Below are 230,686 nucleotides of genomic sequence, written 5' to 3' on the forward strand. Positions count from 1 at the left end.
AGCGAGATGGCGCGGAACGCGACGCCGTTACGCCCGTTGGTCGCCCACGGAATGGCCTCCAACTGCTCGACAGCGACGAGCTGTCCCACCATCACGCTCGGCTTCTCACCCGCCGTGGTGATGGTGATGATCTCGCCGCCGGTCTCGTCGAGTACGAAGACCTGGGTGGACCACATGAGCCGGCCGGTGTTCTTCTCCGACCGCTGATTGCCGTTCTGGTCGTTCTTCGGCTCGGGGTCCTTCGTCACCTGGACCTGCTTGCTCTGGGTGTCCACGTACAGCTTCACAACAGACCTCCTGTGTCTCGGGCCAGAAATTGAGCTTGTCCCCGGTGGACTCTTGCTCGTGGCCTCTGAGGTCAAGACTCCCGAATCCGCGAGGACGCCCCATCCCGAGGGCTGGACGACTATGGGACGTCTCGACTATCGTCTAGTTGTCCCTAGTCGTCCCTTGAGGAGAGTCGGATGCCGAACGACCGGCTACGCGATGCCATCCTGCGCAACGGCCTGACGCCTGTCGTTGTGGCCGAGCGGATCGGGGTGGACCCGAAGACCGTCGAACGGTGGATCACGCAGGACCGGACGCCGTATCCCCGGCACCGGCACGCGATCGCGGCCATGGTGCGCGAAGACGTGCCGTACCTGTGGCCGGACGCCGTGACCCCGGAGAAGGCGTCGAAGATTGGGCAGAGCGAGATGGTCCAGCTCTACTCCCGGCGGTCCGCCGTGCCGTACGACCTGTGGCGACGACTGATCGAGCGAGCCGAGAAGCGGATCGACGTGCTGGCCTACGCTGGCCTTTTCCTGTTGGAGCAGGACCCGAGGCTTGTCGACATCCTGCGTCAAAAGGGCGTTGACGGTGTCGCGGTGACGATCCTGCTTGGCGACCCGACCAGCGCCGCGATCGAACGGAGAAGCGTCGAGGAGGGTGCGCCCGGCGTGATGGCCGCGAAGATTCGTCAGGTGCAGCAGTCCTACAAGCGGCTCGACGATGCGCCCGGGGTGAAGGTGCTCTACCACGACACGACGCTGTACAACTCGATCTATCGATTCGATGACGAGATGCTGGTGAACATGCACGTTCTCGGGTTCCCGGCACCACACGCGCCCGTGATGCACCTACGCCGGCTCAATGGTGGTGACCTGTTCGGCACCTACGCCGACAGCTTCGACCGAGTCTTGTCCGCCTCGAAGCCTCTGCCGCTCGGGGAGGTGGCAGCCTAGAGCCATGGCGAGAACTGAGCACTACCACGATCCGAACGCGCCGGAAGCCAACAGCATTGTCGTGGCTGTCTCCGTCTTCGTCCGCGACGAGCAGGACCGGGTGCTGCTCATCCAGCGCACCGACAACGGCCTGTGGTCACTGCCCGGCGGCGGTCAGGAGATCGGCGAATCGGTCGCCGAGACAGCGACCCGAGAGACCCGCGAAGAGACCGGCATCAGCGTCGAGGTGACCGGCTTGGTCGGCGTCTACTCCGACCCAGACCACGTCATTGCGTACTCAGACGGAGAGGTGCGGCAGCAGTTCTCGCTCTGCTTCCGAGCCGTACCCGTCGACGGCACTCCGACCCTCAGCGACGAGTCAAGCGACGTCCGGTGGGTGGCCCGCGACGAGCTCGAAGCACTCGACATCCACCCGTCGACCCTGCTCCGCATCACCCACGGATACGAGGACCGCGCCGAGCCCTACATAGGCTGAGGGGCGCTGCCGACAAGCCGTTGTTGAGTCCGCCGCACAGCGGCGACCATCTCTGGTTCCGCCCGACCGATGAACCGGGTCACCAGGTGCTCCGGCCCGTACCGCGACCGAATCTCGGCCAGCCGCTCTAACACCTCGAAGTCCTGCCCGTCCGGCCCGGTCGTCATGTCCGAGAAGCAGAGGGCATCGGTCACCGGCGTCTCTTCTCGGGGGAACTCGGCGCCCAGGACCTCACCCAACCCCCGCTCTTCGGCTTCCAGCCAAGCGCACGAGTGGTGAGCAACTAGGGCGGCAATCCGTTCGTTGAACCGCTCGCGTCGTAGCCAGCGGCCACCGTCGAGCGAGTGAAAGCCGGTGTCGACCAGGTCGGGGCTGTAGCCCACGTCATGCAGCCACGCGGACGCCACGAGCACCGCACGATCCTCGACCGGTACGGCAGCGCTGACCCGGTCCGCCTTGGCGGCCACCGCCTGGACGTGACTCCATCGACGAGGTAGCGGAGTCTCCAACAGATGCCGCGCAACTTCCCGAGCGGTGTCGACGAGGTCGGCCATGCCGCCAGGGTACGGAGCGCGCGAGGTCCGCACCATCCTGTGTCCGCTGGGCGACGGCACGAGGACGGCCGGCTGCCGGCAATGTGGTTCAAACTTTCTGTACGTCTTCAAGGCGGCCCTGAACGGGCCGCACGCGCCGCCGCCTGGGCGCGCGTCCGTCGCTCCGCTTGCGCTCCGACTCTGGCCACGCAAAACGCCCGGCGGCTGGCGCGGAAGCGGGTAGCCCAAGGGGCCGCCGCATAACGACAGGGGGCGTTGACCGGGGGGTGGTGGGCCGGCAGCCAGCCGGGCCACGCGGACACGAGCCCGCGCGGCGTAGAGGAGCGCACGCCCGCCGCGCCGGCGAACTGGCGGCGGGTAGCGGGGTTGCGGTTACTGCGCCTCCGGCGGGGGCGCTCTTGCTCTGGGATGGGAGGGGGGCCGTCGGCGGGTGCCGGGCCGTGGGTGGTTGCGGTAAGCCCTCCCGCCTGCCATCGACCCGGGCAAGCCGAGCAGACCACCACCCGACCCGCCAGCGTCCGACCGTGTGTCAAGGCCGTCTTGACGTGGCGGGCCGGGCGGAGGCCCGCTCCCCAGGAGGGCGGGTCGACGGCAGACGGGATGGCGCGTGACTCTAGGTGTGCTCGTCTAGGTCAACATACTGAGCAGCTTCTATCAAGCCAAGCTGAATCTGACGCCGCTGTTCTTTTGCAGGCTTCATGACGCCCTCTCCTCGCACGAGTGCGTGAGCGACACCAATCTCTTCGTCCTCTTTGTCTTCGTCGTCTACAACGCCTGCCTTCAGCGCGCGAACCGCACCTACGCCAACCTTGAACAAGACATATCCGTCATTTCGGCGAATCTGGTGAGGCGTCAATCCATGTTGTACGCACAGGAAGTGCCGATAGACAGACATCCCGTCATCGTCGAACCGGAAAGCGTTTCGACCGATTACAGGCTTCGAGTCAAGTACGTCTCTTTGCTGAAAGAAGTCTGGGCGTCGAGGCACGCGACGATAAAGCCATTCCGAATCTGGAATTTGGGGATCATTCCATTGAGGGGTTTCTGTCATAGCTCCTACCGAGCGAAGAGCGCGCGCCAAGCGGGGTTTTCTAGACTAACCCGAACCGACAAGTCGAGGAGTAGGCGACGTAGCTTATGTTCGCTCTGAGGAGACACTTCCCCCGCGAGCACTTCATGGCCATCTTCGTCCGACGCATAAAAGAGGGCGTTGCCTTCGCCGTCGACCTCAATTTCAATCCTCTGCTTGCGCGCGTGCCACTCCGCTAGGACTCCGCCCTCCCCATCTGGAGACAAGAATGGAAAGACGGTGCGCCTGTCCGAGACCTTCTGCAGGAATTCAAACATGGAGATCACGGCATCGGTAGTGCATGCTTCGCCACCCTCGCCGTCCCAGTTGTGGGGGAGGGATCGCAGATGATGCAGCTTAGTTTCTGCATAACGCAATAGTTCGTAAGGAGAGTTTGCAGGCTTGACTCTAGATCGCTTAGAGCGTGACTCAGGTTGCGACTCGTAAACGTACAAGACGCTCGTTGAAGAGTCTGGGTGATAGCAGGGGCCGCGTACGGCTGCGGATCGTGAGAAGGATGCAGACTGCATCAATCCGTGCTGCTTGGCGTGTGCGGCGCTTCCAGATCTAGAAATCCTCACTGCGCAACCCCCACTTCGTCTTCATGTCGTTGCTCGTCAGTTCCAGGAACTTTTTCACAACAGCATCGTGAGCAATTGCTAGTGACTGATCAATGGCTAGAGAGTCGTCGAGAGAGATGGACCCCTCAAGTTCAAGAGACGCGCACGGGTCATCCCGATCCCGATCCCTATCGAACGAAGGATCGACCATGATAGTTAAGGCTACGTCTTCTTCGAGTTCGGGCGAGCAGTAGTGCAGCCGGAGCCCGGCCAGTTCCGGCGGATCCAGTCGGGCCAACGAAGTCTGCCAGTTGGTGAGGATGCCAACAGCAAGGCTTTCAGGTAGTACGCCTTCTATTAGGTTTGTATATGAGACGTAGCTATCGGTGGGATTTAGTTCTTGGGCGAGTGAATTAGAGATTGCTCGACGGAAATCCTCGAAGCGTAGCAATAGTTCTGTGGAAAGTTCATCGTATCCGGGATACGTTTTCGGGCCTTGGTGGAAGCGCCACACGATGCCGAATCTGTCGTTCTGAAGCTCGATAGTCTGATCGCCCCGAGCATTCGTAAATGCCGTTAATGGCATTGGCCAGAAAGAATTCCCGCCAAGGTACTGGTGCATCGGTGTATCACCTCGCAAGGGTGGGCGAGGTGGCACTTCGCTGACCTTTGGGTACGCATCCTTCCAATCAACGCGAAGCTGGGCAAGGTTAAGAGACTGCAATGTGGCGACTCGCTCGAAAAACACAGTCAGGCTCACTTCGCGGACGGGTGGCTCCTCGAAGCGGAGATCACTTGCCATGTTGAGCGCTCCTACCCTGATCTACGGCTGTCACTCACCCTAACGACCAAGCATAGTGGATGGTGTCCGCTACTTGTCTCGTCTTGGCGACGATGATCATTCAAACTTGGTGGACCTTGATGGTTCCTGTCGCCCTGGTGGTCCTTACGCGAGGTATATGAGGTCTAGCCTGGAGGGAGTAGGGCCAGGCCAGGCGGCCGATAGTCGAACGCACGTACGCAGAGGGCTGAACCCGACCTCGCGGCAGCGAAGTGCAGCGCCCATCGGCGACTAGAGCACGAAACCTGAAGCAAGCCCGTAGCAAGCGCCCGCCACGGGCTTGTAAGCAAGGCGTCATGCAGCGAGGCAGCAAGAAAGCAGCGCGAGCGCTGACGCTGGCCTGCCGCGAACGTGAGCCGACAACACCCGGCACCTGCTCGACGACGCGGACCGCCACCAGTTGGCAGCGATCGACAGCTTGAGACCGCATCCCCCCGACGGGGGTCGTCCCTTTCCCCTTCCGTCGCAGGCCCAGGTAGAGCCTCTCTCCCGAATCGGCGAGCCCTGCGGCACCGCCGGATGCCGCCGATCGCGCTCACGCGTTGCTGGCCTCGCCGGGCCGGTCCCCGCAGGAGATCGCCGGCACGGCGTCCAGGGCGGAGGCCCTGGTCGCGGAGGTCCGTCGGGCCACCGACCGGTTGCGGGAGGACCGTCCGGGCTAGCCGATCACCGCGCGGCCGGGCGTACGGACCGGCTCGAAACAGGCCAGGGCCCAGCCGCGTCGGTCGGTGACCACCCAGGGGTGCCCGACGTACGTGTGCTGCCGGTACGACGTGTTCGGTTGCAGGACTCGGTACTGCCTGCGGTTGCCGTGGTGGTCCAGCCAGTGCACGGTCACCGTGCGGTTGGTGGAGTTGACGAACTCGATGCTGGTCTCGGGGCCGCCGTTGACCGAACGCAACCACCGTTCGTGCCCGCCGGGCAGCGGGGCGAGGCGCTGCGGTTGCGGCTCGGGCGGCCGGGTGGTCGGTGCTGGGCTCGCCGGGCGGCTGGGTGCGGACGTCGGCCGGCTGCTCGGCGTACCCGGGGTGCGGGGTGGGTCGGTCCGTGGGGCCGATGTCGACGGCGACCGGGTCGGCGCGGACGCCGTGGTGGGCGGCAGCGGGCGGGTGGAGGAGACTCCGCCGACGGAGGACGAGGCCGACGGGGTGGCCGTGCCGTCCGAGGCGGGGCGCTGCGAGGTGCTGGCCGGCGCGGGCGGCGGTGCTACCCAGCCGGTGGGTCTCTCCGGAGCGGCGGTCGGCGGAGCGTCCGGCGTGGGCCAGAACAGGGTGAGCATCAGGCCCAGTACGCCGGTGGCGACCCCGGCCAGCAGGAGCCGGTGGCTCACCCGGCCAGTGCCGTGGTGTGCCGGCTCGGCGGGGCCGACGACGGGTGCGGACGCGACGGTCGGCGGTGTCCACGGATCGCCGTCGCGGGTGACCGGTGCGGCCGGCAGGGCGAGCCGTGTCGGGTGCGCGGGCAACTCCGGTCGGCTGGGTGGCGCGGGGTGGGAACGCGGGTCGAACAGCCAGGGGCCGACCCGGAGTCTCGGCTCGACACGGGGATGCTCGTGATCTGGCGACTGCTTCATGACCTCGATCCAGCGAGGGATGCCGTTCCGCCGACGGCGCAGACCGTCGATTATGCGCGCTCTCCATGTCGTCCCGCTATGGCCGATCGAAGGCGATTTGAACGCGATGTTCGATCGCCCATGTAGCAGATCAACTTCGATCGCGGGCGTTGTCCACAGGGGACCTAGTTATCCACAGGCGGGTCGCGCGGGGCGGCGCCGGAGGTGGTGCGGCGGAAGGGTTCGGCACAGCGAACCCCTGCCGACCGTTGGAGGCCACGATGCCCGCCCGTACCTCCGTCCCGCCGCACCCGCCTCCGCCCCTGGTCGTGACCGGGGACGGTGACCTGCTCGACGACCTGCTGCGGCTCGCCGCCGCCGGAGGTGTCGAGGTGGAGGTCGCCGCCGACCCGGCGGCCGCCCGGACCCGCTGGCGGTCCGCCCCGCTGGTGATCATCGGCAGCGATCAGGCGCAGCCCTGCCTGCGGGCCCGGTTGCCCCGGCGTGCACGGTTGGTCCTGGTGGGCCGCGACGGTGACGTCGAGTCGAGCTGGCAGGTCGCGGACCTGCTCGGCGTGGAGCACGTCGCGGTGTTGCCGGCCGCCGAGCCGTGGCTGGTCGACCGCCTCGCCGAGAGGGGTGTCGGGGATGTGCCGGGCGGCCGGGTGGTCGCCGTCCTGGGCGGCCGGGGCGGGGCCGGGGCCAGCATCCTGGCCGGTGGGCTCGCGGTCACCGCCGCCCGTACCCGGCTGCGAACCCTGCTGCTCGACGCCGATCCGCTCGGTGGCGGCCTCGACCTGGTGCTGGGCTGGGAGCAGTTGGAGGGCCTCCGGTGGCCGGCGCTGACCGGGACGGACGGCCGGGTGGACGCCCCCGCTCTGGTGCGGGCGCTGCCCAGCCGGGGCGATCTGGTGGTCCTCTCCTGGGATCGCGGTGACCTGGTCGCGGTGCCGGCCGAGGCGATGGCGGCCACGCTGGACGCGGCCCGACGCGGCCGGGACTTCGTCGTGGTCGACCTGCCCCGGTATCTCGACGACGCGGCGGTCACCGCGCTCCAGGCCGCCGACCGGGTCTTCGTGGTCGTGCCTGCGGAGCTGCGGGCGACCGCTGCGGCGGCGCGGGTGGTGGCGATGGCGGGTCCGCACTGCCACGACCTGTCAGTCGTCGTGCGCGGTCCGGCCCCCGGCCGGTTGCGGGCGGCGGAGCTGGCCAAGGCACTCGGGCTGCCGCTCGCCGGCAGCCTGCGGCCGGAGCCGGGCCTGTGCCGTGGCCTGGAGCGGGGCGAGGCGCCGGCGGCCACCGGGCGCGGCCCGCTGGCCGACCTCTGCCAGCGGATCGTCACCGACTTGACCGGCCGGAGCGCCCCGGCGGGTGCGGCGTGAGCGGGGAGAGCCTCGCCGCCCGGGTACGCCAACGGATCGCCGCCGCCACCACGCCGGTCACGCCGGCCGCGATCGTCTCCGCGGTACGCGCCGAACCCGACGCCGCCGTGCTCGGGGACACCGCCCTGCTGCGGATGGCCGACCGAGTACGCGACGACCTGGTGGGCGCCGGGCCACTCGCCCCGCTGCTCGCCGACCCGGAGGTGACAGACGTGCTGGTGAACGGCGTACGCGTGTGGGTCGACCGAGGTCAGGGGCTGCACCAGGTCCCGGTGCCGGTGGGCACCGTGGACGACGTACGCCGGCTCGCGCAGCGGCTCGCCGCAGGAGCCGGCCGTCGGCTCGACGACGGTGCGCCGTGTGTCGACGCCCGGCTGTCCGACGGCACCCGGATGCACGCCGTGCTGCCACCGGTGGCGACCGACGGGCCCTACCTGTCGTTGCGGACCTTCCGGCAGCGGCCGTTCACCCTGGACGAGCTGGTCGAGCAGGGTGCGGTGGCCCGGCCGGTCGCGCCGATACTCGCCGCCGTGGTGGCGGCCCGCCTCGCGTACCTGGTGATCGGCGGCACCGGCTCCGGCAAGACGACCCTGTTGAACACGCTGCTCTCGCTGGTGCCGGGCACCGAGCGGATCGTGCTGGTCGAGGACGCCGCCGAGCTTCGGCCGGTGCACCCGCACGTGGTGGGGTTGCAGGCCCGTACGGCCAACGTGGAGGGCTCCGGCGCGGTCGGTCTGAGTGAGCTGGTCCGGCAGGCACTGCGGATGCGGCCCGATCGGCTGGTCGTCGGCGAGTGTCGGGGCGGCGAGGTGGTGGACCTGCTCGCCGCACTCAACACGGGTCACGACGGTGGCGCGGGAACACTGCACGCCAACGCCCCGTCGGACGTACCCGCCCGGTTGGAGGCGTTGGGGCTGCTCGGCGGACTGCCCCGTCCGGCGTTGCACGCCCAGGTGGCGGCGGCCCTCCAGGTGGTGTTCCAGATTCGCCGTACGCCGCAGGGGCGGCTGTTGGAGTCGGTCTGCCTGCTTCTGCCGGAAGGGCCGGATCGGCTGGTGACTGCGGTGCCCGCCTGGATCCGGGGTCGCGGGCTCGGGTTCGCGGGGCGGGCGCTCGGCACCATGATCAAGGATCGGGACGTCGCGGTGCCGCCGATCCTGTCCGAGCCATGGCCCGGGTCTGCGGGTCCGGCATGAGCGGCGGATACCTGTGGGTGGCCGGGATACTGCTCGGGCTCGGCGTGGTCGCGATCCGGCCGGTGCGCACCCGGATGTTCCCTGGCCGATCGCGCGACAGGTGGGCCGACGACCCGCTGATCGACTGGGTGGCCACACTACGGTCGGTGGGCGAGCCGGCCCCGCTGAGCGACACGTCCTGTGTGGTCCCGCCGCCGGCTTCCCTGCGACCTGCGACGACGCGTCCCAACCCACCGAACTCGGTCGTGGCGTCCCGCCCGCCTGGCCGCAGTGACGGGCGCCGACCGATCCGCCCCGACAGCACGCCGTCACCACCACCGGCAACGCGACCGGGCGATGCATCGCTCCTGATCGGGGCCGGAGTGACCCGGTGGCCGGTCGACGCGACGGCGGACCGGGACGACGGATCCGCACCGGCGGCGGAGGCGACACCCGCCACGCACCGGATGGGTCCGACCGGCGAGGGGCAGCAGGGCCGCAGGCGGCACACGCCGCGCGCTCGCCTGGCCGGGATGTCGTACCCACGGGTCCTCCTACTGACCGTGCTGCTCGGCGCGACGGTGGGTGGTCTGCTCGGCGGTCCGGTGGCGGCGGTCGCGGTGGCCGGTTACGGCGCCGTGGGCGTACGGGCCCTGCTGCGGCACCGCGCCACGGCCCAGCAGGCACAGGCGCAGCGGGAGCGGTTGGACCAGCTCTGCGCCCTTGCCGCCGACCTTCGGGCCGGGCTGCCGGTCCCGGTGGCCGTGGCGGCGCTGCGCCCCACCGGCCCGGTTCGGGTCGGCATCACCACAGGACGGGCGACAAGCGACGGCACGAGCGGTGCCGAGGGCCGGGCCACCGGGGGAGTGGATCTCCTCGACGATCGACCGGGACGGCTGGCCCAGGCAGCGGTGCGGTTGGCCGACCGGACCGGCGCGCCGCTGGCCGAGCTGGTCGAGCGGATCGAGGCCGACGCCCGGTCGACGGACCGGGGACTGGCTGCGGCGGCGGCCCAGGCAGCCGGGGCCCGCGCCACCGCCTGGCTGCTTGCCGCCCTGCCGGTCGGTGGCATCGCTCTCGGCTACGGCATCGGGGTCGACCCGCTCCAGGTGCTGCTGCACACCCCGATAGGTGGTGCCTGTGCGGTCGCGGCCGTCGTGCTCCAGGCGGTCGGACTGCTCTGGGCGGACCGTCTCGGCGCCACGCCGGCCGGAGCAGGCTGATGCCCCGCCCGATCACTGCCGCCCTGACCGGCAGGACGTTGGACCTCGCCCACAGCACGCTCGACACGGCCCACCGCACGCACGACCGCGATGCCGGCACGGTCGCCCTGACCGGTAGCGCGTTGGACCTTGCCGACAGCACGCTGGTGGCGGCGGTGCTGGTCGGTGTCGTCCTGGTCGCCGTGGTCCTGGTCGGCCGGCATCGACCTCGGCGGCGGTTGCGCCGGTTGGCCGGCGCGAGCCCGTCCACTGCCGTCCACCGTCGTCGTGGCGCCGACCTTCCGGGCGGACCTGTGGGCGCTGTGGGCTCGTCGAGGTCCGATGTGCAGGTGATGACGGGGCCAGCAGCCGCCGGTGCCGCATCCGGCCGTCGGGTGGACCGGGTGCGACTCATGGCCGGACTGGCGGGTGTGGCCGTGGCCGTCGTGGTCGGGGGATGGCCGGGCCTGGTGGCGGCGCTACCCACCGCGCTCCTGCTGGATCGCTTGCTCCGGCGGATCGAGCCGCCGGCGGACCGGAACCGGCGACTGCGGGCCGTCGCCGATCTTCCGCTCGCCGCCGACCTGCTCGCCGCCGCGCTCCGGGCGGGCGCACCGGTGGAACGCTCGGTGCTCGCGGTGGCGGACGCGCTGGGTGGTCCGCTCGCCGACCGGCTCGGCCGGGTCGGCCGCACGCTGCAACTCGGCGGTGGGCCGCAGGAAGCCTGGGCACACCTGGCGACGGTGCCGGGTGCCGAGCGGGTCGGTGCCGCCGCGATCCGCTCGGCCAGCAGCGGGGCCGCGCTGGCCGGTGCCCTCACCCGGCTCGCCGACGACCTGCGCGCCGACCGGGCCATCGCGATCGAGTCGGCGGCTCGCCGCGCGGGCGTCCTGATCGTGCTGCCCCTCGGCCTCTGCTTCCTGCCCGCCTTCATTCTCGCCGGTCTGGTGCCGGTGATCGTCGCCGTGCTCGGCGACGTGCTGTGAACACATCGAGAAGGGACGAACACGTGCGCAGAATCCTCGCCCGCCTTCGCGGGGACGCCGGGATGAACACCGCCGAGTACGCCGTCGGCACGCTCGCCGCAGTGGCCTTCGGAGGTGTCCTGCTGAAGGTGCTGACCTCCGACAGCGTGCAGTCCGCGTTGACCGCCGTCATCGACCGGGCCCTGAAGTGACCGGGCGCCGGCCGGCCGGTCGTGACCGGGGGTCCTTCACCGCCGAGATGGCGGCCGGTCTGCCGGCGCTGGTGCTACTCCTGCTGGTCGGGCTGACCGCGGTCAACGCGGTCAGCACCAGGGCGGCCTGCCTGGACGCGGCCCGGGAGGCGGCACTCGCCGCCTCCCGGGGCGAACCGGGCGAGAGCGCCGCTCACCGGTACGCGCCTCCCGGCGCGGAGGTGGCCGTCGTCGTGGACGACGAGGTGGTCCGGGTGACCGTGCGCGCCCCGGTGCGTGCCCTCGGCACCGACCTGCCCGCGATCGTCGTCGTGGCCACGGCGGTGGCGGCCGTCGAGCCCGGAATCCCGGAGCCGAGGCCGTGACGGTCGCCCGGCGCCCGAACCCTCTCGCCGGGGCATCGTCTCGGTGTGGGCGGCGCGTCGGCGGGCGGGACCGAGGCGGGGCGACCGTCTGCCTGCTCGCGGTCGGGCTGATCTTCGTGATCAGTGGGATCTTCGGCGCGGGTATCGGTGCTGCGCGGGTGGCGCGTCACCAGGCGCGGGTCGCGGCCGACTTCGGTGCGCTCGCCGGAGCGGGCCGGGCGCTGCACGACGAGGCGCAGGCGTGTGCCCGAGCTGCCGACCTCGTCGTCGCCAACGGTGCCAGGCTGGTCCGGTGCCGGGTCGACGGGATCGACGTGCTGGTCACCGCCGAGGTGGCGGTGCGTCCGCTGCCCGGGATCTCCCGGCTCGCCACGGCCACCTCCCGGGCCGGCCCGATGCGGGGGTGAGCGGTTACCACCGGCGCGGGAACACGTCGGGAGCACGTCGGCCGGGGAGCCGGCTCGGCCACCGGCGGACGGCGAGCCGGCTCCCCGACGCCGAGCGCGATGACGACGAGGCCGCGCCGACGCCGAGGCTCCACGTGCCAGCTAGGCCCGCACGACGACGAGGCCCGCACGACGACGAGGCCACGACGACGAGGCTCCGCACGACGACGAGGTCAGGGACGCGCGGACCCGTGCCGCCGAGGCCCGTGGCGCGAGCGCCCGTGCCGCCGTAGGGCCACTACGTCGAGGTCAGCGGCCCTGGAGCGCGTCGAGTGCGACGGCCATGGCGATCACCAGACGGCGGTCGATCTGCGGGTGGTGGATCTCGACGACGTAGCGGTCACGCAGGCCCCACTTCTTCACCACCGAGAAGACCGGCTGGCCGCCGGCGACGAAGTCGAAGTGGTAGGGCAGCCAGGACAGCGACTCGGCGAACCTGCGCAGCACCGCCACCGGCATGCTGCGCTCCTGGCCGACGATGTTCGGCAGGCCGGCCTGCTCGACGTGCCACGTCGAGCGGAGCAGGGACTGCGCGAAATCCTTGCGGAACAGCCCGATCGGGGCGCCGGCGTGGTCGGTGACGTCGTACGTGGCACCGAGGTCGAGACGCTGACGGGCCTTGAACCCGAGCAGCGGCTGCTGCTTGGAGTCGTCGGTGTAGATGGTCACCTGTTCCTTGAAGGCGAGCCGCTTCTGCTGCGCGAAGGCCAGCAGACCGCCCTCGGAGCCGTCCGGCGCGACGCTGTGCACCTCGTACTGGTTGACCATGAAACGCAACCGCTGGCGGATGTGGAACTGGTGCTGCGCCTGCAGGCTGTCGAGCTGCATCAGAATCTCCTCGTTCGTGGTGCGCCGGAGTGTCGCACAGCTCGGCAAGCGGCCCGGCGCTGAGTGTCAGGTCAGCGGACGCCGTCGACAGCCGACCGGTGGGTCCAGGTGGTGAGGAGCTGGTGGATGGTACGCAGTCGCTCGTTGATCTGGTCCAGCCGTTCGGCCTGGGCCAGGGTGGCGAGCGCCGTACCGAGGGCGATCTGCTGGTCGATGTCGAGTTGCTCCTGGTCGATGGTGTAGAGCAGCTCGACGGTCTCGGCGATGGTGTCGGCCACGGCTCCTCCTCCATGTGCGGCGGCGACGACGGACGATGATCACGGCGCTCGATGGAAGCGCTCCCAGCCATCAATGCCCGAAGCGGCCGGATCTCATGCCTGCCCGGTCATTCCGGCAGGTTCGCCAGCACCACGTTCAGCACCGTGACCGCGTCCGGCTTGGAGAGCGGGTTGTTGCCGTTGCCGCATTTCGGCGACTGCACGCAGGAGGGGCAGCCGTGTTCGCAGCCGCATTCGGCGATCGCGTCCCGGGTGGCGCGCAGCCAGGACGACGCCATGCCGTACGCCCGCTCGGCGAAGCCCGCGCCGCCGGGGTGGCCGTCGTAGACGAAGACCGTCGGGGCCTCGGTGTCCGGGTGCACCGCCGTGGACAACCCGCCGATGTCCCACCGGTCGCAGGTGGCCACCAGCGGCAGCAGCCCGATCGCGGCGTGTTCGGCGGCGTGCAGCCCGCCCGGCACGTCGGCCGGGTCCACCCCGGCTGCCGCCAGCGACTCGGGGGAGAGGGTGAACCAGACCGCGACGGTACGCAGTTCCCGCGCCGGCAGGTCCAGCGGACGGGTGTCGATGACCTCGCCGGTGGCGATCCGCCGCCGCTGATACGACACCACCTGGCTGGTGACGTCCACCTCGCCGAGGAACAGCCCGACCGGTCCGGCGTCGACGTACGAACGCACCGACACCACCGACAGTGAGGTGACGTCCCGCGCGTGGGTGGACCAGTCCGGCTCCTCGGGGTGCACCAGCGCGCACCCGTCGTCCAGATCGAGCGAGTCGACCACGTACGACACGCCCTGGTGCAGGTAGACCGCCCCGGAGTGCAGCAGGAAGTGCGCCGACCCGCCGTCGACGGTGCCGAGCAGCCGGCCGGTCGCCGCCTCCACCACGCAGACCGGTGCGCCGCCGTCGCCGCGCAGGTCCACCTGGGGGCGCTCGCGGTGCCGCCAGTACCAGCCGGTCGGCCGCTGCCGCAGCGCGCCCGCCTCGACCAGCGCCGCGACCGTCTCCTTCGCGCCGTCACCGAAGAGTGCGAGGTCGGCGTCGGTCAGCGGGGCCTCGGCCGCGGCGCAGGCCAACTGCGGCCCGAGCACGTACGTGTTCGCCGGGTCGAGCACGGTGGCCTCCACCGGTGCCCCGAACACCGCTTCCGGATGGTGCACCAGGTAGGTGTCGAGCGGGTCGTCCCGGGCGATCAGCACGGCGAGCGCCTCCTGGCCGGATCGCCCAGCCCGTCCGGCCTGCTGCCACAACGACGCCCGGGTGCCGGGATATCCGCAGATCAGCACCGCGTCCAGGCCGATCAGGTCGACGCCCAGCTCCAGGGCGTTGGTCGAGGCGAGCCCGAGCAGGTCGCCGTGCAGCAGCGCGCGTTCCAGTTCCCGGCGTTCCTCGCGCAGGTAGCCGCCCCGGTACGCGGCGACCCGGTCGCCCAGCCCGGGGACCGCCTCGTCGAGGCTGCGCCGGGTGCTGGTGGCGACCACCTCGGCCCCTCGGCGGGACCGGACGAAGGCCAGGGTGCGTACGCCGGAGGCGACGGTGTCGGCGAGCAGGTCGGCGGTCTCCCGTAACGCCGACCGCCGGACCTGGGTCAGATCGGCCGCCTCGTGGACCGGCCCGCCGGAGGGCGACCCGGCGGGCGTCGGGTCGCCCGAGGCGGACCGGGCAGGAGTCGAACCGTGCGCGCCAGAGCCGGCGAGGGACCGGCCCGCGCGGGACCGACCGGCGGGAGGCGGGCCGCCGGCAGCGGAGTCGGCGGGTGCCGCACGTGAGGCGGGTGCCGGGCGGGGGGCGGGGATCGCGGCCGGGTCGGGCGGGAGCAGGGGCGGCTCCCAGAGCGCGAAGGTGACCCCGGCTCTTGGCGAGGTGTCCTCGGTGACCGCCGTCACCGGCAGGCCGGTCAGTCGCCCGGCTGCGGCGGCGGGGTCGCCGGAGGTGGCCGAGGCGAGCACGAACGTCGGGCCGGGGTCACCCGTGGCGGGGCGGTAGCGGGCGCACTGCCGCCGCAGCCGCCGCAGTACGTGGGCCACGTGCGAGCCGAACACGCCCCGGTAGACGTGGCACTCGTCGACCACCACGTACGCCAGTCGGCGCAGGAAACCCGACCACTGGGCGTGGCCGGGCAGGATGCCGTGGTGCAGCATGTCCGGGTTGGTCAGCACGAACCGGGAGTGCCGGCGGATCCACTCCCGTTCGGCGCGCGGGGTGTCACCGTCGTAGCAGGACGGGCGTACGCCCTCGATCTCCAGCGTGGCGACGGCGCGTAACTGGTCGGCGGCGAGCGCCTTGGTGGGGGCCAGGTAGAGCACCGTGGCGCGCGGGTCGGCGAGCAGGGTGGCCAGCGCGGGCAGTTGGTACGCCAACGACTTGCCGGACGCGGTGCCGGTGGCCACCACGACGTGCCGCCGGTCGTACGCGATCTCGGCCGCCTCGACCTGGTGTCGCCAGGGCGTCGTCACCCCCCGCCGGGCGTACGCGGCTCGCAGCTCCTCCGGTGCCCAGTGCGGCCACGGCACCGCGATCCCGGAGCGGGGTGGCACCCGCTCGATGTGGGTGATCGGGTCGGTGGTGTGTCGCTGGCGCAGCCGGCGCAGCAGCTCGCCCGGCGGCGGTCGTTCCGGGCCGCCGCCGGCGGACACGGGAACTGCCGGGGTCACGTTCTGCACTCTCGCACTGGTGTTCGGAAATGGGAAATCGTCGCGTCTGCAGGTCGGGACCGGCCCCGTGAGTCGTCAGGCGCCTTCGGGGGTAATGGTTAGATGCCAGAGAGCTTACGGCTGTGCGAGGGAGGACCGATGGAGCTGTCGCTGGCGACCCGCACCGTGGGGGAGCACACGGTGCTCGAGGTCGGCGGTGAGGTGGATGTCTACACCGCCCCCCGGCTGCGTGAGCGGCTTCTGGAGTTGATCGACTCCGGGGCCCGGCACGTGGTGGTCGACCTCGGCCGGGTGGACTTCCTCGACTCCACCGGCCTGGGTGTGCTGGTCGGCGCGCTCAAGCGTCTGCGGACCGCCGACGGCACCTTCTCGCTGGTCTGCGACAAGGAGCCGCTGCTCAAGATCTTCCGGATCACCGCGCTGGACCAGGTATTCCCGCTGCATCCCACGGTCGAAGCGGCGACCGGCACCGGCGCGTGATGGCGACGGTCCGGCTCTCCTTCTCTCCGGCGCCGGTGCACGTGCGCACCGCCCGCCTGGTCGGCGTGGCGGTGGCGCGGCGGGCCGGAGTCCGCGAGGACCTGCTCGACGAGGTGCGGCTGGCCATCGGTGAGGCGTGCACCCGTGCGGTCGCCCTGCACCGTCAGTACGGCGTGCCCGATCCGGTGCTGGTCGAGATGTCCGACTCCGGGTCGTACGCGGTGCGGGTGGTGGACCGCGCGCCGATCGAGGCGAGCATCGGTCTCGCCGCGCTCGACGCCGACCAGTTGGCCAACGAGTCCCTCGACGAGGACGACCTCACCACCGGTGTCGGGTTCGCCCTGCTCGCGGGCTTCGTCGAGGATCTTCAGGTGCGGCCGGTCGACGACGGTGTCGGGACCGAGGTGCGGATGGTCTGGCCGGTCGGTCGCTGACCCGTCGGCGCCGCCGGTGTCCGCGCATCACGTCAGCGCCGCGTCATGCGGCATTCGTGGCGCCGAGTCTCGATTCATCGGGGCCGTATTCCCTGTGCTGGGAATGCGGCCCCGTTGGCATGGACCCGTTCCTATATCAGATTTCTTTTCATAACACAGCGACGAAGATCATCGGCCGATGGTGCCACCTCGGTGTGACCTCGAACACTGCGGAGGGCTACAGTACCCGGGTTGTCAGCAAGTGATCCACCGGGCAGCCAGCGCAGATGGGCGTCCGTCGCCGGTTCTCGCCGGGTGGGTGGCGCGCACTTGCGAATTCGCATACAGGCACCGGCCGGTGCGTCTCCATCGGCCGGTGCGTTGTTCGGCACAGGAGGACACAGATGTCCGACACCTTGGCCGCCGAGGGCGGCGGGATCTCCCTAACCGGAGCCAATGTCACGTACGTCGTCATCGCCGCGGTGATCGCGTTGGTCGCGCTCGCCTTCGCCGCCGCGCTGACGAAGACCGTGTTGGCCGCCGGCAAGGGCACCACCAACATGCAGGAGATCTCGGGGGCCGTGCAGGAGGGCGCCTCGGCCTACCTGATCCGGCAGTTCCGGACTCTGGCGATCTTCGTGGTGATCGCCGTGGTCCTGCTGTTCCTGCTGCCGGTGCACAACACCGAGGGCAGCGAGACCGCGGTGAAGATCGGGCGCTCGCTCTTCTTCGTGGTCGGCGCGCTGTTCAGCGCCTTCATCGGTGGCGCCGGCATGTGGCTGGCCACCCGGGCCAACCTGCGCGTGGCCGCCGCCGCCCGGGAACGCGAAGGCGGCCGGGAAGCGGCCATGAAGATCGCCTTCCGGACCGGTGGCGTGGTCGGCTTCCTCACCGTCGGCCTCGGCCTCTTCGGTGCCGCGCTGGTCGTGCTGGTCTTCCGGGGTGACGCGCCGACCGTGCTGGAGGGCTTCGGCTTCGGTGCCGCCCTGCTGGCCATGTTCATGCGGGTCGGCGGCGGCATCTTCACCAAGGCGGCCGACGTCGGCGCCGACCTGGTCGGCAAGGTCGAGCAGGGCATCCCCGAGGACGACCCGCGCAACGCCGCCACCATCGCCGACAACGTGGGCGACAACGTCGGCGACTGCGCCGGCATGGCCGCCGACCTGTTCGAGTCGTACGCGGTCACCCTGGTCGCCGCGCTGATCCTGGGCCGCGCCGCGTTCGGCAGCGACGGCCTGGTGCTCCCGCTGATCATCTCCACGATCGGCGTGCTCGTCGCCATCATCGGTGTCTTCATCACCCGGCTGCGCGCCTCGGACCGCAACGGTCTGACCGCGATCAACCGGGCCTTCTACCTCTCCGCGGTGATCTCGGCGGTGCTGGTCGCGATCGCCACGGTCTTCTACCTCCAGCCCACCTGGGCCGCGCAGCTCGGCGACAACTGGCGGGAGAGCCTCGGGGTGGACGGCGGCGACCCGCCGTTCGGCCCGCGCGGCGTGGTGATCGGCGCGGTCGTCATCGGCATCGTGCTCGCCGCCGCGATCCAGGCGCTGACCGGCTACTTCACCGAGACCGACCGGCGTCCGGTGCAGGACATCGGCAAGAGCTCGCAGACCGGTGCGGCCACCGTCATCCTCGCCGGCATCAGCGTCGGCCTGGAGTCGGCGGTCTACTCGGCGCTGCTCATCGCGGGCGGTGTCTTCGGCGCGTTCCTGCTGGGCGGCGGCTCGATCACCCTGTCGCTGTTCGCCGTGGCGCTGGCCGGCACCGGTCTGCTGACCACCGTCGGCGTGATCGTCGCGATGGACACCTTCGGCCCGATCTCCGACAACGCCCAGGGCGTGGCCGAGATGTCCGGTGACATCGACGAGCACGGCGCCCGGACGCTCACCGAGCTGGATGCCGTCGGCAACACCACCAAGGCGATCACCAAGGGCATCGCGATCGCCACCGCCGTGCTGGCCGCCACCGCGCTGTTCGGCTCCTACACCGACACGCTGCGCATCGCGTACGCCGACGCCGGGGTGACCGACGTCGGTGCCGAGATCCTCAACGCGCTGAACGTGGCCAACCCGCAGAACCTGGTCGGTCTGATCATCGGTGCGGCCGTGGTGTTCCTCTTCTCCGGCCTGGCCATCAACGCGGTCTCCCGCTCGGCCGGCGCCGTGGTGATGGAGGTCCGCCGACAGTTCCGCGAGCTGCCCGGGATCATGGACGGCACCCAGCGCCCGGAGTACGGCAAGGTGGTCGACATCTGCACCCGGGACGCCCAGCGTGAGCTGCTGACGCCCGGTCTGCTGGCGATCCTGGCGCCGATCGCGGTCGGTTTCGGCCTCGGGCCCGGCGCGCTGGCGTCGTACCTGGCCGGTGCGATCGGGGCGGGCACGCTGATGGCGGTCTTCCTGGCCAACTCCGGCGGTGCCTGGGACAACAGCAAGAAGATGGTCGAGGACGGCGCGTACGGCGGCAAGGGCTCCGACGCGCACGCGGCGACCGTCATCGGCGACACCGTCGGTGACCCGTTCAAGGACACCGCCGGCCCGGCCATCAACCCGCTGCTCAAGGTGATGAACCTGGTCTCGCTGCTGATCGCGCCGGCCGTGGTGGCCTGGAGCATCGGCGAGGACCGCAACGTCGGCCTGCGGGTCGGTGTCGCGCTGGTGGCGACCCTGATCATCGTCGCGGCGGTGGTGTTCAGCAAGCGCAAGAGCGTGGCGATGGACGAGGGCAACGACAGCGGTGGCACCGGCACCGCTGACCCGCGTCCGGAGGCGATCAAGGCCTGACGCCCGTCGGCACCGCGGTCCCCGGTCGGTTCGTCGCCGACCGGGGACCGCTCGCCTGTACGGCCCGTACACCTGACCGGTGCCGACGGCGAGGAGAAGCCGTACCCTGCAACGCATGCGTACCTGCCGGGCGGCGACCGCCGGAAAGCTCACGGTGGTCCTGGCTACGCTGGTTCTGCTGGCCGCCTGCGGCTCCAGCGGTCCGAGCCCTCGGGCGTGGGCGGCGTCGGTGTGCACCGCGCTGAGCCCGTGGCGCGCCGAGATCAGCAAGTTGACCAGCAGCACCAACGAGCAGATGACCGCACAGACCACCCCCGCGCAGGCCAAGGAGAACCTGGTCCGCCTCTTCGCCGGTGCCGAGGAGGCCAGCGAGACCGCGCGGCTCAAGGTGGAGCAGGCCGGCGTACCCAAGGTGGAGCAGGGCGAGGAGGTCTCCGCCGGCTTCCGGGCCGCGCTCGCCTCGATGCGGGACGCCTACGGCCGGGCCCGCACCACCATCGACGGGCTCGGCATCGGCGAGGCCGGCACCTTCTACGACGGCGTCCGGTCGACGGTGGAGACCCTTCAGCAGGAGTACGACGCCAGTGCGCTGGACACCAGCCGGCTCAACTCGGAGGAGTTGAAGCGCGCCTTCGACGAGGTACCTGAATGCCGTTGAGCGGTTCCGGAGAGACACCGGCGGCACTCCCGCTGCCGGTGACCTTCCCGGTGCCCGACCCGGCGACACGCCGACGCGGCGAGCCGGCCGAACGCCCCACAGTGCCCGAGCGGGGTGCCACCGGCGAACGGCAACTGGTCTTCTTCGGCGCGGAGACCGGGGAACCCTCCGTGGCCGACCTGGCCGGGCTGCTCGCCGGGCCGGGCGAGGTGCACCGGATGGGCGGGACCGCCCGCCTGACGGTGGAGGTGGACGCCGCCTGGCGGGTGCACGTGCTCGTCACCGAGTTGGGTCGTCGGGGCGTACGGGCGACCTGGGAACCGACCGAGGACCGGCGGTACGCGGTACGGACGGCGTACACCCGGACGATCGTGCCGCTGGCGGCGGCCTGGCTGCGCGGCCCGACCCAGTCGCCGCCCTCGGGTTTCCAGCTCGACGGCCGTCGGCTGCGGCTCTGGCTGGCCGCCGCCGGAGTGGCCGAAACGCCCGACTTCGTCCTTCGTCTCGGCGGCACCGATCCCCGCCGGTGGGCGATGGTCGGCGCGGCGCTGCACGCGGCCGGGCTCACCGGCGACCTGCTCGCGCCGGATGCGGGCGGGCCGGCGTACCGGATCGCCGGTCGACGCCGGTCGTCACGCCTCGCGGAGCTGGTGGGTGAGCGTCCGGACGCGGCTCCGCCCGGCACCTGGCCGACCCGCGACTGATCCGCCGCCGGCTGTCCGATCGAAGACAGCCGGGCGTCGGGAAACACAGGGAGAATCGGCCGGGTCGCACCTCCACCGAGGGGCCGCCCTGATCACAGTGACCCGTTCCATGCCCTACTCAGGGTGTACGGTGACGCCGTCCGGCGCGACCACAGATCGTCCCGGGCGAATTGCCGCCCGCGAAACCCGAAACACGGACGGCGCGTTACGTTGGACATCCGGACCGCTGGGTATCGGTGGGGCGAGTGCGCCCGGAACCGGGCGATGGCGCGGCCATGAGCAGGAAAGAGGTCGAAGCAGACGTGCCGAGCAACGCTGGAACCACCCGTCTGGTCATCGTCGAGTCTCCGGCGAAGGCCAAGACGATCTCGGGCTACCTCGGCCCGGGGTACGTCGTGGAGGCCAGCTTCGGGCATGTCCGCGACCTGCCGCGTAACGCTGCCGACGTGCCCGCCCGGTACAAGGGCGAGTCCTGGGCCCGGCTCGGCGTCGACGTCGACAACGGCTTCCACGCCCTCTACGTCGTCTCCGCCGACCGCAAGCAGCAGATCAGCAAGCTGACCAAGCTCGCCAAGGAGGTCGACGAGATCTTCCTGGCGACGGATGAGGACCGCGAGGGCGAGGCGATCGCCTGGCACCTGGTCGAGACGCTCAAGCCGAAGGTGCCGGTCCGGCGGATGGTCTTCCACGAGATCACCAAGCCGGCGATCCAGGCGGCGGTGGCCAACCCCCGGGAGATCGACCGCGACCTGGTCGACGCCCAGGAGGCCCGGCGCATCCTCGACCGCCTCTACGGCTACGAGGTCTCCCCGGTGCTGTGGAAGAAGGTCATGCCGAGGCTCTCGGCGGGCCGGGTGCAGTCCGTGGCTACCCGGATCGTGGTCGAGCGGGAGCGGCAGCGGATGGCCTTCCGCACCGCCGAGTACTGGGACATCCTGGCCACGCTCGCCGTGACGAACGCCGGTGAGGGCCCGCGCACCTTCAACGCCACCCTGGTCGCGCTGAACGGCGACCGGATCGCCACCGGCAAGGACTTCGAGCCCACCACCGGCCGGGTCAAGCCCGGCGCCGGCGTGGTGCACCTCGACGAGAGCGGAGCGCGGGGGCTCGCCGCCCGCCTCGACGGGCGGCCGTTCACCGTCACCCGCGTCGAGGAGAAGCCGTACCGCCGTCGCCCGTACGCGCCCTTCATCACCTCCACGCTCCAGCAGGAGGCGGCCCGCAAGCTGCGGTTCTCGTCGCAGCAGACGATGCGTACCGCGCAGCGGCTCTACGAGAACGGCTACATCACCTACATGCGTACCGACTCGGTGAGCCTGTCGGAGACCGCCATCGCGGCGGCCCGCCGACAGATCGTCGAGTTGTACGGCGAGCGCAGCGTGCCGCCGGAGCCGCGCCGCTACACCGGCAAGGTGAAGAACGCGCAGGAGGCGCACGAGGCGATCCGCCCGGCCGGGGACAACTTCCGTACCCCGGGCGAGGTGGCCAAGGAGTTGTCGGCCGAGGAGTTCAAGCTCTACGAGCTGATCTGGCGGCGCACCATCGCCTCGCAGATGACCGACGCGGTCGGCTCCAGCGTCTCGGTCCGGATCCGGGCCACCACCGTCGGCGGCGAGGAGGCCGACTTCGGCGCCACCGGCAAGACCATCACCGACCCGGGCTTCCTGCGCGCGTACGTCGAGTCCAGCGACGACGAGAACGCCGAGGCCGAGGACGCCGAGCGCCGGCTGCCCAACCTGGTCAAGGACCAGCCGCTGACCGCCGACCAGTTGGCGGCGCAGGGCCACCACACCCAGCCGCCCGCCCGCTACACCGAGGCGTCGCTGGTCAAGGCGCTGGAGGAGTTGGGCATCGGTCGCCCCTCCACGTACGCGTCGATCATGCAGACCATCCAGGACCGTGGGTACGTGGTCAAGCGCGGCCAGGCGATGATCCCCTCGTTCCTCGCGTTCGCCGTGATCGGGCTGATGGAGCGGCACTACCCGCGCCTGATCGACTACGACTTCACGGCCAGCATGGAGAACGAGCTGGACGAGATCGCCGGTGGTGACCACGCGGCCGTCGACTTCCTCACCGCGTTCTACTTCGGCACCACCAACGGTGCCGGTGACCAGGACATCGCCCGTTCCGGTGGGCTCAAGAAGCTGGTCACCGAGAACCTCAGCGACATCGACGCGCGCAGCGTCAACTCGATCCCGCTCTTCAGCGACGAGGAGGGACGCGAGGTCGTGGTGCGGGTCGGCCGGTACGGGCCGTACCTCCAGCGTCGGGTGCCCGGCGAGGAGCAGGCACCGGCCGCCGAGGGCGAGGAGGGCGCGGCCCCGGGCGACCGGGCGCCGATCCCCGAGGGCCTCGCGCCGGACGAACTGACCCCGGAGAAGGTCCACGAGCTGTTCCTCGGCGGCGGGGGCGAGCGCAAGCTCGGCGACGACCCGGCGACCGGCGAGCCGATCGTGCTCAAGTCCGGCCGGTTCGGCCCGTACGTGGCCAGTGGCGAACGCAAGTCCTCGCTGCTGCGCTCGCAGTCCCCGGACTCGCTCACCTTCGACGAGGCGCTCAAGCTGCTCAGCCTGCCCCGGGTGATCGGGGTGGCCCCGGACGGCGCGGAGGTGGTGGCCAACAACGGCCGCTACGGCCCGTACGTCAAGCAGGGCGACGAGTTCCGTTCGCTGGACTCGGAAGACAAGATGTTCACCGTCACGCTGGACGAGGCGCTGGCCCTGCTGGCCGCACCGAAGAACCGGCAACGACGGGCCGCCGCGCCGCCGCTGCGGGAGATGGGTGCCGACCCGTTGACCGAGAAGCCACTGGTCATCAAGGACGGTCGGTTCGGCCCGTACGTCACCGACGGGGAGACGAACGCGTCACTGCGGCGTGGCCAGACCCCGGAGGCGCTGACCCTGGAGGAAGCCTCCGAGATGCTCGCCGAGAAGCGGGCGAAGGGTCCGGCGCCGAAGAAGAAGGCCGCTGCCAAGAAGGCACCCGCCAAGAAGGCCCCCGCCAAGGCCGGTGCCGCCAAGACCGCCGCCTCGAAGTCCACCGCCACCAAGGCCACCGCCTCGAAGTCGGCGTCGAAGGCGGCAGCCTCGAAGGCCGCACCGAGGAAGGCGGCGCCGAAGAAGGCCACCGCCGCCAAGAAGGCCCCCGCCGCCGACTGACCCCGTCCACCGACGGACTCGCCCCACACCGCCGGGGCCCCACCGGAGTTGACCAAGGGGTTTGCACCCTCGGACCTGCCCCCTCCGTGACCAAACTCCTTGATCGACACGGGGTTCAGGGGGTGGCGGTGGGTGTGGGGGTGGGGTGGGGGCCCAGGAGGGTGTCTAGGTAGGGGGTGGTGAAGGTGCGGTGCGGGTCCAAACGGGCACGCATCTGCTGGAACTCCTGCCAGCGCGGGTAGGCGTCGGCCAGCGCCGCGGCGTCGCGCCAGTGCAGTTTGCCCCAGTGCGGGCGTCCGGTCAGGCCGGTCGCCACCTGTTCGAAGGCCCGGAAGTACGGCTCGTACGGCATCCCGACGTACTGGTGCACCGCGATGTACGCCGACTCGCGACCGTACGAGTGCGACAGCCAGATGTCGTCGGCGGCGGTGAAGCGGACCTCGACCGGGAACAGCACCTTGAACGGCAACCCGTCGATGATCCGGCGCAGCGCGTCGAGTGCCTCGCCGACGGCGTCGCGCGGCAGTGCGTACTCCATCTCGGTGAAGCGGACCCGGCGCGGGGTGCAGAAGACCGTGTCGGAGCGTCCGGTGTAGGCGCGTTCGCTGAGCACCCGCGCGCTGACGGCGCTGATCGGTGGGGCCAGGGCCGGTGCGGCGCGACCGAGCCGGCAGGCGGCGGCGAAGACGTTGTTGGCCATGAAGTCGTCGTCCAGCCACCGGCGCCAGCCGGGTAGCGGTCGGTCGTCGGCGGCCGTCCGGTCGTTGGTCTTGAGCTGCACCCTGGTGGTGTACGGGAACCAGAAGAACTCGACGTGGTCGTGCCGGTCGATCAGGTCGGGCAGCCCGGCGAGTACGGCGTCGAGGTGGGCGGGGCGTTCGTGGGCCCGCAGCACGAAGGCGTCCACGCAGCGCAGGGTGACCTCGACCAGGACGCCGAGGGCGCCGAGCGAGATCCGGGCCGCGTCGAACACGTCGGGGTGCTGGTCGGCGGAGCAGTGCAGGACCTCGCCGGTTCCGGTGACCAGGGTCAGCGCCTCGACGAAGGTGGCCAGTCCGCCGTGTCCGGCGCCGGTGCCATGGGTGCCGGTGGAGATCGCGCCGGCCACGGTCTGCGCGTCGACGTCGCCGAGGTTCGGCAGCGCCAGGCGGTGCGTGGCGAGGAGCGAGTTCAGTTCCCGCAGCGTCATCCCGGCCGGTACGGTGACGAGACGTCGATCGGTGTCCACGCGTACGTCGACGGCGAGTCGGCTCAGGTCCATCCGCCGGTCGTGGGCGACCGCGACGGCGGTGAAGGAGTGTCCACTGCCGACCGGCCGGATCCGTTCACCGGCGGCGGTGGCGGAGCGTACGTGCTCGGCGACCTCTCCGACGGACGTCGGGCGCAGGACGCCGGTCGCCACGCTGTGCTGGTTGCCGCCCCAGTTGGACCAGGCGGTGGGGGTGCGTCCGGTGCCGGTCATGGCGCGCTCCTCAAGACGAATATGAACCGAGTTCATATCAGGAACGTTCTTCCTGGTAAATACCGCAATCGAGGTCCGCTCGTTGTACCGGTAGTCACGAACTCGTGACGTGCAGATATGTTCATCCGTCGAAGGGGGGTGGCGAGTGTCAACTTCAGCCGCCACGACCGGCCCACTGCGTCGCGTACCAGTGCAGGGTCGTAGTGTCGCGCGCGTCCAGCGGATGCTGGACGCCTGCGCTGAACTCGTCGACGAGGTGGGGTACGAAGGACTGACCACCACCCTGCTCGCCGAGCGGGCCGAGGTGGCGATCGGATCGGTCTACCAGTTCTTTCCGGACAAGCGGGCGATCGTGCAGGCGCTCACGCTGCGCACGATGGAGTCCTACCTCCAGCGGCTCGACGAACGCTTCGCCTCGGACGACCTGACTCACTGGTGGGACGGGGTCGACGCGGGCATCGACGAGTACATCACGATGCACCGCACCGTTCCCGGCTTCCGTACCCTGCACTTCGGCGACGTGGTCGACCTGCATCTGCTCGATGAGCAGCGCGACAACAACGGGGTGATCGCCGACCAGTTGGCCCGGGTGCTCACCGAACGGTTCGGGCTCGCCGACGTTCCCGACCTGCGTTTCCACCTGGAGATCGCAGTAGAGGCGGCGGACTCCCTGATCAAGCTCGCGTTCCGGCGCACGTCGGACGGCGACGACCGGGTGCTGGCCGAGGCGAAGGCGCTGATCCGGGAGTACCTGCACCGCCAGATGGAGGCGCGGGGCGACACCGGCCGCCGGCCGGTCGGGCAGCCCGCGAAGCCGGGCGACGACCAGATCGCCGAGGCCGCCGAGCCGCCGGCCACGCAGCGCGCCTGACCTCACCCGACCCGGCGACGCAGCCCGCGGGGAACCCGCCCGGCCCGCCGGACCGGTAGCACCGAGTGCACCACGCCACGACCACGGCGGAGAACCACGCCGTGGTGTCGGTGCGGAGTGCTCAGAGGAAGGCGTGTCCCTCGCCCCGATAGGTCGGTACGGTGCCCACCACGTGGTCGCCGTCGACCAGGTGCAGCTCGTTCACCCGTTCGCACAGCTCGCCGGACTTGGCGTGGCGGAACCAGACCCGGTCTCCGACACGCAGGGTGGCGGCCGGTGCGCCGGTCAGCGGGGTCTGCACCTCGCCGGCACCCTCGGCGCCGAGCAGCTTCAGGCCGGTCGGCAGCCACGGGCGGGGCAGCCGGCTGTCAGCGGCGGAACCGGAGGCGATCCAGCCGCCGCCGAGCACGGTGGCCAGGTCGGGTGCCGGCCGGCGGACCACCGCGCAGGCGAAGAACGCCGCCGGGGTGGGCCGCCAGGTGCGGTACGCGTCGAAGAGCGTCGGTCCGTACAGCCCCGATCCCGCGGTGACCTCGGTGACCGCGGGATCGGCGCTGGTGGCGGCCACGCTGCCGGTCCCGCCGCCGTTGACGAACTCCAGGTCGGCGTGTTCGCGTACCGCAGCCACCGCCGCACCTCGGCGGGCCAGCAACTCGCGGTACGACCCGCGCTGGGCCACCCGGATCGCGGCGCCGAGCACCGCCTGCCCCGGCGGGGCGTCGCCCAGGCCGGCGATCTGCGCCTCGTACGACATCAGGCCGACCAGCCGGTAGCCGGCCCGCCGGGCGACGGTGGCGGCGAGTCGACCGGCAGCCCGGGCGGTGTGCACCGGTGAGCGGCGGACCCCGACGTGCACCCGGCCGCCCAGCAGTCGCCACGAGGCGTCCAGGTCGAGGCAGACACGCAGCTCCGGGCGGTGGCCCGGGGCGGTCACCGTGTCGTAGAAGTCGAGCTGACCGGGGTCGTCGACCATCAGCGTGATCGCCGCCGCCAGCGCCGGATCGGCGGCCAGCTCGGTCAGCGCCCCCCGGTCGGCGGTGGGGTACGCCACCAGCACGTCGGCGGTGACCCCGGTCCGGACCAGCCAGATCGCCTCGGGCAGCGTGAACGCCATCACCGACCGCCAGCCCGGGCGGGCCAGCGCGCGGGCGATCAGGTCCCGGCAGCGCAGCGACTTGCTGGCGATCCGCAGCGGCTTGCCGATGGCCCGCGAGGTCAACGCGGCGGCATTGTCGTCGAAGGCCGTGAGGTCGACCACCGCGTACGGAGGGTCGAGGTGCGCGGTCGCCCGGTCCAGCCGGTGGCGCAGGTTATCGCTGTCGGTGGCCACGTGTGCACGCTAACTGTGAAACGGTGAATGCGAAATACCCTCGCATCTGGCGGCCGGGGTCGGGTTGGCAACCGCGTCCTAGGCTCGGCGAGCAGGTGATGCGCGACGGGGGGAGGTCCCCGTCGGGACTAGAGTGTTCCACCGGGGGTGCCCAGCGATGGGCCGGCACGTGGAGGTACGGCCATCGAAAGCCAGTTCAACGGCGAGTCGTCCGGCGTGTCGCCGTCCGCGGACCAGCCCGCCGGGACAGCCGGCCGGGACACGACCGGCTTACCCGGCGGCGGTGCCGCCGGCCAGCCCGCCGATCCCAAGAGCCCACCGGGCGCGCCCACCGACCCGAAGAGCCCACCGAGCGGGCCCGCCGCCCAGGCCGACCTGTCCGGCTACGGCGCGATCCGCTCGGTGCTGCGTATCCGCCCGTTCCGCCGGCTCTGGATCGTGCTCGGCGCCGCCTCCTTCGGTGACTGGCTCGGCCTGCTCGCCACCAGTGTCTTCGCCGCCGCTCAGGTGGAGGGGAACACCGCCAAGGGCGCTGCGTTCGGTGGCGTGATCGCCATCCGGCTGCTGCCCGCACTGGTCCTCGGCCCGTTCGCCGGGGTGCTCGCCGACCGGTTCGACCGCCGCTGGACCATGGTCATCTGCGACGTGCTGCGATTCCTGCTGTTCGCCTCCATCCCGCTGTACGCGCTCACCGGCGCCAGCGGCGCCCGGGTGGTGAGCTGGGCGGCGATCGCCACGTTCCTGATCGAGACGGTCACCCTGCTCTGGATCCCGGCCAAGGAGGCCGCGGTCCCCAACCTCATCCCGCGTGCCCGGCTGGAGACCGCCAACCAGCTCACGCTCATCACCACGTACGGCCTGACCCCGATCGCCGCCGCGATCCTGCTCGCCTCGGGCGACGGCATTGTCCGGGGTGTGACCGGCGGCGAGATGCCCGCCTGGGCCGAGCCGGCCCAGCTCGCGCTCTGGTTCAACGCGTTCTCCCGCCTCGCCACCGCCCTGGTGGTGGCGTTCGGCATCAAGGAGATCAGCCAGGCGCAGACCGCCGAGGGGGAGCGCACCGAGCAGAGCATGCTGCGCCAGTTCGCCGAGGGATGGCGGTTCATCGCCCAGACCCCGCTGGTCCGCGGCCTGGTCCTGGGCATCCTGGGTGCCTTTGCCGGCGGCGGCATCGTGATCGGCACCGCCCGCTTCTTCGCCGCCTCGCTCGGCGCCGGTGACGCCGCGTTCTATCTGCTCTTCGGCGCGATCTTCCTGGGCCTGGGGATCGGCATCGGGCTCGGCCCGATGATCGTCCGGGACATGTCCCGGCGCCGCTGGTTCGGCATGAGCATCGTGCTGGCCAGCGCCTCGGTGATGACGCTGGCCTTCGCCTTCCACCTGTCCATGGCCCTGCTCGGCGCGATCCTGGTCGGCGCCGGGGCCGGGATGGCCTTCCTCTCCGGCACCACGCTGCTCGGCGGCGAGGTCGCCGACGAGGTACGCGGTCGGGTCTTCGCCGTGGTGCAGATCGGTACCCGGCTGGTGCTGATCCTGGCCATCGCGCTGGGCAGCCTGCTCGCCGGCGTCGGCGGCTCCCGGACGTTCGAGATCGCCGACCTGGGCATCTCGGTCTCCTCGACGCGGCTGCTGCTGCTCGTCGCCGGTGCCGCCGGGATCTTCGCCGGGATCAGCGCGTTCGGGCAGATGGACGACAAGAAGGGCGTACCGGTCCTGGCCGACCTGTGGGGGTCGATCCGGGGTCGCCCGCTGATGCCGGCCGAGCCGTTCGTCTCGGCCGGGCTCTTCGTGGTCTTCGAGGGTGGCGAGGGCGCGGGCAAGTCGACCCAGCTCGCCCAGCTCGCCGAGCGGTTGCGCGGCGACGGGCGGGACGTGGTGGTGACCCGGGAACCGGGTGCGACCGCCGTCGGCACCCGGATCCGGTCGATGGTGCTGGACACCACCGGGGACGAGGCGCCCTCGCCGCGCGCCGAGGCCCTGCTCTACGCCGCCGACCGGGCTCACCACGTGGCCACCGTGGTCCGTCCCGCCCTGGTCCGGGGCGCGGTGGTGATCAGTGACCGGTACGTCGACTCCTCCCTGGCGTACCAGGGTGCCGGTCGTACGCTGCCGGTCGACGAGGTCTCCTGGCTCTCCTCCTGGGCCACCGGTGGGCTCAAGCCCGACCTGGTGGTGCTGCTCGACGTCGACCCCCGGACCGGACTGTCCCGGGTGGCCGCACGGAGCCAGGCCGCCGACCGGCTGGAGGCCGAGTCGGTGGGCTTCCACGAGCGGGTCCGGTACGCCTTCCTCGACCTGGCCGCCGCCGACCCCAAGCGGTACCTCGTCCTCGACGGCTCCCGCCCGGCGGAGGAGATCGCCGAGCAGGTGGCCGGCCGGGTGGAGGAGCTGCTCGGTGCCGCCGGCGGCATCTCGCACCCGGACCCGGCGAACGGCCCGGACACCTCGGTCCAGCCCGAGTTATCCCCATCGGAGCTGGTGACGACGGAGCGAAGTTGATGCCGGACGCCTTCGCCGACCTGGTCGGGCAGGACGACGCGGTGGAGACGCTGCGCCGTGCGGCGTCGGCCGCCGCCGCGGTGCTGCGCACCGTCGACGGCCCGGACACCGGGCCGACGGCGTCCCCGGACGGTCCGGACGAGGGCGACGGTACGTCCCCGGGGGGCGACCCGGGCGCGGGGATGACCCATGCCTGGATCTTCACCGGGCCGCCGGGGTCGGGTCGGTCGGTGGCGGCACGTGCCTTCGCCGCCGCGTTGCAGTGCGTCCACGGCACCGGCTGCGGCACCTGCCCGGGATGCCACACCACGCTCGCCGGCACCCACGCCGACGTGCGGCTGGTGGTGCCCGAGGGACTCTCCATCGGCGTCAACGACATGCGGGCGCTGGTGCTCCGCGCGGCCAGCACCCCGTCCGGCGGGCGCTGGCAGGTGGTGATCATCGAGGACGCCGACCGGTTGACCGAGGCGGCCGGCAACGCGCTGCTCAAGGCCGTGGAGGAACCGCCGCCGAGGACCGTCTTCCTGCTCTGCGCGCCGTCCACCCACCCGGACGACATCTCGGTGACCATCCGGTCGCGCTGCCGGGTCGTACCACTGCGGCAGCCCTCGGCCGAGGCGGTCGCCGAGGTGCTGGTCCGTCGCGACGGCATCGCGCCCGACGTGGCCCGGTGGGCGGCGGCGGCCACCCAGGGACACGTGGGGCGGGCCCGGCGGCTGGCCGGCGATCCACAGGCCCGGTCGCGGCGGGACGCGGTGCTCGCGGTGCCGCGTCGGCTGACCGGGGTGGGTGCCGCGTTCGACGCGGCGTCCGCGCTGATCGAGGCGGCCGAGGCGGAGGCCGAGGCGTCCGTGGCCGAGCTGGACGCGGCGGAGCGTGCCGCGCTGGAGACCGCGCTCGGGGCGGGCGGCACCGGCCGGGGCGCGGCGGGGGCCGCCCGGGGCTCCGCCGGCCAACTGAAGGAGCTGGAGCGCCGCCAGAAGTCCCGGGCGACCCGGGCTCAGCGGGACGCGCTGGACCGGGCCCTGGTCGACCTGGCCGCCTTCTATCGGGACGCACTCGCCGTGGCATGGTCGGCGCCGGTGGCGCCGGTGCACACCGACACCGTCGACCTGGCCGACGCCGGTGCCCGCAAGTGGCAGGCGGAGGGGGCGTTGCGGCGGCTGGAGGCGGTGCTCACCTGCCGGTCCGCGATCGAGGCCAACGTCAAGCCCCGGATCGCGGTCGAGTCGATGATGCTCGCCCTCTGGAAGGGCTGACCCCGGCCCGCGTCCCGCCGGATGCCGCGTCCTGACGGAGCGGTCGGCTCCGGGATCCGCGCAGGCATCGACACGCCCGATTCTGGTGCGGTACGGTCCGGTGTGCCGTGGTGACGGCGGCGGTACGCACAGTGAGGGCGACTGGGGAGGAGTCCGCTGATGCCTCGGGGCGAGATCGACGAGGCGTGGATCGAGGAGGCGGTCCGACGCTACCGTCGGATCGAGTCCCTCCAGGCCGAGTTCGACCAGGCCGTGGCGACGGTCGAGGTCACCGTCCGGTCGCCGGACGGCCTCGTCGAGGTGGTGGTGACCGCCGGTGGCCGGATCACCGACGTGCGTTTCCTCGGCCCGCTGCACGCCCGCCAGCCGCGTGACGTCGCGGGTTCGGTGCGGGCCGCGGTGGTCGCCGCGGCGGACGCCGCCCAGTGGGCCCGGGAGAAGCTGCACAACGAGACGTTCACCGCCTACCGGCCACTGACGGGGGCGTGACATGGACACCCTTCGTGCCCTGGCCGCACGGATCGACGAGGCGAGCGCCACGTTGACCGCGCTGTCCCGCTCGGTCACCGCCGCCGACCCCGCGCAGGTCTCGTTCGGCGCGGACGCGCCGGGGAGACCCGGCGAGATCGGGCGGGCGCTGCACCGGCAGTGGATCACCGCCACCGGTGACCGGGCCCGTGAGGCACACGCCGCCGCCGCGCAGTTGACCGCCACGGCGGCTGCGCTGCGCCAGGCCGCCGACCGCTATTCCGACACCGACTCCGCCGCCTCCCGCCGGCTGGCCGGGGAGAGGTGATGGACGCCCTGGACCGGCTCGCCGAGCCCGGGATCGACCTGCTGCGCCGGGTCGACACCCTGCTCGCCGCCGGGGCTCCGGAGGGCCACCGGGTCTGGCCGTTGCTGCGTCGGATGCAGGTGCTGCCCGGCGACGCACTGCGCAGCTTCCTCGACCTGCGGGCGGCACCGTTGGCCGGTGCCGGGCACACGGTGCGCCGGCACGTGCACGGGTACGACCACGCCTGCGCCACGCTGACCGATCCGCTGCTCTGGTCCGGGCCGGCCGCCGCCGCGTACGGGCAGTCCCGCACGATGCTGCTGCGCCACCTCGACGACGGCCCGGAGAGTCTGGTCGGGCGTCTGGAGGCCACCGCCGGCTACGCCGACGCCCTCGCCGACTGGGTGGAGGGCAGCCGGCTCACCGTCGCCCGCACCCTGGCCGAGGTGATCGGTTCGGCCGAGGCGGTCTCGGTGGTGGCGGCCACCTCCATCACCCGGGAGTCGCCGCACTCCGGGCCCTCGTCGCCGGGCACTCCTGCCGCCGCCGAGATCGCGGCCCGGGTGCTGGCCGTGCTCTGCGTCGCGTACGACGGGGCGGAGACGCTCCTGCGGCAGTGGGCGCCGAGCCTGGCCGAGTCCCCGTTGCGGACGACGTCGACCCGGTTCCGCCCCGGCGCCGCCCCGGGCGGGACGACCACCCGCGTCGGCTGGTAGCAGCACGGCCAGACGTCCCGGCCGGGCTCGGCCGGTGAGCGGGGCGCGCTGGCACGCAGCACGGCGCCGCACACGGGAACCCGATCGGGCCCACGCGGCGGCGCCGTGACTTTCCTGCACCCCCCCGCAGGTCTGTCCCACACTCAACGCTGTCGAGCCCCGTTTGTCCCGTCCGTGACGGAGTATTCAGCCGTCCGGTCGCCATCGTCGTACCGGTCGGTGGCACGGGATCGGTCGAGTCGACAGTCATGGATGATTACGCGGTGCGGTCACCCGTCACGCCGGCCCGACGGAAATCCGGCGGCGCGTCGTAGGGTGAGGAGCATGGGCATGCTCTGCGCGGTCAGCTTCCAGCGGTACGGGCGTCTCTACTACCTCGACCCTGGTGACTTCCGACCGCAGGTCGGCGACAAGGTGCTGGTGCCCACCGACGACGGGCCCGAGGTGGCGGAGTGCGTCTGGGCCGCGCAGTGGGTCAGCGACGACACCGAGGGCTTCCCCCGGCTGGCCGGGCTGGCGCAGGAGGAGGATCTGCGCCGGGACGAGACGCTGCGGCGCCGCAAGGCGGAGGCGAAGGTCGCGGCGAAGCGGCTGATCCGCGAGCACGGCCTGCCGATGAAGGTGGTGGCGATCGACCACGTGCTCGGCAGCGCCGACGGCGGCGGCGAGCGCAGCACCGTCTATTTCACCGCACCGCACCGGGTGGACTTCCGCTCCCTGGTCCGCGATCTCGGGGCGACCCTGCACTGCCGGGTGGAGTTGCGCCAGTTGTCGGCCCGCGACTCGGCCCGGGTGCAGGGCGGCATCGGCTCCTGCGGGCGTGACCTCTGCTGCGCCACCTTCCTGAACGACTTCGAGCCGGTCACCATCCGAATGGCCAAGGACCAGGACCTGCCCCTCAACCCGCTGCGCATCTCCGGTGCCTGCGGCCGGCTGATGTGCTGCCTCAAGTACGAGCACCCGCTCTATCAACGCTTCCAGGAGTCGGCGCCGGAGGTCGGTAGTCGCGTCTCCACCCCGAAGGGGGAGGGCCGGGTGGTCGGCCACAGCGTCCCGCGCGACGCCGTCACCGTGCGCCTCGACACCGACGGCTCGCGCTCCCTCTGCTCCCGCGCCGACGTGTGCGGCTCACGCCAGGCGTACGACAGCCGTGACCAGTCCGGCCCGGAGGGCGTGACGCCCCGGCGCTGACCGTTCGGGACGCTGCTCGTCGTGCCCCGCTGGTTGTCCTGCGGCGACGGGTGTGCGGTTCACCGAGTTGCGTGGGGCCGGTCAGCGCAGGACGACGGGAGGTTCGGCCAGCCGGGGACGCAGCGGGCGGCCCGGGGCGAGCCAGGATGCCTCGGGCGATTCGTCGGGGTTGACGCGCCACCGGCGGCCCACCCGGTCGACCGCGATCGGATAGAGGGTGAGCGTGCCGTCCGGGTCGATGCGCATCCGCACGAAGCCCTTGGCGTCCTCGATGCCCTGACCGGCGAAGAGTTCGTTGACGTTCACCCCGAAGGCGCTCGCCACCAGCAGGTACGCGGCCACCAGTTGGCTGGCCACCAGGCCGATCACCGGCAGATAGACCGTGGCGGCGGCCACTGCGGGCAGCGGCCACGGCCAGTCGTGGAACGGCAACGACACCCACGCCCAGGTGCCGGCGGCGGCCAACCCGACGTGGGCCAGCCCGTGCCCGACACCCAGCAGCCAGTGCCGGACGTGCCGTTTGCCGCTGGAACTGGGCGGCTTCGCGAACAGGGCCGCCGCGAGCACGGTCACCAGCACCATCATCACCAACGGCACGCTGAACAGTCGCTGCTCCGAGGCTTCCGCACGGAAGTCGGTCACGCCGGCCATGGAGAGCATCAGCAGGGTGTGCAGGATGCCCAGCAGCGTCGAGAAGCCGGGATTGCGCAGCGGCAACCGGCCGAAGATCCCCCAGCCGTACCGGCGGGAGCGGGCCGCGTCGGGGTAGCGGGCGGCCAACTCGTACGCGCGAGAGGGGCTGGAGCGGCGGGCCAGGGTGTCCCGGGGCGGAACCTCGATCTGCTCGGGCAGCTTGTGCGTCGGGTAGAGGTACGCCCCGCCGCTGCCCGAGGTGACCAGTTGCCGGCCGTCCGGCCCGGTGTAGCGGGCGTAGTGGTGCAGGTCGCCGGAGATCAACAGGCGTACCTGGGCACCGGTGGGCGCGACGATGGTCCGGATGAAGTAGTCGATCGAGTCGTACGCGGTGGGCTGGTCGACGGCCTTCACCCAGGCCGGAGCCGGCACCGCCAAGATCACCCTGCTCTGCGGGCCCAGTTTCTCCGCCACCGCGTCGAAGTAGGTGAGCTGCGGGTCGTCGACGTACGAGCCGGACTGGTCGTCGAGCCCGAGCAGCCACCAGTCGGCGGGCAGTTCGGCGGCGAAGTACGAGCGGGACTGGCCGGTCCGCCAGCCGCCGAAGTGACGGTCCCGGGTCCGGACGAACAACCGCAGGAACGCGGTCAGCCCGTCGTACCAGTCGTGGTTGCCCGGCACCGCGAAGATCGTCGGCTGCTCCGGCGGCGTGGTCGGCAGCGCCGCCTGGTACGGCCCCTTGCACCGGTCCTCGTACGCCTCGTACGCCGCCGACGGGTAGACCTGGTCGCCGCCCATCACCAGGGTCTGCGCCCGGGGCAGCCGGTGCCCGTCCACCTCCAGCTCGCGCTGCGCGAGCAGGTACGCCACCGAGTACGTGGCGTTGAAGCCGTCGCCCAGGTCGGCCACGTAGTCGAGCCAGAGCCCGCCGTCCGGCCCGACCTGACGGGCGACCTCCGCATCCAGCGCCTTCTGGAGTTCGCGCTTGTCCAGGTACGCCCCGAACAGCATCGCCAACAAGGTCCGCAGACCGGTGCTGATCAGCAGGAACGGTGCGAGCCACGGCACCGGCTTGCGCGGCGTGAAGCCCAGCTCCAGCGGATCGGTGCTGCGCGGCCGTCGCGCCGCCCGCCCTCCGGAAGCCTCCTCGGCGTACGTCCCGAGTGGCGCCGCCCGGCCGCCGGCCGTCACCGGCTCGGGCGCGTGGTGGCTGTCGGCCTCGGGACGCGTACCGTCACCGGGCGGAGGGTCGAACGGTTCGTCGCGGGGGATGTGGTCGTCGGTCACCCGCCGGAGCGTAGTGCCGCGCGGTGTGCCGTGCCGAGCCCGAACGCGCCCGATGTCCGGTCCGTCGAGTCCGGGGAATCCCGCTCCGCCCCGGCGTGGTGCGTGCCGTACACTTGGCGATCGTTGCCGCCTTAGCTCAGTCGGCTAGAGCGACGCACTCGTAATGCGTAGGTCGACGGTTCGATTCCGTCAGGCGGCTCGGATAGCGGCCCTGACCAGCGGAGATGCTGGTCAGGGCCGCTTCGTTTCGCGACAGGTGTCGCAGGATCCCGCCGTCTCGGGGCTTCCGACGGTTGCTGCCGGGTGGTCACCCGATCGAGCTGACGACGCGGCGCGTGCGACTCGCCGCAGGCATGCCGTCGCGCCGTCCGGATGAAGTAGACCTCGGCGAATGGCAAATTGATCAGTGACTGCGCTGGTGGTCCGAGTGGCGAGCGCTGTCGGATTCGCGACATGGGGCTTTCGGCTGCCGTCCGGGTCGGGTCGACCACGTGGCTTTGCAGCGGACTTTCCCCCGTTCGACGAGCTGTTTCGGTGGGACGGCCAGCTCGGATCGCCCCGGTTGTCTGCTGACTGAGTTCGAAAGTCGGGTCTACGATGACGCCATCGATCGCCGGCGCGACGAATGGGAATTCATCAGTGGATGTTGGTCAGCGGCAGGTAGAGATCGAATTGGTAGGTGTCGCCGACGCCGAGGCTGGTCGACTGGCCGCAGAGTTGCGCGATTATCTGCTCGACGAAGACCCCGATCTCGTTGTCGATCAAGTTCGGTCGGACCCTCGTACCCAAGATGTCGGTGCCCTGCTCGTGCTTCTCCTTGCGACCCCTGCTGCCGTTGCCGTGGCCCGGGGCGTGCAGCAGTGGCTCGCACGGCGGGCGACGTCGGAGGTCGTCTTCCGCTCCAAGACCGATCAGCTCAAGGTGACGAATCTGCCGGCTCGTCGTGCCGAGGTGTTGGCACTGCAAATCGTGGCGTTGATCGAAGGCACATCCGGCGACGAGTAGCGGACGAGACGATGCCGGATCAAGTCGCTCAGCAGCCGCTCGTGATCATGCTTGGGGCGGATGCCTGGCCGGCCTGGCCGGATCTCGACAAGCCGGTCATCGGCCGCTCTCATGCTGCTTTTCTCGACTACGTGCGCAACGGACTCCACGTCCCCGGCGAACGCGTTCTTGAACTGTTCGGCTCGACCGCGAGCCCGCACGAAATGGTCGAGAAGATCCAAGGGTTCCTTGATCGAGGTCAGGCGGAGGCCTCCGATGTCATCGTCTACTACGTCGGACACGGTGACCGCATTCCGGACGGGGACGAGTTCGTCCTGCTGACGGCCTGTGCCACTCGGGCCGCGATCGACTCGTCCTCGCTACGGGCCAGTCATGTGGCCGAAGCCCTTCGTCCATGCGCCGGGAAGCTGCGCGTTCACCTCATCATCGATGCGTGCTTCTCCGCTGAGACCGCCCGGGCCTTCAACCGTCCGATCGGTAGTGTCGGCGTCGCCGTACTCGCGTCCTGTAGCAGTGGTGATCTCTCTTACGGTGACCCGGATGCCGAAACGACGGTCTTCACCGGCGCGTTGCTGAAGGTGCTCTGGCGCGGGGAGCCGGGCCATGCGCGCCGGCTGTGTCTGCGCGAGGTGGGAACTCTCGTCAAGGACGAGTTGGCCGACCGGGACACGAAGACGTATCCCGAAGTCCACGATCCCGAACAGCGCAAGGGGCGCATCAGCGAGGTTCCGCTCTTCCCCAATCCGCCGGTGCCGCCCAGGCCGCTGGAAGACCACGCGGTCCGGCCGTGGTGTGCCGTGGTGTCCGCTGCGGACGTGCCGGCCGGTGGCACCAGCGTCGGGCAGTTCGGCGATGCCATCGAGGGGTTCCGGGAGATCTATCGCCGCAGCGTCGCCGACGAGACCGGCTGGTATTTGAGCGAGCAACCCGAACTGGTGCGGTCGGCTGACGTGTTCGGTTCCACCCGGTCCTTTCAGGAGGCGGTGCAGAGCGTCTGCTCCGCCGACCTGGCCTTCTTCGACCTGACCGACTTGGAGCCGGCGGTCGTCGTACTGCTCGGGATGCGGGCGGTGGTGCGGCGAGGCGTGACGATCTGCTTCCTCCAGGAGGGTGAGGACAAGCACGGCGGGCTGGCTGGTGTGCCACCGTTCCTCCTGCGGGACATCAACGTGGTGAGCTTCTCTCCAGGGGGAGTGCTTCCGGAGGACCTACTGGGCGCTCGGGCGCTGGCCGGCATACGAGATCTCAGTCGCGCCCCGTTCAGGTATGCCGACCTGCCCGGCTTCGACGCCATCCGGCAGCTTCCACCGGTTCTCGACCGGACGGTCATTCCCTATCACGAGAGAGTCCTGGTCCTCTGCTCATTCGACTCGGCGTACGGCAGCCGGAACTGGCCGGAGATCCAGCGCCGGTTGAAGAGAGCGGTCGAGGCCCGTCGGACATCTCGTGGTGACGGCATCGGGAATGCTGACGATCCCGAGATGCGTGCGTCGGTCCGAGTGGAGCGGACCCTCGACATGGGGTCGGCACGGGTGGTGTCGGCGAATCTCCTGGAGGCGATCCGTCTCACCGACCTGTGTGTGTGCGACCTGACGGGTTGGAAACCCAACGTCATGTTCGAACTGGGGATGCGGCTGGCGGCCCGGCCACTCGAACCCGTCTGCATCATCGACGGGACAGCGGCGGCCGAGAGTAACGGCCCGAACGCGGATCGGCTGGCACGCATCGCCGGGCAGGTCGCCGGCCTGACCTCGCTGTTACGGGTGATCGAGTACGAACTCGACTGCGGGAACGAGTTCTACTACGAGATCGTCGATCGGCATCTCGACATGGTGCAGGAACTCAGCGAAGGGCCGGTCCGAACCTGGGTGGGCGACTGCCTGGCGGTCGGCAGCCTCTACCGGGTGGCCTGGCAGTACGCGGACATCCACCACGAGCCGGCCACCGTGAGCGTGGTGGAGGCGCTGCGGACCCCGGCCCGGGCGCTGCACATGAGCCGCCAACGGGGAAGTAGCCCGTACATCTTCCCGGCCACCCATCGGCTCACCGACGCCGCACGACACAGCGCCGTCGAGATGCTTCGCGCGGCCTGGCTCTACCTCAGGGACGCCCACGAACGCGGCAGGATCACCGGCGGAGACCTCGTCGAATTGAGAGACGTCGGCTACGACCTGGTGGCGCTGCTCTCCGAACCGCTCGAACCGGACGATCGCGCATTCAGCGAGGAGGTGCTCGCGGTGGTGGACGACCTCGAGAGAGAGATGTCAGGTGAGGCATCATGAACCTGGAAGCGATCCTGAACGAGGCGGCTCAGCAGCGTAATCGGGCGCGAGCCCTGACCACGCACGGGCATCTCGAACGGGCACGCGGGGTGTTGGGTGTGCTCATCGACGGACTACGCGATGCGCTTGCACGCGTCGAGCATCTGCCGCACAAGCCCCCTCCGGACACCGCCCAACCGGATCTCTCCGACGTGCCGATCCGATCGCAGTTGGCGCGGGCGCTCGCAGACGCCTACGGGATGCTGGGCGGGGTGGAGTGGCGCGACAACAACCTGGTGCGGGCGGCTGACGCCTATCGGCAGGGTCGTGACATCGAGCAGGGCGACGAGTACGGGGTGAGTGACTCCTACAACCTGACGAACTATCTGGTCGTCCTCATCCTCTGCAGTCCCGGTGAGCTGTCAGCCATGCGTGCCGAACTCGAGGCGGCCGTCGACACCGTACGCGCCCAGGTCGAGGGTGAACGGCGTGACCAGTGGTGGGCCTGGGCCGACTACGGCTTGCTCAGCCTGTTGTTGGGGCGCAGCGAGAGCGCCCTGCGTGCGTACGAGCGGTTCGAGTTGTGTGGTCCGCCGGCCTCGGACCGGCTGTCGTGCGTACGGGTGATCGCGTCGCTGCGGAGCGCGGGCGTGGTGGACGGCGAAGCCCTGCCGGACGGCGAGGACTGGCAACTGCGCTGACCGCGGGCAGGCCGGAAGTGACGCTCCGGCCTGTCCGCACCCGAAGCGACGTCACCACGCACTACGAATTCGACACGCCCTCGTTGAAGCCCTCGTTGAAACCCTCCATGAACGCCGAGAAGGACCCGGTCAGCAGGCACCCCGCACAGCACAGCGCGATCAGAAGCGCCGGCACCGCGATCCACAGGACGATCGCCCACCCACCCAGCCCGGCTTTGTTCGGCGGCTGCTGGGCGTACATCCCCGGCGGCGGCTGAGGCGGGTACTGGTGCGGGGGATAGTACGGCTGCTGCTGGTACGGGTCGTGTGGATGCATCCGGCCATCGTCACCACGCACGGACTCGCGCGGTACCACCCGATCGGTATATCCCGGACCACCGAAGAGGGGAGTCAAGAACCCGCACGAGCGTGCGGGATGCGGCACTGAGGGTGGCGGTGGAAGGTTGGCGGGGCCCAAAACCGCACGTTCGCGCTGCTTTGGTGGACCTGCGGGCTCTCGTCGCGCTAATCTTGCGCAGAACCGCACGTTCGTGCGGCGAGGATGGGGGCCTGCATCATGCTCGAACTCGATCCTGGCGCCGCTTTCGCCGGTGCGGTGAGAAAACGCCGGCGGCAGCTCGGTCTGGGGCAGGGCGAACTAGCCGACCTTGCCGGAGTGTCGGAGCGCTTCGTGTATGCGCTGGAGCGAGGAAAGCCCTCCGTCCAGTTGGACAAGGTCATAGCCGTCCTGTCGGCGCTGGGGCTCCACCTGGAGCTTCGTCGCGGTGGCGGGCCCGCCGTCACGCTCGGTGAAGGAATCCCCCGATGAGCGCACCGTCGGAGGATGCCCTCGAAGGGCTCCGCTCGGTCGACGAGGCGGACGTATTCAAGGCGGGCCGGCATGCGGGCACGCTTGCCCGTACCCAGGACGGCATTGAATTCCGTTACCTGGATACGTGGATCGAAGCCGGAGGGGTGCCCGTCGCCACCACCATGCCGGTGACGACTGAGCCGCTCGTCCGTGCCGGGGGCGCACTTCCCGCCTACTTCACTGGATTGCTGCCAGAGGGGCGTCGACTCGGTGCCCTTCGCCGCGCGGTGAAGACGTCGGCCGACGACGAGTTGTCCCTCTTGCTCGCGGTCGGGTCCGACGCGGTGGGCGACGTGCAGATCGTGCCGGCAGGTACGCGGCCGGCAATGGTGCCGCCGCGGGTGGTGATCGACGAGGTCTCCTCCATGAGCTTCGCCGACTTGCTGATCGAACTGGGCATTCGTGCGCAGCGAGAGGCCCTTCCCGGCGTCCAGGACAAGACGAGTGCCGCGATGATCAGCCTGCCGGTCGCCCGCGCCGGCGAACGTCACATCCTCAAGCTGAACCCCGCTGAATATCCACATCTTGTGGAGAACGAGAAGTTCTTTCTCGACGCTGCACGCAGGTCAGGTCTGAAGGTGCCGTCTAGTCGACTGGTCTTCGACGCTCGGGGGATACCGGGTTTGCTGGTCGCCCGCTTCGATCGCGTCACTGTGGACGGCCTGCCGCTGTCGCTGGCTGTCGAAGACGGCTGTCAAGTGTTGGACCGCCCGCCTGCCGACAAGTATCGAGTCGGTGCCGACCGCACTTTCGCGGGCCTGGCCGATCTCTGCGATGCCCGTGCCGTCGCCGGTCAGGATCTGATTCGACAGTTGGCCTTCGCCTACCTCACCGGCAACGGCGACGCACATGCAAAGAACTTCTCCGTGCTTCAGGGCCCCGACGGTGAGTGGCGGATCTCTCCCGCCTACGACCTGCCAAGCTCATACCTCTACGGCGACAAGACCATGGCTCTGTCGATCGGAGGCCGCAGCGGGGGCGACTTCAGGGCTGCCGACTTCGTCGGCCTGGGAAAGACACTTGGCGTGCCGGAACGCGCGGTTCGGCGGGTCCTGACCGGCATCACCGAACGGGCCGACGCCTGGCTGGATGAACTGCTCTCTCTGCCGTTCGACGAGGGCAGACTCACCAAGCTCGGACGCGTGATCAGATTTCGGCGCGGCCAACTTGCCCTGAAGTGAGCCGCCGGCTCCCACCCCGTGTCACAGGTGGCGCCCATACTCGACGGCGACACCACGATCGCGACACCAGCCGGAGGTCCCGCCGTGCCGTACACACCAGTCGTCGTCAGCCTGCCGATCGCCGACCGGCAGGTCTCGCACGACTTCTACCGGGCCGTTCTCGGTCTGGCCACGATCGGTGAGCCTGCCGGGGACGGCCTGCCCGAGCCGTTGCAGTTCGAGGTCAACGCCGGGTTGCGCCTGATGCTGGTGCCGACCGGTGGCTTCGGCTGGGTGCTCGGCGGCCGGGAGGTGGCCGACCGCCGGCACAGCGAGTGCGTACTCGGGTTGACCGTGGACGGCCCGGCCGAGGTCGGCAGCCTGGTCTCCCGTGCGCGTGACGCCGGTGCGGAGGTGGTCACCGAGGCGGGGCCGCAGCCCTGGGGGTACGCGGGCACGTTCGCGGACCCGGACGGCCACCTGTGGATGGTCACCGCCGCCGGTGCGGCCGGTCAGGAGGAGTAGAGCCTGCGGGCGTACTCCGGTCCGTAGTGGCGCTCCAGGTCGGCCAGGGTCTCCACCGGGTTCTGCACCTCCTTGATCAGGCGGGCGGTGCTGGGCAGGGGGTCCGCCGGCCAGCTCTCCGGCTTCCACAGCCCGGAGCGGAGGAACGCCTTCGCGCAGTGGAAGAAGATCTGCTCGATCTCCACCACCACGGCGAGCACCGGGCGGTGGCCCTTGACCACCATCTGGTCGAACCAGGGCGCGTCGCGCAGCAGCCGGGCCCGCCCGTTGATCCGCAGCGTGTCGCCACGCCCCGGGATCAGGAAGATCAGCCCGACGTGCGGGTTCTCCAGGATGTTGCGGTAGCCGTCGGCGCGCTTGTTGCCGGGGCGCTCCGGGATGGCGATGGTCCGGTCGTCCAGTACGAGGGTGAAGCCGGCCGGATCACCCTTGGGCGAGACGTCGCAGGCGCCGTCCGCCCCGGCCGTGGCCACCAGACAGAACGGCGACGCGGCCAGCCACTGCCGGTCGCGCTCGTGCAGCGTGGTGCGTTCCTTCTCGGCGGCGCGGGGTGTCGGGGTGCCGAGCAACTCGCGTAACACCACCACCGAAGTGATCTCTGCCGTCACTGTGTGCCTCCCCGTGAAGTTGAACCCGGTGGCGGCATCCAGGCGGGAAACCGCCACGGCCAGTGTAGGCGCGCCTACTGTGATGAGCTGTCTCCCCTGATGGGGGAGGGTGTGACCGCAGCACGAGCCGTCGACGGCGAAACGACCCGAGCAGTGGAGGCCCGGAGCATGGAGAGCCGACTCAAGGTACTGGGTCATCCGGTGCATCCGATGCTGGTCATGTTCCCGGTGGCCCTGCTGGTCACCACCGTGCTGTTCGACCTGATCGACACGCTCGGCGGGCCACGGTTCCTCGGCGAGGTGGCGTACTGGAATCTCACCGTCGGGTTGGTCGGCGGCCTGCTGGCCGCGGTCGCCGGGGCCTTCGACCTGCTGGCCATCCCCGCCGGGACCCGCGCGAAGCGGGTGGGCATCACCCACGCCGTGGCCAACCTCGCGGTGATCCTGCTCTTCGCCGCCGTCTGGGTGGTACGCCTCAACGCCGAGTCCCGGGCCGCCGGTGGCGCGCTGATCGCCATCGAGGTGGTGGCGCTGGGCATCCTCGGCGTCAGCGCCTGGCTGGGCGGGGAACTCGTCGACCGGCTCGGCGTCGGGGTCGACCGGGACGCCCACCTCGACGCGCCGAGTTCGCTGCGGCCGGCGTCGGCCGGACAGCCGACGGGAAGCGTGCGATGACCCGGAACTGGCGCGGCGGTCAGCAGGGTTGGGACCCGATGGGCGAGTTGCAGTCGCTACGTGCCGAGCTGAGTCGGCTGCTCGGTGGCCGTCCCGGGCCGCCCGAGGTCGAGTTGGGCGAGATCCCCGACGGCTGGGAGGTGGTGGTCAGGCTGCCCGGAGTCGCGCCCGAAGAGGTGGCGGTCGAGTTGGACGACCGCGAACTGTGCGTACGGGCTCGGACGGAGGCCGAGGTCAACGCCGATCACGGCATTTCCGGAGGTTTCGAGACGCGCGGCTTCGAGTACCGCATACCGCTGCCGTCGCGGGTCGACCCGGAGGGCATCGACGCGGTGATGGACCACGGCCTGCTGCGGGTACGGCTGCCCCGGGCCACCCGGCCCGCGCCCCGCACCATCACGGTCGGCCGCACCGGGCCGTACCCGACCGCTGCGGGTACGCCCCGTGGTGCCGACCCGGCGGCGGACCGGGAACTCCACCAGCCGGACGTCGCCCCCGGCGAGTACGAGCGGTAATCCCCTGCCGTGGCCGCTCCGGACCTGCTCGCCCCGGCCACCGGGCTGGTGCCCGACGTGGCCCGGATCGCCGTACTGCGGGCCAACGCACTCGGTGACTTCATCTTCGTGCTGCCCGCGCTGGACGCGTTGCGGACCGCGTACCCGGGGGCGGAGATCGTGCTGCTCGGCGCGCCGTGGCACGCGGAGCTCTGGACCGACCGGCCGGGTCCGGTCGACCGGGTGGAGGTGGTGCCGCCGGCCCCGGGCATCCGGGCGGCGGGCTCCGGCGAACCCGAGGCGAGCATGGTCGAATTCCTGGCCGCCGCCCGCGAACAGCACTTCGACCTGGCGCTGCAACTACACGGCGGCGGGGCGAACTCGAATCCGCTGGTCGCCGCGCTCGGTGCCCGGGTCACCGCCGGACTGCGCGCCGAGGACGCCCCACCGCTGGACCGGTGGCTGCGGTACGTCTACTACCAGCCGGAGGTGATCCGCTACCTGGAAGCGGTGGCGCTGGTGGGTGCCTCGGCGACCACGATCACCCCGACGTTGGCGGTGACCGAGGCGGACCGGGCCGAGGCCCGCAGGGTGCTCGGCGAGCCAGCTCGCCCCCGGGTGGCACTGCATCCGGGTGCCACCGACACCCGGCGTCGCTGGCCCACCGACCGGTTCGCCCGGGTGGCCCGGATGCTGCACGCCGACGGGTACGAGGTGCTGGTCACCGGTACCCCGGCCGAGCAGGAGGTGGTGGACCAGGTGGTGGCGGCGGCCGGGGTGCCGGTCCGGCCCCAGGTGGGCACGCTCAGCCTGGGCGGGCTCGCCGGCTGCTACGCCGACTGCGAGTTGGTGATCTCCAACGACACCGGCCCACTGCATCTCGCCGGTGCGGTCGGCACGCCCACGGTCGGCGTCTTCTGGGTCGGCAACCTGATCACCACCGCCACCGGACTGCGCGGACGGCACCGACCGATCACCTCGTGGACGGTGCACTGCCCGGTCTGCGGGGTGGACTGCACGCCCGGGATCTATCCGCACCGCCCCGGCGACGGCGACTGCCCGCACCGGGACTCCTTCGTCACGGACGTACCGGTCGTCGAGGTGCTGGAAGCCGCCCGCGAGCTGTTGTTCCGCTAGAGATGGATGTAAGGAGGGGACCCCTACTAACGCCTGGTGTATAGGAAGGGTCCCCTCCTTACATCCGGGGGTCGGCGAGGACCACTTCCCACGCCTCGACGTCGCGTTCGGTGACGGTGGTCGGTGACTCCAGGTGGTAGGCCCCGCTGGGCAGGACACCGGCGCCGCCGTGCCGCGCCATCACGGTGATCTGGGCGGCGACGTCCTCGCCCTGATGACGCTTGTGCACCCGCCGCCAGAACTCGAAACCGCCGCACTCGACCAGCTTGGCGCGGTCGTACAGGACACAGCCGCCGATCCAGGAGACCTGGTACGCCCGCCAGCTCCCCGGCGGCAACTCCAGCGCCTCGGTGACGTGCAGCAGGTTCGCCGCCGAGTGGATCTGCGCCCGGTCCCACTCGGGAGTGCCCGGGCGGACGTGTTCGGGCACCGGTCGGCCGGTCCACTCCCGGTAGTGCCGGTGCGTCTGCGGGCGTACGTCGTCCAGGTACGACAGTCCGTGCACCGCGTTGCCGACGAAACCGCAGCCCAGCTCCTCGATCGCGGTGACCAGCCGGGCCAGTGTGCCGGGTTCCAGCCAGACGTCGTCGTCGAGGAAGAGCACGTACCGGGCGGTGGACGCGGCGAGCAGGGCGGCCCGGTGTTCGGCCAGCCCGCGTCGGGGCAGCCGACGGGTCAGCAGCACCGGATGTCCGCGATACCGCAGGGCACGGACCATGGTGGCCGCGGCCGGGTGGGCGTACCCGGGGTCGCCGTCGGACTGGTCGCTGACCACCACCCCGAACCCCGGCACCCCCTCCTGGGCGGCGAGCCCGGAGAGGGTGACGGCGAGTTCGGCGGGCCGGTCCCGGGTCGGGACCAGGACGTCGAGCAGCCGGTCGGCGCGGAAGGCCGCGTGGTCGCCGGTGTCGAGCGGTCGGTTCACGGCGCCTTGCCGGTGGTCGGCGGGACACCCACCCCGGGCGCGGTGACCGGCTGGCCCACCTCGACCGCCTGACCCGAGCCGACCGCCTGACCCACGTCGACCGCCTGGCCCGAGCCGACCGCCCGGCCCGCATCGACCGAGTCGACCGAGTCGCCCGCCTGACCCGCGTCGACCGAAACGGCCGTGTCGACCGAGCCGGCGGTGTCGACCGAGCCGGCCGTGTCGACCGAGCCGGCCGTGTCGACCGAGCCGGCCGTGTCGACTGCGGTGCCCTGGCCGTGGGCCCGGATCCGCTCGATGATCGCCGAGGTGGAGCGGTCCGGCACGTATCCGAGTGTGCGGACCTGCCCGCCCAGTCGCTGCACCAGCGGTGCCTCGGGTACCAGGTCGGGCGGGTAGTCGCCGCCCTTGACGTAGACGTCCGGGCGGATGGCCTCGATCAGACCGGCAGGTGAGTCCTCCTCGAAGACGACCACGTGGTCGACACAGGAGAGCGCGGCGAGCAGGGTGGTGCGGTCCTCCACCGGGTTGACCGGCCGGTCGGCGCCCTTGAGTCGGCGTACGCTGTCGTCCGAGTTGACGGCCACCACCAGCAGGTCGCCGAGGGCGCGCGCCTGCTCCAGGTACCGCACGTGGCCCCGGTGCAGCACGTCGAAGCAACCGTTGGTGAACACGATCGAGCGCCCGTTCCGCCGATGCTCCGCGATGATCCCGGTCAGTCCCTCGGCACCGACCAGCGCCGAGTCGTCCGGCGTCGGGTGGCCGAGCGCGGCCAGCAGGTCGTCGCGGCGGCACACGCAGGTGCCGGTGCCGGCGACGGTGCTGGTCGCGGCGAGTTGGGCGAGCTGCGCGGCGGTCGGCAGCGGCGCGCCGGCGGCGAGTGCGAGCGTCATGGTCGCCAGGTACGCGTCACCGGCACCGACCGCGTGGCTGGCCGGTACGGGTGTGCTGTGGCTGCGGGCGGGCTCTCCCTCGGCACCGCCCACCACCGCACCGTCGGTGTCCAGGGTCACCGCGACCACGTCGGCGCCGGTGTGTGCGCGCAACTCCGCCAGCCGGGACCGGGCCAGGACGGCCCGGTCGACACCGGCTCCGGCGTCGGCGTTCACGGTCACCCCGGTGCCGGTCACGCTGAGCCCGTCGCGGGTCATCGCGACCCGGCTCTCGCCCGGGGTGGGCTCACCGGTCGGTCCGTCGGTGCGCCGCAACCCGCCCGGGGCGGTGCCCACGGTCAGCTCCGAGGGTCCGTCGCCCGGGTGCATCTCGGGGTGTTCCAGGTGCAGGTCGGTCGGGGTGTCGGCGGCGGCCAGCCCGGCGGTACCGGCACGGGCGAGCAGCCGGCTCGCCTCGGCGAAGCTCGGCGTCACCACGGTCGGGGCGAGGCCACGCCAGTCGGCGAGGTCGTGCGCGTCCAGCGCGACGGTGGCGTACCGGCTGCGATGGGCGACCAGCCAGGCGCGTACCGGCGCAGGTAGGGCACCCAGGCCGTAGTCGCAGATCACCAGCGTGGGAGCCGCGCCCCCGGCGGCGGCCCGCAGCTCCTCGGTCGCGCAGTCGAGGGCGGTGAGCAGGCAGTCCACGCCCACGTCGGTGAGTGGGTCGTCCGGGTCGCCGGAGTCTTCGCGGAGCAGGATCTGGTCGCCGGCCAGCATCCGCCGCTTGACCGGGGTGGGGCGGCCGGGCTGGTTGACGGTCCGGTCCCAGACGCCCGCCCGGTCCAGACAGTCGTGCAGCTCGTCGCCGGCGACGTCGGCGCCGACCGGTGCCACCAGCACCGACCGGCCGCCCAGGGCGGCGACGTTGACCGCGGTGTTGGCCGCGCCGCCCGCCGCCGAGATGCGTCGCCGCAGGGTGAGGACCGGGGCCGGGGCTTCCCGACACAGCCGGTCGGAGTCGGCGAACCGCCATTCGTCGAGCATGGCGTCGCCGATCACCAGGACCGGGCGCCCGAGCCAGCTCTGCACGACGTCGGCGAGCCGGAGCTGTTCCGCTGCTGCTCGTGCCATGCCGGCGGATCCCCTTGCCGCTCCGGGTCAAACCTGTCCGACCGGCGGCCGGTGCGGGCTGGGTCACGCACCTCGGGGCGTTTCGGGCGTTCGGGGCCGGGCAGGTTTCCACTGACCCATGGAGAGGAGATGCAGCATGGCAGCCACGTTGCAGGGCAAGCGAGTCGCCTTCCTGGCCACCGACGGTGTGGAGGAGGTCGAGTACGTCCAGCCGCGCGAGGCGGTCGAGCAGGCCGGTGCCACCGCCGAGCTGGTGTCGATCAAGCCGGGCCAGATCCGTGCCTTCGACCACCTGGACCCGTCCCAGACGTACGACGTCGACGTCAGTGTCTCCGAGGCGGACCCCGACCGGTACGACGCGTTGGTGCTGCCCGGTGGTGTGGCCAACCCGGACTTCCTGCGGGCCGACCCGGCGGCGGTGGCCTTCGTGCGGTCGTTCTTCGACGCCGGTAAGCCGGTCGGCGTGATCTGCCACGGCCCGTGGACCCTGGTCGAGGCGGACGTGGTGCGGGGCCGCCGGCTGACGAGCTGGCCGAGTCTGCGTACCGACCTGACCAATGCCGGCGCGACCTGGGTGGACGAGCAGGTGGTGACCGACAACGGCCTGGTCAGCAGCCGCAACCCGGACGATCTGCCGGCCTTCTGCGCCACGATCGTCGAGGAGTTCGCCGAGGGCCGGCACTGACCCGACCACCGGCACCACCCGTGGCCGGTCCGGCCGACACGCCCGCCAGGGCTCCGGACGGACCGGCTTCGTCCGTCCCGGGCATGTTTCCGGTGGTACGGGAAAACGGGCGCAATGACCACGGAGAACCATCCGGAGCCGGTGCTGAGCAAGGGGCAGCTCCGGCTGCTGATGTTCGGCCTGATGACCGGCATGCTGCTGGCCGCCCTCGACCAGACCATCGTCGGGACCGCCCTGCCCACCATCGTCGGCGAGCTGGGCGGGATCAGTCACTACTCCTGGGTGGTGACCGCGTACCTGCTCGCCTCCACGGCCTCGACCCCGCTGTACGGCAAGATGGCGGACCTGTACGGACGCCGTCCGGTGTTCCTGTTCTCGATCGGGACGTTCCTGCTCGGCTCGTTGCTGGCCGGTCTCTCCCAGGACATGACCCAACTGATCGTCACCCGGGGTGTGCAGGGTCTCGGTGCGGGCGGCCTGATCACGCTCGCCTTCACCATCATCTCGGACGTGGTCTCGCCTCGGGACCGTGGCCGCTACCAGGGCGTCTTCGGTGCGGTGTTCGGGATCGCATCGGTGGCCGGGCCGCTGGTCGGCGGGTACTTCGCGGAGACCAACTGGCGCTGGATCTTCTATCTGAACGTGCCGCTGGCGATCCTCGCCATCGTGGTCTGCTCGCGGGTGATCCGGCTGGTGCCCTTCACCCGCCGCAAGCACTCGATCGACTGGCTGGGCGCTCTGCTGCTGGTCGCCGGGGTGAGCAGCCTGCTGTTGGCGCTGAGCTGGGGCGGCAACACCTACCCGTGGGGCTCGGCGGCGATCATCGGCCTCTTCGTCGCCGGTGCGGTGCTGGCCGTCGCCTTCGTGCTCCAGGAACGCCGGGTGGCCGAGCCGATCCTGCCGCTGCGACTGTTCCGCAGCGCCACCTTCGCCCTGGCCAACGGCGCCGGGTTCGTGCTCGGTCTGGTGATGTTCGGGTCGATCATCTTCATCCCGCTCTACCTTCAGATCGTCAAGGGCGCCTCACCGACCCGCAGCGGTCTGCTGATGCTGCCGATGATGGCCGGCATCATCGTCACCTCGGTGCTGACCGGCCGGGCCATGAGCCGGATCGGCCGGTACAAGTGGTTTCCGGTGAGCGGCTCGGTGGTGCTGCTGGTCGGCATGCTGCTGTTCACCCGGTTGCAGGTGGACACCTCGCTGTGGGTGGCGTTCGGGTTCATGACGGTGATCGGCGTGGGGCTGGGACTCTGCATGCAGTCGCTGGTCCTCGCCGTGCAGAACTCCGTCTCACTGCGGGACCTGGGTGCCGGCACCTCGTCGGCGACGTTCTTCCGGTCGCTCGGCGGCTCCTTCGGGGTGGCCATCCTCGGCGCGGTCCTCTCCGCCCGGCTGGCCGCCGAGATGGCCGACCGGCTGCCCGCGGCGGTCGCCCGACTCTCCCCGGAGCAGCGGGCGGCAGTGGGTCCGACCGGTGGTGCGGGAGTGTCGGTGGACGACCCGGCGACGATCCTGGCCCTGCCCGCCCCGGTCCGCGCGGCGGTCCAGGTGGCGTTCGTCGAGTCTTTGCACCTGGTCTTCCTGACCACCGGGTTGATCGCGATCGTGGCGGTGCTGCTCACCCTCGCCCTGCCGAACGAGCGGCTGCGCGGCGCCGGCCCGGAGGGGGCCACCGGCGGCACCGACGGTCTCGGCGGCGAGGGCCCGGCCCCCGGCGGCAAGCCGCTGGACCGCTCCTCGAAGCCGGAGGCCGCCGCCGAGATGGAGGCGAAGTCCCAGACGATGCTCTGACGTGTATCAGGACCGTGGCGGCGTGGCTGTTCGTGCGTCGGCGTGTCGAACAGCCACACCGCCACGATGAGGGGTCTCCCGGCCGGTCACTTGAGGATCAGGCGGTTGGTCTGCTCGAAGACGTCCAGGTCGGCGAGGGTCTCCAGGACGCTCGCGGAGAGCGGCTGCGGCAGCGCCTCGCGGTGGAAGAAGGCGGCGTCGGTGGTCTCCTCGGTGACCCGGGCCAGCCGCCCGTCCCACTCCTCGACCCGGAACGCGGTGGTGAAGATCTGGTACGTGTGGCCGTACATGTTGGTGTTGGTGCGGTCGGGTCCGGTGTAGAGGGCGAACGCGCTGACCCGAAGCGCCCGCAGTCCGGTCTCCTCGCGTACCTCCCGCACGGCGCAGTCGGCGATCGACTCGCCCAGCTCCATCGCGCCGGCGGGCATCGCCCACTGGCCGTTGTCGGAGCGGCGGATCAGCAGGATCCGTGCGTCGCTGTCGCGGACCACGGCCCGCGCGCCGACGAACATCAGTGTCCGGTCACCGGCCAGGGCGCGTAGCTGCCCGACGTACGAATCAGCCCAGGAGATGCTCACCCGGACAAAGTACGGGGGTTCTCGCGATAGATGTGTCGGAACTGGCCACGCCGTAACGTTTCCGGGCGCATCATCGCCGTTAGGAGTGGGCGGCTCTCGAAGACCTCACTCCCGGTGGGTGGCCCCGGCGTTCGCACCGCGCCGGGGCCACCCGTTCCTTTGCGGGGCGACCCGCACAGTCAGTATTGCGAAACTTGTTCGCGTCTGTCCCCGTGATGGGGAAATAATCCCAGCTCAGGCGCTATTCGCTGGTGTCGACCAGGACCTTCCCGACGACCGAGTCCTCCACGGCGCGATGCGCGTCGGCGGTCGCCGACAGCGGAAAACGATGCAGCGGCAGGCCGGCCTCCTCGCCCACCCGGATCCCGCCCTGGGCGGCAGCCGCCGCCACGTCCACCACCGCCTGCGCCTTCGCCGCCTTCGGCACGGTGTAGACCAGCACGAACTGCCACCGGGCGTTCGGCACCAGCAGCGGCCCGATCGGCAGGGTCACCTCGCCACCACCGTCGTCCGCGTACACACAGACCACCCCGCCGGGCCGCAGCAGACGTACGTCGGTGGCGGCGTTGCGGGCCGGGGCCACCTCGACGATGCCGTGGACCCCGTCGGGCGCGACCTTGCGGACCTCCTCCACCACGTCCTGCTCCCGATAGTTGATCACTACCGAGGCTCCGGCCGCTGCGGCGAGCTGGGCCTTCTCCGCGCTGCTGACCGTGGCGATCACGCAGGCGTCGGCCCAGGACGCGAGTTGGATCGCCGCGTTGCCGACCGCACCCGCCCCGCCCTGCACCAGCACCGTGTGATCGCTCAACGCGCCCGGACCCAGGCTGTCCGGCAGGTACTCGCCGGAGGTCAGGCAGCGGTGCGCGGTCAGGAACGGGATACCCAGGCAGGCACCCAGCTCGAACGAGGCGTCGCCGATCCGTACCGCCTGCCGCACCGGCACCACCGTGTACTCGGCGGCGGTGCCCCAGGGCCGCTGCCAGGCGGCCTCCCAGACCCACACCCGCTCGCCCACCAGCTCCCGGTCGACGCCCTCGCCGACCGCCTCGACCACCCCGGCGCCGTCCTGCCCGGGCGTCTGCCAGCCCGCCGGCAACGGGCCCTGGCGGCGGGCCTTCCAGTCGGTCGGGTTCACCCCGGCGCAGGCGATCCGGACCAGCACCTCGCCCCGCCCGGGTTCCGGCACCGGCCGATCCACCACCTGGAGCACCGTCGGGTCGCCGGTGCGCTCGTACACGACCGTCCTCATCGCGCCCTCCTCGACTCGGCGTGGGCGCCGTTGGCGTTACCCGACCCGGCGGCACCCATGCCGACGGAGGTCAAGCAGCCGTTCCGAGCACGACCTTCGCGTAGGCCGGAGAGCGGTCGGTGCCGGTTCAGCCGAGCCGGTCGACGAACTCCGGGGTCAGCTCGCCGACGGAGTCGAGCACCGCCGCCGCCATCCGCTGCGCGTCCGGATCCAGCGGGTACGACCCGTGCGGCACCGCCACCACGATCATCCCGGCGGCGGCGGCCGACCGGATGCCGTTGGAGGAGTCCTCCACCGCGACGCACCGGCTCGGATCCACACCGAGGCGTTCCGCCACAGTGAGGTACACGTCCGGCGCCGGTTTACCGCGGGCCGTCTCCTCGGTGGACAACGTGCTGCCGAACTCGTCGGTCAGGCCGGTGGCCGTCAGCGCCGCCGCGATCAGCCGGGTCGGCGACGAACTCGCCAGCCCCAGCGGCCATCGCGCGGCCACCCGGCGCACCACGTCGTCCGCTCCGTCGATCAGCGGTACGCGTTCGGCGTACCGCCGGCTCATCTCCTCGACCACCTCGGTGGCGACCTGCGCGGCGGTGCGCCGTACGCCCAGTTCACCGCTGAGGTACTCGGCCCACTCGCCGGTGCTCATCCCCATCAGCCGACGTTGGGTGTCCGGCTGCCAGGTCCCGCCGTGCGTCGCCACGTACGCGCGGCGGACCTCCTCCCAGACCGGCTCGGAGTCCACGATCACGCCGTCCAGGTCGAAGACCACCGCATCCACCACACGAACCATCCTGCCGCACACGGGGATGCATGAAAGGAAGGGCCCCCTGCTAACGCCTCGTGTATAGCAAGGGACCCCTCCTAACATCCGAGCCGCAACGCACCCGGCGGCGTCGGTCGGTCGGCGCGCTGCCGCCTACCGGGCGGGCAGGCCGATCGGGCTGTCCGGCGGGATGACCCGGTGGGCGGCCACGGCGATCGGGTCGAGCAGTTCGCGCAGTCGTTCCGTGAGCGTCGGGCCCAGCGCCTGCCAGGGGCGGGCGGCAGCGTGGTCGGTGGCCTCCTCGACGGCCCGGAAACCGGCGCGACCACGGTCGGTGGGCTTGCCGTCGGACGTCAGCCAACCCCGGTCGGCCAGCCGCTTCCGCGCCTGCGCCCACTCCTGCTCCGACCAGCCCCGGCCGAGCAGGTTGGCGGGCGGCATGTCGACCGCGACCCGCCAGGCCAGCGCCTCCACCGGATCGAGGTCGGCGGCGACGAGGGCCGCCACATGCCCGTCACCGCGATGCTCGCGCAGGGTGGTGGCGGCCTGCCAGAGCCGGGCCAGCGGGTACTCACCGCGCGGCAGCGCGGCGTTGGCCGCGCCGAGCACCCGACCGGCGGTCCCGGCCTCGTCGGCGGCGGCCGACAACAACTCGGCGGCCTCGGCCAGGTGTTGCTCGGGCAGCTCGTAGACCAGTTCGGCGAGGGCCTGCACCGCCCCGGTCAGGCGGGACCGCAGTGCCTCCTCGGGCGCGGCCAACTGCCAGACGGCGGGCAGGGCACGCGCCACCATGTGCGGGGCGAAGGTGAAGAAGGCCGCGACCACCGGGGCGGGACCGGTCGGCCCGAGCGGGGCGGCCCGACCGGCGAAGTACCCCCGCCAGTACCCGCGTAGCCCGGCCGCCTCGTAGGCGGCGCGGGCGCGCGGGTGGAAGTAGGTGACGGCGTGTACCGGCTCGTAGTGCGTCCACATCAACCGGGCTGTCCGCCCGGGCTCGTCCGCCGTCGACACCGTCATCTCCTACTGGGCGGCGAGGACGTCCACCACGAAACGCAGCGGACCGGCCGGACGGCCACCTGCGGCGTCGTTGCCGTACGCCTGCTCGGCCGGGATGTCGAGCTGTACCCGGCTGCCGACCTTCACCCCGACCAGGCCCTTGTCCCAGCCCTCGATGACCTGTCCGACGCCGATCGGGAAGGTGGCCGGCTCGCCCCGCTCCCAGGAGGAGTCGAACTGCTCGCCGTTGGCGAAGAGCACGCCCACGTAGTTCGTGGTGATCGACTGCCCGGCGGTGACGGCCGGCCCGGTGCCCTCGATCAGCGGGGTCACGGTGAGCTCGGTCAGCTCACCCTCGCCTGCGGCCACCGTCGGCTTGGTGCCGAGCGCCGGGTCCGCGCCCTCGGGCAGTTGCGGGGCCGGCGGGGCACCTGGCTCGGCCGGTGCGTCCGCGGGGGCCGACGGCGAACCGGCGGCCTGCTCGGGAGCGTCGTCGCCGCCCCGCTGGCCGACGATCACGAAGACGGTGATCAGCACCGCGACCACGGCGATTCCGGCGAACCCGCCGGCCCAGGCCTGCCGCCGCCGCTTGGCCTCGGCCGCCTTCTGGGCCGCCAACTGTTCGGCCAGTCGCCGTCGCGCCTTGGTCTCCTGCTCGCTCACGTCCTCGACTCCCCTGCTGAGAGGTGTGGGTGCGTCCGGCTACAGACGCCGTCGCCGACACACGGTACCTGGTGGCAGAGGCAGTTCCGACCATCGATCGTGACCCGTGGGAATTGTGCGACAACTGGGACACCGGGCCACGGCTGCGACCGGTACGAGGAGATCACCTCGACCGAGCCGAGGAAAGCGCCGGTCAGGCCGACTTGCGGGGAGTCGTCTTCTTCGCCGGAGCCTTCGCGGCCTTGGTCGACTTCTTCTCAGCGGTCTTCTTGGCCGGCTCGGCCTTTTTCGCCGGGGCCTTCTTCGTGCCGCCGGCCTTCGTACCGGCGGCCTTCTTCTCGGCGGTCTTCTTGGCCGGCGCCTTCTTCTCGGCGGTCTTCTTCTGCGCGGAGCGGGCGGAGGTGATCGGGGTGGGCTCTCCGGCACCACCGCCGGAGGCGCCGCCGCCCTCGCCTCGGGCCGCGCGGGCCCGCTCCACCGAGGCCTTCAGCGCCGCCATCAGGTCGACGGCGGCGGGCGGTGCCTCCTCGACCTCCTCCGGCTGTACGACCTCACGGCCCTCCACCTTCGCGTCGATGACCTCCTGGAGTGCCGCCCGGTAGTCGTCGGTGAACTCGTCCGGGTGGAAGTCACCGGCCATCGAGTCGACGAGCGAGGTGGCCATCGCCAGCTCCGGCGGCCGGACCTTGAGATCCTCGTCGAGGAAGCCGAAAGCCGGCTTACGGATCTCGTCGGGCCAGAGCATGGTGTTCAGCAGCAGCACGCCCTCGCGTACCCGCAGGGTGGCCAACTGCTCCCGCTGGCGCAGCGCCACCTTGACGATCGCCACCCGTTCGGAGTCGGTCAGGGCGTCCCGCAACAGGAGGTACGGCTTGGTCGCCGTGCCCTCCGGCTCCAGGAAGTACGCCTTGTTGTAGAGAATCGGGTCGACCTGTTCGGCCGGGACGAACTCCAGCACGTCGATCGCGTGGGAGGTGCTCAACGGCAGTTCGGCGAAGTCCTCGTCGGTGAGGATCACCATCTCCCCACCGCCGATGTCGTACCCCTTGGCGATGTCGTCGTAGGTGACCTCCTCGCCGCAGACCTGACAGGTGCGCTTGTACCGGATCCGCCCGCCGTCGGACCGGTGCACCTGGTGGAACCGGATGTCCTTCTCCTCGGTCGCGGAGTACAGCTTCACCGCGATCGAGACAAGGCCGAACGACACGGCCCCCTTCCAGATGGCCCGCATCCTGCACCCCCCTTCCCCGATATCGACCATGCTCGCATCAGACGGAACCGGGCGCGAGGTGTTCGGCCTGCTACTACAGTCGGGTCGTGCCCGGCGCGCCACTGAAGCCGATGCTCGCGGTGACCGGGCAACTGCCTGCCGGCGCCGGGTGGGCGTACGAGTTCAAGTGGGACGGCGTACGCGCACTGGCCGACATCGCCGCCGGACGGCAGCGCCTGTACGCGCGCTCCGGGGTGGAGATCACCACCGCCTACCCGGAGCTGATCCCGCTCGGCGAACAGGTCGACGACGCACTGCTCGACGGTGAGGTGGTCCTCTTCGACCGGGCCGGTCGACCGTCGTTCACCGCCCTGGCCGAGCGGATGCACGTACGGGATCCGGTCAAGGCGGCCCGACTGGCGGCGAGCGTCCCCGTCACGTACATGATCTTCGACCTGCTACGGCTGCGCGGCACGGACCTCACCGGCTGGCCGTACGCCCGGCGTCGGGAAGCCCTCGACGAACTCGGACTGGGCGCGGCGCGGTGGACGGTCCCACCGGTTTTCCCGGACGGCCCGGCCACCTACGACGCTGCCGGTGAGCACGGCCTGGAAGGGGTGATGGCCAAGCGGGCGGACTCCGCCTACCGGCCCGGCGTGCGGTCGCCGGACTGGGTGAAGGTGAAGCTGGAGGTGACCGGCGACTTCGTGATCGGCGGCTGGCGACCCGGTGCCCGCCGGATCGGCGGCCTGCTGGTCGGGGTGCCCGGGGCCGGTGGGCGGCTGATCTATCGGGGGCGGGTCGGCGGCGGGATCGGGGCGGCCCTGGAACGCGAACTGTTGCGGGAGTTGGAGCCGCTGCGCACCACCGCCTCCCCGTTCGGCGGCGACGTGCCCCGGGAGGATGCGCGGGGCGCGATCTGGGTAACCCCCCAGATGGTGGTGGAGGTCAAGTACGGCCAGCGCACGCCGGACGGGCGACTGCGGTTCCCCCGGGTCCTGCGGCTGCGGCCGGACAAGGCGGCCGAGGAGGTGGCGGATGCCGAGTGAGCGGCTCCGGGTCGACGTCGCCGGACGCACCCTGGAGCTGTCGAACCTGGACAAGCTCCTCTACCCGAAGGCCGGCTTCACCAAGGGCGAGGTGATCGACTACTACACCCGGATCTCGCCGGTGCTGCTGCCGCACCTGCACGACCGGGCGCTGACCCGGATCCGCTACCCGAACGGGGTGGAGGGCAACTCCTTCTTCGAGAAGAACGCCCCCGCTGCCACGCCCTCCTGGGTGCACGTCGAGACGTTGCCCGCGCCCGGTTCGACGAAGGGCCGGGAGACCATCGACTACGTGGTCGCCGACGACCTGCCCACCCTGGTCTGGCTGGCCAACCTCGCCGCCCTGGAACTGCACACCCCGCAGTGGAAGGTCGGCGAGCATCCGGACCTGATGGTGGTCGACCTGGACCCCGGGCCACCGGCCACCCTGCGGCAGTGCTGCCGGGTGGCGCTGCTGCTGCGCGAACGGCTGGCCGCTGACGGGGTGGACTGCTATCCGAAGACCTCCGGCAAGAAGGGCATGCAGCTCTGCTGCCCGATCGCCGGCACCCAGTCCGCCGACGACGTGTCCGGGTACGCCCGACGGATCGCCCAGGAGTTGGAACGCGAGCACCCGAAGCTGATCGTGTCGAAGATGGCGAGGAACCTCCGGCCCGGCAAGGTGTTCATCGACTGGAGTCAGAACAGCGCGGCGAAGACGACGGTGGCCCCGTACTCGCTGCGGGCACAGCCGGTGCCGGCGGTGTCGACGCCGTTGACCTGGGACGAGGTGGAGGCGGGCGCGGCGGGCAGGCGACCGTCGACGAAGCCGTACACGGCCTCGGAGGTGCTGGAGCGGGTCGAGGAGTACGGCGACCTCCTTGCGCCGTTGCTCACACCCGGCCGCGCGCTGCCTTCGGCGTAAGGAAGGGCACCTTATTAACGCCTGCGGTATAGCAGGGGACCCCTGCTATACCGCAGGGCGTCGACGCACGCCCGTGCCGGCGCTCACTCGCCGTGCCGGCGTAGCCGCGCGGACGCCCCGGTGAGCAGGACGACCACGATGAGGCTGACGAGCACGTCGCTGGCCAGTGCCTGGGCGGGCGACGCCGGCGAGTACGGAGGCACCAGGTACGCCAGGACAGCCGCTCCCACGAGCGGCCCTGATGCGCAGGCCAGCACGTGGCTCTGCCCCCATCCGTGGCGCTCGGACCAGCGGACGAGAACCGCCACCAGTGCAGCGGCGGCAACGACCGATACCGCGACACGAATCCAGCCGGAGAGCACACTCGATCCCAGGTAGACGACGAGGACCAGTAGCCCGGCAAGGATCGGGCGAGGCGTGCTGGCCGTTCTCGGGGCCGGTCGGCGCCGCCACCGGGGCAGGGCCGCCACCACGACCAGGCAGAGAACCAGGACCGCCGCCCCGATGAGCTGCCCCGGGCTGGCCAGGAACCCCTTGCGTCCGCTGTCGTCGACGAAGATGAGCAGGCTGCCCAGCAGATAGAGAAGCGTCACCGCGATCAGTCCGGGCGCTCGCAGCCATGGGCGCAGGCGGCGGGCCGGAGAGAGGTACGACTCGACGAGGGCGATCGGGGCGCAGATGGTCAGCGCCACATGGTTGCCAAGGAAGCTGATCGCCTCCTGCGCGCTCACGCCCAGCACCGGAATGCGGGTGTTGTCCGCCGCGCTGATGTCGGCGAACTCGGTGTCCGCCAAGAAGCCGGGGTTGAACAGAGACTGATCGACCAGTCCCGCCTGCACCACCCCGAACCCCGCCGCCAGCAGGACGATCATGGGCCAGCCCCCGCCCGTACGCCGGGCCGCTTCACGAATCAGGATCGCCGCCCCGCCGTACATGGGGGCGAGAACGACCACGACCATCAGCATGTCGCTGCCGGCGAAGCCACCCCAGGAGCATTCGGCCACCCAGGGGGCGAGCAGCAGGAGCGCTGTCACCGGAACGAGTCGTCGCCACATCGGTTCCCACGTGGTGTCGCTCATGTCCGCGCCTCCCGTGTGGCGTCATGGCCTCTACTGTCGCGGCTACGTGGGGAACGCCGCCAGTGCCGTTGGTCGAGTCTTCGCCCCGAGCGAGGACTAGCAGCCGCCGACCGAGAGGCGGTCGTGGTCGTCGAGGACCTCGGTGATCACGCGGTGGTCGTCAGCGGTCAGGGCAGGATCGGAGTCGAGATGCTGCGCCAACAGCAGCATCGCCTTCCACAACGCCCAGCCCCGCGCCCGTGCCCAGGTGCCCTCGTCCTGCCCGACCGTCTCCCGGAAGGCGTGCCGGCTGCTGCCGGAGAACAACGTCCAGGCGATCACCAGGTCGCAGGCCGGGTCACCGACACCGGACGTGCCGAAGTCGATCACCGCAGCCAGCTTCCCGTCCAGCACCAGCAGGTTGCCCACCGCGATGTCCCCGTGGAACCACAGCGGACTGCCCCGCCACTCGGCACCCAGGGCGGCCTCCCACACCGCAGCGGCCCGCGCCACGTCGACCTGTCCGGTCAGGACGCTCAGCAGATGCCGGGTCTCCTCGTCGTAGTGCCCCGGCGAGGCACCCCGGAAGAAGCTGTGTTCCCCGGCAGCCGGGCCGCCGGTCGCGTCGCAGGACTGCAGGGCCAGCACGAACTCGCCCACCGCGACGGCGAGCCGCACCGGGTCGTCGACGCGGGCCCGGTCCGCCGTCTCGCCCGGCAGCCAGCCCCGCACCGACCAGGGGAAGGGGTACCCCTCGCCGGGGACCCCGACACCCAGGACCGGCGGTACGGCGACCGGCAACTCCGGCGCCAGCCGGGGCAGCCACTCGTTCTCCTTCGCCACCGCCAGGACGTACCCGGCCGCAGTCGGCAGCCGTACGGTCATCGTCTCGCCCAGCCGGTATGTCCGGTTGTCGTGGCCGTCGCGTTCCACCGGTGACACCGGCAGGTCTGCCCAGTGCGGAAACTGTGTGGCGATCAGACGCCGGACCAGTCCTGCGTCGATTCCGGCACGGCCGTCGGGAACAGTCGAAGGCATCCCGCGATCCTCATTCCGTCACCCTGCGTCGGCAAGGGATTATCGACGGATGGAAACTGCGCTGCCCGTACGCTCCGTCACCGGCCTCGCCGAGCGGGACCGGCCGTTGATCACCTGCCTCGACCACCGGACGGGTGTCCGCCAAGACCTGACCGCCGCAGAGTTGGGCGAGTGGTCGGCGCGCGTCGCCGGCCTGCTGCGGGACGGGTGCGGGCTGACGCCGGGCAGCCGGGTGGCGGTGCTGCTGCCGCCGCACTGGCGTACCGCTGCGGTGTTGCTCGGGGCCTGGTCGGTGGGGATGACGGTGTCGTTCCGGCCGTGGGCCACCGCCGGGTTGTCGGTGCTGGAGCCGGGCGGTGATCGGCCGTACGACGGCGTGCTGGTCACCCCGGAACGCCTCGACGACTGGCTGGAGGACGTGCCGGAGGGGCTGCACCGCTACCTCGTCGGCACCGGGCCGGAGCCGCTGGCCGAGGTGCCGGCCGGATGGCTCGACTGGTCCGTGGAGGTGCTGCGGCACGGTGCGGCCCCGACCGACCGTCCGATGCTGCACGCCGGGGACGCGGCCAGCCCGGACGGCACCAGCTACGCCGAGTGGGGCTCGGTCGCGAAGGTGGTCGCCGAGCAGCTCGACCTGCGGGTCGGTGACCGACTGCTGGTCGACGTCACCGAGCACGACCAACCGTTGAAGTGGCTGCTCGCGCCGCTCTCCGCCGGTGCCTCCGTGGTGCTCTGCACCAACCTCGACCCGGAGCACAGGGACGCGGTCGTCGCCGCCGAGCAGATCACCCGTGTCCTGTGAACAGCCGCCACCGAGATGTTAGGAAGGGACCCCTCCTATCGTCTCCGGTAGTACAGGGGTCCCCTCCTTACATCCGGACAAGCGGGCATCGTCCGGACCTGCTGCAGCGCTAACTCTCTCTAGTACCGTGGGTGGTACTATTCTGGGGTGCCGTCGATAACGAAGATCGTTGAAGCGATGCGGAAGAACCCGCAGAACATCGCCTACAACGATCTCTACGGCGTGTGCGAGCACTACTTCGGGAAACCACGGCAGGCCGGGACTTCCCACGCGGTGTTCAAGATGCCGTGGGCCGGCGACCTGCGCGTCAACATCCAGAACGACAAGGGCAAGGCCAAGGCTTACCAGGTGCGGCAGGTGCTCAAGGCGATCGACAAGAAGGAGGCCATGTGATGACGAGTGATCCCCGTCCTGAGGTCTCTCACTACACCTACCGCGTCACCTGGTCGGCCCAGGACGACGAGTTCGTTGCCACCTGTGCCGAGTTCCCGTCCCTCTCCTGGCTGGCGTCCTCGCAGATCGAGGCGCTACAGGGGCTGCAGAACCTGCTGCTCGACGTGATCACGGACATGGAGGAGCAGGGCGAAGAGGTGCCCCAGCCGTTCGCGGAGCGCAGCTACTCGGGCAAGTTCAACCTCCGGGTCGGAGAGAGCCTGCACCGCGAACTCGCCATCCAGGCCGCCGAGGACGGCCTGAGCCTCAATCAGTACATCCTTCGGAGACTCAGAGCCGCCTGACAGTCGCCGCCGAGATGTTAGGAAGGGACCCCTGCTATACCGGAGACGGTAGTAGGGGCCCTTCCTTGCACCTCAGTCGACGGTTGGTAGGGGTGGGCCGAGGACGTCGTCGGCGTCGACGATGGTGTACGCGTACCCCTGCTCGGCGAGGAAGCGCTGCCGGTGGGCGGCATACTCGGTGTCGATGGTGTCCCGGGACACGACGGTATAGAAGTGCGCCTGCCGACCGTCGGCCTTCGGGCGCAGCACCCGGCCCAACCGTTGCGCCTCCTCCTGACGCGAGCCGAAGGTGCCGGAGACCTGGATCGCCACCGCCGCCTCGGGCAGGTCGATCGAGAAGTTGCCGACCTTGGAGATCACCAGCGTGCGGACCTCGCCGGAGCGGAACGCGTCGAACAGCCGCTCGCGTTCCTTGTTGGTGGTCGAGCCCTGCACGATCGGGGCGTCCAGGTATTCGCCGAGCTGGTGCAACTGGTCGATGTACGCGCCGATCACCAGCGTCTGCTCCTCCGGGTGCCGCTCGACCAGGGCGCGTACCACCGGCAGCTTGGTGCGGGCGGTGGCCGCCATCCGGTAGCGCTCCTCGGCCTCGGCCGTCGCGTACGACATCCGCTCGGCGTCGGTCAGGGTGACCCTGACCTCGGTGCAGTGCGCCGGGGCGATCCAGCCCTGGGACTCGATGTCCTTCCACGGCGCGTCGTACCGCTTCGGGCCGATCAGGCTGAACACGTCACCCTCCCGGCCGTCCTCGCGGACCAGGGTGGCGGTCAGCCCGAGGCGGCGGCGGGCCTGGAGGTCGGCGGTGAACCGGAAGATCGGCGCGGGCAGCAGGTGCACCTCGTCGTAGACGACCAGGCCCCAGTCGCGGGCGCCGAACAGGTCCAGGTGGGTGAAGGCGCCGCCGCGCCGCGAGGTGAGCACCTGGTACGTGGCGATGGTGACCGGCCGGATCTCCTTGCGCTCGCCGGAGTACTCGCCGATCTCCTCCTCGGTCAGCGAGGTGCGGGCGATCAGCTCCCGCTTCCACTGCCGACCGGCGACGGTGTTGGTGACCAGGATCAGCGTGGTCGCCTTCGCCTCGGCCATCGCCGCCGCGCCGACCAGCGTCTTGCCGGCACCGCAGGGCAGCACCACCACGCCCGAGCCGCCCGCCCAGAACGCCTCGACGGCCTCCCGCTGGTACGACCGCAGCGTCCACGGCCTACCGCCGTCCTCGCCGCCCTGGGCCAGCTCGATCGGGTGGGCCTCGCCGTCGACGTACCCGGCGAGGTCCTCCGCCGGCCAGCCGAGCTTGAGCAGGGCCTGCTTGAGCCGGCCGCGCTCGGACGGGTGCACCGCGATGGTGTCGTCGTCGATCTTGTTGCCGAGCATTCCGGCGAGCTTCTTGCTCTTGGCCACCTCGACCAGCACCATCCGGTCGAGGGCGCGCAGGACGAGGCCGTGTCCCGGGTCGTTGGCGAGCTGGAGCCGGCCGTACCGGTCCATGGTCTCGGCCACGTCCACCAGCAGGGCGTGCGGCACCGGGTAGCGGGAGTACTTGATCAGGGCGTCCACCACGCCCTCGGCGTCGTGGCCGGCGGCGCGGGCGTTCCAGAGCCCGAGCGGGGTCAGCCGGTAGGTGTGCACGTGCTCGGGGGAGCGCTCCAGCTCCGCGAACGGCGCGATGGCCATTCGGCAGGACTGGGCGTCGGGGTGGTCGATCTCCAGCAGCAGTGTCTTGTCGGACTGCACGATCAGTGGTCCACCGCTCACGCGGAACCCCCTCCTCGGTACGGCTGATCGGCCCGCTCCGGCAGGTGGCTGACCTGCGGACGGGCGACCATCCAGTGTTGCACGTGCGGCCGGGTGACAAGAAAACCGTCGGCGAGCTGCAACCCGGCGGGTACCTCGGTGCGTCTTGCACTGGGGAGACGAGTTGTCGAGGGCCGCCACTGGCCCACGTCGACCGTCACGCCGGTCGGCGTCGGCGCGCGTCCGCGCCGCGACGAGTGGGGCCAGCTAGCGGGGGCCGGGTCCCGTCGTCGCGGACGGCCAGCGGGGGCGAGCGCGTGTCCGAGCCGCACCGGCGACCCCGTCCACCGTTTCCCCGTCGCCTGCTCCGGGGTATGAACCCGCCGGATCGTCACGTGATGGTGCTGGTCGGTTGCGCTCCGGGGTGTCACCCTGGACGGCAGAGCCGGACCGTACGGGGGAGGGCGCATGACCGTTGACCAGGAACTGATCCTCGACCGCGAGCAGGCGCAGTCCGCAGAACCCGTCTCCACCGCCACGGTGATCGCGTACGCCGCCCTCGGGGTGGCGCTGTTCGGCTGGTTCCTCTTCGGCTGGCTCGTCCTCCAGCAGGGCTTCGTGGACTCGGTCGGCGAGGCGCTCGGCACCGGATTCGCGTTGCTGCTGGTCGTGGCGATCGTCGGATCGGTCCGGCGCAGCCTGCGCTGACCGGTCACCGCCCGAGCACCGAGGCTGTGCCGGGTCACCTCTCCAGCACGGCGGCGGTGATCCGGTGCAGCGCGAACGTGTGCAGCATCTCGGTGCGCTCGTCCTCGGCGCGCAGGTAGCCGGCACCCAGCGAGACGGGTCGGACCAGTCGGGACGCCGTCGCCCCGTGCGCGTCGACGTAGCCCACCCAGACCAGCGCCTTGTCGCGTACCGCCTGTTGCAGCACAGCCAGGGCCTCGCTGTGGCCGGTCGCCGGGGTGGGGCCGTCCGGCGTACCGCCGCGTACCGCCGCCGGTGCCCGCCGTGCCGCCCGTGCCGCCGCGTCACCCCGGCGGATCTGCTCCACCACACCGAGCAGGCGCGGCAGGGGCAGACGCGGGGTGGCCAACGGGTCGAGGGCGCGGGTGGCGACCGAGACCCGGGCGGGTGCCCGCCGGGCCTTCGGCCGGGAGAGCACCGCCGAGCCGGTGGCGTCCTCGGCCACCGGGGCGAACCCCGCCTCCCGCAGGACGGCCAGCATCCGCCCGGCCTGGTAGGGGGTCACCAGCACGGTGGGCGCGAGTCGACGCAGCGCCAGCGCCTCCACCCGGCGGTCCGCCAGCACCTCGGCGAGCAGCGCCTCGTCGTCGCTGCGCAGGTACGCCCCGGCGGAACCGACCCGCAGCCCGCCGTGTTTGCGGGCCACGTCGTCGACCAGGTACGTCAGGCCCTGCGGCACCGGGGTGCGGGACCGGCGCCGGAACAGGTCGTGCAGGTCGTCGGCGGAGTAGCCGGCGTCGAGTGCCCGACGGACGCTGGCGGTGGTGATCCGGTGCACGCTCGCCCCACCGGCGGACTCCGGCTCGGCGACCACCTCCAGTTCGGCGGCGAGCGCCGGCTCGGGCGGGCCCGGCACCACCACCGTCAGGTCGGCCTGCACCAGGAAGTGGTCCACCGGGGCGGGCAGCAGCGCGTCCAGTGCCCGCACGGCGGTGCCCGTACCCTCCTCGGCGTCGGCTCGGAGCCCGAGCGGGTCGTCCGCGTCGCGATCCTCGCTCGCGGTCGCCTCGGCCAGCAGCAGCCGCCCGTACGAGGTGAGCGCCCCCAGCCCCGTCACGCCCAGCGAGGCCGCCTCGGTCAGCACCTCCCGGTGCGCCGCCTCACGCCCCCGGCTGCGACGCGGTGCGCGCCAGTCGAGCAGCGTCAACACCTCGTCGGCGGTGGGCGCGCTACCCGGTTCCAGGTCGGCGAGTACGCCGAGGACGGCCCGGCGGGCGGCGGGCGCCCCGGCGCGTTCCGCCTCGGCGGAGAGCACCGTGATCGGGCGGTCCCGGTCGTCCCGTTGCCCGACGAGCCCGACCTGCCGGGTCATGGTCAGCCAGGCACGGGCCACCTGCTCCCAGCGCTGGGCCAGCGAACCGGCCCGCCACATCTCGTATCCGGCCGTGGGCATCACCTGCTGGTCGGCCCCGTACCGGCCGGCCGCGCCGGGCAGCTCCACCTCACCGGTCAGCCCGGCCGCGTACGCCACCTCCAGCAGCAGCGCCGCGGTCGGCTCGTCCAGGCCGGTGGTACGCGCCAACCGGCGCAGGTCGCGCACGCCCAGGCCGCCCGAGCGCAGCACCGGCGCGGGTTCGGCGGCCAACTGTTCCAGCAGTGCCTCGGTGTGGCGTACCACCTCCATGGTCTGTCCGGCCCCGGCGGAGTCGGCGGCCTTCGGCTCGCGTGGGGTGCTGGCGACCGCCGGAGGGCTGGTGCGCAGTGGACCGAGCGGCCCGGTGTCGCGGCGCAGCAGCAGCCCGACCTCCCGGGGCAGTTCCACCATGCCGGCGGTGCCGCCCTTGCCGCCGGCGACCCGCACCAACAGCCGGTGGTCGACCAGCCAGCGGACCGGCGAACCGGTCGCCGCCCCGCCGTTGGTGTCGTCCGGCGGCAGGTCGTCGTCGGTGCCGACCGCCGGGGCCCGCAGCGCGCCGACCGGCACGCTGCCGACCGGCGGCCCGGCCGCCAGCCGGTCCAGGATCGACCGCGCGGACGGCGGTGCGGCGAGCAGCGTGCGGCGCAGCTTCGCCGGGTCCGCGCAGAGTGCGGCCGTGCGCGGGTCCAGCTCGGTGGCGGGCCGGCCGAGTCCCGCCGGGTACGGGGAGATCTCGTCGACGCCACCGACCAGGCGCAGCTCGTGGTCGGGGCCGTACAGCAGGAAGAGGGTACGCAACCGGTCGACGGCGGCACGGACGGCGGCCGGTGCGGGCGGGTGCGGGCCGGTGGTGGCCATCGTGAGGACCCCGTCGACCGAGGTGGTGCCGTCGACCGGGTCACGGGTCAACCGGGCGGCATCCATGATCAGCAGGGTGAACTGGTCCAGCGCGTCCAGCGCGCGCGACACCGAGACCCGGGACTGGGCCCGGATGGCGAGGGCGGCGACGTCGGCGGGCACCGGCACGACGAGGTCGGGCCGCGCCTGGAGCAGCGCGGCGAGCGACTCGTCGGGCAGCGCCCGCAGGTGGTCGGCGAGTGAGGTGCTCATCGTCGTTCCACGCTAGCCCGGCCGGGGCCGCTCGCGCCCATCGGACGTCCCGGCTGGTCTGGCTGGCCGGGTAGCTTCGCAGCATGCGCCAACTGACGGTCGGTTTCGACCTCGACATGACCCTGGTCGACTCGCGCCCCGGCATCGCCGCCACCTACCGCGCGTTGACCGAGCGGACCGGCGTACCCGTCGACGCCGAGGTCGCCGTGTCGCGGCTGGGCCCGCCGCTGCGGACCGAGATCGCCCACTGGTTCCCGCCGGAGCGGGTCGACGAGGCGGTGCACGCCTTCCGCGAGCTCTACCCCGCGTACGCGATCACCCCGACCGTGCCACTGCCCGGCGCCGTGGCCGCCCTCGACGCGGTACGGCAGCGGGGCGGCCGGGTGCTGGTGGTCACCTCGAAGCTGGGCCGGCTGGCCCGACTGCACCTGGAACACCTGGGTCTGACGGTCGACGAGGTGGCCGGCGACCTCTTCGCCGAGGGGAAGGCGACAGCGTTGCGGGAGCACGGTGCGACCCACTACGTCGGCGATCACGTGGCGGACATGGTGGCGGCGCAGGCGGCCGAGGTGCCGGGGATCGCGGTGGCGACGGGCCCCTGTTCGGTCGACGAGCTGAGGGCCGCCGGGGCGGCGACCGTGCTGGCGGATCTCACCGGATTCCCGGCGGCGCTCGACGACATGATCCGGCTAGCCTTGAGGCAGTAGACGGTTCAAGCGAAGCAGGGGTTCTCAGGTGCCTACGGGTCGAGTGAAGTGGTACGACGCGGCCAAGGGATACGGGTTCGTCACCAGTGACGAGGGTGGCGACGTGTTCCTGCCGAAGGGCGCGCTACCGGCGGGTGTCACCGACCTCAAGGGCGGCCAGCGGGTCGACTTCAGCGTGGTGGACAGCCGACGCGGCGCGCAGGCGATGGGAGTGAAGCTGCTCGACGCCCCGCCCTCCGTGGCGGAGTTGCGGCGCCGACCCGCCGAGGAGCTGCACGGTCTGGTCGAAGACATGATCAAGGTGCTGGAGGCGAAGGTGCAGCCGGACCTGCGCCGGGGCCGCTTCCCGGATCGCAAGACCGCCCAGAAGGTCGCTCAGTTGGTCCACGCGGTCGCCCGCGAGCTGGAGGTCTGAGGCACGAGCCCGGCGTCGGCGGCCCGGCCGAGCAGCGCCTCCACGGCAGCGAACCCCGCGTCCCCCAGGTCGGCGGTGAACTCGTTGACGTAGAGGCCGATGTGCCGGTCCACCACGTCGGGCTCCATCTCCTGCGCGTGCGCCACCACGTACGCCCGACTGGCCGCCGGGTCGGCCCAGGCCCGCGCGACGGAGTCCCGGATCCATCCGGCGGCCTGCTGCGGGTCGACCGCGCCGCGCCGCGCCAGGATGGCACCGAGCGGGATCGGCAGCCCGGTGTCGGACTCCCACCACTCGCCGAGGTCGACCAGGGCGGTCAGCCCGTGGCGGGGGTAGGTGAACCGCGCCTCGTGGATCACCAGCCCGGCGTCGTACCGTCCGGCGGCCACGCCGGGCATGATCTCGTGGAACGGCACCACCTCGATGCGGCGCGGCGTCCGGCCGGCGGCCCAGAGCCGGAACAGCAGGTACGCGGTGGTCCGGTCGCCCGGCACCGCCACCGTCGCGTCACTCAGGTCGGTCCGGTCCGGCCCACCGTCCCGGTCGGCCCGGGTGAGCACCAGCGGCCCGCAGCCGCGCCCCAGCGCACCCCCGCAGGGCAGCAGGTGGTAGTCCGCCAGCAGCCAGGGCAAGGCGGCGTAACTCACCTTCACCAGGTCGAACGCGCCGCGCTCGGCGGCCGTGTTGGTGACGTCGACGTCGGCGTACGTCACCTCGACCGGCGGGGCACCGGGCACCTGACCGTGCACCAGCGCATGGAAGACGAACGTGTCGTTGGGGCAGGGCGAGATCGCCAGCGAGAGCGCCACGACTCCACCGTAACCCCGCCCCCACCGCCCGCCACCCGCCGGTACGCCGACCGTCGGCCAGCCCACACCCGCCACCACGCCCACTGACCGTCCTCACCACCCCGGACCACCCCACGGCTCTCGCCGCCGTTCCACCGTTCGATCTCACGCTGGGCCGCCGGTACCCGGCACAGACCCCAGCGGCTCATGTGCCGGCCCTGGCGGTTTTGGCGCGGGATCTGGCGGCTCCGGCGCGGACCGTGGCGTTCGGGCGCGGGCCCTGGTGCTCCGGCGCGGGCAGGTATTCACCCCAGCGAACACCAGGGACAACGCGCCTGGCGACGTAGTCGCCGGGCTTCCCCGACGCTGACGCCTTGTCCACTGCGGCCCCTTTCGAGCTGACTGCAGCGACGGATCGGACCTCGCCCCAACGGACCTCGCCTCGCCACAAAGTGCACCTGTTCGGCAGCCACGGAGGCGATAGCACCAACGGTTCAGCTCGAAAGGCGGCCGAGGGGAGTACAGGAGGCGCGACCCGCCGGGGTCATTGCACGGGCCACCAGCAGGCGCAAGAGCCTACTCACAGAGTTATCCACAGGCGTTGTCCACAGGTTCGCCGGGCGGGTTGAGCGGGCCGCCCGGTTCGGTCAGCATCGATGGTGCGGTTCAGCGACGGCATGCGTTCAGCGATGGCATGGGCCAACGACGGCACGGGGGACAGCGATGGTGGGGGACGGTAGTGGTGAGGGCGTGGCCGGCGGTGGCGGAGTGGCCGGCGGTGAGGGCGTGGCCGGCGGTGGCGGAGTGGCGGGCGGTGACGGTGCGGTGGATCGGGTCGGACGGACCCGAGCCGGCAGTTCTGGCGAGCGGCTGACGGATGTGGGGGCGATGCTGCGGGCGTTGCGGCGACGGGCCGACCTGAGTCAGCGGGAACTGGCTGCGCTGTCCGGGGTGCCGCAGTCGACGGTGGCGCGGATCGAGTCGGGGCGGGGTGCTGACCCGCGCTTCCGGACCGTGCAGCGGCTCGTCCGTGCGGCGGGTGGCACGGTGGGCCTCGTCGCGGGCGGTGCCCTTACTGCGGGGGACGCCCTTGCTGCGGGGGCGGGCGAGGTGGCTTCGGACGACGGCTGGCGGGACGCGGCGGGGCGTCGCTATCCGGCTCATCTCGACGCTCGCCGGGTCCGCACGCTCAGGGACTGGCCGGGGGCCTGGTGGGCGGACTGGTACACGTTGCCGCCCGAGCGGTGGCCGTTACGGGTACCCGAGGTGACCTTCGACCTGAACCGGCGGTACCGGGACGAGCGGCGGCTGCGTGAACGGTCGTTCGCCGGGGTGCGGGTCCGCCGCGTCACCGACGGCGTGCCGGAGACGTGCTGGCGCCTGGTCGCCGAGTTGCCGGACGGTGATCTGGTCGGCGAGTTGCGTGCGCATGAGCGCAGCCTCGACCTGCGGTACGGCGTGGACCTGGGCGACCGGCGTGAGGTGGTGCTGGACGGTGTGCTGGTTGCTCCCCAGTTGCAGCGGCTGGGCATCGGACGGCGTCTGGTGGGCCGGCTCGTCGAGGAGACGCGTCTGGTGGGCCCGCGCGCGGTGTGCGCCATCGCCGAGTCGGCTGGCGTGCAGTTCCTGATGGCCTGCGGCTTCCGGATCGAGGGGAGCAGGCCCATGGCGCTCCGTCTGGAACACCGATGACGGCCGCATCAGCGCGAGAACGGCGAGAACGGCGGGAACGGCGGAACGGCGAGGTTGGCGTGCGGCGGGGTGGCTAGCGCAGGGCGGTGGCGGCGGCGGTGAGGGCGACGAGCGCCTCGCGCATCCGCCAGGCACCGCGGTCACGGGGGCCGATCGGGTTGGAGACGGTGCGCAGCTCCGCGAAGGGTACGCCGGCGTGGGTGGCGGCGACGGCCACGCCGTACCCCTCCATGGCCTCGGCCACGGCGTCCGGGTGACGCCGGCTCAACGCCTCGGTGCTGGCGGCGGTGCCGGTGACGGTGCTGACGGTCAGTACCGGCCCGACGGTGGCGTCCGGTAGCGCGTCGCGCAGGCCGGCCAGCAGGGCAGGGTCGACGGCGACGGAGGTGCCACCACCGAGTAGTTCCGCCGGCATGCCGAGGTCGTCGAGGGGGATGAAGCCGTCGGGTGACTCGGCGCCCAGGTCGGCGGCGACGGCCCGGGTGCCGAGCACGGTGCCGCCGACCGGCACTCGGCCCGGGAAACCGCCGGCCACGCCCGCGCTGATCACCCCTCGGTACGGCCGACCGGCGCCCTCGGCGAGGGCGAGGAGACGTGCGGTCGCGGCTCCGGCGACGGCCGGGCCCACGCCCACCGGCACCACCGCCACGGTGGGGTCGGCGAGACCGGCCTGGATCGCCTCCGCCTCGGCGGGGACGGCGGTGACCACGAGCAGGCCGGTCACGGGATCGGCCCCGGCGAGCTGCGTCGGGTCTCGTCGTCGCTGCCGCCGGAGCCGGTGACCGCCGACGACGGACGGTAGATGTGGAAGCCGGGCGGTGCCAGGTCGCGCTCGTCGGTCGTACCCCCCTGGTAGGGCGCGGGTGAGGTGGGCGCGGCGGCGGCCTCGGTGGCCTTCGCCTGCTCGGCGGCTTCGGCCGCCTTCTTGTCCCGGGCGGCCTGTTCCGTGGCGGCCTCTTCGTCGGCGGCCCGTTCCTCGCTGGCCAGCTCGTCGTCGGTCAGCGGCCGGCCGCGCAGCCGTTCGGTCCGCAGCCGGCGGGCCATCACCATGCCGCGCATGGCGGCGAGCGTGCCGACACCGGCGGCGACCGCGATGCCGATCCGGCCCTCGAAGGGTACGAGTCCCAGCCCGCCACCGGCGACGAAGGCGAGCATCAGGGCCGTCTCGGAGTGCGCGAAGGAACTCGCCCGCAGCCGTTCCGGGATGCGTTCCTGGATCGAGGCGTCCACGGCCAGCTTGGCGATGCCGCTCATCATGGCCGCGACCACGCAGAGCAGGGCGACCATCGGCAGGGAGAAGTTCAGGACGGCGAGTATGCCCACCCCGGCCACGATGATCATGCCGCTGGACTGGAGTGCGGCCGGCCGGTGGATGCGCAGTCGGGTGCCGATGGCGGTGGCCAGGAAGGTGCCGACGGCAAGGGCGCCGCCGACCACGCCGAGTGCTCCCTCGTCACCCAGGTCACGCCCGAACACCACGGTGGTCAGGTCGCCCGCCTTGATGCTGAAGGCGAGGAAGAGCAGCAGGAAGCCGTAGATCGCGCGTAACGTGGCCGCGCCGACGAGGTTGGAGATCACCAGCCGCCCGGCGGGTCGACCCCGGCCGAGTGGTCGGTCACCGGTACGGCGCAGCAGCGCGCGCAGCGGGCGGGGAACCCGTTCCGGTGGCTCGGAGTCGGCCTTCGGCGGCAGCCGGAGCGCCACCACCATGCCGACCAGGAAGATGACCGAGGCGACCCGGAGCGGCCACTGCGGCCCGAACCAGAACGCGGCCAGTCCGATCGGGGCGACCAGGGCACCGGCCACCGTGCCGTAGACGCTGGCACGGGCGCCGACCTGGGAGAGCCCGAGCCCTTCGGGTAGGAGTCTGGGCACGGCGGCGGATCTGGCCACGCCGTACGCCCGGGAGAGCGCGAGTACGCCGAACGCCGCCGGGTAGAGCCCGAAACCGTGGATGTAGTCGGAGATCAACCAGGCCAGGAAGGCCCGACCCAGCATGGTCGTGGCCAACGCGTACCGCCGACCGTGCCGGAAGTGGTCGAGCAGCGGGCCGACCACCGGGGCGAGCATGGCGAACGGCACCATGGTCACCAGCAGATAGAGCGCGACCTTGCTGCGCGCCTCGCCGAGCGGCACGTTGAAGAAGATCGTCCCGGCCAGGCCGATGGCGATCAGCGTGTCCCCGGCACAGGAGACGGCGTGCAGGTCGAACATGCGGACCATGCCGGTCTCGCCGCCGGCACCCCGGGTCCGGGCCCGGGCGGCACTGCGCGTCACCCAGCGTCCGCTGCTCACCGAGCCGCGCAGCAGCAGCCGGACGGCCCGGATTCCGGTGCCGACGGTCCGCCCGAGGAGGGACCTCTCGGAGCGGGAGGACAGCGGCATGGCACCCATCCTGAACCATCCGGCCGACACTTGGCGCGTCACCGCCGGAGAACACCTCTGGGGAGTGCCTCACAGTCGGAGCCGCGCATGGGTGACAATGGTTGGGTGACCAGGCCCGCCTCCGCCCGCGCCGCTCGTCTCGACCAGGTCTGCGCCGCCGCCGTCGAGGTGGCCCGCGCCGGCATCACCGAGGTGGATCCCGACGATGTCGGCGACCACCTGCAAGCCGTGGCCGAGGGTGACCGACTCGTCACCCACTACTTCGAGTGCCGTCAGGCCGGATATCGCGGTTGGCGGTGGGCGGTCACCGTCACCCGGGTGCCGCGCAGCCGGACCGTGACGATCTGCGAGACGGTGCTGCTGCCCGGACCGGACGCGCTGCTCGCGCCCGGCTGGCTGCCCTGGCAGGAGCGGCTCAAGCCGGGTGACCTGGGCCCCGGTGACCTGCTGCCGACGCCGCCGGACGACGAGCGGCTCCAGCCCGGTTACCTGCTCTCGGACGACTCGGCGGTCGAGGAGACCTCGTGGGAGCTGGGGCTCGGTCGGCCCCGGGTGTTGTCGAGGGAGGGTCGGGCCGAGGCGGCACAGCGCTGGTACGACGGCGACCACGGTCCGACGGCGCCCATCTCGACCGCCGCGCCCGCCGCCGCCCGGTGCGGCACCTGCGGCTTCTATCTGCCGCTCGCCGGCAACCTGCGGCTCTGCTTCGGCGTGTGCGGCAACTTCTACGCCCCGGACGACGGCCGGGTGGTCAGCGCCGACCACGGATGTGGTGCCCACTCGGAGACCCTGGTCGACGCCGAGACGCCGGTGGACGAGATGCCCACGGTGTACGACGACAGCGCGATGGAGCCGATGACGGTCAGCCGTGCGCCCGGGTCCGTGGAGTCCGGCGAGCCGGCGGAGCCGTACGGCCACTCCTGATCGGCAGGAGGCGGACCGCCCCGGCGACGCCCGGGCGGTTCGCTCAGCCGGCGGCGCGTCGTCGCCGTCGGTGGGCGTCGTGGCGCATCATCACCGCGAGACCGGGGAAGCCCCACAGAAAACCGGCCAGGCAGATCCAGAGCCAGTTCTCGTGACCGCTGTCGATCAGCCGGTCCCGGAACAGCAGCAGCACCAGGCCGGCGACCGCCCAGGCCACGATCCCGGCCAGCACGAACGGCACCATCGGCGGGTCGAGCGGCTCGGGGCGGGGCTGCTGCTTCGGCACCCGGCCAGGGTACGTGACGCTTTTCCACCGCCTCGGGTTCTGCAACGATGCGCGCGACAACCCGATGATCTGCTGTGAGGTTCCTGATGGCAGTAGCGCCGCCCGACGAGGGCACCCCACTCGATCCCGGCCGTCCCCGCAACGGCTTCGATCGGTACTTCGAGATCTCGGCCCGCGGCTCGACGATGAGCCGTGAGGTGCGCGGTGGCCTGGCGACCTTCTTCACGATGGCGTACATCGTGGTGCTCAACCCGCTCATCCTCGGCAGTGCCGCCGACGGCGACGGCAACACGCTGCCGATCCCGGCGATCGCGGCGGCCACCGCCCTGCTCGCGGGTCTGTTGACCATCCTGATGGGGGTGGTCGGCCGCTTCCCGCTGGCGGTGGCCGCCGGTCTCGGGGTCAACGCGCTGGTGGCGTACGAGATCGCTCCGGAGATGACCTGGGCCGACGCGATGGGTCTGGTGGTGATCGAGGGTGTGATCATCGCGGTGCTGGTGCTGACCGGGTTGCGTACCGCGGTGTTCCGCGCGGTGCCGACCCAGATGAAGACGGCGATCGGCGTCGGCATCGGACTGTTCCTGACCATCATCGGGCTGGTCGACTCCGGTTTCGTCCGGCGACTCCCCGACGAGGCGAACACCACCGTCCCGGTGGGGCTGGGCATCGGCGGCAAGCTGGTGAGCTGGCCGATGCTGGTGTTCGTGGTGGGTCTGCTGCTGACCCTGGTGCTGGTGGTGCGCCGGGTACGCGGGGCCATCCTGATCGGCATCTTCGCCTCGACGCTGCTGGCGATGGTGGTCGAGGCGCTCGGCAACATCGGCCCGTCGATGGTCAACGGCGTACCGAACCCGAAGGGGTGGTCGCTGAACGTCCCGACGCTGCCCAGCAACCCGTTCGACGTGCCGGACCTGTCGCTGCTCGGCAAGTTCAACGTGCTCGGGTCGTGGGAGCGAGCCGGTTGGCTGGTCGTGCTGATGTTCATCTTCACGCTGTTGATCACCGACTTCTTCGACACGATGGGCACGATGGTGGCCGTCGGTCAGGAGGGCGGCATGCTCGACGACCAGGGCACCCCACCCCGGACCAAGGAGATCCTGCTGGTCGACTCGATCGCCGCGGCGAGCGGTGGTGCGGCCAGCGTCTCCAGTAACACGTCGTTCGTCGAGAGTGCCGCCGGTGTCGCGGAGGGCGCCCGGACCGGTGTGGCCAACCTGGTGACGGGCGTGTTGTTCCTGCTGGCGATGTTCCTCGCGCCGCTGGTCGTGGTGGTGCCGTTCGAGGCGGCGTCGGTCGCGCTGGTGGTGGTCGGCTTCCTGATGATGACCGCGGTACGCACCATCGACTGGTCAGACCACGAGATCGCCATCCCGGCGTTCCTCACCATCGTGCTGATGCCGTTCACGTACTCCATCTCCAACGGCATCGGTGCCGGACTCATCGCGTACGTGGTGATGAAGCTGGCCAAGGGCAGGGCCCGGGAGATCCACCCTCTGCTGTACGGGGTGGCGGTGCTGTTCGTGGTGTACTTCCTGCGCGGCCCGATCGAGTCGCTGTTCTGACGCCGGCCCCGGGTCGGGCGTGCGTACCGCGCACAACGCGGGCGCAGCCCGGCCCGGGATCGATGATCACCCGGGTGAGCGTGGTCATATTCGCTGCCGACTACGGGTCTCATTAGCTAGGCTAACTAACGTGACGGAGCGGACGGTGACGGCTCAGAGCATGCCACCGGCGCAGCTGGCCCATCAGCTGCGAGATGCGATCACCCGGCTCAACCGGCGGGTCCGCCAGGCCCGGCCGGTCGGTGACCTGACGGTCACCCAGTTGTCCGCGCTCACCAGCCTCAAGCTGGCGGGCGCGCTCACGCCGCGGGAACTCGCCGACGTCGAACGGGTGCAGCCACCGACGATGACCAAGATCGTCGCGAAGCTGGAGGAGCGCGGCCTCGTGCAGCGCACGCCCCACCCGACCGACGGCCGGCAGGTCATCCTCGCGGCGACCGAGGGGGGCCGGGCCGTGCTCGACCAGTTCGAGCGGGTACGGGACGAATGGCTGGCCCACCGGCTGGCCGAGCTGAGCGATGCCGACCGGGAGACGCTGCACCACGCAGCGGAGATTCTGCAGCGAGTCTCCCGAGCCTGACACCGCACACCGGGTGTGCGCCGTGCCGTGACGTCCGTCGTTGATGACGCGTACGACGCGAGGAGGCGCACCAAGAGTGCAGGCGAGGCTCAGCACGATGTTCCAGTCCCTACAAGTCCGCAACTACCGGCTCTTCGCCTCCGGGCAACTGGTCAAACTGATCGGTGTCTGGATGATGTTCATCGCTCAGGACTGGCTGGTTCTTGAGTTGTCCGGCGATTCGGCCACCGCGCTCGGCGTGGTCGTCGCCCTTCAGTTCACCCCGGTGCTCCTGCTCACGCTGATCTCCGGGCGGTTGGCCGACCGGTACGACAAGCGGATGCTCCTCTTCGTCGCCAACGCCTTCTGGACGGTGTTGTCGTTGGCGATGGCGCTGCTGGTGCTCACCGGTCTGGTCCAGCTCTGGCACGTCTTCGTCTTCGCCGCCCTGCTGGGCGTGGCCAACGCGGTGGAGACCCCGGTTCGCCAGGCGTTCGTCTCCGAGCTGGTCGGCACTCCGCTGCTGCCGAACGCGCTCTCGCTCAACGCGGCCGTGTTCAACTCGGCCCGGATCGTCGGTCCCGCCGTCGCCGGTGTCGCCATCGCCCTCTTCGGCGTCGGACCGGTCTTCCTGTTCACCGCGCTCAGCTCGATCGGCCCGCTCATCACGGTGATCCAGATGCGTACCGCCGAGCTGCACCGGGATCCGCTGCCGCCGCGCGACGAGCGGGCCTCGGCGACCGTCCTGGACGGGTTGCGGTACGTCAGCCGACGCCCCGACCTGGTGCTGCCGATGGCCGTGATGTCCGTGATCGGCATGGCACTGTTCAACTTCCAGCTCACCCTCGCGGCACTGGCCAAGACCGTGTTCGAGACCGGGGCGGCCTCGTTCGGCCTGTTCAGCACCACGCTCGCGGTGGGCGCGCTGGTGGGTGCGCTGGCCGGCACCGGGCGGCGCAGCCGTCCCTCGGTGTGGCTGGTGCTGGGTGCCGCCGTCGCCTGTGCCGTGTTCGGGACGCTCGTCGGCCTCGCGCCCACGTACTGGATGGTCGTGGTGTTGCTGGTGCCGACCGGCTTCTTCATGGTCTTCTTCGCCCAGGCGGCCAACCAGCGGGTCCAGCTCGGCACCGACGCGGCCTTCCGGGGCCGGGTGATGGCTCTGTGGGTGCTGGTGTTCCTGGGCACCAACCCGGTCGGCGCGCCACTGATCGGCTGGGTCGCGGAGACCTTCGGAGCCGGGGTCAGCATCTGGGCCGGTGGGCTGATCTCCCTGGCCGCCGCCCTGATCGCGCTGGCCTGGCAGCTTCGCCACGACGGCGCCCGGCTGCGGTTCCGGATCCTGCCGATGCCGCGCTTCTACGTCACCCAGGTCTGAGCCCACGGTGCCGGGTGCCCGCGTGGTGGGGTGCCCGGCGCGGATACCGGAAAATCGGTTACATCACGCTCCGCATCGGCATAGCTTCTTTCCGTGGAGGTCCTGCGCTCGCTGCTGCTCGCCCTGTCGCTGACCGGCGTTGTCCTCCTGCCAGTGCTGATCGTGCTGGTGGTCGGTGCCGACGACATGATCGGCCGGGCCACCTACGGGTGTTCGCAGTGGCGCGTACGGCGTCGGGAACAGCGGCTGATCGTCGCGTTGCGCCGGTCGCTGGCGGCCGACGGGAACGCCGTACGGGCCGACCTCGACGCCCTGGACCGGCACGACCGGCGTCCGCTGGAGCAGATCGCGGCCGACCTGCGGTGCCTGCGGCGGGAACGGGTCGGCGGTGCCGGGGCGGCCGTGGTGTGGCACAGCAGCGTGCTCGACGCGTACGACGACCGCCTCCGGCTGGCCTGCCGGGCACTCGGCGTCACCGAGCACCTGGCCGAGTTGACCGGCGTCGACCGGCAGATCGAACGGGTCCGGGTGGAGAGCGAGCTGGACGCCGCCGGGCTGCGACTGCCGGCGACCCGCCCCGGACAGCGCGAACGGCACCGGTAGCTGCGACCCTTCACCCGGTGCGACTCTTCACCGCGATCCATCCGCCGACCGAGGCGGTCGCGCACCTGACCGACCGGGTGGCCCGGCTCCGGCTCGGTGCCGCCGCTGACGCCGGGACCAACGTCCGACTGCTAGCTCAGCGCCCTCGGCGGGCACCGGCGCGTGGCCGGTGCCCGGTCAGGAGGACTCGCGGGCCGCAGGACCGCTGCCGAAGAGGACGTCGTCCCAGCTCGGCAGCCGCTTACGCGGCTTGGCGCCGGCCTCGGTCGACTCGTTGGTCGAGGCGGCCGGGGCACCCGTACGGCGCGGTCGCAGCACGGCCAGCGACGGCACGGCCGGGACCTCCTTGGGCGCGTCGGCGTCGTCGTCGAAGGCGGAACCCTGACCACCGCCGAGCAGCGCGGCTGCGCCGCCACCGACGGCCCGGCGCGGGGTGTCCTGGCCACCGGCGAGCGCGGCCGGCGAGCGGGGCTCGAGACCACGGCCCGAGGTGGAGCCGAGCGGACGGTCGAGAGAGGCGAGCAGCGCGTCGCGGCCAGCCCGGATCGGGTCCCGACCGGAGCGACTCGGGTCGGCCGGCGAGGGCAGCCCGTGCCCACCCCGGCTCGGCTCACCGCGCGACGGGCCGGGCAGCGCGTGCCCGCCACGCTCCGGTGCCGGCTCCTGGCCGAGGAGCGGCGTGGGACGCTCGGCGCAGAGATACTGCGCCATGTCGTCGTGCGGGGCCACCGACTGCCGGGTCTTGTCCAGATCCCAGACCGCCTGGGCGGTGGCCTTACCGGACGGCCAGGTGGCGACGATCCGCCAGGTGCCGTCGTCGCGGCGCCACGCGTCCCAGGAGATCTTCTCGGTGTCGATCCCGTGCTGGGCGAGCCGGCCGTTGACCACCTCGGCGAGGGGCGTGGGCTTCTCGGCGCCCTTGAGTCGGGTACGACGGGCGTGCTGGGCGAGCATCGCCCGCTCCTGGAGCACCGGCCCGGCGTAGCGGAGCACCCGGTCGACCGGTACTCCGGCGATCCGGGCGACGTCCTCGGCGGACTCGCCGGAGCGGATCCGGGCCTGAATGTCCCGAGGGGACAGCGACGGCACCGGGTCTGCGGTGGACGGTGCCACCGCGAGCGTGGGCGCACCCGGCTCGGCGTGCATCGCCCCGGCGATACGCTCGTCGATGGGGAGGGCGAGCAGTCGCCCGACCTCGTCGGCGAGCACCAAGGCCTGGCCGTCCTCGGAGAGGGCGACGAAGCGTACTGGGCGCATCGCGTTGCCTCCGTCCCGCCTCGCTGGCCGTTACGCCACGAGCCGGCCACCCGGGGCGTTGCGCTCCACGGTACGCCCATCCGCAGCCTGGTGGGAGACGCCACGCCCGGGCAAGTCGAGCTGAGCAGCCTAATTCCCCGCTGCTGAGCGCTGTGCGGCGGGTCAGTGTTACGAGTACGACAGTGGCGATGGTCGGCGTACGGCGCGGGCCCGGCGACCACAGTGGGTCGGCCGGGCCCGCAGGGTCACCGCGAGTTCACTCAGAGTCGCTCGACCACATAGTCGATCGAGGCGGTCAGCGCCTCCACGTCGGCCGGCTCGACGGCCGGGAAGAGCGCCACCCGGAGCTGGTTACGGCCGAGCTTCCGGTACGGCTCGGTGTCCACGATGCCGTTGGCGCGCAGTGCCTTGGCGATCGCGGTGGCGTCCACCCCGTCGGCGAAGTCGATGGTGGCGACCACGTTGGAGCGCAGCGCCGGATCGGTGACGAACGGGGTGGCGACGGTCGAGCGCTCGGCCCAGCCGTACACGGTCGCGGCGCTCTCGGCCGTCCGCTTGGCCGCCCAGGCCAGCCCGCCCTGGGAGTTCATCCAGTCGGTCTGCTCGGCGGCGAGGAAGATGGTGGCCAGCGCCGGGGTGTTGTAGGTCTGCTCCAGCCGCGAGTTGTCGATCGCGGTGACCAGGTCGAGGAAGGCCGGGATGTACCGGCCGGAGGCCTTGATCTCGGCGGCCCGCTCCAACGCGGCCGGCGACATCAGGGCCAGCCAGAGCCCGCCGTCGGAGCCGAAGCACTTCTGCGGGGCGAAGTAGTAGACGTCGGTCTCGCCGACGTTGACCTCCAGGCCACCGGCACCGGAGGTGGCGTCGACCAGCAGCAGCGAGCCCGGGTCGGCGCCGGCCACGCGGCTGATCGGCACCGCCACGCCGGTCGAGGTCTCGTTGTGCGGGGTGGCGTAGACGTCCACGCCGGCCTCGGCGGTCAGGGTCGGCGCGCTGCCCGCGTCCGACTTGCGGATCGTCGGCTCGCCCAGGAACGGCGCGTCCTTGACGGACTTGGCGAACTTGGCGCCGAACTCGCCGAAGCTGGCGAACTGGGCCCGGTCACGGACCAGGCCGAACGTGGCGACCTCCCAGAACGCGGTGGTGCCGCCGTTGCCGATCACCACCTCGTACCCCTCGGGCAGCGAGAAGAACTCGGCGATGCCGGAGCGCAGTCGGGACACCTGGTCGCGGACGGTCTTCTGCCGGTGCGAGGTGCCCAGGTAGCTGGTGGCCACCTCGGCGAGCGCGGAGACCGCCGCCGGACGGACCTTGGACGGCCCGCAGCCGAACCGGCCGTCGGCGGGCTTGATCTCGTCGGGAATCCGGATGGTCGGTGCGTCAGCCACGGTCGTAAAGATCCTTCCGCATGGGTCGGTGCCCGGGTGAGCAGGTGGGGCTGACCGGCGGCGGGCGCGTGCGGGTGCACGGTCGAAGCCGGGGTCCAGCCCATCGGGCGGCGCTGCCGGAATTCATCCTTGCACCCGTCGACGCCCCGCCGGGTGCTGGTCCCAACCCCAACCGTGAGGCGTCCGCCACAGGCCGTGGCGTCGCCCACATCCCCGCCGCGCGCCCGCCCGCCGCTGCCCGCCCGCCGCCCAGCGCTCGCTGCGCTGGGCACCGGGCCTGGATGTTAGGAAGGGACCCCTGTACTACCGGAGACGGTAGAAAGGGTCCCTTCCTTACACCGCAGACGTCGGGCGGTGCCTAGACCTCAGACGTCGTGGGGGACGGCGTCCCAGCCCTCGACCTCGTTCGGCTTGCGCGGGCCGTGGCCCACGTACCGGGCGGAGGGGCGGACCAGTCGCTGGAGCCGCTTCTGCTCCAGGATGTGCGCGCTCCACCCGCCCATTCGGGCGCAGGTGAACATCGAGGTGAACATGTGCGCGGGCACCTCGGCGAAGTCGAGCACCACGGCGGACCAGAACTCGACGTTGGTGGCGAGCACCCGGTCCGGGCGGCGGGCCTGCAACTCGGCCAGCGCGGCCCGCTCCAGCGCCTCGGCGACCTCGAAGCGCGGCGCGCCCAACTCCTTGGCGGTGCGACGCAGCACCCGGGCACGCGGGTCCTCGGCCCGGTAGACGCGGTGGCCGAAGCCCATCAGCCGCTCGCCCCGGTCGAGCACACCCTTGACGTAGCTCTCCGCGTCGCCGCTGCGCTCGACCGCCTCCAGCATGCTGAGCACCCGGGACGGTGCGCCGCCGTGCAGCGGGCCGGAGAGCGCACCGATGCCCGAGGAGATGCAGGCGGCGGCGTCCGCGCCGGTGGAGGCGACGATCCGGGCGGTGAAGGTGGAGGCGTTCAGGCCGTGCTCGGCGGCCGAGATGAAGTACGCGTCGACGGCCTTGACGTGCCGGGGGTCGGGCTCGCCGCGCCACCGCTTCATGAAGCGCTCGACGATCGTCTCCGCCTTGTCGATCTCCTTCTGCGGCACCGCCGGCAGCCCGAGGCCACGGGCGGACTGGGCGACGAAGGAGAGCGCGGTCACCGACACCCGGGCGAGGTCCTCCCGGGCCTGCTCGTCGGAGATGTCCAGCATCTGGTCCAGGCCCCAGTACGGTGCGAGCATCGCCACCGCGGACTGCACGTCGACCCGGATGTCGCCGGAGTGCACCGGCACCGGGAACGGCTCGGCCGGCGGCAGGCCGGGGCCGAACCGGCCGTCGACCAGCAGCGCCCAGACGTTGCCGAAGGAGACCTGGCCGATCAGATCCTCGATGTCGACCCCGCGGTAGCGCAGCGCGCCACCCTCGCGGTCCGGTTCGGCGATCTTGGTCTCGAACGCTACGACGCCCTCGAGTCCGGGTTTGAAGTCGGCCATTCACTTCTCCTGGTGTGTGTCGGTGCGCCCGCCCGGCTCGGTGCCCCGGCCCCGGCCGGGTGAGCGCCTCAGGCGACCCTCTCCGGATGTGTGTTCGTGACATCTTGCCTGCTGGTGATCGGGTATGCGACCCGTCTCGGATGTGCTGCTGACGACATCCCCGACGGCAGGTGCCGTGGGGCTCTCGGTAAGACTGGCCCCGACGGGCTGGTCGCGGGGGCGGGCAGCCTGATCCAGAGGGAGGAAACGTGACGGGCGACACACCGCCACCCGCGGGGATGCGTCACGAGTACGCCGCGGACACCGGCCTGGTCGAGGCCGACCTGGCGGCGCAGTGGCACACGCAGTTCGACAGGTGGTTCGCCGACGCGGTCGCCGCCGGGCTGCCCGAGCCCAACGCCATGGTGGTCGGCACCGCCGACGCGCAGGGGCGGCCGAGCGCGCGGACTGTGCTGCTCAAGGGCTACGACCCGGCGGGCTTCGTCTTCTTCACCAACCACCGCTCGCGCAAGGGTGTCGAGGCGGACGTCAACCCGTACGCCAGCCTGGTCTTCCCGTGGTTCCCAATGCAGCGGCAGGTGATCGTCGCCGGCCGGGTGGAACGGATCGACCGGGCGGAGACCGAGGCGTACTTCACCAGCCGGCCGCGCGGCTCCCGACTGGGTGCCTGGGCCAGTGCCCAGTCGTCGGTCCTGCCGGACCGGGCGGCGCTGGACGAGGCGTACCGGGCGGTGGCGGAGCGGTTCGCCGACGTGGACCCGATCCCCGCCCCGCCGCACTGGGGCGGGCTGCGGGTCCGGCCCGATTCGGTGGAGTTCTGGCAGGGCCGGGCCAGTCGGCTGCACGACCGGCTGCGGTTCCGCCGCGACGCCGACGACTGGGTCGTGGAGCGGCTGGCCCCGTGACCTCGACCGAGACAGACCGGCCCCGCGAACGGCGGCGCTGGGCCATCGACCTGCGTCCGCTGCGGGTGACCGCGTACCGGCGGCTCTGGCTCGGCAACGGCATCGCCATGTTCGGCTTCCAGTTCACCGCGGTCGCCGTACCGGTGGAGATGTACGCCCTCACCCAGGACTCGCTCTGGGTCGGGCTGCTGGGTATCGCCGCCTTCGTGCCGCTGCTGGTGTTCGGGCTCTGGGGCGGGGCGGTGGCCGACGCCATCGACCGTCGGCTGGTGTTGACCGCCGGCTCGGTGCTGCTCTGGGTCGCGGTGGCGGGACTGCTGGCGCAGGCGCTGCTGGGGGTGGGCAGCCCGCTGCTGCTGCTCGGGCTGGTGGCGCTCAGCTCGGTCGCGTACGCGATCAGCGGGCCGGCCCGCAGCGCGCTGGTGGCCCGGCTGGTCCCGGCCGAACTGGTGCCCGCCGCGACCACGCTGAACTTCACCACCGCGATGGCCACCTCGGTCCTCGGGCCGTTGGCCGCCGGCCTGATCCTGGCCACCTGGCACCTCGACGTGGCGCTGCCGATCGCGTACGCGGTGGACGCGGTGTTGCTCGTCGCCCTGGTCTGGGCGGCCCTGCGGCTGCCCGCGATGCCGCCCGAGCCGGACCCGGACGGTACGCCCCGGCAGGCCGGGCTGCGCAGTGTCGTCGACGGGTTCCGGTATCTGGCCGCCAGCCCGGTGCTGCTGCTCTCCTTCGCCATCGACCTGATCGCGATGGTGTTCGCCTTCCCCCGGGCGCTCTTCCCCGAGGTCGCCACCGAGCGGTTCGGCGGGGGTGCGGCGGTGGGCTGGCTCTACAGCTCGATCGCGATCGGCTCGCTGCTCGCCGGGCTCGTCTCCGGCTGGATCGGCCGGGTACGCCGCCAGGGGCTGGTGCTGGTGCTCGCCGTGGTGGGCTGGGGCCTGGCGGTGGCGCTGGCCGGGTTGGCCCGGCAGCTCTGGCTGGTCATCGTCCTGCTGGTGCTGGCCGGGGCGGCCGACCTGATCAGCTCGGTGGTGCGGCAGTCCATCCTGCTGATCTATGCGCCGGACCGGATGCGCGGCCGGCTCCAGGGCGTCAACACCGTGGTGGTGGCGGGTGGGCCGCGCCTGGGCGACCTGCGGGCGGGTGCCATGGCGACCGGCTTCGGCAGCGGCGTCGCGTGGGTCGGCGGCGGTCTCGTGGCGGCGGGGCTGGCGGTCGTTCTCGCGGTGGCGTTCCCGGCGTTGCGGCGGTACCGGCCGCCGGTGACGGCGACCGCCGAGGGCGCTTCCGAGGACCACCCGGCACGGCGAGCGGAGAGCGGTTCCGGGGGCTAGGGTCTGGCGACATGAGCAGCAGCGAGCCGCGTCCCCTGTCCGGGGCACAGTGGACCATTTCCGCCGCCGGTCACGAGGCGGTCATCGTCGAGGTGGGCGGCGGGGTCCGCACCTACCGGCAGGACGGGGTGGAGCACCTCGACGGGTACGCCGCCGACGAGTTGTGCCCCGGCTCGGCCGGGCAGGTGCTGGCTCCCTGGCCGAACCGGATCCGCGACGGCGTGTACCCCTTCGACGGGCAGTCGTACCAGCTCCACCTCACCGAGCCGGAGCGGCACAACGCCATCCACGGCCTGGTCAACTGGGCCCGCTGGGAGTTGGTCGAGCAGCGGCCGGACGAGGTCGTCGTCGGGCTCGACATGCCGGCGCAGCCGGGCTACCCGTGGCCGCTGCGGCTGCGTACCCGCTGGAGCGTGGGGGCCGACGGGCTGCGGGCCGCGCACGAGGTGACCAACGTCGGCGTGGAGTCGGTGCCGTTCGGCTTCTCCGTGCACCCCTACCTGCGACTGCCCGGGGTGGCGGTGGAGGACGTGGTGATGCGGGTGCCGGGAGAGACCCGGCTGCTGCTGGACGGGCGGCTGCTGCCGGTGGGCGTGGCCAAGGTCGCCGGCACCGAGTACGACTACACCGAGCCGCGCCGGATCGGCGACGCGGTGCTGGACCTGGCCTTCGGGCAGGTGATCCGGAACGCCGACGGCGGCTCGGCGGTGACGCTGAGCGCACCGGACCGTTCGCACGGCCTCGAGATCTGGGCCGACGCCCAGTTCGGCTGGTGGCAGGTCTACACCGGTGACACCCTGACCGGGGAGCGTTTCCGCCGGTCGGTGGCGGTGGAGCCGATGACCTGCCCGCCGGACGCCTACCGTTCGGGTCGGGATCTGATCACTCTGGCGCCTGGCGACACCTGGCGCGGAGACTGGGGCGTCCGGCCGGGCAACTGAGCCGGCGAGGAGGTACGACGTGGAGTTCGCAGAGGTCGTCCGGCGGCGCCGCATGGTGCGCAACTACGACCCGGACCGTCCGGTCCCGCCGGAGGTCGTGGAGCGGCTGATGGACCACGCGGTCCGCGCCCCGTCGGCCGGCTTCTCGCAGGGCTGGGGTTTCCTGGTGCTGGAGGAGCCGGCGGACCGGGAGCGGTTCTGGGCGGTCAGCACCCCGGAGGACGGCGGTACGGGACGCTGGCTGACCGGGATGCGGCGGGCTCCGCTGATCGTGGTGCCGCACGCGAACCGCTCCGTCTACCTCGAACGGTACGCCGAGCCGGACAAGGGCTGGGAGGACCGGTCGACGGACCGCTGGCCGGTGCCGTACTGGTTCGTCGACACCGGATTCGCCGCGTTGCTGATGATGCTGACCGCCGTGGACGAGGGGCTCGGGTCGTGCTTCTTCGGCATCCCGCCGCAGCGGTTGTCGTCCTACCGGGAGGCGTTCGGCGTGCCTGAGGCGTACCACCCGATCGGCGCGCTCACGATCGGTTACCGTGCCCCCGACCACCGGTCACCATCTTTGCGTCGGGGACGCCGTCCGGTCGACGAGGTCGTCCGTCGGGGTCGGTGGAGCTGACCGAAAACGCCGGTTCGTCCGGTGCGGAACTGGACGACCGGTGGCGAAACTGGCATCAAGGAGCAGAACGTGGGGTGCGTGCTGCGGCTACGCTGGCACGGTCACGGGCGCCGCGGCACGCGGCGCCCCGCCGCGACCCGGCCCGCGAGGGCGTCGTGGTTCGGCCCGACCAGGGGGAGGAGCGTGCCGTCGTGATCTTCAGAGCGGTCCGGGACGGGTGTCCCTACCCGCAACACAATCTGACCCTCAAGCAGTGGGCGGAGATCCCGCCCCGGCCGCTGCGGCTGGATCAGCTCATCACCACCAAACGGGAGTTGGCGCTGGACAAGCTGCTCGCCGAGGACTCCACCTTCTACGGTGACCTGTTCCCGCACGTGGTGCAGTGGAACGGCGGCCTCTACCTGGAGGACGGCCTGCACCGCGCGTTGCGCGCCGCCCTGCAACAGCGCAACCAGATCCACGCCCGGGTGTTCGTCCTCGCCGAAGCGATCGAGTGACCCGGCACCTCCTGCTGAGCCTTCGTTAGGGTGTGGGCGTGGACCTGCTGGACCTAAACTCGTCGCTGACCGAGGAGGAGCGGCAGATCCGCGCCGTCGTGCGGCGGGTGGTGGACGAGCGGGTACGCCCGCACGTCGCCGGCTGGTACGAGGCCGGTGAGGTGCCCGCCCGCGACCTGGCCCGCGAGTTCGGCGCCCTCGGTCTGCTCGGCATGCACCTGACCGGGTACGGCTGCGCCGGCTCCACGGCCGTCGCGTACGGGCTGGCCTGCCTGGAGTTGGAGGCCGGCGACTCCGGCGTCCGCTCCCTGGTCTCGGTGCAGGGATCGCTGGCCATGTACGCCATCTGGCGCTACGGCAGCGAGGAGCAGAAGCAGCGTTGGCTGCCCGCGATGGCGTCCGGCGAGGCGATCGGCTGTTTCGGGCTGACCGAGCCGGACCATGGCTCCGATCCGGGGTCGATGGCCACCCGGGCCCGCCGCGACGGCGACGACTGGGTCCTCCACGGCACCAAGATGTGGATCACCAACGCCCCGATCGCCGACGTCGCGGTGATCTGGGCGCGCACCGACGACGGCGTGCGCGGTTTCGCCGTACCCATGGACACGCCAGGGGTCACGGCGCGCGAGATCGGCCGGAAGATGTCCCTGCGCGCCTCGGTGACCGGGGAGATCGCGCTCGACGACGTCCGGCTGCCGGCGGACGCCCGGCTGCCCGAGGCCATCGGGTTGAAGGCGCCGCTGGGCTGTCTGACCGAGGCCCGGCACGGCATCGTCTGGGGTGCGCTCGGCGCGGCCCGGGACTGCCTGGAGACCGCCCTCACGTACGCGACCACCCGCACCCAGTTCGGTCGCCCGCTGGCCGGTTTCCAGCTCACCCAGGCCAAGCTCGCCGACATGGCGGTCGAGTGGCACAAGGGCTACCTGCTGGCGCTGCACCTCGGCCGGCTCGCCGACGCCGGTCGGTTGCGTCCCGAGCAGGTCAGCGTGGGCAAACTCAACAACGTCCGCGAGGCGCTGGCCATCGCCCGCCAGTGCCGGACCATCCTCGGTGCCAACGGCGTCTCCGGCGACTATCCCGTCATGCGGCACGCCAACAACCTGGAGAGCGTCCTGACGTACGAGGGCACCTCCGAGATCCACCAACTGGTGATCGGGCAGCGGCTCACCGGCGTCTCCGCGTTCACCTGATCGCTCACGCTTCTGACCTGCGGAAACACGCGTTCGGGTGACTCGACGAGCGGCTGTCGTACCGGGGGCTTACCGTCATCACAGACAACGCGTCTGACAAGGACGGTGAGGGCGATGGCACGCGACAGCGACATCAACGAGCCCACCAGCACGTTTGCCGACCACCAGCCCGACGAGGAGAGCACGGGCCGGCCGGATGCCCCGCCCGTGCCGCCGGGCGGCGGGGGTGGTGCCGCGCGGGCCCTGCTCTGGGTGCTCGGTGCCGCGGCGATGGCAGTGGTGGTGCTGCTCGGCGTCCAGACCACCGGGCTCCTGCCGGAGTTCCGCAACCCGTTCAGCAAGGAGCAGACCGACCGCACCCAACCGGCGCTGCTGGAGTCGATGCAGGACCTCAGCCGCTACGTGGCCGCCGAGGGTAACTTCCAGGTGGTGGTCGACCTGGAGAACGACCGGCGCAACGTGCCGGACTGGCTGCTCAACCAGCGCACGCTCTTCGTCGGGTCGGGCAGCGTCGAGGCGTACGTCGACTTCGGCACCCTCGGCGAAGGCGCGATCGTGCAGTCCGCCGACGGCAAGTCTGTCGAGGTCAAACTGCCCGCCCCGCAGCTCGCCAAGACCAACCTCGACCTCGACAAGAGTTACGTCTTCGCGGAGGAGCGCGGGCTGCTCAACCGCGTCGGCGACCTGATCGGCGGCGACCCGAACCGGCAGCAGCAGGTCTATCAGCTCGCCGAGGACCGGATCACCGCCGCCGCCCGGGACAGCGGCCTGAACGCCCGTGCCGAGGAGAACACCCGCAAGATGTTGACCGGCCTGCTCGGTTCGCTCGGCTTCGAGCAGGTCACCATCACCTACACCGCTCCCTGACCCACCGCACTTGCCCCCGCCCCGCCGGCTGTCGCCTAGACCTGCTGGCGGGGCGGTCGGTCGTCCCCTCCAACCCCTCCGACGGGAGGGGGCGAGGCAGCAACTTCATGGTTGTTGCTGCCTCGCGGGTGGTGTGAGGCAGCACTATCCATGAAGTTGCGTGGACAGGGCCCGGGGCGCCCCGCCGGTGACCGGGGTCGGACGGGGCGTCGCGGACGGGGCGGGACCGATCAGTGGCCTGCGGCCCAGTGGCCCGGTCCTCGGCGGCCGGGGACTCGGTGGCCTGCGGTTCAGCGTGGCCGGCGGTTCAGTGGCCTGCGACGAGGTAGCGGTCCTCGTTGGGCATGATGATCCAGAGTGCCAGGTAGATGACGACCTGAGTGCCGGGCAGCAGCAGCGACAGCAGGAACAACAGCCGGATCATTCCGGCGGAGGTGCCGAAGCGCTGGGCCAGGCCCGCGCAGACTCCGGCGAACATGCGCCCCTGCCGGGGCCGGACCAGTTTGCGACTCATGGTGGTACTTCCCCTCTGCGGCGATCCGCCGCTCCATGTCATCAACGCTAGGAGCGGATGACCCCCGCGCCCTCGCCCGCGAGAACGAACCTCACCGCGCCCACCCGTAGGTACTTACCCGCGACCGCACCGGCCACCCCTCCCCGAGCAAACCCCGACCCCCGCGTCGATCAAGGACCCGTGGCGAGGCTGCCGCCGTGGTGCGTCCCGTCGTGGTGCGGCCTGTCGATCAAGGACCCGTGGCGAGGGTTCGTCGATCAAGGAGTTGTGGTAGGCGCGAAAGGTGCAAACCAGCCCGGAACCTCGACCACAAGTCCATGATCGCCGGGCCGGGCCGGGCCGGGCCGGGCTAGGCAGGGCCGGGCCGGGGAGGGCCGGGCGGTGGGGTGCGGGGTGGGGTGGGGGGAAGGCGGTGGGGGTACGGTCGGTGGGTTGGGCGCTCTTACCAGGGCGTTTGGCGGGCCGCGTCCGGATGGAGGGGCGGCCACCTCTTTCGGCGGGCCGCTGACCGGTGATCCCGGGGCAGGGCGAGGAAGTGCAGTCATGATCAGTGTGTTCGACCTTTTCAGCGTGGGCATCGGGCCGTCCAGCTCGCACACGGTGGGACCGATGCGGGCGGCGCGTACGTTCGTCGCGGGGCTCAAGGCCGATGGTCTGCTCGCGGACGTGGCCCGGGTACGGGCGGAGTTGTTCGGGTCTCTCGGTGCCACCGGGCACGGGCACGGGAGTGATCGGGCGGTGCTGCTCGGGTTGACCGGTGAGTCGCCGGAGACGGTGGACACCGACGGGGTCGACGCGCGGGTGGCGTGGATCCGGGAGCAGGGTCGGCTGGCGCTGCTCGACACGCACGAGATCGACTTCGAGTGGGACCGGGATCTCACGTTGCACCGGCGGCGGTCGTTGCCGTACCACCCGAACGGGATGGTCTTCGCGGCCTTCGACGCCGGTGGGGCCGAGGTCCGGACGCGGACCTACTACTCGGTCGGCGGCGGGTTCGTGGTGGACGAGGCGGCGGCCGGGGCGGATCGGATCAAGCCGGACGGTACGCCGGTGCGGTATCCCTTCCTGACCGGCGCGCAACTGCTCGACGTGACCGCCTCGACGGGGCTGTCGATCAGCGAGGTGATGCTCGCGAACGAGGTGTCCTGGCGGGCCGAGGCGGACGTACGAGCCGGGCTGCTGGACATCTGGCGGGTGATGCGCGAGTGCGTGGAGCGCGGCTGTTCCCGGGACGGCACGCTGCCGGGCGGGTTGAAGGTGCGCCGCCGCGCGGCCGAGCTGCGCCGCAGCCTGGAGACCGACACGGTGGTGCCGGACGGGGATCCGCTGCACGTGATGGACTGGGTGACGCTGTTCGCGCTGGCGGTCAACGAGGAGAACGCGGCCGGCGGCCGGGTGGTGACGGCGCCGACCAACGGTGCGGCCGGGATCATCCCGGCGGTGCTGCACTACTACACGCGGTTCGTGCCGGGAGCCTCCGACGAGGGGGTGGTGCGGTTCCTGCTGACGGCCGGGGCGATCGGCGTGCTGTTCAAGGAGAACGCGTCGATCTCCGGGGCCGAGGTGGGCTGCCAGGGCGAGGTCGGTTCGGCGTGTTCGATGGCGGCGGCCGGGTTGGCTGAGGCGCTGGGCGGTACGCCGGCCCAGGTGGAGAACGCCGCCGAGATCGGCATGGAGCACAACCTCGGGTTGACCTGTGACCCGGTCGGGGGCCTGGTGCAGATACCGTGCATCGAGCGCAATGCGGTGGCTAGCATCAAGGCGATCACCGCCGCTCGGCTGGCGTTGCGCGGTGACGGGGTGCACGCCGTGTCGCTCGACAAGGTCATCAAGACCATGCGCGAGACCGGTGCCGACATGAAGGTCAAGTACAAGGAGACGGCGCGCGGCGGCCTCGCGGTCAACGTGATCGAGTGCTGAGCGCACGACCTTCACCGGCTGCTAACCTGTCGTCCGTTCAGCAGGCGGGAGACGGCGGTGACCTCTGGCGTGGGGGCGTTGTGGTCGCACCGCAATTCGCTGCGCATCCTGGTCCGGCGTGATCTCGCGGTCAAGTACCAGCAGTCCGTGCTGGGGTATCTCTGGTCGTTGATCGAGCCGCTGGGCATGGGGGCGATCTATTGGTTCGTCTTCGGCGTCCTCTACTCCCGGGACACGAACCGGCATCTCGGCGAGGCAGCCGGGTCGTACCCGCTGTTCCTGATCACCGGGATCTTCGCCTGGATGTGGACCAGCTCGGCGTTGAGTGAGGCGACCAACGCGCTGACCGGGCAGTCCCGGTTGATCACCACGATGAACGTGCCCCGGCAGGTCTTCCCGATCGGTCGGGTCACCGGGCGTTTCGCCGAATACGCCGCCGGCCTGCCGATCCTCGGCGCCATCGCGATCTGGTACGCGGCCGACGGCAAGATCGACCCGGGGTGGTCGCTGCTCGCCCTGCCGTTGGCGGTGCTGGTGCAGGCCACCCTGCTGGTCGGGTTGGCGCTGCTGTTGTCGGCGGCGAACGTGCTGATGCGGGACGTGGAGCGGTTCATGCGTCTGGTCATCCGGGTGCTGTTCTACGCCACGCCGATCATCTATCCACTGAGCCTGGTCCGCGATTCCGGCCTGCCCGGTTGGCTCAAGCTGGGTTACGAGCTCAACCCGCTGGTCGGGATCTTCCAGCTCCACCACGCGGTGTGGTATCCGGACGAGTTCCCGGAGGCCCGGATGCTCGCCACCACCGTCGGCATCAGCCTGCTGGTCCTGGTGGTCGGCTGGTGGACGTTCCGTCGGCTCGAACCCGCCGTGCTCAAGGAACTCTGATGGCTGACGCGATCATCGAGGCGGAGGGTCTCGGCATCCGGTTCGTCCGCAACCGCCGCCGGCAGTTGCGGCTGCGCGAGCTGTTCATCCACCGGGGTACGCGTGGCGCCTCCGACGGCCGGTTCTGGCCGCTGCGGGACGTCTCCTTCTCGGTCGCGCCCGGCGAGACGCTCGGGGTGATCGGCCGCAACGGCACCGGCAAGAGCACCCTGCTGCGCCTGATCGCCGGGGTGCTGATCCCCGACGAGGGGCGGATCCGGGTCCGGGGCGACGTCGCGCCGCTGCTGGAGCTCTCCGCCGGCTTCTCCAACGACCTGACCGGCCGGGAGAACCTGTACCTGGTGGGCGGGCTGCACGGGCTGTCGTCGGGTTACCTGAAGCGGCACTTCGACGAGATCGTCTCGTTCGCCGGTGACCAGGTGGAACGGGCCATCGACACCTCGGTGCGGCACTACTCGTCCGGGATGAAGGTCCGGCTCGGGTTCGCGATCATCTCTCATCTGCCGCATCCCGTCCTGCTGATGGACGAGGTGACGGCGGTGGGCGACGCCGAGTTCCGCAAGAAGTGCTACACGACCATCGATCGTCTGCTCGGGGAGGGGCGCACTCTGGTGCTGGTCTCACACAACGAAAAGGACCTGACCCGGTTCTGTCGTCGGGGGCTCTTCCTCGACGGCGGCCGGTTGAGCGTCGACGGCACCATCGCCGAGGCGCTGGCCGCGTACCACGACGCGGTTCCCCGGTGACCCTCGCGATCGTGCTCGCCGCCGGTTCGTCGGCCGCGAGCCTGCCGACGGAGACGGTGCCGGGCGGCTCCCTGACGGACCGGCTGGCCGAGCAGTGGCGCCGGGCCGGGGTGGCCGACGTGCGGTTCGCCGCGTCCCTGGACGAGGTGGCGGACCTGGCTGCCACGGCGGGTGGCCCGGTGGTGCTCAGCGGTGTGGACCTGGTGGCGCACACCGCCGTACTGCGGCATCTGGTGACCAGCCCGGTCGGGCCGACCGTGGCGCTGGTGCTCACCGATCCGCCCACCGGCGGTCGGACGGCCGTTCGCGAGGAGCGCGGCCAGGTGGTCGACGCCGGTCCGGTCGAGCGGCTCGACGGCGAGGCCACCGGCATCTTCGGGGGTGCGGTGCGGGTCGGTCGGGACGACGTACCGGCGCTGGTCTCCGCCGCCCGTGCGGCCGACGGCGACCGGCAGGCCGTGGGCCCGGCGGTGGACCGGGTCTTCGCGGGCCTCGCCGGGCAGGGGGCGCTGGTCTTCGCCCACCGGGTACGCCTGCTGGTCGCGCACCGGGTCGACGACCGGACCGGGCTGGCCGTCGCCGAGGCGGCGGTGGCCGCCGTCGACGAGGACCGGGCCGAGTTGCGGCTCTCGGTGAAGGAGAAGGACGACTTCTTCACCACGTACTTCGTCAGCACCTGGTCGCCGCAGGTCACCAAGGTCTGTGCCCGGTTGGGGCTGAGCCCGACGGCGGTCACCATGATCTCGGTGGTCTTCGCGGTCGCCGCCGCCGCGTTGTTCGCCACCGGCGGCCGACCGGCGCTGGTCGGCGGTGCGGTCCTGCTCTATCTCGGCTTCGTGCTCGACTGTGTGGACGGTCAGCTCGCCCGGTACACCCGCAACTTCAGCGCGTGGGGCGGTTGGCTGGACACCATGGCCGACCGGGCCAAGGAGTACCTGGTCTACGCGGGTCTCGGGTGGGGTGCCACGGCGGCCGGGTTCCGGTACGGCTGGGCGTTGGCCATCGCCGCGATGACCCTCCAGACGGTGCGGCACATGACCGACGCGTGGTACGGCGTGCTGCACGACGAGGCGGCCCGTCGACCGAAGACGGTGGGCACCGGGGGCGGCGGTATCGGTGACCGGCTGAACGCCGCGTCCAACCGGGTGCAGGCCGACTCGGGGTCGCTGTCGTACTGGCTCAAGCGCACGGTGGTCTTCCCGATCGGGGAGCGGTGGGCGCTGATCGCGCTGGCCGCCGCGCTGTTCGACCAGCGGACCGCCCTGTTCGCGGTGCTGATCTGGGGGGTGCTGGCGTTCGGGTACACGGGTGCGCTGCGTACCCTGCGGGCCCGCTGGATGTGGGTGCCGGTGCTGGACACGGTCGACGCGACCCTGCACCGCGACGACGGCCCGCTGGCCACCCGGCTGCCGGTGCTGCGTCGACCTGGGCCGCTGGTCCTCGCGGTGGTCGCGGCGCTGGCTGCGGCGGGGTTGGTGCTGGTGACGCTGCTGGGCGGCGTGGGTGACGGCAGTGATCCGGCGCCCTGGCTGCGGTGGGCGGCGGTGCCGGTGGTGCTGCTGGTCCTGCTGGCCGCTGCGGCGGGGACCGGGGCGGCGCACAACGGGCCGCTGGACTGGCTGGTGCCGGCGGCGCTGCGGGCCGCCGAGTTCCTGTTCGCCGTCGCGGTCGGGGTGATCGGCGGCGCGCCCGCGTGGCTGATCTTCGGGTACGTCTTCGTGCTCACCCTGCACCACTACGACCTGGTCGCCCGGCTGGAGAAGCGGCAACCCGCGCCGCCGCTGCACTCGGCCACGCTGGGCTGGGAGGGACGGTCGGTGGTGCTGGCGCTGACGGCGATCGCCGGAATCGTGAGTATTGGTCTGGCTACACTCGGTATCTACCTTCTGGTGCTCTTCGTGGCAAGTGTGGTGCTGGCCTGGTTCGTCCGGCCGAGCCGTCCCACCCGGGCTCCGGCGGGTACGCGACAAGGCGCGACGCTCTGACGGGAGGCCGGGACGATGACGCTGATCAGCTTCGTCGTCCCGGCCTTCCGCGTGCAGGGCTACCTGCGGGAGTGCCTGGACTCGATCCTCGGCCAGCCGATCGCCGACATCGAGGTGATCGGCGTCGACGACTGCTCGCCGGACGCGGTCGGGGACATCCTCGACGAGTACGCCGCCCGCGACGACCGGGTCCGGGCGATCCGGCTCGATCACAACGTCGGGCTCGGTCCGGCCCGCAACGTCGGGCTGGACCTGGCCGTCGGCGAGTACGTCTGGTTCGTCGACGGTGACGACTGGCTCGCGCCGGGTTGCCTGGTCGAGGTGGCCGCCCGCCTGCGCGAGACCCGCCCCGACGTGCTGCTCGTCGACCACGTCCGCACGTACTGGGACGAGCGGGTCAGCGCCAGCGCGATGGCGGAGGTCTTCCCGGAGCCACCCGGGCCGGAGACGTTCCGGCTGGCCGAGCGACCGGAGACGCTGGACCTGCTGCACACCGCCTGGAACCGGCTGCTGCGCCGGCAGTTCCTCGCCGACGTCGGGCTGCGCTTCGCCCCCGGCTGGTACGAGGACGTGTCGTTCAGCTACCCGGCGCTGCTGGCCGCCGACCGGATCGGCGTGCTCGACGTGGTCTGCGTCAACTACCGGCAACGACGGGCCGGGGCGATCACGAAGACCCAGGGCGAGCGGCACTTCGAGGTGTTCCACCAGTGGCGCCGGGTGTTCCAGGAGCTGGACCGGCTCGGTGCCGAGGACCTGCGGCCGGCGGTCTTCGCGCGGATGATGTGGCACTACCTGACCGTGCTCGGCACCGACGAGCGGATCCCGGCCGACCTGCGGCCCACCTTCTTCGCCCGGATCACCATCGAGCACGCCCGCTTCCGCCCGCCCGGCGGCCACCCGGTCCCGGACGGCATCGACGGGCTCAAGCACCGGCTGGTCGCGGCCGGTCGCTGGCGGACGTTCAGCGCGCTGCGGGCCACCGGACGCGCGGGCGAGACGGCGCGTCGGGTCGCCCGCCGGGCCCGACGCCGGGTGGGCCCACCGGCCCGTCGGGGCGTACGCATCGCGCGGGACGTCGCGCTCCGTGAGTTCCAGCGGGTCGAGCGCCGTCGGCCGGTGGACGAGAACCTGGCCGTGTACGCGGCGTACTGGTACCGCGGGTACGCCTGCAACCCGGCCGCCGTGTACGAGGCGGCGCGGCGGCTGGCACCGCACGTGCGGGGTGTCTGGATCGTGCGGCGGGACCGGGTGCACACGCTGCCCGACGGGGTCGAGTACGTGGTGGCGGGTACGCCCGCGTACCACCGGGTGCTGGCCCGCGCCCGGTGGCTGATCAACAACGTCAACTTCCCCGACTCGGTCCGCAAGCGGCCGGGCACGGTGCACGTGCAGACCCACCACGGCACCCCGGTCAAGGTGATGGGGCTGGACCAGCAGCGGTACCCGCTGGGCGCGACCGGCATGGACTTCGCCGGGCTGCTGCGGCGGGTGGACCGGTGGGACTTCTCGGTCAGCGCGAACAGCTTCTCCACGCAGATGTGGGAGCGGGCCTATCCGGCCGCGTACACGACTCTGGAAGTGGGTTATCCGCGCAACGACCGGTTGGTGACCGCGAGCGCCGAGGAGGTCCTGCGGCTGCGCGCGGAGCTGGGCGTCGGCCTCGGCGAGCGGGTGGTGCTGTACGCCCCGACGCACCGGGAGCACCTGCCCGGATACCGTCCGCCGTTCGACCCGGAGCGGTTCCTGGACGCGCTCGGCCCGTCCGGAGTGCTGCTGATGCGCAGCCACTACTTCCACGACCGGGACCGCCGGACGTCAGGCCCGCGCAGCCGCGCCAGGATCCTCGACGTCAGCGACCATCCCCGGGTCGAGGATCTCTATCTCGCGGCGGACGTGCTGGTCACCGACTACTCGTCGGCGATGTTCGACTACGCCGTCCTGGACCGGCCGATCGTCGTCTACGCGCCGGACTGGGACGCGTACCGGTTGACCCGGGGGGTCTACCTCGACGTCACCGCCGAGGCGCCCGGTGCGGTGGCGCGGACCTTTCCCGGACTGCTCGACGTGTTCCGCTCCGGCGCGCTGGAGACGCCGGAGGCCGACCGGGCGCGGGCCGCGTTCCGGGAACGCTTCTGCTCACTGGAGGACGGGCACGCCGCCGAGCGGGTCGCCAGACGGGTCTTCCTGGGCGAGACGGCCCTCTGAGTCCCTCTTTCCGGGCAATCGCCGTCATTCGATGGACCGTAATAGGTCTGTCACAATTCGAACATGGCACGTTTACCCGATGTGCTCGCCGCATGATCCTGGCGACAGTCATTCCGGGTTCGCCGACGAGCTGGGGGAGGAGACGGTGACAACCGTCGCGCTCAAGGATGTGACAAAGGTCTTCCGGGACGGCACCGTCGCTGTCGACACCATCAATCTCGACGTCAACGACGGCGAGTTCCTGGTGTTGCTCGGGCCGTCCGGCTGTGGCAAGTCCACGGTACTCCGGATGATCGCCGGGCTGGAGGAACCGACCACGGGCGCGGTCATGCTCGACGGCGAGGTGGCGAACGAACTGCCGCCACGGGAGCGGCGGATCGCGATGGTCTTCCAGGACTTCGCCCTCTATCCGCACATGAGCGTCAACGACAACATCGCCTTCCCCCTCAAACTGGCCGGCGTCGAACCGGCCCCGCGCGGCGAGCGGGTCACCGACGTGGCCAGCGCCCTCGGCATCGGCGACGTGTTGGCCCGACGTCCCGGCCAGCTCTCCGGCGGGCAGCGGCAGCGGGTCGCGATGGGTCGGGCGATCGTCCGTCGACCCGGTCTGTTCCTGATGGACGAGCCACTGTCGAACCTGGACAGCGGGCTGCGCGCCGAGCTGCGCGCGGAGATCTCCGGTCTCACCCGCGAGCTGGGCGTCACCACCGTGTACGTGACCCACGACCAGGCCGAGGCACTGACCATGGCCGACCGGGTCGCCATCATGCGCAAGGGCGTCCTCCAGGACGTCGGCACCCCCACCCAGGTGTACGGCCGCCCGGCCACCCTCTATGTCGCCGCGTTCCTCGGCAGCCCCCGGATGAACCTGCTGGAGGCGTCGGTCTACGTCCACCTCGACCGGTACATCACCCTGACTCTCGGCGATCAGGCGCTCTATCTGCCCTGGAACGACATCCGCAGTCGGGCCGTGGCGCATTACCACGGCGAGCGGATCGTGGTCGGCATGCGGGCGGAGGCGCTCACCCCGGTCGCGCCGGACACCTCCGGAGACGTGCTCCAGGGCCGGATCCGCTACCTCGAACACCACGGTCACGAGTCCCTTGCCTTCCTCGACATCGGGGCCTCGGCGATCGTGGTCGACGAGGTCGGTGCCCCGGCCGACGGCGACGCCCCGCTCGGTCAGCGCGGTCTGCGCCGGTTCGGCCAGATGATGCAGCGGTTCACCGGCCGGGTCGCGGTCGACCAGGGCGGGCAGGGCGCGAACGGCAGCACCGGCACCAGCATCCTGAACGATCCGGGCCGCCACCACCGCCGCCCGGCCGAACTGGCCGTCCGGTTGGCGCCGTACCCGGCGGTCTCCGCCGGACACTCGCTGAGCGTCAAGGTCCGCATGGACGCCCTGCACTTCTTCGACGACCGGGGCGACCGCATCGACGTCGGCTGGCGCTGACGCAAGGAACGCGCCGCGCCGGCTGGCGCTGATGTAAGGAAGGGCACCTTATTAACGCCTGCCGTATAGCAGGGGTCCCCTGCTAACGCGCCGCCACGAGCGGCTCGCGGATGACCGGCCGCTAGCACGGCTCGACGAGTGGGCGGCGGTAGGGGGACCAGGCGACGAAGCGGGTGAACAGGTCCCGTGGAGTGGGGCCGTCGTCGGGGTTGAGGCGGTAGAGGTCGCGGGTGGCCTCGTAGAAGAGACCCGACAGATAGATCGACAGTCCGACCTCGTTGGGGCCGTACTCGGTCTTCAGCAGGATGCGCGCGGTCGCGCACGGCCACGGGTGCCCGCAGGCCCGGCAACACCACATCGGGCGCAGCGGGGTGTGCGGCTTCTCGTGCAGGGGGTACGCCCGAGGCCGGTCCGGCGTCGGCCCGTCACCCGGTTGCGGCAACTGGTGAGTGATCATCGAAAACTCCTCTGCGCGGTTGCTGCGCTCCCGGCGGAGCGGCTGACCTGGGCCGGGGCCCGTCCAAGCGGGGGACGAGCGGACGGGCCCCGACAGAAATCCCCACGATCTGCCGCAATCGGGGAACTTTCTACGTGACAGTCTGGTGAGGACACCACTACTTTCGGAAGGGAATCACCCCCCACCAGCCCGGCCGTACGAGCCGGTCGTCACCGAAGTGCAGAGGTGTGCAGATGGATCGGTTACCCATGTTGGAGCTGTTCGCCGGTGAGTTACGCCGGCTGCGGACCAAGGCGGGCCTCTCCCAGGAGGCGCTCGGCCAGCAGATCAGCTACTCCGCCTCGCTCGTCGCCTCGGTCGAGCAGTGTCGGCGGGCTCCCCGGGAGGAGTTCACCGTGCGCTGCGACGACGTCCTGCACGGCGAGGGGCTGTTGATGCGGGTCCGGGAGGCGATCCTCAAGGAGAGCCTGATGCCGTGGTTCCGCGAGTGGGTCACGATCGAGCAGGAGGCGACCTCGCTGTGTGGCTTCGAGCCGTTGGTGGTGCCGGGCCTGCTCCAGACCGAGGGGTACGCCCGCGCGCTCTACGAGGGCGCGAGCCAACTCGTCGGCGACCAGGTCGAGGCGCCGCTGGCCGCCCGGCTCGCCCGGCAGCAGGTGCTCGCCCGGCCCAATCCGCCGCTGCTGGTGGCGGTCCTCGACCACACGGTGCTGGAGCGCCCGGTCGGCGGGCCGAAGGTGATGCGGGAGCAGTTGCTGCACCTGGTGGAGGTGGGGCGTCGGATCAAGGTGCACCTGCACATCGTGCCGAAGGGGGTGGGCGCCTATCCGGGGCTCAACGGTGCCTTCGTGATCGCCACCCCGCCGGAGGGCGACGACATCGCCTACCTCGACAACCAGATGCGCGGCACCATCGTGGAGCGCACTGTGGACGTAAACTCCCTGCGGCAGAACTGGGAGGCTGTCCGGGCCGAGGCGTTGCCCCAGGGAGCCACCCTCAAGATGATCTCGGAGGCGGCGGAAGCATGGACCTGACCGGTGCGATCTGGCGCAAGAGCACCCGCAGCAGCGGCAACCAGGGCAACTGCGTCGAGGTGGCCGACAACCTGGCGCAGGTCGTCGGCGTGCGCGACAGCAAGGACCGGCAGGGGCCGGTGCTCACCTTCACGCCCGACACCTGGCGAGCCTTCGTGCAGTCCACCAAGAGCCGCTGACCCCGTTCCGTCGCGTGGCCTTGTCGGTAAAGTTACTTACCGGTAGCGTGCGGGCATGACCATCGACTCGCGTCAGGTGGCAGCCGCCATGCTCCAGGCGGTGCCCTTCGCCCGTACGCTCGGCTTCGAATTCGTCGAGGTGGCACCGGAGGCGGAGGGCTCGGTCCGGGCCGTGGTGCGCCTGCCCGACTCGCCGGCCACCCACAACCACGTCGGCGGACCGCACGCCGGGGCCGTGTTCACGCTCGGCGAGACCGCCTCCGGCGCGGTGGTGATGGCCGCGTTCGGCCACCTGCTCGACCGGGCCACGCCATTGGCGGTACGCGCCGAGATCGCGTACCGCAAGCTCGCCCTGGGCCCGGTGCTGGCGACAGCGCGGCTCGGTCGCCCGCCGGCCGAGGTGATCGCGGAGCTGGACGCCGGCGAGCGACCGGAGTTCCCGGTACGCGTGGAGATCGCCACCGAAGAGGGCAAGCCGACCTCGGAGATGACCGTCATCTGGACGCTGCGCCCGAACTGACGCAAGGGCCTGGTCGAGCTGACGAGGGTCAGCGGCGCTGCTGCAACGCCTCGGCGTTGCGGACCTCGTTGTCGCGGTCGCCGCTGCCGGTGGCGATCAGGGTCCGGAGGCTGCTGCCCACGTAGCCACCCCAGGCGTTCGCGCAGACGTCGTAGCACTCGTGGTGCCGGGTCAGGCCGACGTGGGTGAAGCGCAGCCGGGTGCCCTCGCCCTCCGGCGCGATGTCGAATCGGATCCGGGTGTCGGTCCACTCCTGCGGGTCGGCGGTGAAGTTGAAGTAACCCTCCACGCAGAGCCACTCGACCGTCTCGCCGGGCACGAACTCCACGATCCGGAAGCGGCACCGGTGGATGTCCTTGTAGTGGTAGGAGAACTCGGCACCGGCGACGTCGGTCGGCCCGTCGATCTCCGTCGACCACCAGCCGCGTACGTCGTTGACGGCGTCGAACACCCGCATCGGGGTCTGGTCGACCACGAACGTCGTGGTGAAACTCTGCTCGGTCATGGTTCCTGTCTCTCGGTCGGTGTCATTCGAGGTGCGTGCGGAGGGCGGCGAGCGGGCCGTCCCAGTCCCGGGCCAGGGCGGCCAGGAACTGCTGGGCGACCTGCATCGGCGCTGATCGCAGGCGGTAGCGCACGCGGCGGCGCTCGCCCGGCTCGGCGCTCACCAGGCCCGCCTCGGCGAGCAGGGCGAGGTGCTTGGCGATCCCCTGGCGGGTGATCGGCAACCGGGCGGCGAGGTCGGTGGCGGTGGCCGGGCCGCCCTCGGCCAGTGCGGCGAGGATGGCGCGCCGGTTCGGGTCGGCCAGGGCGACGAACACCGCCTCCGCGACGGCCTCGGACGCGGGGTCAGTCATGGAGATAGGCGACCAGCTCGTCCAGCTCGCTCGCCCAGCCTCGGGTGTTGCCCGCGAACGCCACGTCGTGTTCGTCGGGGCCGAGCTGGGCGAACCCGGTCTCGACCACGGTGAGGCTGGTGCCGTCGCCGTCGGCGGTCAGCGTGAACTCGACGTACGTGCGGCGCGGGTCGTCGGCGGGCAGCCCGTGCACGGGCCAGGTGTAGCCAAAGATCGTCTTCGGTTCGAGTCGCTCGATCCGCAACTGCGACCGCTCGCCGGTGTCCCAGGAAACCGTGGCGATGCCGCCGACGCGCAGGTCCACCTCGGCGCGCTGGCCGAACCAGGTGCCGAGCCCTTCCGCGCTGGTGATCGCCGCCCACACGTCGTCCACCGGGCGGGCTATCCGCACGGTGCGTTCGATCCGGTCGGGAAATCCCATCGTCGCACCCCTTCTGTAGCAACCAGTAGGTTGCTACAGAAGGTATGGCAACTAGATGGTTGCGTCAACTGTGGCGGCGAACCTCGTCGGTCGGGCGACCCTGAGAAGGAGCGCGACCGGAAAGGACACGATGCGCCGTCTCATTGCGACCGCCTCAGGGCGACTCGACCGGTGACGGCCATCAGGACGGAGCAGACCGCCATGAGTACCAGCGTGATCCAGGGAACCGTCCGGACGACGGCGCCGTCATCCGCGAGCATGGGCAGGACCACGTTGATCGCCGCCCCCAGGGCAACGAGAGCCAGCAACGCGATGCCGGTGCTCGCGAGTCTGTGTGCCTCCTTCGGTGCGACGTTGCGACGCCAACCGCCGCGTGTCAGCCGCCAGGAGACCAGCATGATGAGCGTCAGCGCGACGCCGAACAGAGCGCCGAGCCAGGCCGTCACCGGCCAGAAGACCACCACGAACAGGCCGGTCAGGCTGGCCATCGACGACATCAGCAGGGCGAGGACCAGGAGTCCCGGGTCCTTGGTGGGCTGCGTACCGGACAACGAGACTCCCCGTGATGACTCGCTTCACGATGCTTGCTGCGATGAACGTATGAGTGAGCCTCACTTCCGGCAACTTGAGGCGCGACGTGCCGAGCAGAGGACCCACTGCACGGCACGCCCGGGTCGGTCGAAGTGCGTTTGCGGGCTGGTGGCCGTGGATAGATTGGTACGGTGCTCGGCCTGCCTGACCATGTGACCGCTTGTCTCTTCGACCTGGACGGTGTGCTGACGCAGACCGCCCGGCTGCACAACGCCGCCTGGACCGAGACCTTCGACGACTTCCTGCGGCGGCACGCGGCCACCACCGGTGAGCCCTTCCGCCCGTTCGATCCGGGTCCGGACTACCACCGCTACGTCGACGGGCGGCCCCGCCTGGACGGCGTACGCACCTTCCTCGCCTCACGGGACATCACGCTGCCGGAGGGAACGCCGGAGGACCCGCCGAGCGCGCAGACCGTGTACGGCCTGGGGAACCGCAAGAACACGCTGGTGCTGGAACGGATGCGGACCGCCGGTGTGGACGTCTATCCGGGCTCGGTGGCGTACCTCAAGGCGGTACGCGACGCGGGGCTGCGTCGGGCGGTGGTCACCGCCAGCGCCAACGGCCGGGACGTGCTGGCCGTGGCCGGGCTGGAACCGCTGCTGGAGGCCCGGGTGGACGGGCTGACCGCACGGGCCGAAGGGCTGCGCGGCAAGCCCGCGCCGGACACCTTCCTCGCCGGGGCGAAGCTGCTCGGCGTCGATCCCGCGAACGCGGTGGTGTTCGAGGACGCGCTGGCCGGTGTCGCGGCCGGGAAGGCCGGCGGATTCGGGTACGTGGTGGGGGTGGACCGGGCGGGTCAGGCCGACGAGTTGCGCGCGCACGGCGCCGACGTGGTGGTCGCCGACCTCGCTGACCTGCTCACCGGGCGGCACGAATGATCCGGGAGCGGGCGTACCCGGTCGAGCCGTGGCACGTGCGGGAGACCCGCCTCGACATGGACGTGCTCGCCCAGTCCGAGTCGGTCTTCGCCCTCTCCAACGGGCACGTCGGGTTGCGTGGCAACCTGGACGAGGGTGAGCCGCACGGGTTGCCCGGCACCTACCTCAACTCGTTCTACGAGTTGCGCCCGCTGCCGTACGCGGAGGCGGGTTTCGGTTTTCCGGAGTCCGGCCAGACCATCGTCAACGTCACCAACGGCAAGCTGATCCGGCTGCTGGTCGACGACGAGCCGCTCGACGTCCGGTACGGCGAGGTGCTCGCCCACGAGCGGGTGCTCGACATGCGGGCCGGGACGCTGCACCGCTCCCTGCACTGGCGCTCGCCGGCCGGGCGCGAGGTGCGGGTGAACACCACCCGGCTGGTCTCCTTCCGGCAGCGTTCGGTGGCCGCCATCCGCTACGAGGTGGAGGTGGCCGACGGCAAGCCGCTGCGGCTGATCGTCCAGTCGGAGCTGGTGGCCAACGAGACGCTGCCGCCGCAGAGCCGCGACCCCCGGGTCGCCGCCGTGCTGGAGTCTCCGTTGGAGGCCGAGGAGGAGCTGACCACGGAGGACGGTGGGCTGTTGATCCACCGGACCAAGGTGTCCGGCCTGCGGGTCGCCGCCGCGATGGAACACGAGGTCGACTCGCCTGCGCGGACCACCGTGGAGTCCGAGGGGTACGAGGACTGGGTGCGGACCACCATCGGTTGCGTGCTGGAGCCGGGTCAGACGCTCCGAGTGGTGAAGTACCTGACCTACGGCTGGTCCAGCCGCCGGTCGTTGCCGGCCCTGCGGGACCAGGTCGGTGCCGCGCTCGCCGCCGCGCGACTCGACGGCTGGGACGGGCTGGTCCGCGAGCAGCGGGAGTATCTCGACGAGTTCTGGGACGCCGCCGACGTGGAGGTCGAGGGCGATCCGGAGGTGCAGCAGGCGGTCCGGTTCGGGCTGTTCCACGTGCTCCAGGCCGGTGCCCGCGCGGAACGTCGGCCGATCAGCGCCAAGGGGCTCACCGGTCCCGGGTACGACGGCCACGCGTTCTGGGACACCGAGATGTTCGTGCTGCCGGTGCTCACGTACACCCATCCGGCGGCGGTGCGGGACGCACTGTACTGGCGGTTCTCCACGTTGGAGCAGGCACACGAGCGTGCCCGGACACTCAACCTCCAGGGTGCGGCCTTCCCCTGGCGCACCATCGAGGGGCCGGAGTCGTCCGGCTACTGGCCGGCGGGCACGGCCGCGTTCCACATCGCCGCCGGCATCGCCGACGCGATGCGCCGGTACGTGCTGGTCAGCGGTGACCGCGAACTGGAGCGGGAGATCGGGCTGACCCTGTTGGTGGAGACCGCCCGGTTGTGGCGGTCGCTCGGGCACCACGACCGCAACGGCCAGTTCCACATCGACGGGGTGACCGGCCCGGACGAGTACACCGCCGTGAAGAACGACAACATCTACACGAACCTGATGGCGCAGCGGAACCTCCAGACCGCCGCCGAGGTGGCGATGCGCTACCGCGACGAGGCGTTCCATCTCGGTGTCACCGACGAGGAGGCCGCCGCCTGGCGCGACGCCGCCTCGGCCATGCACATCCCGTACGACGACGAGATCGACGTGCATCAGCAGGTGGAGGGCTTCACCCGGCTCCAGGAGTGGGACTTCGCCGACACCCCGTCGGACAAGTACCCGCTGCTGCTGCACTACCCGTACTTCGACCTGTACCGCAAGCAGGTGGTCAAGCAGGCCGACCTGGTGCTGGCGATGCACTGGCGCGGGGACGCGTTCACGCCCGAGGAGAAGCTGCGCAACTTCCTCTACTACGAGCGGCGTACCGTCCGGGACTCCTCGCTCTCCGCCTGCACGCAGGCGGTGCTGGCGGCCGAGGTCGGCTACACCGAGCTGGCGCACAGCTATCTGCGCGAGGCCGCGCTGATGGACCTGCACGACCTGAACGAGAACACCCGCGACGGGGTGCACATGGCCTCCCTCGCCGGGGCGTGGATCGCGCTGGTCGGTGGTTTCGGGGGCCTTCGGGACCATGACGGGGTGCCGTCGTTCGCGCCGCGCCTGTCGAGCGGGTTGAGCCGGTTGGCCTTCTCGCTCCAGTGGTGCGGGATGCGGCTACGGGTCGACGTGCGTCCGCACGAGACGACGTACTCGCTGCACCACGCCGCGAACGACGCGTCGATGGAGGTCCGGCACTACGGCACGTCGATCCGGGTCACCTGCGACGAGGCGGTCACCGTACCGATCCCGCCGGCCGCCGACGACCTGCCGCCGCCGGAGCAGGCTCCGGGCCGGGCACCACTGCTCCGGCTCCCGGAAACTCCCACCTGAGACGCACCGCGTCGACCGGCGGACCGCCGGTCGACGCGGACCGTTCAGATCGGTTCGCCCTGGGACGGGCGGCCGGTGGCGTCGTGCGGTGCCCTCGCCCGGGGATCGTCGGCGTCACGTGCCTGGGCCGCCTCGTCCGCCCAGTCCCGTCCGCGCCGGGTGTCCTGTTCGTTCCGCTCGCGATCGGCGGCCTTCTGCACGGGCTCACGGTGGTGATGCGGCATGACGGTCCTCGCGATCTGCTCGCCGACGCCACGGGCGCCGGTCCGTCTGCGGTCCTCCGTCGGCTACCCGCCGCCTCCGGACACAAACGCGCGTGCGGTCCGCCCGCCGGGGTATGCGAGGGACCGGGAGGCGAGATGGACGTACGCGGTGGCGAGGTGACGATCCCGGCGGGTCAGGTAGAGCTCTCGGCCGACCTGCTGGTGCCGACCGGCACGTCCGGTGCGGTGCTGTTCGCGCACGGCAGCGGCAGTTCCCGGCACAGCCCCCGCAACGTCTCGGTCGCCCACCGGCTCACCTCCGACGGGCTCGGCACCGTCCTGGTCGACCTGCTCACCCGGGCCGAGGACGAGGCGGACGCGGTCACCGCCGAGCTGCGTTTCGACATCGGGCTGCTGGCCGACCGGCTGGTCGCGACCCTGGACTGGCTGGCCGCCGCGCGGCCCTTCGGCGCGGTGCCGATCGGTCTCTTCGGCGCCAGTACGGGTGCCGCCGCCGCCCTGATCGCGGCGGCGCGGCGGCCCGACATGGTCCACGCCGTGGTGTCCCGGGGCGGCCGACCCGACCTGGCCGGAGCCGCCCTGGGCGAGGTACGCGCCGCCACCCTGCTGCTTGTCGGTGGCCTCGACGAGCAGGTCATCACGCTCAACGAGCAGGCCCGGGACCGGATGGCCGCGCCGACCGACCTACGGGTGGTGCCCGGCGCGACGCACCTGTTCGAGGAGCCCGGGACGCTGGAACAGGTGGCCGAGGCGGCGGCCGGCTGGTTCCGCGACCACCTGCGTCCCCAGCCGGTCCCGGCGTCGGGCTGAGGTCAGACCTTGCGGACCATCCTGCGGGCACGGGACTGCGCCGTCCGCCCCCGGATGATCCTGGTCCAGCGTCGCTCCGCCGCAGCGGCCTGACGCTGCTGCTGCACGCTGTCGACGACCCGCCAGACGACGGCGGCGATCGGGACCGCGACGAAGGCGCCCGCGATGCCGGCGATGAGCGTGCCGGCGGTGACCGCGAGCAGGATCACCACCGGGTGCAGCCGGACCTGCCGCTTCATGATCAGCGGTTCGAGCAGGTTGCCCTCGATCTGCTGGACGGCGATCACCGCGCCCAGAGTGAGCAGGGCGGTGGTGGGGCCGTTGGCCGCCAGCGCCACCAGCACCGCGACCGCGCCGGCCACGGTGGCGCCGATGATCGGCACGAACCCGCCGATGAACGTGATCAATGCCAACGGGAAGGCCAGCGGCACACCGAGCAGCACCAGCGCCAGACCGATGCCGATGGCGTCGATCGCCGCGATCAGCATGGTGCCCCGACTGTACGAGCCGAGCGTGCGCCAGCCGACCCGACCCGCCCTGGCGGCGATCTCCCGGTTCGGCCCGCCCGCCCGGCGCAACGTCCAGTGCCACATCGACCGGCCGTCCTTCAGCAGGAAGAAGAGCAGCACCAGGGCGAGCAGGACGGAGCCGAACACCTCGGCCACCGTCTGTGCGCTGGCGACCGGGTCGACCTCCTGCTGGCTGACTGCCTGGCGGAGCTGGTCGACGAGGCCGTCGAGCTGCGCGTCGGTGACCGGCAGCGTGGAGGTGACGAAGTCGCGGCTGCGTTCCAGGCCCTGCCGCAACTCGTCGCCCAACTCGCTGAACTGGCCCGCGGTCATGTTCCAGACCAGCACGCCCACGCCGGACAGGACGCCGAGCAGGAGCAGGACGGTGAGCAGCGCGGCCAGTGCGGCGGGCAGGCGAAGCCGGCGCAACGCGAGCTGGACCGGGTCGAGCAGTGCGGCCAGAAAGAAGGTGACGGCCAGCGCGATGGCCAGCGGCGTGACCAGCATCGTGATCCGGGCCAGCAGGTAGAGACCGGCGGCGATCACCACCAGGCAGGCGCTCCAGACCACCGCCGTGCGCACCAGCCAGGGCAGAGCCGCCCAGGTCTGTCTCGGCCCGGCACTCCGCCGCGTCGACTCCTCGGGCTTACGCCCGTCACCCCGTGCGACCACGTCGGCCTCCTCTTCCCGGCGAGGTCGTACCCGGCCGGTGTCCGTCCGACACCGGTCCCACGCTAGGTTCCCGCCCGACGGGCCGGGGGAGGTTCGCGCTATCTGCCTGTCGCGGCAGACCCGGTCAGTACGCGGCAGCCGTCCGGCCGCGCACCACGGTCGGCATCTCGCGGGTCTGCTCGACCCCACCCAGCGCGGTCAACGGCAGCACCGACTCGCGTTCCTCGACCTGTGGCAGCAGTGCCGAGAGCGCCTCGTCGCGCAGGCTGCGGGCTGCGGCGACGGCCAGCTCGGCGGCCCGCCAGCGCTCCTGCTCCTGGGCGTGGGCCGTCTGCTGGCGTGCGAACAGGTGGTCGCGTACCGCCCGACGGAGCGCCAGCTCCTGCTCGACCGGGTGCCGCCGCGGGTCCCAGCCCCGGTGGGCGAAGACGTCGCTGAGCTGTTCCACCGACAGCTCCCGCCGCCAGTACGCCTCCATCGCCGCCCGGTGCAGCCAGCGCTCCCGGTCGGCGTACTCGGCGGGGGTGCGCGGGGTCTGCGGCAGCGGCATGCCGGTGGCAGCGGTGAGTCGGCGGACGTCCGCCTCCGCCGTCTCGTACGCCTGCCACGCCTGTTCGGCCTCGTCCTGCGCGGCGAGCCACTCCTCGCGGCGGCGGCGGGCCGTGGCGTCGGCGCGGTCGGCGGCGACGGCGACCTCCTCCGCCCAGCGGTCCTGGTCGCGCTGTTCCTCGGTGTGCTCGGTGCGACTCGGCAGTGCCGCCTCGCGGATCCGGGCGCCCGCGTCGAAGCGCAGGAGTCGTCGGGGGCGCAGCAGCAGGGCGGCGATGGCCAGGATCACCACGCCCAGCAGGGTCAGCCAGATCACGGCGGCCCGGGGGACGTCGGGCAGGACGTAGGAGAGAGCGGTTCGCATCATCAACACCTCTCGCGGTCGGATGAGGGTCGTCGACTGGGCAAGGTCTGTGGTCGCCGAGGGCGGCGACAGGACGGCGGCGGGGCCGGACGGGTCCGCGACGGCGGTGTGCCCGGGACGCTCGGCGACGGTCGGTCGGGATCGAGGTCGGGGCCGGGTCGGCGGACGGGCGCGGGCCGGAGGGCGTCCTGGGGGCGGGCCGTCGGTCAGGCCGCCGGTGGACCGCGACGGAGCGGCTCGCCGTGGCCGACGGCGAGCCGCAGCGCGGCGGGCCGGTGGACCGTGGTGGTGCCGGCCGAGCCGGACTCGGCGGCGGGCTCGGGGTGGGCCGGCGGCGCGGTCGGCGCCGTGGGCTGCGTCGGCGACGTCGACAGCGCGGCGGACGCCCGCACGTGCTCGGTGACCGGTGCGACCGTGCCCGGCCAGGTCGGCACGTCGGCGGTGACGGACCAGGCGCGATGGTCGGCGACGGCATGGGTCGGCTGGTCGCCGGTCGGGCGCAGTGGCAGGTCGGCGACGGCCGTGCCGAGGCCGACCGCCACCACGAGGGCGGCCAGTGCCAGCCGGGTCAGCTCCCGCAGCGTACGCAGCGTCGCCGGCCACAGGGGACGGGCGAGCACGGCGGACGACACGTGTTCAACCTATCGTTTCGGTGCGGAGAACGCATTGGCGCAGCCCCCGTCGGGTCGGTGAACCACGCCACGTCGTCGACTGTGGACGGTCAGCGATCGCCGTTCGCGGTCGAGGGCGCGTCGGTGAAGAGGGCGAGCAGGTCGCCGATGTGGCGGTCGGCCTCCGCCGGGTGACGGAACCGCCCGGCCGGGTTGAGGGTGTACTCGTTGCGGCGGCCGACCCGGGTGCGGTGCAGATAGCCGCCCGCCTCCAGGTCGGCGACGATCGCCTGGGCGGCGCGTTCGGTGACCCCGACCTCACCGGCGACGTCGCGCAGCCGGGCGGTGGGGTTGCGGGCGATGGCGAGCAGCACGTGCGCGTGGTTTGTCAGGAAAGTCCAGTTCCGGGTGCTTTCTCGCTCGTCTGAGGTCGCCATGCCCGCCATCGTATGGCCTGCCCCTGACGTACTCGGGCTGCGCCCGCACCCGCCCGCGCCGGTTGGCAAGCGTTCTGGAATACATGAAATGCAGATCACGCATAGCTTGACGCGCCTTGCGCTGCGTGTGACGGTTGGTGGCAGCCCGTGGCCAGCGCCGGCCGGGATGACCAGGCATTCCACCGAGAGGCGAGGTGACGCCGGATGAGTCGACCCGGAACGATCGGAGCGCAGCCCGGTCCCGAACGCGAGTACCTGACCGCTGACCTTCCCGGCTCGCGGGAGCGCGCCCTCGCCGAACTGGTCGCCGGAAACCGCCGCTTCGTCAGCGACACGCTCCGGCACCCCAACCAGAACGCCAGCCACCGGGCCGCCGTCGCCGCCGAGCAGCACCCCTTCGCGGTGATCGTGGGCTGCTCCGACTCACGGTTGGCTGCGGAGATCATCTTCGACCGTGGGTTGGGTGATCTCTTCGTGGTCCGCACCGCCGGCCACACCATCGGCCCCGAGGTGCTGGGCAGCGTCGAGTACGCGGTGAGCGTGCTGCGTACCCCGCTGGTGGTGGTGCTCGGGCACGACTCGTGCGGTGCCGTCCAGGCGGCCCGTGCCGCGGCGGCCACCGGGACCGCGCCGACGGGCCACCTGCGTGCCGTGGTGGACGCGGTGGTGCCCAGCCTGCGCCGGGCCGAGCGGGCGGGGATCGACGACCTGGACGCGATCGTCGACATCCACATCGCGCAGACCGTCGAGGCGATGCTGGAGTCCTCCGAGGCGTTGGCCGCCGAGGTGGCCGCCGGCGGGTGCGCGGTGGTGGGCATGTCCTACCGACTGGCCGCCGGTGAGGTGCGGACCGTCGCGGCGGAACCCGCCGAGATGGCGGGCGTGGTCACTCCGGTGGGCTGACCCTCGGGCCGCCCACCGACACGGACGACGAGGGCCGCTCCGCCAGACGGCGGAGCGGCCCTCTCAGGTCGCCGGGACGCTGCTCAGAGCAGCGACACGTGTACGTGGTCCGTGTGGTTGGACGGGCCGCTGTAGGACCGCCACCGGTTCTCGGTCGGGAACCAGATCTGCCGGTTCCAGATCACGTAGTAGATGCCGAGCCGGTCGGCGTTGCGGACCAGGAAGGCCGCCAGGTTGTTGCCGTAGATCCGGGTGTCGTCGTTGTGCCAGGGGCTGAACCCGCTGTTCTGCAACGACCAGTCACAGGCCCGGCCCTTCGGGTGCTCGAACTTGTCACCGGGTCGCCAGCAGCCGACGAAGCGGTTGAAGCCGGCCCGCTTGACCTCCTTGTACATGTGCAGCGTGCGCGGCGTGATGCAGCCCGACGTGGTCGGGTCGTTCTGGTTGCACGACTCCGCCTTCCAACTCCCGTCGGACGCGCGGTTCGGTGCCACCCGGGCGACCGGTGAGGTGGCGGCCACCAGGCCACCGGTCAGGCTCTCGCCACCGACCAGGCGGAGCGACTTCTCCGCCTCGGTCTTCTTACGCGCCATGTCGTTGGTCAGCTTCTGCTGCTCGCGGACCTCGGCGTCGGACGCGAGCTTGGCCCGGTCCGCGCGCTCCCGGATCGCGTTGACCTCGCCCAACTTCTTGTCGTTGAACAGGTTCAACTCGTCGAGGGCGGAGGCGCGGTCCATGAACGAGTCCGGGGCGTTGCTCTGCAACAACATCGCTATCGCACCGACCCGGCCGGTCCGGTACGACTGCGTCGCGATCTCGGCGACCTGCGGCCTGAGCGCTTCGAGGTCGGCCTGTGCGCGACGCAACTCGACGTCGAGCTTGAGCTGCCGCTTCTTGGACTTCTCCAGCTGGTTCTTGGCCTTGGAGAAGTCGCGGTTGGCCGACTCGATCAGGTCGTTGAGCATCGGCGGGTCGTCGTCGTGCTCGGCGGGGCTGGGTGGGTTCGGCGCGGCCATGGCCGGCAGAGGTCCGGCGAACACGGCGAACGCGGCGAACACGGCCACCACGGGGGTCATCCAGCGGCGTAGGGGTGCCGTCACTTCTTTCCCTTCCATCGACCGCCGACCGAGTTAGCTGACGGGTTCGGAACGGAAGTGGCCCCTACCGCTGACGCGGATTCACCCCACCTACCTGGGTCCCCGGCTCGCCTCGCGGCGATTGGGCGGTGGCACCGCAGGCGCCGCTGCGCGCCTTCGGCGGTGACCGGCAGTGAGGTTACCCGAGAGTCCATGTCGGTCTCTACGCCCCGAACCTGACTAGATGCGTCATTTCGTAATCGCGATGGGTGACCAACGACACGGGCACGAACCGTGTCGGCAGGGGCGGTCACGCTGCGGGGTGTCACCATGTGGTGTCCGTGCTCCTGTCCGGATCGGGCCACCGCGAACCGGTGGCGGGGGATGTGTCACGCGCACGCGCGGTGCTGAGTGCGTGCAGTGCCTCGGACCGGTCCGAGCCGGGCCGGGGAGTCGGTGGGGTGGGGCCGTCGCCGTCCGGCCCGTCGTCGTGGCCGCCGGGTCCGCCGGGCTCCGGCGTGTCCCGCCGCCCGGCGGTGACCACCAGCGCGGCCAGGGCGGTCGTCAGCGGTACGGCGGCGACCAGCCCGAGCGTGGCCACCACGCTGCGGACGATCTCCTGGGTGAGGAACTCGCTGGTCACGATCTGGCCGAGCGCGCGGGTGTCGGCGGTGAGCAGGAGCAGCAGCGGCAGCGACGCGCCCGCGTACGCCAGCACGATGGTGTTCACCACCGAGGCGATGTGGGCCCGGCCGACCCGGGTCGCCGAGCGGTACAGCTCCCGGCGGGTGAAGCTCGGGTTGGCGTGCCGCAGTTCGGTCACCGCGGCGGCCTGGGTCACCGTGACGTCGTCGAGCACGCCGAGCGAGCCGATGATGATGCCGGCGAGCAGCAGGCCGTGCAGGTCGACGTCGCCCCGGAACATGGAGAGCGTGGTGGCGTCCTCGCTGCCGAAACCGGTCAGGTGGGTGGCCCGGGTGGCGGCCAGCCCGAGCAGGCCGGTGAGCACCAGGCTGCCGAGCGTGCCGAGGACGGCCACGGAGGTCTGTGCCGAGATGCCGTGCGTCAGGTACAGCACCACGAACATGATCAGTGCCGCGCCGACGATGGCCACCACCAGCGGCGGCTGGCCGGCGCTGATGCCGGGCAGCACGAAGGTGAGCAGGATGGCGAAACTGGCCGCCAGGCCGCCCAGCGCGGCCAGGCCGCGCAGCCGTCCGAAGGCCACGATGGCGGCGGCGAACAGCACCGCGAGCCAGATCAGCGGCTTGCCCCGCTGGTGCTCGGCGATGTTGTAGCTGCTGATCGAGGGATCCTCGGGATCGATCAGGGAGACCAGGATGATCGCGTCGCCGACGCTGACCCGGGGTGCCCCCGGCCCGTCCGGCAACGGCGTCTGCACGTCCTGACCTTCGTCCGGGCCGCTGTCGACCCGCACGGTGACCGTGCCGCACTGCTGCCCGGCCGTGGTCGGGGTGCCCTCGGGCACGACCGGGTTCGGTGGACAGGGCTCGTTCACCACCCGCGTGACCGTGCCGTGGTATCGGGGCAGGTCGTCGGCGGCCTCGGGCCGGGGCGGGTCCGAGGGCCAGAGCACGAGCGCGGCGACCAGGGTGGCGAGGAAGAGGGGGACCACCGTCACGATGAGGATCCGCCGCACCCGGGGTGGGGTGGGCGGAGCGGAACGGGTGTGGTCGGCGCCCATTCATTGTCTCCCAACGATTCCAAGGCGAACTACGTACCGGCGGGCGAGATGGTTCAGCGCCGCCGGTCGGCCACGGCGGCGGGCATCCGGAATGGCCCGAGCGTGGCAGGATGGCTGCGTACCGTGAGGGCGGGGCCGGCTCTCGGCAGCCGCAGCAGGGCTGCGGCGGGGCGGTCGGCACCCCGTGGGGTATGGCGGCGGGCCGCCGGAGGGCTGCTGCGGCGGTGGTGCGTGCCCGACGGCGGGCGGGGGCCGGGAGGTCTCCGGATCGGCTGGCCATCGTGGCGAATGGTAGCCAGGTCGGCATCGGAACGCAGGTCGCGAGCGTGTGTCGGATGCCGGGCGTCGGAGCCGACACCCGAGGCGGGCGTGCTGGTGGGGCGGGTCAGCCGCGCTTCATCAGACGGCCGACGGCGGCCATCATCTCGGAGGCCATCTCGTCGGCGCGGCCCTCGGCGGCGCCCTCGTGCATGCAGTGCCGGGCATGCCCGTCGAGCAGGCCGAGGGCGACCTTGTCCAGGGCGGCCTGGATCGCGGAGATCTGGGTGAGCACGTCGATGCAGTAGCGATCCTCGTCGACCATCTTCTCGACGCCGCGTACCTGCCCCTCGACCCGGCGTAGTCGGGCGAGCAGTTGGTCCTTGCTGGCGGTGTAGCCGCGGATCGGCGCGGGTGTGCTCATGAACACGAGGATAACGTACCCCTGGGGGGTATGGTACGGTCACGGTTGTAGATACCCCCCGAGGGTATTCGACGGGGTGCCCGGCCCGGGTTGACGGGCCTGGAGAGGAGAGTTGCCATGGTCACCACCACGTACCAGGTGCAGGGCATGACCTGCGGCCACTGCGTCAACGCGGTCAGCACCGAGGTCGGCGCGCTCCCCGGCGTCGACGACGTCCGGGTCGACCTGGCCAGCGGCGAGGTCACCGTCACCAGCGAGCAGCCACTGGACCCGGCCGCCGTCCGGGCCGCAGTCGACGAGGCCGGCTTCGAGTTGGTCGCCGCCTGAGGCGACCGGAGACCGAGGTGTCCCGATGAACACGGCGACGAAGGTGAGTGGCTTCGCGCTCAGCCTCGCGGCGGTGTTCGCCGCCGCGTACGGGGTCGGCCAGGTGACCGGGCCGCCGGCCCCGGTCACCGCGACCGGCCACGACGGCACGGCGGACCACGGCGACGACCCGGCCCGGAACGGCCACGACGGTGACGCCGGACACGACGCGGGCGCCGCCGGGCACCTGCCCGGCGGGCTGCTCGTCTCCGAACGCGGCTACACGCTGGTGCCGGTCGGCGCCCCGGCCGGAGAGTTCGCCTTCCGGATCACCGGCCCGGACAGCCGGCCGGTGACCGGGTACGACGTGGTGCACGACAAGCCGATGCACCTGATCGTCGCCCGGCGTGACCTCTCCGGCTTCCGCCACGTACACCCCGAGCTGACGCCCGACGGCACCTGGCGGGTCGCCACGCCGCTGACCGCGCCCGGGGTGTGGCGGGCGTTCGCCGACTTCACCCCGACCGGAGGCGAGCCGTTGACACTCGGTGTCGACGTGACGGTCCCCGGTGCCCTGACCGAGCGTCCGCTGCCCGCACCGGCCCGCACCGCCACGGTCGACGGCTACACGGTCACCCTGGACGGCACGCCACAACCGGGCCAACCGTCCACGCTGACGCTGACCGTCGCGCGCGACGGCGTACCCGTCACGGACCTGGAGCCGTACCTTGGGGCGTACGGGCACCTGGTCGCACTACGGCAGGGTGACCTGGCGTACCTGCACGTCCACCCGGAGGGAGTGCCGGGCGACGGGCGCACCGAGCCCGGACCACGGGTGAGCTTCGCCACCGAGTTCCCGTCCGCCGGTGCGTACCGGCTCTATCTCGACTTCCGCCACGGCGGGGTGGTGCGCACCGCCGAGTTCACCGTGCACGTCGGGGACCCGGTGCGCGTCGGGGACCCGGTCGGTCCGACCGCCGCACCGGACGACGGGCACGGTACGCCTGGACACGGGCACGACTGAGGGACCAACCATGACCACGAGTCGACCCCTGCCCACGGCAGCGAACCTGATCGAGTTGTCCATCGGCGGCATGACCTGCGCCTCCTGCGCCGCCCGTATCGAGAAGAAGCTGAACCGCCTGGACGGCGTGCAGGCCAGCGTCAACTACGCCACCGAGAAGGCCACCGTCACCTACGCCGACCCGGTCACCCCGCAGGAGCTGATCGCCACGGTCGAGAAGACCGGCTACACGGCGGCGGTGCCGCCGCCCCGGCAGGACACGCCGGAAGCCGTCGAGCCGGTGGACGAGCTGCGGGTGCTGCGTACCCGCCTCTGGGTGTCGGTGGTGCTCAGCGTGCCGGTGATCGCGCTGGCGATGGTGCCGGCCTGGCAGTTCACCTACTGGCAGTGGCTGTCGCTGACGCTGGCCGCCCCGGTGGTGGTCTACGGCGGACTGCCGTTCCACCGGGCCGCCCTGGTCAACCTGCGGCACGGCGCGGCGACCATGGACACCCTGGTCTCGGTCGGCACGCTCGCCGCCTTCGGCTGGTCGATCTGGGCGCTGTTCCTCGGCACCGCCGGCACGCCCGGCATGACCCATCCGTTCAGCTTCGCGATCAGCCGGACCGACGGCACCGGCCACATCTATCTGGAGGCGGCGGCCGGGGTCACCGCGTTCATCCTCGCCGGGCGGTACTTCGAGGCCCGCGCGAAGCGCACGGCGGGTACGGCCCTGCGAGCGCTGCTGGAGCTGGGTGCCAAGGACGTCGCCGTGCTGCGCGGCGGCGTGGAGACCCGGATCCCGGTCGACGAACTCGCCGTGGGGGACCGGTTCGTGGTGCGGCCGGGCGAGAAGATCGCCACCGACGGCACGGTGCACGAAGGTTCCTCGGCGGTCGACGCCAGCATGGTCACCGGCGAGTCGGTGCCGGTCGAGGTGGGCGTCGGCGACACCGTGGTCGGTGGCTGCGTCAACGCCGGTGGCCGGCTGGTGGTCACCGCCACCCGGGTCGGTGCCGACACCCAACTGGCCCAGATGGCCCGGCTGGTCGAGCAGGCGCAGACCGGCAAGGCCGCCGCGCAGCGGCTCGCCGACCGCATCTCGGGGATCTTCGTCCCGATCGTGATCGCCCTGGCCGTCGGCACGCTGGGTTGGTGGCTGGGCTCCGGTGCCGGGTCGACCGCCGCCTTCACCGCCGCCGTGGCGGTGCTGATCATCGCCTGCCCGTGCGCCCTCGGCCTGGCCACGCCGACCGCGCTGCTGGTCGGCACCGGGCGGGGCGCGCAGTTCGGCGTACTGATCAAGGGGCCGGAGGCGCTGGAGTCCACCCGACGGGTGGAGACCGTGGTGCTGGACAAGACCGGCACCGTCACCACCGGCCGGATGACGCTCCTCGACGTCCACGCGGGCGAGGGTGAGCAGCGGGCCGAGGTGCTGCGGCTGGCCGCCGCGCTGGAGTCCGGCTCCGAGCACCCGGTCGCCCGGGCGGTCGTGTCCGGCGCGGACGAACTGGGCGAACTGCCGCCGGTCACCGGGTTCGCCAACGTCGAGGGGCTGGGCGTGACCGGCACCGTGGACGACCGCGAGGTGCTGCTCGGCCGATCCCGGCTGCTGCGGGAGCGGGGACTGGACGTACCCGACGATCTGGTGCGGGCGGCGAACGGAGCGGAGGCGGCCGGACGTACCGCCGTGCTGGTCGGATGGGCCGGGCGGGCCCGGGGCATGCTCGCGGTGGCCGACCAGGTCAAGCCGACCAGCCGGGAAGCGGTCCGCCGGCTGCGCGCCCTCGGTCTGACCCCGGTGCTGCTCACCGGCGACAACACCACCGTCGCCCGCGCGGTCGCCGCCGAGGTCGGCATCGACGAGGTGATCGCCGAGGTGCTGCCGACCGAGAAGGTCGAGGTGGTCGCGGGGTTGCAGGCCGAGGGGCGGGCGGTGGCGATGGTCGGCGACGGGGTCAACGACGCCGCCGCGCTCGCCCAGGCCGACCTGGGGTTGGCCATGGGCACCGGCACGGACGTGGCGATCGAGGCATCCGACCTGACCCTGGTCCGTGACGATCTGCTGGCCGCCGTGGACGCCATTCGGCTCGCCCGCAGCACCCTCGGCACGATCAAGGGGAACCTGTTCTGGGCGTTCGCCTACAACGTGGCGGCCCTGCCGCTGGCCGCCGCCGGGTTGCTCAATCCGATGATCGCCGGTGCGGCGATGGCCTTCTCCTCGGTCTTCGTGGTCGCCAACAGCCTCCGGCTGCGCCGCTTCCGACCGATTTCTTGGAAACAGGATGGTTCCGATGCGGTTCGGCTGGGTACCTGATTCGCGTAGCAAGAGCATGAGCCGATACCCCGGGAGGCTGACATGGGCTTCGATGACAAGTTGAACAACACCACCGAGAACACCACCGGCAAGGTGAAGGAAGGTGTCGGCCGGGCCACCGACAACGAGCAGTTGGAGGCCGAGGGTCGCGGCGACCAGGTGAAGGCCAACATCAAGCAGGCGGGCGAGAAGATCAAGGACGCCTTCCGGAGCTGACCGGATCGCACCTCCGACACCGCCGGGCCGCACTTCAGGCCCGGCGGTGTCGTGTGCGTCGATGATTTTTCGGAAGTCGTCGGGAACCAACCCGGGAGCCGGAGCGACCAATACGGCGATGACTGCCGTGACCGACGACATCAGCGGGTACGCGTTCGCCGCAGGGCGGGGCGACCAGGCTGCCGCCGCCGCATTCGTGCGCGCGACGCAGCACGACGTACGGCGGTTCCTGGCCCATCTGCCCGGCGTGCGGGACGTCGACGACCTGGTCCAGGAGACGTACCTGCGGGCCTGGCGCGCGTTGCCCTCGTTCGCCGGCCGCTCCAGCGCCCGGACCTGGCTGCTCTCCATCGCCCGACGGGTCGCCGTCGACCAGGTGCGGGCAGCCGTGTCCCGGCCCCGCACCGCCAACCTCGCCGACTGGCAGTCCGCCGCCGAGGCGACTCCGGCCGGCGTCGAGGCCGCCATGGACGAGCAGGTGGTGCTGCGCGGGCTGCTGGACGGGCTCGTGCACGAACGGCGGGAGGCGTTCGTCGCCACCCAGCTACTCGGGCTCTCCTATGCCGAGGCGGCCCAGGTGTGTGACGTACCGATCGGCACGATCCGGTCCCGGGTGGCCCGCGCCCGCGAGGACCTCGTCGCAGCTCTGGAGACGGCGACCCCGCGCCTCCGTCGGGGCCGGGACGGCACCGCCGGCTGACGCGGCGGTCGGCGCAGCTCTTGTTGGTGCTGCGTTGTCAGGCGGCGCCTGTCGCGGCCCGTGTGGGGGCTGCCTTGTCGGGCGGCGCGGCGCTTGTCGCGGCCCGTGTGAGGGCTGCGTTTTGAGGCGGTGCGGGTCTTGTGGGGGCTGTGTGCGGCGGTCGTCCCGGCCCCTGTGGGGGCGCGTCGTCAGGCGGCGCGGCGGTCGTCGCGGCCGTGCCGGGCCTGGGCCGAGTGCGGCGGCAGCAGCCGCAGCGGAGCGGGCTCGTCGATCTCGTCGAGACGCAGCCGCCAGCGGGAGCGCTCGGGTCGTTGCCGGTCACTCGGGTCACCGGGGCGGCGCAGGCTGCGGGCCAGCAACACGGTGATCAGGTAGCCGACCACCAGGAACCCGTGGCTGACCAGCCGTTCCACGGCGACCTGCGAGGCGACCAGGTCGTTGACCGAGAGCAGGACCAGGGTGGCCACGAAGGCGCTGAGCATCGGCAGCAGCCCGGACGGGGCGGTCCGACGCAACGCGACGAAGAGGAAACCGGCGCCGACCGCCACGTTCCAGGCGGCGGACTCGTGCCACAGGTGCTGGCCGGTGGAGTGCACGTGCTCGGCCACCTCGGCCCGGCCGATCTGCGCCAGCCCGAGCACCAGTTGCACCGCCCCCAGCAGACCCAGCGACACCCGCAGCGCGGTGATCGTCCGGGCACGTCCGGCCAGCGACGTGAAGAGGTCGCCACGGGGCGTGACGGCGGCGAGCCGGACGCGCCAACCCGGGCGCGGCGGCGGTGCGGCGGCGAGGATCGTCGCGGTCAGGTCCGGCAGCGCGGACACCACCTGGGTACGCGCCCGCCGGGTCACCGTCGCCGCCGTGTTCAACCACCGGCGGCAGCCGGCACACCTGCTCAGGTGCAGATCGACACCGCGCTGCTCATCTGCCGTCGCCTCGCCGTCCAACTGCGCCGAGAGAATCTCCCGCCACTGCTCACACCCCATGTATCCGTAGTCGCTCCCGGGCCCGGCATGGTTCCCGCCGAACCCGAAAGAGCCGAGGTCAGGACTCCGACACGCGGCGGGGGGTCAGGAGGCCGTCGGTTCCGGCGCGGCTCCGGTTCCGGTTCCGGCTCGCTTCCGGCTTGGGTTTCGTTTCGGCTTTGGCGGTTAGGAAGGGTCCCCTGCTATGCACGAGGCGTTAGCAGGGGACCCTTCCTTGCACCGGGGTCGGGGTCAGGAGCCGCCCCGGGCGGCCCAGGCGTGCAGGGCGTCCCGGTCGCCGGCCTCGTCGAGGTTGATCGCCGCCTCGATCAGGGCCAGGTGCGTGAACGCCTGCGGATAGTTGCCCAGCGCGGTGCCGTCGGGGTCGAGTTGTTCGGCGTACAGACCGAGCGGGCCCGCGTAGCTGAGGAGCTGGTCGAACGCCTTGCGGGCCTCGTCCCGTCGACCGGCCAGCACCAGCGCCGAGACCAGCTCGAACGAGCAGAGCAGGAACGCGCCCTCCTCGCCGGGCAGCCCGTCGTCGGCCCGGTAGCGGCGCAACAGGGCCGGGCCGATCTCCAACTCCTGCCGGATCCGGTCGATGGTGGACTGCATCCGGGGATCGTCGCCGGGCAGGAAACCGACCAGCGGGATGCGCAGGAGGGAGGCGTCCAGCTCGGTGGAGCCGTACGCCATCACGAAGCTGCCGACCTCTGGGTCGTAGCCGCGTTCCAGCACCTCGGCGTGGACCGCGTCGCGAGCCGTACGCCAGTGTGCGACGTCCGCCGTCCGGTCGTCGAGCAGTTCGGCCAGCCGGATGCCCCGGTCCAGGCAGACCCAGGTCATCACCTTGGCGTTGACGTAGTGCTGGCGCGGTCCACGGATCTCCCAGATGCCGTGGTCCGGCTCGCTCCACCGGTCGGCCATCACCTCGACGTGCTTGCGGAGCAACTCCCACTGCTCCTGGGTCAGCTCGCCGGTCAGCTCGTGGTACACCAGCGCGGCATCCAGGATGTGCCCGTACGTGTCGAACTGCACCTGCTCGACGGCCTCGTTGCCGACCCGGACCGGCCGGGAGCCGGCGTACCCCTCCAGGTGTTCCAGCTCGCGTTCCTCGTCGATGTGGCCGTGGATGCCGATCAGCGGCGTGAGCAGGTCACCGGAGCAGACGGAGATCAGGAAGTGCAGGTAGCGTCGACCTTCCTCGGCGTGCCCGAGGCGGAACAACGCGAGCAGCAGCAACGCCGAGTCCCGGTGCCAGGCGTACCGGTAGTCCCAGTTGCGGACCCCGCCGATGTGCTCGGGGAGGCTGGTGGTCGGCGCGGCGATCAACGCGCCGGTCTCGTCGAACGCGAGCCCGCGCAGCACCAGCGCGCTGTGCCGGACCTCGTCCGCGCCGAAGCCGGCGTAGTCGCTGCGGGTGGACCACTCCTGCCAGGTCCGGCAGGTACGCGCCAGCATCTCGTCGGCGTCGACGTCCCGGGTGGCGTCCTCGTCGTAGCCGACCAGCACGGCCGCCTCCTGGCCGGCGGAGAGTTCCGCTTCGATCCGCAGCACCCCGTCGGCGCTCTCGGCCGGCAGGTCGGTGTCGACCCAGAGCGGGGTGTCGGCGGCCCGCCAGCGTCCGTCGACCTGTTCCCACGTGGTGTCGCGGGCACCGTGGTCGGGCCGGGGCCGGATCCGCACGTCCAGCCGGACCGTGCCCTCCTCCACCGTCACCCGGCGCACCAGCACCTTGTCCGCGCGTAGCGGCTGGGCGTCGTCGCCCGGCGCCACCGCGAGGAAGTCCTTGACGACCGCCACCCCGTCGGGCGTCGACCACCGGCTCTCCAGCACCAGCGTGTCGGGCAGATACCGCCGGGTCGGGGCGTCGCATCCGGCCACGGTGAGGTCGAGCGCGCCGCCGACCTCACGATCCAGCAGGCGGGCGAAGACGGCGTCACCGGCGAAGTGCGGCACGCAGAACCACTCGACCGCGCCGTCGGCGGCGACCAGCGCGGCGGTGTGGGTGTCGGAGAGAAAGGCGTACGAGTCGATCGGGGGATAGGTCATCGCAGCTCCGGGAGGACGTGGTTGCCGAATTGCTCGTTCGACACGGGTTTGGTTCATGAATACCCAGCTCGCGGCCGGGTAAGCGCCCCGCTCGCCACGGAGAAGAGGTCGTGATGCCCCAGCCGTTCGTGAACTGGTCCGGCAGCCTCTCCTTCACCCCCGGTGGCAACGCCGAGCCGGCCGACGAGGACGAGGTACGCGACCTGGTGTTGCGGGCCCGCGAGTCCGGCACCCACCTGAGGCCGGTCGGCTCGGGGCACTCGTCGAGTCCACTGGTCCGCACCAACGGGACGCTGGTCAGCCTGGACCGGCTCGCCGGGGTCGTCCACCAGGACGATGACCAGTTCACGGTCTGGGGCGGCACCCGGTTGAAGGCGCTCGGTGAGAGCCTCTACGACGCCGGTCTGGCGATGGAGAACCTCGGCGACGTCGACTACCAGTCGATCGCGGGCGCCACCGCCACCGGTACGCACGGCACCGGCGTCCGCTTCGGCAACCTCTCCACTCAGGTCACCGGGGTGCGGTTGGTGACCGGCACCGGCGAAACGCTGGACATCTCGCCGACCAGCAACGCCGAGCTGCTGCCCGCCGCGCGGCTGTCGCTCGGTGCCCTGGGCGTGGTCACCAAGATCACCATTCACGCGCAGCCCCGCTACGAACTGCGCCGACGGGCCTGGTGCGCGCCGGTCGACTGGACCCTGGACCACCTGGCCGAGTTGCAGCACACCAACCGCAACATGGACTTCTACTGGTACCCGCGCAGCGACCTGACCCAGATCCGCACCATGAACCGCGCCGACGACCTGCCGGAGGGGCAGATGTGGGTGGCCCGCCAGGCGCTGGAGTCGACCCCGTGGACCGAACCCCTCGAACTGGAGATCGGCCCGACCCACCGGACCATCCCACAGGACCGGGACCTGCGCTTCGAGGAGATCGAGTACATGCTGCCGGCCGAGGCGTTCACGTCCTGCTTCGCCGAGGTCCGCAAGCGGATCCTGAACCGGCACCGGCGCGTCGTGGGGTGGCGGGTGCTGGTGCGGACCATCGCCGCCGACGACATCTGGCTCAGCAACGCGTACGACCGCCCCACCACCACCATCGCCTGCCTGCAGAACACCTCGCTGCCGTACGAGGAGTACTTCCGCGACATGGAGGCGATCTTCCGGCAGTACGGTGGCCGACCGCACTGGGGCAAGAAGCACTGGCTGACCGCACGGGAACTGCGCCCCATCTTCCCGCACTGGGACGACTTCCGGGAGGCACGGCGTCGACTCGACCCGGACGGGGTGTTCCTCACCCCCGACCTGGCCCGACTGCTTGAGGAGGCGTGATGGGACAGCTCGGTGGACTCGTCTGGGTGGTGCCGGGCGGACACATCCCGCTCGACAGCAACGGACCCGAACCGGAGTTCACCAGCTTCGACAAGATCTGCGTCCTCAACACCACCGACGCCGACGCCCGGCTCACGCTCACCTTCTACTACGAGGACGCCGAGCCGGTCGGCCCGTATCGCTTCGTCGTCGGTGCCCGACGGATCCGGCACGTCCGCGTCAACGACCTGATCGATCCGGAGGCCGTCCGCCTGGACCGCCCGTACGGCTGCGTGGTGCACGCCTCGGAGCCGGTGGTGGTGCAGTTCCTGCGGCAGGACTCCCGTCTCCCGGGCACCGTCACGCTCACCGGCACCATGGCCCATCCGGCCGGGTAGGCCGGGATGTAAGGAAGGGACCCGTACTAACGCCTGGTGCATAGCAGGGGTCCCCTGCTTACATCCGGGTAGGGTGCGGCCCGTGACCGTGCTGCGTTCCGTGCTGCTGTTCGTGCTCGCCGCCATCGCCGAGATCGGCGGGGCCTGGCTGGTGTGGCAGGGCTGGCGGGAGCATCGCGGGCTGTGGTTCGTCGCCGCCGGGGTGCTCGCCCTCGGGGCGTACGGCTTCGTCGCCACCTTCCAGCCGGACCCGAACTTCGGGCGCATCCTGGCCGCCTACGGTGGCGTCTTCGTCGCCGGTTCGCTGGCGTGGGGCATGATCTTCGACGGGTTCCGGCCGGATCGGTGGGACGTCACCGGCGCGGCGATCTGCCTGCTCGGCGTGGCCGTGATCATGTACGCCCCGCGCGGCGCCTGACGAGTAGGAGACCTCGATGCGTCTGATCTTCGCCAGCCTGGCCTCGATCGGTCACGCCTACCCGATGATCCCGCTGGCCGTCGCCGCCCGCGAGGCCGGGCACGAGGTGCACTTCGCCGCCGGGGAGGCGGTGCACGCCCCGCTGGCCGCGAACGGACTACGACCGTTCCGTCCCGCCGACACGTTCTACGAGATGTACGCCGAAGACCTGGCACCGGACCTGGAGCGGTTGGCGCCGGATCTGGTGGTGCACGGCTGGGGCGTACCCGGGGCGGCCGTCGCCGCCGCGCGGGCCGGGGTTCCCGGGCTCTGGCACGGCTTCGGCCGGATGTTCCCGCCGCATATCGGCCTGGAGTCGCCGACCGCGATCGCCGACGCACCCGGGCGGCCGCACCTGGACATCTGCCCACCGTCGTTGCAGGACGCCACGTTCGCCGCGACGGCCGAGCGGATCGTCCTGCGGCCCGTCCCGTTCTCGGCACCGGGACCGACGCCGACCTGGGACGACGACAGGTCAGGGCCGCTGGTCTATCTGACCTTCGGGACCGCCTTCGGGACCGCTGACCTGGTGACGACCGCCGTCGCCGGGCTGGCTCGGCTGGGGGCCCGGGTGGTGGTGGCCGCCGGGCGGGTGCCGGTGGAGGAGATCGGCGTCGTACCGGCCGACGTGGTCGTGCGGGAGTGGGTGCCGCAGGCGGAGGTGCTGCCCCAGGCGGACCTGGTGGTGCACCACGGCGGCAGCGGCACCACGCTCGGTGCCCTCACCGCCGGTCTGCCGCAACTGATCCTCCCGCAGGGCGCCGACCAGTTCGCCAACGCCGACGCCGTGGTGGCCGCCGGTGCGGGGCTGCGGTTGCGGCCCGACGAGGTGTCCGCCGAGGCGGTCGCCGAGCAGGCCGCGCGCCTGCTGCCGCGCCGGTCGGCGCATCGTGAGGCCGCCGCCGCGCTGGCCCGGGAGATCGCCGCGATGCCGGGGCCGACCGAGGTGGCGCGGCGACTCCCTGAGTACGCCTGACCCGAGCGCGCGGCGGCGATCCGGCCGGACGGTGCCGCGTCGTCGATCCCGGCCGGAGGCCGCGTAGCCGACATCGCGGGTGGGTCGGCACGCCGACAGGGGCTGGACCGGCGACACCGTCGCAGTGACCATAGGTAGCGGTCCGAACGCCTTCAGCGACGAAGTCGGTGGTCCTCGTCCGGCGCGCGACGGGGCGCCGCGCCGTCACCGCCCCAGGAGGTACGCCCATGGCCGTCACCCCGACCCGACGTCGTGTCCGCCCTCCGCGCTCCACGCCGGTGCCCACCGAGTCGGTGCTGCCCGAGCTGCGGACGATGTGGTGGGAGACCGGGATGCGGGCCCGGACGGAGGCCGGCCTGTTCGCCGTCTTCGCCGAACTTCCCAAGCTGGTCTGGGCGGCGCTGCGGATCAGTTGGCGGGCGGACCGGCTGCGTACCTCGGTGGTGGCCGTGGCGACGGTCGGCGCGGGGGTGATGTCGGCGTTCGGGCTGCTGGCGACGCAGCGGGTGCTGGTGGAGCTGTTCGCCGGTGGGCCGACCGGGGACAAGGTGGTGGCGGCGCTGCCGGCGCTCGCGGTGCTGGCGGCGGCGACCGCAGTGCGGTCCGGCATGGCGATCGCCACCGGGTACGCGTTGAACGGGCTGACGCCCCGGGTGAGCCGGGAGGTGGAGCGGGGCCTGTTCGAGGTGACCACGGCGGTCCGGTTGGAGGCGTTCGACGCGGACGCGTTCGCCGACGACATGGAACGGGCGTCGAGGGGCACCGACTCGGCGGTCAGTCTGGTGCCGGCCTCGATGAACCTGCTCGCCGGGTTCGTCGGCGTGGTGGCGGTGGCCGTGGCCGTGGTGGTGGTCCACCCGTTGTTGCTGCTGGCGTTGCTGGTCGCGACGGTGCCGAACGCCTGGGCGTCGCTGCGCGCCGGACACCTGCACTACCGGACCTACATCGCCGGCTCGGTGCGGCGACGGCGGATGTGGTTGCTGCACCGGCTGATGGCCGAACGGGACTCGGCACCGGAGCTGCGCTCGTACGGGCTGCGCCGGTTCCTGCTCGACCAGCACGACCGGGTGATGGGGGTGGAGACCGACATCCAGCTCGCGTTGGCCCGCCGGGTCACCACGACCACCACGGTGGGGTCGCTCGTCGGCGGTGTCGCCACCGGTCTGGTCTACGTCCTGCTCGGCCTCTTGCTCATCGACGGGCAGATCCCGCTCGCCGCCGCGGCGACGTGTGTGATCGCGGTGCAGGCGGCGCAGCGTTCGCTCTCCGTGGTGACCTTCCAGATGGACCGGGTCTACACCGAGGGTCAGCACTTCCGCGACTACACCGGCTTCATGACGCGGGCCGCCGGGTACCTGCCGGAGGCGGTGGACGCCGTGCCGCCGGAGCGGTTGCGGGAGTTGACCGTCGACGGGGTGAGCCTGCGCTACCCGGAGCGGGACGACCTGGCCGTCGACGGGGTGACGCTGACCGTCCGGGCGGGGCAGACCGTGGCGTTCGTCGGGGAGAACGGTTCCGGCAAGAGCACTCTCGCCGCGTTGATCGCCTCCCTGCGTACCCCCACCGAGGGGACGATCCGGTGGAACGGGCGGGCGCTGACCGAGTGGGACCGGGACGGCCTGCGCGGTCGGATCGCCGTGGTCACGCAGGAGTACCACAAGTGGCCGTTCACCGCCGCCACGAACATCGCCATCGGCGACATCGAGGGCGAGGTCCGGCAGGACCGGATCGAGGCGGCGGCGGCCCGTGCGGTCGCCGACGAGATGATCCGCGACTTGCCGTACGGGTACGAGACGCTGCTCGACCGGACCTTCGCCAACGGGCAGGACCTCTCCGGCGGTCAGTGGCAGCGGATCACCGCCGCCCGTGGTTTTCTGCGCGATGCGGAGTTGCTGGTAATGGACGAGCCCTCCTCGGCGCTCGACCCGAGGGCGGAGGACGCACTGTTCCAGGCGATCCGCGACCGGCAGGGGCGGGCGACCACGATCCTCATCACGCACCGGCTGGCCAACGTCCGGCACGCCGACCGGATCTTCGTGCTGCACCACGGTCGCCTGGTCGAGGCCGGCACCCACGACGAACTGATGGCCGCCGCCGGCCGTTACGCCGACCTGTTCACCCTTCAGGCGGCCGGGTACGGTCCGGTCGACCGGCTGCCGGGCCCGCGACCGCCGGCCACGTCGGCCCCGGGCAGCACCGAGTCCTGACCTTTTCGAATGTCTGGTTTAGCCATTTTCGTCCCTCCGTGAACGCGGAAGGGCGCAGGCTGCCGGTCATGGCCAGCGCCCGACCGTCGGTGTTGGTCACCCGGGCGGTCACCACTGGAAACCCGCCGGTGCCCGGCTCGGCTGCCGATCTAAGGACTAAAAACCCTAATGGGTTATAAGTCCGTTTGCCTGACGCGGCGTTTGTCGCCCACGGCGGTGGGAACGGGAAGCGGCACCGACAGTCAGGAGCGGGGCATGAGTCAACCGGTGCCGGGCGAGCCCGTCGGCGAACTGGAACTCGTCCACACCTTCACCGGGCCGATGCCGACCGGGGTGAGCGTCTCGCACACCGGCCGGATCTTCGTCACCTTCCCCCGGTGGGGCGACGAGGTCCCCGCCACGGTGGTCGAGCTGCGCGACGGTGCCGAGGTGCCGTACCCGGATCCGGAGTGGAACCAGCCGGGCGGCGACGACGACGTGGGGGCGTTCGTCTCGGTGCAGAGCATCGTGGTCGACCCGGCCGACCGGCTCTGGGTGCTCGACACCGGCAGCCCGATGTTCCAGCCCACCCGGCCCGGCGGCCCCAAACTCGTCCGCGTCGACCTGACCACCGACACCGTCGCCCAGGTGATCACTTTCCCGCCGGACGTGGCGCTGCCCACCACCTACCTCAACGACGTACGGTTCGACCTGCGGCGCGGGGCCGCCGGGATCGCGTACGTCACCGACTCGGCGGTCGCCGGGGCGAACGGGATCATCGTCGTGGACCTCGACACCGGCGCCTCGTGGCGGCGGCTGCACGAGCACCCGTCCACCAAACCGGAGCCGCTGTCCCGCTTCCGGCCGGTGGTGGAGGGCCGCCCGTTCCTGGAGCGGCCGGCGCAGGGGCCACCGAAACCGGTCACCGTCGGCTCGGACGGCATCGCCATCTCCGCCGACGGGACCCGACTCCACTTCTGCGCGCTCGCCTCACGCCAGTGGTACAGCGTGTCCACCGACGCCCTGGTGGACGTCTCGCTCGGCGAGGACGAGGTGGCCGCCACCGTCCGGCACGAGGGCGACAAGGGCACCGGGTCGGACGGCCTGGAGAGCGACGACGCCGGGCGGATCTACCTGACGTCGTACGAGCACAACGCGGTGCTCCGCCGCCGCAGGGACGGCGACTACGAGACGGTGGTGCACGATCCCCGCCTGCTCTGGCCGGACAGCATGTCGGTGGCCGTCGACGGGTATCTCTACGTGACCGCCAACCAACTCCACCGGCAGGCCGTGTACCACCGGGGCGAGGACCTGCGCCGCAAGCCGTACGCGTTGTTCCGGACCCGGATCGACGCCGGGCCGGTGCTCTTGCGCTGAGCCGGGCTCACTGCCCGGCGGTGCGACGGCGGCGCAGCAGGAACACCGCCGCTCCGACCGCCAGGATGACCAGCACCCCGGCGCCGACCAACAGCCCCACCGGGGTCGAGTCGTCGTCGGCGTCGCTCGCGGCGGGACTGGTGGAGACGGTCGGCTCGGCCGACGGGGTGGTCTCGGTCGGCTCCGGGCTGGGCGTGGGGCTCGGGGTCGGGCTGGGGGTCGGCTCGGCGGTGGCGGTCGGGTCGGCCACGGTGAACGTGTACGACCCCTGCACCGGGTGCCCGTCGGCGGAGACGATCCGGTACGCCACCGTGTAGACGCCGTTGACCAGCGGCTCGTCGATGGTGACCGTGCCCTTGGTGCCGTCCACCTCCGGCTCGCTGGTGGCCACCTTCTCCTTGTCCGCGTCACTGAGCGTGATCGTGGTGTAGTCCGGGTTCAGCCGCTGGAGGAACTGCAGGGTGACCTTGGTCGGCGCCTTCTTGACCTCGGCGTCCTGCGCCGGGGTGGCCTTGGTCAGCACGTTGTGCGCGTACGCGGGGGAGGCGGGCGTGGCCAGCAGCGCCGTGGCGGCCAGCAGCGAGGCGGCCAGCGCGGCGGTGACCCGGTGGCGGAGGCGGGTGGACATGCGGGTGATTCTCCTCGTCAGTCGAGCAGTTGCCGGCCGATCCAGCCGTCCTCCGGGCACCCCGGCGGGACGGCGAAGACGGCGGAACCGATCGGGGTGACCCACTCGTTGAGCAGGTCCCGCTCGGCGAGCCGCCGCTGGATGGGCAGGAACTGGCGGTCGATGTCGGCCTGGTAGGAGGCGAAGATCAGTCCGCTGTCGGCGGTGCCGTCGGCGGCCGGTGTTCCATCGTAGTTGTAGGGGCGGCGGAGGATCCGGAACCGGTCGTCGGTGACGTGTGCGCGGGTGACGTGGGAGAAGTCCGGCATCACGGTCAGCCCGTCCGGGCCGAGGGCGGCGAAGTCCGGCTCGTCGTGCTCGTCCGCGCCGGTCAGCGGGGCACCGTCGTTCAGTCGCCGGCCGACGGCCATTTCCCGGTCGACGCGGCCGAGCAGGTCCCAGGTCTCCAGGTCCATCCTGATGCGCCGCACCACGAGCGTGGTGCCGTGCCGCAGCCAGTCCGGGCCGTCCGGCACCCAGACCGCAGTCTCCACCGGCGCGCCCGGCTTCGGGTTGGCGGTGCCGTCGAGCTGACCGAACAGGTTGCGTTGGGTCCGGCCCGGCTCGGCACCGGCGGCCCGCCGGAAACCCTGCTGGACCCAGCGGACGGTGGCGAACGGGCGGCTGTCCTTGACCAGCACCCGCTGGGCGTGCGCGACGGTGATCGGGTCGTCGGCGCAGACCTGCACCAGCAGGTCCCCGCCGGACCAGCGCGGTTGCAGCCGGTCGATGCGGAACGCGGGCAGGTCGGCGACTGAGGGCGGGCGGCGGTCGTCGAGGCCGGCGGCGGTGAAGAGACCCGGGCCGAAGCCGAAGGTCACGGTGAGCCGGGCGGGAAGCATCCCGAGTTCGGGCTCGGTGTCGGCCAGCGCCGGCCGGCCCTGGGTGAGCCGGGCGGCGTCGTCGGAGAGCAGCCGTAGCATCCGGCCGAGGGCGGCCCGGTCGGTGCCGGGGCGCAGGGTGAAGGCGACGAACGCCGCGTGCGCCTGGGGCTCGGTGGTGATCCCGGACTGGTGTACGCCGTGGAACGGCTCGACCGCCGCGCCGACGGTGACCGCGACCGGCTCGGGGCGTACCGGTGGCGGGTCGTTGCGGCCGGCGGCGACCGCAGCGGCGCCGGCCAGCGTGCCCCCGGCGGCCAGGGCGCCGCCGGTGAGCAGGCCGCGTCGGCTCACCGGCCGACGGGTCGGGGTCACGACGCGGGGCTGGGGCTGGTGTGCGGCATCGGTTCGCCGTGGCCCGGGGCGTAGCTCTCCTGCGCGCCGGTGAACGGCTTGGCGACGGCGGTGAACGACTGGGTCCGGCCGTCGGCGAAGGTGAGCGTGATGGTCAGCTCGTCACCGGCCTTGACCGGCGTGGCGAGGTTCATCAGCATCAGGTGGTCGCCGCCGGGCTCCAGTTTGTGCTCGCCACCGGCCTTGATCACCACGCCGCCCTCCTTGGCCTGCATGACCATCTTGCCGTCCCGCATGGCCATCTCGTGCACCTCCATCGGGGAGACCTCGGTGCTGGCGCCGGTCAGGGTGACGTCGGTGGTGCCGTCGTTGACCAGTGTGGCGAACGCGGCGGTCATGCCGTCGTCGGCGGCCTTGACCCACGGGTCGCGTACGCCCAGCACGCCGGCGGCCTCGCTCGATGCGGCGGCGGCCGGGGTGGCCGACGGGCCGGGGGCGGCGGTGGAGGTGTCGTCGGACGAGCCGCAGCCCACGACGGCGGCGGCCAGGACGGCGGCGGTGAGCAGGGCTGCCGGGCGGACGAGCCGGCGGGAGGCGGTGCTGGACATGGGCTTCCCCTCGATGAGCGATCTCGTGAGTTTGGTCGGCTCCGACGGGTCGGAAGTTCCGGGCCGCCAGGTAACCCGGATCACGGTCGTTCCCCGGGCGCGGCAGGTTCGGCCGGTATCGGGCAAATGTCATCGTGAATGCGACCGTGATCGGGCCTGTCGAGCCGCATCTGCGGCCGTTACGATGCGTCCGTGACGATGTTCCGGATGGGTGAGGCGGCCGAGTTGCTCGGGGTCAGCGTCGACACCATGCGTCGGTGGGTGGACGCCGGTCGGCTCACCGCCGACCGTGACGAGCACGGCCACCGGGTGATCGACGGCGTCGAGCTGGCCGCGTTCGTCCGCGCCCAGGCCGCCGAGCCCGGCGGGCGGACCGACGAGTCCTCGGCGCGGAACCGGCTGCGCGGCATCGTCACCGCTGTGGTCAAGGACGCGGTGATGGCCCAGGTCGACATCCAGGCCGGGCCGTTCCGGCTGGTCTCGCTGATGAGCCGGGAAGCGGTCGACCACCTCGGCCTGGAGGTCGGCTCGGTGGCGGAAGCAGTGATCAAGTCGACCACCGTCGTGGTGGAGAAGCCTGCCGTGACCGGCAGCAGAGGAAGGGCCCACGCGTGAGAGCAGTACGTCTGCTGGCCGCCGTCACCGCACTCGCACTGCTCGGCGGATGCGCCGAGGACCCCGCCGACCCGACGACCGGCGGCACCGGGATCGGCGGTGAGCTGACCGTCTTCGCAGCCGCGTCACTGACCGAGTCGTTCACCCGGATCGGGCGGGACTTCGAAGCGGCCCACCAGGGCGTGAAGGTGACGTTCAGTTTCGCCGGCAGCTCCGCGCTGGCCACCCAGATCAACCAGGGCGCACCCGCCGACGTGTTCGCCTCCGCCGCCCCCGCCCCGATGGCCACCGTCACCGAGGCGGGCAACGGCGACGGCGAGCCGGTCACCTTCGTACGCAATCAGCTCGTCATCGCCGTACCCGAGGGCAACCCCGACCGGGTGACCGGGCTGAGTGACCTGACCAGGCCCGGCGCGAAGGTGGCCCTCTGCGCCGAGCAGGTGCCGTGCGGGGCGGCGGCACGGATGGTGCTGGACGCGGCCGGGGTGGCGCTCACCCCGGTCACCCTGGAGCAGGACGTGAAGGCCGCGCTCTCCAAGGTGCGCCTGGGCGAGGTGGACGCCGCGCTGGTCTATCGGACCGACGCGCGGGCCGCTGCCGCAGACGTGGACGGCGTGGAGTTCCCCGAGTCGGCGGAGGCGATCAACGGCTATCCGATCCTGGTGCTCAAGGAGGCGCGGAACACGACGACCGCGCGGGCCTTCGTGGAGTACGTCCGCTCCGACACCGGGCAGGCCGTGCTCACCGAGGCCGGATTCCAGGCGCCGTAGCCCGTGACCCGCGCCGTGCCCACCCGTACCCGCCGCACCGGGCGGATACCGATCGCCCTGCTGGTGCCCGCGACGCTCGGGATGGTCTTCCTGGTGCTGCCGTTGGTCGGGCTGCTGGTCCGGACACCGTGGAGCACGCTGCCGCAGCGGCTCACCGAACCGGGCGTGCTGACCGCGTTGCGGCTGTCGGTGCAGACCGCCTCGCTGGCCACCCTGCTCTGCCTGGTCCTCGGCATCCCGCTGGCCTGGTTGCTGGCCCGGGTGTCGTTCCCCGGCCGCCGGGTGGTGCGCGCCCTCATCACGGTGCCGCTGGTGCTGCCTCCGGTGGTCGGCGGCGTGGCGCTGCTGCTCGTGTTCGGCCGGCGCGGGCTGGTCGGTTCCTGGTTGGACAGCACGTTCGGCGTCACGGTGCCGTTCACCACCACGGCGGTGGTGCTCGCCGAGGCGTTCGTGGCCATGCCCTTCCTGATCATCGCGGTGGAGGGGGCGTTGCGGGGCGCGGACACCCGGTACGAGGAGGCCGCCGCGACCCTCGGCGCGGGCCGGTGGACCACCTTCACCCACGTCACACTGCCGCTGGTGGCACCCGGTATCGCGGCGGGGGCGGTGCTCTGCTGGGCCCGCGCGCTCGGCGAGTTCGGGGCCACCATCACGTTCGCCGGCAACTATCCCGGCCGGACGCAGACCATGCCGTTGGCCGTCTATCTGGCGCTGGAGACCGACCTGGAGGCCGCGATCGTGCTCAGTCTCATCCTGCTCACCGTCTCCGTGGTGATCCTGGCCTGTCTCCGCGACCGGTGGATCAGCTCGCCATGACCGCCTCGCCGCTGCTCGACGCCCACCTGACGGTGGCGCGCGGCGACTTCCGGCTGGACCTGCCGCTGACCATCGGCCCCGGCGAGGTGGTCGCGCTGCTCGGGCCCAACGGGGCCGGCAAGACCACGGCCCTGCGTACGCTCGCCGGGCTGCTTCCGCTCTCGGCCGGGCATCTCACCCTGGACGGCCGCGACCTCGACCATCCCGAGCGGCGGATCTGGACCCCGCCCGAGCGCCGCTCCATCGGCGTGGTCTTCCAGGACTACCTGCTCTTTCCGCACCTCAGCGCCGTCGACAACGTCGCGTTCGGCCCGCGTCGGCAAGGCCTCAACCGTCGGGAGGCCCGCAGCCGGGCCGCCGACTGGCTGGCCCGGATGGGGTTGACCGCACACGCCGGGCACAAGCCCCGGCAGCTCTCCGGCGGGCAGGCCCAGCGGGTCGCCCTCGCCCGGGCGCTGGCGGTGGCACCGGCGCTGCTGCTGCTCGACGAGCCGCTGGCCGCGCTCGACGCCGGGACCCGGCTCGACACCCGGGCCCAGTTGCAGCGGCACCTCGCCGCGCACACCGGTGCCACCCTGCTGGTGACGCACGACCCGCTCGACGCGCTGGTGCTCGCCGACCGGCTGGTCATCGTCGAGCAGGGCGAGGTCGTACAGGAGGGCAGCGCGGCCACCATCACCGCGCAGCCGCGCACCGACTACGTGGCCCGCCTGGTCGGCCTCAACCTGTATCGGGGGCAGGCCAACGGGCATCAGGTCCGGCTCGCCGACGGGTTCCGGCTGACCGCCGGGGACCCGCAGGACGGCGACGTGTTCGTGGCGTTCCCGCCGTCCGCGGTGGCGCTGCACCCCCGGCAGCCCGACGGCAGCCCGCGCAACACCTGGCCGGCCACCATCACCGGCGTCCAGCGGCACGGCGACAACCTGCGTATCCAGCTCAGCGGCCCGATCGAGGTCGCGGCCGACGTCACGCCGGCCGCCGCCGCGCAACTCGCGCTCACCCCGGGCCAACCGGTCTGGGCTGCGGTCAAGGCCGCCGAGACCCGCGCCTACCCGGCCGGGCCGGTCTGATCCTGCGGCCGGAGCCGCGCACCGGTCTGATCCTGCGGCCGGAGCCGGACCCGGCGCAGCAGTTGGGCGTTGAGGGCGACCACGATGGTCGAGGCGGACATCAGCACCGCCGCGACCGCCGGGCTCAGCGCCACTCCGACCCCGGCCAGCACCCCGGCGGCCAGCGGCAGCGCGACCACGTTGTAACCGGCGGCCCAGACCAGGTTCTGGACCATCTTCCGGTACGCGGCACGGGACAGCCGGATCACCCCGGTCACGCCGCGCGGGTCGGAGGAGGCGAGCACCACCCCGGCGGACTCGATCGCCACGTCGGTACCCGCGCCGATCGCGATGCCCACGGTGGCGCGGGCCAGCGCCGGAGCGTCGTTCACCCCGTCACCGACCATCGCCACCCGCAGCCCGCGCCGGTGCAGGTCCGCCACCGTGTCGTCCTTCTCCGCCGGCAGCACCTCGGCGAAGACCTCGTCCTCTCCGGGGCGGAACCCGAGATCGGCGGCGACCGCCTCGGCCACCGGACGGGCATCACCGGTGATCATCACGATCTTGCGGATGCCCTCAGCGCGCAGGTCGGCGACAGCCTGCCGAGCCTCCGGGCGTACCTCGTCCTCCAGGGCGAGCGCACCCACCACCCGTGCCCCGTCGTCCTGCACCCGCAGGAGGTGCAGCACCGCCGCGCCGCGCTCGGACCACTCCCGCTGCCGTCGGGCGAGGTTCTCGGGCACGTTCACGCCGAACTCCCGCAGCAGCGCCGGTCCGCCGACCGCGTAGGCGACGCCGTCCACCTCGGCGCGGACGCCCCAGCCGGGCAGCGACCGGAATCCGGTCGCCGTCCGCCGGTCCGCCTGCCGGTCGGCGGCGGCCACGATGGCCCGGGCCAGGGGATGCTCACTGTCCGCCTCCACCGCCGCCGCGATGGCGAGTACGTCCCGCGCGCCGTCACCGGCCCCGTCCGCTGCGGGGTACCCGCTCGTGGCGGCGACGTCGGTGACCACGTGTTCGCCCCGGGTCAGCGTGCCGGTCTTGTCGAACAGCACGGTGTCCACCGTGCGCATCCGCTCCAGCGCCAACCGGTCCTTGACCAGGATGCCGCCCTTCGCGGCGACCGCCGTGGAGAGGGCGACCACCAGCGGGATGGCCAGGCCGAGCGCGTGCGGGCAGGCGATGACCAGCACCGTCACCGTACGCACGACCGCCTGGTCCAGGTTGCCGAGCACCGTCCACACCAGCAGGGTGACCAGGGCGGTGGCGGTGGCGACGAAGAACAGCCAGGCGGCGAAGCGGTCCGCCAGCACCTGCGCCCGTCCGCCGGACTGCTGGGCCTGCGCCACCAGTCGTTGGATGCCGGCCAGTGCGGTGTCGTCGCCGACCGCGTCGACCCGTACCCGCAGGGCCGCGTCGGTGGCAACCGTGCCCGCCACCACCCGGTCGCCGGACGAGCGGGACACCGGCCGGGACTCCCCGGTGATCATGGACTCGTCCATCTCGGCCGCGCCGTCGACGACCTGCCCGTCCGCCGGCACCCGACCGCCCGGCCGGACCAGGACCAGATCACCGACGCGCAGGTCGGCCACGGAGACCGCCTGCGGTCGGCCGTGCGGGTCGAGGCGTTCCGCGTCGTCGGGCAGCAACGCGGCAAGGGCCGACAGGGCGCCACGGGCCTGGCCGATCGCCTTCATCTCCTGCCAGTGCCCGAGCAGCATGATGGTGACCAGCGCGGCCAGTTCCCACCAGAAGTCCAGGTCGAACGCGCCGAACGCGGTGGCCAGCGACGCCACGTACGCGACCGTGATCGCCATGGCGATCAGCAGCATCATTCCGGGGGCGCGGTCACGGACCTCGCGGACCGCGCCCTGGAGGAAGGGCCAGCCGCCGTAGCCGAAGACCACCGTGCCGAGGACCGGTCCCACCAGGTCGACGCCGGGGAAGTCCAGCCGGTAGCCGAACCAGTCCATCACCATGGGGCTGGTGAACACGACGGGCACGGTCAGCGCGAGGCTCAGCCAGAACTTCCGGCGGAACGCCTCCGGATCGTGCCCGGCGTGCGTGTCGTGCCCGGCGTGTTTGTCGTGCCCGCCGTCGTGGTGACGGCCGTGCTGAGGCATCCGACGGCTCGCGTCAGCGGGAGGCGTCGGGGTGCCCCGGCATGCTGGAACCGCCGCCACTGCTGCCCGAGGAACCGCCCGTCATCCCCGACCCGTTGTCCTCGGTGACCAGGTCCGGCCGTACGTCGGTGTCGGCCGGCGCGGGCACCTCGGTATCCGCCTCGACCTGGACCAGTGGCACCTGACCGGCCTCGTCCTCGGCGTGGTCCGGATCGACCGGCTGCTCGCCGTCCCGCGCTCTGAAGCTCACGGTCGCCTCCTGTCGTGCGGTGACTGCACCGCGACGTCGCTTTTCCGGTGGCGGGGAATGTCAGCCCTGTCGGGCCTTCTGGCGCGGATCCTTCTTGTTGACCACGACGACCTTGCCCCGACGGCGGACCACGATCGAGTTCATCTTCCGCGTCAACGACCGCAACGAACTCCTGACCTTCATCGCCCCTCCCGTCCCCAGCGGGTGACCGCACGCGGTGCCGCGTGCCGTGCGACCCGTCTACCCGTACCTGCGGACACCACACGCGGTATGCGGGCCCGGCGGGGCCGCGACCGGCCGCAGGATTCGGTGCGGCCGGGGTCCGTCTCGCGGCGGCCCTGGCCGCTTTCGGCGCGGGCCGCGCGATCGTCGGCCAGGGTGATCGGGTCACAGACCTTCTTTGCCGGTCGCCCAGTACGGCTTCGTGACGATGGCCCTCCGCGTCAGTACCTGGCGCCGAAGCAGGTGTGTGCGGTGCCGTTGCAGGGACTGCGCATGGCCGAGCAGCAGGGCGCCGTCGATGCCGTCGAGAGTGCCGGCGTCGATCGCCCTCTCCAGCCAGTGCTCCATCGCGTCGCCCGGCAGCGGGCCGGCGGGGACGAAGTGGTGGTGGGGCCATCGCTGTGCGAGTGCCGCGACGGCGGCCGGCGGGACCTCGACGGCCACGAGGTGGCCGGTGCGGTCGTGGGTGTGGGCGTCGATCGTGCCGAGGGCGGAGCTGTCACCGAGGTGGAGCCGCCGGGTGCCGGGCAGCCGCAAGGGTATGTGCCGGCCCGCCAGGATCGTGGTCTCGGCGCCTGCGCGGAGATTCTTCGCCCAGGTGGTGCCCGGTCCGTTGGCGCGGGTGGCGACGAGGAGACCGATGCGGTCGGCATGGTCCGGGTCGACGGTGCGGATGTTGTACCGGCGGCTGCGCGTGGGGGTGACGCGGAACTGGAGTTCGTGGGTGGGGTGCCAGCCACCAGGTGGTGGGTCGGCACGCAGGCGCACGTCGAGAAAGCCGGGAAAGGGCTCGGTGACGCCTTCGACGCGGCCGGTACGCCCGAGCAGCGCTTCGGCGATGGCTCCCAGGACGGCTGGTGCTGTGGGCATGGCTCTCTCGTGCTCTCTGTCGAGTGGTGGCGTCGGGCCGACGCTCGATAAAAACTAAACGGTTCAGTTCAGTAGGGCAAGACTGAACGGTATAGTTCACTTGGGCGGACACAACGATGACGAGGAGCGAGGTCAGTGGAAGCAGGTCAGGCCGAGAAGCCGGTGCGGGAGAGGGCGGCGGCCAAACGGAAGGCGGTCCTCGCGGCGGCGCGCGAGCTGTTCGTCCGGCAGGGCGTCGACCGGGTGAGCATGGACGCCGTCGCGGCCGAGGCAAAGGTCTCCAAGGCCACCGTCTACGACTACTTCGGCGACAAGCGGCGTCTCTTCCTGGCCATCCTCGCGGACGCCTCCGACTCGCTGCTGGCCTCCGCCCATCACGCCTTCGACGAGCACCTCTCCGCCGAGGTGCCGATCACCACGGTCGCCCGACTCGAAGAGGCCCTGACCGCACTGCTCGTCGACTTCGGCACGACGATGGTCGGGTCCGCCGACTACGCCGCCGCCTTCGCCCTCGCCGCTCAGGAGCGCCTGCGTACCCCCACCGCCAGCGACGACGTGTCGACCGACATGGCCGAGGAGTTGATGGCGGAGTACGTCGCCGGCTTCGCCGAGGCCGGCCTGCTGGAGACCGACGACCCGCGTCTGGCCACCGAGCACCTCTTCGCGCTGACCGTCCTGTTGGCCTACAACCAGCAGCCCGACCCGGCCCGCGTCGATCCCGACCGGGTCAGAAAGACCATGATCGACGGCGTACGCGCCTTCATCCGCGCCTACGGCGCGCGTTGATCTCCGTCCGCCCTGCCCGGCTCACGCGACGCGCGCCCTGCCCGGCTCACGCGACGCGCGCCCTGCCCGGCTCACGCGGCGCGGCGCTCGTCGACCGGGCGGCGGCGTAGGGCGGGTTCGATCAGGGCCGGCGGCACGTATGCCTGGTCGAGTCGGGTGACGTCGGTGCCGGGCGGGACGATCTCGTCGATCCGGTCGAGGACGTCGTCGGAGAGCGCGACGTCGACGCCGTCGAGCAGGCCGTCGAGCTGGTCCAGGGTGCGGGCACCCAGCAGCGCGCTGGTCACGCCCGGGTGCGCGATGGCGAAGGCCATGGCGAGGTGGGTCAGCGGCACGCCGACCTCCTCGGCGAGCGGGACGAGCCGTTCGACGACGTCGATCCGGCGTACGTCGGTGAGGTGGCGGAAGAGGTGGGCCCGCCGCAGGTCGTTCTGCTCGCCCTTGCGTACCCGGCCGGTGAGCATCCCCTGGCCGAGCGGGCCCCAGACCAACGTGCCCATCCCGTAGCGCTGGGCGGTCGGCAGCACCTCGTTCTCGATGCCACGGTTGAGGATCGAGTACGGCGACTGCTCGGTGCGGAACCGTGCCAGTCCGCGTCGTTCGGCGATCGTCTGCGCCTCGACGATGTCACCGGCCGGGGTGTTGGACGATCCGATCGCCCGCACCTTTCCGGCGCGGATCAGGTCGGTGAGCGCGGAGAGCGTCTCCTCGATGTCGGTGTCCGGGTCCAGCCGGTGCACCTGGTACAGGTCGATGTGGTCGGTGCGCAGGCGGCGCAGGGAGTCCTCGATCGCGGTCATGATCCAGCGTCGGGACGTGCCCTGCTGGTTGGGGTCGGTGCCCGTCGGCCGACTGAACTTGGTGGCCAGGACGACGGTGTCCCGCCGCCCCACGAGCGCCCGGCCGACGACCTCCTCCGAGTCGCCGTACGCGTCGGAGGTGTCGATGAGGTTGACGCCGGCGTCGAGTGCCTTGTGGATCACCCGGACCGAGTCCTGCGGGTCGGGGTTGCCGACCTGGGTGGCGAACATCAGCGCGCCGAGCGCGTACGGACTGACCTTGATGCCGGTCCGGCCCAGGGAGCGGTAGTGCATGATCGTCTCCTCGCGGTATTGTCAGGTAAAGCGGAATGGTTTTCCGGAACTATACGGAACAGCTTTCCGGAACAGCAAGGGGGTTGATGTGTCGGAGGCTGGTCCACAGGCGGTCGGGCGGGTGCCGCGCCGGAAGCGCACCGACGCGCAGCGCAACGTCGACGCGCTGCTCGACGCGGCGAAGACGGTCTTCGGCACCGCCGGCGTGGACGCGCCCGCGAAGGAGATCACCGATCTGGCCGGCGTCGGGGTCGGCACGCTCTACCGGCACTTTCCCCAGCGCTCCGACCTGATCAAAGCGGTGATCGAGCGGGAGATCGACGCCTGCGCCGACGCGGGCCCGGCGCTGGCCGCCGCACACGAGCCGCTGGCCGCCCTCGCCGGGTGGCTCGACCGCCTCGCCGCGCTCGTCGCGACCAAACGAGGCTTCGCCGCGGCGTTGCACTCCGGCAATCCGGCGTACGACGGCCTCTCCGGCTATCTGATGGAGAAGCTGGGCCCGCCCCTCGAATCCCTGCTCGACAGCGCGACGGCGGCCGGCGAGATCCGGGCCGAGGTCAGCCCGCAGGACCTGATCTATGCGGTCGCGAAGCTGTGCGCGCCGATGCCGGACGAGGAGCCCGACTACGCGCGTCGCATGGTCGCGCTCCTGGTCAACGGCCTACGGTCCGGTGACGTGCAGCGCTGAGACCACGGGGAAAGGGCCTTCGTCAGAGCGGGGAGCAGACGTCGTTGCGCCATGCCCAGGCGGCGATCTCGACGCGGTTGCGAACGGCGAGCTTGCGCTGCACGTTGGCCAGGTGCGTCTTGACCGTCGACAGCGTCACGAAGAGCCGTCCGGCGATCTCGTCGTTGGTGTTCCCGTGCGCCACGAGCCGGACCACGGCGAGTTCGCGTTCGGTGAGCGGCTCGGTGGGGGGCGCCTCCGGCGTCTCGGGTTCGTCCCCTCGGCGCGGTGCCAGGTGCGACAGCAGACGTACGGTCACCGCCGGGGAGATCAGCGAGGTCCCGGCGGCGGCGGCGCGTACCGCCTCCACCAGCAGGTTGGGTGACGTGTCCTTGAGCAGGAACCCGCAGGCGCCGTTGCGGAGCGCCCGGTACACGTACTCGTCTAGGTCGAAGGTGGTCACGATGAGGACGTTCAGCGGGTTCCGGACACCCGGACCGGCCAGCAGCCGGGTCGCTTCGAGGCCGTCGAGCTTCGGCATTCGGATGTCGAGCAGGCACACGTCGGGGCGGAGCCGGCGGGCCTGGTCCACGGCGGCCTCGCCGTCCGCCGCCTCGGCCACCACCTCGATGTCCGGCTGGGTGGTGAGGATCATGCGGAACGCCGTACGGATCATGTCCTGGTCGTCGGCGAGCAGAAGTCGGATCGTCATCTGAGCTCCTTCACGGCTGTTCCGGATGCTGCCCGGCGCAGCTCCGATCGCCATCGACCCGTCGCAGGGCGGTCGGTGATCGGCAGGACGGCGGTGACCCGCCAACCTGACTCGACCGACCCGGCCGAGAGGTCACCGCCTGCGGCGCGTACCCGCTCGCCGAGGCCGGTCAGGCCGAAGCCGCCAGCCGGTAGCGGCGACACGGTCGGACGGCCGTCGTTCTCGACCATCACCTCGGCGTGATCGGGTCGATCGGGGTGGACCCGGACCCGGATGTCGATCCGGGTCGTTCCGCTGGTGTGGCGCAACACGTTCGTCAGGGCCTCCAGGACGGTATGGTGCGCCGCGTCGAGGCTGGCCGGGGGCCACGGCCGGTCGGACAGCGCCTCGTCGACCGAGACCGTCGGCGGGGGATGTCCAGGCGTCAGGGTGCCGACGACCTCGGTGAGCATCTCGTCCAGACCGGCATGCGCGGTCGCGGTGGCGGGTGTCTCGTCGCGCAGGATGCCGACGAGCTTGCGCATCGAGGTGAGGGCCTGCCCGCCGGCTTGTTCGACGCCGGCCAGCAACTCGTCCAGATCCTCGGCCGACGGCGCGGCACCGGAACTCGTGACGAATCGGATGGCACGCGTCTGCGCGACGATCGCGGTCACGTGATGGGCGACGTAGTCGTGCAGGTCGCGGGCGTGGTCCATGCGCTCCGCCTGCCGGGCCAGCCGGTCGAGGTCGGCCCGGCGGCGCTCCAGCAGGCGCAGATAGAGGCCGAGCAGCGCCAGGAACAGCACCCAGGCGGTCAGCGCGACGACGAGCACGTCGCCGTACTGCGACATCGTTCCCGCGTTGACCGGATGGAGCAGGACCCGGGTCGGCAGCACGGCGATCGCGAGGATCGCCAGGGCGGCCGGACCCGCCGCGCGCCGGAGCGGATGCTGCATGACCAGGCGGATCACCGCCACCGAGAGCACGGCGAGTTCCACGATGCCGAAGGTGTGCTCCGGGCGGAGCGTCGGCACGAGCCCGAAGGCGGCCGAGACCGCGAGAGAGACCGCCGCCGCCACGGCGAGGGCGATCGGGCGGGCCTCGGCGAGCAGCACCACGGCGACCGCGAGCAGCCCGCTGACGATCAGGCCGAGCGTGGCGGGCAGGGTGGGGCCGTCCAGCCCTTCGAGGACGACGAGGACCGCCGCCACGGCGGCGAGCAGACCCGCCGTCACCCGCTGTGACCTGCGAGGGCCCGGAAAGATAACGAACACGGAAGGCCACGGTACGACACCGGCGTGCAGGCGGCGTAGTTCTTTCGGCCGACTCCCCGCCGGATCGCTCGGCAACACGGCCGAGGTGTGCGCCCGCCCCGGCAACGCACGATCGACACCGCACCGAACAGACGAGCGGAGAAGATCGTGGCAACGACAGTGCAGGCCGAGGGCCTGCGAGTGAGAACCGGCCGGTACGTGGCCGTCGACGGCGTCGACCTGGACCTGGGTCCCGGCGTCCACGGGCTGCTCGGCCCGAACGGCGCCGGCAAGACCACCCTGATCCGGGCGCTGGCCACCGTGCTGCCCCCGTACGCGGGTCGGCTCCGGTTGCGGGGACAGTCGATGGATTCGCGGCCCGACCTGCGGGCGGTGCGGCGTGGCCTGGGCTACCTGCCCCAGGAGTTCGGCTACTACCCGCGCTTCACCGTGTCCGAGTTCGTCGAGTACATGGCGTGGACCAAGGACGTACCCGGCGGCCGACGTCGCCGTGCCGTACGCCACGCGATCGAGCGGGTCGGTCTGACCGACCGGGCCGACTCCCGGATGAAGGCGCTCTCCGGTGGCATGCTGCGACGCGCCGGCATCGCCCAGGCGATCGTGAACGAGCCGGACCTGCTGCTGCTCGACGAGCCGACCGTGGGCCTCGACCCGCAGCAGCGGCTCGACTTCCGGGCCCTGCTGCGTGACCTCGGCGAACGCTCCTGCGTCGTCGTCTCGACCCACCTCGTCGAGGATGTGGCCGCCGCCTGCACCAGCGTCGTACTCGCCGACGCCGGCCGGATCGTGTTCCACGGCACGCCGGACGACATCGCGGCGGCCGGCGGTCCCGGCGACGCCGGGGACAGCCCGATCGAACGCGGCTACTCGGCGCTGATCGGGCGGCACCGCGCCGGACTGGTGGTGGCGCCGTGAACCGCATCCTCCGGATCGAGCTACGCCGTTCCGACGCGCTTCTCGCGGGTGCCGTGACCGCCGCGCTCGGCGTGGCGGGACTCTATGTGCTCGCGTTCACCGGGCAGACCGCCCTCTGGGACCAGCAGTGGAACCTCCTCGCCGTCTTCCAGCGCATCATGCTGGTGATTCTCTGGCCGCTGGCGCTGGCGGCCGGCGCCTGGCAGGCCGGCCGGGACCGACGCCACCGGATCGAGGAACTGCTCGGCACCACACCGGCTCCCCGCTGGCGGCGCACCGGCCCGTTCGCCGTGGTCACGGCGGCCTGCCTCGCTGCCGGTTTCCTGCTCGTGCTGCTCGGCGGGGCACCGAAGGTCGCCGCCACCGCCGGGTACCCGGGCACCGGTTGGCCGGCGGTGACGCTGGTCGGCGTACTGGCCCTGGTCGCCGCCGGGTGGCTCGGCCTCGGCGTGGGCCGGTTGCTGCCGTTCGCGTACACCCCTGCGGTCCTGGGTGTGGGTGGTCTCGCCGGACTTCTCGCGGCGATCGAGCTGACCCGGCCCAGCGAGGCCACGGACCCCGGCGCGGCCCTCCTGCTGCCCTTCTTCACCAGCACGATCTCCGAGTTCGAGATGGTCGCCAGCGCGGTGAGCGCGGGCCAGGCCTGGTGGTTCGGTGGGTTGGCCGCCGGGGGACTGGTGCTGTTCCTCGTGAGGAACCCGCTGGTACGGCTGCTCGCCGTCGTCCCGCCGGCACTCGGCCTGGCGCTCGCCGCGCCGATGCTGACCGTCCCGCTGGAGGAGGCGTTCCCGGTCGACCCGGCCGCAGTCGCCGAGGTCTGCACCACCGACGACGGGCCACGGGTCTGCGTCACCGCCGCCCACAGCCGGGAGCTGCCCGCTCTCGTCGCACCGGCCCGGGAAGCACTGCGCATGATGGCCACGCTGCCGGACGCGCCGACCTCGGTCCACGAGGCGGCACCCGGCCGCGACCGCCCACAGCCAGCTTCCGAGGCGTGGGTGGACACCGACAACCTCGGTGCCACCGACGATCCCGCCGAGCTGACCGCCCGCATCCTGGCCGGTGCCGGTACGCCGCTCTGCGTCCGCGCCGACGACGACGCGTACCTCGACGTGCTGCGCGCCCGCTCCGTGGCGGCGGCCTGGCTGCACGGCACTCACCCGGTGCCCGGTCAGAGCCTCTTCGGGGACGAACAGGCCGTGCGGGAGCAGATGTGGCAGACCTTCACCGCGCTCCCCGCCGACGAGCAGCTACGCCGGGTCGCCGCCGTCCGCGCTGCCGGCCTGACCTGCGGTGACCAGGCAGCCGCCCTCGGCATCGGCGCCGACCGATGACGCCCGCGCTGCTGTTCCTGCGCTCCCGTGAGGTGCCGGGCGGGCTGCTGTTCGCGGTGCCGGCCATGGCCCTTCTCGCCTGGTTCGGCGCCATCCAGACCCACCCCAGCCACGCCGTGACCACCGCCGCCCTCGCCCTGGCGCTGGGTGTGGCCGTCCTCGGGTACGGCCTCGGCGGGCCGGACGGCACCCTGGACGCGACCGCCGCGATCCGCTGGGCCCCGCGCCGAGCGGCACACCTGGCCGCCATCTTCGTGGTCGCGTCCGCCGTGGTGACGGCCGTGACGACGGCGCCGGTCGGCATCGTCCTGCGGGACGCGGCGGGCTTCACCGGGCTGGCCGCACTGGCGGTGGTGGTGTTCGGTCGGCGACTGGCCTGGACGCTGCCGGTCGTCGTGGGTTGCGTGTCGGCCGCCATCCCGGCCGTCCCGGAGCCGTTCGCGCTGTACCTGCTCACCTGGGCGGGCCAGCCGTCGGACAGTGTCGCGGCCATGGTGACCGCAGGGGTCCTCGCGGTGATCGGTGTGAGCGCCTACGTGATCCGTGGTCCCCGCCTGATCAGCCCGGTCAGCTGACCCCGTTCCGCCCGTGGTCCGTCGCTCGGCGCCCGTGGTCCGGCGGGTCGCCGGTCGATGGGCTGTTCGCTGGGAGATCCGCGGCGCAGCGCATACTCGACCGGTGTCCTCCCAGCAGCACAAGAAGATGCGGCAGCGGTATGTGAGTATCGGCAGCGGGGAGCTCGTTTCCGTCGTGGTGTTCGCCGTGGTGGCATGGCGGGTCACACCACGATTCGCAGACCCGACGGATGTACGCGCTCTGTGGTCCGCGCTCGTTCCGCTCCTGCTGATCCTGATTCAGGGCGGGGCGTACTGGCTGCTCGCGCGTCGCTGGATCGGGACGGGCCACATGCCGCGCGGGCTCGCGGCGGTGTATCGCGTATTTCGCGTGGTCGATGTGGCCATCCTCGCCGGCGGTCTGGTCGGGGTGCTCGTATGGTTCCCGGACTCCCTCGCCATGAGCGCCCTGGTGGTCGGAATCTGGCTGTTCGGTGTGCTCGAGTATGTGAACTACTTCGTGGTGAGGCTGAGCTACCCGCTGCGCACCTGGTTGTCGCAGGTCGCCCGAGGACGATCACCACGGCTCGTCCAGGACCTGCGCCGCAGCCGGCAGCAGCCGCCCCCGGCGGACTATCACCATCGAGGCAGCACCGACTGAGGAGGCATCCCTGCGGTCGTGGTCCCCTCCGGCCCGTCTCGCCCCGGACACCAACCCGCCCGGCGACGTGCGGGCGTGGGTGATCCGCTGGTGGCGGTGCCAGCGCTGATCACCCCGGGAGCTTCCTGCGGTACGCTGACAGCCGCCGCCGCGCGGCGTTGATCGTCCGGCCCTCGTAGCTCAGGGGATAGAGCATCGGTTTCCTAACACCGGTCGCTGCCCGTTTATGCAGGCCGATGACCTGTTGTTTTCCGCATTTTCCCCACGTTGGCCTGTCGCTTAGCGGCGCTGCTGTGATCTATTGCTGAAGCGGCGTTTGTCCTGGTCATTCTTGATTGGATCAAGAGTGCAGGGTGCCTTCCAACGTCAACGGAGTGCCGCAGGATCAGCGGACCGATCAGTGGTAAGTCGAGCGGATTTCTACTCGCCGAGCAGTTCGCGACGCCATTCGGCGAATCGGTTATGGAGATTGTCCAGCGCGTGGCCGGTGACGCCGTATTGGGCGAAGTCGTCGGGATCGAGCTGGGTGGCTTGTCCGAGAGCGTCGGCGAAGATGCGCGGATCGAAGCCACGGTCGGCGCGCTGCGCGAGAGCGAGAAGGGCGTCGCGGGTGTAGCGGCCGGACCGGAGCGTGGCGTCGATGTCGATGAAGTCCCGGGCGAACGCTCGTCCGTAGAGGGCGCTCATCTTGTTCGCGACCGCGTCGTCGGGGTGGAGGACCGGTCCGATCGCCATGAGGATCGGTTCGTTGGCGCGCCAGTCCACGCCGAGTTCGACCTTGGAAACCCGCGTACCGTCGGTGACGGCCAGCCGGGCGAAGGTGTCGTACTGCCGCTCGGTCTCGACGGTGAGGCCGTCGTCTCGGTAGGCGTGCACGACGGCAACGACCGCGGCGGTGAACTCGTCGCGGCGGTCCCAGGCGGTGAACAGGTCGACGTCCTCGCTTGGTCGCTCGACGAGACCGGCGGCCTGGACCGCGTAGCCGCCGGCCAGCGCGAAGCCGTATCGATCGGCTGCCGCGAGTCCGGTACGGGCGAGGCGTTCGTGGAAGGGGTCCACCGCTATGCCGCGTTGCTGCGGGTGGCGGCGAGTTCGGGGAAGGCGTCCTCCCAGCGCTGGCGGAGCTGGGGTGGCAGCCAGAGGGTGGGCCAGAGCCGCCGGAGGAGGTCGGCGTCGAGCCAGGTGTTGAGATCCTCGACCGTGGCGGCTTCGGTGAGCACCACCTTGTACATGCTGGCCAGGCGTGCGGCCCGATTCAGGTCGTACTCGGGGTGCCCGGACCAGTCGAGATGACGCGGAAGCGTGACCGTGCCTTCGGTGGGGCCGTGCATCGCGTCGAGAGCCTCGGCCACCACGTAGGGCTTCCGGTCGCCGTAGGGCTGGTAGTCCGCTGGCGGCTGGGGCGATGTCCTGCGTCGGCTGATGTTGGTCGCCCGTCGGACTTCCGGTCGTAGCGCCTGGCGTATCGTCTCCCGGCTGTACCCGGTGACCCGCTGCAGATCCACCGGCCGCCAGCCGGCCGCGTGAAACGCCCGTAGTCGCTCGTCCCGCTCGGTCAACGCGGCCACGCGCGTCGCTTCGTACCGGGAGACCACCGCGTGCAGCTCATCCTCGGAGAACCGGCCCATGCCCGTAGCCTACTACGCTAGGCCAAGCGCGCTTGGCCTCTTGTGGTATCCCCGTAGCCGGCGGGACGAGCCAGATCGGATGCACTCATGTTCTGGTGAACCCGAGGGCCCGGTATCCGGGCATGCGGCGTGGGAGTGAGGCGGCGAGGATGGGGGCGGCCGGGTCGTGGTAGTCGTGGACCTCGGCGAGTTCCTTGCCGGGTGCGGCGCGGATGACGCGGCCGGCGCATTGGACGAGCAGGCCGTCGTAGGAGATCGGGCCGGCGAGGAAGAGGGTGTCGAGGGCGGGGGCGTCGAAGCCTTCACCGATGAACGGTGTGGTGCCGATGACGAGCAGGCCGTCGCCGATCTTGGCGCCGTCGAGCCGGTCGACGATGGTCCGCCGTTCGCGGGTGCTCATCGCGCCTTGGAGCACGAGTGGCTGGTGTCCGCGTGCGGCGAGCAGAGCGGTGAGGGCCTCGACCTGGGCGACCCGTCGGGTCAGGACGAGACAGTTGCGCCCGCGCGTCAGGGCTGCGGCGACATCATCGGCGATCTGGGTGTTGCGTGGCTCGTCGAGGGCCAGTCGCCGGTGCACTTCGGCGAGCGCGCCGGGTGCGTCCAGGTCGATGTCGCCGGGTTGGAATGTGGTCTCGTGGATGAATAGCGCTCGATGTGGTCCGGAGTCGGCGTGCATCGCTGCCGCGAGGGTGCCTTGTTCTTCGTCGGTCAGGGTGTGGCGGACGGGTCCGAGTTGCCAGGTGACGAGTTGGCCGAGGCCGTCGCGTCGGGTGGGGGTGGCGGTGAGGCCGAGCCAGAACTGCGCGGCGATCCGTTTGACCGAGTGCTCGTATGCGGCGTCGCCGAGGTGGTGGCATTCGTCGACGATGACGTGCCCGTACCCGTTGGTCAGGGTGGCGACGTCGTCGCGCCGCGCGAGGGAGGGCAGCAGTGCGATGTCCACCGTGTCGGTGAGCTTGCGTCGGCCGCCGCCGAGTTGACCGGGCTTGATGCCGAGAAACTGTTGGATGCGGGTGCGCCACTGGTCGGCGAGGGCCTTGCGGTCGACGAGGACGAGGGTGGAGGTGTTGCGTTCGGCGATCACGGCGCAGGCCATGACGGTCTTGCCGGAGCCGGGTGGGGCGACCAGGATTCCGTCGTCGTGGGCGAGAAGTGCGCCGACCGCGGTGGCCTGTCTGCTGGTGAGTTCGGCGGTGAACGCGATGTCGATCTCGGTGCCGGAGTTTCGTGCGTCCGTGACTGCCAGCCGCGATGCGGCGCGTTCGACGATGGTGGCGGTGGTGTGCCGCAGTCCCCGCGGGAGTACCAGGCGGTCATCGAGGGTGAGGTCGTAGCCCTGGATGAAGCGGGGTGTGTCCCAGGTGGACTTGCGGAGTCGTTGCAGCTCGTAGAACTTCGGGTTCGCCATGGCAGCGGCGTGCTTGAACGTCGCCAGCGCGGCGGGGGTGAGCTGCCTGGCGTCGATACTCAGCCCGGCACCTGCCTCCGCGTGGACCACCGGAGGTAGCGGTGGATGGACCTGGGTCGCGGCGGACCGGCTCATCGTGGCGAGGTCAGCACCGGTGACGGCTTGCTTCGCTTGCCGGGCGATGTGTTCGGCGTCGCCGGGGCTGAGCCGGTCCAGCGTCGACAGGAACGCCCACTGGTCGGCGTACGGCTCGAGCGTGCCGAGGTTGAGAAACGTGGTCAGTCCGTCCTTGCGGCGGCGGCCCTGCAGGGGTGCGGCGATGAGGTTGCCGAAGCCACCCTCGGGCAGGACGTCCTGGTTGGGGAAGAGCCGATCGTACGAGCGCAGGTCCATCGACCCGCGCAGCACCATCGCCTCCCGCAGCAGGACCGTGCCGACGGCCCGCCCCGTGGCGGCCGGGACCGCGCCGGTGAAGAAGACCCACACGTGGGCGCCGCGGCCTGACTGGGAGATCTCCAACGCAGCAGGCACCGCGCTGGCTCGCGCCGCCTTCACGTACGCGAGGGCGTCGAGCATCGCCGTCGAACCGTCGAAGTCGGCCACGACGAAGTGGCAGGTGTTGCCGGGCATCAGCGGGTACAGGCCCATGAACACGTCGCCGACCAGATGCGCCGCGACGACCTCCGTCGTGCGGGGCAGGTAGGCGGCACCGCGCCGGTCCATACCCTTCCGCCAGCCACCGGCGACTGCGGGCATCCACCCGGCAGCGCCGGTACGGGCGTTGTCCCACCGCACGGCGTACACGTCGGCCCGGGCTCGGAACCGGTCGGCGAACAAGGTCAGCTTGTCCTGCGTGGGCGACGCCATGGTGACCAGCCCTGGCGGCTCCACCGGCGCGGACAACTGCTCCGGTGCCGCAGTCGTGTCCTGGCCGCGCAGCTCCAGCAGACGCGCCATCCGGGCGTTCTCCGCCCGTAACCGCTCCACCTCCCGCCGAAGATCGACGAACTCGGCCACCGAACCCATGCCGACCATCCTCGCGCACCAGGCTCCGAACTCCCCGACACCGGTCCGCTAGCCTCCGCGGATGGCATCGAAGGGAACCGCCGCGCTGGAGGCGATGATCGAGGAAGCCACCGTCGATGCGTACGGCGACGACCAACAGCTCACCGGCCTGTTCACCATGATCGAGGAGCATCTGGCGGTGCCGTTCACCACCACCGTCCTCGGCGTCGAGGTCACCGTGCGCAAGGTCGACCTGACCGCGGACAGTATCGTCGCGGTCTGCGCCCGAGGCCGCCACCAGCAGAGAATCGATCTCCTCGACCCTGCCGCTACCCACTCCCGCGCCGGACGGTACCGGGTGGATCGACGCCTACCGGCACTGGGCCGGGAGGTAGGCCGGCGATGAGCGAGTACCAGTACTACGAGTTCACCACCGTCGACCGGCCTCTCAGCGACCGGGAGCGGGCCGCGCTGCGGTCGCTGTCGACCCGGGCCGACATCACCGCCTCCAGCTTCGTCAACACCTACGAGTGGGGCGACTTCAAGGGCGACCCGCGCACGCTGATGGAACGGTACTTCGACGCGCACCTGTACCTGGCCAACTGGGGCACCCGCCAGCTCATGCTGCGACTACCGAAACACCTGCTCGACCCCGCCACCGTCGCCCAGTACTGCCAGGGTGACAGCGCATCTGTCTGGACCGCCGGCAAGCACGTCATCATCGACCTGCACGACGAGGACGAGGACGGCGCCGACGAGTGGGACCTCGACGGCCACGGCCTGCTCGCCTCCATCATCCCGGTCCGGGCCGGCCTCGCCGCCGGCGACCTGCGCCTGCTCCACCTGGCCTGGCTCCGCTGCGTACAGTCCACCGAGATCGCCGACGACGAGCCCGAACCGCCCGTCCCCGCCGGACTGGGCACCCTCGACGCGGCCCTCACCGCCGTCGCCGAGTTCCTGCGCATCGACCCCGATCTGATCGCGGCTGCGGCGGCCGGGTCGTCGCCGGCCGCCTCCGGTGAACTGACCGCCGGGCAACTACGCACCTGGGTCGCCGGGCTGCCCGCCCAGGACAAGGACACCATCCTGACCGACCTGATCACCAGCGGCGACAGCCACCTACGCAGCCGACTACTACGCCGCTACCACGACGAACACCGCACCGATGCCCCCGCCCCGGCAGCCACCCGCACCGCCCGGCAACTGCTCGCCACCGCCGCGAAGTTGCGCGCCGAACGGGAACGACGGGACGCCGAGCAACGCGAACGCGACCGGATTCGCCGCGAACGGTCCGCTGCGGCAGCACGGCAACGACACCTTGACACCCTCGCAGTCGACCAACCCGCCGCCTGGCAGCGGGTCACCGAACTCATCGCCACGAAGAAACCCCGCGAGTACGACACCGCCGTTCAACTCCTCGTCGACCTGCGCGACCTCGCTAAACGAGACGGAGACAGCACATCGTTCCGAAATCGCCTGACCGAGCTACGGACGGTGCACGCCCGCAAGCCCAGCCTGCTCGAACGCCTCAACCGCACAGGTCTCGAAACCTGACGCATGGTGCCCCGCTGACCATCGCCAAGGTGCGACGAGGATCGTGGAGGGCCGGTGCGGCGTGCCAGTCTGACGCCCCAGACAGTCGACGCCGGCGGCGGTGCGCTCCAGGCGTCCGTCGGGACCCGCAACCGGACATCGAACCGCGCCGTTTGGCGGGGTGGACCCGGAGGGTCGGGTGACTGTCTGGGTGTGTGCCGCCGACGTCATGGCCAGCTCGGAGTAGGACGCCCCGGCCCTCGCTGATGACCGCTGTATCAGCACTGAATGGAGACTTGCGACCGATCGCCCCTTCCGAAGTTGTGACTACTGAACCGCGGCGGGTCCACGCCCCTTGATCAGACAACCGAAGAGGGTGATGCCCGGTGGGCAGCCTGTGGGCCGGCGTCCGATGGCGGCAAGACCCACCACCACGTGTGCGTCGTCGACGACGATACCGTCGTTCTGTCCGAGAAGATCCCCAACGACCAGCAGGCCATTTCCGGCATCGCTGGACGGCTCGGTAAGCGTCGTAAGCCGATCCGCTGGGCCGTCGACCTGCGGGGTGGACCTGCCTCGCTGCTGTTGGCGGTCCTGTTCGACCGGGGCGCGGACGTGCGCTACGTCAGCGGCACCGTCACCTCGCGGATGGCGGAGGCGTTCCACGGCGAACGCAAGACCGACGCTCACGACGCGTACGTCATCGCCCGCCTGGACCTGGTCGCCGACCGGGTCCGCATCACCGCCCGCATCCAGGACCTACTGACCATGATCAGCCCCGCCCTGGAGAAGACGCTGAACCTGCGCAGCAAGGGCGCGCTTCGGCTCCTCGTCCAGTGGCAGACCCCCGGCGGGCTGCGCCGTGCCGGCGAAGCTTGCATCCTTGCCTACCTGCGCCAGCACGGCGTGCGGGCCGCCAAGGCGCTGACCGTCAAAGTCCTCACTGCCGCGCGGACGTAGACCGTCGCCATCGCGGGGAAGGCCACTGCGGCCGGGATCGTGGCGCAGATGGCGACCGATCTGGAAGCGGTCAACGACCGCATCATCGCCATCGAGAAAACCATCACCGCAGTGGTCGCCGAGCACGAACTGGGAGAGATCGTCACCAGCCTGCCCGGCATCGGCACCACGGTTCCGGATTTGTGGGGCGGGCGAGCTTCCGGACGGCTTCGTCTCCGGGTGGCGATACATCGCGCCGCTGGTCGACATGCCGGTCTATCTCGGCTACCTGCGGCGGCGATATGAAGGGGCCGGCGGCGTGGTCGAGATTCGGCGGATCGACGCGTTCGACCAGGCCGCTGGTGTCACTCCTGTTGTCGTCAACTGCGCCGGCCTGGGCGCTCGGCACCTCGTACCCGATCCTGAGCTGGTTCCGATACGCGGACAGCTCGTCGTGGTTAAGAACCCCGGCATCACCGAGTTCTTCTCCGAGGACACGGGCCTCTCACCGGACCTGACGCACCTCTACCCCCACGGCGAGACAGTCGTCGTCGGCGGGACCGCGCTGCCCGGCGACTGGAGCAGAGAACCCGATCCGGACACCGCTGCGGCGATCATCACCCGCTGCGCCGAGATCGAGCCACGTCTTCGGGACGCCCGGGTCATCGCCCACCGGGTCGGTCTGCGCCCCACACGGCCGTGCGTCCGTGTCGAGCAGGAACGACTCGACGGCATCCGTGTGATCCACAACTACGGCCACGGCGGGGCAGGACTCACGCTGTGCTGGGGCTGCGCTTCAGAGGCGGTGGCACGAGCGGTGCGCCCGCGATGAGGCCGACATGCGGATGGCTGACGAACGGATGTTCGGCGACTCCCAGCCGGCCACGATCAGCTCGCAACCGAGATGTGGGGCAGGCCTCCAGCGGCGAGCCCGATTGCACGACTGCCCGCGAAGATCAGCCGCGAGCGGCAGACTACCAACCGGTAGATGATCTTTGGTGATGTGCGCGGTGTGTGCTCCGCAGCCGGTGACCGTAGGTAAACGGCGTCGCGCGACCGTGGCCGCCGATGACGGACGGCCCGGTCGGCCCGGCGACGTGCGGGCGTGGGTGATCCGCTGGTGGCGGTGCCAGCGCTGATCACCCCGGGAGCTTCCTGCGGTACGCTGACAGCCGCCGCCGAGCGGCGTTGATCGTCCGGCCCTCGTAGCTCAGGGGATAGAGCATCGGTTTCCTAAACCGTGTGTCGCAGGTTCGAATCCTGCCGGGGGCACCTCGAAGATCAGCCCAAACGCCTTCTGGCCTGCAGACACGCTTCACCGTCGATCCGTCGAAGTGTCCGCTGCGGGGCTAACAGCTCGCCAACCTCTCGATCAGCAGGTTCAGCAGCTTCTCGTGCTCGGGTGCCGGCACACCGTTGCGGTCGGGGTGGCCGGGGATGCCGAATATGAGCACCCGACCGCGTAGCTCGTCCATCCGGTCCACCCAGAACGCTTTGTCGAGCGGATCGAGTTCGCAGGCGTCCACCGCGTCGATTTCCGGCCAGCCTCCGGTCGGCCCGGGGGTCCCTGCTCTCGTCACCGACATTCTCAGCACGCGGTGCACGGCGGCGAAGACCATCGCGTTGCCCTGTCCGTAGTCGAAACCGGCATGCCGGCCCTGCGTCGGGTGCTCGCCGCGCTCGACGACACCCCATGCCAGCATCACTGCCAGCTCTCGGAACGCCTCTCGTTCGTACATCATGCGGAGAAGTTGGTCGTTCCACGGTCGGCGGGCCTGTCGATCGGGTCTCACCCGCAAGTAGTCGAAGGCGAACGCCGTCGGCACGGGGCCGGTCGGCACCAGCCACGGCTGCGTACCGTCGGGGTCTATCGCTGTTTCGGGGCGGTGTCGCGCGTCGGTCGGCTCCGCCACGCCGCCGGCGAGATCCACCAGTTCGAGAATCGCGCGGTAGGGGGCCGCCACGCGATTCTCCGGATCGTGGTGACTGAGGGCGCGCATCGCCTCGATGCTCTCCCGCTGCTTCAGCTCGGCGACGTGCTGCCGGAGGTACTGCTGGGCGGCCGGCCAGTCCGCCTGCTCGAGCCATCCGGTCAGGACCTCCGGCAAGATGCGCGGTGGGGCGGCCGGACCCGACGTCTCGGGTGTGCTGAAGATGCCCGGTGCGCCGCGAAGGGACCACAACTCGTCCGCGAACCGCTGTGCCGTACGTCGGCTCAGCTCGGAAACGTTTTCCCCGGTGAGCGGGGAGAGGGTCAACGACAGTCTCGCGTCCGCCGGTACACCTGCGGCGGTGAGTTGGTCGTTGAACCTCACCGGTCCGTAGCGGCGGGCGCCGGCGACCAGTTCTGCCGTGCCGGGGTCCAGGGTCGCGAAGGCCGAGACGTAGCTCTGGTATCGCGGCATCCATTCGATTACCGGCGGGGAAGCAGGGTCGTCTCCATGCGGCAGGTACACCCCGGCCCGGACCGGCACCAGCACCGGCTGCCGTTGCACCGCCACCGGTGCCTCGGCAGGTTCTGCCGGTTTGCCGGTCATCGGTTCAGCCTCGTCTGTGGCGGTGACATCGGTCAGCAGCCCGGCGAGGCCCGCGTCGGTGAGTCTGGTCCCTGCCCAGCTCAGCAATCTGTCTCGGGCGTTCGCTGCGCGCTCCTGCGTCGGGTCGCCGGTGTGGAAGCCCTGCCGCTCAGCCAGCCGGTCCAACCGGCCGACCAGGACCTCGACGTCGCTCTCCGTCGGATCGGCGCCGGCGAGGTCCAGCAGTACGTCGGCCACGTGGCTGAGAGTCAGCCTCTCCACGACGGCGACACCCTCGTTCGACACCAACACATTAGCCTCGACAAGCGGGCTCTCGTTCTCGAAGGCGCGCTGGAACAGCCGCACGTCCCGATCACCGACCTGGTGGGCAACCGCCGGGTCCAGGGGTGGCACCGACGGCTTCGGGCCGAGGCGTCCGAGCCGGTGGACGATCTCCTCGGACGTGAGGTCGGTGCCGACAGTGACCGCCGTGCCGAGCCGCTGGCCCAGGACCCACACTGTCCATGGTGTTTCCTCCTCCGGTACGCCGATGACGATCCGGGCGGACCCGGAGTAGGGCAGATCCTGCTCCGGGTGGTCGGCCGGGCGGATCCAGAGACGGTCGCCCATCGGCACGATGTGCCAGCCCGGCAGCAACCCGTGTCTGCCGTCACCGACGTGTACCAGAGCAAGGTCGGCGATCAGCAGTCCGTGACGTTGAGGTTCGGGATGGACGGTGTAGTACGCCGCGAACGGGTGGAGAGTCGGCGTGTGCACACGGGTGTGGGCCACGAAATGATCGGTCAGGTCGGCGGGATCGACCAGGTTCGCGGCCAGTGCCAGTGTCCGGTCACCACCCACCAGTCCGGCAAGCTCCACGGCCCGGGACGCGCTCACTGGAGCGGACATCACCAGCTCCACGGTCGAGGATTCCGGGAGACCGTCGCGTACCTGCGTCAACACGTGGGGAGCCGTGGCCGGATCGCCCACCTCCACGATGTCGAGGCGTCGGGTCGGATGCGTCATCCGTGTCGGCGGATCCGTCCGGGACCCCGCCGGGCGTACGAAGCTCCCCGCCGGGCCCAGGTCGACCATCTCGAACCCCGGGACCTCCGACACTCGGATGGTCGACGCCGTCCGCCAGTCCCGCAGCGAACCAGCCTCCGTGAACTGCTGCTCGAGAAGTAGCTGCGCCTCGGCCACCGAATCGATGGTGGAGGCCATCACATCGGCGTACTGTCGTTGTGTGGCGAGCACGCCCTGCGTCAGTCGGTGACGCAGCCGGGGTGACCTCTCCAGAGGCCCGATGGTCGAGAGTCGATGGGCTGTCATCAGGATTTCGCGTTGCGCGCTGTCGCGGGCGGTGGCAGCACGCGCCCGTACGTGGGCGTAGTCGGACGGCCAGGCTTCCAGTCGGGTGTCTTCCCCGACACGCGTGTCCCACAGGTGGCGCGCGACATCGTGGGCCGTCGTGTGTTTGCTCATGTCCGGTGGTGAGGACACTGCCCGGGCCTGCATCGTGATCACTTCTGCGACGAGCAGTTGTTTCATCAGCGCGATGAGTGCGCCGTCGACAGAGGTGACTGCGAGGTCCAATCTCCAGCGTCTTGGGTCGAATATTGCTATGTCGCCGAAATCGATAAAATCGACGAAAGTGGGCATCGGCGGCACGTCGACCCATTTGACGAGCAGATCCACCAGCTTGGCCCACGCCATCCGCCGCTCGTTCCAGCCCCGACCGCCGTCGAGAATCGAGTAGCGCTCGCGTACCCAGCTCCGGGCGAAGTCCCAGAGGTGCGTATCCAGTGTGTCAGCGTGCCGTGCCGGCACTGAGGAGGACGGGTCCGCGCTGATGAGCGGCCCGTACGCCTGGTACGTGTCGGGGCGGAACCGGTCCGTGTCGGTGCGGAACAGGTGCAGTGCCGGGCGGGGCCCGGGATGCGTCTGCTCGACCGGACGCTGGTCGCCGTGCACGATGATGTTGATGTCGAGTGCCCTGGCGACGACTGCGGGAAGGTGTCGCCCCAGGGCCGTCAGCTGGAGGTCGACCCGTTCGATCCCCGCCTGCAGGTGACGGGCACCGGATGTCGCACCCCCTGACGCCAGGTGCGTCAGTTGTACGCGGGCATGGTCGAAATCCATGACGGCCCGTAGGAGCCGGGCGTGGAAAGTGGGAGTCGGCTGCTCCACACGCCGGGCGAACTCCGCCCGCCACTGGCTGCGCCGGTGCTCGCGCGTCCGCGCGCTGCTCGCCGCCAGCACCGCCTCCCGGATCGTGTGGTCGTCCGCGTCGGGCAGTCGACGCCGCACCACGGCCGACGCTTCGGCCCGCCACCGACCGAGCTGCTCGGGCGTCGGCTCCGTCGGCCGGAAATCGGCCAGGAGCGCGGTCGACGTGCTGAACGGCAGCTCCTCGGCCAGCAGAGCGCCCCGACCCCCCGCCACGTCGGCGAACCGCGCCGGCTCGGTCGCCACCACCCCCGTGACGACGTCACGCAGATGACTCGGCGTGCGAATCTCGGGTGGTAGCGGAACACCCTGCCACACGGCGGCATCGAGGACCGCCCCCAGCAACCCCCGGTGCGCCCACTGCCCGTTCCGGGCCTCCATCGACGTCGGGGCCGGGCGGAGTGGTCCGGGAGCCGCCGCGTCCAGCCGGTCCGCGACCTCACGACGCAGCAGATCGATCCGGCTCTCGCCGGCAGCGTCCAACCAGGGCCTTGTCTTCGACGTCAGCCAGGAGTCCACGGCCCTCAGCGCGATCACGTCCTCGACGGTGGCACCGCCGACGGCGGGAACGGTGTCCAGGACGCCCTGTGCCTCGTCCACCAGGGCCGGTATCGGACCATGCTGCGACACGTCTACGCCCAGGTCACCCAGCCTGACCTGCTCGTTCCGGAATCGCTCGCGCCAGGCGCCGACCGTCGCGCCGCTACGCTCCAACTCGTCCCAGAGCCCCGCCACGCTGGCCTGCCGCAGCTCCAACTCAGTGGCGGCATCGGTGACCGGTGGTGCCGTACGCAGGTAGAGGTCGGCCCGCCGCTGGATGCCCATCAGGTGGTCCAGCGGAACGCGGAGTGCCTCGCTGTCGGTGACGGCGTCCCGAGCTGCCATCTCCGGGTCCAAGCCGGCGACTGCGGTGACGAACGCGGCGGGATGCTCCGATCTGGTGGAGACCGGCCATACGGGGTGGTCGGCCATGCCCCGCACCGCTCCGTGACCGTGGTCCGGCGGCGGATACCACGAGTTCAGGTGAAACAGCGCGGCTACCTGTGCGCGTCCGGCCGGGTCCAGATCCAGGGCTGCCAGCAATGACCTGAGCTGCGGTCCCCCCGACGGGTCGAGGAACCAACCGTGTACCTGCTGCGGCTCTGACCTGGTGGTGGCGAAGTTCGTGCCGACCACGTCCGCAGCGGAGTCGGGCAGGGCCGAGGCCGCCAACGGGTCGCGCGTCGTGGCAGCCAGGAGCGCCCAGACCACGCGGACCCCGCCCTGTAGCCCGCCCAGCCCGGACGTCGGGATGCCGGGATAGGTGAAGCCGACCTCGACGGCGTGAGGTCGCGATTCGGCTGCGGTCACCTTCGGCGGATTCGCATGGTTGAGCCAGGGCAGTTCCGGTGAACCGAACAGCCGGGTCAGCGCGTCCTCGTGGGCGCGGACGAGGCGGCCCAGCGCCGCCGCAACATCGACCGGCTCCCCGATCCCCGCTGCCGACAACGGGGCGTGATCGACTTCGATCACCATCTTGGAGACGGACACGCCGTACCGCCGCATGGCCTCGACCACGGATCCGAGCGCTCGCCACACCGGTGGGCTGTCCACGAGATCCGTGGCGCGGATGACGAACCTGCCGGCTTCGTCCAGGTCGAACTCGGTCCGCAGCCGTGACCTACCGCCATACACCGACAGCGCAGACTCTGCGGCGGCCAGCGCATCGACGAGTATCTCCCGACGATCCTCGGGGGCCACCCACGTCCACGGCTCGTGTGGCAGGTCGTCACTCCACGCGCCGTCGATGGTGAGAGCGAACGTCCGCCCGGACGCGGGATCGCCCAGGCCCCCCAACGCCTGAGTCAGGATGTACGGCACGGGTGGTGTGCCGGCGTTGATCCGGTGCCGGAGCCAGTCCACGGTCTCCGACGGTTCCGGCCACCTCTCGGACCAGTCCGAGGCGTACGCCTCGACACTCGCCGGTAGGGTCTCGGTCAGGAGGCGACCCTGCGGTACCTCGTGCGTCCGTGGCAGGGCTTCCGGGATCGTCGGAGCGGCCCGGACCGGGCCCAGTCCCCGTGCCATCGGGAACTTCGAGGCCACTCGCCGCGCCGGGAAGATGGTCAACAACGCTGCGGCCTGCGCGCGGGTCGACCCGTCCACGAGTAACTTCACCAGCCGCCACCCGTCGAGGCCCAGATCGAAGGCGTCGTCCGCGTGATCGCCGGGCGGCCGGAACGGCCAGTCCCACCACCGCGGCTCGGGGAACGGTTGACGGGCCAACTCCACCAACTCCGCGAATATCCGCAACCCGGCCTGTCGTACGCCGGGCCATAGGAGTTCCTTCCTGGAGCTCATGCGGAGCCTGACGACATCGGCGGAACTCCAAGCCACGTCGAAAGACAGGCCACTGTCCTTGCGGTGGGCGCGGAGAAACCCGGCGAAGCTCGCGAAGCCGTACGGTGGCGGCGGGCTGCTTCTGCTCGCCAGGCCGATCTGGCTCATCGCGTTGAGATGCGAGTAGTAGAGGTGGGCCAGCCGCAGGTATGCGGCGGCGTCGGCGCCGTACCCTGTCCTGACCTCGACCGTCGCCTTGCTGAGGGTGAATCTCAGATCCCTCAGTGTGTCGAGCACCTGCGCAAGGTCGGTCCATCCAGCCTGCTCGTGGCCGAACGTGACCGTCAACGAGTACTGGCCGCCCGTGGGTGGCTCGACGCGCACACCGGCTACCTGTGACAGGCGAGCGAACGCTCTCTCGGCCTCCGGTGACTGTTGGTCAAGGAACGACAGGAGGTTGATCGACATGCCGTCCGGCACGGGTGCGTCCGGGAGCAACGGGCTCAGCCATTCGTGCGGCGCGGAGCCGGGTCCCGCCGCCGCGCCCATCGCCCGGATCAGACCGGCGACAGACTGCGGAACGTCCTGCCGGGCGGCACGGGCGATGATCCGGCGAAACAGCTCAGCGCGCCGATCCGACGCGGCGTACCGCAGGGCTGCGGCGCTGACCTCGGCGACGTCGCCTCGGGTGAGGGTCGCCGACCCGTCGTGGTTCCACACCGGCCACAAGTCCGACGTGTCGAGTCCGTACTTCTCCTCATCGGACCGCCGCCAAGTCTGAAACGCCCCGATCACCCGGCGCGGCCCGGCCGGACCGGCATCAGGTACCTTCGGCGGCCGACTCAGGTTGGCGTAGACCGCCAGCGACTGTGTCGGGAGATCCGACCTTGCGGCGACTTCCAACAGTCCGCGGAGACCAAGCCAGCCACCGTCGTGGTTGAGCTGCTGGGCCAGCCTGGGTGGTACGTCGCCCTGCTCGAACACGATGTCGTACAGGTGGTCGGTGGGCGTGCCGGTCAACTGCCGCGTCGGCCAGTCCGGACGGCTTCGGATCGAGTCGGCGACCGGGCCCACCATGGCGAACCTCGGCGCGCCGGCCTCGTCAGCGTCGTTGAGGCGCGCGAGGTCGTCCGCCGGGTCGAGTACTGCGGGGTCGACACCGAGAACGGAGGCGAGCGCGAACAGTCTGTCGGGCGGGACACCCAGCCGCGACGCATGCTCCTCGATGTCGGGCACCTGCCCGATCCGGAGGCTCAACCCGGTGACCCAGAAGGTGCTGATGCGCAGTCGTGTCGCCAACTCGTGGCGCCGGTGGAGGTCGAGGCCGAGCTGTTCGGCCACCTCCGACAGGGTCGTCAGGTACCGCTCGCGCTGGTGGTCGTTCAGGTCCGCCCACATCTGGTCGGCGAAGACCCTGTTCGGGCCGGCGGCCGACTCGCTGCTCGTGTCGGTGTCCGACCCGCTGGTCATCTCGACATCGGAGTCGGTGTCCATCGCGGAACCTGGGCCGTCGGTGTAGGTGGCGTCCGGCAGACCCAGCACACTGGTCAGCCACCAGCCGAGATCGATTTCGTCACCTGACCAGTCGGCCAGAGTCAGGCCCCAGTCGGTGAGGAACGCCAGCGGCACCTGCGCGAGCCAGAACGTGTCCGTCACATCGAATCCGGCGTTTCTGGGCCACAACTGTCGCAGCACGTCGTCGGCGATCGCCGGGATCTCCTTCGGCGGGCCCTGTCGACGCGGCAACGTGGCCACGACCGGCCCGAGTTGGACCAGCGGCACATCCCACCGTGCGGCCATGCCGAACAGCTGTGTCACGGTGTCGGGATGTGCGTCCGGTGGCAGCGGCGGGATGTCGGAGGCGCGCAGTCCACCCCACCGACGGGCGTAGGCCAGGGCCGTCGGCACCGGCACCGCCAGATCACGGGCGGCGTCGAGTACCGCGACATGGTCCAGCCACGGACGGTCGATCAGGTCGCGCTCGACCTCGTGACGCGACATGCCCATCTTCTGAGCGAGCCACTCGGCCAGCCACAGGTCGGCGTCGCGTGCTGCCGGCAACTGCGGGCGGATCGGCGGAGGCTCGTCCTCGTCGAACCGGCGTGCCGAGTCGTCCATCGCCTGCTCCAACAGCCCGATCCAGTCCAGGCCCGCGAGCCGCCGGTGATACTCCGCGACGCTGGCGTGGCCCACCCGGAACGTGCTGAACAAAAGGTCGTGTAGCTCGTTCGGGGTCAGCCCGTCGGCCCCGGACCCGTCGGGTAGGCGCGCCCCTACCCAGAAGGTCCACGACGGAAATGGCACCGGCTCACCGTCCGGCCCCTGCGTGAGCAGGCGAACCAGGTGTTCGACGGTCAGTCGGTCGTCCGACCGCTCGGGCGTGTGTACCGCCAGCCGGTTCAGGACTGACCGTATCGGCAGGAGATCCAGGATGTTCGCGTTCAACCGCCAGGACAGCTCCAGCGCGACCTCCGGCTCGATCCCGGCCCGATAGGCGAACCAGTCCAGGCGGTCCGGCACGTGGCCGGTGTCCGCGATCACGTCGAGCAGTCGCGCGATCTGCTCCTTCGGCAGGTGCAGTTTGTCGACCAACCGGGCAACGCGCGGCAGGTCGACCAAGGGGAGCTCGGCCACCGCCCGGACCTGCTCCTCGGGCACCTCCCACCGGTCGGCCCAGCCGGCGGCCTCCCGCACGCTCAACCTCGTCGATGTCGACGCCGGCATCAGATCAGGTTCCAGATCGGCCGACTGCCGAATCAACCGGGCGGGAGCCACTTCCGTCAGGAACCGCGTGATCTGGGACGTCGGAACGTTGCCGACCAGCTGGTATACGAGCGAGGGCAAGTGGCCGGACGGCAGGAGGTTGCTCAACTCGGTGACCGGGAATCCGAGCTTGCCGCTCAACTCCGCATACCGCGTGACGTGCTGCAGCGACTTGAACCCGAGTTCTTCAGCGATGAGTCGGACCTGATCCACCAGCCGCTCGACCAGCGTCCCGACCTCGGCGGGCCGGACGCGGTCCGCTCTCATGTCGACAATCCCCGCCGCGGTCCGGATCATTTCTCGGATGGACAACAGGCCGGCAAGATCGATCCTGCCTGCCGTCTCCAGTCGTGCGGACGGCGGATCCCCCGCCGCGTCGACGGGAGGGGCATCCGGAGGCGCCGGGTGCTCGCTCTCGGTGCCGGATGGGGCGACCGGCCCGAGGCTCAGCTGCCCGGCGAGCGCTTCGAGCGCCAGCAATCGCAGCTTGCGCCGCACCTTTCGGACCGACTCGTCCGGCCCGACCGAGACGAGGAACATTCCCAGTTCCTTCGCCACACCGGCGATGTCGTCGCCCCGGCGGACCTGATCGGCGGCCCAGGCCACGGACCGTCCGGCCAACCTGTCCGGAAGGGTGTGCACCAGTTCCAGCAGCACCCCCCGCTCGCTCAGCCAGCGGAACGACGGAAGATCATCCGGACCCAGTCCGAGCCGGGCGCTCAGCTCGGCCAGATACACCACCTCGACATCGGTCGACACCCCGAACGGCCCCAACCGCTCGCGTAGCCCGGTCAGCAGCTCGTCAGCCGTGGCCACCCTGGTGTTGGTGGCACGCGTCCGCACCACGGTGACCAGTTCCCTACCGACGATCCGCAGGGCGCCCGGCGGTAGACCGAGATCCTGGGCGACCGCGTACCACGCCCGCCGGAGCGGCTCCACGAGATCCGCCGAGGCGCGCTCCTGCGCGTCGGTCGGGAGCGGCCCGTGCACCGCCGAGATCGCCTCGACCGTCAGATCGGTGACCTCGTCCGGGTCCGGCACGCTCTCGATCAGACGTACCCACTGCCGCGTCCTGGCCTCGTCCGGGCCCGTCACACCCAGGTCGCCGACCAGTCGGGTCCATTCGTCGCCGTGGAAGAGGTCGTCGGTCTGCGGCTGCCGACCCGCCGACGGGGTGACCGCCGGCGCCGTCGGGGACGCCTCCGACACCGGCTCGTCCGGCTCCCACACCCGCTGGTACGCCGGTGGTGGCGTCTCCTGCCTGAACCGGTCTGCGGTGGGCGTGTCCAGCGCCAGTTCCAGTGCGCCGTCGAGCCGGAAGACGAGCTGCGGCAGGCCACGCACTTCTGCCGGCTCCACCTGCACCAGCAGCCCGCCCCGGACCCGTTGGTAGACCACGTCGTCGCTGCTGAGCGTGCCCAGGGGCAGCGCGTCGACCAACGCCATCCGGAACCTCAGCGGACCCGCCGTTGCGCCCTGGGGGCGCAGGGCAGCGCCGAGCATTCCGGACAGCCCTGGTCCGGAAACCACCTGGTGCAGCGTGTCGGCCCGCATCAACTGCCGTCCAGCCGATCGCCAGCGACCCACCTCGACCTCCGCGACGACTGCGTCGTGCAGTGTCCGTACCGACACCGGATCGATGGCGGCCACTCGCGCCAGGCCCCGCCGCAGCGTCTCCGGTGGAAGATCCAGCACTACGGGGTTGAGCCGGTCCACCGTCGCGGCCAACTTCTCATCCACACCGACCAGTTCGGCCCCGCGCCGCGCCACCCGCGACCGTGGCCCGGACAACACCTCGTCCGACACCAACGCCCGCAACTGCACCAGCGCCGCGCGGACCACCGGCAGGTCAGCCGTCGGCGGATGCCCGGAGTGCTCCCACCGCACCGTCACCAGCAACGGGGCGGCATACCACTGCGCGGACTCCGCCGCGCCCACATGCTGGTACGCGCCGACCGGCTCCGCGCGCACCACCAGCCGGATCCCCCTGTCCTCCGGCCCGCTCCCGCGCGCCGGGCGCAGCACCACACCGCTGTCGAACAGACCGGACTTCCGCCAGGCCGTCAGTTGCTCGGCACTCAACAGGTCACGCAGCACGACGCGCTGGCTGGTGACTGCGGTGTCATACGTGACCGCCCGCCAGTCAGCGTCCTGCAGATGCTTCGCGTGATCCTTCACCAGATTCGCCGCCAGCCCCTCGACCCGCTCCGTCGGCGCCTCGTCTGGTTCGGACAGCGCGTCGACGGCCATGGAGTCCGACGCGGTCTCGTCGGCTTCGGGCGACGTGTCGATGTCCATCGGGTCCGACGGCGCTTCGTCGGCGGCATCCTCGGCGGCGTCCTCGGCATCGGGTTCGGGTTCGGGTTCGGGTTCGGGTTCGGAGGAGATCACCAGATCTTCGACGACCAGGGGGAACTCGTCCGGTGTCAGCACGGCCGGCGGCCACGAACCGACCGCGACCGGCTCTTCGGCGGGCGAGGGCGGACTGGCGTCGAGTTCCAGATGTTCGTCGGGATGCGCAGCGGTGCTGCCTGGCGGCGTCTGCGGGTCGAACTCGGTGAGGATCCGGTAGTACGTGCCCGCGTCGCGCCACAGTCGCCGGAGCAACTCACGCCGGGTCGCCACCGGGCTCGCCGTCGCATGTGGCAGGCGCAACCGCTCGGCGTACCGGTCGAGATGGGCCACCAGCGCTGCCGGGTCCTGCTCGGCCGGATCGGCACCGGCCTCGTCCAGCAGCGCGTCCAGCAGGTAGTGACCGACCCGCGCCGGGACGCTCCCGGACGCGAACAGGGCCTCCTGCCACCGTGGACCGAAGGCCAGGTCGAGTAGCCGCCGGTCGTGAGCGGTCTCCGCGTGCAGCGACGCGGTCGACGGCCACGGTCGCGGCGACACCGGAGGCGCGGGCCGGTGCACCCGGACGAAGTCCGCGTCGGCGACGGCCCCGGTGTGGCTGGCCAGCACCCGGGCCACCCACATGCCGTACTGCCACACCGTCCACGGGACGGGGCGGTCAGGGGTGCCGATCACCACGCGCGGGTCGCCGTCGCCGACCTGTGGTGACACGTCTGCCGGACCGATCCACACCCGGTCGCCGACCGTGACGACATGCCAGCCCGGCAACATCTCGTACCTGCCGTCGTCGCGGGCGCTCAGCGTGAACATGCCACCGACAGGAACATCCCGCTGCGAGCCGGGATGCACGGTGTAGTAGGTGGCGAACGGTGTCATCGTCGGCTGGTGTGCCCCGCTGTGCGCGACGAGACGGCCGGCGTCGGCACCGCTGGGATCCACCAGGTCCCGGCCGACCGCCAGGACGTGCCCGTCGCCCAGCACCTCGGCCAACGCCACCACGTGGGCCGCCGACAGACGCGCGGCGGGCACCAACTCCACGAGCGCGTCGGAGGGAAGGGCGGCCCCGATGTCCGTGAGTCGTCGACGCGCGTCCGACACGTCCCCGACCTCGACGACCACCAGCGGCCGGTCCGGATGAGGCAGCCGCTGCGGCGGTGACGCCGTCGGTGTCGTCGGCAGGAAGACGCCCGCCGGGCCCAGGCTCAGAGCCCCCAGATCCGCGAGTACGGCCACCAACCCGTCGATCTCGACGTGCCAGTCCCGCACCGAACCGTCGGCGGCGAGGGACAACTCCAGGCGAAAAGCCTGGGCCTCGGTCGGGTCGGCCTGGTACACGGCGCGTACGTCGGCCCTGGCCAGCAGAGCCCGATCGTGGCCGGCCGCCAGCCGCCGCAGCACCCGTGGGCCGAACCGGCCGAGTCTGCGGGCTGAGTCGAGCCGCATGTGTGTCCGATCCACCAGATCCACCACGGCGGGATGGGCGGCTCCCACCCACCGCCGAGCACGTACCGCCTCGCGCACCCCGGGATCCGCCGAACGGAACAGGCGGAAGTCCTCCACGTCGGTGATGCCGAGCAGCGTCCGGTGCGCCTGCTGCACCGGGCCGAACACCACCACGGCGGTCGCGGGATCCCGCAGCGCCGCCGACACCCAGCCCTCGCCCACCGGCACGATGACCGGCCCCGGACCACCACCCGGGGCGGGTGATGCCCCGAACCACCACACCACATCGTCGTGCGTGACCAGCCAGCCCAGCTCACCCGCGCCCAGACCGGGCCGCAAGCGCACCAGCGCCGACGAGTCGGGGGCCCGCAGGAGGCCGTCGAGCAGCGCGTCGACGTCCGCCGTCGGCGTCGGTTCGCCACCCGCCACCGACAGCACGTCGGCCATCGAGACCGGCATCACCTTCCGCATCAGCTCGGCCGCGTCCGGCCCTGGCGGGAGGCCGTGACGCACCAGGCGGAACGCCATCGCGACGGCCGCCGTCGGCACCGGGACCCGCAACCGCTGGTGCGACTCCGCCAACCACCCGGCCAACGCCTCGATGCGGGTCCAGGACGGCGAGGTGCGGTCGGACGCGATCTCGACCGCCGTGCGGACCGCCTCTCGGGCGGCGACGTGCGACCACGGCAGGCTCCGCACCGCCACGGCGTCGTCCCACGAGGTCTCCCGACCCTGCGGGTCCACCGGCACCAGCCGCGCCGAGCGCGCCGACCCGACCGGTACCTGCACCTGCACCCGGTACAGATCCGCGAGCTTCTCCACCGCTTCCGCGTCGTCCACCAGGCGGCGCCCGTCGACCCCCCAGCGCTCGACCTCCCACGGCACCAGCACCAACTGGTCGGAGAAGGGCTGCCCGTGGACGAAGTCCGCGCCGACCGCCGAACGGGGCTTCTCCTCCGCCAGGAAGACCAGGGCCGCGTCGACCGGCCGCACCGCGGCGAGCGAGGCCGCCAACGCCGCCGAATGCCCGGTCTGGGTCAGCTCACCGGTGAGGACCAGCCGGCCCGCCACCACGAGAATCTCCCGGCAACCATGCGCGACCGGCACACCATCACCCCCCGGTCGCTTCTCCGGCACCGACAGCTTCGGATGGGTTTCCGCCGTTCGGTGCCCTGAGCCGGCCTCCCTGCCCAAGCCATCCCCGCCGCACGGTGGCACGACTCGCCGGATCCCCGGTAGTCCCTTTATGTCCGCACCGGGCGTCCTCACCGTCCGGTGCGGCGGGTGTCCCTGGAACTGGTGACTGTGCCGGTCCCGTGCCGAGCGGGCAGGCTGGCACGGGACCGCCGTCCGGACGGCCAGGAGGCCGAGCGGCATCGACCGGGAGGGCCTATGAAGCTAGTCGACATCACTCCGCAGATGCTGCTGGACGGGTCACAGTCCTGCACCGACACGGCTGCACAGCTACAGGCGCGGCTCGCGACGCTGCGACGGGACGTGGACGACCTGGCGTCGTACTGGTTGGGGCCGGGTTCCAAGGCCTACAAGCAGACCATGGAGGAGTACGACACCTGCGGCCGGATGCTCAACGACGCCCTGAACGGAATCTCGCGGGGCCTGCAGCGCAACGCCGGCAACTACGCCACGGCCGACGAGGCGACGGTGCGCACCATGCCCGAGATCAATGGTATTCCGGCGGCCCGTCTCGGGCCTGAGCCCGGCGCCTGACCGGAACCGTCAGCCCGCCCGAGTAGAGGAGTTCGCGTGACCGACAGTATGGGTAGTCGCATCCGGGTCCCCCCGGAGCTGGAGTTCGCCGGCGCCAGGCTCAAGAGCACCGCCGACGAGCTGGTCGACATGCTCGCCACCCTGAAGGCCAAGCTCGTTCCGTTGGAGGAGAGCTGGGTCGGTGAGGCACGCGAGGAGTACGTCGGACTCCAGGGGCAGTGGAACGCCGGGGCGAACGGTCTGTTCGGTGTGGACGGCGCACTGGGCGACATCGCCAACGCCGCCAACCTCGCCTGGAACAACTACTCCGAGGCGGAGTTCTCGAACCTGCGTACCTGGCGGGGCTGACGATCACCGCAGGCCGGGGGTCTTGAACATCCGAGACCTCCGGCTCGTAGTATTCGGCATGATCCGTGATCAACGAGGCCGTACCTCCGACGCGCAGCCGTCGCCGGAACCGGTCGGACCGGGTGCCGAGTCGAACCCGGAGTCGCTCGCGGACAGCAGCCGGTTCCGCAAGCTCGGTTCGGCCCTGAACTGGGTCGGTGACCGGGTGGCCGTGGTCGGCGCCGACCCGACGGGAGCGGTCGCCGCCGCAGCGACCGGGCTGGCGGCGGAGCGCGACGTGGTGACCGTCGTCGGGCCGCTCGACACCGCCGAGGACTGGGCGTTCGTCGAGACGGTGCTCCCCATCGCGGTGCCGCCGGGCAGTCGTGCCCGGGTCGCGGTGGCCGGGGCGGCCGGTCGCGGCCTGGCCGGTCGGCTGGCCCGGGAGCTGACCGCCACCCTCGACGTCCCCCGGGCCGAGGTGCTGCTGGTGCCCGGGGGCTCGCTGTTCGCGGTGGACGGCTGGCTGCGGCACACCCCCGACGGGGTGGCCTCCCCGGCCGGCCATCGCAGCCCGCAGCCGCCCTGGGAGAACGACGTCGACGAGCTGTGCGCCGCGACGCGCCCCGGTGAGCTGGTGCTGCTTCCCGTACCGGCCGGGATGTGGCTGTTCGGTCGGCTGCCGGGCACCCCGATGCCGGACTACGACGACCCCGCGTACGGGGTGCCGATGGACGCTGACCGGCCGGTGCTGCTGATCGGGCGGCCCGGGCAGCCGGAGCCGGAGGCGGACGCCATCGTGGAATTCCTCGACCGGCTCCCGTCCCGGCTACGCCAGCAACTCGTGCTGGCCTCCTACGGATCGGTGACCACGACTGCGGCGGCGGCGACGAGCCTGGCCCGTGAAACGGGTGTCCCGGTGCAGGTGCACACCGGCCTGCCGGCGCTCACGCCCGAGGGCCGACCGACGAGTCTCGCCGTCGACCACGCGGCGGCCACCTGGGAACCGATCGCGACCGTCCTCAGCTTTCCGCCCGAGGGTCCGGCCCGTCCGGTCGGACCGGTACGCGGACTCGACGGCTACCAGGAGCTGACGGAGAACGTCTTCCGGCTCGGCGAGCGGTGGGTGGCCGAGGTGACACAGTCCGGCCTCTGGGTGCGGCCACCCGAGCAGGAGCACGCCGCACGCCTCGTGCGGTCGCACCCGTGGACCTCCGGCAAGGTGCGGATCTTCGTGGGCGTACCCGGCAAGCCGCCCCGGTACCACGTGTTGCCGGTGCTCGGCGCGATGCTGGGCCGGATGCCCGCCGAGACCCGTCAGCGGGTCGAGTTGTCGCCGGCCCGGTTCGCGGTGGCGGCCGGGGACGACGCGGTCCCGACGCCGGACCCGGAGCAGGGTGAGCCGGCCGCGCCGGTGGTGCAGCGCACCGTCGTGCTGCGCGCCCCGCAGTCCGGTGGCGCGATCCCGGTCGTCCCGGCACCGGCGGAGCGGCCGGAGGACCCGACGGCCGCGAGGCGGAGTCCCGAAGGTGGACGGACGATCGGGGCGGGCGCGGCGTCGCCGGAGACGACCGCGTCGCCTGCGTCCGGCGGGAACGCCCCGGTCGGGCCCGCGCTGGTGGCCGCGCCGACGACGCAGTATCCGATCCGTCCGGTGGCGCGGCACGAGGCCGTCCGTCCGGTCCGCCGCGACGAGCCGAAGCTGGGTACGGAGGCGGTGCGCCCACCGCGTACCGAGGCGTCCCGTCCGCCGGTCTCGCCCCCGGCCGGTCCGGACGACGAGCGGCGACACCCGTCCGGGTCCGGTCCGGCCGGACCGGAGACCCGGCGGCGGCGCAAGCCCCGGCTGTCGGCCCAGATCCTGACCGCCGTCGCGGTCCTGACAGTGGCGGTCGCCAGCGGGTACGTGCTGAATCCGAACGGGCAGCCGTCCGGCGCCGACACACCGCCGGGGTACGCCGTACCGCCGCCGCAGGGTCTTCCGGAGTTCTCCGCCGGGACGCCGGTCGCCGCCGACCCGTCCGGTACCCCGGCCGACGATCCGTCCACCTCGGTCAGTCCCGCCTCCGGCAGCAGCGGCCAGACCGGTGCGGCCCCCGGCCCGAGCTTTCCCGGGCAGAGCCAGGCGTCGACGGGCGGCACCGACCGGGTGCCCGCGCCGGTGGCCCCGCCCCGACCCAGCGGGTCGCCGTCGTCCGCACCGAGTGCCACCCCCCGGCCCGCGGCGTCCTCGGCGATGCCGGGTCAGGTGAACAGTTCGGGACGGAACCTGGCCCTCTCCGGGACCGCCAGCGCGTCGAGCTTCGAGACGATCTACCGGCCGTCGAGCGCGATCGACGGGGACCGGGAGTCCCGGTGGGGTAGCGCGTTCACCCCGGACACCCAGTGGCTCGCCGTCGACCTGGGCGAACTCTGGCAGGTCACCGAGGTGCGGCTGCGGTGGCAGCGGGCCTACGCGACCGCGTACCGGGTCGAGGTGTCCGCCGACGGCGGGACGTGGCGGACGGTCTACCAGACCGGTAGCGGCGCGGGCGGGACCGTCGACATCGCCGTCACCCGCACTCCGGTCCGCTACGTCCGCATGGTCGGCACGGCCAAGGCGATGCCCGGGTACGGGTACTCGATCCACGAGTTCGAGGTGCGCTGAGAACGGCGGCTCACCGGTTGTTGCTGGTGAGGTTCTTGGTGTTCTGCTCTTCGACGTCGGTGTACATCGTGTGGGTGTGCTTCATCCGCCGGATCGCCTCGTTGAGGACGTCGCGCACCTGCCCGCTCAGACCGTCGACCTGATCGAGTATCAGCGCGAAGTTCTTGCCGGCGGGGCTCATCCAGTAGTCACGCAGCGTGCGGAACTCCTTGTTGATCTCGTTCAGCTTGCCTTCCAGCGCGTCCCGTTCGGTGGCGATCTTCTTGGCGGCGTCGGCCAGCTTGTCGAGCTCCACGGCGAAGGTGAACTGGGAGCCGTCCGGGTTGATCTGAGTGATCGGCGTACCGTCCGCGTTGGTGATCACGGTGATCGAGGGCTTGCCGTTGTCGGTGTACGCCCACTTGATGTCGCTGCCGCTGCTGCCGTACTCGATGGTGACCGTCTTGGTGCCCTGGGTGCCGTACGTCGGCCGACCTTCGGAGTCGAAGGTGGTGAACGTCCAGCCGTTCTGCTCCATGCTGGTGACCGCACCGTCCGAGTTGCGGAAGATGGTCGTGCCACCGGAGTAGGTCCACTGGAAACCACCGCCGGCCGTCGGCGTGATGGTCACCGTCTCCCGGGTCTCCGAGTTGACGCCGGACGTCGGCGCCCCGTCCTTGTACGTGATGACCCACCCGTCGCCACGGTCCTCGGTGAGGATCTGGCCCTCCGAGTCGTACGTCACGACGCTCTCGTCGTCGTACGTGTAGACGGTGTTGCCGTCCCGGTAGCTGATGGTGGCGGTGACGCCGGGGCGTTCCTCGGTGGCGGGGATGTCGACGTAGTGCGGGCGGTTGTCGGCGTCGAACTGGCTGTAGGTGGTGCCGTCGGCACGCTCCTCGGTCAGGATCTTGCCGCCGGAGTTGTAGGTGATGACGGTGTCGTCGGCGTACGTGTAGAGGGTGTTGCCGTCCTGGTAGGTGATGTCGGCGCTGGTGGCGGGGCGGCCTTCGGTGGCGGGGACGTCGATGTGGCCGGGCCGGTTGTCGGCGTCGAAGTCGCTGTAGGTGGTGCCGTCGGGGCGTTGCTCCTTGAGCATCTTGCCGTCGGCGTTGTAGGTGATGACGGTGTCGTCGGCGTACGTGTAGAGGGTGTTGCCGCCTTCGTAGCTGATGTCGGCGCTGGTGGCGGGGCGGCCTTCGGTGGCGGGCACGTCGATGTGGCCGGGCCGGTTGCTGGCGTCGAAGTCGCTGTACGTCGTGCCGTCCGGGCGTTGCTCGCTGAGGATCTTGCCGTCGGCGTTGTACGTGACGACGCTGTCGTCGGCGTACGTGTAGACGGTGTTGCCGCCCTGATAGTCGATCTCGGCGCTGGTGGCGGGGCGGCCCTCGGTGGCGGGGACGTCGATGTGGCCCGGCCGGTTGTCGGCGTCGAAGTCGCTGTACGTCGTGCCGTCGGCGCGTTGCTCTTTGAGGATCTTGCCGTCGGCGTTGTACGTGACGACGCTGTCGTCGGCGTACGTGTAGACGGTGTTGCCGTTGACGTAGCTGATCTCGGCACTGGTCGCCGGCTGGCCGCTGCGGGCCGGGATCTCGACGTACTGCGGCTGGTCGTTCGCGTTGAAGTCGGTGTACAGGGTGCCGTCGGGCAGCCGCTGGCTGACCAGGTCCTGGCTGTGACTGTCGAAGGTCAGCACCGACTTGTCGGAGTACCGGAAAATCGTCAGGTTGTCCTGGTAGCCGATGTGCGCGTACGTCGCCGCCTGACCGTCCGACGGCGGGATCTCCACGTACCGGGCGCGTCCCGCGTCGTCGAAGGAGCTGTAGACCCGCCCGTCCGGCATCACCTGCTGGACCGGCTGACCGTTGGCGTCGTACGTCACCACGGAGCCGTCGCTCTGCCGCTCGAACGTGTGCCCCTTGGTCGGCGTCAGCTCCGGCCCGGTCATCAGGCGGATTCCTCGGGGCCGCCGACCCGGGGAAGCGACTCGGGTGCCGTCGGCACCGTCTCGCCGAAGGACTGCTTGTCGGCCTCGGCGTAGAACTGGGCGGCGTTGTTGACCCGGACGACGTACTGCGCGACCGCCTGGATCGAACCGCCGACCGCCTTGAGCAGCGAGAGCTGGGTGTCCACGAGCATCTGCGTCTGATCCGGATTGGGATCCTCGACCGGCGGGAGGTCCTCGCCCTTGACCGTGTGCCGCGAGATGTGACTGCCGCCGTCGTGGCTTCTGATCTCGCGGTCGTTCTGTACGCCGCCCTCGTTCTCGGCGTAGAAGATCCAGCCGCCCTTGCTGAGCACGTCCGCCTTGAACGACTCGAACTCGTCGACCTGGGTGTTGAGTTCGTTCAGCATGTAGTTCTGCGCCCCGCGAAGGTCGGCGGGCGTGACCCCGAACGCGCGGACGGTCGGCTCGACGAGTTCCTTCGTCTCGTCGCCCGCGTCCTTGGGCGGGTTGAACAGATTGTCGCCGGTGACCGATCGCGCATAGCGTTCTTCCATGTGCAGTTCGGGTATGTGTTTAATCGACGCCTGTACGTAGGTGTCCAGCTCAGGGTCGGCCATCTTAGACATGTACCACGCGGGTCCTCGCGGACGGATGTCCCTCTTCGGGGGACGCCCACCGTCACCAACATTGAGATGGTCCGGTTGAGCTGGGCCGATGCTAGCGTCTCCGGCACGAGACCGATTGGTGTGCGGGCGGGGGGCTGAAGATGGGGAGCGGTGCGCCCGCACACTACGACGACGGCCAGAGCATCAACGTCGACCCGCAGGGCATGTGGACGATCGGGTCGGAGCGAGTCGTCAAACTCATGGGCGATGTCGTCGACTCGTGGGAGCGAATCGGTAACACCTGGAAGAACCTCGAACTCAGTTGGGCCGGCGAGACCGCCGAGGAGGTCCAGCAGTTCAACTATCGGTTGCAGAAATTGCAGTGGGATCTGTTCGGATCGCAGGAACAGGAAACCTACGGACTGATTTCGCAGGTGTGCGGGATCGCGGCGAGCGCCGCGTCGAACTACGGCGAGGCCGAGAAGACGGTCATCAAGATGTTCGACGAGTTCACCGCCGCCATCCCCGCTGATGACCTGCCGCCCGAGGAGGACGGCGAGGGCGACGGCGGCACGCCTCCACCCATCGATCTCGGGGATGCGTACAACACGACCGAGTCGCCGGTGCACACCCTCTACCCCAACAATCCCGACGCGAACAAGCCGCCGCCGCCGGATAACGAGTGACGGATGGCGAGCGACACCCATCCGGATCCTGACAAACTCGATGCGCTCGCCGCGCAGTGGGAGGCCAAGGCCGAGGACCTCGATCGGTTGCGCCTCGTACCGGCGAAGGCCCTGAACCAGGTCGGCAACTGGCAGGGTAGCGGTCGGGCAGCGGCTACCCGCACGCTGCCCAATCTTGAGAAGAACCTCCGCAACACCGCCGAGTTGTGTCGCCGCTGGGCCCGACGGTTGCGCAAGATGGCGGACGAGATCCGCAAGAAGCTCGAAGAGCTCCGCAAACAGTCGCTCGTCACGATCCTGAGCGTCATCTTCGGACTGCTCTTCGGTTTCATCGTCGGTTTCGCGATCGGCCCGGCGCTTGCCGCGCTCGTCGCGGCGATGGCGCGGGCGGTCGCCGGTCTCGCCACGGCGCTGCGGGCCATCATCAACCTGTCGTTCCAGTTCGGTGTCGGCGCGGCCGTGTTCGGTTCCACCCAACTTGCCGCCGAGGTCTTCGCCCAGGCGATCGCGTCGCACGTCGACGGCAAGTTCGAGATCACCAACGAGAGTTGGATCAGCGTCGGTGCCGCCGCCGGTCTGGGCGGTCTGTTCGGACTCTCCACCCGGGGACTCGGCAAGGTCGGCGGCGGTGGGCCGAAGTCGACCGACGTGCCGACGGTCAAGGGCCTGGACGGCACGAACACCGGTGGCCGACCCAGCGACACCCCCACCCCGGACCCACGGACCGGTCGCGGAGACGTGCCGGGTGTCGGCTCGCCGGACGGCCCTCCGCTCGGCGCACCACCCCCGTACGGTGCTGTCGGTGGCCGGCCCCCGACGCCGGGCCCGGTCAGTGCCAGTTCGACGCCGCCACCGGTCCGCCCTGTCGGTGGGCGGGGAAACGCCGGTGGTGCCGCGCCGACGCGGACCACCCGACCCACCACGGTCGACCAACCCCCACCCTCGGCGCTCGGCGGCGCGCCGGCGCGGACCACACCGCCACCGGCCCGCCTCGACGGCCCGGTGAACACGCCACCACCAGCCCAACCGCAACCCCGCGCCGGGGTGCCGCAGCCCGACGGTCGGCCACCGGCGGTCGGCAACGGCAACGCGGCCAGCAGCCTGCCACCGCCCGCCCGCACCACTCCGCCGCCGAAGGCCGACGCGGGTGCTCCACCCGTCGGTTCGCGGACGCCGGGTGGACCGGCGATGGCCGGAGTGGACGCGCCCGCGCCGCCTCCGCGCGCCGTCGCCGCCGATCCTCGGCCGCCGTCGGTGCTGACGCCCGAGCCGGCGCCCGGCGGAGGACGGCCGCCTGCGGCGAGCCCGGACCTGCCCGCCACCCCCGCTGGTGGGCGGCCGCCCGCCGCGAGCCCGGACCTGCCCGCCACCCCGGCTGGTGGACGGCCGCCCGCCGCCAGCCCCGACCTGCCCGCGACCCCGGGCGCGGGTCGGGACGTACCCGTCAACGGCCCTGCCCGGGACGTGTCACCGATCGCCCCCGAACCGGTCCGGCACGGCACTCCGCCGCCGGGCCAGGGCCTGACGGTCGATCCGCCCGTGGCACGGCCCGGTGGCGTCGGCGCGGTGACGGACGTTCCCCCGCCGACTGGCAGACCTGCCGGTACCACTCCCGATGCCACGGTGTCGGTGCCACCGCCCGGCCGCCCGGTCCAGCCGGGTGTCGAGGGGAACCCGGTGAACACGCCCGGCGGCGGCACCATCGGCGGGGCCCCGCGTCCAGGGCGTCCCGTCGAGGGAATCCCGGCCAACCAGGTGGTCGACGTCCCCACGCCCACCCCGAGACCGGCCACCCCCGAGCCGTCCACACCGGTGCCACCCGCCGGGCAGCCCGGCCCACGGGGCAACCTCGCCGCCACCGACCTGCCGGCCGACGTCAGGACCCCGGTCACCACGCGACCACCGCTGGACCGGGCACCCGTCTCCGGCGAGCCGCCGGCGGTCCGGCCGGACACTCCGGTCACGTCACCCCGACCCACCTCGACCGCGACGACCCGGCCGGACACACCCGAACAGGTCCCGGCCGACGTCCTGCCCGGCTCGCGCCCGGGCGGCACCAACGGCGACCAGCCGCCGGTCGTCGGACAGGGCAAGCCGACCACGGACACCGCCCCGGTGGGCGCGTCCTCGAAGGGCGCGCCGGAGCCGGGCAAGACCAACCCGGTGCAGGCCAACCTCGACGCGCGGATCCGCGACCTCATCACCGAGGGAGGCGGCGGCAAGGGGCAACCCGGGGTGTCGCAGTCCAGCCGGCCGGGCACGCTGACCGAGATGCGCGCGCTGCGCGAACGGATCCTCGCCGACAGCCCCGGCGGGCAGCCCACCGGTGGCAACGCCCTCGTCGTGCAGCGCCTGAACGATCACATCGCCGACCTGACCCCACGGCGGCCCGTCGGCGGCGACGCGCAGGGTGGCGCGGGCCGGCAGTTCAGTGGTCAGCCGGGGGTCGAGACTCCGCTCAAGCAGGTCCCGGTGCCGACGAAGCCCATGCCCGGCGGCCCGCGCCACACCGGGCCCGACGGCATCGACGCGCGGGCGCCCTATCCGGACCCGACGTCCGTACCCACGGTGGGGCCGAAGGGTCCCGGCGGTCCGCGACCCGACCCGGAGGTGAAAGGTCCGGTCCCGCCACCTGCCGAGGCGCCACCCCCCAGAACCTCGGGCCGCGACCAGTACACCGGCGAGTGGGACTGGCACATCCGTCGGGACAAGTTCGGCACCGAATTCCTGTTGTTGCAACGTGGACCGGAGCAACCGCCGGGTGTGCGTCTCGGTGGATCCAGCGGCGAGCCGCACGGCCCGGGAGGGCTCGGCCGACCGTCCCGGACCGATCCGGTGGATCCACCCGATCCCGGCGCCGGGCGTCGCCTGGGCGACGGCAAGGCGGTCCGGGACGACCAGTTCGGTGTCTCGTCCAGACCGACGGGAGACGGCCGGGTCAGCGAGTATCCCGCACAGGTCCGGGAGATCAACGGTGAGAAGTGGGTCCGTCTGCCGGACGAGGCGGTGCAGGGCCGGCCCGGTGCCGGCAACCAGCAGTCGTCGGACCGCTGGATGCGGATGCCCGACCGGGACAACCGCGTCCTGCCGGACTCCGGCGGGCGCGCCCCGGAGGGCAGCTTCTACTCCTGGCAGGAGCACACCCCCGGCAAGTCCGCCGTCTCCGGACTGGACCGGGGCCGGGGGCAGATGGTCGACATCAAGAGCCGCCCCGGCTGGCAGCTCAATCCCCCGGAGCCCGCACCACTCGGTGTCACCTCCCGGCCGACTCCGGGGGCGGACATGCCCGGCCCCGGAAACCGGCTCGGCGGCGGGACGACCGACCGTCTGATCAACTCGCTGAAGGACTTCGGGGGCATGTTCCGCCGGGGCGGTGACGCGCCGGCCCCACAACCGCCCTCCGTCGTCATCAAGTCGGCGGGACCGGGCGGCAACACCGGCGGCGGGGTCGCACCGGGGGGCAGGGGCACCACCCCGGACGCGCCCGCCTCCGGCGGAAGCTGGAAGGGGTACGGCGAGGGCCAGCAGCTCGGCGGTCGGCCGGCCCGGCCGGACGTCGACGGCAGCCCGGTCCGGCCGGGACAACGGGGCCCGGACGGCGGCGGGACGGGACCGGGCCGAACCGGAGACGTCACCACGCCGCCCCGGTCGACCGACACGCCGACGCCGAGGACCGACACCGGCAGCCCGCAACCGGGTCGCTCGGCCGGGGCGGAGGGCGGCGGCTCGTCGCGTACCGGTGGGTCGCAGGGCACGATGGGGATGCGGGATCCGCGCTCCGGCAGCCGTACCGAGACGGTGACCCCGGACCGGTACATCGAGCCGACGGTGGACAACCCGGCCTGGGCCACCCGTGGCGCCCGGGATGTCGGTGACACGCCCCGGGGCGTCGGGGGCGAGACCCGGGCACCAGCCGGCCAGGGTGGTCAACGTTCGCCCTCCGGTACCGAGGGCGCGCCGCCGAGCGGTGCCAAGCGTGTCCCGGACCGCATCACGACCACCGACACCCGGACGCCGGCCGGGTCGCAGCCGGGCGAGGTCTTCGGGGCGCGGTCCGGCCCGACCGCCGCGCCGGGCCCGAGGCCGGCCGGACAGCCCGTTGCGGCCCGCGACAGTCTGCACGGGCAGATGGCGGACCTCCTGGAGGGTGCGGCCAAGCGCGCAGAGGTCAAGCCCGGTGGCGGACCCAAGCCGGGTGATGACGTCAACCTGGGCACGGGGACGCGGGCGGGCGAGAGTTCCCGTACGCCGGGCGACGTCACCACGCCGCCGGGGCAGTCGCGACCGGGTGAGGCGTTCGGGCAGCGTCCGGAGTCGGGGACCCGACGGTTGGAGTCGTCGCCGGAGTCGGAGCAGGTCACGCCCGGCAAGTTGCAGAAAAACCGGCCCGTCGGTGACACGGGACGGCCGGGCGAGACCTTCGGGCAGCGTCCCGAGTCGGGCACCCGGCGGTTGGAGTCGTCGCCGGAGTCGGGATCGGCCGGGCTCGGGAAGTTGCGCAAGGACCGGCCGACGGGCGATGCGGGGCGGCCGGGCGAGGCGTTCGGGCAGCGTCCAGAGTCGGCGAACCGGCGGTTGGAGTCTCCGTCGGAGTCCGCTCCGGTCAAGCCCGGCACGTTGCGCAAGGACCCGCCGCCCGGTGACCCGGCACCGCGACCTGGTGAGCCGTTCGGGCAGCGCCCGGAGTCGGGCACGAAGCGTCTGGAGTCCGCTCCGGGGCCCGGAACGGGACGGACGGACGCGTCGGCAGGGTCGTCGACGCCGCGTACCGGAACGCACGAGCCGTTAACGCCGATCCGTGATGGGCAGTCTGCGCCGACGACCGGACGACCGGCCGGGCCGACACCATCCCAGGTCGCGCCGACCGAGGGCACGCCTGCCGCGACGGTGAAGCCGGAGTCGAGTCCCAGGCCCGAGCCGGGCACCAGACCTGAGTCGACGACCAGCCAGGAACCCGCAGCGGCCAGTGGCAAGGCGCCCGCGCCCGGATCGGCAGCTGACCGGCGGGCGCAGGCGTGGGCGAACGCGTCGCCTGCGGAGATCGAGGTGCTGCGGGGCGGGGGCGCGGGCGCCGGGCTGCGCCCCGACCAGCGGGTGAACGTGGTGCTCAATGATCGGATCTCGGCCGAGTACGCAAAAGCGGCGCAGGACGCGTTGCGGGCCGAGCTGGCGGATCTGCGGGGCCGGGTGCGGACTCCGGGTGAGCCGATCGCGGATTGGGTGTGGCGGGAACAGCGGATCGCGGAGATCGAGTCGAGGCTGGGCGGACGTGCTCCGGAGCCGGTGGACGTGCCGGTGCCGACAGCGCCTGCGGGTGAGTCGCCTGCTGACCGGCGGACGCGGGCGTGGGCGAACGCGTCCCCTGCGGAGTTGACGGTGTTGCAGGGCGGGGGCGCCGGTGCCGGGCTGCGCCCCGACCAGCGGATCAACCAGGTGCTCAACGAGCGGAACTGGGCGCGGCAGGCGGCCGAGGTCGAGGCGGGTCTGCGGGCGGAGTTGGCGGACCTGCGGGCACGGGAGCAGTGGGGGCAGAACCCGTCCGAGGCGGAGCAGCGGATCCTCGACGGTGCGGGGCTGGGCGCAGGCGTGCGGCCGGATCAGCGGGTGCTGGTGGTGGAGGCGCTGCGGTCGTTCGCGCAGGGCGCCGAGACCTGGCTGGAGGGGCCGAGGGCGGCTGCGGCGGGGGCGGCGCGGACCGCCGAGTTGCGGCGGCAGGTGGAGTTGGCGCGGCAGGGCCTCAACCCGTACGGGGACGGTGGGGTCCAGGTCGTGCTGCACCGGCGTGGCAGACCGGAACTGCGGGCGCTGGAGGTCGACACGCCCGGTGCCCCCGCCACCACGCGGGTGAAGCCGGACGGGCTGGAGTGGTTGTGGCGGGATCAGCGGATCGCCGAGCTCACGTCGGCGTTGGGTGTGCGTTCCGAGGTGTCGTTGCCGAGGCCGCCTGCGGGTGAGTCCGCTGCGCAGCGCAGTACGCGGGCCTGGAAGGAGGCGTCGCCCGCCGAGTTGGAGATCTTGCAGGGTGGTGGTGCGGGGTTCGGGTTGCGGCCGGATCAGCGCGTCAACCTGGTGCTCAACGAGCGGAACTGGGCGCGGCGGGCGGCTGAGATCGAGGCGGGTCTGCGGGCGGAGTTGGCGGATCTGCGCGGTCGGGTGCGGACGCCGGGCGAGCCGATCTCGGAGTGGGTGTGGCGGTCCCAGCGGATCGCGGAGATCAGGTCGGCGCTCGGCGAGCAACCGGTCGAGGTGTCGGTGCCCAGGTCGCCTGCGGGTGAGTCGGCTGCGGAGCGGACCGCCCGGGCGTGGGAGAACGCGACTCCCGCCGAGACCGAGATCTTGCAGGGTGGTGGTGCGGGGTTCGGGTTGCGGCCGGACCAGCGGGTGAACCTGGTGCTCAACGAGCGGGCCTGGGCGCGGCAGTCCGAGCAGCGGTTGCGGGCGGAGTTGGCGGACCTGCGGCGGCAGGTGCGCACGCCGGGCGAGCCGATCTCGGAGTGGGTCTGGCGCTCCCAGCGGATGTACGACATCCAGGTCGCGCTGGGTGAGCGTGCGCCGGAGCCGGCACCGGTATCCGGTGCCGGCCCCCGTCGAGTGGAGAACCCGACGCCCGCCGAGCAGGAGGTGTTGGCCGGTCGGGGTGCTGGCTTCGGGTTGCGGCCGGACCAGCGGGTGAACCTGGTGCTCAACGAGCGGGCCTGGGCGCGGCAGTCCGAGCAGCGGTTGCGGGCGGAGTTGGCGGACCTGCGGCGGCAGGTGCGCACGCCCGGTGAGCCGATCTCGGAGTGGGTGTGGCGGTCGCAGCGGATCGCCGAGATCCAGTCGACGCTGGCCGGGCGTACGCCGGAGCCGATCGTCGTACCGGTGCCGAGGCCGCCGGCGGGAACGTCGACCGCCGACCGGAGTGCGCGGGCGTGGGAGAACGCGACGCCTGCGGAGCGGGAGGTCCTGCAGGGCGGGGGTGCCGGCTTCGGGCTGCGTCCCGACCAGCGGGTCGACCTGGTGCTCAACGAGCGGGCCTGGGCGCGGCAGAGCAAGGCGACCGGGGTCGAGACGCCGACGACGCTGCCGCCGGAGCTGGCCCACCTACAGGCGCGTACGCGGCGGATCACCGATCCGTCCGAAGGGGAACAGCGGATCCTCGACGGTGCGGGTCTGGGCGCGGGGTTGTCGCCGGGACATCGGGTGCTCACGGTCGAGGCGCTGCGGTCGTTCGCGCGGGGCGCCGAGACATGGATGGAGGGCCCGACGGCTGCTGCGGCCGGTGCGGCCCGCATCGCCGAGCTACGGCGGCAGGTCGAGCTGGCGAGGCAGGGCCTCAGCCCGTACGGCGACGACGGGTTCCGGGTCGTCCTGGACCAGCAGGGCCGCCCGAGCCTGCGGTCGCGCGAGACCTCCGGCACTCCCACCGGGCAGGTGGAGTGGACCGTGCCGGGGCAGGTCCGTGAGCCGGCGCCCCAGCGCCCGGAGAACGTGGTGGTCGGCGAGCACGACGTGTTGCCGCCGGTGACCGAGGAACCGGTGCGGCCGGTCGAGAGTCCGTCGGTGATCCGCGAGCGCCCCGGCAGCGGCGACTCGGCACCCCCGGTGCAGACGATGGAGCGTCCGCCGCTTCCGACCGTGGAGCGCCCGTCGGTGCCGGAGCGGCGGATCCTGGCGGGTCAGCGTCTCGGCGAGGGGCTGTCACCGGCGCGGCGGGTGCAGACCGTCGAGGCGCTGCGATCGTTCGTGCAGCAGACGCGGACCCGCATCGACGACCTCACGGCGGCAGGCGGTCCAGCAGACCTGCGGCAGGCCACCCGGCTACGGCAGCAGGTGGAGGCGGCCGAGCAGGGCCTCAGCCCGTACGGGGGTCGGGGCGTGCGGGTGGTGCCCGGCCGGGACGGCCGACCGGAACTGCTGCCACCGCGTGAGGTACGCGGCCTGCCGCTGACCGGGGCGGAATGGAGGGTGCTGGCCGGACAGGGTGCGGGCGAGGGACTCTCCTACGACCAGCGGATCGACCTGGTGGTCGCCGAGCGCAACGCGGCCTGGCAGACCGAGCAGTTGCGGGTCGAGTTGGCGCAACTGCGGGACCGGCAGCCGCTGCCGGACGAGCCGACGTCGGATCAGGCGTGGCGGACGCAGCACATCGCCGACCTGGAAGCCATGGTGGGCGCCGCAGCCGGTGACCGGACGGCCCCGCCGGTGCGGACGGTCGCCCCGGTCCGGCAGCCACCGCAGGCCGGGGTGTTGACCGAGGCCGAACAGGAGGTGCTGGCCGGTCGGGGCGAGGGCCGGGGGCTGCCGTTCGACCAGCGCATCGACCTGGTCGTCGGCGAGCGCAACTGGGCCTGGCAGACCGCGCAGGTGCAGGCGGAGTTGGCGGAGCTGCGCGCCTGGGACGCCCTGCCGGGCGGCTCGGTCTCGCAACGGATGTGGCGCGCGGACCGGATCGCCCATCTCGAAGCCGTGGTGACCGGCGAGGTCACGCACTCCCACGACGAGCAGCCCGCGCCACCGGTGCCGGTGTCGGACGGGCCCCCGTCGGTGCCGCCGGTGGTCGCCCCGTCCGCAGGAGAGCAGCGGATCCTCGACGGCGAAGGGCTCGGCGCGGGTCTGTCGCCGCTGCGGCGGCGGGACGTGGTGGAGGCACTGCGGTCGTTCGCGCAGCGCGGTCGGGCGGAGCTGGACGACCTGGTCGCCGCAGGCGCGGACGAGGCCCGGGCCGGACGGCTCCGGCAGCAGGTGGAGGCAGCCGAGCAGGGGCGCAGCCCGTACGGCGACCGTGGGGTCCGGATCGTGCTGGACCGGGACCGGCAACCGGTGCTGCTGCCCCCGCGTGAGCTGCCCGGCCCGCTGACCGAGGCCGAGTGGACGGTGCTGCGCGGCCGGGGCGAGGGCCGTGGGCTGACGTACGAGCAGCGCGTCACGCTCGTCATCCACGAGCGGGCGGCGGCGCGGCAGGCCGAGGAGGTCCGGCAGGCCGAGGAGGTCCGGCAGCGGCGCGAACTCGACCAGGCGTTGCGGACGTGGCAGGCCGAGCAGGAGCGGAAAGCCCGCGAGGAACAGACCGCAGTGCGTGCGGCTGCCGTCCCCGAGGGATACCAGATCCGGCACGAGCAGGCCGACACCTACCGGCTCTATCGGGGCGCGGCCCCGACGTCGGCGGAGGACGCGGGCGCACCGCTGGTGGCGGGTCGGGAGGCGTTGCGGGTCGACCGGTCGGTGACCGACATGAGGGTGGTGGGCCGGTACCTCCGTGCCCTGGACCCGGCGGTCACCCGTCGGCAGCAGGTGGAGATGCCGCGCACCGGGCGGCGGGTGACGCCGGAGAAACTGCGGTCGCTCGTGGACCGGCACCTGCCGGCGGGGGCGGTCATGGCCGTACCGGTCGGTCAGGTGACCGCCGGAACGCCGGTGCCGTTCCCCCGGCTGCCCGGCGGCGCGTCGGCGGACGACGGCTGGTATCTGGTCGACGAGGACACCACCCTGAGCGACAGGGTCCGGACCCGGCCGATGGCCGCCGGGCACACCCTGGTGGAGTACCCGAACCTGATCTGGATTCGCCCGCCCGGCGCCCCGGAGTCGGTGATCACCGGGTTCCTGGCCCGCCCGGACAACGCGAAGACGCTGGTGCTGGTCGGTGCGCCCGGGGAGAACCCACCCGGCGAGGTGTGGGACGAGCTGAGCACGTATCTGCGCGGCCTGCCGGAGCAGCGGTTGAGCCGGCTGGAGATGAAGGATCTGGTCGCCGAGCGACCCGACCGCCACCTGCCGGAGGACCGCCGGTTGGTCGAGTACCACGAGGCGGCGCGCCGGATCGGGCACAATTTCACCGGTAAGCCCACCTTGGAGGCCAAGGAGGAGCTCTGGGCGTACCTGTCGGACACGCTCAACCCGACCGGGCCGGGACACGTGCCGGTGCCGGAGTTCGATCCGACACTCAACGCCCCCGGCCGTCCTGGCACTGACAAAGGCCATGATCTGCACGGTGGCTTCGAACATCGTCGTTGGCGTCTGCTGCTCTCCGACAAGCTGGACACCTGGCAGGCCGTGGTCACCACGATGCGCCACGAGTGGGAGCACGTCGAGCAGTACTTCCTGATGGCCCGCTACCTGGCGGCCACCCACCGCACGGTGGCGGACCTGCGGCGGCACCTCGCCGTCGAGGACGACCGGGTGCTCCAGGCCGCGCTGGACGACCCGGCCGTGCCGGGCACCGACGACCACGAGTACGGCGAGCAGTTGTACCGGGGGAGGCTCGGTGCCGATCGGGGGGCGACCGAGGCGGTGGAGGCGCGTCGGCGCGAGCTGTACCGGGTGTACAAGGACACCGTGCAGCGCAAGCGGGCCAACGACGCAGACCCGGCCCGGACCCTGCGCGGTGGGGCCGAACTGGCGCTCCAGACGATCCGTGCCAACGCCGCGTACGCCGCCTCACTCGTCGAGTACGCCGCGCTGCCTCTGGAGGGCCCGGCGATCGAGCGGGAACGGCAACTGGACCGGCTGTTCGCCTGGGACACCATGCCGGACGCGGTGCCGGTCGGCGTCGCCACCGGACCTCGGCCCGGCCGTGCGGCAGATCGTGCCGGAGCGGCTGGGGTCGGACCGGCACCGGACGAGTCCGCCGAGGTCACCGCCAGCCCACCCGTGCCGGCCGAAGCCGCCGTGGCGCTCGCGCCGACGAATCCGCTGCTGGACCACCGGCTTCTCGTGACCGCCGACCGCGAGCTGCACGAGGCGGTACGCGAGCTGGTCCGTGCCGACTACGGGCGGCTCTCCGGCAGGTCGGGAGAAGCCGCGCAGCAGGACGGCTGGCGGAACCTGGCGAACCTCGTCCTGCGGCACGCCGGGTTGCCCGAGCTGGGACCCGACGGCCTCCACATCGGTCAACCGGCCGAGGGACACCTGGGCGGATTCGACCGGCGGTCGTGGACGATCGGGCTCGCCGACGGCTCCGTCGAACACCTGCTCCGTACGCTGATGCACGAGCTGGTCCATGTCGAGCAGGTCACGCTCGTCGGCCGGCTGCCGGCGGGCCGCCCCGACGGCGTCGCGCTGGATTCGCTCGTCCACGACGCCCGGGTCCGTGACGAACTCTCCTCGACAGCGGTGGATGTCGGTAGCCCTGGGCACAGCATCGCCGGGTGGATGCGGCCGGAACTGGAACCGCAGGGCGAAGCTCGGGCGACAGAGATCATCGCCGCGGTGGGTGCCGCGCAGTCCCGCATCGACGTGACGCCGACACTCCTGCACGAAGTCGACCGCCTCGGCGGGTTCAACGCCGGAGTCCGTGGCCGATTGGCGCGGGGCCACGACGGCGTGCTCCGACACTTCGCCGAGGCGATGACCCGATACCTGAACCTGCCGCTGGAGGCTCAGGCACACCTCGTGCAATTCGACTTCGACTCCGACGGTGTGGCGCGGGACTGGCGACGGGAACCGCAGGCACAGGTGCTTCCACTCCCGGGGTACGTCGTCGAGGCGATCGTGGCGGGCAGCGTCGTCCGTCCGCAGGGCGTCGTGGTGACACCGCCACCTCGGCTCGCCCATCCCGGTCGTCCACAGGTGCTGATCCACCTGACCGACCTCGGCGACGCCGAGCAGGTGCTGCCCGAGCTGGCGTCGTCGCTGCCCGCCCACGCGTTGGTGGAACTGCACGGCGCGCCGGGAGGCCGGCTGTTCACCGTCGAGGAGTTGGCGGTGCTCTCCTCGGCGCTCGACGACGGCCAGCGGCTGATCGTCGCCCCGGACCTGGTGGCACCCGCCGGTGAGTTCGCCCGTCACCTGCTGCCGTTCTCCCGGACGCACGCGCCGACCCTGGCCCCGTTCGCCGCCTACTACCTGCTCCACCCGAGTTCGCGGCCACCGTTCCTGCCGATGCCCTTCCCGTACCTCATGCGGAATGTGGGCGTCGGGACCTTCGAGCTGTATCCGGGTTGGCATGTGGTCGCGGTGGGCGACCGGGCATGGATCGGCCCGGCCGACGGGCAGCCCGACCTGACCGGTGTGCCACACGCGCGCCTGGTGATCGGCAGCCCCGGCCAGGAGACGCCGTGGGCGGTGGTCAGCGCCGGACTCTGGCTGGCCCGGATCCTGGCCGGTCAGGTCGGGGCCACCGTCGACGAGGGCTTCGTCCACGTGTTCCGACCGGCGATCGCACCCGCCGACACTCCGGCGGCCGTCACCGACGACGTGCTCCACGCGGTCGAGGACCGCGACCGTGAGCTGGTACGCCTCGCCTTCGGCGCGGAGTACGTCCCGGCATCCGGGAGTGCCGTCGGGGTCCCGCACCTCGACAGGAACCCGTTCAGGCTGGTGGAGTCCGCCGACTACGAGCTGTACTACGTGGTGGACGCCCTGCTCCACCTGGCCGGCGTCGGACCGGTCGCTCCGCTCGTGGCACCGTCGCGCGCGGTCGACGCGCTGACCGGGTTGGCGGACCGGCTGGGCCTGAGCGATCCGGCCGAACCCGATTCCGGCGCGCTCGCCGCCCGGCGTGCCCTGCTGGCGGCGGGACGACTGGCGGCCGTCGCGTACGGTCCGGGTGGCCTGACCATGTCGAGACTGCGTGCGGCGTGGCACGTGCACACGACGGCGGGAGATCCGGCGCTTCCTGCCGTCACCCGGGCGAGGACGCTGGTCGAGCGGGTCGTTCCCGCACGCCACGTCCAGGACCTGGACCGGGAGCTTCCGCTGCTCGTGATGCGGGTGCTGGAGCCGGTGGCGATGTCGGGCGGCTCCCGGTCGGCGCTCGGCCCGTCCTACGATCGGTCGGGCGAGTGGCTGATCCGGATACTCCAAGGTACGAGGGCGACCGATGACGGGGCGGCGACCCTCTGGTGGCCCGGTGCGGACCTGAGCCACGTACCCCTCAAGGTCTGGGCGGCACTGCCCATGCTTGCCGAGATCGACGACGTCCTGGTGGTGGGTTACCAGGCAGGCCCGGACGGGCTGCCGCTGCTCGACGGCCGACCCGCCGCCGACCACCAGGTCCTCGGTGGTGCCGCCCTGCTGGCCCAGCTCGGTGACACGCTGCGTACCGAGCTGAACGGCGGTGACCCGAGCCGGCAGCGGGTCTTCCTGACTCCGCTCGTCGACGATCCGGCGGTCGAGGACTCGCTCGACGGGCTGCGGACCGACCTCGCCGCGCTGGACAAGCGGCTGGGCTGGGGAGTGCGGCTGGCGGCGTCGGTGTCGACCGGGATGGACGAGACGGATTCGGCCGGCGGCGATCCGGACGACATGGAGATCACCGCGAGCCCGCCCGATCCGGCGGAGGAGCCGGTGCGGGTCGGGTCGTGGCCGCCCGTCCTCCTGTCGTCCCAGGCGTTCCCCCTGCTGCACGAGCAGGTGGCCATCGTGTCGCCCGAGTCGTCACCGTCCGGCTCGCGCGTGACCTCGCGGGCGGTGTCTCGGGCGGTGTCGCCGTCCGGCTCGCGGGCCGTGTCGCCGTCCGGTTCGCGGACCGTCCCCGCGTCCGTGAGCGCGACGGAGGCACCGGATGAGCCGGTCGCGCGGGCGATGGTGGCCCTGGTCGACGCGTATGCGCCGGGGCGTGCGGAGCACGACTGGGAGGTGACCGCGCCACAACCCGGCGGACCGGTGCCACGTGGCCCGCTGGCCGACCTCTTCACCGTCGAGGCGCTGTCCGGTTGGCCGGCTGGTGTGCTGCGCGCCGGGGTCGTCCTGCGTCCGGTCGGCAGCACCGGGGACCGGCGGTTCCGGTTGGTGGTCCGGGCCGAGACGGCGGGTTCCTACCGGCACCTGGAATCGGATGGGGACGTTCACCGGTACGGAGTGCCACTGCTGGTGACGGTGCGGCTGGAACACACCGGCCCGGTGCCGGTCGGGCCGCTGCTCGAGTCCGCGTCCGAGTTGCCGCAGTCGCGGGCGGTGCTGCTCGATCAACGGGTCGCGGTGACGGACGAGGTGCTGCGGCAGCCGGGAGTGCGGATCCGGCGCGGCGGCGTGGAACAGGTGGCGGCGCTGCCCGGCGGTCCGGACGAGACACTGGAAGCGCTCAGGCTCGCAGCGCTGCGGGTGCCCGAAGGAGCCGCGCTGCCCGGGCAGGTCGTGGTGGCCGGGATCGCGGCATCGGTGCGGGTGTTGCAGGACGCGGTGGTGGCCGAGCTGACCTCGGGCCGGTGGGCGGAGAGCTGGTCGGCGCGGACCCGCGCCGGTGTGCGGTCCCGTTCGGTGCTCGCCGATCCGGTCACGTTGGACGGGCTGTCCCACGCCCTGTCCGAGCCGGGGTTGGTCGACGCGCTGCGCGGGCAGCCGGTGGCGGTGGGCCCCCTGTCGGTCGGGCTGGCGGCGTTCGACGGGGTCCGGCTGGGTCAGGTGACCCGAGCGGGTGCTCCGGAGGTACGCGTCCGGGCGGGCCTGCTGGTGCAGGTGGCGCTGCGGGAGACGGTTCGACCTCCGGCGGGTCCGGCCGGGTCGCCACCGCCTTTGGCGTTCCGCCTGGACGGGGCGGTGGAGCTGTCGATGCCGCCGGAGTTGGCGGATCAGATCCTCGATGTGCGTACGCCGCCGTACGAGGCCGAGGCGCCCCCGGCGTATCAGCGGGCCGCGGCGTCGGCGTGGGGTGTGAGCGACGAACAACAGCGGCTGCTGACCGACGTGTTGGGCGGGCCGGGAGCCTGGGACCGGCTCCTGGAGAGTCAGCCGTTCGGGTTCGACGGCCCGGCGTTCTGGCGTCTGGCGGGGCTGCTGGAGGTGATCGACGAGAGCGGTCGGGTCCGGGATCGGTCGCGGTTGGCCGGGCTGGCGCGATGGGTGCAGGTCATCGAACGGGTGCCGGACCCGTCCGAGGTCGAGGCGTTGGCCGTGGGGGCGGTGCTGACGCAGACGCGTGCGGAGTTGTCGGCGGCGGAGAACGCCCTCCAACGGGCCGGAGAGGTGCTCCGCTCGTCGGCGTACCAGCATCGGTCCCTGGAGACCGAACTGCGCGGCCTCGACCGTCGGATCGCAGGGTTGTCCGCGACGGTGACCGACGGCGCGGCGGCATCCGAGCTCGCCGCCCTCCGCCGGGAGCGCGACAGGGTCACGAACGCGTTGCCGGCTGCCGTCGCGCATGAAGCCCATGCGTTGGACGAGTTGAGCCTGCGACGCGACGTCGACGCCCGGCTACGGGACGGTCTTGAACGTCTTGTCGCCGATCCGTCGGGGTCGGCACGGCTGGCGACCGTCCGGCGGGCCTGGTTCGCGATCGCCATCGAGCTCGGTGTCGAGCCGGGTGCCCTCGAAGTGATGAGCGGTGAGGTCGCTGCGGTGGCGGTCGGGCGCGGTGACGCCTCGCCGACGGAGTTCCTGGCCGACCTGCGGCGGCGGCTACGGCCGCTCGGGGTGTTCACCGACAACGACCTGGCGCTGCTGGCCGGCCTCGGTCGGCGGATGGCGCTGGGTCCATCCGACGTACCCGCCCTCGCGTGGCTCAACGATCGGGGTGTGCCGCTCGAGTTGGTGGACGGCCTTCCGGACGAGTTGGCGAACACGACGGTCACCTGGGCCTCGAAACAGCACCTCCGGGGCGACGACCCGGCATCGGTGGCCCGGGAACTCGGTCTGGCGGGCGCACCGGCGCTGAACGGGCTCGTCGACGTGCTCCGGGACGCCGCCGTGGCGGCCCGGCCGGTGGGTCGCGCCACGCAGCCGTCCGGGGACGACGATCGTGGCCAGTGGTCGGAGTCGATGCAGGACTGGTGGTCCGCCCTGCTGATGATCCGTGACCTGGTGGACGTCGTGGTACGGCGTTCGCCGGTGCCGATCATGAACGCTGAGCAGGGTGCGGCGGTCGCAGCCGGGGTGCTCCGGCTTGCCCAGGAACTGGGCTTCCGGACGCCTCGGCACCTCCTGCGGTATGCCGTGTTGAGTGCGCGGCTCGGCTTCCCGGTCACGACGCTCTCCGCGTACCTGCCGTCGCGGCACATGCGCCTGCAGGTGTACCGGTTGCTCGGCAACCTGCCGATGGCCGAGATCGAGGAGTTCCTGACCGATCTGGTACGGCATCGGCCGGTGGACCTCCAGCAGGGCGGGAACGTCTCGGTACCGCGCCCGGTGGGAGAGCGGGAGGCAGCCGCGTGGGCCTCCCGGTTCGGTGTGTCGGCCGACGCCATCCGGACGGCGGCAGCGAGTCCCCTGGTGGACCTGCCTCGCCTGGTCGGGTTGGCCGACCAGATGGGGTTGGCGGGCGAGCAGGCGCAGTGGCTGTGGACGGTGACGTCGCAGATTGGCCGGTTGGCGGCCGACCTGCCGAGGCTCGCGTACCGGGCGGGTACGCTGCCGCAGGTCCTGCTCGAATGGAGTTGGCGGATGGACGCCGACCCACGGGACCTGATGCCGTTCCGGTCGGCGCTACGCCTGGTGGCGGCCCCGGACGCGTCGGTGACGTACGCCGACCGGCTCACCGTCCAGGAACTGGTGGCGCACCTACAGAGCACCGTCGCTCACGGGATCGAGGCGTGGTGGTGGGTCCTGTGGGTCGGCGCGCACACGCCGTCCAGCGAGGGGCCTGACGGGCTCACTCCCGGCGAACTGCTGGACCGGATCCGGGCGTACCCGACGGGGATCTTCGAGAGCCCGGGGACAGAGAACGCGTCCGACCTCACCCAGATGGTCGCGGACCTTCCCGAGGACTACACCGCCGGTATCGAGCCGCTCTCGTCCCTGCCGACCGGGCGGAACGCGGACCACTGGTTCGGCGACTGGTTCGAGGAGCGTTTCGCCGTACCCGAAGGCTCCATCACCCGCGACATGGCGAGCCGGCCGTGGCTGGACCATCTCGCGGTGCTCGACGACGCACGCAGGCTCGGGACGGAACCGAGCGAGGCCCTCGATCACGCACGGCGGACCGGTGGCGGTGATCTGACCGTGATGCGGTCGGACGAGCTACCGGACGCTTTCTCCACCCCTGCCCTGACGGACCTGACCCGCCGGTGGGACCTGCGCCTCTACCAACTCGAACCGGTGATGCACCTGCTGGACCACGGCACAGCGGCCATTCCTGCCGACGAGTTGCCGGGACGTCTGCTGGCCCAGGTCTGGGGATCGGTGGAGCGAGTCCCGGCCAGCCAGTCCGCAGCCGTCCTGCCGATTCGGGCCCTGGCGGACATGGCCCTGTCCGCCGACACCTGGCCTCCGATGACCGCCGGTGACGATCCTCGGCTGCTCCGGTGGATGACCGGTGTGACGGGCCTGGACTGGACGACGGACACCGACCCTTCGCGGGCGACCACTCTGCGCCACCTGATCGAGGCCGGATATCTGACCGCACTGGGCAACCTGGCTCGCAGGGTGGGCCTGCCGCAGCACGAACGGGCGGCGCTCGCGAGCCGGCTGCGGATCAGCCAGGAGTGGGTGACGGCGCTCAGCCTCCGGATCGGCTCGGTGCCGACGCGCATCGTCGAGCAGGCCGCCCGACTGGGCGTGGCGGACCCCGCGCGCCTGTTCGCGCTCGCCTCCCTGCTCGGCGTCGACCCCCGCATCCTCGGCCCCGACGACGATCTCGGACGACTCAACGGCACACCCGGATCGGACCGCCTCGGTGCGGCGGGCGAGGTCGCCGCCACGATCCGGGCCCGGCCCGACTGGCCGGCCCGACGGATGCACGGCACCCTGACCGACGATCTGTTCCGGGTCGTGCAGTCGTCCGAGGTCGCACCGGCCCAGGTGGTGACGCTGCTGCGCAGGCTGCCCCAACTCCTGAACGACGACGGTTCGTGGCTCGGTCTGCCTCGGCTACTGAGGATCGCGGTGCGGCTGGGCGGGCGGCCTGAGCCGGTGGCGCTGTACGCCAACACGAACCGGCCACCGTTCGTTCCCGGCCGCCCACAACCCACCGACGAGCAGGTGATCGCCGCCTACCAGGAGTGGACGGAGCGCCTGCGCGACAGGTACGGGCTCGACCCGATCGACGTGTGGCGGGTGTGGAACGGCGACGGTTCCGCGATTCTCGCGCGGGGCGATGTCGCCGAGATCCGCCTCGCGGCGATCCAGCACGCGGGCGACGATCTGGCGGGAATGACGAGCCGCCTGGCCGCGAACACCGGTCAGGACGTGTTGGATGCCATCGAGACGGTGACACGCGGATCAATCCGTGGTGCCCGGGTGCCGTTCCTGCCGGACGTCGCGGTGCCCGACGGGGTGCACATCAGGTTCAGGGTGCGCCAACTGGCGGATGGACCGCGCGCGCGGCTCGCGAGGATTCTCGACGGTGTTCCCGGTGCCGCCTTCCAGCAAGGCGGATTGAGTTGGGACCACGTCAGCTTCACGTTCGCCTCAGACGGCGGTGGCTGGGCAGACCTGACGAAGGTGCTGAGAGCCTTCGGACCGAATCCCGGCAATCGGCCGCGCCAGGTGCACGTGGACGTGCGTCACGGGTACGGAACGGACCGCGCCGCCTACCTCCGACTCGCGCACCTCTACTACTCGCACAGCGACGTCCTGACCACCGCCGGAGTGGCACCCTTCGACGACCTCGACGTCTATCGCGCGCAGTTGAGCCTTCCGCAGTTCCCGACGTACGAGCACTTCCTCGCCTACCACGGCGCTGAGCGCGGAGCGTTGTGGATCGGCGCCGCACCGCGATCCGGCGACGTCATCCGGTTCAGGACCGGGATGGACGCGCCAACCGATCCCGGCACCGTCCAGGCGCGCGTGTTGATGATCGCGGAACTCGTCCGGTCGGCCCGACGCCCGATCGAGGACGCCGCCCTCTGGGCCCGGCAGTTCGAGCTTCCCGGGGCCCGCCGTCGTGCTCGCGATGGCGGCGCCGCGCGGGAGTTGGGAGCCGATGGGCGCTGGCTGGCCTCGCTGCACGCCGATCCGGCACTACGGGCCCAGGCTGCCCTGCTGATCCTGGCCGGTAGGGACGAGCCGTACCAGTACGGGTCTTCCCGGCCGGCCGTGCCGGGGCTGGGTCCGGTGTGGTCCGATCCCGTCGTCACGTCCGCGTCCGCCGCGACGTCGGTGGCGTCGAGCCCGGCCCCGGTGGACGACGACGGCGACGTGGAGATGGACGGCAGTCCGCCCGACCCGACCGAGGCGCCGGTGGCGGTCGGATCCTCGCCGCCCGCGCTCGTACCGTCCGCAGCGTTTCCCCTGGCGTACGACCAGGAGAGCCTGACCGCACCGGATCCGGCGGTGCCGAATCCGGCGGCGGAGGCGGCGACCCGCCTGGTTCGCACGTACGTGCGGAGACTCTCGCGGAGCCGCTGGGAGGTGGTCGGTACGCCGGGCCGATCGGCCGAGCGGTTGACCGAGTTGCTCTCCACCGAGCGCCTCAAGGACCTGTCTCCCGCGCAGCTTCGAGCCGGTGTGACCATGCGGCCGAGTCCTTCCGGAGAAGGCGGGGACGAGCGGTTCCGGTTGGTCGTGCAGACCGAGCCGGCCGGTGCCTACCGGCATGTCGAGTCGGCCGACGGTGCGCACCGATACGCGTCCTCGCTGCTGGTGACGGTGCGACTGGAGCACACCGGGCCGGTGCCGGCGGGGAGCACGGGCTCCGAACCGGTCACGGATCTGCCGCAGACCCGCGCGGTGCTGCTCGACCAGCGGGTCACGGTGGCGGACGAGGTGCTGGCGCAGCCGATGCCCCGGACGGCTCCCACCGGCGTCGAGCGGGTGCCGGCGCTGCCCGATGGCCCGCGGGAGACGCTCCGCGCGCTCGGCCTACGGCCGCAGTCGGTGACCGGGCACGACGTACGGAACGGACAGGTCCGGGTCAGCGCGATCGCCCCGACGGCGGCGCGGACGCTGCACGACGCGGTGGTCGCGGAACTGCGCTCGGGTCGTTGGGCGGTGCACCGGCCGGCGGGTGCCTCGGGTGGCGTGCGGGACCACCCGGTGCTGGCCGACCCGGCCGGGGTGGACGGGATCCATCACGCGCTCTCCGCGCCGGGACTGACCGCGCTGCTGCCCGGTGCGCTCGGCGGACCGGGCGCGGCGGCCGGTCCGCTCCGGGTCGAGCTGGCGATGTTCGGCGGGGTGCGGCTGGGCCGGTCCGGCCGAGGCGAGACCGCGCGCGAGCGGATCCGGGTCGGCTTGCTGGCGCAGGTGACTCCGGCGGGTTCGCCGGACGCGTCACCACTGGCGATCCGCCTGGACGACGCGGTGGAGCTGTCGGTGTCGTCCGACACCGCCGACCGGATCCAGCGTGACGCCCGTCCCCTGCACGAGGAGTCGCCCACCTACGAGCGGAAGTCACCGTCGGTGTCGGGGCTGAACGCCGAGCAGCAGGCCATGCTCACCGACGCGCTCGGCGGCTCCGACGCCTGGGACCACCTGCTGAGGAGTCAACCGAACGGGTTCGACGGCGCCGCGTTCCTGCGGTTGGCCGGGGCGCTGGCGGTGATCGACGAGAACGGTCAGGTCGCCGACGCTGACCGGCTGAACCGGATGGTGCGCTGGGTGCAGCTCATCGAGCGGGTGCCGGAGCCGTCCCAGATCGAGCCGCTGGCGTTGGCGGCGGTGCTGACCCAGGCGCGCGCCGCGTTGGCGCACGCGGAGGCCGAACTGGTCCAGGCCGAGAAGACGCACTGGTCGGCGGAGTACCAGCACCGCTACTGGCAGTCCAAGGCGACCGGCCTCGACCAGAAGGCGGAAGGTCTCCGGGGTCACGCGGAGGAACTGCGACGTCGGGTGCACCGACACCAGGAGTCGCTTCCCGACGCTGCGGCACCGGTCACGCGACTCGCCGACGTGCAGGCGGCACTGGCGACGGTGTCGGCGGACGTCGACAAGGTGCGCGCCGCGTTGGCCGGCGCTGCCGATGAGAGACGTCGTGCGGCGCGGGAAGTAGCCGCACTTCGCATCGAGGTCGCCGGACTCCGCCGGGAACTGGCGTCGCTGCGCGCGAACCCGTCGAGTGCGGTGCAGGTGCCCGTGGTCCGGCAGGCATGGTTCGCGCTCGCCGTGGAACTCGGCGTGGACCCGTACGCGCTCGAGGTGTTCGGTGGCGCGCTGGCCGCGACGATGGTCGGGCGGAGTGAGATCGCGGCCGGGGAACTGTCGGCCGAGCTGCGACGGCGGCTACGTCAGTACGGGGTGTACACCGACAACGACCTGATCATGTTGGCGGATGTCGGCAGGCGGCTGATCCTGGATCCGGCTGACCTACCCGTCCTGCGGTGGCTCAACGACCGGGGCGTGTCGTTGGAGTTGTTGGAGGCGTTGCCGGCCGACCTGTTGGTCACGGCCTTCAACTGGGCGTGGGAGCAGCATCATCGTGGTGATCCGGCTTCGGTGCCGGAACTCGGCCATCGCGAATCCGGTGAGCCGGACGGTTGGCCCGCTCTGCTGAGCGGTCGCCTCGGCTTCCCGATCACGTCGCTGCTGGCGGACTCGTCGTCCCGGCACCTGAAGCTGCTGCTCTACCGGATGCTCAGCGACCGACCGATGGACGACGTCAGCAGGTTCCTCGACTCGCTGACGCCGCCTCCGTCGTACCGCAGCGTGCCCCCGGTCAGCGAGGAACAGGCGGCCCGGTGGGCGGCCCGGTTCGGGGTGACCGCCGACGAGGTGCGGGTCCTGGCCGCGAACGCCTGGGCCGACCTGCCCCGCATGGTCGGTCTGGCCGAGCGGATGGCACTGGACGACGGCGAGGCGCACTGGCTGTTCGACCTGACCCGCACGATCGGCCGGGTGGCCACCGACTTGCCGAGACTGGCGTATCGGATGGGCGTGCGGCCGCAGGTCGTGCTCGAATGGAGTTGGCGGATGGCGGCCGACTCGCGGGACCTGATGCCGTTCCGGTCGGCGGTGCGTCTGCTGCCGACCACTCCGCCGCCGGTACCGGCGGAGAACCGGCTCTCCGTCGCGGAACTGGTGTCGAACCTTCGGGACAGCCTCGACACCGTGACCGACGCGCCGTGGTGGGCGTTGTGGATCGCCACGCACACCCCGTCGACCCTGGGTCCCGACGGACTGACGCCGGGAGAGCTGTACGACCTGCTGGGTGAGGAGACGCAACACGTCTTCGTGTATCCGGGGACGCTGAGCGCGGTGAACCTCCTCGACCGCATCAGGGATCCGTACCGGCCCCTTCGGGACTACGCGGAGATCAGCCCGTTGCCCGCCGAGCGGGCCGCCGACCAGTGGTTCGCCACGTGGTTCGGTGAGCAGTTCGGCGTTGGTGAGATGGTCATCCACCACGACCTGATGAGGCGGCCAGGTCTGGACCACCTCGCGGTACTCGACGAGGCCGCCAGGATGGAGGTGGAGCCGTCCAGGCCCCTCGAGTACGCCTGGTGGTCAGGCGGCGGGGACCTGGCAGCGACGCGTGCGTTCGGGTTGCCCGCCGGCGAGCCCCAGGCCGGGCTGATCGAGTTGGCCACTCAGTGGGGCGTGCACCTGCACCAACTCACACCGATCGTCCCCGTGCTGCCTCGGGAAGCCGATTTCTGGGCGCAGGGTGTCGAGCCGGTCATGACGAGCGTGCTGACCCGGATCTGGGGCGGTGCGGAGTCGATCCCGGCGGACAGCTATGAGGCGACGAACCTGCTGCTGACGTTCCTGACCGACCAGGGGATCAGGGCGGATCGCGATTGGGTGTCCAGCGCCCATTCTCTGCGGGGGCTGTGGCTCACCTGGCAGTGGGGACTGGACTCCACTGCGGAGACGGAGAGCTTGAGACTCTTCGACGAGTTGTCCTCGGAGAGTAATGGCAGTTACCTGGAACTGCTGCGAGAACTCGCGAATCGGATGAACCTGTCTAAGCTGGCACGAACGGCGTTGGCCGACCGGCTGGGGATCAGCACGGGCTGGGTGGACGCCTTCAGCCTCCGGATCGGGACGGTGCCCGACGGGGTCGTCGACCAGGCCCGCCGCCTGGGGGTGACCGATCCGGCCCGGCTGTTCGCCCTCGCCGCCATGCTCGGCGTCGACCCGAGGGTGCTCGGACCCGAAGACGGTCTCGACCGGCTGAACGAGGACTCCGGCGACGCTCGCTTCGATGTCGCGTACGACGTCGCCACGTCGATCCGGGCCCGCTCCGACTGGCCGGGGCGGTCGTCGGGCGACACGATCACCGATCGGCTGTTCCGGTTGGTGAAGCGGTCGTGGACCATCCCGTCGAACCTTCCGACCCTGCTCAACGACGACGGCAGTTGGCTCGGTGTCGACCGGTTGCTGGAGGTCGCAGAGCGGCTGCACACTGCACCGGAGTCGGTGGCTCTGTACGCGAACACCCAGCGGCCACCGGCCGTGTCGGGCGATGGGCAGCCCACGACCGAGCAGGTGGTCACGGACTACCAGGCGTGGGCGGAGTCCGTATACCAGAAGTACGCCCTCGGTCCGAAGCAGCTCTGGCGGGTCTGGAACCGGGAGGGCACGGCGTCTCTCCACCGTTACCACGTCCGCGCGATCCAGGCCGCCGCGCTGGCGTCCGCAGAGCCCACCGAGGCCACCGAACTGTTCGACCGGTTCACCGCCGGTGCCAACCCGCTCCGGGCGGTAGAGGAGCTGGCGCGGGCGCGCGTACCCGGCGCCTGGCTGGTGCCGTTCCAGCCGGAGGCACCCGAGCCGGCCGGGGTGACGATCTGGCTGTCGCTGCGGTTGTCCACCGGCGGACAGTCCCGTGAGCTGCAAGAACAGGTGGCAGAGTATCCCGGCGCCATTCTGCTGGGGAACGATCTGCTCTACGAGTTCGGCGCCGGTCGCGGCGACTGGGCTGGACTGGCCCGCCTGGTGGAGATCGTCCCTCGGCAGGTCGCCGGGGAGTCCGTGATGATCTCCGTGCGGTCCGGGTACGGCATGGACGCGGCCGCCTACCTCCGGCTGGCTCACCTCTATCACACGCAGGCCGACGTGTTGACGATTGCCGGACTGACCCCCTTCACCGACGAGAGCGCCTACGCGGCCAGAGAGTTCGACTCCTTCGAGGAGTTCCTCGGGCACCACCGCGATGGCTCACTCCTCATTCGCGCGAACTGGCGCTCCGGCGACCATGTCGCGTTCGTCCTGGCTCCCGGTCAGGTCTGGCCCGGTGTCCTGCAGGCCCGCGTGCGGATCGCGGTGGAACTCGTCCGGATCGCCCGGCAGCCGTTGTCGCCGCAGTGGTGGAGCCAGCGTTTCACCGGCCCCGGCTTCCAGGACCCGTCGCGGGCGGGCGGCCCACGCCGACTCGGGGACCGGGCACACCGACTGATCGAGCTGCTCCCCGATCCAGCGCTGCGGGTCCGAGCGGCCGGGCTCGTTCTCGGCGGCCCACAGGTCCGCCACCACGCCGAACCACAGGCATCGGGGCTGGGGCGGGTACTCGCCGATCCCACCCTCGCCCACACGCCGTTCGCGGCGCCACCGATGCCGAGCCCGGATCGCGTACGCGAGATCCTCGCCTCCGACCCGTCGACGTCCGGCCTCGACGTCGAAGCTCTGACCGCCCGGCTGAGCAACGCCACCGACGAGCGGGACGAGCGGGTCAGCTGGCAGGAGGCGGTGCTCCGCGCGGCGATCCACGGGAGGGTGGATCTCGCCGGCCTGCTGACCGGGCAGCTCTGGCCGGTTCTGGCCCGCCAGCTGATCACCGGCCGGATGGCGCTACCCGACGAGGTCGTCCGGACGGCGTACCGCTTCGTCGCCCAGACCTCGGACGCGGACTGGACGAGCCTGCTCTCCGAGCGGATGCCGCGGCCACTGTGGAACCTCACGGCGCCGAACCGGGTGGACGAGGAGGCCGCGGACGGGCGGGGCGACTGGCCCGACCTTGGTGTGCCCGGAGCGCGACCGCCCGCGCAGAGTCTGGTGCCATGGTTGCGGGGCCGTGTCTCGGTCGGCGAGGACCCGTTGCCGTACCTCGTCGAGAACGCGTTGGATGGTCTGGCGGGACCCGACACGGGCACCACGTTCGGCCTGCAGCTCGTCATCGAACAGGAGGATTCCGCAGACGCCGCGTCGCACGGTGCGTACGGTGAGATCAGCTATTACATGACCCCGGTGTGGCAGGGCCTCCGGGAGGCCGTACCCGGTGTGGGGCTGATCAGCGAGGTGGTGCACCCAGGGGGGTACCGACTCACGGCACAGGGACTGGTGGACAGCCCTGCGGTGTGGCGGGCCCTCGGTCTGTTGATCGACACGGTGCGGAATCTGACCGCCCGGGCAGAGCTGCCGCTCACCATCGACGTCGAGACCGCCGCCACGCGAAGCGGACTCTTCTCGCCCGAGGCCCTCCACCGGGCCGCCGAGACGTACTCGGAACTCCTGCAGCGGATGTCGTCCGGCCCGGACCGCGCCGCCGTCAGCACGCGGACCGACTCGGAGCGCATGTTCGAGAGCACCGGCGACGGTGTGCGCACCACATCGATGCCGCTGCACCTCGCGTTCGGGCTGGCCGGACTACAGGCCCGGCTGCGGGTCGTGCTCGCACTGGTCCGGGCGGCGGAACGCGGCGGTGCGGGGACCGACGGGGGCGTCCCGTCGCTCGGTGACGGGACCGGGCGGTTCGATCCCGACCTGGTCTGGCTCGACGACTGGCTGCTCGACCTGTCCGGCTGGACGGATCTGCACGCCCTGCTGGACACGCTGGACCTGGACCCGCCGGGAGCCGTGCAGGTCGCGACGCTGTTCCAGCTGACGTCGTGGTATCCGCCCGGCGAGGAACGAGTAGGACTACCGCGTGGGATCCGGTGGATGCCGGATGTGCCGCTGCTCACGCTCGACGAGGAACACCCGGCCGCGTTCCTCGCTGCGGTCGTGGAGAGCAACCCGGAGACCCCCGTCCGGGACATCGTGCGGGAGCGGGCTTCGCACCGACTGCCGCTGCGGTTCCGGCACGGGCTCTACGCTCGGTTCCACGCGTTCGCCGCCGCGCTCCCACCCGACGCGGACCTCGGATCCGCACGCGCCGTGCGGCGCAGGGCAGCCGCGAGAGTGTGGAACGAGCTGGACCGCAGCAACGAGCCGGTGAGCGTGTGGCACGAACGGTTCCAGGCGCAGAACCGGCTATCGGCGTGGACCTCACCCACCTCAGTCCCGGCCGTCCCCGACGCGTACGAGTCGGCCCGCTCGGTCTGGCTGGCCACTCCGGCCCGTCCGGAGGCCGCCACCGCGGAGGACGTCGCGGCGCTCCGGACCGCAGCCGGCTGGTTGGACACCGTGCCGTCCGATTCCGCCGCGCGCCTGCAGCACCACATCGGCACATGGCTGGCACGACAGGACCCGGATCGGTTCTCCGTGTCGATGCCCGAGATGCAGGTGCGGCCGGGCCGGTGGGCGCAGCACGGTCTCCTCGGTGCCGTCATCGACGCCGCCCGGTGGCAGGGTGTCCGCCTGCCGTCCGGTGTCCGCGCACCGGGGCGCCTCCGCCGCCACGTGCTGGCGCAGATCGCGCAGCACGACGACCTCGTCCGCGACCTGCTCGGCGCGGGACCGACACAGCTCGCCGAGGAGGTGCCGCCCGGAGCGTTCGTCGATCTGGTGTCGAGCCTCCCGGCGGCGGCCCCGGCGCCCGAACCGACCGCGCATCGACGGAGCATCGTCGAGGAGAACGTCCGGCGCGAGCATCCGGGGATCAGCGATCAGGAGTTCGCGCACCGGGTCCAGGCCGCGCTGGACGGATGGCTACCCGAGAACCGGCGGCAACACCTGCGCGGCCGGTTGCTCCAGACGCAGGAGACGGCAGCTCAGATGCGCCAGGCCGTGATGGCCAGCGTCGGACCGCGTCCGACGCTGGCCGCCGCGTTGCGGCGTGCCATCGACGGCCGGGCGGGCGATCTGGCGGGTTACCTGGGTTCCTGGGAATCCCGCAGTCCGACGGCGAGCCGGCACCTGGTCGTCCTCCTGGCTCGTGCACTCGACATCGACATCGTGATCCGCAGCGGTGCGATCGCCGAGAGCACCAATCCGGGCGCGCGTCCGGTTCTGCACCTGGACCGGTCGGCCGGCACGGCGTACCGGCCGTTGTCGCCGGTCGGGACCGAAGCATCGACTCCCTCCGGGACGCCGAACCTGCCGCGGCTCGACGCCGCCGACCCCGAGCTGACCACCGAGGTGCGTGCCCGGGCCCGTGACCAGTACGCGGCGCTCGCCGGTGGCGACCCCGCGCGGTCGCAGGCGTGGACGGCGCTGACGGACCTGCTGACCGACTGGGTCGGCCTTCCTGAACTCGCCGTCGAGGTGGTGCCGGGGTTCGGCTCAGGTGTGAACTACTCACAGTGGGCGGTGCAACTCGGTCCCAGTTCGGTCGACCACGACCTCGGCGCGCTGTTCGCCGAGATTCTGCGCGCCGAGCAGCGGATGCTCGTGGAGCAGGCGTCGTACGCGGGGAGCGCGAACAGCGAGTCGTTCGTCAGCCCCTTCACCGAAGATCGTGTCCGGCGTCTCATGCGACAGACGCTCATTCCCGGCGATCGCCGCTTCGGTCCGGCGGTGCAGATGTGGTCCCCGGAGGACGAAGGGCAGCGAGCTGAGCTGCACGCCGCATTGTCGGCCGCCGATCGCTGGTTGATCGCCGAGAATGCGCTCACCGCCGGGGGCGGTCAGGTCTCGGCACGACTGCGGGGACGCCTGGTGCGTGACCGCAGCCGGGTCGAACGGTTCCACGCCGACGCCCTCGCCATGCTGCACAACCAGCCGATCGAGACGCATGTCCGGGCCCTGCAGGCCCGGCTGAGTGCCGGCGGGTCCGTCCGGGACTGGCGGGTGGGGCCCGACATCCAGGTCGACCCGGACTCGGGCGTCGAGGTGACGTGGTTCGGTGCGGCGGGCGTCCAGCTCCGACCGGCGGGCGGTGCCGTCGCGCCACAGCACCGTCTGGTGCATCCCGAGCGGCCGATCGTGCTGGTGCACGCGACCTCGATAGCCGAGGCCGCACAGATCCTCGGGCGGGTGGCCGCCGGACTACCGGCGAACGCCCTCATCGAGCTGGTCATGCCCCGTCCGGTGGACGTGACCCGGGCGATCACCCTGGCCGGTCTGCTGCACGCCGACCAGGAGCTGGCACTGCGGCCGGACCTGATCACCCGTGGGGCACGGGAAGACCACCTCGTCGGGTACTCGCGGGCACACACTCGGGCGGTCGAGCCGTTCGTCTCCTACTACACCGTGCACACCGAGCCGCAGGCCGAACCGCTGTCGGTGTCGTACCTGAGGCAGCTGCCCCACCTGGGCGGCGGTCGGTTCGCCCTCGTGCCGGGCTGGACGGTGGTTGCCGAACCGCATCGGATCTGGATCCGGCCCGACGACGTCGGCGACACCGTGCCCACCTTCGGCCACGAGTCGGTCGCCATCGGCAGTCCCGGAGCCTCCGTGCCGTGGACGGTCGTCCGGCTCGGAATCTGGTTCACCACGTGGTGGGCCGCGCAGAACGGCATGAACATCGGTGATGGTCTGTGGAAGGTGTACGGGAACGTCGCCTCGCCACCGGCGATCCGCAGGCTCCGTGACGTGATCGCCGCCGACCCGGTGGACGCGATGGTGTGGACTTCCGCCTTCACTGTCGTCGACCTCGACGGGATCGATCATCGCCTCGGCGGCGAGGACGGCTTCCTGCCGTTCCTGCTGCTCGACCAACTGATCGGCGTCGCGGGCGGCGACGGCGACACCGACCCGGACCGGGCCGTCGAACTGCTGACCGAGCTGACGCGTCGGCTCGGCCTGCACGACGGCGGTGAGGGCGACGAACCCGACCGGGTTGCCCGGATCTCTCTGCTGGGCATCGCACTCGGCGTGCACGAGGCGCACGGCATGGCGGGGCTCACGGAGGACCGTCTCAGGGCCGTGGTGGACGAGGAGCGGCTCAGTAACACCGAGACGGACCCGGACGACTCGGACGACGGCTCGATGGACGCCAGCGCGCCCGCGCCGGCCGAGGAACCGGTGTCGGTCGCCGCCCCCGGGGAGGCCCCCGGGGACGACATCGGGTGGCAGCTTGACGCCGACGGCACGTACAAGCATCCCGACAACGAAGCCGACGACCTTCCCGAAGCACTGCGCGAGAACCGGTCGTCGCCGCTCAACGAGGTGGGCTTCCTGGCGGCGCTGCGTCGCCTGGTGATCGCCCGGACTGCGCCGGAGCAGGTGCCGACGGAGAACGAGTGGGTCGACCACCTGCTGCGTCGAGCCACCCGGGACATGGAACTGGCCGATGGTCGGTTCACCCCCAGCCTGACCGAGGTATCGCAGCGTCTGATGTCCCGCGAGCCGGATTTCCGGCTGCAGTTCTTCGTGCGGGAGGCGAACGACGCCCCCGTCAGGGCGCAACCGGTGCAGGGCGACAGCGGTGACGTCTTCTACCTCTACCACGACGTAGACGGAGACTCTTTCGACATCTACTTCCTCGGTGAGGCCGCCCGCCTGATCGAGGACATCGCACGACCCGAGCCGGTGCCCGGCCTCGCGCGTCGGATCCGGCAGGCACGACTCGGCATCCCCGCCACGGTGACGCCGGGCGGACGGTACGCGTCCGACTCCGCCAGCGGCTACGACCCGACTGCGGCGACCGCGACGGCCCGGCAGTGGCGTCGCACCGTCCTCTGGCTGCGGTCGCTCGCCGTGGACGGGACACCACTGGTCGAGCAGGAGGTGATCGAGCAGATCGACCTGCTGCACGGCGAATCGCGGACCGTGATGGAGGCCGGCTGGTCCGTGCTCCGGCGGCGGATCGGCCAGGCATGGCAGTGGGCGACGCGACCCGGTGTCGAGATGCAGACCCCCGGCAACGGCCCGCGAGAGCACGCGGGCCGGCTGGCCGGTGGGCTCCACGCGGACCTGGCCACCTTCCGGGGTGAGCTGGCCGAGGCGGTCGACGCGGCCACGCAGGAGAGCCCGGAGAGCCAATCGGGGGGCCGTCGGGGGTCCGCGTTCAGCGCGGTGGGGTCGGAGCCGTTGTCGGCTGACGTGTCATCGGTCCTGGTGGCGCCGATGCGGGACACCGGCGGTTGGGACCTGCGCCCGGACGGCGGCTACCAGGCGGGGGAGGCCGCCGGACTGCCCACGGGTCTGTGGTTCGACGACTCGGACGCACGCTCCGAGCAGAGCGAGGACGACCTGCTCCGGGTGGGGCGCGAGTTGCTGGCCGCCGGGGCCCGGCCGGCACGGATGCCCACGTTGCGGGAGCTCCGGGATGCCGGGCCACCGGCCGGGTCGACGGCCCCCGAACCGGAGCGGTGGGACGAGCAGCTCTACGCGTGGCTCGGGGCGGCGGCGGCCAGCGGGGGTGGCGTGCCGTTCCGGTTGCAGGCATTCGAGCGGGATGCTTCGGGTCGCATCCTGGCGTACCCGGTGCAGGGCGAGACCGGCGACGTGGTGTTCGCATACCTGCAGGGGGAGAGGCTGTATCGGCTGCGCGGGTGGGCAGTCACCTCGACGGGCGGATATCAGGAGAACACCGCTTCGGAACTCCCGCCCGGACTGTCGGTCGTCAACGTCGGAGCGTCCGAATGGGGCAGCCAGATCCTGTACACGGTGCAGATCCTGTTGACGCAGGCGATGGGTGCGAGCCGCTCACCGGAGCCCGGCGAGATGCTGGTGAAGTTGGCGTCCTACGCGGACCAGATCTGGCCCAGGCAGGTCTTCCGGCTGCTGCGCTGGGCGGTCAAACAGTTCGCGGGTGAGACGCCGTTCCGGTTGCAGGCGTTCGAGGACGCCGAGCGAGGTGTGTACCGGGCGTACCCGATCGAGGGTGACTCCGGGCCGCTCATGTTCGTCTACCGGTCGGCGTTCGGCGAGATCCTCCCGCTGCGCATGCGGGAATGGGCGAGGTCCGGCAACGGTGGCTACGAACCGGTCCCCGGCGTTCGGGCTGTCCGTCTGCCGGACGGCCTGAACGCCGGTGCCAGCACCGGCGCTGACGCTTCCGGGCTGGCTGACGCGGTGGCCCGACTGATGACCGTGCACGGACACCCGGCGACCGGCGAGGGGCTGTGGCGGCACCTCATCGACGGGGATGCCGTACCCGCAGGCACGGGGCCGGCCCCACACGCCGACGCCGCCCTGCTCGGGGTGATGGGGCAGGAGTTCGGCTTCCGGACGCAGGTCTTCGTGACCGACGGCGAGACCGTCACCACCGAACCGGTCCAGGGCGAACTCGGTCCGCTCTTCCACCTGGTGCGTGACTCCCACGACGGCACGTACGCCCCGCTCTGGTCCGGGCCGTCGACCCATCTGCTGCCGGCACCGACGGCGCCGCCGCACGACGACCTCTGGCCGGTGACCGACGACGGTGAGTACCAGCGGGAGGGGACTGCTCCCCGACTGCCGCAGGCGCTGTCGCCGGGCATGGGCGGGTCGTCGTCGCGGGCCGTGCTGCAGGCGATGCGGGAGTTGGTGGTGGCCACCGGTGTCCAGCGGGTGCCGACCTCGGCACGCCTGTTGCAGTTCGCCGGAGCGGTACCCGCCGGACTGGACTGGGACCAGGAGATCTTCGAGTGGCTCCAGCTCACCGTCCGTGGCCTCGGCGGCAGCGAGGCGTTCCGGTTGCAGGCCTTCGACGAGATTCAGCCGGGCCGGATCAGGTCGTACCCGGCGTGGGGCGAGTCCGGCCCGATGCTGTACCTGCTTCGCACCCACGGCGATCGGTACCACGCGCTGTGGGGCGACCGTCCGGAGCAACTCGTCGTCTCGCTCGACGCCCTCGTACGCCAGGGGCGTCCGGTGGCGGCGGCCGAGGTACGGGACCGACTGACCCGCCTGGGCCGCGCAGACCGTGGCCGGTTCACTCGTCGCTGGTCGCAGCTCAGCGACCGGATCGAGCGGGCACGGCGCAGCCTGAGCGCACGCCAGGAACTGGCCTTCGGCGGTGAGAACGAATGGGCCCGTACCGTCGGGCAGGCACTGGCACTGCTCCGGGCGGACCTGAGTCGGTTCGATGGCGAGCTGGAACGGGCGGTGGCCGACGCGGAGCTGACCTCCTGGTTCGGGTTCGGGGCAGACCTGTCCGACTGGCACCGGCAGGTGTGGGAGCTGTTGAGCAGGTTGGCCGGTGTCGACGGCGGCTTCGGGGGCTGGCTGTCGGAGACCGCGCGGGCGATCGGCCTCTACCACCAGCCGAGCACCGCGCAGTGGGGACAGGAGATGTCCCGGCTACGTCCGTGGGGTCGGCGGCCGGACGTTCCGATCTGGGCCCGGCGGCGCCTGTTCCACATCGTCGGTCTCACCGAGGAGCTGTACCCGGGACGGCTCGCCGAGGGCAGCCCGACGCAGCGTGCCGCCCTGTTGCAGCGGGTGCGGCGGCTGGTGGACGCGCTCCGCCGGGACCCGCTGTGGCGGCGGACGCCGGGTGTGCAGGATCGGGTGCGTCCGGAGTTCCTGATCGCCCTGCTGCGCGGCTGGCAGAGGTCCTCCGCCGAACGGCCGATCACGAACGACGACCTCCGTGCGCTCGTGGACGTGGTCGACGAACTCAAGCAGCCGGGGCGGTCGGTTCGGCTGCACCAGGTCCTCAACGCCTGGCAGCAACGGCACCGGGCGGCCACGGCGCAGCACGTGCCCCCCACCGCCGACGAGGCACTCGCCCTGCCCGTCCACCGGATCGCCGACCGGTGGGAGTTGCCGCACCACATGGTCGAGGGTCAGCTCCTCGGTCCGGCCGACGCGACCCTGCTTCCGGCCGAGGCCGCTCAGGTGTTGGAGCTGATCCGGACGGCGGTCGGGGGCGGCGTACCCGACCACGACCCCGGCATGGTGCGGCTGCGCTACGACCTCGAACACCGGTACCGCGACTTCCTCGTCAACGGCAACCGCTACTTCATGCGTCGCGATGGCATCCCGATCGAGCTGCACGTCGGTGCGAAGCTGGTCAACACCCTGGTCGAGGATACGACGACGGGGCCAAGCTCCCGGCGGCTGGACAGCGCCACCATGTCCGCCCGCAAACAGAAGTACCTCAAGAAGTTCCTTCGTCCGCGTACCGTCCACCTTCCGTTCTCGGCGCTGTTCGGTGCCCTGACGGCTGGTTTCGTCGCCGTGCACGTCGCGATCACCCGTAACGAGCCGGCGAGCACCATGAGCAGGTCGAAGGGGATTCTGCACACCCGGATGCTGCGCAGCGGCACCACCGCCACCGCCTTCCGCGCGGACAGCAGATGGACGGTTACCAGCAGCGCCCCCGGTGCGGAACCCGGCCAGGCGGTACGCGGTGAACCGCACAGCCGACTGATGCCGCAGTCGGTCCTGCTCGACGTGCCGGTCTACCTGACGCGTCCGACGGCGTACGCGAAGGGCAAGGCACGAGCGGTCGAACCGTCGGTGTCCGTGTCCGACTCGAGGAGGTCCGCCTCCGACATCGCCGAATCGGTGATCTCCGAGTCGAGCCACCAGCAGCCGTCCCCACGGTTGCGTCAGGGGTCGTGGGGTACGGAGGCAGCAGGCGAGCAGTCGCCGACAGCTCTTTCCCGCCGCAGCTCGACCGACCTGTCCTCGTCGTCGATCGTTCGGCCGTTCAGCGGCTTGAGCCGGAGCGACCGGCCGGGATGGCGCCTCTTCCAGCGGGTGACGTTCCAGACGAGCAAACGTGAGCCGCAGGCCGTCGACCTGAAACAGCTCCGGCGTACCCCCTCCGGGCGGCTGCTCCCGCCATCGAGCGACAAGCAGCCCGTCGGGAAACCGGTGACCGTCGGTGATGTCCCGCCGACGCTCGACTTCCAGGGCGAACTCCCACGGGCGTTCGTCGTCGACGACGTCGGCGACACGACGGCGTTGACCGAGGCGATGACCTCGACGGTGGCGCAGCCCCTTGTGGTGGGCGGCTCCGCCCGTGCCTCGTTGTTCGAGTTCTCCCAGCGGAGCGACGTCGGCAACAGGATCCACGAGATGGTGGACACCTACCAGTACACCCCGGTCCTGGCCGACGACGAGACCCGCAACGCCATCGGGGCCGAGCGGGTACGAGCGCACTTCGGCCGCGCCCGACTGCTCTCGGTCACCGAGAAGGCAGACGACGTGGCGATGCGTCACATCTTCGCCAGAGTGATCGAGGTGGCTGCCGAGACCGGGGTCATCGACGGACTGAGCGGCACGGTGGGTGCCGGCCCCGGATCGCGTTACCGGGGGCCCGGCCTGACCGTGTCCGGCGGTCTGCGCTGGTTGTTCGCCAAGTCGTTCCGACAGACCCGCGGCGGTGCCACCGGCAGCGGTGCCGTTGGCCAGAAGTTCGCCGAGACCGTCGGCCCGACGGCCCTGTACGCGGTCGAGGTCACGTTCGACGTCGAACCGATGGGTGACGAGCCGGCCGGTCAAGCGGACGTGATCCTCCTCATCCGCATGCAGGTCGAAGAGGCCCAGCGGCTGGCTGACCCGGGCCGGGTGGTCAGCCCGCAGCGAGTGACCGACCTGACGTACCGCTACCAGGGCGAGTCGACCGCACCGCAGGGCGTGGGACGCCTGCCCAGCAACGGCGACGTGGTCCAACCGCCGAAGTACCTGATGAGGGAGCACCCGACCACGATCGGCAGCTCGGTGGTGGCCGACCTGACCGGTATGCGCGAACTGCACGACCGGCTGCTCGGCGAACTCGAGTCGAGCAAGCCGGATCTGTTCCCCGGCTGGCGGACGGTGAAGCCGTCCGGCCGATCCCTGCGGGACATCGATGTGATCGTGCAGAACTACGTCACCCTGGCCGCCGGCCTGGCGCGGACCTCGTCGATCGGCGGTGGCCTGTCACCGCTGATCGGCAACGGCACGCGGATGAGCTTCCGGCAGTTCGGCGTGGTGCACTCCGACTACTACGAGCTCGTGGTCAAGGGGACGCTGAGCAACCGGCGGCACGCCGGAAGCACGAGCCTGATCAAGCCGGTGGACGTCGCGTTCCTGACCGATCTCGTGAATTTCACCCACTCCCGTGAGCAGGCGTACTCGACCGGCCCCGAGATCGCGGTGGCGGTGAAGTCGTTGCTCACCGATATCGGTGGTCGGTTCGGTGTGGTCGGAAAGGTGAGTTGGCCGCGGGTCCGATCCGGCGGGTTCGGCGCGCCGGTGTTGGCGTACCGGTGGTCGAACCGGGCGACCGGAGTGGAGGTGTTCGACTTCGACCTCGACTTCGACGCGCTCTGGTTGCATCACCAGCGCCCCGCGCGGTGGCGGCGATCGGCGCTCGTGGCGTGGGCCAACGGTGGCTGGCGGATACAGGCCAGTCCGCCGGAGCGGCTGTTGGCCGAGGATGAGCCGGCGCGGGGGACGGTGAGTCTGTGGACGCCGTCGGACATGTCCTGGCGCGTCGAGTCCGGCGTCACGCCGGCCACCGTCCCGACCGCGACACACACCGAACCGCTCGAGATCGCCGCCGCCGACGCCCGACTGGCCGTGGGCGGGGCGCGGCCGGAACTGCTGACCCGCGCCTTCCACGTCGACGCGATGGACGTGCCACCGGGGCTGTTGAGCGAACTCGCCCAACGGGCGTTGGGTGACGTCAGCCATGGTTCGCCGATCATGACCATCTCGGGAACTCCGGTGAACGTGGCGCTGACGGAGTCGTTCGAGGAGTCGGCACAGAAGGGACACTCCAGCACACTCACCGCGCCTGGCGGGTTGCAACTGGGCGGTCTGTTCGGAGACGGCAGCTACGCCGACTGGCACGCCGGAGTGGCGGCGCGGATCACGCCGGTGAACTGGCGACTGGAGCACTACATCGAGTCGCTGGTCGTCGAGGACTACTACCGGGGCACCAGCGGCGCGCACGTGTCCCGAGGCGGTGGCATCAAGTGGACGGGTGGCGTGGTGGTCGGGCCCGGCTGGACCCCCGACCACCCCGGTGGGCGGTTCGCCGGCCGTCTCTTCGGCAACTACTACTACGACCGGGAGCGGATCCGGGCCGAGCGTCGGGAGGTCACCGGCGCGCAGGAGCGCAACCGGTCGCACACCGGCCGATACCTGGTGCTGAAGGCGGACCTGGAGTACATCGCCCTCGCCACCGCCAGATGGGGCAACCTGCTCACCGAACTACCCCTCGTCGAGGACCTGCTGACGATGCTCCCCGACGGACGAGGTCCGCTGCTGCGGTCGTCGGCCTGGCAGGCGACGGTCCCCGACGGGCTGTACGTGTACGTCGCCGAGTCAGACCTTCAGGACCTGGCTCTGTTGATCGGCCCCGCGGATCCGACGACGGCGGGATTCCTGGCGGGACTGCTGCCGCCGCCGCTGGGACGGGAGCGGGCCTGGCGGGCGCCCGAGCCGATGCGGCTCGGGCAGGGCCTGACGGTCAACGTCCTGGAAGACAAGATCGACCTCGATGAGCTGAAGGCGTTGCTCCACGACCGTCTCACCGGGCAGATCCGGGGAGTGCTGCCCGCCGATCTCGCCGACGACGTGCTCGGTGGTCTGCGGCACCTGCTGGCCGGGCTCCGCGCCGACGGCGTCAACGCCTTCCTCGACGACCTGCTCGAAGACGGGATCCCGCTGGTGCTGCGCCGGCGGGCGTACCTCGGACGGCGAGTCGTGCAGGTCTCGGTGCGGGTGCGGCAGGAGGGCGAACCCGTCTTCCGGGACCTGCGACACGACGTCAGCATCGAACACCATCACATCGCGCACATCCGGCAGGAGGAGAACGACACGACCTCCCGGCGACACCTGGGGACGCTGCAACTACTGGCCGGCGACGGCACGTCGCACGGTCCGGTCTTCGCCCTGATGCCGGGTGCGGCAGCGGGCACCGCTCGGGGCCGTTCCACACACCGCCACGAGGCGCGCCTGCTGCGCGTGCACACCACGGTGACCTCCACGGGACCGACGGTGCGATTCGCGATGAACCTCGTCCCGGAGGTCGTCATCGAGCACGCCGACGGGACCACCGAGGTCGTCTCCGGTCACCCGGTCCAGCCGCTGGTCCGAGTTCCGGAGACGATGAGCCGTCCGGCGGTCCGGGATGCCATCGAACGGGTGGACCCGTCACCGGGGATCGTGACGATCCGGTTGCTGGCATCGTGGGAGGTGGAGCCGGCTCGACTGGTCCGGTGGAAGAACGACCCGTTCGCGGTTCGCCTGCCCACCTTCTTCGGACCCGGCCAGGCATGGGGATCGAAGGTGCTGCGGCTCGCGGCGCAGCGTCTGCTCACCATGATGGTCAGTGGCCGGACCGGCCTGCCGGGCAGCGACCTGGCGGGCATGGACCGAATCGGTTCGTCCTATCAGGTGGCTGGATCCGATGCGAGCGCCACCCTGGGATCCCTCTTCACCCGAACCGTCCTGAGCAGCACCTTCTTCCAGATCAACGACGCGAGCGACCGTGACTCCGCCGGTCGCCTGCCGGATGTGGACGGAGAACAGGCCGGGCTCGCCCTGCCGACGGTCTCGGTGCTCTCGACCCTGAGCGCGGTGGAGGGCACCTGGCTGGACGTGGACGCGCGCCTCCTCGCCAACCTGCGTAACGTCCGCCTGCATTCGGTGTCCGGGGCACAGGGCGAGGCCGTCCGGATCGAGCGTCGCAAGGTGCTGCTGACCCCGGCGGGCACCGATCACCAGAGCGCGGACAGCGGGATCCAGGACGTCCTCTTCCAGACCTCGTTCGACCACCGGAACCAGCGCGACGGTGAGATCAACGAGACCGACCTGTTCGCCCTCACCGGTGTGACCGAGACGTCCAACACCGAGGACGACGCTGCCGGCGGGGAGGGTGAACCGGGCAGCTACCGCAGCGTCCGCGACATCGGGCGTACGTACGAGTACCGGGCCGACGTCGTGTACCGGATCGTCGCGACGCTCGACGGTCGGTCCGAGGGCATCGAGGTCGTCATTCCTGACGGCTTCTGGTTCCGGCTGCGGGAACGGGAGGCGTTCCCCACCGGCCTGATGACGGTGCCACTGGCCCAGGCACTGTCGCCGTATGTCGACGTGGTCGACCACGCCGCCGCCGCGTATCGCAAGGCCGCTCAGGAGTCGGAGGACGCCTGGCACCGCGTCGTCGTGGCCGGGCAGGAACTCGCGCAACGGATCGAGGCCGAGCAGCAGGCATGGCGACATCTCGCCCAGTCGTTCGCGACAACCGGTCAGAGCGGTGACTCCCCGCTGCCCGACGGTGTCGAGCAGTGGCTCCAGGAACGGACCGACGACCGCGACCGCGGGTATCTGCCGGCGGTCCGAGCGGTCCAAGGGGCCCGCGAGAGTTATCTCGACGCCCACCGGCAAGCCCTCCGGGCCAACCAGGATCTGCGCGAGGAGCAGGCACACAGTCAACGCGGCAACATCTTCTACCCGAGCGCTGCAGCCGACCTGTCGGCCGGACAGGAGGCGGTGGAGCGGGCGGACGACCGGGAGACGTTCCAGCGGGAGCAACTCCAGAAGGCCCTGGCACAGATGGCCGGGCCGGCCACCATACCGGCGCTCGCCGCGGATCTGACGCACGATCATCCGGAGCTGACGCGGCTCGGTGCTGTCTGGCGCGAGACGGCGGGCCGAGCGCGTGCGGCAGCGGGTGAGGCGAGAAAGCACCTGGCCGACTTCCCCCAGTCGCGGACGAAGACCGAGGAGGCCGCCACCTCGCTGCGGAATCTGCGTCAGTCGCTCAAGCAGCAGGTCGCCCGCCTGGTTCCGGGCAACGTGTGGGCTGCCGAGTCGGGCAGCCGGTCGGTGGACGACGGTGGCCTGCCTGCCTCGCAGACCGTCGGTGATCTGGACGGACCGGCCGCAGGGGAGTTCGCGAACGCGGGGATCGGGTTCCCCGGTGGACAGTACTGGCCGCCCGAGGTGGACGGCCCGGACATCGCCGGGGTGCCGCCACTGCCGGTCATCCCAGGTGCCTTCGTGGTCGCGACGCACGGCGACGCCCGTGGCGTACGGATCCGGGGCCGGCACGTCTCGGTGGCCCATTTCGCCGAGGTCATCCGTCAGACGCCGGGGTGGCGGGGGCAGCCGCTGGCGCTGGCGGTCTGCAACTGCGCCACGAACAGCTGGTCGAGCCGATTCGCCGACAGGCTGCGGCGGATCCTGCAGGTGGACGTGTACGCCAGCGACGGTTGGGCGGAGACCGGGCATGGGCGGTTGCGGGCCCTGCACGTGGGCTTCGAACCGGACCACGAGCGAGGGCTCGACCAGCCGGCCCCGAACGGTTCCGCAAGGATCTCGCTGCGGCCAGCGGCGTTCTGGCACTACCCGGCCGACGGTGGTGACCCGGTCGAGGTCGGGGCGGACCTGACCGCCGTACCGGCCACCGGAGCTCTTCCGGCACCGCCGCAGCCGTTCGACCCGGACCCGACGAGCGGGTTCCCCCTGTCCGACCCTGAGGTGCAGCGGGCCTCACACGCCCTGGCCCGGACCCATTTCGAGGCGCTGACCCGCGCCTGGCAGAGCACGGCCGTCGCGGGGGCGGCCGTCGCACCTGCCGAGCCGGCGTCGACGTCCGACACTGATGCGGTCGTGTCCTCCGCCGAGGCGGCGTTGCAGGAACTGGCCGACCACCTGGCCGTCGCCGAGCAGATGCCGTCACCCTCGGTCGAACTTCTGCCACCGACCGGCCCGACCGCCGGCTTCGACCCGGCTGCCTGGACGGTGCGGGTGGTGGTGGACGAGCCGGACCGCATGCTGGTTGACCTACGGCGCGCGGTGCTGGCGGCGGCGCAGCACTTCCTGGTGTCCCGCCTGATGGCGGGAACCGGTGACTGGCAGGCCGGTCGGGAGGCCGCCGACCGGGTCGCACTGCACGCCCGCCGGTTCCCGCTGTTCGTCGGGGACGCCCAGTCGGGACTGGCCGCGGCACTCTGGCACGATCTGCACCACCCCGAGCAGGGTGACGTGGTCCACCGCCCGGTGCGGGAGCGGCTGCACCAGGCGGCCCGCGATGCCGACGGTCGGCTGGCCGACGCGGGGAGCGTCCCCGGGTTCAGCCCGCGAGTACGCCGACGGCTGGCGGAGGCACGGGACGAGGCGTGGCGGCGGCTCGCGCACGCCGTGGAGTCGTACCGCAGCTCGTTGGCGCAGACCCAGGCGGACGCGCTCGAACTGGCCGCGTCGCAGCTCGGCTCGGCCCGGGACTGGCACACCGACCTGCTCGGTGCCGACATCGACGCACCGACCGGCCAGTGGCTGCTGCCCCGGCCCGGCGGCCTGTACGTCGGCCCCGACATGCAGCGGCTGGGTGAGCTACCGAACCGCCCGGCACATCCGTCGCGGCTGCGCCTGGTGGTGGACGCCCGGGACGCCGGGTCGCTCCGCCGGGCACGGCGGCAGGTGCGGGCGGCGGTGCAGGCGCTGCCCGGTCACCTCGCGGACCGGGTGATGGTGGAACTGCTACCGCCCGCACCGCTGGACACCGCCACCGCGATCAAGCTGGCGGACCGGCTCGGCGGCTCCGGCCGGTCCCTGCTGCTCGGCCGGGACGCGGTGACCGGTGTACCGGCCCGGTCGGAGCGGGTCCGGCCACTTCGCGCCGGAGGTTGGGACAGCCTCGTGGCGACTGCCACCGAGTTCGAGTTCCGCCCGAGGGACGCCGCACCGCCGTCGACGCTGCGCCTCAGCCCGTCCCTGCACCTGCCGCGTCGGTCGGACGGGACCTACCGGCTCGCCGGTGAGCGCGACCACTGGCTGATCCTGGACAAGGAACTGTCGCTGGACGGCACCGTGCCCGGCCCGGCCCCGTGGGCTGCGCGGGCGCAGGCACGCCGCGTGGCGCGGGCACTGGCCGGGGGCGACGACCTCCACCCGGCGCCGCTCCGGACGCCGGACGACGTGTCCGCACCGCCGCCGATGCCCACGTCGTCCGCCGGTTCGGACCTGCTCGGCCCGGTCGACCCGGCACGCTACGTCTGGTCCGGCGGTGCCGGCGATCTCGGGTTCGCGCTGCCGGACCTGGTGTACGCGCTCGGTGACCTGGCCAGTGTCGCGTCGGATGCGCCGCCGGACACGGCCCGCGAGGCATGGGGGTGGCTGGCCGAATCCGTCGGCGTCGACTCCGGCGACCCGCTGGCGCTGCTCGACGTCGGGTTCGTGGCCGCGCTCGCGTACGGCATCGGCGGCCTGACCGCGGCCCGGGTGACCGCTGTCCGGCAGCTCGTCGCCCTCGACCGCACGCTCTCCGCCGGTCCGGCGGACGCCTGGTATCGCAGCCCGGCCCAGCTCAACGCCCTGTTGCACGAGCTGTGGGGGCTCTCCGACCCGGACCCGGACACACCGCTGGCCCGGGACTGGTTGATGGTCGCCGTCGAGCTGGCGCCCGGCGCCGCCGACCTCGCCGAGTTGGCTCACCGCAGGCGGCAGCTCTACGCGACGGTCGACGCCTGGATCGACTCGGCCCGTCCGCTGTTCGGCGGCCGGGTGTGGTCGGTCGGCGATGCCGGTCCCGAGGACCCGTGGCCGGATGCGGTGGTGATCGCCTACCCGGCCCACGACGACGGCCGGCCGCGACCCCTGGATCCGTCGATCGGTGTGCCCGGTGGGGCGGGCTGGCTGACGGTCCTGCTCGACCGGGCCCGCGCCGCCGATCCCGACCTGTTCGGCGGCCCGGTGGTGGTCCGACCGGTCGGCATCGACGCCCGGTGGCTTCCGGAACTGCGTCGGCAGGCCGCCGCACTCGACCACCGGCTGTCGCAGAGCTTCCAGGTGCAGCCTCCCCGCGCCCATGCCGAGCCGATCCTGCGGTTGCGCGGCGGGCGGGGAGCCCGGGAGCTGGAGCTGCCGGTCCTCCTCAAACGCACCGACCCGGGCCGAGGGCGAGGCCGCCGGGACATCGCCCGCTCGTCGCAGGGGCTCCGGCTGGACGCCGACGGTGACGCCGGCGGCATCCTGGAGGTGGTGGAGCCGCCGCTGCTCGTGCTCGACGACGAGGTGGTCGGGGCCGACCCGGCGGCCGTACACGCCGCCACGGCCGAGGCGGTCCGACGCGCCGCCCGGTCAGGCACGCTCGGCTCCCTCTTCCCCGACTACACGGTGGCACCCGAGATGCGGGACATGCCGCTCACCCCGCTTACCGGGCAGCCGTACGTGCAACACAACTACGGCTTCCCGGTCGAGGACATGCACGAGTTCCTCGGGGACCTGGTCGACTACCACGACCAGACCAGGAACCAGGCGTTCGGGAAGGCCGCCGCGCTGACCACGCAGGGCCTCGTCTTCGGTGAGTACGTCGCCACCGCGTTCAACGGCGGCGTGAAGCCGGACCTGAGCCGGCCGTCGCCCGCCACCACCCTGGCCGGTTACCTGGCGCAGGAGTACACCCGGGTGGGCGCGGTCGCGTCGGCCTACCACACCAGGGAACACCGGCCGAAGAACCTGCTGCTCTGGGCCACCCGGGAGACCTGGCGGGCCGCGCTCGCCGCGCTTCCGGCCGAGCTGCGGCGCTACCTGCACACCCACGCCGAGTGGGTGCAGGAGCAGTTCCTCACGCGATACCGGACCCACCACGCCGAACAGCTCTCGCAGGCCGGACGCGGCGCGGACCTGCTGGACGTCGAGGTGCCGGGTAAGTCGTTCACCCTGCGCCAGGTGCTCGACAACGTGGTCCGCACCAACCCCGACCGAGCGATCACGCCGGCCGAGGCGCTGAACATCCGGACCTACACCGACGAGATCGACACCAACGAGGGTCACCTGCGCCATGTCGGGCTGCGCATCGGCGAGGGACGCAATTTCGGGCTGGCGCACTCGATGTTCTCCTCGGTCCTCGAACGTGACGGCCAATGGCTGTGGCGGCGGGTTCGCCGGGGATACCAGAAGGTCGCCTTCGCGCGTACGGCGTCGGCCGCCCCGCCCACCGTCGAGCTGGCCGACCTGGTGGCGGACCTGCGACGCCAGGTGGCGTCCGGTGAACCGGCCCCGGGCGGCCCGGCCGGGCCCGGACCGGTCTGGCAGGGCGCACTCCGGCTGCTGACCGGGCTGCTGGAGCACCCGGACCGGCTCGACCTCTCGGCGGCCGGCGACGTGTTGGACCGGGTGCCGCCACAGCGGCGCATCGACCTGGCGACGGCAGTGCTGGAGAGCGTGCACCTGCGGCTCGACCCCGCGTTGCGCCGCCGGATCCAGATCGTCGACCTGCGCGCGGTCGACCTGCCCGAGCGGTCGTGGCCCAAGATCCACCAGTGGTTCCCGAAGGCGGAACTGCGTGTCGTCGACGAGCCGGTCCAGTTCCCACCGGGCTGGGCGCAGCTCAGCGACCGGTTCGCGGGGGCCAACAGCGCGCCGGTCCGGGTGCCGGTGCGCGAGGTGACCCGGCGCCTGGACGAGCTGGCCGGGGACCGACACCGGCTGACCGGGTTCGCGCGCGGTCTGGGGCTGACCGACGACCCGGCCACCGGCGCCGACGCCCGGGAGGCGCTGCACGATCTGGCGTACCTGACCGCGGCGGTCTCCGGGCCCACGTTCGACCGGGCCGACCTGGAGCGCCTCGCCGGGCTGCTGACGGCGCTGCGCCCGGAGCACCGCGTGGTGACCTGGGGTGACCTCGAAGCGGCGGTCGGCGGGCTCTCCGCCGACCAGCCGTGGACCGTGACGTTGTCCGTGCCGGACGTTCGCTGGCTGCTGAAGGTGCTGGCCGACGGCGACCGGCGGGCGGCGGACGCACTTCTGCGTGCGGCGGCGGCGCTGGCTCGCTGGGTGTACGGCCCCGAGCCGCGCGAGGGCAGCCTGGCCCGGTTGGGTCGAACCATCGAGGTCTTCACCGGGCGGACCTTCGTCGGGGAGACCGACCTGCGGCAGGCCGTCAGCGCCGTCACCGGCGGCGACCCGGCACAGCTTCGCGGAACCAATGTCGCCCTGACGGCCACGCTCATCACCGATCTGGACAAGCGCGAACCGGTGACGGTCGACCTGCTGCGCGAGGTGCGGGCACTTGCCGCGCGGCTCTTCGACGACGAGGCCAAAGCGGCGGAGCTCGTCGGTACGGCACGGCTGGTTTCCGTGCTGCCGGACCGGCCGAGACTCGACGATCCGGCCGCGTTGATCCCACCGTTCCGACGACTGATCTTCGAGCATCTGCGGATCTCCGAGGTGGAGCCGCGACACCTGCGCTGGCTGGCCCGGACCCTCTATCACTTCCGTGACGAGGCGGTGGAGATGCTCCACATGCTGGCTCGGGACACCAGCGTCCTGTTCGGCCCGACGGCCACCGCCGACGACATGGTCGGGCTGGGACGCCTGATCGGCCTCCTGTCCGGCCCTCGCCGATGGAACCTCAGGCTGGACGACGTCTTCGATCTGGTGAGTCGCCTGGAGGCGCCGGCCGGCCGCAGGCCGCTCCAACTGGCCTACGTCGACGTTCAGGCGCTGACCCAGGTGATCCGGCAGGCTGCCGACGACGGCGCCGTGGCCGCCGTACGCGACACCCTCCGAGCCGTCTGGTCCGTCTTCGGCCCGTCGGACGATACGCAGCCGACGGCGGGGGACCTGGCGGGCCTGGTGCACCTGGTCCGGGCACTGGAGATCGGCCGACCGTCGGTGGACCGGGATGAACTTGTCACCGCCGTACGTCGGGAGATCTTCGCCGACGACCCACTCTGGACGGGCAGCGTCGCCGAGGTCAGGGCGGTGGCGCGGGCCATCCTCGCGCACGGCGGGACCGGCGCGGACGCGCGGCGGCTCCGGCGTCAGGTGTGGGCGTTCGAGCCGCCCGGCAACCCGGCCACCCAGGAACTGGTGCAGAACTGGCGGCGGACACTGCGTGACTGGCTGACGGGTCTCGCTCCGTTGGACGCCGCACCGGGCTGGTTGGCGGAACAGACCGGTCTGCGACACGGGACCAGCCTGCGTAAACGGTTCGGCCGGCTGCTCAACGACGGCCTGCCGGCGGACGGCGACGAGCAGGAGTCGTTGCTCACCCTGGGCGTGTGGGCGCGGGCGCTGTTCGGCACGCGGACCACCGTCACGCAGGTCGCCTCGGTGCGCCGACTCTCGGCCGCGCTGGCGGCGGAGGACAGGCGCCCGGTCCAGTGGGGCAACCGCTTCGACCTGGCGGTGTGGGCGCTGCGCGGTGGCGACTCCGCAACGGTCACCGACAGCGAGCTGAGGCGGCTGCTGGCGGCCGTGGAGCACGCCAAGAACACCCGAGGCGACCTGCCGGTCCGGGTGGCGGACCTGCCGGCGGCCTGGGCGGCGGTGGGCAGCGCGCCGGAGACGGCCGGGGATTCCACTGCGACATCGCGCGGCAGCCGCAAGGACCGGGTCGGTGGCCAGGTGTCCGGCGACGTGTGGGCGGTCGACGACGCGTCGCGCGCCTCGGACGACGGCGACCTGCCGGCCCCGTCCACGCCCGCACTGTACGGCGGCGTCGGCGGAGAGTTCGCTGACGCGGGAGTCGGCTTCCCCGGTGGGCGGTACTGGTCACCCGAGGCGAGCGGCCCGGGAACCGCCGTGCCGCAGTCGCTGTCGGCCATCCCCGGCGCCTTCGTGGCCGCCCTGCACGGCGACGCCCGAGGCGTACGCATCAACGGCCGGCACGTCTCGGTGGCCCGGTTCGCCGAGATCATCCGGATGACGCCGGGGCGGCGGGGACAGCCGCTGGCGCTGGCGATCTGCGACTGCGCGACGGACTCCTGGTCCACCCGCCTCGCCGACACGCTCCGCCGCATCCTGGGCGTGGACGTGTACGCCAGCGACGGCTGGGTCCAGAGTGAGCCGGGGCGGCTGCGGGCGCTGCACGTCGGGTTCGACCCGACCGGCGAGTACGCGCTGCGGCATGATCTGGCGGCGTTCTGGCGGTACCCGGCCGACGGCGGCGATCCGGCGCGGATCGGACCCGAGCTGACCGGAGTGCCGGCCGTCGGGCAGCCGTCGGCACCGCCCCCGTCGGTCGCCCCGCACCCGGCCAGCGGGTTCGCCATGGCCGCTCCCGAGGTGCAGCGGGCCTCCCACGACCTGGCCCGGACCCACTTCGACACGCTGCTGCGAGCCTGGCAGAGCACGGCCGTCACGGGGGCGGGCGATGCCGCTGTCACCGCCGCCGAGGACGCGCTGCGGGAACTGGTCGTTCACCTGGCCACCGTCGAGCAGATGCCGTCGCCCTCGGTCGACCTGCTGCCGCCGGACACCGACGGCATCCTCGGCGTGGCCTTCGACCGTTCCGCCTGGACCGTGCGGGTGGTGCTGGACGAGCCGGACCGGATGCTCGTCGGACTGCGGCGGGAGGTGCTGGTCGCCGCGCAGCACTTCCTCGTGTACCGCCTGGTCGCAGGCACCGGAGACGACCGCTCCTGGCAGCAGGTCACGCAGGGGGTGACCGACGAGACCGCGCTGGACGCGGCCCGCACGAACCCGCTGCCCGTCGACGACGACCGGCACGGCCTGGCCACGGCGCTGCGGCAGGACCTGTACGACCCCGAGCACGGCGACTCGGTCCGTCGACCGGCCCGGGAGCGGTTGCACCAGGACGCCCGTGACGCCGACCGGCGACTGGCCGACGCGACGGAGACGCCCGGCTTCAGCCCCCGGACGCTGGCCTGGCTCGGTGTCGCCCGCGAGCAGACCTGGGAGCGTGCGACGACCGCCTCCGCCCTGCACCTCGCGTCGCTGGCCCAGACGCAGGTGGACGAGCTGGAGCTGACCTCGTCGGCCTTCGGCTCGGTCCGGGACTGGCGGGTGGATCTGGCCGACGTGGACCTCACCGCACCGCCCGGACGACACCTGCTGGCCCGCCCCGACGGCCTCTACGTCGGCCCCGACCGCCAGGCCCTCGGTGACCTGCCGGAACGCCCGGCGCACCCGAGCCGCCTGCGGGTGGTGGTGGACGCCCGGGCGGCTGCCGCCGCATCGGCGGTGCAGGCGGCGCTGGACGTGCTGCCCGATCGCCTCAGGGCACACGCGATGGTGGAGGTGCTGCCGGCGGCACCGCTGACGACCGATCAGGCCGTGGAACTGGCCGACCAACTCGGCGGGAATCGGACGCTGCTGCTGGGGCGCGATGCGCTGGCCGAGGTGCCGGTGCGATCGGGGTGGATCCGTCCGCTGCGTGCCGGCGGGTGGGACAGCCTCGGTGCGACGGCCACCGAGTTCGAGTTCCGGCCGTTCCGCGCGGCGGCGTACTCGGTGCTGCGGCCCGGTCCGGGCCTGACGCTGCCGTCCACCCGGGGTGACGGCTACGCGCTCGTCGACCACGACGACTGGTGGCTGAGCCTCGACGACGAGCTGACCCTGCGCGCGGGACCGACGCACGAGCCCGCACCCTGGGCTGCGGTGGTGCTGGCTCGCCGGGTCAGCCGGGCCCTGACCGGGGGCGACAGCGTCCACCCGCACCCGCTGCGGGTTCCGGACGTGGTGGCCGGTCGACCGGCCTTCCCCGACCGGCTCGCACCGACAGCGGGCACCTCCGACCTGATCGATGCCCTGTTCGGGCAGGTCGACCCGGGCCGTTACCAGTGGCCCGGCGACGACGGTGGCATCGCCTTCGGCCTGCCGGACCTGGTACGCGCCATCGGTGACCAGGCGGCCACCACGTCGACTGATCCACCTGCGGTCCGCCTGTCCTGGTCACACCTGGCCGAGGCGGTCGGTGTCGACCCGCGCCGCCCCTCGGCCCTGCTCGACGCCGGTTTCGTCGCCGCGCTCGCGTACGGCATCGGTGGGTTGAGCTGGCCCCGGCTGACCGCAGCCGGACGCCTCCTCGCCCTGGACGGACCGACCGGCGGCGTGGATCCGGCCCGTCTCACCGCCCTCGTACACCGGCTGTGGGGCCTGCCCGCACCGGCGCCGGACGAGCCGCTGGCGTTCGACTGGCTGGTGACGGCGCTGGAACTGGTCTCCGGTGCGGTCGACGCCGACGAGGTGGCGCAGCGGGTACGGCAGACGTACGCGACAATCGACGACTGGATCGGCTCGGCGCGGTCCTGGTCCGAGAGTCGAGTGTGGACGCTCGGCGGTGTCCGTGCCGAGGAGCCATCGCCGGACGGTGTGGTGGTCGGCTACCCGGCGCGGGAGGACGGCGCACCCCGGCAGCAGGACCCGGCGGTGGGGGTACCCGGTGGCGCGGCCTGGCTGACGGTGCTGCTCGACCGGCTGCGGGCCGCCGACCCGGACGCGTTCGACGGGCCGGTGGTGTTCCGGCCGGTCGGCCTTGGTGCCCGGTGGTTCCCGAAGCTGTGGTCCCAGGCCGGCGAGTTGGATCATCGGCTCGGGCTGCGCTTCCAGGTGCAGCCGCCGCGATCGCTGACGGCGGCTGATGACGAGGTGGAATTCGGGCCGGCGACCGGTACGGGATCGGCGTCCGCGCTCGTCCGGCACCGTGCCCTGGTCGAGCTGACGCGGCTGGCGTCGGGCACGAACGCGCTGGCCGACACGGCCCGACGGGAGACGGTCCGGCTGGGGCGCCGGACGGCGGCACAGCTCGAGACCTCCGCCGTCATCTTCGTCGCCGAGCAGAGGCCGATCGGCACGACCTTCCGGCCGGTGCCGGTGGAGGTCGACGGTAGCGTCCTGCACGGCCTCGAACCGGAGACCGGCCTGCCGGACCGGGACTACCGGTGGTCGGGCAACGGCCGCTGGAGCGTCGTCAATCGTCTGCGCGGTGGGCGAGGTGGAATGGAGTGGGAGCTCCCGACGAGGCTGAGAATCCCGGGCTACACCTCTCCTCGGTATTCCCGGGAGATCGCCACGTCCGCGGCCGGGCTGCGACTCGACACCGACGGACCACATGGCGAGCATCTGGAGGTCGTCGAGCCGGCCGGACTCGTCCTCGACGACGAGGAGGTGGGCGCAGACCCGCAGGTCGTGGATGCGGCGGTGACCGAGGCGATCCGACGTACCTGGCAACCGTCCACGCTCGGCGAGGCATTCCCCGACTACTGGGTGGATCCCGTCTTCCGACGCACAGCCCTCGTCCCGACCTATCAGGACGCCATCGAGGCCCAGCACACGTACGGTGTGCCGGTTGAAGACATGTACGCCTTCCTGGCAGACCTGATCGACTACCACCGTGCGAACGCCCGACTGCGCTTTCCCTTGGCGATCGCTCTGGCCGAGGAGGGGATCTCCTTCGGCCGGCTGGTGGCAACGGAGTTCAACGGGGGGCAACTCCCTGCTCTCGGCACGCCGTCCCTGGTGACGACATTGGCCGGCTACCTGGCTCAGGAGTACATGAGAGCGAGTGCGCTCGCCACGACGATCTTCCAGCCGCACAAGCGGATGAAGGACATGCTGCTGTGGGCAACCCGGGAGACGTGGCACAGCGCGTTCATGGCGCTGCCGTACGAGCTGCGACTGTTCCTGGAATCGAATGCGGCGTCGATCGAGCAGATGTTCGCCGATCACTTCACCGCGCACCACGGCCTTCTGCTGCAGCTGAATCGGGTGCCCGGTCGAGTGGGGGAACTGCTGGACTGGCACCTTCTCAGGATCAAGGTGACGCTGCGGCAGGTGCTGGACAACATCCTTCGGCCGGATCCGGAGCGCCTGATCGGGCTCGACGAGACGCTCGGCATTCGCACTGAGTTCTCCGAGGTCGACACCGGCGAAGGACATCTCGTGCATGTCGCGCTGCGCGTTGGGGAAGCACGCTCCATCAGCCCACAGAAGGTCTGGTTCCGCTCGCAGTTGGCCGAGGACACCGAGTGGATCCGGCGACGGGCGCGGCGCGGGTACCGGAAGGTCGTCCTCGAACGCACCACCCTGAACCTGATCAACAGAGTCGATCTCGACGCGGTGGAGGCCGACGTCAGCCTGCAGATGGGACGGCTCGACCTGCTCGCCCCGAGGGCGACTGACCTGCACAGACTGTGGACCGGTGTGCGGCGCATGGTGGGTGGTCTGCAGGATCACCCCGGCAGGCTCGATGTGTCTGCGATCGCCGACGTGCTGGAGGAGATTCCGCACGGTTACCGGCCGGTCCTGGCCTTGGGCGTGCTGGAGAGCGTGAACCTGCGACTCGACCCGGGACTACGCCGTCGGATTCATCTGGTCGACGTCAGCGGCGTCGGCCTCGACGAACCGGCCTTGCTCAAGGTCCAGCGGTGGTTCCCGAAGGCGTGGCTGCGGATCGCCGACGACCAGGTGCGGTCACCGTTGGGCTTTGCGCAGATCAGTGACCGCTTCTTCGGTGTCAACAGCGCCCCGGTGCGGGTGCCCGTACGTCGAGTCGCCGACCGGTTGAAGGAACTGGCCAGAGGTGAGTACCGCCTCCCGGCGTTGGCCGCCGAGACGAGGTTGAACAACGAACCGGGCGGTGACGCGGAGCAGGTGCTGCACGACGTCGCGTACACCACCGCGGCCTTGTTCGGCCCGGAGTTCACCAAGGACGACCTCGAAACGACGGGTGTGCTGCTCCAGGTGTTGGGGCACGACCGGCGGCCAGCCTCCTGGCCACTCATCGAGGACCAGGTCGGCCGGTTGCTCGGCCCCGAGGCACCGTCGATCCCTCTGTCCGAAGCAGATCTGATGGTGCTGCACTCACTGGTCAGGCGAGCTGACACCCGGACACGGAACAGGGCGGCGCTGCGCTACTTCGTGATGTGGGCCGACAGGGTCTTCCGACACGCCCTGAAAGCGGGCGACCTCGCCCGGCTGGACCAAGCGGTGCCGACCCTGCGCTCTCAGGGCCTGAGTGGTGAGCTGGATGCCGATCAGGGTCGGGCCCGTATCGTTGTCGATGCCGTCGCCGCGTTCGGTCGAGGGGTCGACCGGTGGGCGGCCCGGGCCCGATTCGAGCGGGTGCGCTCGCTGGCGCAGCGCATCTTCGGCACGCACTTTCGAGAGTCAGACGTGGTTGGGATGTCCCGGTTGCTGACGGTTCTGCCAGCAGATCTGTCATTAACACGCATGTCTGATGTGCAGCGAGCTGTCGAGTTTCTGCTGAGGGGTGACCTCCCGTCGCTCGGCAGGATCGAGCAGGTACACCTCCGTTCGATGATCCGCCTCCTCGTCGTTTTCCCAGGCGAGATCCTGGAAAGGATCAGGTACCTGGCCCGGGACACGGTGGAGGTGTTCGGCATCGGCGCTTCAGCGGCCGCCCTGCACTCCGTGACTCGTCTCAGTCAGGTTCTCGTCACGATCACCGGAGACCGCTGGCTGGCCGGACCCAGGCTGGCGGCCGAAGTCGCAAGGTTGGGCCCGACTGCCGGTACGGCCCTGCCGGTGGCTCGAGTCGACATGCGCGCACTGGTTAACGTAGTGCTGAGCGCCGACCGGCGCGGCGTCGATCCGGCTGCCGAGGTCGTCGATCTCGTCGCCCTGGCCCGGTCAGCGTTCGGCGGGTTGGCGCGGGCCGGCGATGTCGCTCGGCTCGCCGACCTTCGACAGGCATCTTCACCGTCCGTGCGGGAGGCGGGGCGAGTCCGGGTTCTGACGAGACCCGCCGCTGATCCTGCGCTCGTGGTGGGCGGATCGGGTCCGCCTGCCGGGATGGGCGTGGCCGCAGCTCGCACCAACATGCTGCTCCGCTCCGTCGGCGGGGGAAGCTCGAAGGTGATGCGAACGCTTTCCGATCTGGTCTACGGCACGACCCTCTCCGACGCCGAACGTGCGGCGGTAGCCCTGGTGGACCGGGTCCGTGCCATTCTCGACGGCGTGCCTGGCGAGCACGCCATGCCGGTCGAACTCGTCGTCGCTCTCGAAGCGCACAAGCTGGACGCGGGCCGGTACATCCGCACGCTGGCGTTGAGCAGGCCGGAGCACCACGAACAGCTAGCCGCGCTCGCTCGATCGCTCTTCGTCTGCCCGCCGGGGACGTCCCGGCGGCCATAACGGGGACTGTCGCGCGTCCCGTCCGGGATGCCACGGTCACGGGGAGACGATGAGGAGCCGTGGCGTGGTCACCCACCTTCCCTTGATCACCCGTCCGATGGCGGAGCTCTGCGCCGACGGACGTACGGTGTTCCTGCCCGGCGGGGCGATGGCGGTCGTAACCGACGAGATCCCCACGGCGGACGACCCGTTCCTCCAGTGGGCCGCTGCCGCTGCCCGGGTCTCCGGCCCACTGGCCACTCCGTTGTTCCCGCAGGAGGACTCGGAGCTGCTGCGTCGCATGCTGGCCCGGCAGTCGGCCGAAGACCTCGACCTGACTCCGGTGCACTGGCCGGAGTCGGCCGGGCCGGTGACCCTGCCGGCTCTGGCGGAGTGGGCCGACGACCTGCGACTTCCCGCGCAGGTGCTGCGTGCCCAGCTCGACGGCGACGGCACGACGGACGAGCCGGTGCCGTACGGGCCGCATCGCGTCGTCGACCTGGACGCCGAGGGCCGGATCACCGCCCCCGGCACCGGCGTCACGGTGCGGCTGGCGCCGATGGCACACCGCGAGCCGTCGCCCTGGGCGGACGTACCCGCCGGGGCGTTGGAGATGCTGTCCGGGAAGCCGTACCTCTCCGGGCGGATCGTCTTCTCCGCCGACGGTGTCGAGGTCGGCCTGCCGGCGGCGCTGACCAACCACCGGCACCGCGCGGCACTGCGTACCCACGGCCTGCGCTTCACCTCCGGCGACGACGCCCTCGCGGCGACCGGAGCCGAGCGGGTGGACGAGCCGACCGGGTACGTCGACCTGGCGTACCGGATGGACCAGGCCGGTGCCGGCGCACACGCCGTGGTCGTCGTGGACGGCCCGGACGGCGAGTCGATCCATCTGGCGGTGAACGACGGGGCCCGCAACCTCTCGCTGCTCGGCCCGGACGGGTCGGTGCTGCTGCCCGCCACCGAATCCGGCCGGATCCGACTCGCCCTGTACCCCGGGGAGCCGGTGAGCGTCGAGGAGCGACTGATCCAGATCGCTGCGGCTTCGACTGGTAGCTCGGCCGCGGTGTCCACCGGACCTTCCTGGGCGGAGACCACCCGCAACGAGGTCGCGCTCCACAGCTGGCAGGCGGCCGACGGCACGGGCCGGGTCATGGAGATCATCGGCCCGGCGACGGCGGTGTCCACACACGACCTGGGCGTACTGGCGGAGGCGGCCGAGTACCTCGACCAGCCGATCATCGTGCTGGCCACCGAACGGCCCGGTCGGCGTCCCGCCCCGGAGCAGGTGTCGCTGCTGAACCGGCGTCTCTTCGTGCACCTGGGTGAGTCGGTCCTGGCCGGCGGTCATGACCCGGTGCCGGTCGTCTACACCCGCGCGTCCGCGTCGCCGGAACTCACCAGGGTGCTCGACGAGTACGGCGCGCCACTGGTGTACGAGGCACCCGGGCTCTCCGCGCCGGGTGCGGGCGGAATGCCGCTGCTCAACCTGGGCAGCGCGTGGACGGCGCGGCGACCGGGTGGCTCCCCGGGCGGGGGTGGCCAGACGGCACCGCCCGTCGTGGACGCGCTCAGCGTGGACCTGATCGAGGCGGCCACCGGTCTGCGCCGGGCTCCCGCGTTCACACCGCCGACCGTCCCGGTGGTGTCGTTCCTGTCCGCCTCGCTGACCGATCCGCAGGCCATCGTGTCCGGGCTGGACCGCGCCGGCCCGGCCCTGCCCGACCAGCACTCCCAGTTGCGCGATGCGGTGCACCGGGTTCCGTCCCTCGCCGGCTACCACGCGGTGCTCAGCCTGGCCAAGCCCCTGCTCCTCGACGGCCCGGCCCGGCCCGGCGGCGCGGCGGGCACCCGTGGTGCGGTTGGTGCCGGTGGCGCGGCCGGCTCCGCAGCGCAACTCGGCGCGATGGCGCCGATGCTCGCCGACCTGGCCGGGGTGTCGTTCGACGACCGGGCCAGCCACGCGATCCTGGCCGCGATCGGCGATCTGATCGAGGGCAACCGGTCGGCCGACGAGGTGACGACCGCCATCTGGGCGTTCAAGGACGACCTGCCGCGCGGCGGTGCGGTCCGGGCGAACTGGATCCGCAAGATCAATGCGCTGGTGCCGTTGGTGGCCGAGGGCCACCGGGAACCCCTCACACAGATCCAGGAGGCGATCATGACCTGTCCCGACCCGGACAGACAAGCCCGTCCCGGCGACTGAACGGGAGGTCACCCCGGCCCGTCGTGGAGGACATGAACGAGCGGAGCGTGGCCGGATGAGCCGGGTCGCCTTCCACCGTCCGGCCCGTCACATCCTTCCGGCGCTGCCGACGGACCGGATCGTGCTGCCCGTACCCCCCGAGGTGCCGGACGCCTCGACCGGTTCGCACGCCTGGAACCTGGTCCTGCCGCTGATCAGCAGCGTCGGCATGGCCGCGTACATGGTCAGCTTCGGGCAGCCGGCGACCATCATCCTCGGCTCGGTCTTCTTCTTCTCCTCGATCGCCGCCGTCGTCTTCCTCTTCCTCGGACAGCGGCGTACCCGAGGGGTCACGGCCCGCAAACAGCGCCGCCGGTACCGCAGCCACCTGCGGCTCGTGCGGGACCAGGCGCGGCAGAGCGCCAACGCGCAACGCGCCGCCTCCGCGCTCGCCAACCCCGAACCGGCCCGGCTCTGGTCGATCGGCGTCGGCGGCCACCGCGTCTGGGAACGCCGTCGCGACGACGCCGACTTCCTCCAGGTCCGGCTCGGCCGGGGTACGGTCCGACTGACCACCCCGATCGAACTCGACGCGAAGATCGACCCGCTGACCGACTACGACTGGGAGTCGCAGGAGGCCGCCGAACGACTGGTGGAACGACTCGGCGTGGTACCCGAGCAGCCGATGGTGGTCGACATCGGCCGGGCCGGGGTGATCAGCCTGCTCGGCCCACCGCCGGCCACCGCCGAGGTCGCCCGCGCTCTGCTCTGCCAGGTCAGCGTCTTCCACGCGCCGGACGACGTGCTCGTCGCGGTGGAGGCCGGCGGGGACGACCAGTGGCAGTGGGCGAAGTGGCTGCCGCACACCATCGACCCGGAACTGCGCGGCGAGGCGGGGGAGCTGTCGCTGGTCGGGGAGAGCCCCGCCGCGCTCACCGACTACCTGGAGGCCGAACTCCGACGCCGCCTCGACCAGCAGGGCAACCGGCGCCCGACCACCGGCGGACCGACCCTGCCCCGGCTGATCCTGGTGTTCACCAGCTTCGACCCGTTCTCCGAGTGGGGGCGTGGCGAGCTGATGGCCGCCCTGCTGGCCGGGGCCGGTCCGCATCTCGGCATCACGCTCGTCTTCCTGGTCCAGCGCGAGTCCGACGAACCGAGCCGGGTCAACCTGCGGCTGCGGTGTGGAGCGGACGGCCAGCTCACCACGGAGGGCAGGGCGGACCTGGTCGTCACACCCGCCACCGACTGCCACGTCGACCGGGTGAGTCTGGGCATGGCCGAGCTGGTCGCCCGGACCCTGGCACCGCTGCGGCTCAGCGACGAACGGGAGCAGGTCCTCGCCCGCACCGTCTCGCTCACCGAGATGGTGCTCGGCGGTGACCCGATGAACTCCGAGATCACCAGCCGCTGGATCGGTGCCGGTGACCCACGGCTGCTGCGCGCCCCGATCGGCACCGACGGGGACGGCCATCCGCTGGTGCTGGACATCAAGGAGTCGGCGCAGGGCGGCTCCGGCCCGCACGGCCTGATCGTCGGCGCCACCGGCTCAGGCAAGAGCGAGTTGCTGCGGACGCTCGTCACCGGCCTGGCCCTGACCCACCCGCCGGAGCTGCTCAGCTTCGTGCTGATCGACTTCAAGGGCGGCGCCGCCTTCGCCCCGTTGACCGGGCTGCCGCACGTCGCCGGTCTGATCACCAACCTGGCCGACGACGCCGCGATGATCGACCGGGTGCTCGCCGCGTTGATGGGCGAGCAGCAGCGCCGGCAACGCATGCTGCGCGACGCCGGCAACATCGACTCGGTACGCGAGTACCAGAGCCGCCGCGCGGAGGGTGCCGTCGGCACCGACGGTCGTCCGCTCGACCCGCTGCCGTACCTGCTGATCGTGGTGGACGAGTTCGGCGAACTGCTCTCCGGCCGGCCGGACTTCGCCGAGTTGTTCGTGCAGATCGGCCGGGTCGGTCGAAGCCTCGGCATGCACCTGCTGATGGCCACCCAGCGGCTGGAGGAGGGGCGACTGCGGGGCCTGGACTCCCACCTGTCCTACCGCATCTGCCTGCGTACGTTCAGCGCCAGCGAGAGCCGTACGGTGATCGGCACCACCGACGCGTACAACCTGCCGCCGATCCCCGGATCCGCGTACCTCAAGGTGGACGAGTCGATCTACCAGCGGTTCCGGGTAGCGCACGTGTCGGCCGGGTACGTCTCGGCCGAGGAACGCGAACGGGCCAGCGGTGCGAAGCCCCGCAACACCGTCGCGCAGTTCCCGCTGCGGGGATTGACCCGGATGACCGAGGAAGAGCTGGACGAGCCGCCACCGGCAGCGGAGCGGGGCGGCCAGACCGAGCTGGGCATCGTGGTGGACCGGCTCACCTCGATCATCAGCCCGGTGCACCAGGTCTGGCTGCCGCCGTTGCCGAAGGCGCTCGCCCTGGACCACCTGCTCGGCCCGGTCGCCCACCACCCCGGCCGGGGCTACAGCGCGAAGCACTGGCCGATGACCGGCTCGCTGTCCGTGCCCATCGGCCTGCTCGACCTGCCGTTGAAGCAGGAGCAGGAAACGCTGATGATGGACTTCGGCGGGGCACACGGCAACATCGCGATCGTCGGCGCACCGCAGACCGGGCGCAGCACGCTGCTGCGGACCCTGATGCTCGCCGGGATGCTCACCCACAGCCCCGACGAGATGCAGTTCTACTGCGTGGACTTCGGCGGCGGCACGCTGCACACGATGGCCGAGGCGCCGCACGTCGGCTCGGTGGCCGGTCGTAGCGATCGTGACCTGGTCAGCCGGATGATCGTCGAGGTCCGGTCGCTGATCAGCGAACGGGAGCAACTGCTCCGCTCCCTCGGTCTGGACTCCATCGCCGACCTGCGGGACCTTCGCCGCGCCGGCAAACTGCCCGAGGGCGTACGCGCCGCCGACGTCTTCCTCTTCGTCGACAACTGGGGCGCGCTACGGACCGAGTTCGACTGGGCCGACCCGGTCATCAACGAGATCGCGGCCCGTGGACTCGGCGTGGGCGTACACCTGATCATCACCACCGGCCGGTGGAACGACATCCGCCCCGCCCTGCGGGACAGCATCGGCACCCGGATCGAGTTGCGCCTCAACGACCCCGCCGAGTCCGAGGTGAACCGTCGGCTCGCCGCCCGGGTGCCGGCGAAGGTGCCCGGCCGGGGGCTGAGCCTGCCGGGCGTCTACTTCCAGCTCGTCCTGCCCCGGATGGACGGCCAGGACAGCATCGACGGTCTACGCGCGGCCCAGCAGGACGTACTCGGAAAGATCGCCGCCGGGTGGTCCGGCCCCCCGGCCCCACCGGTACGCCTGCTTCCGGCACGGATCGACGCCGCCGAGGTACCCGCGCCGCCGGACGCCGCCCCGACCGCCGTACCCATCGGTATCGGCGAGT

General features: G+C 71.6%; 163 protein-coding genes, 2 tRNA genes, 1 pseudogene and 1 riboswitch (2 of these 167 running past the window's edge). Of the genes and pseudogenes, 102 read left to right on the plus strand and 64 right to left on the minus strand.

All coding sequences use genetic code 11. The annotated features are described in order from the left end of the window. Window positions 1–287, minus strand: partial view of a hypothetical protein gene (locus HUT12_RS02665; RefSeq protein WP_111244787.1) — the 5' portion only. The gene continues 34 nt to the left of window position 1, outside the view; 287 of the gene's 321 nt are visible here — the first part of the coding sequence; the start codon lies at window positions 285–287; the stop codon falls past the left edge of the window. Between the two features lie 177 nt (window positions 288–464). On the opposite strand from HUT12_RS02665, the gene HUT12_RS02670 reads away from it, so the two are divergent. Together HUT12_RS02670 and HUT12_RS02675 are read left to right on the plus strand one after the other, a co-directional pair. After that, window positions 465–1,223: an XRE family transcriptional regulator gene (locus HUT12_RS02670; protein WP_111244788.1), complete on the plus strand. Its 759-nt coding sequence runs from the start codon at window positions 465–467 to the stop codon at window positions 1,221–1,223. Between the two features lie 4 nt (window positions 1,224–1,227). Next, window positions 1,228–1,698 carry an NUDIX hydrolase gene (locus HUT12_RS02675; RefSeq protein ID WP_176092365.1) on the plus strand — a complete coding sequence of 157 codons (471 nt, stop codon included), beginning with the start codon at window positions 1,228–1,230 and terminating at the stop codon, window positions 1,696–1,698. Here HUT12_RS02675 and HUT12_RS02680 read toward each other — a convergent pair. From HUT12_RS02680 to HUT12_RS02695, 4 genes are all read right to left on the minus strand, one after another. Then, window positions 1,686–2,252 carry an HD domain-containing protein gene (locus tag HUT12_RS02680; protein ID WP_176092366.1) on the minus strand — a complete coding sequence of 189 codons (567 nt, stop codon included), beginning with the start codon at window positions 2,250–2,252 and terminating at the stop codon, window positions 1,686–1,688. The genes HUT12_RS02675 and HUT12_RS02680 overlap by 13 nt on opposite strands. A 613-nt stretch (window positions 2,253–2,865) precedes the next feature. Beyond that, window positions 2,866–3,303, minus strand: a complete 438-nt coding sequence (locus tag HUT12_RS02685; protein WP_176092367.1) for a hypothetical protein — start codon at window positions 3,301–3,303, stop codon at window positions 2,866–2,868. A gap of 585 nt (window positions 3,304–3,888) precedes the next feature. After that, complete coding sequence (locus tag HUT12_RS02690; RefSeq protein WP_176092368.1) at window positions 3,889–4,683, minus strand: TIGR04255 family protein; 795 nt, start codon at window positions 4,681–4,683, stop codon at window positions 3,889–3,891. A 697-nt stretch (window positions 4,684–5,380) separates the two neighbouring features. After that, window positions 5,381–6,295: a hypothetical protein gene (locus HUT12_RS02695; RefSeq protein WP_176092369.1), complete on the minus strand. Its 915-nt coding sequence runs from the start codon at window positions 6,293–6,295 to the stop codon at window positions 5,381–5,383. A 260-nt stretch (window positions 6,296–6,555) separates the two neighbouring features. Between HUT12_RS02695 and ssd the strand changes: the two genes are divergently transcribed. The 7 genes from ssd to HUT12_RS02730 all read left to right on the plus strand — a co-directional run bounded on the left by ssd (window position 6,556) and on the right by HUT12_RS02730 (window position 11,982). Next, window positions 6,556–7,656, plus strand: a complete 1,101-nt coding sequence (gene ssd, locus HUT12_RS02700; RefSeq protein ID WP_176092370.1) for a septum site-determining protein Ssd — start codon at window positions 6,556–6,558, stop codon at window positions 7,654–7,656. Beyond that, window positions 7,653–8,852, plus strand: a complete 1,200-nt coding sequence (locus HUT12_RS02705; protein ID WP_176092371.1) for a TadA family conjugal transfer-associated ATPase — start codon at window positions 7,653–7,655, stop codon at window positions 8,850–8,852. Before ssd ends, HUT12_RS02705 begins: the two co-directional genes overlap by 4 nt. Further along, window positions 8,849–10,054 (plus strand): hypothetical protein, encoded by a 1,206-nt coding sequence (locus HUT12_RS02710; protein ID WP_368660224.1) that lies wholly within the window; start codon window positions 8,849–8,851, stop codon window positions 10,052–10,054. The genes HUT12_RS02705 and HUT12_RS02710 overlap by 4 nt, the downstream gene beginning before the upstream one ends. Window positions 10,055–10,386: 332 nt before the next feature. Next, on the plus strand, window positions 10,387–11,019 hold the full coding sequence (locus HUT12_RS02715) for a type II secretion system F family protein (protein ID WP_176095623.1): 633 nt from the start codon (window positions 10,387–10,389) through the stop codon (window positions 11,017–11,019). 62 nt (window positions 11,020–11,081) lie between these two features. Beyond that, complete coding sequence (locus HUT12_RS02720) at window positions 11,082–11,210, plus strand: DUF4244 domain-containing protein (protein WP_155217386.1); 129 nt, start codon at window positions 11,082–11,084, stop codon at window positions 11,208–11,210. A gap of 47 nt (window positions 11,211–11,257) precedes the next feature. Further along, window positions 11,258–11,575, plus strand: coding sequence for a TadE family type IV pilus minor pilin (locus tag HUT12_RS02725; protein ID WP_176095624.1), 318 nt, complete (start codon window positions 11,258–11,260; stop codon window positions 11,573–11,575). Beyond that, window positions 11,572–11,982 carry an Rv3654c family TadE-like protein gene (locus HUT12_RS02730; RefSeq protein WP_176092372.1) on the plus strand — a complete coding sequence of 137 codons (411 nt, stop codon included), beginning with the start codon at window positions 11,572–11,574 and terminating at the stop codon, window positions 11,980–11,982. The genes HUT12_RS02725 and HUT12_RS02730 overlap by 4 nt, the downstream gene beginning before the upstream one ends. A 288-nt stretch (window positions 11,983–12,270) precedes the next feature. Here HUT12_RS02730 and HUT12_RS02735 read toward each other — a convergent pair whose 3' ends face one another. The 3 genes from HUT12_RS02735 to HUT12_RS02745 form a co-directional block, all read right to left on the minus strand. Then, window positions 12,271–12,849, minus strand: coding sequence for a hypothetical protein (locus HUT12_RS02735; protein ID WP_176092373.1), 579 nt, complete (start codon window positions 12,847–12,849; stop codon window positions 12,271–12,273). A 71-nt stretch (window positions 12,850–12,920) separates the two neighbouring features. Next, on the minus strand, window positions 12,921–13,127 hold the full coding sequence (locus HUT12_RS02740; RefSeq protein ID WP_131057191.1) for a hypothetical protein: 207 nt from the start codon (window positions 13,125–13,127) through the stop codon (window positions 12,921–12,923). Between the two features lie 107 nt (window positions 13,128–13,234). Next, on the minus strand, window positions 13,235–15,781 hold the full coding sequence (locus HUT12_RS02745) for a DEAD/DEAH box helicase (protein ID WP_254876700.1): 2,547 nt from the start codon (window positions 15,779–15,781) through the stop codon (window positions 13,235–13,237). A 138-nt stretch (window positions 15,782–15,919) separates the two neighbouring features. Between HUT12_RS02745 and HUT12_RS02750 the strand changes: the two genes are divergently transcribed. The 6 genes from HUT12_RS02750 to topA all read left to right on the plus strand — a co-directional run bounded on the left by HUT12_RS02750 (window position 15,920) and on the right by topA (window position 23,980). Continuing rightward, window positions 15,920–16,261 (plus strand): STAS domain-containing protein, encoded by a 342-nt coding sequence (locus tag HUT12_RS02750; protein ID WP_131054046.1) that lies wholly within the window; start codon window positions 15,920–15,922, stop codon window positions 16,259–16,261. After that, window positions 16,258–16,695: an ATP-binding protein gene (locus tag HUT12_RS02755; RefSeq protein ID WP_131054045.1), complete on the plus strand. Its 438-nt coding sequence runs from the start codon at window positions 16,258–16,260 to the stop codon at window positions 16,693–16,695. The genes HUT12_RS02750 and HUT12_RS02755 overlap by 4 nt, the downstream gene beginning before the upstream one ends. A 383-nt stretch (window positions 16,696–17,078) precedes the next feature. Continuing rightward, window positions 17,079–19,460: a sodium-translocating pyrophosphatase gene (locus HUT12_RS02760; protein ID WP_131054044.1), complete on the plus strand. Its 2,382-nt coding sequence runs from the start codon at window positions 17,079–17,081 to the stop codon at window positions 19,458–19,460. A gap of 115 nt (window positions 19,461–19,575) precedes the next feature. After that, entirely contained in the window at window positions 19,576–20,118 is a 543-nt protein-coding gene (locus HUT12_RS02765) for a hypothetical protein (protein ID WP_131054043.1), read from the plus strand. Continuing rightward, window positions 20,109–20,822, plus strand: coding sequence for a hypothetical protein (locus tag HUT12_RS02770; protein ID WP_176092374.1), 714 nt, complete (start codon window positions 20,109–20,111; stop codon window positions 20,820–20,822). Before HUT12_RS02765 ends, HUT12_RS02770 begins: the two co-directional genes overlap by 10 nt. Before the next feature lie 302 nt (window positions 20,823–21,124). Then, window positions 21,125–23,980: a type I DNA topoisomerase gene (gene topA / locus HUT12_RS02775; protein WP_176095626.1), complete on the plus strand. Its 2,856-nt coding sequence runs from the start codon at window positions 21,125–21,127 to the stop codon at window positions 23,978–23,980. A 115-nt stretch (window positions 23,981–24,095) separates the two neighbouring features. Here the strand turns inward: topA and HUT12_RS02780 are convergent, their stop codons facing one another. Beyond that, window positions 24,096–25,442 carry a D-arabinono-1,4-lactone oxidase gene (locus HUT12_RS02780; RefSeq protein ID WP_176092375.1) on the minus strand — a complete coding sequence of 449 codons (1,347 nt, stop codon included), beginning with the start codon at window positions 25,440–25,442 and terminating at the stop codon, window positions 24,096–24,098. Between the two features lie 223 nt (window positions 25,443–25,665). On the opposite strand from HUT12_RS02780, the gene HUT12_RS02785 reads away from it, so the two are divergent. Next, the gene (locus tag HUT12_RS02785; protein WP_176095627.1) at window positions 25,666–26,313 is read left to right on the plus strand and encodes a TetR family transcriptional regulator; all 648 of its coding nucleotides are present in this window, start codon (window positions 25,666–25,668) and stop codon (window positions 26,311–26,313) included. A gap of 121 nt (window positions 26,314–26,434) precedes the next feature. Here HUT12_RS02785 and HUT12_RS02790 read toward each other — a convergent pair whose 3' ends face one another. After that, complete coding sequence (locus HUT12_RS02790) at window positions 26,435–27,643, minus strand: amino acid deaminase/aldolase (RefSeq protein WP_176092376.1); 1,209 nt, start codon at window positions 27,641–27,643, stop codon at window positions 26,435–26,437. Between the two features lie 402 nt (window positions 27,644–28,045). Between HUT12_RS02790 and tmk the strand changes: the two genes are divergently transcribed. The 6 genes from tmk to HUT12_RS02820 all read left to right on the plus strand — a co-directional run bounded on the left by tmk (window position 28,046) and on the right by HUT12_RS02820 (window position 34,083). Next, window positions 28,046–30,142, plus strand: coding sequence for a dTMP kinase (gene tmk / locus HUT12_RS02795; protein WP_176095628.1), 2,097 nt, complete (start codon window positions 28,046–28,048; stop codon window positions 30,140–30,142). Further along, on the plus strand, window positions 30,142–31,401 hold the full coding sequence (locus HUT12_RS02800) for a DNA polymerase III subunit delta' (RefSeq protein WP_176092377.1): 1,260 nt from the start codon (window positions 30,142–30,144) through the stop codon (window positions 31,399–31,401). Before tmk ends, HUT12_RS02800 begins: the two co-directional genes overlap by 1 nt. Before the next feature lie 159 nt (window positions 31,402–31,560). Next, window positions 31,561–31,890, plus strand: a complete 330-nt coding sequence (locus HUT12_RS02805) for a YbaB/EbfC family nucleoid-associated protein (RefSeq protein WP_131057902.1) — start codon at window positions 31,561–31,563, stop codon at window positions 31,888–31,890. Between the two features lies 1 nt (window position 31,891). Next, entirely contained in the window at window positions 31,892–32,197 is a 306-nt protein-coding gene (locus HUT12_RS02810; RefSeq protein ID WP_176092378.1) for a type VII secretion target, read from the plus strand. Then, a complete protein-coding gene (locus tag HUT12_RS02815) occupies window positions 32,197–32,892 on the plus strand; it encodes a hypothetical protein (RefSeq protein ID WP_176092379.1) in 696 nt (231 codons plus the stop codon). Before HUT12_RS02810 ends, HUT12_RS02815 begins: the two co-directional genes overlap by 1 nt. Window positions 32,893–33,216: 324 nt before the next feature. Then, a complete protein-coding gene (locus HUT12_RS02820; RefSeq protein WP_176092380.1) occupies window positions 33,217–34,083 on the plus strand; it encodes a regulatory iron-sulfur-containing complex subunit RicT in 867 nt (288 codons plus the stop codon). 81 nt (window positions 34,084–34,164) lie between these two features. Here HUT12_RS02820 and HUT12_RS02825 read toward each other — a convergent pair whose 3' ends face one another. Continuing rightward, window positions 34,165–35,907, minus strand: coding sequence for a metallophosphoesterase (locus HUT12_RS02825; RefSeq protein WP_254877022.1), 1,743 nt, complete (start codon window positions 35,905–35,907; stop codon window positions 34,165–34,167). Between the two features lie 221 nt (window positions 35,908–36,128). Between HUT12_RS02825 and HUT12_RS02830 the strand changes: the two genes are divergently transcribed. The 4 genes from HUT12_RS02830 (at window position 36,129) to HUT12_RS02845 (ending at window position 39,970) form a co-directional block, all read left to right on the plus strand. Then, window positions 36,129–36,202, plus strand: a tRNA-Thr gene (locus HUT12_RS02830). Window positions 36,203–36,600: 398 nt separating this feature from the next. Next, a complete protein-coding gene (locus HUT12_RS02835) occupies window positions 36,601–37,008 on the plus strand; it encodes a hypothetical protein (protein WP_176092382.1) in 408 nt (135 codons plus the stop codon). A gap of 11 nt (window positions 37,009–37,019) precedes the next feature. Further along, window positions 37,020–39,290, plus strand: a complete 2,271-nt coding sequence (locus HUT12_RS02840) for a caspase family protein (RefSeq protein WP_176092383.1) — start codon at window positions 37,020–37,022, stop codon at window positions 39,288–39,290. After that, window positions 39,287–39,970: a hypothetical protein gene (locus HUT12_RS02845; protein ID WP_176092384.1), complete on the plus strand. Its 684-nt coding sequence runs from the start codon at window positions 39,287–39,289 to the stop codon at window positions 39,968–39,970. The genes HUT12_RS02840 and HUT12_RS02845 overlap by 4 nt, the downstream gene beginning before the upstream one ends. Window positions 39,971–40,031: 61 nt before the next feature. On the opposite strand, the gene HUT12_RS02850 is transcribed toward HUT12_RS02845, so the two are convergent. Beyond that, the gene (locus HUT12_RS02850; protein WP_176092385.1) at window positions 40,032–40,286 is read right to left on the minus strand and encodes a hypothetical protein; all 255 of its coding nucleotides are present in this window, start codon (window positions 40,284–40,286) and stop codon (window positions 40,032–40,034) included. Between the two features lie 240 nt (window positions 40,287–40,526). Between HUT12_RS02850 and HUT12_RS02855 the strand changes: the two genes are divergently transcribed. The 3 genes from HUT12_RS02855 (at window position 40,527) to HUT12_RS02865 (ending at window position 42,505) form a co-directional block, all read left to right on the plus strand. Continuing rightward, on the plus strand, window positions 40,527–40,778 hold the full coding sequence (locus HUT12_RS02855; RefSeq protein ID WP_176092386.1) for a helix-turn-helix transcriptional regulator: 252 nt from the start codon (window positions 40,527–40,529) through the stop codon (window positions 40,776–40,778). After that, on the plus strand, window positions 40,775–42,001 hold the full coding sequence (locus tag HUT12_RS02860; RefSeq protein ID WP_176092387.1) for a type II toxin-antitoxin system HipA family toxin: 1,227 nt from the start codon (window positions 40,775–40,777) through the stop codon (window positions 41,999–42,001). The genes HUT12_RS02855 and HUT12_RS02860 overlap by 4 nt, the downstream gene beginning before the upstream one ends. 84 nt (window positions 42,002–42,085) lie before the next feature. Then, window positions 42,086–42,505, plus strand: a complete 420-nt coding sequence (locus HUT12_RS02865) for a VOC family protein (protein WP_176092388.1) — start codon at window positions 42,086–42,088, stop codon at window positions 42,503–42,505. On the opposite strand, the gene HUT12_RS02870 is transcribed toward HUT12_RS02865, so the two are convergent. Further along, window positions 42,493–43,113, minus strand: a complete 621-nt coding sequence (locus HUT12_RS02870; protein ID WP_176092389.1) for a pyridoxamine 5'-phosphate oxidase family protein — start codon at window positions 43,111–43,113, stop codon at window positions 42,493–42,495. The genes HUT12_RS02865 and HUT12_RS02870 overlap by 13 nt on opposite strands. Before the next feature lie 168 nt (window positions 43,114–43,281). Between HUT12_RS02870 and HUT12_RS02875 the strand changes: the two genes are divergently transcribed. From HUT12_RS02875 to HUT12_RS02885, 3 genes are read left to right on the plus strand one after another with little or no spacing between them, the layout of a single operon-like run. Continuing rightward, entirely contained in the window at window positions 43,282–43,788 is a 507-nt protein-coding gene (locus tag HUT12_RS02875) for a DUF2231 domain-containing protein (protein WP_176095629.1), read from the plus strand. Then, window positions 43,785–44,303: an Hsp20/alpha crystallin family protein gene (locus HUT12_RS02880; RefSeq protein WP_176092390.1), complete on the plus strand. Its 519-nt coding sequence runs from the start codon at window positions 43,785–43,787 to the stop codon at window positions 44,301–44,303. The genes HUT12_RS02875 and HUT12_RS02880 overlap by 4 nt, the downstream gene beginning before the upstream one ends. 9 nt (window positions 44,304–44,312) lie before the next feature. After that, complete coding sequence (locus tag HUT12_RS02885; protein ID WP_131054199.1) at window positions 44,313–45,419, plus strand: glycosyltransferase family 9 protein; 1,107 nt, start codon at window positions 44,313–44,315, stop codon at window positions 45,417–45,419. Window positions 45,420–45,477: 58 nt separating this feature from the next. Here HUT12_RS02885 and HUT12_RS02890 read toward each other — a convergent pair whose 3' ends face one another. Both HUT12_RS02890 and rfaE2 read right to left on the minus strand, forming a co-directional pair. Beyond that, window positions 45,478–46,344, minus strand: coding sequence for a glycosyltransferase family 2 protein (locus tag HUT12_RS02890; RefSeq protein ID WP_176092391.1), 867 nt, complete (start codon window positions 46,342–46,344; stop codon window positions 45,478–45,480). A gap of 275 nt (window positions 46,345–46,619) precedes the next feature. Beyond that, window positions 46,620–48,350 (minus strand): annotated as a pseudogene (gene rfaE2 / locus HUT12_RS02895) (D-glycero-beta-D-manno-heptose 1-phosphate adenylyltransferase); the annotation flags it as partial. Between the two features lie 136 nt (window positions 48,351–48,486). On the opposite strand from rfaE2, the gene HUT12_RS02900 reads away from it, so the two are divergent. Next, on the plus strand, window positions 48,487–49,035 hold the full coding sequence (locus HUT12_RS02900) for a type 1 glutamine amidotransferase domain-containing protein (RefSeq protein WP_131057131.1): 549 nt from the start codon (window positions 48,487–48,489) through the stop codon (window positions 49,033–49,035). A gap of 114 nt (window positions 49,036–49,149) precedes the next feature. Next, on the plus strand, window positions 49,150–50,826 hold the full coding sequence (locus HUT12_RS02905; protein WP_176092392.1) for an MDR family MFS transporter: 1,677 nt from the start codon (window positions 49,150–49,152) through the stop codon (window positions 50,824–50,826). Between the two features lie 86 nt (window positions 50,827–50,912). Here the strand turns inward: HUT12_RS02905 and HUT12_RS02910 are convergent, their stop codons facing one another. The 6 genes from HUT12_RS02910 to HUT12_RS02935 all read right to left on the minus strand — a co-directional run bounded on the left by HUT12_RS02910 (window position 50,913) and on the right by HUT12_RS02935 (window position 56,309). After that, window positions 50,913–51,404, minus strand: coding sequence for an NUDIX domain-containing protein (locus HUT12_RS02910; RefSeq protein ID WP_131056843.1), 492 nt, complete (start codon window positions 51,402–51,404; stop codon window positions 50,913–50,915). A gap of 241 nt (window positions 51,405–51,645) precedes the next feature. Next, window positions 51,646–52,656 (minus strand): NADPH:quinone reductase, encoded by a 1,011-nt coding sequence (locus tag HUT12_RS02915; RefSeq protein ID WP_176092393.1) that lies wholly within the window; start codon window positions 52,654–52,656, stop codon window positions 51,646–51,648. 127 nt (window positions 52,657–52,783) lie between these two features. Then, complete coding sequence (locus tag HUT12_RS02920) at window positions 52,784–53,437, minus strand: HAD family phosphatase (RefSeq protein ID WP_176092394.1); 654 nt, start codon at window positions 53,435–53,437, stop codon at window positions 52,784–52,786. 135 nt (window positions 53,438–53,572) lie between these two features. Then, a complete protein-coding gene (locus HUT12_RS02925; RefSeq protein WP_176095630.1) occupies window positions 53,573–54,391 on the minus strand; it encodes a hypothetical protein in 819 nt (272 codons plus the stop codon). A gap of 48 nt (window positions 54,392–54,439) precedes the next feature. Next, on the minus strand, window positions 54,440–55,078 hold the full coding sequence (locus tag HUT12_RS02930) for an FKBP-type peptidyl-prolyl cis-trans isomerase (protein WP_176092395.1): 639 nt from the start codon (window positions 55,076–55,078) through the stop codon (window positions 54,440–54,442). Between the two features lie 193 nt (window positions 55,079–55,271). Continuing rightward, window positions 55,272–56,309, minus strand: coding sequence for a Ku protein (locus HUT12_RS02935; protein WP_176092396.1), 1,038 nt, complete (start codon window positions 56,307–56,309; stop codon window positions 55,272–55,274). A gap of 86 nt (window positions 56,310–56,395) precedes the next feature. Between HUT12_RS02935 and ligD (HUT12_RS02940) the strand changes: the two genes are divergently transcribed. Both ligD (HUT12_RS02940) and ligD (HUT12_RS02945) read left to right on the plus strand, forming a co-directional pair. Continuing rightward, a complete protein-coding gene (gene ligD, locus HUT12_RS02940; protein WP_176092397.1) occupies window positions 56,396–57,337 on the plus strand; it encodes a non-homologous end-joining DNA ligase in 942 nt (313 codons plus the stop codon). Next, window positions 57,327–58,241: a non-homologous end-joining DNA ligase gene (gene ligD / locus HUT12_RS02945; protein ID WP_176092398.1), complete on the plus strand. Its 915-nt coding sequence runs from the start codon at window positions 57,327–57,329 to the stop codon at window positions 58,239–58,241. The genes ligD (HUT12_RS02940) and ligD (HUT12_RS02945) overlap by 11 nt, the downstream gene beginning before the upstream one ends. 83 nt (window positions 58,242–58,324) lie before the next feature. On the opposite strand, the gene HUT12_RS02950 is transcribed toward ligD (HUT12_RS02945), so the two are convergent. Then, window positions 58,325–59,320, minus strand: a complete 996-nt coding sequence (locus tag HUT12_RS02950) for a hypothetical protein (protein ID WP_176092399.1) — start codon at window positions 59,318–59,320, stop codon at window positions 58,325–58,327. Window positions 59,321–59,416: 96 nt separating this feature from the next. Then, window positions 59,417–60,337 (minus strand): aminoglycoside phosphotransferase family protein, encoded by a 921-nt coding sequence (locus HUT12_RS02955; protein WP_176092400.1) that lies wholly within the window; start codon window positions 60,335–60,337, stop codon window positions 59,417–59,419. Window positions 60,338–60,386: 49 nt separating this feature from the next. Between HUT12_RS02955 and HUT12_RS02960 the strand changes: the two genes are divergently transcribed. The 3 genes from HUT12_RS02960 to HUT12_RS02970 all read left to right on the plus strand — a co-directional run bounded on the left by HUT12_RS02960 (window position 60,387) and on the right by HUT12_RS02970 (window position 61,876). After that, window positions 60,387–61,139, plus strand: coding sequence for a TIGR03089 family protein (locus HUT12_RS02960; protein ID WP_176092401.1), 753 nt, complete (start codon window positions 60,387–60,389; stop codon window positions 61,137–61,139). A gap of 147 nt (window positions 61,140–61,286) precedes the next feature. Continuing rightward, the gene (locus tag HUT12_RS02965) at window positions 61,287–61,532 is read left to right on the plus strand and encodes a toxin HicA (RefSeq protein ID WP_254876701.1); all 246 of its coding nucleotides are present in this window, start codon (window positions 61,287–61,289) and stop codon (window positions 61,530–61,532) included. After that, window positions 61,532–61,876 carry a type II toxin-antitoxin system HicB family antitoxin gene (locus tag HUT12_RS02970; protein ID WP_176092402.1) on the plus strand — a complete coding sequence of 115 codons (345 nt, stop codon included), beginning with the start codon at window positions 61,532–61,534 and terminating at the stop codon, window positions 61,874–61,876. Before HUT12_RS02965 ends, HUT12_RS02970 begins: the two co-directional genes overlap by 1 nt. A gap of 72 nt (window positions 61,877–61,948) precedes the next feature. On the opposite strand, the gene HUT12_RS02975 is transcribed toward HUT12_RS02970, so the two are convergent. Continuing rightward, a complete protein-coding gene (locus HUT12_RS02975; protein WP_176092403.1) occupies window positions 61,949–63,628 on the minus strand; it encodes a DNA repair helicase XPB in 1,680 nt (559 codons plus the stop codon). A 447-nt stretch (window positions 63,629–64,075) separates the two neighbouring features. Between HUT12_RS02975 and HUT12_RS02980 the strand changes: the two genes are divergently transcribed. After that, window positions 64,076–64,315, plus strand: coding sequence for a hypothetical protein (locus HUT12_RS02980; protein ID WP_176092404.1), 240 nt, complete (start codon window positions 64,076–64,078; stop codon window positions 64,313–64,315). A gap of 34 nt (window positions 64,316–64,349) precedes the next feature. On the opposite strand, the gene HUT12_RS02985 is transcribed toward HUT12_RS02980, so the two are convergent. Next, window positions 64,350–66,821, minus strand: a complete 2,472-nt coding sequence (locus HUT12_RS02985) for a helicase-associated domain-containing protein (RefSeq protein WP_176092405.1) — start codon at window positions 66,819–66,821, stop codon at window positions 64,350–64,352. A gap of 83 nt (window positions 66,822–66,904) precedes the next feature. Here HUT12_RS02985 and HUT12_RS02990 point away from each other — a divergent pair, with 83 nt between their 5' ends. Together HUT12_RS02990 and HUT12_RS02995 are read left to right on the plus strand one after the other, a co-directional pair. After that, window positions 66,905–67,528 (plus strand): HAD family hydrolase, encoded by a 624-nt coding sequence (locus tag HUT12_RS02990; protein ID WP_131052568.1) that lies wholly within the window; start codon window positions 66,905–66,907, stop codon window positions 67,526–67,528. A 28-nt stretch (window positions 67,529–67,556) separates the two neighbouring features. Continuing rightward, window positions 67,557–67,943 (plus strand): cold-shock protein, encoded by a 387-nt coding sequence (locus HUT12_RS02995; RefSeq protein WP_131052567.1) that lies wholly within the window; start codon window positions 67,557–67,559, stop codon window positions 67,941–67,943. Here HUT12_RS02995 and HUT12_RS03000 read toward each other — a convergent pair. Next, window positions 67,904–68,752, minus strand: a complete 849-nt coding sequence (locus HUT12_RS03000) for a 1,4-dihydroxy-6-naphthoate synthase (RefSeq protein WP_176095632.1) — start codon at window positions 68,750–68,752, stop codon at window positions 67,904–67,906. The genes HUT12_RS02995 and HUT12_RS03000 overlap by 40 nt on opposite strands. A 702-nt stretch (window positions 68,753–69,454) precedes the next feature. Between HUT12_RS03000 and HUT12_RS03005 the strand changes: the two genes are divergently transcribed. Then, window positions 69,455–70,423: a GNAT family N-acetyltransferase gene (locus HUT12_RS03005; protein ID WP_217705941.1), complete on the plus strand. Its 969-nt coding sequence runs from the start codon at window positions 69,455–69,457 to the stop codon at window positions 70,421–70,423. A 73-nt stretch (window positions 70,424–70,496) separates the two neighbouring features. Here HUT12_RS03005 and HUT12_RS03010 read toward each other — a convergent pair whose 3' ends face one another. Both HUT12_RS03010 and HUT12_RS03015 read right to left on the minus strand, forming a co-directional pair. Next, complete coding sequence (locus tag HUT12_RS03010; protein WP_176092406.1) at window positions 70,497–71,147, minus strand: futalosine hydrolase; 651 nt, start codon at window positions 71,145–71,147, stop codon at window positions 70,497–70,499. Next, window positions 71,144–72,808 (minus strand): MFS transporter, encoded by a 1,665-nt coding sequence (locus tag HUT12_RS03015; protein ID WP_176092407.1) that lies wholly within the window; start codon window positions 72,806–72,808, stop codon window positions 71,144–71,146. The genes HUT12_RS03010 and HUT12_RS03015 overlap by 4 nt, the downstream gene beginning before the upstream one ends. An 87-nt stretch (window positions 72,809–72,895) precedes the next feature. Between HUT12_RS03015 and HUT12_RS03020 the strand changes: the two genes are divergently transcribed. After that, a complete protein-coding gene (locus tag HUT12_RS03020) occupies window positions 72,896–73,732 on the plus strand; it encodes a DUF3027 domain-containing protein (RefSeq protein ID WP_176092408.1) in 837 nt (278 codons plus the stop codon). Between the two features lie 43 nt (window positions 73,733–73,775). On the opposite strand, the gene HUT12_RS03025 is transcribed toward HUT12_RS03020, so the two are convergent. Beyond that, window positions 73,776–74,018, minus strand: a complete 243-nt coding sequence (locus tag HUT12_RS03025) for a DUF2530 domain-containing protein (RefSeq protein ID WP_176092409.1) — start codon at window positions 74,016–74,018, stop codon at window positions 73,776–73,778. 86 nt (window positions 74,019–74,104) lie between these two features. Here HUT12_RS03025 and HUT12_RS03030 point away from each other — a divergent pair, with 86 nt between their 5' ends. The 4 genes from HUT12_RS03030 (at window position 74,105) to HUT12_RS03045 (ending at window position 78,117) form a co-directional block, all read left to right on the plus strand. Further along, complete coding sequence (locus HUT12_RS03030) at window positions 74,105–75,580, plus strand: NCS2 family permease (protein ID WP_176092410.1); 1,476 nt, start codon at window positions 74,105–74,107, stop codon at window positions 75,578–75,580. 130 nt (window positions 75,581–75,710) lie between these two features. Further along, entirely contained in the window at window positions 75,711–76,160 is a 450-nt protein-coding gene (locus HUT12_RS03035; RefSeq protein WP_131052561.1) for a MarR family winged helix-turn-helix transcriptional regulator, read from the plus strand. Window positions 76,161–76,236: 76 nt separating this feature from the next. After that, window positions 76,237–77,514, plus strand: a complete 1,278-nt coding sequence (locus tag HUT12_RS03040; RefSeq protein WP_131052560.1) for an MFS transporter — start codon at window positions 76,237–76,239, stop codon at window positions 77,512–77,514. Between the two features lie 93 nt (window positions 77,515–77,607). Further along, a complete protein-coding gene (locus HUT12_RS03045; protein WP_176092411.1) occupies window positions 77,608–78,117 on the plus strand; it encodes a hypothetical protein in 510 nt (169 codons plus the stop codon). Window positions 78,118–78,294: 177 nt separating this feature from the next. On the opposite strand, the gene sepH is transcribed toward HUT12_RS03045, so the two are convergent. The 3 genes from sepH to HUT12_RS03060 form a co-directional block, all read right to left on the minus strand. Then, on the minus strand, window positions 78,295–79,374 hold the full coding sequence (sepH, locus tag HUT12_RS03050; RefSeq protein WP_176092412.1) for a septation protein SepH: 1,080 nt from the start codon (window positions 79,372–79,374) through the stop codon (window positions 78,295–78,297). Between the two features lie 260 nt (window positions 79,375–79,634). Beyond that, window positions 79,635–80,762, minus strand: a complete 1,128-nt coding sequence (gene serC, locus HUT12_RS03055; protein ID WP_176092413.1) for a phosphoserine transaminase — start codon at window positions 80,760–80,762, stop codon at window positions 79,635–79,637. Between the two features lie 365 nt (window positions 80,763–81,127). Next, window positions 81,128–82,234 carry a citrate synthase 2 gene (locus HUT12_RS03060; RefSeq protein ID WP_131052555.1) on the minus strand — a complete coding sequence of 369 codons (1,107 nt, stop codon included), beginning with the start codon at window positions 82,232–82,234 and terminating at the stop codon, window positions 81,128–81,130. 278 nt (window positions 82,235–82,512) lie between these two features. Here HUT12_RS03060 and pdxH point away from each other — a divergent pair, with 278 nt between their 5' ends. The 7 genes from pdxH (at window position 82,513) to HUT12_RS03095 (ending at window position 88,593) form a co-directional block, all read left to right on the plus strand. Beyond that, on the plus strand, window positions 82,513–83,139 hold the full coding sequence (gene pdxH, locus HUT12_RS03065) for a pyridoxamine 5'-phosphate oxidase (RefSeq protein WP_176095634.1): 627 nt from the start codon (window positions 82,513–82,515) through the stop codon (window positions 83,137–83,139). Continuing rightward, on the plus strand, window positions 83,136–84,476 hold the full coding sequence (locus HUT12_RS03070) for an MFS transporter (RefSeq protein WP_131052554.1): 1,341 nt from the start codon (window positions 83,136–83,138) through the stop codon (window positions 84,474–84,476). Before pdxH ends, HUT12_RS03070 begins: the two co-directional genes overlap by 4 nt. 11 nt (window positions 84,477–84,487) lie before the next feature. Next, window positions 84,488–85,417 carry an aldose 1-epimerase family protein gene (locus HUT12_RS03075; RefSeq protein ID WP_131052553.1) on the plus strand — a complete coding sequence of 310 codons (930 nt, stop codon included), beginning with the start codon at window positions 84,488–84,490 and terminating at the stop codon, window positions 85,415–85,417. A 19-nt stretch (window positions 85,418–85,436) separates the two neighbouring features. Next, window positions 85,437–86,039 carry a nitroreductase family protein gene (locus tag HUT12_RS03080; RefSeq protein ID WP_131052552.1) on the plus strand — a complete coding sequence of 201 codons (603 nt, stop codon included), beginning with the start codon at window positions 85,437–85,439 and terminating at the stop codon, window positions 86,037–86,039. 191 nt (window positions 86,040–86,230) lie between these two features. Further along, window positions 86,231–86,536 carry a type II toxin-antitoxin system VapB family antitoxin gene (locus tag HUT12_RS03085; protein WP_131055140.1) on the plus strand — a complete coding sequence of 102 codons (306 nt, stop codon included), beginning with the start codon at window positions 86,231–86,233 and terminating at the stop codon, window positions 86,534–86,536. A 38-nt stretch (window positions 86,537–86,574) separates the two neighbouring features. After that, the gene (locus tag HUT12_RS03090; RefSeq protein WP_254876702.1) at window positions 86,575–87,726 is read left to right on the plus strand and encodes an acyl-CoA dehydrogenase family protein; all 1,152 of its coding nucleotides are present in this window, start codon (window positions 86,575–86,577) and stop codon (window positions 87,724–87,726) included. Between the two features lie 114 nt (window positions 87,727–87,840). Next, window positions 87,841–88,593, plus strand: a complete 753-nt coding sequence (locus tag HUT12_RS03095) for a DUF4230 domain-containing protein (RefSeq protein WP_176092415.1) — start codon at window positions 87,841–87,843, stop codon at window positions 88,591–88,593. A 307-nt stretch (window positions 88,594–88,900) separates the two neighbouring features. On the opposite strand, the gene HUT12_RS03100 is transcribed toward HUT12_RS03095, so the two are convergent. Beyond that, window positions 88,901–89,107: a PspC domain-containing protein gene (locus HUT12_RS03100; protein WP_131055146.1), complete on the minus strand. Its 207-nt coding sequence runs from the start codon at window positions 89,105–89,107 to the stop codon at window positions 88,901–88,903. A gap of 543 nt (window positions 89,108–89,650) precedes the next feature. Here HUT12_RS03100 and HUT12_RS03105 point away from each other — a divergent pair. The 6 genes from HUT12_RS03105 (at window position 89,651) to HUT12_RS03130 (ending at window position 98,301) form a co-directional block, all read left to right on the plus strand. Further along, window positions 89,651–91,027 carry an L-serine ammonia-lyase gene (locus HUT12_RS03105; RefSeq protein ID WP_176092416.1) on the plus strand — a complete coding sequence of 459 codons (1,377 nt, stop codon included), beginning with the start codon at window positions 89,651–89,653 and terminating at the stop codon, window positions 91,025–91,027. A 57-nt stretch (window positions 91,028–91,084) separates the two neighbouring features. Continuing rightward, window positions 91,085–91,912: an ABC transporter permease gene (locus tag HUT12_RS03110; RefSeq protein ID WP_176092417.1), complete on the plus strand. Its 828-nt coding sequence runs from the start codon at window positions 91,085–91,087 to the stop codon at window positions 91,910–91,912. Beyond that, window positions 91,912–92,658 (plus strand): ABC transporter ATP-binding protein, encoded by a 747-nt coding sequence (locus HUT12_RS03115; RefSeq protein ID WP_131055152.1) that lies wholly within the window; start codon window positions 91,912–91,914, stop codon window positions 92,656–92,658. Before HUT12_RS03110 ends, HUT12_RS03115 begins: the two co-directional genes overlap by 1 nt. Before the next feature lie 41 nt (window positions 92,659–92,699). Beyond that, window positions 92,700–94,643: a DUF5941 domain-containing protein gene (locus HUT12_RS03120; protein ID WP_254877023.1), complete on the plus strand. Its 1,944-nt coding sequence runs from the start codon at window positions 92,700–92,702 to the stop codon at window positions 94,641–94,643. Window positions 94,644–94,658: 15 nt separating this feature from the next. After that, on the plus strand, window positions 94,659–96,848 hold the full coding sequence (locus HUT12_RS03125) for a bifunctional glycosyltransferase family 2 protein/CDP-glycerol:glycerophosphate glycerophosphotransferase (protein ID WP_176092419.1): 2,190 nt from the start codon (window positions 94,659–94,661) through the stop codon (window positions 96,846–96,848). A gap of 145 nt (window positions 96,849–96,993) precedes the next feature. Continuing rightward, a complete protein-coding gene (locus HUT12_RS03130; RefSeq protein ID WP_131053179.1) occupies window positions 96,994–98,301 on the plus strand; it encodes an ABC transporter ATP-binding protein in 1,308 nt (435 codons plus the stop codon). Between the two features lie 121 nt (window positions 98,302–98,422). On the opposite strand, the gene HUT12_RS03135 is transcribed toward HUT12_RS03130, so the two are convergent. Then, complete coding sequence (locus HUT12_RS03135; protein WP_176092420.1) at window positions 98,423–98,758, minus strand: hypothetical protein; 336 nt, start codon at window positions 98,756–98,758, stop codon at window positions 98,423–98,425. 233 nt (window positions 98,759–98,991) lie between these two features. Here HUT12_RS03135 and HUT12_RS03140 point away from each other — a divergent pair, with 233 nt between their 5' ends. Genes HUT12_RS03140 through HUT12_RS03150 form a run of 3 tightly spaced genes read left to right on the plus strand, consistent with a single transcriptional unit; the run spans window position 98,992 to window position 100,491 of the window. Beyond that, a complete protein-coding gene (locus HUT12_RS03140) occupies window positions 98,992–99,792 on the plus strand; it encodes a helix-turn-helix transcriptional regulator (RefSeq protein WP_176092421.1) in 801 nt (266 codons plus the stop codon). Next, entirely contained in the window at window positions 99,783–99,971 is a 189-nt protein-coding gene (locus HUT12_RS03145) for a DUF397 domain-containing protein (RefSeq protein ID WP_176092422.1), read from the plus strand. Before HUT12_RS03140 ends, HUT12_RS03145 begins: the two co-directional genes overlap by 10 nt. Window positions 99,972–100,026: 55 nt before the next feature. Continuing rightward, entirely contained in the window at window positions 100,027–100,491 is a 465-nt protein-coding gene (locus HUT12_RS03150) for a DUF4442 domain-containing protein (protein WP_131053175.1), read from the plus strand. 28 nt (window positions 100,492–100,519) lie between these two features. On the opposite strand, the gene HUT12_RS03155 is transcribed toward HUT12_RS03150, so the two are convergent. The 4 genes from HUT12_RS03155 to HUT12_RS03170 form a co-directional block, all read right to left on the minus strand. After that, window positions 100,520–100,996, minus strand: a complete 477-nt coding sequence (locus HUT12_RS03155) for an SRPBCC domain-containing protein (RefSeq protein WP_131053174.1) — start codon at window positions 100,994–100,996, stop codon at window positions 100,520–100,522. 22 nt (window positions 100,997–101,018) lie between these two features. Next, entirely contained in the window at window positions 101,019–101,348 is a 330-nt protein-coding gene (locus HUT12_RS03160; RefSeq protein ID WP_131053173.1) for a helix-turn-helix transcriptional regulator, read from the minus strand. After that, on the minus strand, window positions 101,341–101,769 hold the full coding sequence (locus HUT12_RS03165; RefSeq protein ID WP_176092423.1) for an SRPBCC domain-containing protein: 429 nt from the start codon (window positions 101,767–101,769) through the stop codon (window positions 101,341–101,343). Before HUT12_RS03165 ends, HUT12_RS03160 begins: the two co-directional genes overlap by 8 nt. 140 nt (window positions 101,770–101,909) lie before the next feature. Further along, window positions 101,910–102,320 carry a hypothetical protein gene (locus HUT12_RS03170; protein WP_131053171.1) on the minus strand — a complete coding sequence of 137 codons (411 nt, stop codon included), beginning with the start codon at window positions 102,318–102,320 and terminating at the stop codon, window positions 101,910–101,912. A gap of 171 nt (window positions 102,321–102,491) precedes the next feature. Between HUT12_RS03170 and HUT12_RS03175 the strand changes: the two genes are divergently transcribed. Then, entirely contained in the window at window positions 102,492–103,241 is a 750-nt protein-coding gene (locus HUT12_RS03175) for a beta-phosphoglucomutase family hydrolase (protein ID WP_176092424.1), read from the plus strand. Beyond that, a complete protein-coding gene (locus HUT12_RS03180; protein ID WP_131053169.1) occupies window positions 103,238–105,613 on the plus strand; it encodes a glycoside hydrolase family 65 protein in 2,376 nt (791 codons plus the stop codon). Before HUT12_RS03175 ends, HUT12_RS03180 begins: the two co-directional genes overlap by 4 nt. 44 nt (window positions 105,614–105,657) lie before the next feature. Here HUT12_RS03180 and HUT12_RS03185 read toward each other — a convergent pair whose 3' ends face one another. Then, window positions 105,658–105,837, minus strand: coding sequence for a hypothetical protein (locus HUT12_RS03185; protein WP_131053168.1), 180 nt, complete (start codon window positions 105,835–105,837; stop codon window positions 105,658–105,660). Between the two features lie 135 nt (window positions 105,838–105,972). On the opposite strand from HUT12_RS03185, the gene HUT12_RS03190 reads away from it, so the two are divergent. Continuing rightward, window positions 105,973–106,647 carry a dienelactone hydrolase family protein gene (locus HUT12_RS03190; RefSeq protein WP_131053167.1) on the plus strand — a complete coding sequence of 225 codons (675 nt, stop codon included), beginning with the start codon at window positions 105,973–105,975 and terminating at the stop codon, window positions 106,645–106,647. Window positions 106,648–106,649: 2 nt separating this feature from the next. Here the strand turns inward: HUT12_RS03190 and HUT12_RS03195 are convergent, their stop codons facing one another. From HUT12_RS03195 to HUT12_RS03210, 4 genes are all read right to left on the minus strand, one after another. Then, on the minus strand, window positions 106,650–107,828 hold the full coding sequence (locus tag HUT12_RS03195; RefSeq protein WP_131053166.1) for an AI-2E family transporter: 1,179 nt from the start codon (window positions 107,826–107,828) through the stop codon (window positions 106,650–106,652). Between the two features lie 124 nt (window positions 107,829–107,952). Continuing rightward, window positions 107,953–108,744, minus strand: coding sequence for a hypothetical protein (locus HUT12_RS03200; RefSeq protein ID WP_236145727.1), 792 nt, complete (start codon window positions 108,742–108,744; stop codon window positions 107,953–107,955). 203 nt (window positions 108,745–108,947) lie between these two features. Then, window positions 108,948–109,373 carry a hypothetical protein gene (locus HUT12_RS03205; protein WP_176092425.1) on the minus strand — a complete coding sequence of 142 codons (426 nt, stop codon included), beginning with the start codon at window positions 109,371–109,373 and terminating at the stop codon, window positions 108,948–108,950. Between the two features lie 89 nt (window positions 109,374–109,462). Beyond that, window positions 109,463–109,798 (minus strand): MarR family winged helix-turn-helix transcriptional regulator, encoded by a 336-nt coding sequence (locus HUT12_RS03210; protein ID WP_176092426.1) that lies wholly within the window; start codon window positions 109,796–109,798, stop codon window positions 109,463–109,465. Window positions 109,799–109,993: 195 nt separating this feature from the next. On the opposite strand from HUT12_RS03210, the gene HUT12_RS03215 reads away from it, so the two are divergent. Further along, a complete protein-coding gene (locus HUT12_RS03215; protein ID WP_131057345.1) occupies window positions 109,994–110,692 on the plus strand; it encodes a carbonic anhydrase in 699 nt (232 codons plus the stop codon). A gap of 83 nt (window positions 110,693–110,775) precedes the next feature. On the opposite strand, the gene HUT12_RS03220 is transcribed toward HUT12_RS03215, so the two are convergent. From HUT12_RS03220 to HUT12_RS03230, 3 genes are all read right to left on the minus strand, one after another. Further along, a complete protein-coding gene (locus HUT12_RS03220; protein ID WP_131057347.1) occupies window positions 110,776–111,792 on the minus strand; it encodes a hypothetical protein in 1,017 nt (338 codons plus the stop codon). A 3-nt stretch (window positions 111,793–111,795) separates the two neighbouring features. Beyond that, window positions 111,796–111,927, minus strand: a riboswitch (cyclic di-AMP (ydaO/yuaA leader). Between the two features lie 166 nt (window positions 111,928–112,093). After that, a complete protein-coding gene (locus HUT12_RS03225; protein WP_176092427.1) occupies window positions 112,094–113,473 on the minus strand; it encodes a YibE/F family protein in 1,380 nt (459 codons plus the stop codon). Between the two features lie 385 nt (window positions 113,474–113,858). Then, a complete protein-coding gene (locus tag HUT12_RS03230) occupies window positions 113,859–114,155 on the minus strand; it encodes a metal-sensitive transcriptional regulator (protein WP_117230386.1) in 297 nt (98 codons plus the stop codon). Window positions 114,156–114,272: 117 nt separating this feature from the next. Between HUT12_RS03230 and HUT12_RS03235 the strand changes: the two genes are divergently transcribed. The 5 genes from HUT12_RS03235 to HUT12_RS03255 all read left to right on the plus strand — a co-directional run bounded on the left by HUT12_RS03235 (window position 114,273) and on the right by HUT12_RS03255 (window position 118,697). Further along, the gene (locus HUT12_RS03235; RefSeq protein ID WP_131055038.1) at window positions 114,273–114,482 is read left to right on the plus strand and encodes a heavy-metal-associated domain-containing protein; all 210 of its coding nucleotides are present in this window, start codon (window positions 114,273–114,275) and stop codon (window positions 114,480–114,482) included. Window positions 114,483–114,507: 25 nt separating this feature from the next. After that, window positions 114,508–115,485, plus strand: a complete 978-nt coding sequence (locus HUT12_RS03240) for a hypothetical protein (protein WP_176092428.1) — start codon at window positions 114,508–114,510, stop codon at window positions 115,483–115,485. Window positions 115,486–115,495: 10 nt separating this feature from the next. After that, window positions 115,496–117,781, plus strand: a complete 2,286-nt coding sequence (locus tag HUT12_RS03245; RefSeq protein ID WP_176092429.1) for a cation-translocating P-type ATPase — start codon at window positions 115,496–115,498, stop codon at window positions 117,779–117,781. 42 nt (window positions 117,782–117,823) lie between these two features. After that, the gene (locus HUT12_RS03250; protein ID WP_131055032.1) at window positions 117,824–117,997 is read left to right on the plus strand and encodes a CsbD family protein; all 174 of its coding nucleotides are present in this window, start codon (window positions 117,824–117,826) and stop codon (window positions 117,995–117,997) included. Between the two features lie 118 nt (window positions 117,998–118,115). Then, entirely contained in the window at window positions 118,116–118,697 is a 582-nt protein-coding gene (locus HUT12_RS03255) for a sigma-70 family RNA polymerase sigma factor (RefSeq protein WP_131055030.1), read from the plus strand. 188 nt (window positions 118,698–118,885) lie between these two features. Here HUT12_RS03255 and HUT12_RS03260 read toward each other — a convergent pair whose 3' ends face one another. Together HUT12_RS03260 and HUT12_RS03265 are read right to left on the minus strand one after the other, a co-directional pair. Next, on the minus strand, window positions 118,886–119,683 hold the full coding sequence (locus HUT12_RS03260) for a zf-HC2 domain-containing protein (RefSeq protein WP_176092430.1): 798 nt from the start codon (window positions 119,681–119,683) through the stop codon (window positions 118,886–118,888). A gap of 231 nt (window positions 119,684–119,914) precedes the next feature. Further along, the gene (locus tag HUT12_RS03265; protein WP_176092431.1) at window positions 119,915–121,714 is read right to left on the minus strand and encodes a glycoside hydrolase family 15 protein; all 1,800 of its coding nucleotides are present in this window, start codon (window positions 121,712–121,714) and stop codon (window positions 119,915–119,917) included. A 113-nt stretch (window positions 121,715–121,827) separates the two neighbouring features. On the opposite strand from HUT12_RS03265, the gene HUT12_RS03270 reads away from it, so the two are divergent. The 6 genes from HUT12_RS03270 (at window position 121,828) to HUT12_RS03295 (ending at window position 128,418) form a co-directional block, all read left to right on the plus strand. After that, window positions 121,828–123,045: a D-arabinono-1,4-lactone oxidase gene (locus HUT12_RS03270; protein WP_176092432.1), complete on the plus strand. Its 1,218-nt coding sequence runs from the start codon at window positions 121,828–121,830 to the stop codon at window positions 123,043–123,045. Then, window positions 123,045–123,422, plus strand: coding sequence for a sensory rhodopsin transducer (locus HUT12_RS03275; protein ID WP_176092433.1), 378 nt, complete (start codon window positions 123,045–123,047; stop codon window positions 123,420–123,422). The genes HUT12_RS03270 and HUT12_RS03275 overlap by 1 nt, the downstream gene beginning before the upstream one ends. Before the next feature lie 82 nt (window positions 123,423–123,504). Beyond that, a complete protein-coding gene (locus HUT12_RS03280) occupies window positions 123,505–123,840 on the plus strand; it encodes a YnfA family protein (protein WP_131056141.1) in 336 nt (111 codons plus the stop codon). 16 nt (window positions 123,841–123,856) lie between these two features. Further along, window positions 123,857–124,855, plus strand: coding sequence for a glycosyltransferase (locus HUT12_RS03285; protein ID WP_176092434.1), 999 nt, complete (start codon window positions 123,857–123,859; stop codon window positions 124,853–124,855). A gap of 227 nt (window positions 124,856–125,082) precedes the next feature. Then, window positions 125,083–127,062 (plus strand): ABC transporter ATP-binding protein, encoded by a 1,980-nt coding sequence (locus HUT12_RS03290; RefSeq protein ID WP_176092435.1) that lies wholly within the window; start codon window positions 125,083–125,085, stop codon window positions 127,060–127,062. Between the two features lie 255 nt (window positions 127,063–127,317). After that, the gene (locus HUT12_RS03295; RefSeq protein WP_131055990.1) at window positions 127,318–128,418 is read left to right on the plus strand and encodes an L-dopachrome tautomerase-related protein; all 1,101 of its coding nucleotides are present in this window, start codon (window positions 127,318–127,320) and stop codon (window positions 128,416–128,418) included. Window positions 128,419–128,425: 7 nt separating this feature from the next. Here the strand turns inward: HUT12_RS03295 and HUT12_RS03300 are convergent, their stop codons facing one another. The 3 genes from HUT12_RS03300 to HUT12_RS03310 are packed head-to-tail and all read right to left on the minus strand — an operon-like array spanning window position 128,426 to window position 130,868. Continuing rightward, the gene (locus HUT12_RS03300) at window positions 128,426–129,046 is read right to left on the minus strand and encodes a copper resistance CopC family protein (RefSeq protein ID WP_176092436.1); all 621 of its coding nucleotides are present in this window, start codon (window positions 129,044–129,046) and stop codon (window positions 128,426–128,428) included. A gap of 17 nt (window positions 129,047–129,063) precedes the next feature. Continuing rightward, the gene (locus HUT12_RS03305; RefSeq protein ID WP_176092437.1) at window positions 129,064–130,281 is read right to left on the minus strand and encodes a Dyp-type peroxidase; all 1,218 of its coding nucleotides are present in this window, start codon (window positions 130,279–130,281) and stop codon (window positions 129,064–129,066) included. After that, window positions 130,278–130,868, minus strand: coding sequence for a copper chaperone PCu(A)C (locus HUT12_RS03310; protein ID WP_176092438.1), 591 nt, complete (start codon window positions 130,866–130,868; stop codon window positions 130,278–130,280). The genes HUT12_RS03305 and HUT12_RS03310 overlap by 4 nt, the downstream gene beginning before the upstream one ends. 192 nt (window positions 130,869–131,060) lie before the next feature. On the opposite strand from HUT12_RS03310, the gene HUT12_RS03315 reads away from it, so the two are divergent. From HUT12_RS03315 to HUT12_RS03330, 4 genes are read left to right on the plus strand one after another with little or no spacing between them, the layout of a single operon-like run. Then, window positions 131,061–131,483, plus strand: a complete 423-nt coding sequence (locus HUT12_RS03315) for a molybdopterin-binding protein (RefSeq protein ID WP_131056780.1) — start codon at window positions 131,061–131,063, stop codon at window positions 131,481–131,483. A 38-nt stretch (window positions 131,484–131,521) separates the two neighbouring features. Beyond that, complete coding sequence (gene modA, locus HUT12_RS03320) at window positions 131,522–132,253, plus strand: molybdate ABC transporter substrate-binding protein (protein ID WP_254877024.1); 732 nt, start codon at window positions 131,522–131,524, stop codon at window positions 132,251–132,253. 3 nt (window positions 132,254–132,256) lie between these two features. Further along, a complete protein-coding gene (locus HUT12_RS03325; protein ID WP_254876703.1) occupies window positions 132,257–133,069 on the plus strand; it encodes an ABC transporter permease in 813 nt (270 codons plus the stop codon). Continuing rightward, complete coding sequence (locus HUT12_RS03330) at window positions 133,066–134,139, plus strand: ABC transporter ATP-binding protein (RefSeq protein WP_176092439.1); 1,074 nt, start codon at window positions 133,066–133,068, stop codon at window positions 134,137–134,139. The genes HUT12_RS03325 and HUT12_RS03330 overlap by 4 nt, the downstream gene beginning before the upstream one ends. On the opposite strand, the gene HUT12_RS03335 is transcribed toward HUT12_RS03330, so the two are convergent. The 4 genes from HUT12_RS03335 to HUT12_RS03350 form a co-directional block, all read right to left on the minus strand. Then, entirely contained in the window at window positions 134,118–136,241 is a 2,124-nt protein-coding gene (locus HUT12_RS03335; RefSeq protein ID WP_176092440.1) for a heavy metal translocating P-type ATPase, read from the minus strand. The genes HUT12_RS03330 and HUT12_RS03335 overlap by 22 nt on opposite strands. A gap of 13 nt (window positions 136,242–136,254) precedes the next feature. Beyond that, window positions 136,255–136,491 (minus strand): preprotein translocase YidC, encoded by a 237-nt coding sequence (locus tag HUT12_RS03340; protein WP_131051345.1) that lies wholly within the window; start codon window positions 136,489–136,491, stop codon window positions 136,255–136,257. A gap of 60 nt (window positions 136,492–136,551) precedes the next feature. Further along, window positions 136,552–136,674 carry a 50S ribosomal protein L36 gene (locus HUT12_RS03345; protein WP_131051346.1) on the minus strand — a complete coding sequence of 41 codons (123 nt, stop codon included), beginning with the start codon at window positions 136,672–136,674 and terminating at the stop codon, window positions 136,552–136,554. A gap of 204 nt (window positions 136,675–136,878) precedes the next feature. Further along, window positions 136,879–137,583 carry a hypothetical protein gene (locus tag HUT12_RS03350; RefSeq protein WP_176092441.1) on the minus strand — a complete coding sequence of 235 codons (705 nt, stop codon included), beginning with the start codon at window positions 137,581–137,583 and terminating at the stop codon, window positions 136,879–136,881. Between the two features lie 135 nt (window positions 137,584–137,718). Here HUT12_RS03350 and HUT12_RS03355 point away from each other — a divergent pair, with 135 nt between their 5' ends. Further along, window positions 137,719–138,369 (plus strand): TetR/AcrR family transcriptional regulator, encoded by a 651-nt coding sequence (locus HUT12_RS03355; RefSeq protein ID WP_176092442.1) that lies wholly within the window; start codon window positions 137,719–137,721, stop codon window positions 138,367–138,369. Between the two features lie 71 nt (window positions 138,370–138,440). Here the strand turns inward: HUT12_RS03355 and HUT12_RS03360 are convergent, their stop codons facing one another. Further along, entirely contained in the window at window positions 138,441–139,463 is a 1,023-nt protein-coding gene (locus tag HUT12_RS03360) for an aldo/keto reductase (RefSeq protein WP_131051349.1), read from the minus strand. Window positions 139,464–139,551: 88 nt separating this feature from the next. Here HUT12_RS03360 and HUT12_RS03365 point away from each other — a divergent pair, with 88 nt between their 5' ends. Continuing rightward, a complete protein-coding gene (locus HUT12_RS03365; RefSeq protein ID WP_254876704.1) occupies window positions 139,552–140,151 on the plus strand; it encodes a TetR/AcrR family transcriptional regulator in 600 nt (199 codons plus the stop codon). A gap of 22 nt (window positions 140,152–140,173) precedes the next feature. Here the strand turns inward: HUT12_RS03365 and HUT12_RS03370 are convergent, their stop codons facing one another. Continuing rightward, a complete protein-coding gene (locus tag HUT12_RS03370) occupies window positions 140,174–140,842 on the minus strand; it encodes a response regulator transcription factor (protein WP_131051351.1) in 669 nt (222 codons plus the stop codon). Further along, complete coding sequence (locus tag HUT12_RS03375; RefSeq protein ID WP_131051352.1) at window positions 140,839–142,056, minus strand: sensor histidine kinase; 1,218 nt, start codon at window positions 142,054–142,056, stop codon at window positions 140,839–140,841. Before HUT12_RS03375 ends, HUT12_RS03370 begins: the two co-directional genes overlap by 4 nt. Before the next feature lie 186 nt (window positions 142,057–142,242). Here HUT12_RS03375 and HUT12_RS03380 point away from each other — a divergent pair, with 186 nt between their 5' ends. From HUT12_RS03380 to HUT12_RS03395, 4 genes are all read left to right on the plus strand, one after another. Continuing rightward, window positions 142,243–143,010 carry an ABC transporter ATP-binding protein gene (locus tag HUT12_RS03380; protein ID WP_131051353.1) on the plus strand — a complete coding sequence of 256 codons (768 nt, stop codon included), beginning with the start codon at window positions 142,243–142,245 and terminating at the stop codon, window positions 143,008–143,010. Next, window positions 143,007–144,344, plus strand: a complete 1,338-nt coding sequence (locus HUT12_RS03385; protein WP_176092444.1) for a hypothetical protein — start codon at window positions 143,007–143,009, stop codon at window positions 144,342–144,344. The genes HUT12_RS03380 and HUT12_RS03385 overlap by 4 nt, the downstream gene beginning before the upstream one ends. Then, window positions 144,341–144,919, plus strand: coding sequence for a hypothetical protein (locus HUT12_RS03390; RefSeq protein ID WP_176092445.1), 579 nt, complete (start codon window positions 144,341–144,343; stop codon window positions 144,917–144,919). Before HUT12_RS03385 ends, HUT12_RS03390 begins: the two co-directional genes overlap by 4 nt. A gap of 103 nt (window positions 144,920–145,022) precedes the next feature. After that, entirely contained in the window at window positions 145,023–145,559 is a 537-nt protein-coding gene (locus HUT12_RS03395; RefSeq protein ID WP_217705943.1) for a hypothetical protein, read from the plus strand. Window positions 145,560–145,979: 420 nt separating this feature from the next. On the opposite strand, the gene HUT12_RS03400 is transcribed toward HUT12_RS03395, so the two are convergent. From HUT12_RS03400 to HUT12_RS03410, 3 genes are all read right to left on the minus strand, one after another. Beyond that, the gene (locus HUT12_RS03400) at window positions 145,980–146,618 is read right to left on the minus strand and encodes a nucleotidyl transferase AbiEii/AbiGii toxin family protein (RefSeq protein ID WP_176092446.1); all 639 of its coding nucleotides are present in this window, start codon (window positions 146,616–146,618) and stop codon (window positions 145,980–145,982) included. 2 nt (window positions 146,619–146,620) lie between these two features. Next, window positions 146,621–147,187: a hypothetical protein gene (locus tag HUT12_RS03405; protein WP_176092447.1), complete on the minus strand. Its 567-nt coding sequence runs from the start codon at window positions 147,185–147,187 to the stop codon at window positions 146,621–146,623. Between the two features lie 85 nt (window positions 147,188–147,272). Further along, on the minus strand, window positions 147,273–149,621 hold the full coding sequence (locus HUT12_RS03410; RefSeq protein WP_176092448.1) for a DEAD/DEAH box helicase: 2,349 nt from the start codon (window positions 149,619–149,621) through the stop codon (window positions 147,273–147,275). Between the two features lie 61 nt (window positions 149,622–149,682). Here HUT12_RS03410 and HUT12_RS03415 point away from each other — a divergent pair, with 61 nt between their 5' ends. The 6 genes from HUT12_RS03415 (at window position 149,683) to HUT12_RS03435 (ending at window position 153,344) form a co-directional block, all read left to right on the plus strand. Then, window positions 149,683–150,006 carry a calcium-binding protein gene (locus tag HUT12_RS03415; RefSeq protein WP_254876705.1) on the plus strand — a complete coding sequence of 108 codons (324 nt, stop codon included), beginning with the start codon at window positions 149,683–149,685 and terminating at the stop codon, window positions 150,004–150,006. Then, window positions 150,003–151,154: a hypothetical protein gene (locus HUT12_RS03420; protein WP_176092449.1), complete on the plus strand. Its 1,152-nt coding sequence runs from the start codon at window positions 150,003–150,005 to the stop codon at window positions 151,152–151,154. The genes HUT12_RS03415 and HUT12_RS03420 overlap by 4 nt, the downstream gene beginning before the upstream one ends. A 414-nt stretch (window positions 151,155–151,568) precedes the next feature. Then, window positions 151,569–152,093, plus strand: coding sequence for a transposase (locus HUT12_RS03425; RefSeq protein WP_176092450.1), 525 nt, complete (start codon window positions 151,569–151,571; stop codon window positions 152,091–152,093). 48 nt (window positions 152,094–152,141) lie between these two features. After that, window positions 152,142–152,378 carry a hypothetical protein gene (locus HUT12_RS32635; RefSeq protein ID WP_254876706.1) on the plus strand — a complete coding sequence of 79 codons (237 nt, stop codon included), beginning with the start codon at window positions 152,142–152,144 and terminating at the stop codon, window positions 152,376–152,378. After that, on the plus strand, window positions 152,341–152,904 hold the full coding sequence (locus HUT12_RS03430) for an FAD-dependent oxidoreductase (protein ID WP_368660225.1): 564 nt from the start codon (window positions 152,341–152,343) through the stop codon (window positions 152,902–152,904). The genes HUT12_RS32635 and HUT12_RS03430 overlap by 38 nt, the downstream gene beginning before the upstream one ends. A 367-nt stretch (window positions 152,905–153,271) precedes the next feature. Continuing rightward, window positions 153,272–153,344 (plus strand) — tRNA-Arg (locus tag HUT12_RS03435). A gap of 77 nt (window positions 153,345–153,421) precedes the next feature. On the opposite strand, the gene HUT12_RS03440 is transcribed toward HUT12_RS03435, so the two are convergent. Further along, window positions 153,422–166,801, minus strand: a complete 13,380-nt coding sequence (locus tag HUT12_RS03440) for a hypothetical protein (protein WP_176092451.1) — start codon at window positions 166,799–166,801, stop codon at window positions 153,422–153,424. A 285-nt stretch (window positions 166,802–167,086) separates the two neighbouring features. On the opposite strand from HUT12_RS03440, the gene HUT12_RS03445 reads away from it, so the two are divergent. The 3 genes from HUT12_RS03445 to HUT12_RS03455 are packed head-to-tail and all read left to right on the plus strand — an operon-like array spanning window position 167,087 to window position 170,396. After that, a complete protein-coding gene (locus HUT12_RS03445) occupies window positions 167,087–167,422 on the plus strand; it encodes a WXG100 family type VII secretion target (RefSeq protein WP_131051368.1) in 336 nt (111 codons plus the stop codon). Window positions 167,423–167,458: 36 nt separating this feature from the next. After that, window positions 167,459–167,770 carry a WXG100 family type VII secretion target gene (locus HUT12_RS03450; RefSeq protein ID WP_131051369.1) on the plus strand — a complete coding sequence of 104 codons (312 nt, stop codon included), beginning with the start codon at window positions 167,459–167,461 and terminating at the stop codon, window positions 167,768–167,770. A gap of 58 nt (window positions 167,771–167,828) precedes the next feature. Continuing rightward, window positions 167,829–170,396 (plus strand): discoidin domain-containing protein, encoded by a 2,568-nt coding sequence (locus HUT12_RS03455; protein ID WP_176092452.1) that lies wholly within the window; start codon window positions 167,829–167,831, stop codon window positions 170,394–170,396. A 10-nt stretch (window positions 170,397–170,406) separates the two neighbouring features. On the opposite strand, the gene HUT12_RS03460 is transcribed toward HUT12_RS03455, so the two are convergent. Continuing rightward, window positions 170,407–172,323 carry a WXG100 family type VII secretion target gene (locus HUT12_RS03460; protein ID WP_176092453.1) on the minus strand — a complete coding sequence of 639 codons (1,917 nt, stop codon included), beginning with the start codon at window positions 172,321–172,323 and terminating at the stop codon, window positions 170,407–170,409. Further along, window positions 172,323–172,940 carry a hypothetical protein gene (locus HUT12_RS03465; RefSeq protein ID WP_131055257.1) on the minus strand — a complete coding sequence of 206 codons (618 nt, stop codon included), beginning with the start codon at window positions 172,938–172,940 and terminating at the stop codon, window positions 172,323–172,325. The genes HUT12_RS03460 and HUT12_RS03465 overlap by 1 nt, the downstream gene beginning before the upstream one ends. Window positions 172,941–173,089: 149 nt before the next feature. Between HUT12_RS03465 and HUT12_RS03470 the strand changes: the two genes are divergently transcribed. The 4 genes from HUT12_RS03470 to eccCb form a co-directional block, all read left to right on the plus strand. Then, a complete protein-coding gene (locus HUT12_RS03470; RefSeq protein WP_176092454.1) occupies window positions 173,090–173,614 on the plus strand; it encodes a hypothetical protein in 525 nt (174 codons plus the stop codon). Between the two features lie 3 nt (window positions 173,615–173,617). Then, window positions 173,618–225,106 (plus strand): hypothetical protein, encoded by a 51,489-nt coding sequence (locus HUT12_RS03475; protein WP_176092455.1) that lies wholly within the window; start codon window positions 173,618–173,620, stop codon window positions 225,104–225,106. 64 nt (window positions 225,107–225,170) lie between these two features. Continuing rightward, entirely contained in the window at window positions 225,171–227,291 is a 2,121-nt protein-coding gene (locus HUT12_RS03480) for a hypothetical protein (protein ID WP_176092456.1), read from the plus strand. 55 nt (window positions 227,292–227,346) lie between these two features. After that, window positions 227,347–230,686, plus strand: partial view of a type VII secretion protein EccCb gene (gene eccCb / locus HUT12_RS03485; protein WP_131051003.1) — the 5' portion only. The gene runs 710 nt beyond the window's last position; the window shows 3,340 of its 4,050 coding nt (coding positions 1–3,340); it begins with the start codon at window positions 227,347–227,349; the stop codon falls past the right edge of the window.

Origin of the sequence: Verrucosispora sp. NA02020 (genome assembly GCF_013364215.1) — a bacterium.
GTDB lineage: Bacteria > Actinomycetota > Actinomycetes > Mycobacteriales > Micromonosporaceae > Micromonospora.

What these genes read in the sequence shown, in the direction of transcription:
- HUT12_RS02670 (WP_111244788.1), top strand. Translation starts at nt 465, where the DNA reads ATGCCGAACGACCGGCTACGCGATGCCATCCTGCGCAACGGCCTGACG.
- HUT12_RS02675 (WP_176092365.1), top strand. Translation starts at nt 1,228, where the DNA reads ATGGCGAGAACTGAGCACTACCACGATCCGAACGCGCCGGAAGCCAAC.
- HUT12_RS02680 (WP_176092366.1), bottom strand. Translation starts at nt 2,252, where the DNA reads ATGGCCGACCTCGTCGACACCGCTCGGGAAGTTGCGCGGCATCTGTTG.
- HUT12_RS02685 (WP_176092367.1), bottom strand. Translation starts at nt 3,303, where the DNA reads ATGACAGAAACCCCTCAATGGAATGATCCCCAAATTCCAGATTCGGAA.
- HUT12_RS02690 (WP_176092368.1), bottom strand. Translation starts at nt 4,683, where the DNA reads ATGGCAAGTGATCTCCGCTTCGAGGAGCCACCCGTCCGCGAAGTGAGC.
- HUT12_RS02695 (WP_176092369.1), bottom strand. Translation starts at nt 6,295, where the DNA reads ATGAAGCAGTCGCCAGATCACGAGCATCCCCGTGTCGAGCCGAGACTC.
- ssd (WP_176092370.1), top strand. Translation starts at nt 6,556, where the DNA reads ATGCCCGCCCGTACCTCCGTCCCGCCGCACCCGCCTCCGCCCCTGGTC.
- HUT12_RS02710 (WP_368660224.1), top strand. Translation starts at nt 8,849, where the DNA reads ATGAGCGGCGGATACCTGTGGGTGGCCGGGATACTGCTCGGGCTCGGC.
- HUT12_RS02715 (WP_176095623.1), top strand. Translation starts at nt 10,387, where the DNA reads ATGACGGGGCCAGCAGCCGCCGGTGCCGCATCCGGCCGTCGGGTGGAC.
- HUT12_RS02720 (WP_155217386.1), top strand. Translation starts at nt 11,082, where the DNA reads ATGAACACCGCCGAGTACGCCGTCGGCACGCTCGCCGCAGTGGCCTTC.
- HUT12_RS02725 (WP_176095624.1), top strand. Translation starts at nt 11,258, where the DNA reads ATGGCGGCCGGTCTGCCGGCGCTGGTGCTACTCCTGCTGGTCGGGCTG.
- HUT12_RS02735 (WP_176092373.1), bottom strand. Translation starts at nt 12,849, where the DNA reads ATGCAGCTCGACAGCCTGCAGGCGCAGCACCAGTTCCACATCCGCCAG.
- HUT12_RS02750 (WP_131054046.1), top strand. Translation starts at nt 15,920, where the DNA reads ATGGAGCTGTCGCTGGCGACCCGCACCGTGGGGGAGCACACGGTGCTC.
- HUT12_RS02760 (WP_131054044.1), top strand. Translation starts at nt 17,079, where the DNA reads ATGTCCGACACCTTGGCCGCCGAGGGCGGCGGGATCTCCCTAACCGGA.
- HUT12_RS02765 (WP_131054043.1), top strand. Translation starts at nt 19,576, where the DNA reads ATGCGTACCTGCCGGGCGGCGACCGCCGGAAAGCTCACGGTGGTCCTG.
- HUT12_RS02770 (WP_176092374.1), top strand. Translation starts at nt 20,109, where the DNA reads ATGCCGTTGAGCGGTTCCGGAGAGACACCGGCGGCACTCCCGCTGCCG.
- HUT12_RS02780 (WP_176092375.1), bottom strand. Translation starts at nt 25,442, where the DNA reads ATGACCGGCACCGGACGCACCCCCACCGCCTGGTCCAACTGGGGCGGC.
- HUT12_RS02785 (WP_176095627.1), top strand. Translation starts at nt 25,666, where the DNA reads ATGCTGGACGCCTGCGCTGAACTCGTCGACGAGGTGGGGTACGAAGGA.
- HUT12_RS02800 (WP_176092377.1), top strand. Translation starts at nt 30,142, where the DNA reads ATGCCGGACGCCTTCGCCGACCTGGTCGGGCAGGACGACGCGGTGGAG.
- HUT12_RS02805 (WP_131057902.1), top strand. Translation starts at nt 31,561, where the DNA reads ATGCCTCGGGGCGAGATCGACGAGGCGTGGATCGAGGAGGCGGTCCGA.
- HUT12_RS02810 (WP_176092378.1), top strand. Translation starts at nt 31,892, where the DNA reads ATGGACACCCTTCGTGCCCTGGCCGCACGGATCGACGAGGCGAGCGCC.
- HUT12_RS02815 (WP_176092379.1), top strand. Translation starts at nt 32,197, where the DNA reads ATGGACGCCCTGGACCGGCTCGCCGAGCCCGGGATCGACCTGCTGCGC.
- HUT12_RS02820 (WP_176092380.1), top strand. Translation starts at nt 33,217, where the DNA reads ATGGGCATGCTCTGCGCGGTCAGCTTCCAGCGGTACGGGCGTCTCTAC.
- HUT12_RS02835 (WP_176092382.1), top strand. Translation starts at nt 36,601, where the DNA reads ATGACGCCATCGATCGCCGGCGCGACGAATGGGAATTCATCAGTGGAT.
- HUT12_RS02840 (WP_176092383.1), top strand. Translation starts at nt 37,020, where the DNA reads ATGCCGGATCAAGTCGCTCAGCAGCCGCTCGTGATCATGCTTGGGGCG.
- HUT12_RS02845 (WP_176092384.1), top strand. Translation starts at nt 39,287, where the DNA reads ATGAACCTGGAAGCGATCCTGAACGAGGCGGCTCAGCAGCGTAATCGG.
- HUT12_RS02850 (WP_176092385.1), bottom strand. Translation starts at nt 40,286, where the DNA reads ATGCATCCACACGACCCGTACCAGCAGCAGCCGTACTATCCCCCGCAC.
- HUT12_RS02855 (WP_176092386.1), top strand. Translation starts at nt 40,527, where the DNA reads ATGCTCGAACTCGATCCTGGCGCCGCTTTCGCCGGTGCGGTGAGAAAA.
- HUT12_RS02860 (WP_176092387.1), top strand. Translation starts at nt 40,775, where the DNA reads ATGAGCGCACCGTCGGAGGATGCCCTCGAAGGGCTCCGCTCGGTCGAC.
- HUT12_RS02875 (WP_176095629.1), top strand. Translation starts at nt 43,282, where the DNA reads ATGGAGAGCCGACTCAAGGTACTGGGTCATCCGGTGCATCCGATGCTG.
- HUT12_RS02880 (WP_176092390.1), top strand. Translation starts at nt 43,785, where the DNA reads ATGACCCGGAACTGGCGCGGCGGTCAGCAGGGTTGGGACCCGATGGGC.
- HUT12_RS02900 (WP_131057131.1), top strand. Translation starts at nt 48,487, where the DNA reads ATGGCAGCCACGTTGCAGGGCAAGCGAGTCGCCTTCCTGGCCACCGAC.
- HUT12_RS02905 (WP_176092392.1), top strand. Translation starts at nt 49,150, where the DNA reads ATGACCACGGAGAACCATCCGGAGCCGGTGCTGAGCAAGGGGCAGCTC.
- HUT12_RS02915 (WP_176092393.1), bottom strand. Translation starts at nt 52,656, where the DNA reads ATGAGGACGGTCGTGTACGAGCGCACCGGCGACCCGACGGTGCTCCAG.
- HUT12_RS02925 (WP_176095630.1), bottom strand. Translation starts at nt 54,391, where the DNA reads ATGTGGACGCACTACGAGCCGGTACACGCCGTCACCTACTTCCACCCG.
- HUT12_RS02935 (WP_176092396.1), bottom strand. Translation starts at nt 56,309, where the DNA reads ATGCGGGCCATCTGGAAGGGGGCCGTGTCGTTCGGCCTTGTCTCGATC.
- ligD (WP_176092398.1), top strand. Translation starts at nt 57,327, where the DNA reads ATGCCGAGTGAGCGGCTCCGGGTCGACGTCGCCGGACGCACCCTGGAG.
- HUT12_RS02950 (WP_176092399.1), bottom strand. Translation starts at nt 59,320, where the DNA reads ATGAGCGACACCACGTGGGAACCGATGTGGCGACGACTCGTTCCGGTG.
- HUT12_RS02955 (WP_176092400.1), bottom strand. Translation starts at nt 60,337, where the DNA reads ATGCCTTCGACTGTTCCCGACGGCCGTGCCGGAATCGACGCAGGACTG.
- HUT12_RS02960 (WP_176092401.1), top strand. Translation starts at nt 60,387, where the DNA reads ATGGAAACTGCGCTGCCCGTACGCTCCGTCACCGGCCTCGCCGAGCGG.
- HUT12_RS02970 (WP_176092402.1), top strand. Translation starts at nt 61,532, where the DNA reads ATGACGAGTGATCCCCGTCCTGAGGTCTCTCACTACACCTACCGCGTC.
- HUT12_RS02980 (WP_176092404.1), top strand. Translation starts at nt 64,076, where the DNA reads ATGACCGTTGACCAGGAACTGATCCTCGACCGCGAGCAGGCGCAGTCC.
- HUT12_RS02985 (WP_176092405.1), bottom strand. Translation starts at nt 66,821, where the DNA reads ATGAGCACCTCACTCGCCGACCACCTGCGGGCGCTGCCCGACGAGTCG.
- HUT12_RS02990 (WP_131052568.1), top strand. Translation starts at nt 66,905, where the DNA reads ATGCGCCAACTGACGGTCGGTTTCGACCTCGACATGACCCTGGTCGAC.
- HUT12_RS03005 (WP_217705941.1), top strand. Translation starts at nt 69,455, where the DNA reads ATGGTGGGGGACGGTAGTGGTGAGGGCGTGGCCGGCGGTGGCGGAGTG.
- HUT12_RS03015 (WP_176092407.1), bottom strand. Translation starts at nt 72,808, where the DNA reads ATGCCGCTGTCCTCCCGCTCCGAGAGGTCCCTCCTCGGGCGGACCGTC.
- HUT12_RS03020 (WP_176092408.1), top strand. Translation starts at nt 72,896, where the DNA reads ATGGGTGACAATGGTTGGGTGACCAGGCCCGCCTCCGCCCGCGCCGCT.
- HUT12_RS03030 (WP_176092410.1), top strand. Translation starts at nt 74,105, where the DNA reads ATGGCAGTAGCGCCGCCCGACGAGGGCACCCCACTCGATCCCGGCCGT.
- sepH (WP_176092412.1), bottom strand. Translation starts at nt 79,374, where the DNA reads ATGCGCCCAGTACGCTTCGTCGCCCTCTCCGAGGACGGCCAGGCCTTG.
- HUT12_RS03060 (WP_131052555.1), bottom strand. Translation starts at nt 82,234, where the DNA reads ATGGCCGACTTCAAACCCGGACTCGAGGGCGTCGTAGCGTTCGAGACC.
- pdxH (WP_176095634.1), top strand. Translation starts at nt 82,513, where the DNA reads ATGCGTCACGAGTACGCCGCGGACACCGGCCTGGTCGAGGCCGACCTG.
- HUT12_RS03075 (WP_131052553.1), top strand. Translation starts at nt 84,488, where the DNA reads ATGAGCAGCAGCGAGCCGCGTCCCCTGTCCGGGGCACAGTGGACCATT.
- HUT12_RS03095 (WP_176092415.1), top strand. Translation starts at nt 87,841, where the DNA reads ATGGCACGCGACAGCGACATCAACGAGCCCACCAGCACGTTTGCCGAC.
- HUT12_RS03100 (WP_131055146.1), bottom strand. Translation starts at nt 89,107, where the DNA reads ATGAGTCGCAAACTGGTCCGGCCCCGGCAGGGGCGCATGTTCGCCGGA.
- HUT12_RS03105 (WP_176092416.1), top strand. Translation starts at nt 89,651, where the DNA reads ATGATCAGTGTGTTCGACCTTTTCAGCGTGGGCATCGGGCCGTCCAGC.
- HUT12_RS03115 (WP_131055152.1), top strand. Translation starts at nt 91,912, where the DNA reads ATGGCTGACGCGATCATCGAGGCGGAGGGTCTCGGCATCCGGTTCGTC.
- HUT12_RS03125 (WP_176092419.1), top strand. Translation starts at nt 94,659, where the DNA reads ATGACGCTGATCAGCTTCGTCGTCCCGGCCTTCCGCGTGCAGGGCTAC.
- HUT12_RS03135 (WP_176092420.1), bottom strand. Translation starts at nt 98,758, where the DNA reads ATGATCACTCACCAGTTGCCGCAACCGGGTGACGGGCCGACGCCGGAC.
- HUT12_RS03140 (WP_176092421.1), top strand. Translation starts at nt 98,992, where the DNA reads ATGGATCGGTTACCCATGTTGGAGCTGTTCGCCGGTGAGTTACGCCGG.
- HUT12_RS03145 (WP_176092422.1), top strand. Translation starts at nt 99,783, where the DNA reads ATGGACCTGACCGGTGCGATCTGGCGCAAGAGCACCCGCAGCAGCGGC.
- HUT12_RS03150 (WP_131053175.1), top strand. Translation starts at nt 100,027, where the DNA reads ATGACCATCGACTCGCGTCAGGTGGCAGCCGCCATGCTCCAGGCGGTG.
- HUT12_RS03155 (WP_131053174.1), bottom strand. Translation starts at nt 100,996, where the DNA reads ATGACCGAGCAGAGTTTCACCACGACGTTCGTGGTCGACCAGACCCCG.
- HUT12_RS03160 (WP_131053173.1), bottom strand. Translation starts at nt 101,348, where the DNA reads ATGACTGACCCCGCGTCCGAGGCCGTCGCGGAGGCGGTGTTCGTCGCC.
- HUT12_RS03165 (WP_176092423.1), bottom strand. Translation starts at nt 101,769, where the DNA reads ATGGGATTTCCCGACCGGATCGAACGCACCGTGCGGATAGCCCGCCCG.
- HUT12_RS03180 (WP_131053169.1), top strand. Translation starts at nt 103,238, where the DNA reads ATGATCCGGGAGCGGGCGTACCCGGTCGAGCCGTGGCACGTGCGGGAG.
- HUT12_RS03185 (WP_131053168.1), bottom strand. Translation starts at nt 105,837, where the DNA reads ATGCCGCATCACCACCGTGAGCCCGTGCAGAAGGCCGCCGATCGCGAG.
- HUT12_RS03190 (WP_131053167.1), top strand. Translation starts at nt 105,973, where the DNA reads ATGGACGTACGCGGTGGCGAGGTGACGATCCCGGCGGGTCAGGTAGAG.
- HUT12_RS03200 (WP_236145727.1), bottom strand. Translation starts at nt 108,744, where the DNA reads ATGATGCGAACCGCTCTCTCCTACGTCCTGCCCGACGTCCCCCGGGCC.
- HUT12_RS03210 (WP_176092426.1), bottom strand. Translation starts at nt 109,798, where the DNA reads ATGGCGGGCATGGCGACCTCAGACGAGCGAGAAAGCACCCGGAACTGG.
- HUT12_RS03215 (WP_131057345.1), top strand. Translation starts at nt 109,994, where the DNA reads ATGAGTCGACCCGGAACGATCGGAGCGCAGCCCGGTCCCGAACGCGAG.
- HUT12_RS03225 (WP_176092427.1), bottom strand. Translation starts at nt 113,473, where the DNA reads ATGGGCGCCGACCACACCCGTTCCGCTCCGCCCACCCCACCCCGGGTG.
- HUT12_RS03230 (WP_117230386.1), bottom strand. Translation starts at nt 114,155, where the DNA reads ATGAGCACACCCGCGCCGATCCGCGGCTACACCGCCAGCAAGGACCAA.
- HUT12_RS03235 (WP_131055038.1), top strand. Translation starts at nt 114,273, where the DNA reads ATGGTCACCACCACGTACCAGGTGCAGGGCATGACCTGCGGCCACTGC.
- HUT12_RS03240 (WP_176092428.1), top strand. Translation starts at nt 114,508, where the DNA reads ATGAACACGGCGACGAAGGTGAGTGGCTTCGCGCTCAGCCTCGCGGCG.
- HUT12_RS03245 (WP_176092429.1), top strand. Translation starts at nt 115,496, where the DNA reads ATGACCACGAGTCGACCCCTGCCCACGGCAGCGAACCTGATCGAGTTG.
- HUT12_RS03250 (WP_131055032.1), top strand. Translation starts at nt 117,824, where the DNA reads ATGGGCTTCGATGACAAGTTGAACAACACCACCGAGAACACCACCGGC.
- HUT12_RS03255 (WP_131055030.1), top strand. Translation starts at nt 118,116, where the DNA reads ATGACTGCCGTGACCGACGACATCAGCGGGTACGCGTTCGCCGCAGGG.
- HUT12_RS03260 (WP_176092430.1), bottom strand. Translation starts at nt 119,683, where the DNA reads ATGGGGTGTGAGCAGTGGCGGGAGATTCTCTCGGCGCAGTTGGACGGC.
- HUT12_RS03265 (WP_176092431.1), bottom strand. Translation starts at nt 121,714, where the DNA reads ATGACCTATCCCCCGATCGACTCGTACGCCTTTCTCTCCGACACCCAC.
- HUT12_RS03270 (WP_176092432.1), top strand. Translation starts at nt 121,828, where the DNA reads ATGCCCCAGCCGTTCGTGAACTGGTCCGGCAGCCTCTCCTTCACCCCC.
- HUT12_RS03275 (WP_176092433.1), top strand. Translation starts at nt 123,045, where the DNA reads ATGGGACAGCTCGGTGGACTCGTCTGGGTGGTGCCGGGCGGACACATC.
- HUT12_RS03285 (WP_176092434.1), top strand. Translation starts at nt 123,857, where the DNA reads ATGCGTCTGATCTTCGCCAGCCTGGCCTCGATCGGTCACGCCTACCCG.
- HUT12_RS03290 (WP_176092435.1), top strand. Translation starts at nt 125,083, where the DNA reads ATGGCCGTCACCCCGACCCGACGTCGTGTCCGCCCTCCGCGCTCCACG.
- HUT12_RS03295 (WP_131055990.1), top strand. Translation starts at nt 127,318, where the DNA reads ATGAGTCAACCGGTGCCGGGCGAGCCCGTCGGCGAACTGGAACTCGTC.
- HUT12_RS03300 (WP_176092436.1), bottom strand. Translation starts at nt 129,046, where the DNA reads ATGTCCACCCGCCTCCGCCACCGGGTCACCGCCGCGCTGGCCGCCTCG.
- HUT12_RS03310 (WP_176092438.1), bottom strand. Translation starts at nt 130,868, where the DNA reads ATGTCCAGCACCGCCTCCCGCCGGCTCGTCCGCCCGGCAGCCCTGCTC.
- HUT12_RS03330 (WP_176092439.1), top strand. Translation starts at nt 133,066, where the DNA reads ATGACCGCCTCGCCGCTGCTCGACGCCCACCTGACGGTGGCGCGCGGC.
- HUT12_RS03335 (WP_176092440.1), bottom strand. Translation starts at nt 136,241, where the DNA reads ATGCCTCAGCACGGCCGTCACCACGACGGCGGGCACGACAAACACGCC.
- HUT12_RS03345 (WP_131051346.1), bottom strand. Translation starts at nt 136,674, where the DNA reads ATGAAGGTCAGGAGTTCGTTGCGGTCGTTGACGCGGAAGATGAACTCG.
- HUT12_RS03350 (WP_176092441.1), bottom strand. Translation starts at nt 137,583, where the DNA reads ATGCCCACAGCACCAGCCGTCCTGGGAGCCATCGCCGAAGCGCTGCTC.
- HUT12_RS03360 (WP_131051349.1), bottom strand. Translation starts at nt 139,463, where the DNA reads ATGCACTACCGCTCCCTGGGCCGGACCGGCATCAAGGTCAGTCCGTAC.
- HUT12_RS03370 (WP_131051351.1), bottom strand. Translation starts at nt 140,842, where the DNA reads ATGACGATCCGACTTCTGCTCGCCGACGACCAGGACATGATCCGTACG.
- HUT12_RS03390 (WP_176092445.1), top strand. Translation starts at nt 144,341, where the DNA reads ATGACGCCCGCGCTGCTGTTCCTGCGCTCCCGTGAGGTGCCGGGCGGG.
- HUT12_RS03405 (WP_176092447.1), bottom strand. Translation starts at nt 147,187, where the DNA reads ATGGGCCGGTTCTCCGAGGATGAGCTGCACGCGGTGGTCTCCCGGTAC.
- HUT12_RS03410 (WP_176092448.1), bottom strand. Translation starts at nt 149,621, where the DNA reads ATGGGTTCGGTGGCCGAGTTCGTCGATCTTCGGCGGGAGGTGGAGCGG.
- HUT12_RS03415 (WP_254876705.1), top strand. Translation starts at nt 149,683, where the DNA reads ATGGCATCGAAGGGAACCGCCGCGCTGGAGGCGATGATCGAGGAAGCC.
- HUT12_RS03420 (WP_176092449.1), top strand. Translation starts at nt 150,003, where the DNA reads ATGAGCGAGTACCAGTACTACGAGTTCACCACCGTCGACCGGCCTCTC.
- HUT12_RS32635 (WP_254876706.1), top strand. Translation starts at nt 152,142, where the DNA reads ATGGCGACCGATCTGGAAGCGGTCAACGACCGCATCATCGCCATCGAG.
- HUT12_RS03430 (WP_368660225.1), top strand. Translation starts at nt 152,341, where the DNA reads ATGCCGGTCTATCTCGGCTACCTGCGGCGGCGATATGAAGGGGCCGGC.
- HUT12_RS03445 (WP_131051368.1), top strand. Translation starts at nt 167,087, where the DNA reads ATGAAGCTAGTCGACATCACTCCGCAGATGCTGCTGGACGGGTCACAG.
- HUT12_RS03455 (WP_176092452.1), top strand. Translation starts at nt 167,829, where the DNA reads ATGATCCGTGATCAACGAGGCCGTACCTCCGACGCGCAGCCGTCGCCG.
- HUT12_RS03460 (WP_176092453.1), bottom strand. Translation starts at nt 172,323, where the DNA reads ATGACCGGGCCGGAGCTGACGCCGACCAAGGGGCACACGTTCGAGCGG.
- HUT12_RS03465 (WP_131055257.1), bottom strand. Translation starts at nt 172,940, where the DNA reads ATGGCCGACCCTGAGCTGGACACCTACGTACAGGCGTCGATTAAACAC.
- HUT12_RS03470 (WP_176092454.1), top strand. Translation starts at nt 173,090, where the DNA reads ATGGGGAGCGGTGCGCCCGCACACTACGACGACGGCCAGAGCATCAAC.
- HUT12_RS03475 (WP_176092455.1), top strand. Translation starts at nt 173,618, where the DNA reads ATGGCGAGCGACACCCATCCGGATCCTGACAAACTCGATGCGCTCGCC.